This window comes from Silanimonas algicola, assembly GCF_054777375.1.
The window spans coordinates 813397-1042131 of the sequence record NZ_BAAHAS010000001.1; the positions used below are offsets into that span (position 1 = coordinate 813397).

Annotated in this window: 182 protein-coding genes, 1 tRNA gene and 3 pseudogenes (2 of these 186 cut by a window edge); 93 read left to right on the forward strand and 93 right to left on the reverse strand. The window is 71.3% G+C overall.

Annotated elements, in window-relative coordinates:
• Together ACYVAK_RS03870 and ACYVAK_RS03875 are read left to right on the forward strand one after the other, a co-directional pair.
• Positions 1-697, forward strand: partial view of a 2OG-Fe dioxygenase family protein gene (locus ACYVAK_RS03870; protein WP_461058151.1) — the 3' portion only. Its footprint begins 53 nt before the window's first position; the window shows 697 of its 750 coding nt (coding positions 54-750); its start codon lies beyond the left edge, outside the window; the stop codon is at positions 695-697.
• A gap of 111 nt (positions 698-808) precedes the next feature.
• Positions 809-1144: a hypothetical protein gene (locus ACYVAK_RS03875; protein ID WP_461058153.1), complete on the forward strand. Its 336-nt coding sequence runs from the start codon at positions 809-811 to the stop codon at positions 1142-1144.
• 7 nt (positions 1145-1151) lie between these two features.
• On the opposite strand, the gene ACYVAK_RS03880 is transcribed toward ACYVAK_RS03875, so the two are convergent.
• From ACYVAK_RS03880 to dtd, 3 genes are all read right to left on the reverse strand, one after another.
• Positions 1152-1227 (reverse strand) — tRNA-Ile (locus ACYVAK_RS03880).
• 78 nt (positions 1228-1305) lie between these two features.
• Complete coding sequence (rpoD, locus tag ACYVAK_RS03885) at positions 1306-3150, reverse strand: RNA polymerase sigma factor RpoD (RefSeq protein ID WP_461058155.1); 1845 nt, start codon at positions 3148-3150, stop codon at positions 1306-1308.
• A 110-nt stretch (positions 3151-3260) separates the two neighbouring features.
• A complete protein-coding gene (dtd, locus tag ACYVAK_RS03890) occupies positions 3261-3698 on the reverse strand; it encodes a D-aminoacyl-tRNA deacylase (RefSeq protein WP_461058157.1) in 438 nt (145 codons plus the stop codon).
• A 59-nt stretch (positions 3699-3757) separates the two neighbouring features.
• Between dtd and ACYVAK_RS03895 the strand changes: the two genes are divergently transcribed.
• The 3 genes from ACYVAK_RS03895 to ACYVAK_RS03905 are packed head-to-tail and all read left to right on the forward strand — an operon-like array spanning position 3758 to position 6766.
• Positions 3758-4648 carry an LpxL/LpxP family acyltransferase gene (locus ACYVAK_RS03895; RefSeq protein WP_461058159.1) on the forward strand — a complete coding sequence of 297 codons (891 nt, stop codon included), beginning with the start codon at positions 3758-3760 and terminating at the stop codon, positions 4646-4648.
• Positions 4648-5169 (forward strand): PH domain-containing protein, encoded by a 522-nt coding sequence (locus tag ACYVAK_RS03900; protein WP_461058161.1) that lies wholly within the window; start codon positions 4648-4650, stop codon positions 5167-5169. Before ACYVAK_RS03895 ends, ACYVAK_RS03900 begins: the two co-directional genes overlap by 1 nt.
• The gene (locus ACYVAK_RS03905; protein ID WP_461058163.1) at positions 5162-6766 is read left to right on the forward strand and encodes a PH domain-containing protein; all 1605 of its coding nucleotides are present in this window, start codon (positions 5162-5164) and stop codon (positions 6764-6766) included. Before ACYVAK_RS03900 ends, ACYVAK_RS03905 begins: the two co-directional genes overlap by 8 nt.
• Here the strand turns inward: ACYVAK_RS03905 and ACYVAK_RS03910 are convergent.
• From ACYVAK_RS03910 to ACYVAK_RS03920, 3 genes are read right to left on the reverse strand one after another with little or no spacing between them, the layout of a single operon-like run.
• Positions 6723-8210 (reverse strand): TrkH family potassium uptake protein, encoded by a 1488-nt coding sequence (locus ACYVAK_RS03910; RefSeq protein ID WP_461058164.1) that lies wholly within the window; start codon positions 8208-8210, stop codon positions 6723-6725. The genes ACYVAK_RS03905 and ACYVAK_RS03910 overlap by 44 nt on opposite strands.
• A complete protein-coding gene (trkA, locus tag ACYVAK_RS03915) occupies positions 8201-9580 on the reverse strand; it encodes a Trk system potassium transporter TrkA (protein ID WP_461058166.1) in 1380 nt (459 codons plus the stop codon). Before trkA ends, ACYVAK_RS03910 begins: the two co-directional genes overlap by 10 nt.
• A gap of 60 nt (positions 9581-9640) precedes the next feature.
• Positions 9641-10642: a glycosyltransferase gene (locus ACYVAK_RS03920; RefSeq protein WP_461058168.1), complete on the reverse strand. Its 1002-nt coding sequence runs from the start codon at positions 10640-10642 to the stop codon at positions 9641-9643.
• A gap of 46 nt (positions 10643-10688) precedes the next feature.
• Between ACYVAK_RS03920 and ACYVAK_RS03925 the strand changes: the two genes are divergently transcribed.
• Complete coding sequence (locus ACYVAK_RS03925) at positions 10689-11465, forward strand: glycosyltransferase family 2 protein (RefSeq protein WP_461058170.1); 777 nt, start codon at positions 10689-10691, stop codon at positions 11463-11465.
• A gap of 39 nt (positions 11466-11504) precedes the next feature.
• On the opposite strand, the gene ACYVAK_RS03930 is transcribed toward ACYVAK_RS03925, so the two are convergent.
• On the reverse strand, positions 11505-11951 hold the full coding sequence (locus ACYVAK_RS03930; RefSeq protein ID WP_461058172.1) for a PepSY domain-containing protein: 447 nt from the start codon (positions 11949-11951) through the stop codon (positions 11505-11507).
• A 117-nt stretch (positions 11952-12068) separates the two neighbouring features.
• On the opposite strand from ACYVAK_RS03930, the gene ACYVAK_RS03935 reads away from it, so the two are divergent.
• The 3 genes from ACYVAK_RS03935 to ACYVAK_RS03945 are packed head-to-tail and all read left to right on the forward strand — an operon-like array spanning position 12069 to position 14355.
• Positions 12069-12377, forward strand: coding sequence for a PepSY domain-containing protein (locus ACYVAK_RS03935; protein WP_461058174.1), 309 nt, complete (start codon positions 12069-12071; stop codon positions 12375-12377).
• Entirely contained in the window at positions 12377-13039 is a 663-nt protein-coding gene (locus ACYVAK_RS03940) for a response regulator transcription factor (protein ID WP_461058176.1), read from the forward strand. The genes ACYVAK_RS03935 and ACYVAK_RS03940 overlap by 1 nt, the downstream gene beginning before the upstream one ends.
• On the forward strand, positions 13036-14355 hold the full coding sequence (locus tag ACYVAK_RS03945) for an ATP-binding protein (RefSeq protein ID WP_461058178.1): 1320 nt from the start codon (positions 13036-13038) through the stop codon (positions 14353-14355). The genes ACYVAK_RS03940 and ACYVAK_RS03945 overlap by 4 nt, the downstream gene beginning before the upstream one ends.
• A gap of 4 nt (positions 14356-14359) precedes the next feature.
• Here the strand turns inward: ACYVAK_RS03945 and rsmB are convergent, their stop codons facing one another.
• Genes rsmB through def form a run of 3 tightly spaced genes read right to left on the reverse strand, consistent with a single transcriptional unit; the run spans position 14360 to position 17132 of the window.
• Entirely contained in the window at positions 14360-15685 is a 1326-nt protein-coding gene (rsmB, locus tag ACYVAK_RS03950) for a 16S rRNA (cytosine(967)-C(5))-methyltransferase RsmB (RefSeq protein WP_461058180.1), read from the reverse strand.
• The gene (gene fmt, locus ACYVAK_RS03955) at positions 15682-16623 is read right to left on the reverse strand and encodes a methionyl-tRNA formyltransferase (protein ID WP_461058636.1); all 942 of its coding nucleotides are present in this window, start codon (positions 16621-16623) and stop codon (positions 15682-15684) included. The genes rsmB and fmt overlap by 4 nt, the downstream gene beginning before the upstream one ends.
• Before the next feature lie 5 nt (positions 16624-16628).
• Positions 16629-17132 carry a peptide deformylase gene (def, locus tag ACYVAK_RS03960; RefSeq protein WP_461058182.1) on the reverse strand — a complete coding sequence of 168 codons (504 nt, stop codon included), beginning with the start codon at positions 17130-17132 and terminating at the stop codon, positions 16629-16631.
• Between the two features lie 152 nt (positions 17133-17284).
• Between def and ACYVAK_RS03965 the strand changes: the two genes are divergently transcribed.
• The 8 genes from ACYVAK_RS03965 to ACYVAK_RS04000 all read left to right on the forward strand — a co-directional run bounded on the left by ACYVAK_RS03965 (position 17285) and on the right by ACYVAK_RS04000 (position 27659).
• Positions 17285-18406, forward strand: a complete 1122-nt coding sequence (locus ACYVAK_RS03965) for a LysM peptidoglycan-binding domain-containing protein (protein ID WP_461058183.1) — start codon at positions 17285-17287, stop codon at positions 18404-18406.
• Positions 18407-18467: 61 nt separating this feature from the next.
• The gene (gene dprA / locus ACYVAK_RS03970; protein WP_461058185.1) at positions 18468-19667 is read left to right on the forward strand and encodes a DNA-processing protein DprA; all 1200 of its coding nucleotides are present in this window, start codon (positions 18468-18470) and stop codon (positions 19665-19667) included.
• Between the two features lie 4 nt (positions 19668-19671).
• Positions 19672-20145, forward strand: coding sequence for a DUF494 family protein (locus ACYVAK_RS03975; RefSeq protein WP_461058187.1), 474 nt, complete (start codon positions 19672-19674; stop codon positions 20143-20145).
• A 124-nt stretch (positions 20146-20269) separates the two neighbouring features.
• Complete coding sequence (locus ACYVAK_RS03980; protein WP_461058189.1) at positions 20270-21226, forward strand: RDD family protein; 957 nt, start codon at positions 20270-20272, stop codon at positions 21224-21226.
• Positions 21226-22515, forward strand: coding sequence for an RDD family protein (locus tag ACYVAK_RS03985; RefSeq protein ID WP_461058191.1), 1290 nt, complete (start codon positions 21226-21228; stop codon positions 22513-22515). Before ACYVAK_RS03980 ends, ACYVAK_RS03985 begins: the two co-directional genes overlap by 1 nt.
• A 115-nt stretch (positions 22516-22630) precedes the next feature.
• Entirely contained in the window at positions 22631-25141 is a 2511-nt protein-coding gene (locus tag ACYVAK_RS03990) for a DNA topoisomerase I (protein ID WP_461058193.1), read from the forward strand.
• Between the two features lie 130 nt (positions 25142-25271).
• Complete coding sequence (locus ACYVAK_RS03995; RefSeq protein ID WP_461058195.1) at positions 25272-27008, forward strand: trypsin-like serine peptidase; 1737 nt, start codon at positions 25272-25274, stop codon at positions 27006-27008.
• Between the two features lie 9 nt (positions 27009-27017).
• Positions 27018-27659 carry a DUF4124 domain-containing protein gene (locus tag ACYVAK_RS04000; RefSeq protein ID WP_461058197.1) on the forward strand — a complete coding sequence of 214 codons (642 nt, stop codon included), beginning with the start codon at positions 27018-27020 and terminating at the stop codon, positions 27657-27659.
• Between the two features lie 48 nt (positions 27660-27707).
• On the opposite strand, the gene ACYVAK_RS04005 is transcribed toward ACYVAK_RS04000, so the two are convergent.
• Complete coding sequence (locus tag ACYVAK_RS04005) at positions 27708-28517, reverse strand: SDR family oxidoreductase (RefSeq protein ID WP_461058198.1); 810 nt, start codon at positions 28515-28517, stop codon at positions 27708-27710.
• A 60-nt stretch (positions 28518-28577) separates the two neighbouring features.
• Between ACYVAK_RS04005 and ACYVAK_RS04010 the strand changes: the two genes are divergently transcribed.
• Positions 28578-28856 (forward strand): hypothetical protein, encoded by a 279-nt coding sequence (locus ACYVAK_RS04010; protein ID WP_461058200.1) that lies wholly within the window; start codon positions 28578-28580, stop codon positions 28854-28856.
• Positions 28857-28973: 117 nt separating this feature from the next.
• Here the strand turns inward: ACYVAK_RS04010 and sppA are convergent, their stop codons facing one another.
• Positions 28974-30836: a signal peptide peptidase SppA gene (gene sppA, locus ACYVAK_RS04015; RefSeq protein WP_461058202.1), complete on the reverse strand. Its 1863-nt coding sequence runs from the start codon at positions 30834-30836 to the stop codon at positions 28974-28976.
• 36 nt (positions 30837-30872) lie between these two features.
• Entirely contained in the window at positions 30873-32276 is a 1404-nt protein-coding gene (locus ACYVAK_RS04020) for an MATE family efflux transporter (protein WP_461058204.1), read from the reverse strand.
• A 43-nt stretch (positions 32277-32319) separates the two neighbouring features.
• Between ACYVAK_RS04020 and ACYVAK_RS04025 the strand changes: the two genes are divergently transcribed.
• Entirely contained in the window at positions 32320-33516 is a 1197-nt protein-coding gene (locus ACYVAK_RS04025; RefSeq protein WP_461058206.1) for a DUF3667 domain-containing protein, read from the forward strand.
• A 25-nt stretch (positions 33517-33541) separates the two neighbouring features.
• On the opposite strand, the gene ACYVAK_RS04030 is transcribed toward ACYVAK_RS04025, so the two are convergent.
• Positions 33542-35008, reverse strand: a complete 1467-nt coding sequence (locus tag ACYVAK_RS04030; protein WP_461058208.1) for a DUF3106 domain-containing protein — start codon at positions 35006-35008, stop codon at positions 33542-33544.
• Between the two features lie 515 nt (positions 35009-35523).
• On the opposite strand from ACYVAK_RS04030, the gene ACYVAK_RS04035 reads away from it, so the two are divergent.
• Positions 35524-37725: a primosomal protein N' gene (locus tag ACYVAK_RS04035; protein ID WP_461058210.1), complete on the forward strand. Its 2202-nt coding sequence runs from the start codon at positions 35524-35526 to the stop codon at positions 37723-37725.
• Between the two features lie 76 nt (positions 37726-37801).
• Here ACYVAK_RS04035 and ACYVAK_RS04040 read toward each other — a convergent pair whose 3' ends face one another.
• The 8 genes from ACYVAK_RS04040 to rhlB form a co-directional block, all read right to left on the reverse strand.
• Positions 37802-38239, reverse strand: coding sequence for a hypothetical protein (locus ACYVAK_RS04040; RefSeq protein WP_461058212.1), 438 nt, complete (start codon positions 38237-38239; stop codon positions 37802-37804).
• Between the two features lie 113 nt (positions 38240-38352).
• The gene (gene rpoH, locus ACYVAK_RS04045; RefSeq protein ID WP_461058214.1) at positions 38353-39213 is read right to left on the reverse strand and encodes an RNA polymerase sigma factor RpoH; all 861 of its coding nucleotides are present in this window, start codon (positions 39211-39213) and stop codon (positions 38353-38355) included.
• 147 nt (positions 39214-39360) lie between these two features.
• Positions 39361-40041 carry a uracil-DNA glycosylase gene (ung, locus tag ACYVAK_RS04050; protein WP_461058216.1) on the reverse strand — a complete coding sequence of 227 codons (681 nt, stop codon included), beginning with the start codon at positions 40039-40041 and terminating at the stop codon, positions 39361-39363.
• 10 nt (positions 40042-40051) lie between these two features.
• Positions 40052-40492 (reverse strand): septum formation family protein, encoded by a 441-nt coding sequence (locus tag ACYVAK_RS04055; RefSeq protein ID WP_461058218.1) that lies wholly within the window; start codon positions 40490-40492, stop codon positions 40052-40054.
• A gap of 70 nt (positions 40493-40562) precedes the next feature.
• Entirely contained in the window at positions 40563-41405 is an 843-nt protein-coding gene (locus ACYVAK_RS04060) for a response regulator (protein ID WP_461058220.1), read from the reverse strand.
• Positions 41402-42367: a cell division protein FtsX gene (locus ACYVAK_RS04065; protein WP_461058222.1), complete on the reverse strand. Its 966-nt coding sequence runs from the start codon at positions 42365-42367 to the stop codon at positions 41402-41404. The genes ACYVAK_RS04060 and ACYVAK_RS04065 overlap by 4 nt, the downstream gene beginning before the upstream one ends.
• Positions 42364-43050 (reverse strand): cell division ATP-binding protein FtsE, encoded by a 687-nt coding sequence (ftsE, locus tag ACYVAK_RS04070; protein ID WP_461058224.1) that lies wholly within the window; start codon positions 43048-43050, stop codon positions 42364-42366. The genes ACYVAK_RS04065 and ftsE overlap by 4 nt, the downstream gene beginning before the upstream one ends.
• 2 nt (positions 43051-43052) lie before the next feature.
• Positions 43053-44747, reverse strand: coding sequence for an ATP-dependent RNA helicase RhlB (gene rhlB / locus ACYVAK_RS04075; RefSeq protein ID WP_461058226.1), 1695 nt, complete (start codon positions 44745-44747; stop codon positions 43053-43055).
• A gap of 203 nt (positions 44748-44950) precedes the next feature.
• Here rhlB and trxA point away from each other — a divergent pair, with 203 nt between their 5' ends.
• Both trxA and rho read left to right on the forward strand, forming a co-directional pair.
• Complete coding sequence (gene trxA / locus ACYVAK_RS04080; RefSeq protein ID WP_461058228.1) at positions 44951-45277, forward strand: thioredoxin TrxA; 327 nt, start codon at positions 44951-44953, stop codon at positions 45275-45277.
• 176 nt (positions 45278-45453) lie between these two features.
• Entirely contained in the window at positions 45454-47295 is a 1842-nt protein-coding gene (gene rho, locus ACYVAK_RS04085) for a transcription termination factor Rho (protein ID WP_461058230.1), read from the forward strand.
• 213 nt (positions 47296-47508) lie between these two features.
• Here the strand turns inward: rho and ACYVAK_RS04090 are convergent.
• Positions 47509-50736: pseudogene (locus ACYVAK_RS04090) on the reverse strand (ankyrin repeat domain-containing protein); the annotation flags it as partial.
• On the reverse strand, positions 50729-50983 hold the full coding sequence (locus ACYVAK_RS04095; protein ID WP_461058232.1) for a YcgL domain-containing protein: 255 nt from the start codon (positions 50981-50983) through the stop codon (positions 50729-50731). The gene ACYVAK_RS04095 and the pseudogene ACYVAK_RS04090, both read right to left, overlap by 8 nt.
• Positions 50984-51116: 133 nt before the next feature.
• On the opposite strand from ACYVAK_RS04095, the gene ACYVAK_RS04100 reads away from it, so the two are divergent.
• Both ACYVAK_RS04100 and ACYVAK_RS04105 read left to right on the forward strand, forming a co-directional pair.
• Entirely contained in the window at positions 51117-53486 is a 2370-nt protein-coding gene (locus ACYVAK_RS04100; protein WP_461058234.1) for a prolyl oligopeptidase family serine peptidase, read from the forward strand.
• Entirely contained in the window at positions 53483-54547 is a 1065-nt protein-coding gene (locus tag ACYVAK_RS04105) for a calcium/sodium antiporter (RefSeq protein ID WP_461058236.1), read from the forward strand. Before ACYVAK_RS04100 ends, ACYVAK_RS04105 begins: the two co-directional genes overlap by 4 nt.
• 55 nt (positions 54548-54602) lie before the next feature.
• Here the strand turns inward: ACYVAK_RS04105 and ACYVAK_RS04110 are convergent, their stop codons facing one another.
• Positions 54603-55523: a chorismate transformation enzyme, FkbO/Hyg5 family gene (locus tag ACYVAK_RS04110; RefSeq protein WP_461058237.1), complete on the reverse strand. Its 921-nt coding sequence runs from the start codon at positions 55521-55523 to the stop codon at positions 54603-54605.
• Positions 55524-55644: 121 nt separating this feature from the next.
• Between ACYVAK_RS04110 and hemF the strand changes: the two genes are divergently transcribed.
• The gene (hemF, locus tag ACYVAK_RS04115; RefSeq protein ID WP_461058239.1) at positions 55645-56583 is read left to right on the forward strand and encodes an oxygen-dependent coproporphyrinogen oxidase; all 939 of its coding nucleotides are present in this window, start codon (positions 55645-55647) and stop codon (positions 56581-56583) included.
• Between the two features lie 21 nt (positions 56584-56604).
• Here hemF and ACYVAK_RS04120 read toward each other — a convergent pair whose 3' ends face one another.
• Together ACYVAK_RS04120 and polA are read right to left on the reverse strand one after the other, a co-directional pair.
• A complete protein-coding gene (locus ACYVAK_RS04120; RefSeq protein ID WP_461058241.1) occupies positions 56605-57918 on the reverse strand; it encodes an FAD/NAD(P)-binding protein in 1314 nt (437 codons plus the stop codon).
• Between the two features lie 295 nt (positions 57919-58213).
• Complete coding sequence (gene polA, locus ACYVAK_RS04125) at positions 58214-60970, reverse strand: DNA polymerase I (RefSeq protein WP_461058243.1); 2757 nt, start codon at positions 60968-60970, stop codon at positions 58214-58216.
• Positions 60971-61056: 86 nt separating this feature from the next.
• On the opposite strand from polA, the gene ACYVAK_RS04130 reads away from it, so the two are divergent.
• The gene (locus tag ACYVAK_RS04130) at positions 61057-61638 is read left to right on the forward strand and encodes a TRAP transporter small permease subunit (RefSeq protein WP_461058244.1); all 582 of its coding nucleotides are present in this window, start codon (positions 61057-61059) and stop codon (positions 61636-61638) included.
• Complete coding sequence (locus tag ACYVAK_RS04135; RefSeq protein WP_461058245.1) at positions 61635-63017, forward strand: TRAP transporter large permease; 1383 nt, start codon at positions 61635-61637, stop codon at positions 63015-63017. Before ACYVAK_RS04130 ends, ACYVAK_RS04135 begins: the two co-directional genes overlap by 4 nt.
• 33 nt (positions 63018-63050) lie before the next feature.
• Here ACYVAK_RS04135 and ACYVAK_RS04140 read toward each other — a convergent pair whose 3' ends face one another.
• The 3 genes from ACYVAK_RS04140 to ACYVAK_RS04150 are packed head-to-tail and all read right to left on the reverse strand — an operon-like array spanning position 63051 to position 67098.
• Positions 63051-65195, reverse strand: a complete 2145-nt coding sequence (locus ACYVAK_RS04140; protein ID WP_461058247.1) for a putative bifunctional diguanylate cyclase/phosphodiesterase — start codon at positions 65193-65195, stop codon at positions 63051-63053.
• Positions 65196-65216: 21 nt separating this feature from the next.
• A complete protein-coding gene (locus tag ACYVAK_RS04145; RefSeq protein WP_461058249.1) occupies positions 65217-66260 on the reverse strand; it encodes a saccharopine dehydrogenase family protein in 1044 nt (347 codons plus the stop codon).
• A 13-nt stretch (positions 66261-66273) separates the two neighbouring features.
• Complete coding sequence (locus ACYVAK_RS04150) at positions 66274-67098, reverse strand: SDR family NAD(P)-dependent oxidoreductase (RefSeq protein WP_461058251.1); 825 nt, start codon at positions 67096-67098, stop codon at positions 66274-66276.
• A gap of 72 nt (positions 67099-67170) precedes the next feature.
• Between ACYVAK_RS04150 and ACYVAK_RS04155 the strand changes: the two genes are divergently transcribed.
• Positions 67171-67941 carry a glucose 1-dehydrogenase gene (locus ACYVAK_RS04155; protein ID WP_461058253.1) on the forward strand — a complete coding sequence of 257 codons (771 nt, stop codon included), beginning with the start codon at positions 67171-67173 and terminating at the stop codon, positions 67939-67941.
• A gap of 42 nt (positions 67942-67983) precedes the next feature.
• Here the strand turns inward: ACYVAK_RS04155 and ACYVAK_RS04160 are convergent, their stop codons facing one another.
• From ACYVAK_RS04160 to ACYVAK_RS04175, 4 genes are all read right to left on the reverse strand, one after another.
• Positions 67984-68322 carry a hypothetical protein gene (locus tag ACYVAK_RS04160; RefSeq protein WP_461058255.1) on the reverse strand — a complete coding sequence of 113 codons (339 nt, stop codon included), beginning with the start codon at positions 68320-68322 and terminating at the stop codon, positions 67984-67986.
• Positions 68323-68422: 100 nt separating this feature from the next.
• Positions 68423-69763, reverse strand: a complete 1341-nt coding sequence (locus ACYVAK_RS04165; RefSeq protein ID WP_461058257.1) for a sensor histidine kinase — start codon at positions 69761-69763, stop codon at positions 68423-68425.
• Positions 69760-70437, reverse strand: a complete 678-nt coding sequence (locus ACYVAK_RS04170; RefSeq protein WP_461058259.1) for a response regulator — start codon at positions 70435-70437, stop codon at positions 69760-69762. The genes ACYVAK_RS04165 and ACYVAK_RS04170 overlap by 4 nt, the downstream gene beginning before the upstream one ends.
• A gap of 111 nt (positions 70438-70548) precedes the next feature.
• On the reverse strand, positions 70549-71379 hold the full coding sequence (locus tag ACYVAK_RS04175; protein WP_461058261.1) for a PepSY domain-containing protein: 831 nt from the start codon (positions 71377-71379) through the stop codon (positions 70549-70551).
• A gap of 217 nt (positions 71380-71596) precedes the next feature.
• Here ACYVAK_RS04175 and ACYVAK_RS04180 point away from each other — a divergent pair, with 217 nt between their 5' ends.
• The 3 genes from ACYVAK_RS04180 to uvrD all read left to right on the forward strand — a co-directional run bounded on the left by ACYVAK_RS04180 (position 71597) and on the right by uvrD (position 76814).
• The gene (locus ACYVAK_RS04180; protein ID WP_461058263.1) at positions 71597-72295 is read left to right on the forward strand and encodes a glutathione S-transferase N-terminal domain-containing protein; all 699 of its coding nucleotides are present in this window, start codon (positions 71597-71599) and stop codon (positions 72293-72295) included.
• Positions 72296-72389: 94 nt separating this feature from the next.
• The gene (locus ACYVAK_RS04185; RefSeq protein WP_461058638.1) at positions 72390-74594 is read left to right on the forward strand and encodes a S9 family peptidase; all 2205 of its coding nucleotides are present in this window, start codon (positions 72390-72392) and stop codon (positions 74592-74594) included.
• Between the two features lie 36 nt (positions 74595-74630).
• A complete protein-coding gene (gene uvrD / locus ACYVAK_RS04190) occupies positions 74631-76814 on the forward strand; it encodes a DNA helicase II (protein ID WP_461058265.1) in 2184 nt (727 codons plus the stop codon).
• A 33-nt stretch (positions 76815-76847) separates the two neighbouring features.
• Here the strand turns inward: uvrD and ACYVAK_RS04195 are convergent, their stop codons facing one another.
• On the reverse strand, positions 76848-78689 hold the full coding sequence (locus ACYVAK_RS04195) for a serine/threonine-protein kinase (RefSeq protein ID WP_461058267.1): 1842 nt from the start codon (positions 78687-78689) through the stop codon (positions 76848-76850).
• 119 nt (positions 78690-78808) lie between these two features.
• Here ACYVAK_RS04195 and ACYVAK_RS04200 point away from each other — a divergent pair, with 119 nt between their 5' ends.
• On the forward strand, positions 78809-79906 hold the full coding sequence (locus ACYVAK_RS04200) for a TRAP transporter substrate-binding protein (RefSeq protein WP_461058269.1): 1098 nt from the start codon (positions 78809-78811) through the stop codon (positions 79904-79906).
• A 27-nt stretch (positions 79907-79933) separates the two neighbouring features.
• On the opposite strand, the gene xth is transcribed toward ACYVAK_RS04200, so the two are convergent.
• Positions 79934-80716, reverse strand: a complete 783-nt coding sequence (xth, locus tag ACYVAK_RS04205) for an exodeoxyribonuclease III (protein ID WP_461058271.1) — start codon at positions 80714-80716, stop codon at positions 79934-79936.
• Positions 80717-80810: 94 nt separating this feature from the next.
• On the opposite strand from xth, the gene ACYVAK_RS04210 reads away from it, so the two are divergent.
• Entirely contained in the window at positions 80811-81815 is a 1005-nt protein-coding gene (locus ACYVAK_RS04210) for a GGDEF domain-containing protein (protein WP_461058273.1), read from the forward strand.
• Entirely contained in the window at positions 81812-82816 is a 1005-nt protein-coding gene (locus ACYVAK_RS04215) for a GGDEF domain-containing protein (RefSeq protein WP_461058275.1), read from the forward strand. Before ACYVAK_RS04210 ends, ACYVAK_RS04215 begins: the two co-directional genes overlap by 4 nt.
• A gap of 8 nt (positions 82817-82824) precedes the next feature.
• On the opposite strand, the gene pepN is transcribed toward ACYVAK_RS04215, so the two are convergent.
• Positions 82825-85446 carry an aminopeptidase N gene (gene pepN / locus ACYVAK_RS04220; RefSeq protein ID WP_461058277.1) on the reverse strand — a complete coding sequence of 874 codons (2622 nt, stop codon included), beginning with the start codon at positions 85444-85446 and terminating at the stop codon, positions 82825-82827.
• Positions 85447-85563: 117 nt separating this feature from the next.
• On the opposite strand from pepN, the gene ACYVAK_RS04225 reads away from it, so the two are divergent.
• From ACYVAK_RS04225 to ACYVAK_RS04245, 5 genes are all read left to right on the forward strand, one after another.
• Positions 85564-86598 (forward strand): pyridoxal-phosphate dependent enzyme, encoded by a 1035-nt coding sequence (locus ACYVAK_RS04225; protein ID WP_461058279.1) that lies wholly within the window; start codon positions 85564-85566, stop codon positions 86596-86598.
• Entirely contained in the window at positions 86595-87008 is a 414-nt protein-coding gene (locus tag ACYVAK_RS04230) for a ketosteroid isomerase-related protein (RefSeq protein WP_461058281.1), read from the forward strand. The genes ACYVAK_RS04225 and ACYVAK_RS04230 overlap by 4 nt, the downstream gene beginning before the upstream one ends.
• 10 nt (positions 87009-87018) lie before the next feature.
• Complete coding sequence (locus ACYVAK_RS04235; RefSeq protein ID WP_461058283.1) at positions 87019-87453, forward strand: hypothetical protein; 435 nt, start codon at positions 87019-87021, stop codon at positions 87451-87453.
• A 25-nt stretch (positions 87454-87478) separates the two neighbouring features.
• Positions 87479-87904 (forward strand): hypothetical protein, encoded by a 426-nt coding sequence (locus ACYVAK_RS04240; RefSeq protein ID WP_461058285.1) that lies wholly within the window; start codon positions 87479-87481, stop codon positions 87902-87904.
• Positions 87905-88057: 153 nt separating this feature from the next.
• On the forward strand, positions 88058-89002 hold the full coding sequence (locus ACYVAK_RS04245; protein WP_461058287.1) for a hypothetical protein: 945 nt from the start codon (positions 88058-88060) through the stop codon (positions 89000-89002).
• Between the two features lie 40 nt (positions 89003-89042).
• On the opposite strand, the gene bioC is transcribed toward ACYVAK_RS04245, so the two are convergent.
• The 4 genes from bioC to bioB are packed head-to-tail and all read right to left on the reverse strand — an operon-like array spanning position 89043 to position 92906.
• Positions 89043-89918 carry a malonyl-ACP O-methyltransferase BioC gene (gene bioC, locus ACYVAK_RS04250; protein WP_461058289.1) on the reverse strand — a complete coding sequence of 292 codons (876 nt, stop codon included), beginning with the start codon at positions 89916-89918 and terminating at the stop codon, positions 89043-89045.
• Positions 89915-90697 carry a pimeloyl-ACP methyl ester esterase BioH gene (gene bioH, locus ACYVAK_RS04255; protein ID WP_461058640.1) on the reverse strand — a complete coding sequence of 261 codons (783 nt, stop codon included), beginning with the start codon at positions 90695-90697 and terminating at the stop codon, positions 89915-89917. The genes bioC and bioH overlap by 4 nt, the downstream gene beginning before the upstream one ends.
• 5 nt (positions 90698-90702) lie before the next feature.
• Positions 90703-91890, reverse strand: a complete 1188-nt coding sequence (gene bioF / locus ACYVAK_RS04260) for an 8-amino-7-oxononanoate synthase (protein WP_461058291.1) — start codon at positions 91888-91890, stop codon at positions 90703-90705.
• Between the two features lie 5 nt (positions 91891-91895).
• Positions 91896-92906 carry a biotin synthase BioB gene (bioB, locus tag ACYVAK_RS04265; protein WP_461058293.1) on the reverse strand — a complete coding sequence of 337 codons (1011 nt, stop codon included), beginning with the start codon at positions 92904-92906 and terminating at the stop codon, positions 91896-91898.
• 71 nt (positions 92907-92977) lie between these two features.
• On the opposite strand from bioB, the gene ACYVAK_RS04270 reads away from it, so the two are divergent.
• Positions 92978-93652 (forward strand): ComF family protein, encoded by a 675-nt coding sequence (locus tag ACYVAK_RS04270; RefSeq protein WP_461058295.1) that lies wholly within the window; start codon positions 92978-92980, stop codon positions 93650-93652.
• Here ACYVAK_RS04270 and ubiA read toward each other — a convergent pair.
• A complete protein-coding gene (ubiA, locus tag ACYVAK_RS04275; RefSeq protein ID WP_461058297.1) occupies positions 93636-94595 on the reverse strand; it encodes a 4-hydroxybenzoate octaprenyltransferase in 960 nt (319 codons plus the stop codon). The two genes, ACYVAK_RS04270 and ubiA, sit on opposite strands and share 17 nt — an antisense overlap.
• Positions 94585-96816 carry a patatin-like phospholipase family protein gene (locus ACYVAK_RS04280; protein ID WP_461058299.1) on the reverse strand — a complete coding sequence of 744 codons (2232 nt, stop codon included), beginning with the start codon at positions 96814-96816 and terminating at the stop codon, positions 94585-94587. The genes ubiA and ACYVAK_RS04280 overlap by 11 nt, the downstream gene beginning before the upstream one ends.
• 221 nt (positions 96817-97037) lie before the next feature.
• Between ACYVAK_RS04280 and ACYVAK_RS04285 the strand changes: the two genes are divergently transcribed.
• Positions 97038-98909: an autotransporter domain-containing protein gene (locus ACYVAK_RS04285; protein ID WP_461058301.1), complete on the forward strand. Its 1872-nt coding sequence runs from the start codon at positions 97038-97040 to the stop codon at positions 98907-98909.
• Between the two features lie 163 nt (positions 98910-99072).
• On the forward strand, positions 99073-101046 hold the full coding sequence (locus ACYVAK_RS04290) for a TonB-dependent receptor (RefSeq protein WP_461058303.1): 1974 nt from the start codon (positions 99073-99075) through the stop codon (positions 101044-101046).
• Positions 101047-101078: 32 nt separating this feature from the next.
• Here the strand turns inward: ACYVAK_RS04290 and ACYVAK_RS04295 are convergent, their stop codons facing one another.
• Genes ACYVAK_RS04295 through glyQ form a run of 4 tightly spaced genes read right to left on the reverse strand, consistent with a single transcriptional unit; the run spans position 101079 to position 109751 of the window.
• Positions 101079-104858 carry a translocation/assembly module TamB domain-containing protein gene (locus ACYVAK_RS04295; RefSeq protein ID WP_461058305.1) on the reverse strand — a complete coding sequence of 1260 codons (3780 nt, stop codon included), beginning with the start codon at positions 104856-104858 and terminating at the stop codon, positions 101079-101081.
• Between the two features lie 14 nt (positions 104859-104872).
• Positions 104873-106690 carry an autotransporter assembly complex protein TamA gene (locus tag ACYVAK_RS04300; protein WP_461058307.1) on the reverse strand — a complete coding sequence of 606 codons (1818 nt, stop codon included), beginning with the start codon at positions 106688-106690 and terminating at the stop codon, positions 104873-104875.
• A 41-nt stretch (positions 106691-106731) separates the two neighbouring features.
• The gene (gene glyS / locus ACYVAK_RS04305) at positions 106732-108816 is read right to left on the reverse strand and encodes a glycine--tRNA ligase subunit beta (protein WP_461058309.1); all 2085 of its coding nucleotides are present in this window, start codon (positions 108814-108816) and stop codon (positions 106732-106734) included.
• Positions 108813-109751, reverse strand: coding sequence for a glycine--tRNA ligase subunit alpha (glyQ, locus tag ACYVAK_RS04310; protein ID WP_461058311.1), 939 nt, complete (start codon positions 109749-109751; stop codon positions 108813-108815). The genes glyS and glyQ overlap by 4 nt, the downstream gene beginning before the upstream one ends.
• A 77-nt stretch (positions 109752-109828) precedes the next feature.
• Between glyQ and ACYVAK_RS04315 the strand changes: the two genes are divergently transcribed.
• Together ACYVAK_RS04315 and ACYVAK_RS04320 are read left to right on the forward strand one after the other, a co-directional pair.
• Positions 109829-110560, forward strand: coding sequence for a glutamine amidotransferase (locus ACYVAK_RS04315; RefSeq protein WP_461058313.1), 732 nt, complete (start codon positions 109829-109831; stop codon positions 110558-110560).
• Between the two features lie 39 nt (positions 110561-110599).
• Positions 110600-111565 carry a hypothetical protein gene (locus ACYVAK_RS04320; RefSeq protein ID WP_461058315.1) on the forward strand — a complete coding sequence of 322 codons (966 nt, stop codon included), beginning with the start codon at positions 110600-110602 and terminating at the stop codon, positions 111563-111565.
• A gap of 27 nt (positions 111566-111592) precedes the next feature.
• Here ACYVAK_RS04320 and ACYVAK_RS04325 read toward each other — a convergent pair whose 3' ends face one another.
• The 5 genes and pseudogenes from ACYVAK_RS04325 to ACYVAK_RS04345 form a co-directional block, all read right to left on the reverse strand.
• Positions 111593-112249 (reverse strand): RDD family protein, encoded by a 657-nt coding sequence (locus ACYVAK_RS04325; RefSeq protein WP_461058317.1) that lies wholly within the window; start codon positions 112247-112249, stop codon positions 111593-111595.
• Complete coding sequence (gene tatC, locus ACYVAK_RS04330; RefSeq protein ID WP_461058319.1) at positions 112246-112989, reverse strand: twin-arginine translocase subunit TatC; 744 nt, start codon at positions 112987-112989, stop codon at positions 112246-112248. Before tatC ends, ACYVAK_RS04325 begins: the two co-directional genes overlap by 4 nt.
• Positions 112986-113333: a Sec-independent protein translocase protein TatB gene (gene tatB / locus ACYVAK_RS04335; protein WP_461058321.1), complete on the reverse strand. Its 348-nt coding sequence runs from the start codon at positions 113331-113333 to the stop codon at positions 112986-112988. Before tatB ends, tatC begins: the two co-directional genes overlap by 4 nt.
• A gap of 24 nt (positions 113334-113357) precedes the next feature.
• Positions 113358-113582: a twin-arginine translocase TatA/TatE family subunit gene (gene tatA, locus ACYVAK_RS04340; protein WP_461058323.1), complete on the reverse strand. Its 225-nt coding sequence runs from the start codon at positions 113580-113582 to the stop codon at positions 113358-113360.
• Between the two features lie 78 nt (positions 113583-113660).
• Positions 113661-114332: pseudogene (locus ACYVAK_RS04345) on the reverse strand (lipid-binding SYLF domain-containing protein); the annotation flags it as partial.
• Between the two features lie 120 nt (positions 114333-114452).
• On the opposite strand from ACYVAK_RS04345, the gene hemH reads away from it, so the two are divergent.
• Entirely contained in the window at positions 114453-115475 is a 1023-nt protein-coding gene (gene hemH / locus ACYVAK_RS04350) for a ferrochelatase (protein WP_461058325.1), read from the forward strand.
• Complete coding sequence (locus tag ACYVAK_RS04355) at positions 115468-116361, forward strand: alpha/beta fold hydrolase (protein ID WP_461058327.1); 894 nt, start codon at positions 115468-115470, stop codon at positions 116359-116361. Before hemH ends, ACYVAK_RS04355 begins: the two co-directional genes overlap by 8 nt.
• Here ACYVAK_RS04355 and ACYVAK_RS04360 read toward each other — a convergent pair.
• The 5 genes and pseudogenes from ACYVAK_RS04360 to ttcA all read right to left on the reverse strand — a co-directional run.
• Positions 116316-116891 (reverse strand): hypothetical protein, encoded by a 576-nt coding sequence (locus tag ACYVAK_RS04360; RefSeq protein WP_461058329.1) that lies wholly within the window; start codon positions 116889-116891, stop codon positions 116316-116318. The genes ACYVAK_RS04355 and ACYVAK_RS04360 overlap by 46 nt on opposite strands.
• 94 nt (positions 116892-116985) lie before the next feature.
• Entirely contained in the window at positions 116986-117822 is an 837-nt protein-coding gene (locus ACYVAK_RS04365; protein ID WP_461058331.1) for a M48 family metallopeptidase, read from the reverse strand.
• Positions 117823-118078: 256 nt separating this feature from the next.
• The gene (locus tag ACYVAK_RS04370; RefSeq protein ID WP_461058333.1) at positions 118079-118699 is read right to left on the reverse strand and encodes an outer membrane beta-barrel protein; all 621 of its coding nucleotides are present in this window, start codon (positions 118697-118699) and stop codon (positions 118079-118081) included.
• 93 nt (positions 118700-118792) lie between these two features.
• Positions 118793-119701, reverse strand: coding sequence for a recombination-associated protein RdgC (locus tag ACYVAK_RS04375; protein WP_461058335.1), 909 nt, complete (start codon positions 119699-119701; stop codon positions 118793-118795).
• Between the two features lie 107 nt (positions 119702-119808).
• Positions 119809-120729: pseudogene (gene ttcA, locus ACYVAK_RS04380) on the reverse strand (tRNA 2-thiocytidine(32) synthetase TtcA); the annotation flags it as partial.
• A gap of 64 nt (positions 120730-120793) precedes the next feature.
• Here ttcA and ACYVAK_RS04385 point away from each other — a divergent pair.
• From ACYVAK_RS04385 to ACYVAK_RS04395, 3 genes are read left to right on the forward strand one after another with little or no spacing between them, the layout of a single operon-like run.
• A complete protein-coding gene (locus tag ACYVAK_RS04385) occupies positions 120794-121000 on the forward strand; it encodes a YdcH family protein (protein WP_461058337.1) in 207 nt (68 codons plus the stop codon).
• Positions 121001-121046: 46 nt separating this feature from the next.
• Entirely contained in the window at positions 121047-122867 is a 1821-nt protein-coding gene (locus tag ACYVAK_RS04390) for a hypothetical protein (RefSeq protein ID WP_461058339.1), read from the forward strand.
• A 5-nt stretch (positions 122868-122872) separates the two neighbouring features.
• Positions 122873-123835: a glycosyltransferase family 2 protein gene (locus ACYVAK_RS04395; RefSeq protein WP_461058341.1), complete on the forward strand. Its 963-nt coding sequence runs from the start codon at positions 122873-122875 to the stop codon at positions 123833-123835.
• Here ACYVAK_RS04395 and plsB read toward each other — a convergent pair whose 3' ends face one another.
• The 4 genes from plsB to ACYVAK_RS04415 all read right to left on the reverse strand — a co-directional run bounded on the left by plsB (position 123836) and on the right by ACYVAK_RS04415 (position 129009).
• Positions 123836-126364 (reverse strand): glycerol-3-phosphate 1-O-acyltransferase PlsB, encoded by a 2529-nt coding sequence (gene plsB, locus ACYVAK_RS04400; protein ID WP_461058343.1) that lies wholly within the window; start codon positions 126362-126364, stop codon positions 123836-123838.
• A 19-nt stretch (positions 126365-126383) separates the two neighbouring features.
• Positions 126384-127325, reverse strand: coding sequence for a hypothetical protein (locus ACYVAK_RS04405; RefSeq protein ID WP_461058345.1), 942 nt, complete (start codon positions 127323-127325; stop codon positions 126384-126386).
• A gap of 82 nt (positions 127326-127407) precedes the next feature.
• Positions 127408-128298, reverse strand: a complete 891-nt coding sequence (locus ACYVAK_RS04410; RefSeq protein ID WP_461058347.1) for a 5'-nucleotidase, lipoprotein e(P4) family — start codon at positions 128296-128298, stop codon at positions 127408-127410.
• A gap of 87 nt (positions 128299-128385) precedes the next feature.
• Positions 128386-129009: a thymidine kinase gene (locus ACYVAK_RS04415; protein ID WP_461058349.1), complete on the reverse strand. Its 624-nt coding sequence runs from the start codon at positions 129007-129009 to the stop codon at positions 128386-128388.
• A 78-nt stretch (positions 129010-129087) separates the two neighbouring features.
• Here ACYVAK_RS04415 and ACYVAK_RS04420 point away from each other — a divergent pair, with 78 nt between their 5' ends.
• Positions 129088-131067 (forward strand): UvrD-helicase domain-containing protein, encoded by a 1980-nt coding sequence (locus ACYVAK_RS04420; RefSeq protein WP_461058351.1) that lies wholly within the window; start codon positions 129088-129090, stop codon positions 131065-131067.
• Between the two features lie 20 nt (positions 131068-131087).
• Here the strand turns inward: ACYVAK_RS04420 and mutM are convergent, their stop codons facing one another.
• On the reverse strand, positions 131088-131900 hold the full coding sequence (gene mutM / locus ACYVAK_RS04425) for a bifunctional DNA-formamidopyrimidine glycosylase/DNA-(apurinic or apyrimidinic site) lyase (RefSeq protein WP_461058353.1): 813 nt from the start codon (positions 131898-131900) through the stop codon (positions 131088-131090).
• A 107-nt stretch (positions 131901-132007) separates the two neighbouring features.
• Here mutM and ACYVAK_RS04430 point away from each other — a divergent pair, with 107 nt between their 5' ends.
• From ACYVAK_RS04430 to ACYVAK_RS04475, 10 genes are all read left to right on the forward strand, one after another.
• Positions 132008-133069, forward strand: coding sequence for a diguanylate cyclase (locus ACYVAK_RS04430; protein WP_461058355.1), 1062 nt, complete (start codon positions 132008-132010; stop codon positions 133067-133069).
• The gene (locus tag ACYVAK_RS04435; protein WP_461058357.1) at positions 133066-134829 is read left to right on the forward strand and encodes a GGDEF domain-containing protein; all 1764 of its coding nucleotides are present in this window, start codon (positions 133066-133068) and stop codon (positions 134827-134829) included. Before ACYVAK_RS04430 ends, ACYVAK_RS04435 begins: the two co-directional genes overlap by 4 nt.
• Positions 134826-135176 carry an EF-hand domain-containing protein gene (locus ACYVAK_RS04440; RefSeq protein ID WP_461058359.1) on the forward strand — a complete coding sequence of 117 codons (351 nt, stop codon included), beginning with the start codon at positions 134826-134828 and terminating at the stop codon, positions 135174-135176. The genes ACYVAK_RS04435 and ACYVAK_RS04440 overlap by 4 nt, the downstream gene beginning before the upstream one ends.
• Positions 135177-135327: 151 nt before the next feature.
• Positions 135328-136032 (forward strand): pirin family protein, encoded by a 705-nt coding sequence (locus ACYVAK_RS04445; RefSeq protein WP_461058361.1) that lies wholly within the window; start codon positions 135328-135330, stop codon positions 136030-136032.
• An 18-nt stretch (positions 136033-136050) separates the two neighbouring features.
• Positions 136051-136611, forward strand: coding sequence for a GNAT family N-acetyltransferase (locus ACYVAK_RS04450; RefSeq protein WP_461058363.1), 561 nt, complete (start codon positions 136051-136053; stop codon positions 136609-136611).
• 29 nt (positions 136612-136640) lie between these two features.
• Positions 136641-137444, forward strand: a complete 804-nt coding sequence (locus ACYVAK_RS04455) for an SAM-dependent methyltransferase (RefSeq protein WP_461058365.1) — start codon at positions 136641-136643, stop codon at positions 137442-137444.
• A gap of 32 nt (positions 137445-137476) precedes the next feature.
• On the forward strand, positions 137477-139291 hold the full coding sequence (locus tag ACYVAK_RS04460) for a GGDEF domain-containing protein (RefSeq protein WP_461058367.1): 1815 nt from the start codon (positions 137477-137479) through the stop codon (positions 139289-139291).
• A 105-nt stretch (positions 139292-139396) separates the two neighbouring features.
• Positions 139397-139684 (forward strand): hypothetical protein, encoded by a 288-nt coding sequence (locus ACYVAK_RS04465; protein ID WP_461058369.1) that lies wholly within the window; start codon positions 139397-139399, stop codon positions 139682-139684.
• Between the two features lie 9 nt (positions 139685-139693).
• Entirely contained in the window at positions 139694-141511 is a 1818-nt protein-coding gene (locus ACYVAK_RS04470) for a GGDEF domain-containing protein (RefSeq protein WP_461058371.1), read from the forward strand.
• Positions 141504-142799, forward strand: a complete 1296-nt coding sequence (locus ACYVAK_RS04475) for a Xaa-Pro dipeptidase (RefSeq protein WP_461058373.1) — start codon at positions 141504-141506, stop codon at positions 142797-142799. The genes ACYVAK_RS04470 and ACYVAK_RS04475 overlap by 8 nt, the downstream gene beginning before the upstream one ends.
• On the opposite strand, the gene ACYVAK_RS04480 is transcribed toward ACYVAK_RS04475, so the two are convergent.
• Positions 142783-145149, reverse strand: coding sequence for a bifunctional diguanylate cyclase/phosphodiesterase (locus ACYVAK_RS04480; RefSeq protein WP_461058374.1), 2367 nt, complete (start codon positions 145147-145149; stop codon positions 142783-142785). The two genes, ACYVAK_RS04475 and ACYVAK_RS04480, sit on opposite strands and share 17 nt — an antisense overlap.
• A 387-nt stretch (positions 145150-145536) precedes the next feature.
• On the opposite strand from ACYVAK_RS04480, the gene katG reads away from it, so the two are divergent.
• On the forward strand, positions 145537-147732 hold the full coding sequence (gene katG / locus ACYVAK_RS04485; RefSeq protein WP_461058376.1) for a catalase/peroxidase HPI: 2196 nt from the start codon (positions 145537-145539) through the stop codon (positions 147730-147732).
• Positions 147733-147907: 175 nt separating this feature from the next.
• On the forward strand, positions 147908-148450 hold the full coding sequence (locus ACYVAK_RS04490; protein WP_461058378.1) for a gamma carbonic anhydrase family protein: 543 nt from the start codon (positions 147908-147910) through the stop codon (positions 148448-148450).
• A 23-nt stretch (positions 148451-148473) separates the two neighbouring features.
• On the opposite strand, the gene aroE is transcribed toward ACYVAK_RS04490, so the two are convergent.
• Together aroE and hemB are read right to left on the reverse strand one after the other, a co-directional pair.
• Positions 148474-149316: a shikimate dehydrogenase gene (gene aroE / locus ACYVAK_RS04495; protein WP_461058380.1), complete on the reverse strand. Its 843-nt coding sequence runs from the start codon at positions 149314-149316 to the stop codon at positions 148474-148476.
• A 37-nt stretch (positions 149317-149353) separates the two neighbouring features.
• On the reverse strand, positions 149354-150343 hold the full coding sequence (gene hemB / locus ACYVAK_RS04500) for a porphobilinogen synthase (protein ID WP_461058382.1): 990 nt from the start codon (positions 150341-150343) through the stop codon (positions 149354-149356).
• 118 nt (positions 150344-150461) lie between these two features.
• Here hemB and ACYVAK_RS04505 point away from each other — a divergent pair, with 118 nt between their 5' ends.
• Entirely contained in the window at positions 150462-153101 is a 2640-nt protein-coding gene (locus ACYVAK_RS04505; protein WP_461058384.1) for a putative bifunctional diguanylate cyclase/phosphodiesterase, read from the forward strand.
• Between the two features lie 38 nt (positions 153102-153139).
• On the opposite strand, the gene rsmG is transcribed toward ACYVAK_RS04505, so the two are convergent.
• The gene (rsmG, locus tag ACYVAK_RS04510; RefSeq protein ID WP_461058386.1) at positions 153140-153841 is read right to left on the reverse strand and encodes a 16S rRNA (guanine(527)-N(7))-methyltransferase RsmG; all 702 of its coding nucleotides are present in this window, start codon (positions 153839-153841) and stop codon (positions 153140-153142) included.
• A gap of 126 nt (positions 153842-153967) precedes the next feature.
• Here rsmG and ACYVAK_RS04515 point away from each other — a divergent pair, with 126 nt between their 5' ends.
• From ACYVAK_RS04515 to ACYVAK_RS04530, 4 genes are all read left to right on the forward strand, one after another.
• Complete coding sequence (locus ACYVAK_RS04515) at positions 153968-154957, forward strand: NAD-dependent epimerase/dehydratase family protein (RefSeq protein ID WP_461058388.1); 990 nt, start codon at positions 153968-153970, stop codon at positions 154955-154957.
• Positions 154958-155035: 78 nt separating this feature from the next.
• The gene (locus tag ACYVAK_RS04520) at positions 155036-155821 is read left to right on the forward strand and encodes a ParA family protein (protein WP_461058390.1); all 786 of its coding nucleotides are present in this window, start codon (positions 155036-155038) and stop codon (positions 155819-155821) included.
• The gene (locus tag ACYVAK_RS04525) at positions 155818-156711 is read left to right on the forward strand and encodes a ParB/RepB/Spo0J family partition protein (protein ID WP_461058392.1); all 894 of its coding nucleotides are present in this window, start codon (positions 155818-155820) and stop codon (positions 156709-156711) included. Before ACYVAK_RS04520 ends, ACYVAK_RS04525 begins: the two co-directional genes overlap by 4 nt.
• 111 nt (positions 156712-156822) lie before the next feature.
• A complete protein-coding gene (locus tag ACYVAK_RS04530; RefSeq protein ID WP_461058394.1) occupies positions 156823-159804 on the forward strand; it encodes a putative metal-binding motif-containing protein in 2982 nt (993 codons plus the stop codon).
• 67 nt (positions 159805-159871) lie between these two features.
• Here ACYVAK_RS04530 and ACYVAK_RS04535 read toward each other — a convergent pair whose 3' ends face one another.
• On the reverse strand, positions 159872-160627 hold the full coding sequence (locus tag ACYVAK_RS04535) for a ParA family protein (protein ID WP_461058395.1): 756 nt from the start codon (positions 160625-160627) through the stop codon (positions 159872-159874).
• Between the two features lie 284 nt (positions 160628-160911).
• Here ACYVAK_RS04535 and rpmB point away from each other — a divergent pair, with 284 nt between their 5' ends.
• Both rpmB and rpmG read left to right on the forward strand, forming a co-directional pair.
• On the forward strand, positions 160912-161148 hold the full coding sequence (gene rpmB / locus ACYVAK_RS04540; RefSeq protein WP_297865251.1) for a 50S ribosomal protein L28: 237 nt from the start codon (positions 160912-160914) through the stop codon (positions 161146-161148).
• A gap of 12 nt (positions 161149-161160) precedes the next feature.
• Positions 161161-161325, forward strand: a complete 165-nt coding sequence (rpmG, locus tag ACYVAK_RS04545) for a 50S ribosomal protein L33 (protein ID WP_297865250.1) — start codon at positions 161161-161163, stop codon at positions 161323-161325.
• Between the two features lie 66 nt (positions 161326-161391).
• Here rpmG and ACYVAK_RS04550 read toward each other — a convergent pair whose 3' ends face one another.
• The 4 genes from ACYVAK_RS04550 to ACYVAK_RS04565 form a co-directional block, all read right to left on the reverse strand.
• Complete coding sequence (locus tag ACYVAK_RS04550) at positions 161392-162417, reverse strand: GGDEF domain-containing protein (protein ID WP_461058398.1); 1026 nt, start codon at positions 162415-162417, stop codon at positions 161392-161394.
• A gap of 84 nt (positions 162418-162501) precedes the next feature.
• Complete coding sequence (locus tag ACYVAK_RS04555) at positions 162502-164121, reverse strand: sodium/solute symporter (protein ID WP_461058400.1); 1620 nt, start codon at positions 164119-164121, stop codon at positions 162502-162504.
• Positions 164122-164123: 2 nt separating this feature from the next.
• Positions 164124-164381, reverse strand: coding sequence for a hypothetical protein (locus ACYVAK_RS04560; protein ID WP_461058402.1), 258 nt, complete (start codon positions 164379-164381; stop codon positions 164124-164126).
• A gap of 11 nt (positions 164382-164392) precedes the next feature.
• The gene (locus ACYVAK_RS04565) at positions 164393-165772 is read right to left on the reverse strand and encodes a DcaP family trimeric outer membrane transporter (protein WP_461058403.1); all 1380 of its coding nucleotides are present in this window, start codon (positions 165770-165772) and stop codon (positions 164393-164395) included.
• Positions 165773-165951: 179 nt separating this feature from the next.
• Between ACYVAK_RS04565 and acs the strand changes: the two genes are divergently transcribed.
• On the forward strand, positions 165952-167904 hold the full coding sequence (gene acs / locus ACYVAK_RS04570; protein ID WP_461058405.1) for an acetate--CoA ligase: 1953 nt from the start codon (positions 165952-165954) through the stop codon (positions 167902-167904).
• Between the two features lie 7 nt (positions 167905-167911).
• Here the strand turns inward: acs and ACYVAK_RS04575 are convergent, their stop codons facing one another.
• Positions 167912-168808 (reverse strand): LytTR family DNA-binding domain-containing protein, encoded by an 897-nt coding sequence (locus ACYVAK_RS04575; RefSeq protein ID WP_461058407.1) that lies wholly within the window; start codon positions 168806-168808, stop codon positions 167912-167914.
• Between the two features lie 141 nt (positions 168809-168949).
• Here ACYVAK_RS04575 and ACYVAK_RS04580 point away from each other — a divergent pair, with 141 nt between their 5' ends.
• Complete coding sequence (locus ACYVAK_RS04580) at positions 168950-169627, forward strand: outer membrane protein (protein WP_461058409.1); 678 nt, start codon at positions 168950-168952, stop codon at positions 169625-169627.
• 25 nt (positions 169628-169652) lie between these two features.
• Here ACYVAK_RS04580 and ACYVAK_RS04585 read toward each other — a convergent pair whose 3' ends face one another.
• From ACYVAK_RS04585 to ACYVAK_RS04600, 4 genes are read right to left on the reverse strand one after another with little or no spacing between them, the layout of a single operon-like run.
• Positions 169653-170360, reverse strand: coding sequence for an ABC transporter ATP-binding protein (locus tag ACYVAK_RS04585; protein WP_461058411.1), 708 nt, complete (start codon positions 170358-170360; stop codon positions 169653-169655).
• The gene (locus ACYVAK_RS04590) at positions 170350-171582 is read right to left on the reverse strand and encodes an ABC transporter permease (protein ID WP_461058413.1); all 1233 of its coding nucleotides are present in this window, start codon (positions 171580-171582) and stop codon (positions 170350-170352) included. Before ACYVAK_RS04590 ends, ACYVAK_RS04585 begins: the two co-directional genes overlap by 11 nt.
• Complete coding sequence (locus ACYVAK_RS04595; RefSeq protein WP_461058415.1) at positions 171579-172772, reverse strand: efflux RND transporter periplasmic adaptor subunit; 1194 nt, start codon at positions 172770-172772, stop codon at positions 171579-171581. The genes ACYVAK_RS04590 and ACYVAK_RS04595 overlap by 4 nt, the downstream gene beginning before the upstream one ends.
• A gap of 38 nt (positions 172773-172810) precedes the next feature.
• Positions 172811-173761, reverse strand: coding sequence for an SDR family NAD(P)-dependent oxidoreductase (locus tag ACYVAK_RS04600; RefSeq protein ID WP_461058417.1), 951 nt, complete (start codon positions 173759-173761; stop codon positions 172811-172813).
• A gap of 97 nt (positions 173762-173858) precedes the next feature.
• Between ACYVAK_RS04600 and ACYVAK_RS04605 the strand changes: the two genes are divergently transcribed.
• A complete protein-coding gene (locus tag ACYVAK_RS04605) occupies positions 173859-174509 on the forward strand; it encodes a response regulator transcription factor (RefSeq protein ID WP_461058419.1) in 651 nt (216 codons plus the stop codon).
• A 19-nt stretch (positions 174510-174528) separates the two neighbouring features.
• Here the strand turns inward: ACYVAK_RS04605 and ACYVAK_RS04610 are convergent, their stop codons facing one another.
• The 4 genes from ACYVAK_RS04610 to ACYVAK_RS04625 form a co-directional block, all read right to left on the reverse strand.
• A complete protein-coding gene (locus ACYVAK_RS04610; protein WP_461058421.1) occupies positions 174529-175737 on the reverse strand; it encodes a PQQ-dependent sugar dehydrogenase in 1209 nt (402 codons plus the stop codon).
• Positions 175738-175799: 62 nt separating this feature from the next.
• Positions 175800-179225 carry a hybrid sensor histidine kinase/response regulator gene (locus ACYVAK_RS04615; protein WP_461058423.1) on the reverse strand — a complete coding sequence of 1142 codons (3426 nt, stop codon included), beginning with the start codon at positions 179223-179225 and terminating at the stop codon, positions 175800-175802.
• A gap of 24 nt (positions 179226-179249) precedes the next feature.
• Positions 179250-179861 carry an exonuclease domain-containing protein gene (locus ACYVAK_RS04620; protein WP_461058425.1) on the reverse strand — a complete coding sequence of 204 codons (612 nt, stop codon included), beginning with the start codon at positions 179859-179861 and terminating at the stop codon, positions 179250-179252.
• On the reverse strand, positions 179858-181681 hold the full coding sequence (locus ACYVAK_RS04625; protein ID WP_461058427.1) for a DUF294 nucleotidyltransferase-like domain-containing protein: 1824 nt from the start codon (positions 181679-181681) through the stop codon (positions 179858-179860). The genes ACYVAK_RS04620 and ACYVAK_RS04625 overlap by 4 nt, the downstream gene beginning before the upstream one ends.
• Between ACYVAK_RS04625 and ACYVAK_RS04630 the strand changes: the two genes are divergently transcribed.
• The 6 genes from ACYVAK_RS04630 to ACYVAK_RS04655 all read left to right on the forward strand — a co-directional run bounded on the left by ACYVAK_RS04630 (position 181674) and on the right by ACYVAK_RS04655 (position 190393).
• The gene (locus ACYVAK_RS04630; protein ID WP_461058430.1) at positions 181674-181847 is read left to right on the forward strand and encodes a hypothetical protein; all 174 of its coding nucleotides are present in this window, start codon (positions 181674-181676) and stop codon (positions 181845-181847) included. The two genes, ACYVAK_RS04625 and ACYVAK_RS04630, sit on opposite strands and share 8 nt — an antisense overlap.
• 48 nt (positions 181848-181895) lie before the next feature.
• Positions 181896-182858 carry an ABC transporter substrate-binding protein gene (locus ACYVAK_RS04635; protein ID WP_461058432.1) on the forward strand — a complete coding sequence of 321 codons (963 nt, stop codon included), beginning with the start codon at positions 181896-181898 and terminating at the stop codon, positions 182856-182858.
• Positions 182855-186115 carry an EAL domain-containing protein gene (locus ACYVAK_RS04640; protein WP_461058434.1) on the forward strand — a complete coding sequence of 1087 codons (3261 nt, stop codon included), beginning with the start codon at positions 182855-182857 and terminating at the stop codon, positions 186113-186115. The genes ACYVAK_RS04635 and ACYVAK_RS04640 overlap by 4 nt, the downstream gene beginning before the upstream one ends.
• A 33-nt stretch (positions 186116-186148) precedes the next feature.
• Positions 186149-187582, forward strand: a complete 1434-nt coding sequence (locus tag ACYVAK_RS04645) for a coniferyl aldehyde dehydrogenase (protein ID WP_461058436.1) — start codon at positions 186149-186151, stop codon at positions 187580-187582.
• A 45-nt stretch (positions 187583-187627) separates the two neighbouring features.
• Positions 187628-188275, forward strand: coding sequence for a hypothetical protein (locus tag ACYVAK_RS04650; protein WP_461058438.1), 648 nt, complete (start codon positions 187628-187630; stop codon positions 188273-188275).
• A 63-nt stretch (positions 188276-188338) separates the two neighbouring features.
• Positions 188339-190393 carry a M3 family metallopeptidase gene (locus ACYVAK_RS04655; RefSeq protein WP_461058440.1) on the forward strand — a complete coding sequence of 685 codons (2055 nt, stop codon included), beginning with the start codon at positions 188339-188341 and terminating at the stop codon, positions 190391-190393.
• On the opposite strand, the gene ltaE is transcribed toward ACYVAK_RS04655, so the two are convergent.
• The 3 genes from ltaE to ACYVAK_RS04670 all read right to left on the reverse strand — a co-directional run bounded on the left by ltaE (position 190375) and on the right by ACYVAK_RS04670 (position 193775).
• Positions 190375-191394: a low-specificity L-threonine aldolase gene (gene ltaE / locus ACYVAK_RS04660; protein WP_461058642.1), complete on the reverse strand. Its 1020-nt coding sequence runs from the start codon at positions 191392-191394 to the stop codon at positions 190375-190377. The two genes, ACYVAK_RS04655 and ltaE, sit on opposite strands and share 19 nt — an antisense overlap.
• A 25-nt stretch (positions 191395-191419) precedes the next feature.
• On the reverse strand, positions 191420-191950 hold the full coding sequence (locus ACYVAK_RS04665) for a cytochrome b (protein WP_461058442.1): 531 nt from the start codon (positions 191948-191950) through the stop codon (positions 191420-191422).
• Between the two features lie 73 nt (positions 191951-192023).
• A complete protein-coding gene (locus ACYVAK_RS04670; protein ID WP_461058444.1) occupies positions 192024-193775 on the reverse strand; it encodes a hypothetical protein in 1752 nt (583 codons plus the stop codon).
• A 358-nt stretch (positions 193776-194133) separates the two neighbouring features.
• Between ACYVAK_RS04670 and ACYVAK_RS04675 the strand changes: the two genes are divergently transcribed.
• From ACYVAK_RS04675 to ACYVAK_RS04700, 6 genes are all read left to right on the forward strand, one after another.
• Positions 194134-196932, forward strand: a complete 2799-nt coding sequence (locus tag ACYVAK_RS04675; RefSeq protein WP_461058446.1) for a TonB-dependent receptor — start codon at positions 194134-194136, stop codon at positions 196930-196932.
• A gap of 146 nt (positions 196933-197078) precedes the next feature.
• Positions 197079-198503, forward strand: coding sequence for a putative basic amino acid antiporter YfcC (yfcC, locus tag ACYVAK_RS04680; protein WP_461058448.1), 1425 nt, complete (start codon positions 197079-197081; stop codon positions 198501-198503).
• Positions 198496-199632 carry a beta-aspartyl-peptidase gene (gene iadA, locus ACYVAK_RS04685; protein ID WP_461058450.1) on the forward strand — a complete coding sequence of 379 codons (1137 nt, stop codon included), beginning with the start codon at positions 198496-198498 and terminating at the stop codon, positions 199630-199632. Before yfcC ends, iadA begins: the two co-directional genes overlap by 8 nt.
• Positions 199633-199741: 109 nt before the next feature.
• Positions 199742-200278: a hypothetical protein gene (locus ACYVAK_RS04690; protein ID WP_461058452.1), complete on the forward strand. Its 537-nt coding sequence runs from the start codon at positions 199742-199744 to the stop codon at positions 200276-200278.
• Between the two features lie 151 nt (positions 200279-200429).
• Positions 200430-203522, forward strand: a complete 3093-nt coding sequence (locus tag ACYVAK_RS04695; protein ID WP_461058454.1) for a hybrid sensor histidine kinase/response regulator — start codon at positions 200430-200432, stop codon at positions 203520-203522.
• On the forward strand, positions 203519-203911 hold the full coding sequence (locus ACYVAK_RS04700; protein WP_461058456.1) for a response regulator: 393 nt from the start codon (positions 203519-203521) through the stop codon (positions 203909-203911). Before ACYVAK_RS04695 ends, ACYVAK_RS04700 begins: the two co-directional genes overlap by 4 nt.
• A gap of 234 nt (positions 203912-204145) precedes the next feature.
• Here ACYVAK_RS04700 and ACYVAK_RS04705 read toward each other — a convergent pair whose 3' ends face one another.
• From ACYVAK_RS04705 to ACYVAK_RS04740, 8 genes are all read right to left on the reverse strand, one after another.
• Positions 204146-207127, reverse strand: a complete 2982-nt coding sequence (locus tag ACYVAK_RS04705; protein ID WP_461058458.1) for a methyl-accepting chemotaxis protein — start codon at positions 207125-207127, stop codon at positions 204146-204148.
• 91 nt (positions 207128-207218) lie between these two features.
• A complete protein-coding gene (locus tag ACYVAK_RS04710; RefSeq protein WP_461058460.1) occupies positions 207219-209315 on the reverse strand; it encodes a methyl-accepting chemotaxis protein in 2097 nt (698 codons plus the stop codon).
• 28 nt (positions 209316-209343) lie between these two features.
• Complete coding sequence (locus ACYVAK_RS04715) at positions 209344-210429, reverse strand: OprO/OprP family phosphate-selective porin (RefSeq protein ID WP_461058462.1); 1086 nt, start codon at positions 210427-210429, stop codon at positions 209344-209346.
• 228 nt (positions 210430-210657) lie between these two features.
• Complete coding sequence (locus ACYVAK_RS04720; RefSeq protein ID WP_461058464.1) at positions 210658-212673, reverse strand: methyl-accepting chemotaxis protein; 2016 nt, start codon at positions 212671-212673, stop codon at positions 210658-210660.
• 67 nt (positions 212674-212740) lie between these two features.
• Complete coding sequence (locus tag ACYVAK_RS04725; RefSeq protein ID WP_461058466.1) at positions 212741-213178, reverse strand: hypothetical protein; 438 nt, start codon at positions 213176-213178, stop codon at positions 212741-212743.
• Positions 213179-215641, reverse strand: coding sequence for a methyl-accepting chemotaxis protein (locus tag ACYVAK_RS04730; protein WP_461058468.1), 2463 nt, complete (start codon positions 215639-215641; stop codon positions 213179-213181).
• 60 nt (positions 215642-215701) lie between these two features.
• Positions 215702-216100, reverse strand: a complete 399-nt coding sequence (locus ACYVAK_RS04735; RefSeq protein ID WP_461058470.1) for a hypothetical protein — start codon at positions 216098-216100, stop codon at positions 215702-215704.
• Positions 216101-216283: 183 nt separating this feature from the next.
• Positions 216284-216673, reverse strand: a complete 390-nt coding sequence (locus ACYVAK_RS04740) for a hypothetical protein (protein WP_461058472.1) — start codon at positions 216671-216673, stop codon at positions 216284-216286.
• A gap of 155 nt (positions 216674-216828) precedes the next feature.
• Here ACYVAK_RS04740 and ACYVAK_RS04745 point away from each other — a divergent pair, with 155 nt between their 5' ends.
• From ACYVAK_RS04745 to ACYVAK_RS04770, 6 genes are all read left to right on the forward strand, one after another.
• Positions 216829-218175 carry an esterase/lipase family protein gene (locus ACYVAK_RS04745; protein ID WP_461058474.1) on the forward strand — a complete coding sequence of 449 codons (1347 nt, stop codon included), beginning with the start codon at positions 216829-216831 and terminating at the stop codon, positions 218173-218175.
• Between the two features lie 70 nt (positions 218176-218245).
• Positions 218246-218884: a ubiquinone biosynthesis accessory factor UbiJ gene (locus tag ACYVAK_RS04750; RefSeq protein WP_461058476.1), complete on the forward strand. Its 639-nt coding sequence runs from the start codon at positions 218246-218248 to the stop codon at positions 218882-218884.
• Entirely contained in the window at positions 218884-220548 is a 1665-nt protein-coding gene (gene ubiB / locus ACYVAK_RS04755; RefSeq protein ID WP_461058644.1) for a ubiquinone biosynthesis regulatory protein kinase UbiB, read from the forward strand. The genes ACYVAK_RS04750 and ubiB overlap by 1 nt, the downstream gene beginning before the upstream one ends.
• On the forward strand, positions 220545-221336 hold the full coding sequence (locus ACYVAK_RS04760) for a pseudouridine synthase (RefSeq protein WP_461058478.1): 792 nt from the start codon (positions 220545-220547) through the stop codon (positions 221334-221336). The genes ubiB and ACYVAK_RS04760 overlap by 4 nt, the downstream gene beginning before the upstream one ends.
• A gap of 32 nt (positions 221337-221368) precedes the next feature.
• Positions 221369-222310 (forward strand): hypothetical protein, encoded by a 942-nt coding sequence (locus ACYVAK_RS04765; RefSeq protein WP_461058480.1) that lies wholly within the window; start codon positions 221369-221371, stop codon positions 222308-222310.
• On the forward strand, positions 222307-223248 hold the full coding sequence (locus ACYVAK_RS04770) for a hypothetical protein (RefSeq protein WP_461058482.1): 942 nt from the start codon (positions 222307-222309) through the stop codon (positions 223246-223248). Before ACYVAK_RS04765 ends, ACYVAK_RS04770 begins: the two co-directional genes overlap by 4 nt.
• Here the strand turns inward: ACYVAK_RS04770 and ACYVAK_RS04775 are convergent.
• Both ACYVAK_RS04775 and ACYVAK_RS04780 read right to left on the reverse strand, forming a co-directional pair.
• Positions 223232-224518: an acetyl-CoA C-acetyltransferase gene (locus tag ACYVAK_RS04775; protein ID WP_461058484.1), complete on the reverse strand. Its 1287-nt coding sequence runs from the start codon at positions 224516-224518 to the stop codon at positions 223232-223234. The two genes, ACYVAK_RS04770 and ACYVAK_RS04775, sit on opposite strands and share 17 nt — an antisense overlap.
• Before the next feature lie 22 nt (positions 224519-224540).
• Positions 224541-225524: a class I SAM-dependent methyltransferase gene (locus ACYVAK_RS04780; protein WP_461058486.1), complete on the reverse strand. Its 984-nt coding sequence runs from the start codon at positions 225522-225524 to the stop codon at positions 224541-224543.
• A gap of 62 nt (positions 225525-225586) precedes the next feature.
• Here ACYVAK_RS04780 and ACYVAK_RS04785 point away from each other — a divergent pair, with 62 nt between their 5' ends.
• The 3 genes from ACYVAK_RS04785 to ACYVAK_RS04795 all read left to right on the forward strand — a co-directional run.
• The gene (locus ACYVAK_RS04785) at positions 225587-226489 is read left to right on the forward strand and encodes a hypothetical protein (protein WP_461058488.1); all 903 of its coding nucleotides are present in this window, start codon (positions 225587-225589) and stop codon (positions 226487-226489) included.
• An 80-nt stretch (positions 226490-226569) separates the two neighbouring features.
• The gene (locus ACYVAK_RS04790; protein ID WP_461058490.1) at positions 226570-227571 is read left to right on the forward strand and encodes an ABC transporter substrate-binding protein; all 1002 of its coding nucleotides are present in this window, start codon (positions 226570-226572) and stop codon (positions 227569-227571) included.
• Positions 227568-228735: the start of an ATP-binding protein gene (locus tag ACYVAK_RS04795; protein WP_461058492.1), read on the forward strand. The gene runs 1604 nt beyond the window's last position; 1168 of the gene's 2772 nt are visible here — the first part of the coding sequence; the start codon lies at positions 227568-227570; the stop codon falls past the right edge of the window. Before ACYVAK_RS04790 ends, ACYVAK_RS04795 begins: the two co-directional genes overlap by 4 nt.

Consider the following 228735-nt stretch of genomic DNA (forward strand, 5'->3'; position numbering starts at 1 on the left):
GATCCTCGCCACACAGGGCTTCGCCCGCCTGTCGCCGGCGGCCAGCGCACGTGCCGCAGGCGTGACTCCGCCGGCCCTCGCCGGCCTCGCCGCGCACTGGGCCGACCTCCCGCCCGACGAGCATCTGCGCGACGGCGGCCGTTACCGTTTCCGTCGCCATGCCTCGTTGGTGATGAGCGAGGACGGGCGGCGCATCGAACAGCGAGTCGACCGCCCCCACTGGCAGCCCACCGATTACAACGCCCTGCACGGCGGCTACGAGCGCTGGTTCGCGCCGGTGCTCGACACCACGCTGGCGGACCCGGCGTTCCTCGGGCTGATCACCGGCCTCGGCGCCGTCTGCACCGCCGCCGCGGGCCACCCCCTGCCCTTCGTCGAAGTCCACCAGTTCCGCATCGATACCGCCCAAGGCATCGGCCGGCCCACCCCGGAAGGCGCCCATCGCGACGGGGTCGATTACGTGGCCGTGGTGCTGGTCGACCGGGCTGCTGTCCGGGGTGGCGAAACCCGGGTCTTCCAGGCCGACGGGCCCACGGGCCTGCGCTTCACGATGGTCGAACCTGGCACGGCCCTGCTGCTCGACGACGCCCGGATGATCCACGAGACGACGCCCTTGCAGCCGGACGGCACGGCCGGCCACCGCGACACGCTCGTGCTGACCTGGCGCCGCGACGGCTTCCTCGACCCGGCAGCCTGACCCCAGGGCACGGATTTCCGGCGCCATCGGCGCCCGGAACTTGACGCCCATCACGCCAAAAGACTGGCACGAATCTTGCTCCGCTTCGGGAGACCCCTCCCGGAGCCTGCCGTGTTCGACACCCTGACCGATACCACCCCCCACGCCGTCCGCTCGGCCGGCATGAACGAGCCGGGGATCTTCAAGGGCTGCACCGGCACCGACGGGCCTTTGGCGGCGTCCACCAAGGACGCCATCCTTGCCTACCTCGGGAAGCCGAATGCCTCCGCGTGGGAGCGGCTCCGTGGCCGCACGATCGCCGGGCGCACGACGCTGGGTGACGCCTGGGCGCTGGCCAACCCCACCGCCGACCGTCGATTCCCCACGTCGGCGGAACTGATCCGCGCGATCCGTATGGCGGTCGTCGCGCAATGGGCATGCAACGACGCGGCAGCTCGCACCCACTGAAGACGGCTGGTGGGCCCACCAGGACTCGAACCTGGAACCAAGGGATTATGAGTCCCGTGCTCTGACCATTGAGCTATGGGCCCGCCGCGTCGTGATTCTAACGCCCCGGAAAAACGAAGCCCCGCATCGCGGGGCTTCGTCGTCTCGGCAGGCGTGGTGGCTTACTCGAGGTCGAGGAAGCTGCGCAGCTGCTCCGACCGGCTCGGGTGGCGCAGCTTGCGCAGCGCCTTGGCCTCGATCTGGCGGATGCGCTCGCGGGTCACGTCGAACTGCTTGCCGACTTCTTCCAGCGTGTGGTCCGTGTTCATGTCGATGCCGAAGCGCATGCGCAGCACCTTGGCCTCGCGCGGCGTCAGGCCGGAGAGCACGGTGCGGACCGTTTCGGACAGGCCGGTGGTCGTCGCGTTCTCCAGCGGCGACTCGGCGTTCGTGTCCTCGATGAAGTCGCCGAGGTGGCTGTCCTCGTCGTCGCCGATCGGCGTCTCCATCGAGATCGGCTCCTTGGCGATCTTCAGGACCTTCCGGATCTTGTCCTCCGGCATGTCCATTTCCTTCGCCAGCTCCTCCGGCGTCGGCTCGCGGCCGAACTGCTGGAGCATCTGCCGCGAGATGCGGTTGAGCTTGTTGATCGTCTCGATCATGTGCACCGGGATGCGGATGGTGCGCGCCTGGTCGGCGATCGAGCGGGTGATCGCCTGGCGGATCCACCAGGTGGCGTAGGTCGAGAACTTGTAGCCGCGGCGGTACTCGAACTTGTCGACCGCCTTCATCAGGCCGATGTTGCCTTCCTGGATCAGGTCGAGGAACTGCAGGCCGCGGTTGGTGTACTTCTTGGCGATCGAGATCACGAGGCGCAGGTTGGCCTCGACCATCTCCTTCTTCGCCTTGCGGGCCTTGGCCTCGCCGTAGGCCATCGCGCGCGACGTGTCCTTGATCTCCCCGAGCGTGAGGCACAGGGCGCCCTCGAGCGCGATCAGGGCGTTCTGCTGGGCGAGGATGGCGTCGCGGTGCTCGCGCATGCCCGACGACCACTTCTGCTTGCGACGGATGATCTCGTCGGCCCACTCGAGGTTGGTCTCGTTGCCCGGCCACGCCTTGATGAAGTCCTTGCGCGGCATCTTGGCCAGCCGCGTGGAGATGTCGAGCACCTTGCGCTCGTGGTCCTTGATCTCGGAAACGACCTCGCGGACCTTGCGCACCAGCGCATCGATCAGCGCCAGCGGCAGCTTGAGCTTCATGAACTCGCCAGCCATCTCCTCGCGCGCCTTGACCGTCTTCTTGTCGGCCGAGCCGTATTTGGCGTGGGTCTTCTCGAACTTGCCGAAGTGCGCCTTCAGGAGCTCCATTCGGCGCGCGACCTCGACCGGATCCGGGCCGGTCTGGGTCTCGCCCTCCTCGTCGTCGCCGCCCTCGACCTCGACCTCCTCCTCCTCGTCGGCCACCGCTTCGATCGGCGCGCCGCCGAACAGCTCGGGCGTCTCGAGGTCGGCGAAGCCGGTGACGATCTCGGAGAGGCGCTTCTTGCCTTCCTGATGCAACGCGTAGTCGTCGAGGATGATCTGGATCGTCCACGGAAACGCCGCAAGCGAGTTCTGCACCTGGTGCAGGCCTTCCTCGATGCGCTTGGCGATGGCGATCTCGCCTTCGCGGGTCAGCAGCTCGACCGTGCCCATCTCGCGCATGTACATGCGCACCGGGTCGGTCGTGCGGCCACCCTCGGCGTCGAGCGCCGTCAGCGCCGCGGCGGCTTCCTCGGCGGCGGTCTCGTCCGCCTCGCGGGTGCTCGTCGCGTCGGTGAGCAACAGGGTTTCGGCGTCGGGTGCGACTTCATGCACCTCGATGCCCATGCTGTTGATCATGCCGATGATGTCTTCGATCTGCTCCGGATCGACGACGTCGTCGGGCAGGTGGTCGTTGACTTCGGCGTAGGTCAGGTAACCCTGTTCCAGACCCTTGCTGATCAGCTGCTTGATTTCGGACTGCTGCTCCGGACGCGGAGTTGCCATGGAGGGGTACCGAGAGGAGAGAGCGGGAACCCGCTATTATACCCGCGGGCCCGGCACTAGCGCCAAATAATTGATCGGAAAAGGGTTTCCGTTCAGCAGGGGCACAATGCTCAGGTCTCGAGCCAGAACGTGACCGGCCCGTCGTTGACCAGCATCACCTGCATGTCCGCCCCGAAGCGCCCGGTCTCCACCACCGGCAGCCGCGCCCGGCAGGCGGCGACGAAGGCTTCGAACCCGGCCCGCGCCTCCTCCGGGGGAGCCGACGTGGAGAAGCTCGGGCGCAGCCCGGAGCGGGTGTCGGCGCCGAGGGTGAACTGGCTCACCAGCAGCAGTCCGCCACCGTGGTCCTTGAGGCCGACGTTCATGCGCCCGGACGCGTCGGCGAATACGCGGTAGGCCACGAGGCGCTCGGCCATCCTCTCGATACGGCCGGTGGTGTCGCCGGGCTGCACGCAGGCGAAGGCAAGAAGGCCGGGGCCTATGGCACCGACGGTTTCGCCGCCGATGTCGACGTGGGCACGCAGCACGCGCTGGATGAGGGCGATCATCGACGGAGGCTCGCGCTCCGGCACGAGGGGAGTCAAGCCGGCTCCGCTAGACTCCGGGGATGCGATACCCCCTGTCCGCCCACGCGCTTCGCATCGCCGCCTGGCTGGCCGGGCTTCCCGGCCCCGGCCTCCGCCGCGCCATCGCCGAGCGCCTCGCCGCGCGTGAATGCCGGCGCCGCGGTGGCATGGTGCGCGTGATCGACTGCAACCTGCGGCTTACCGGGCTCGACCCCGGCCTGACCCACGCCTCGCTCGTGCAGACCCAGCTCACGTTGCTCGAGAGCCTTCGCTTCTGGACCCGGCCGCGCGCCGCGAACCTGCGCACGGTGGTGGACGTGGTGGGATTGGCGCATCTCGAGGCGGCCGAAGACGCCGGCCCCGTGGTCATCGTCGCCCCCCACTACGGCAACTGGGAGCTGCTGGTGCAGTGGCTTGCCGCACGCCGCGACCTGACCCTTGTCTACACGCGGGCCAAGTTCGAGGCGGTCGACGCCTTCCTTCGCATGGCGCGCGGTCGTGGCGGCGTCTGCGCCCTGCCCGCCGACGTGCATGGGATGAAGCCCCTGCTGCGCGCCCTACGGCACGGGCAGACCGTGGGGATCACGCCCGACCAGACCCCGGACGAAGCGGGCGGGCAGTGGTCGACCTTCTTCGGCGTACCGTGCCTGACGATGACCCTGGTGCATCGCCTTGGCACACGGCATCCCGACGCCCGCTTCCTGCTGGCGGTCGCCGAGCGGCTCGTGGACGGGCGCTTCCGCGTCGTCATCGAACCATTGCCCGCCGCCGCAACCTCGGGAAACGTGCAGGCCGGGGTGGATGCGCTCAACGCAGCGGTGGAAGCGTTCGTCCGGCGCGACCTCTCGCAGTACCAGTGGACCTACAAGCGGTTCAAGGGCCAACGCGCGAACGAGCCCCTCGTGAATCCCTACTGGCCGGAATGCTATTGATGACGGACACGCTGCTGGACTGGCCTGGCGATGCGCCTTGGCAACCGCTTCCCGACGCCGCGCGGCGGTGCTTCCGCCTCGCGTCGGCGATCACCGGCACCGTGCTCGGCACCACGTTCGGCGCCGTGCCGGCCGCCGCGCTCGCCTTCGCCGATGGTCCGGCCTGGTGGCATCTGGGCATGGCCGCCGGCGTACTGGCGGCGAGCCTCGGACTCGCGCTTTGGCGGGCGGCGCTGTCCTTCCGCTACACGCGGTGGCGGCTTGACGAGGACGGTCTGCGCGTACGCCGTGGTTTCTTCTGGCGCTCCGAGGTCCTGGTGCCGCGGGCGCGGGTGCAACACCTCGACATCGAGCGGGGGCCGATCGAGCGCCGCTACGGCCTCGCCACGCTGGTGGTGCACACGGCCGGCACGCGCTTGAACGCCGTTCGCCAGCCGGGCTTCGACGAGGACAGCGCAAACCGGCTGCGCGATGCGCTCGTCCCCCGCGAGCGCGAGCATGACGACGGCGCGCATGGCTGAGCCCCACGGCACGCCCGATCGCGACGATCGCGAGGCCCTGCAGGCCGTCGCCACCCATCGCCTGCACCCGCTGTCCTGGCTGTTCACCCTGATCGCGCAGCTGCGGATGTTCGCGCTGCCGCTGCTCGTCCTCCTGCTCGGCGGAAGCCGGGAAGAAGGCGACGATATCGGCGACCTGATCGGCCTCGCCGGCGCCGCGGCATTGGCGGTGGTTGCGGTGTGGCAGTACTTCACCTACCGCTACGGATTCCTCGAGGCCGCGCTGGTGGTTCGCAGCGGACTGTTGCAGCGCAACGTCCGACTGATCCCCTTCGACCGCGTGCAGAACGTGACGTTGCACCAGAACCTGCTGCATCGGCTGGTGGGCGTGGCGGAGGTGAGGCTGGAGTCGGCGGGCGGCATGGGCCAGGCCGAGGCGCAGATGCAGGTGCTCAAACTCGATCAGGCCCATGCGCTCGAGGCCCTCGTGCGCGCCGGCGCGCCTCGGGCACGCGCCGCGCCGGGCGCCGACATGCGCGCCGCGCCCGTCGACGGCGAAGAGGATCGCGCGCCGATCCTCTGGCTCGAATTGCCGACGCGCGAACTGGTGCGCCTCGGGCTCATCTCCAACCGCGGCATGCTGGTCGTGGCCGCGGGCTTCGCCTACCTGACGCAGGCCGGCGACGCGCTCACAAAGCGCCTGAGCAACGGCATCGAATCGGTGGGCCGCGAGGGCATCGCGTTCGCCGAGGCCTGGCACCTCGGGCCGGCGGCCTACGTCGCGCTGGCCCTGGCCCTCCTCCTGGCCATGGTCATCGCGGTTCGCCTGCTTTCGGTGGCGTTGGCGATCCTGCAGTTCCACGACTTCCGCCTGTACGCGGGAGAGCGCGAGCTCCGGGTGGAGCGCGGGCTCCTGAGCCGGGTGCGCACCCACCTTCCGAAGCGACGCATCCAGGCCTATTCGCTGCGCGAAACGCTGCTGCACCGCTGGTTTGGGCGCCAGAGCCTCCGCGTGGACCGGGCCGCGATCGAGACCGTGAACGAGAGCCAATCGGTGCGCGACCTCGTGCCCCTCGCCACGCCCAACGGCATGGACGGCATGCTCGCCGCCCTGCTGCCGGACCGCGGCTGGCCACTCGCGGATTGGCAGCCGCTGCATGCGCGGGCGTGGTGGCGGGTGTTCGCCCCGCTGGCGACGGTGGTCCTCGCCGGTACGGCCGTGCTCATCTACTTCGAAGGGGCCGCTGGCCTGTGGGCCCTGTCGCTGCTCGGCCTGCTTTTCCTCCGGGCGCGCGTCTGGGCGCGCTACTCGGCCTGGACGCTCGAAGGCGGCGTCATCGCCTTCCGGCAGGGCTGGCTGGACCGCCACTGGCGCTTCGCCGAGGCGAGGAAGCTGCACGCACTGCAGGTCACCCAGTCGCCCTTCGACCGCCGCCACGGGATGGCCACCCTGCACCTCGACACCGCGGGCGCCTCGCCGATGGAGCCGCCGCTGCGAATCCCCTACCTGGCCTTGGCCGATGCCGAGGCACTGGCCGAGCGGCTGCGCTCGCTCATGCCGCGCGATGCCGGCATCAATCCCGCCAGAACTGGGGCGTCAGCAGCACGAGCAGGGTGAACACCTCGAGGCGCCCGAGCACCATCGCGAAGCTGCACACCCACACCGCGAAGTCGCTCATGTCGCGGAAATGCGAGGCCACCGCCCCAAGGCCCGGCCCCATGTTGTTCATGCAGGCAGCCACGGCGGAAAAAGCGGTCTCGATGTCGACGCCATCAGCGGCGAGCGCCAGCGTCATGGCGAGGAAGGCGAGGAAGGCGAGGATGTAAAGCGTGCAGAAGCCGGCGACCGAAATCACGACGCTTTCCGAGACGCGCTTCCCTCCCACCTTGACGAGGAACTGGCCCTTCGGGTGGACGAGCTGCTTGAGCTCGCGGAAGCCCTGGCGGACCACCATCTGCACGCGGGCCACCTTCATGCCGCCCGAGGTCGAGCCTGCGCAGCCGCCGACGAAGCCGACCATCATCAGGGCGAGCGGCGCCAAGCCGGGCCAGTCGACGAAGCCGGTGGTGACGAAGCCGGTGGTGGTGATGTTGGAAACGACCTGGAACGTGGCGTGGCGCACCGCCTCCAGCGGGCTCTCGAAGCGGCCGCCGACCCAGACCGCGAACGCCACGACGAGGCTCACCGCCACGCAGATCCACAGGAAACTCAGGAACTCGGAATCGGCTTTGTAGTGGCCGAGCGTCGCGCGCCGCCACGCGTACCAGTGCAGGCCGAAATTCAGCCCACCGAGGAACATGAAGACAATCGCGATGCTGTCGAGCAACGCACTGTTCCAGTGGCCGAAGCTGGCGTCGTAGTTGGCGAAGCCGCCCGTCGCCACCGCGCTCATGCCATGGCAGACGGCGTCGAAGAAGGTCATGCCGCCGACCCAGAACGACAGCGTGCACAGCAGTACGAGGCCGGTGTAGACCAGCCAGAGCGCCTTGGCCGTGTCGGCGATGCGCGGCGTGAGCTTGCTGTCCTTCTGCGGGCCCGTGGTCTCGGCGCGGAACAGCTGCATGCCGCCGATGCGCAGCATCGGCAGGATCGCGACCGCGAGGATCACGATGCCCATGCCGCCGAAGTAGCACAGCGAAGCTCGGTAGAACAGCACGCTCTTGGGCAGGTCCTCGATGCCGACGATGACGGTGGCGCCGGTCGTCGTTAGCCCCGACGCCGCCTCGAACACCGCGTCGGTGTAGCTCAGGTACGGCTCGGTGAGCATGAACGGCAGCGCCGTCACGAGGATGGCGATGATCCACACCCCGGAAACGATCAGGAAGCCGTCGCGCAACCGCATCTCGTAATGGGCGTGGCGCACCGGGAACCACAGGATGAAGCCGGCGATGCCGGCCACGAGGAAGCTCTCGAGGAAGGCGGTGGCACTGGGCTCGTTCCACCACCATGCCATGAGCAACGGTGGCAGCGAGATGGTCGCCGAAAGGCCGATGATCGCGCCGAAGATGCGCAGCAGCGTGCGCGAGCGCTCCGACAACAAGGAGTAGGGGCTCAGAGCCACGTCGCCCCGGCCTGGAACAGGGCGGTCACCTGCGGCATCTCACGCTTGTCCATCACGAAGACGATCAGGTGGTCCTCGGGCTCGACCACCACGTCGTGGTGGGCGATCAGCAGCTGGTCGCCGCGGACGATGCCGCCGATGGTGGCGGAAGGGGGAAGGGCGAGCTCCTCGAGGCCACGGCCGATCACCTGCGAACTGCGACGGTCGCCGCGGGCGACGACCTCCACGGCCTCGGCCACGCCGCGGCGCAGCGAGTACACCTGCGCCGGCGCGCCTTCGCGGATGTGCGCGAGCAGGGCGCCGAGCGTGACCTGTTGCGGACTGACCGCGATGTCGATGCTGCCGCCCTCGACCAGCTCGGCATAGGCCGGGCGGTTGATCAGGGCCAGCACGCGCGGGCAGCCGAGGCGCTTGGCCAGCATCGCCGACAGGATGTTGGCCTCGTCGTCGTTGGTCAGTGCGCAATAGATGTCCGTCTGGTCGATGTTCTCCTCGCGCAGCAGCTCCTCGTCGGCGCAGTCGCCGACCAGTACGATCGAATTCAGCAGGTCCTCCGCGATCGAGCGGGCGCGCTCGCGCGAGCGCTCCATCACTTTCACCGAATAGCGGCTCTCCAGCGCCTTGGCGAGATTGCGTCCGATGTTGCCGCCGCCGGCGATGAGCACGCGACGGGTCGGTTTCTTTTCGACGCGGCGCAGCTCGGCCATCACCGCGGGGATATGGCGCCGGTCGGCGAGGAAGAAGACCTCGTCATCGATCTCGATGACCGTGCTGGCTTCCGGCTTCACCGGCTTGCCGCGGCGGAAGATCGCCGCGACGCGCGCGTCGGCCCCGGCGGGGAGGTGGCTGCGCAGCTCGCGAAGCTGGTGCCCCACCAAGGCGCCGCCCTCGACGGCACGCACCGCGACGAGCTGGGCGCGCCCCTGGGCGAAATCCAGCACCTGCAACGCGCCGGGGTAGCCGATCAGGCGGTCGATGTGGCGGACCACGAGGTTTTCAGGGCTGATCGCGGCCGTCACCGGCGACGTCCGCGGGTCCTTCAGCACGCCGAGCTCGAGGTACTCCGACTCGCGCAGGCGCGCCACGCGCGTGGGCGTGCGGAAGCGCGAATGGGCGATCTGGCAGGCGAGAAGGTTCACCTCGTCGCTGGAGGTCACCGCCACCAGCAGTTCGGCCTCCTCGGCGCCGGCATGCGACAGCACGGAAGGGAGCGAACCGTGGCCGACGACGGTGCGGATGTCGAGCCGCTCGGCGAGGTCGCGAAGGCGCTGGTGGTCGGTGTCGACGACGGTGATGTCGTTGTTCTCGGAGGCCAGGGCGGCCGCCACGGAGGTGCCGACTTGGCCTGCCCCCAGGATCAGGATGTTCACGCGTTCCCCGCACCTCGTCGCTTCGGCGCGGAGGATACGCCGGCGCGGGACCGGCTGCACTCAACGCGCGAGGCGGCGGTAGAACGCCTCGAACCGGGGCAACTGCGTGTCGAGGCGGAATGCCTCGATCGGATAGGTGCGGCGGGCGAGGCCCGCGTTCGCGAACCCCGCCAGTGCCCGGGCCAGCGCCTGCGCGTCGCCGGGGGGCACCAGCGGCCAACCGAAGCGCTCGCCGAGGTGGCGTCCACCCGCGGTCGCCGTGGCGAGGATCGGCAGGCCTGCGGCCATTGCCTCGAGGAAAACGAGGCCGAAGGGCTCGGTGCGGGCCGCGGAGACGAAGCCGTCCATCGCCGCGAGCCAGGCCGACGGCTCGTTGGAGAACCCGGTGAAATGGACGCGTCGGGAGGCCCGGCGCCGCAGGGCGTCGAGCGCGCGGCCGCCCCCGACCACGACGAGGTGCACATCCTCGCCGAAGCCGGCCGCGTCGAACGCATCGAGCAACACGTCGTGGCCCTTCGACGACTCGATCCGCCCAAGGCAGCCGAGCAGGCGGACCTCCGGACCGATGCCGAGCCGACCCCGCAAGCGCGCCCGCGCCTCCGGAGCCGCCGGACGCGCGTGGGTCCAGTTGTCGATGTGCTCGCTTCGCCCAGCCCAATTGGGCGGCAGCGCGTCCCGCTGCTCCGGGGTCAGCGCGACCAGCCCATCGAGATGGGCATGCTGGCGGGGCTTGTAGGCGATGTGCAGGGTCGCCACGCGAACCATCCCTGAGACGCCGCGAAGCGCCTTGCAGGCGGCGCTCAGGTGCGCATGCACGACCTCGGGACGATGCCGGCGAACCCAGCGGCGTGCGTGCCAGGCGGGCAACCAGTCGGGCACCACGGCCAGCGGGAGCCCGGACGGGACGTGGCGGCCCGGTGCGTCGGGGCGCGCCTCGAGCGCGGCCCGCCGCAACACGAGCGTGACGTCATGCCCTGCCCGCCACTGGCCCTCCGCGAGCTCGATCGCATAGCGCTCGCTGCCGGCGAAGCGCGAAGTCAGGAGCAGGTGGGCGATGCGCATGGGGCGGTGTTGGCGGCGTTCGGCAAGGGGCCGCTACCATACCCGCATGACCCTGCGCTTGCCCTTGTCCGGCGTCGTCGTGGCCTTCAACGAGGCCGACCGGATCGAACGCTGCCTTCGCTCGCTTGCCGAGGTCTGCAGCGAGACCATCGTCGTCGATTCGTTGTCCACCGACGACACCGCCGGGATCGCGCGCCGGCTTGGTGCACGCGTGGTCGAACAGCCGTGGCTCGGCTTTGCGAGGCAGAAGAACCTGGCGATCGCCGAGGCGGCGCAACCCTGGGTGCTGCTTCTCGATGCCGACGAATGGCTGGAGCCGGACGCCATCGACCGGCTTCGCCGGCTGTTCGCGTCGACGCGCCTCGATCACGCGGACGTCGTGACGCTGGAACGGCGTACGCGCTTCCTCGGCGCGGTGATGCACCATGGCAGCTTCGCCCGAGAGCCCGTGGAGCGCCTGTTCCGCGCCCATTGCCGACACGAGGAGCTCGCGGTGCATGAGCGGCTCGACACCCGGGGCCAGCGCGTGGTGGGCAGCGACGTGCGCATGGAGCACGACACGGCGCGATCGGAATCCGAGTACTGGGCGAAGCTGCAGCGCTACGCGACCCTGTGGGCCGAGGAGCGCGCGGCGCGCGGCAAGCGCGCCTGGCCCAGCCGCGGCGCGGCGGCCGCAACGGCCTACCTGCTGAAGAACCTTCTGCTGCGCGGCGGGCTGCTCGATGGTCCCGGCGCCTGGCGCTTCCATGCCCTGCACGCACGCTACGCGGCGCTGAAGTATGAAAGGCTGCGGGCGCTGACGGGCCCGCGGCCCTCCGACTAGCGCCGCCCCTTCCCCGGGGCGGCATGCGTGCCTTGACGATCAGTCGTCCCAACGTTCGACATCGACGGCACCGGTGATGGGGTGCACGCGCACGTCGCGCTCGAAGCCCATCGTCGTGCGGACCTCGGCAGTCCAGAAACCATCGTCGCGCTCCAGCTCCTTGACGTCGGTGTAGCCGGCCGCCGCGAGGCGCTGCATCACCTCGCCGATGCCGAGCTGGCGCTGCCCCGGCTGCTCGGGCGACAGGATCGCGCCGGTCGCCGCATCGATATGGACGGTGACGCGGCTCCCGTCAGCGGCGCTGGCGAGCACTTCCCACACGCCGTCGTCGAGTTCGGCGCCACGGACGGCACCGTAGCCAGCCTGCTGGGCGATGCCGGTGGCCTGCTCCAAGCCGATGGGCGCGGTGGCCGCCCGCGCCTGCACCAAGGGCACGGCGACGGCGAGGGACAGAGCGAGCGTGGCCGCGAGGGTCGAGGTCTTCATGGGGGTTCTCCGTTGGGGTGTTGGGGTGGAACGGCGCCAGATTGACGCCCGCCCCTGAAATCGCCTCTGAGGCGGTTTTTCACCAACGGTTTAATCGCGCCGGGCACCATGGCCCCCATGCCCCGCACCCGCCCCACCGCCGCGCTGCTCCTGCTGCTGGCCCTGCTGCCGCCGTCGTCGGCTGTCCGCGCGGACGACGATGAAGACCACGAGCGCGCAAGGACGGCGGTGCTGCGCGGCGAGGCCTTGCCGCTCGACCAGATCCTCGCGCGCCTGCCGCTGCGTGATGGGGAGCGCCTGCTCGAGGCGGAGTTCGAGCGCGAGGACGGCCGCTGGGTCTACGAACTGGAGTTCATCGGCGCCGATGGCCGCGTCCGCGAACTCGAAGTCGACGCGCTTAGCGCCGCCATCCTCGAGGACGACTGATGCGGTTGCTGCTTGTCGAAGACGACGCGCCATTGCGCGAGGCCCTTTACGACGCGCTGGTCGCCGAGGGCTGGGTCGTGGACGCCTGCGCCGACGGCGACGAGGCATTGTGGTTGGGCGGCGAGGAGCCCTTCGACGCCGCCGTGCTGGACCTCGGCCTGCCGCGACGCGATGGCATCTCGGTCCTCCAGGGGTGGCGCGAAGCCGGCCGCAATTTCCCCGTCCTCGTGCTCACCGCGCGCAACCGCTGGAACGACAAGCTCGCCGGCTTCGGCGCCGGCGCCGACGACTACCTGACGAAGCCTTTCGAGATCGATGAGGTCGTGTTGCGCCTCAAGGCGCTGATCCGCCGCGCCAGCGGCCACGCCTCGCCGGTCATCCGCATCGGCCCACTGGAACTCGACACGCTGGCCAACCGGTTCCGCGTGGACGGGCGCGGCCTCGTGCTCACGGCCGGCGAGTACCGCCTTCTCGCCTTCCTGGCCCACCACGCCGGCCGCACCGTGCCGCGCAACGAACTGGCCGAGCACCTCTACGACCGCGACTTCGACCTCGACTCGAACGTGATCGACGTGCAGATCGGCCGCATCCGGAAGAAGCTCGCGCCGCACAAGCTGCTGCACACCGAACGCGGGCTCGGGTTCCGGCTCGCGGAAGCATGAGCGCCAGCCTGCAGCGGCGGCTCTGGTTGGCGGCGGCCCTGCCGCTCCTCGCCCTCGTGCTCGCGGGTCTTCTCCTGCTGCAGTGGGCGTTCGAGGACACCGTGCGCCGGGCGTTCGACGCCCGGCTCGAACGCACGCTCACCGCGGTCGTCGGCGGCCTCGAGGCCACCCCCGACGGGCGCGTCGCCGTCGGCCGCCCCATCGGCCAGGCCGCCTTCGACAGCATCGGATCGGGTTGGTATTGGCAGGTCGCCGACGACACCGGGGTGCGGCTGCGCTCGCGCTCGCTGTGGGATCGGCAGCTGCCGATGCCCAGCGCCCGTCGCGACGGCCGCGTCCGCCATACCGACCTTGCGTCCGACGGCGCCACCCCGCTGCGCGCCGCCGTGCGTCGCATCGAGCTGCACGGGCGCCCGGCACCGGTCACCGTGCTGCTCGCCGGGCCGCGTGCCGAGATCGATGCGGAAGTCGCCGACTTCGTCCGCCTTTCGTGGCTGGCGGCGGTTGGACTCGCCGTGCTGGCGCTGGCCATGGTCTTCGTGCAGCTCCGCCTGGGACTCGCCCCCCTGCGCCGCTTCAGCGAACAGGTCGCCGAGCTGGCTGCCGGTCGGCGCGAGGCGCTCGATCGCTTGGCCGTGCGCGAACTCGACGCCGTGGTGGCCGAGCTCAATCCGGTGATCGAACAGAACCGCCGGCTCGCGGAAAACGGACGCAAGCGCGCAGGCGACCTCGCCCACGCGCTCAAGACGCCGCTCGCCCTGCTTCGGACGCGGGTGCCCACGGACGACACCCGGCAACGCGAGGCCCTCGCCCGCATCGAAGCGATCGTCGATGGCCACCTCGCGCGCGCCGCCGCTGGTGCTCGGCGCAACAAACCCCGGTGCGACGCGGCGGCAGCGCTCGGCGAGCTCGTGGCGTTGCTCGGCCGCCTGCATCCAGGCAAGGCCATTGCTGTCGCGCCCCATGCCACCGTTCCGGAAGCGGCCTGTGAGGCCAACGACCTGCAGGAGATGCTCGGCAACCTGATCGACAATGCGCTACGGGCGGCGCGCCTCCAGGTGCGTGTCTCGCTGTCCGCGCAGGGCGATGACCTGCATATCCTCGTCGACGACGATGGTCGCGGGCTCGACGAGCAGGCATTGGCGCGCCTGGGCGAGCGCGGGCTGCGTTTCGACGAAAGCACGCCAGGCACCGGCCTCGGCGTGTCGATCAGCCGCGACATCGCGGAAAGCTACGACGGCCATCTCGACTTCGGACGCAGCCCGCTGGGCGGGCTTCAGGCACGCCTCCGGCTTCCGGCCTGGCGCGACCGCTGAGGTTTCAGGCGGCGCGGAAGAGCCGCGCGTAGAAGAAGCCGTCGCCACCCTCCTCGCCCGGGAAACGTTGGGTGCCGGAGCCGGTGTCATGGCCGAAACGGGCGTCAAGGGGAACGAGCTTCGCCTCCGGATGGCGGGAGAGGAACGCCTCGACCTGGGCGGCATTCTCCTCGCGGAGCACCGAGCAGGTCGCGTAGAGCAGGCATCCCCCGGGCGCCAGCAGCGGCCAGAGCCCATCGAGCAGACGCGCCTGCGTCGCGGCAAGCACCGCGATGTCGTCGTCGCGACGATGCGCCTTGATGTCCGGCTGGCGCCTCAGGATGCCCGTCGCGGAACACGGCGCGTCCAGCAGGATCGCGTCGAACGGGCGGCCGTCATGCCATCGCGCGGGCTCCGCCGCATCCGCAACCCTTGCACCGAAGCCCGCCCGTGATGGCTGCAGGGACGCCACCAGTGCGACCACGCGCTCCAGACGCCTGGCATCGACATCGAGCGCCTGCACCTCGCCCGCGTCGCCGACGGCCGACAGCAGACCCAGCGTCTTGCCACCCGGCGCCGCGCAGGCGTCCAGCACACGTTGGCCAGGCTGGGGCGCGAGCGCTTCGATGGCCAGCTGGGCTGCAAGGTCCTGCACATGGAACAGTCCCTCATCGAAGCCCGGCAGCTGCGTCGGATTGGCTCGTTCGACCACGCGCAAGCTGTCGCGGGCGGGACCGGACTCCGTGGCGATGCCCGCCGCCGCCCAGCGCGCCGCAAGCCGCTCGCGCCCGATACGTGGCGCGTTCGCGCGAAGCCATAGCGGCGCCTCGGCGTTGTTCGCCGCAAGCAAGGCGTCGACGCGCTCGGGCCAATCGGCCTCGAAGCGCCGAACCAGCCAATCGGGATGGCTCGTGCGCACGGCTCGGGATTCGGCCTCCGGCCAAGGCTCGCGGATCGCCTTCCTCAGGACGGCATTGAACAGGCCGGAAAGACCCTCCCGACCGAGCTGCTTGACGGCATCGACGGTCGCGCCGACCGCGGCATGCGGCGCCAGCCCGAGCGCATCGAGCTGCGCGAGCCCGACCAACAGAAGCCGGGCGACAGCGCGATCCTTCGCAGTCCCCACGGGCAGCGGGCGCGCCAGCCAGCGCGACAGCACGAAGGCGTAGCGGCGCTCGTGGCGCAGGGCCGCGAAAACAATCGCTTCAAGCAAACCGCGGTCGCGCGGCTCGGCGATCCTGGGCAGAGCGGCGGAGAGCACCGCCTTCAGCGATCGACCATCGTCGAGCACGGCGACGAGCACGCGTGCCGCCTCGGCGCGCAGCGCGGCGCCGGGGCCGAGCGTGCTCATGCGGTCTTCAACTGCGGGCGCGCGTTGAGGAAATCCGCCACGGGTTGCGGCTTGCCGCCTTCACGCTGGACCACGGTGAGGCGGAGGGCGCCCTCGCCACAGGCGACCGTCAGGCCCTCCTTCGTGCCGGCAACCACCGTGCCGGGCGGGTGCCTAGCCACGTCCAGCGCCTGCGCCGCTGCCGCGGACAGCGGCACCGCGGCATGGACACGCAGGCGTTCGCCGGCGAGTTCGCATTCCGCGATCGGCCAGGGATGGAAGGCGCGCACCTTGCGTGCGAGCACCGCGGCGGACTGCGCCCATTCGAGCTTCGCTTCGGCTTTATCCAGCTTGTGCGCGTAGGTCGCACCCTCGGCGGGTTGCGGCGTCGCCACCGGCACCATGCCGGCCCGCAACAGCTTCAGTCCGTCGCCGAGCACCTCCGCGCCCAGCGCCGATAGGCGATCATGCAACGTCCCGCCAGTGTCAGCGCCAGTGATCGGCGTGGTGAGGCGCAGCATCAGCGGGCCGGTATCGAGGCCCTTCTCCATCCGCATCAGGTCCACGCCGGTTTCGGCATCGCCGGCCTCGATCGCACGCTGGATCGGCGCGGCGCCGCGCCAGCGCGGCAGCAGGGAGGCGTGGACGTTCCAGCAGCCATGGGTCGGGATGTCGAGCACCGCCTGCGGAAGGATCAGCCCGTAGGCCACCACCACCATCAGGTCGGGCTGGAGCTCGCGAAGCTGGGCCTGTGCCTCCGCGTCGCGCAGTGTGACCGGCTGGACCACGTCGATGCCGAGCTGCTTCGCGCGCTGCTTGACCGGCGATTCCGCCAGCGCGCGGCCGCGGCCGGCAGGCCGGTCGGGCTGGGTGTACACGGCGACCACCTCGCCACGCGCCGCGGCGGCGTCGAGGCAGGGCACGCTGAACTCGGGCGTGCCGGCGAAGACGATCCGCAGCGCCATCAGCCCTCGGCCTTGGCCAGCTTGGCGAGCTTCTTCATCGCCATCTCGCGCTTCAGCGGCGTGAGGTAGTCGACGAAGACCTTGCCGTCGAGGTGGTCCATCTCGTGTTGGACGCAGACCGCCTCGAGGCCGCTGCAGGTGAACTCGTAGGGCTGGCCGTCGCGGCCCAGGGCGCGCACGGTCACGGTTTCGGCGCGCTTGACCTCGGCGAACACGGTCGGCACCGACAGGCAGCCTTCCTTGCAGTTCTGCACGCCGCTCGACGCGACGATCTCCGGGTTGATCAGCACTTTCTTGTTGGACTTGTCGTCGGAGACGTCCATCACGATCAGGCGGATGTGCCGGTCGACCTGGGTCGCGGCGAGGCCGATGCCCGGCTCGTCGTACATGGTCTCGAACATGTCGTCGATCAACGCCCCGAGGGCGTCGTCGACCTGCTCGACCGGCTTGGCGACGGTGCGGAGGCGGGGATCGGGGAAGCGGAGGATCGGCAGCAGGGCCATGGGCGATGTTCGGCGATGGGCGCGGACCAGGGCCGCAGGCTCCATAGTCTAGCGGCGGCGCCCCAACCGGCGCTGGCCGATTGCATTGCCGCGAAGGTTCTGGTCTATAGTGACAAGTGTTAACCTTGCGGAAAATCAGGGGGATAGCGGCCATGTTTAAACGGCTTTGTGCGGTCGCCGCTGCGGCGCTGCTCACGGTGGCGTCCTACGCCGCTGCGGTCGAGATGCGTGAAGGGCATCCGACCACGTACACGGTGCAGCGCGGCGACACGCTGTGGGACATCGCAGGCCGCTTCCTGTCGAAGCCGTGGCTGTGGCCGGAGATCTGGCAGGCGAACCCGCAGATCGAGAACCCGCACCGCATCTACCCCGGCGACGTGCTCAGCCTCGCCTACCTCGACGGCCGCGCGGTGGTGCAGACCACCCAGGCGGGCCCGCGCTCGGAGCCGGCCATCACCACCGTGCCGCTGGCCGACATCGAGGCCTTCCTGCGCCAGAGCTCGGTCGTCGCCGAGTTCGAGGACCTGCCGCACGTGGTCAGCATCGAGGAAGGGCACCTGCGCGGCGTGGACGGGCAGATCGCCTACGTGCGCGGCCTCGAGGGCGCCTCGGTGGGCGACACGATCATGCTGGTGCGCCCGACGCACCACTTCCGCCTGCCGGCCTCGCGTCGCATCACCAACACGATCCCGACGGAGCTGGATTTCCGCGGCGACGAGACCTACCGCGACGTCCGCAGCGCCTGGGGCCGTGATCTGGCCCGCGGCGAGAGCCTCGGCTACGAGCTGACCCGCCAGAGCCTCGCGCGCATCACCCAGATCCAGGGCGAAGTCGCGCTGGCCCTGCTGGTCGACGGCACCGCCGACGTGCGTCCGGGCGACCGCGCCGTGCCAGCCGAAGCCCAGCCCTACGACGACGGCTTCCTGCCGCAGGCCCCGACGTCGATCCCCGATCACGCAGCGGTGATCGGGGTGGCCGACGCCGGCCTCGCCGCCGGCCCGAAATCGGTGGTCGCCCTGTCGGTGGGCAGCGCCGACGGCGTCAAGAACGGCACCGTGTTCTCGACCTGGCGGCCCGGGCAAGCCGTCCCGGACGACGTCCGGAACGCCAACCGCATCGGCGCTGCCCGCGACAAGGTGCAATTGCCCGACGAGTTCAATGGCCGGGTGATGGTGTTCCGTACGTTTGATCGCGTCAGCTACGCGCTGGTGATGGACGGCATCCGCCCGACCCAGGTCGGTGACACGCTGAAAAGCCCGGACGCGATGCAGTAAGACCCGTCATCGCGTGCTTTTCCGACTGAAGGCGCCTCCGGGCGCCTTCATCGTTTCGGGGATGGACGCTCTGGACGCCTTTCTTCGCCTTCACCATGCGGCGGGCAATGCCCGCTGGCTCCGGGACACCCTGCAGCCGGAAGGCGGACCCTGCTCCGGCGAAACGGCACGTCTGCGCACCGATGCCATGGCGTTGATCGACGCGCCTGTCCAGGACTGGCTCGCCGCCGGAGCGCCGATCGGTGCCCGGGAGGCGGCCCTCGGGCCCGATGCCGCGAGCCATGCCGCCTCGGTGCGCCGATGGCTCCACGCCGACCCGGCGCACGCCCTCGTGGCCTGGCATGAACCGGACTACCCCAGCCTTCTGCGCGAGGTCCCGAATCCGCCGACGGTGCTGTTCGTCCATGGCCGGGTCGACCGCCTCTGGTGGCCCCAGGTCGCTGTCGTCGGCAGCCGGGCGCCGACGCCTGGAGGGCGAGAGCGCGCCGCGCGATGGGCACGCGCTTTCGCCGACGCAGGATTCGTCGTCACCAGCGGTCTGGCGGCCGGTATCGATGCCGCCGCGCACCAAGCGTCCCTGGCCGGGCCGGGGACGGTCGCGATCATCGCCACGGGGCCCGACCGTTGCTTCCCGGCCTCGCACCGGCGCCTCCAGGCCGAGATCGCGCGCCATGGTGCGGTCGCCACCGAGCACCCGCCGGGAACCGACGCGCGCCCCGCCCACTTTCCCAGCCGCAACCGGATCATTGCCGGTCTGGCACTCGCCACCGTCGTGGTGGAGGCCGCCCAGCGCTCCGGCGCCCTGATCACCGCCCGGCTGGCCGCCGAGGCCGGACGGGAGGTGTTCGCCTTGCCCGGATCGCCGGAAAACCTGAAGGCCCGCGGCTGCCACCGCCTGATCCGCGACGGCGCCGAGCTCGTCGAGGAACCGGCGCAAGTGATCGACGCCCTCATGACTGGCACCGGGGACGCGATAGGACGGCTGCGCGCGGCGCTGCGACCCGCCACGACGTCCCCCGCAGCAGGGTCGGCCCCGGCCGGGTCCGGGGCCGGCGCCGCGGCGGAGCGCGTCTGGCGGGCGCTCGGCGCGGAGGGCGCCCACTTCGATGAACTGCAGCAACGCGCGGGATTGACGACCGCCACCCTCGCCCCCATCCTGCTGGCCATGGAGTTGGAAGGTCGTCTCAGGCAGCAGCACGGGGTGTACTTCCCCTGCGGCTCCGCCCCCCCCGGACGCGCTGGTTCGCAGCGCAGGCGCTAGGGTGATGAAAGAATCGATCCTCGACGTACTGCTCTACCTCTTCGAACACTACTTCAGCGACGACGCCGACCTCGTCCGCGACCGCGACTCGCTCCAGAACGGCCTCCTTGAAGCGGGGTTCAGCCCCGCCGAGATCCACAAGGCCTTCGAGTGGCTGGACGAGCTCGCCGAACAGCGCCCCGCCGTCGCGAGCGCGCGTTTCGATGGCCCGATACGTCTTTACACCGCCCCCGAGTACGCCAAGCTCGACGCCGAGGGTGTTGGCTTCCTGATGTTCCTGGAGCAGTCCGGAGTGCTGAACGCGGAGCAGCGCGAGCTGGCCGTCGACCGAGCGATGGCGCTCGACCAGGACGATGTCGACATCGACGACCTGAAGTGGGTGGTGCTGATGGTCCTCTTCAACCAGCCCGGGGCGGAAGCCGCCTACGCATGGATGGAGAACCTCATGTTCGGCGACGAGCCGGCACCAACCCACTGATCACGGCGGCCTGCGCCTTGGTCCGCCGCCAGACCCGCGGCTTCCCTTGACCTGCCGTTCACGGGCATTCTTGCGTGAACGCCGCATCGCGCGGCGGTCCCCCTGAAGTCTCTGGAGTCCGGGCATGGAAAGCGCCCCGTGGTACTACGTGAACGCTGATCGGCAACGTCAGGGGCCGGTCCCGGCGGAGGCCCTCCGCGATTTGGCCAAAACCGGGGCCATCGGCGCCCGAACCCTGGTCTGGCGCCAAGGCATGCCACAGTGGCAGGCCATCGAACAGGTCGCCGCGGAACTCGGCATCGTCCTCGACGCCCCACCGATCGAAGCAACGACGCCGCCTCCTGCACCGCGGCCGGCCGACGCCACCCCGCCCCCTTCGGAACCCCAGCGGACCGCCCCCGTGGGCGCCTATCCCGACACCGCGGTCCAACAGGCTTACGCCGCGCAGGTCGGTGTCGAGCCCCAGGCCCGGGCCGCATTCGCCGGCGACGGGCATGTCCTTTATGCCAGCTTCCTGAAGCGGGTCGCCGCCAGCATCATCGACGGCTTCATCGTCGCGATCCTCTCGCTGATCGTACAAACACCGATCGCTCTCATCGGTGGCGTCGGCATCAGCGCGATGGGCGACAGCACGGGCGCCGGCCACCTGCTGCTCCAGCTCGCGAGCCAACTCATCAGCATCGGCATCGGCATCGCCTACTTCGGCTATTTCTACACCTCGGACCAGCAGGCGTCGCCCGGCAAGCAGCTCGTCGGCATCAAGGTCGCGCGGCCGGATGGCGAGCGGATCAGCTTCGCGCGCAGCGTGGGCCGCTACTTCGCCAACTGGCTGAACCTCCTCACCCTCGGCCTCACTTACCTCTTGCCGCTGTTCACCGAGAGGCGCCAGACGCTGCACGACCTCATTTGCGACACGGTGGTCGTGGACCGGTGGGCCTTCACCGAATCCCCGGAACGACAGACGGAAGCGCTGAGTGGCTGCGCGATCGCCGTGCTGGTGATCTGGGGTCTGGTGATCCTCACGATGGTGGGCGCAGCCATGCTCTTCGTCGTCGCGCTGGGCTCGGGGAGCTGGAACTGATGGCCTCGCCCGCTTGGTACTGCGTCAACGCCGAGCGCGAACGGCTCGGGCCGATGCCCGCCGAGGAGATCCGCCATCGGTTCGAGTCGGGCGAACTCCAGCGTCGCAGCTTGGTCTGGCAAGCCGGCATGCCGCAGTGGCAGCCGCTCGAGGCCGTCGCCGGCGAACTCGGCATCACGCTCGCCGCGGTGGCGGCGCCACCGGCGACGACGCCGGTCGACGCGCCGGCGATCGCAGCGCCCGCACCTGGACCGCGCGCCGTCGAAACCGCCGCGCCGGCCACCGACGCGGTGATGGCCCAGGCCTATGCGGCCAGTTCGCGCGATGCGTCCGCCACGGGCGGGATCGACACCGGGGACGTGGTCGACGCCGGCTTCTGGAAGCGGCTGGCCGCCTTCATGATCGACGGCGCCATCCTGATGGTCGCCACGTATGCCATCGTCTTCCTGATGCTGATCATCGTCGGCGCTGGCGTCGGCGGCATCATGACCCTGTTCGAGGCCAGCGCGACCGGCCAGCCGCCGTCGGGCAACCTGCTCGTGGTGTTCCTGGTGGGCTTCTACGTGCTGCCCTTCATCATGCGCTGGGCCTACTTCACGTTCTTCACGAGTTCGGCGTGGCAAGGCACGCCGGGCAAGCGCGCCGTCGGCATCAAGGTCGTCGACCTCGACGGCGGCAAGCTGGGCACGGGCCGAGCCATGAGCCGCTGGTTCGCCGCGGCGCTGTCCTACCTGACGCTCTACGTCGGCTTCCTGATGGCGGCCTTCACCGACCGCAAGATGGCCCTCCATGACATGGTGGCCAGCACCCGCGTGGTCGACCGCTGGGCCTACACGGACCATCCCGAGCGGCAGCAACGGGGCCTCGGCGGCTGCGCGATCGCCGCGCTCGTCGGCATGGGGCTGTTCTTCCTCGTGTTTTTCGCCGGCGTCATGGCGGCCATCTCCCTGCCGGCCTACCAGGACTACACCGAGCGCGCGAAGATCGCCCAGGTCGTGTCCGAGGGGCGCGGCATGACCGTCGCGATCGACGAGTTCCTGCTCGCGACCGACCGCTGCCCGGCGACCCTCGAGGAAGCCGGCCTGGTCGCGCCCTCCAGCCCCCTCGTGCAGTCCACCGACATCGGCGAGATCGACGTCGGCCAATGCAGCCTGCGCTTCACCTTGGGCGGCGCCCAGGCGGGTCCTTTCGATGGCGAATACCTGTGGTTCACGCAGGATGGCCGAGGCGGCTGGGACTGCGGCGGCAGCATGGCGGACAAGCTCCTGCCGGCGGGCTGCCGGGGCTGAAACTTGACACCGCCGCCGCACCGGTGGCCCTAATGAAAAAAGGAAAGCCCGCCCCTTGGCGGGCTTTCGCCCCTTCGCGCGGCCTTCCGCGCGCGGCCCTCACGGTAAACCGGACATGGCCAAGAACCTCCTCATCGTCGAATCGCCCGCCAAGGCGAAAACCATCAACAAGTACCTGGGCAAGGATTTCCAGGTGCTGGCCAGCTATGGCCACGTCCGCGACCTCGTGCCCAAGGAGGGCGCGGTCGATCCCGAGCGCGGCTTCGCCATGCGCTACGAGCTGATCGACAAGAACGAGAAGCACGTCGACGCGATCACCAAGGCCGCCAAGGACGCCACGTCCATCTACCTCGCGACCGACCCGGACCGCGAAGGGGAAGCGATCAGCTGGCACATCGCGGAGATCCTGAAGGAGCGCAAGCTGCTGAAGGACAAAACCCTGCACCGCGTGGTGTTCACCGAGATCACGCCGAAGGCGATCAAGGAAGCCGTCGACCACCCGCGCAAGGTCAGCGACGAACTCGTCAACGCCCAGCAGGCACGCCGCGCGCTCGACTACCTCGTCGGCTTCAACCTCTCGCCGCTGCTCTGGCGCAAGGTGCAGCGCGGCCTGTCCGCCGGCCGCGTGCAGTCGCCGGCGCTGCGGATGATCGTCGAGCGCGAGGAAGAGATCGAAGCCTTCAAGGCGCGCGAGTACTGGTCGATCGCCGCGGAGGCGACGCACCCGAAGCAGCCGTTCACCGCCAAGCTGACCAAGCTTGACGGCGGCAAGGTCGAGCAGTTCACGATCACCGACGGCAAGACGGCCGAGGCCGCCCGAGCGCGCATCGCCAAGGACGCGCAAGGCCTGCTCGTCGTGACCGACGTCGAGAGCAAGCAGCGCAAGCGCCGCCCGGCGCCGCCCTTCATCACCTCGACCCTGCAGCAGGAGGCCGCGCGCAAACTCGGCTTCTCGACCAGCCGCACCATGCGCGTCGCGCAGAAGCTCTACGAGGGCGTGGCCCTCGGCGACGAAGGCACGGTCGGCCTGATCACCTACATGCGTACCGACGGCGTGAGCCTGTCGGTGGACGCGGTGGCCGAGATCCGTGACGTGATCGCCCGCGACTTCGGCACGCAGGCCCTGCCCGACAAGCCCGTGCTCTACCAGTCGAAGTCGAAGAACGCGCAGGAAGCCCACGAGGCCGTGCGCCCGACCTCCGCGCTGCGCACGCCGGCGTCCGTCGCGAAGTACCTCGCCGACGACGAGCGCCGCCTGTACGAGCTCATCTGGAAGCGCACGCTCGCCTCGCAGATGGTGCCGGCCACGCTGAACACCGTTTCCGTCGACCTCGCCGCCGGCAGCCAGCACGGCTTCCGCGTCAGCGGCACGACCGTCGTCGACCCGGGCTTCCTCGCCGTCTACGAGGAGGGCAAGGACGCGAAGAGCGAGGAGGACGACGAGGAGGGCCGCAAGCTGCCCGACATGAAGCCGGGCGACCGCATCCCGCTGGCCGACGTCACCACCACGCAGCACTTCACCGAGCCGCCGCCGCGCTTCTCGGAGGCCTCGCTGGTGAAGGCGCTGGAGGAGCACGGCATCGGCCGTCCCTCGACCTACGCCAGCATCATCCAGACCCTGCTGAACCGCGAATACGTCTACCTCGACGCGCGCCGCTTCCGCCCGACCGACGTCGGCCGCGCGGTGGCGAAATTCCTGTCGGCGCACTTCACGCAGTACGTCGACTACGACTTCACCGCCAAGCTCGAGGACGAACTCGACGAGGTCTCGCGCGGCGAAGCCGAGTGGGTGCCCCTGCTCGAGAAGTTCTGGAAGCCGTTCTCGAAGACGGTGGAGGAAAAGGGCGAAAGCGTCGAGCGCAGCGAGGCTTCGGGCTCGCGCGTGCTCGGCGTCGACCCGGCGAGCGGCAAGCCGGTCTCGGTGCGCCTCGGGCGCTACGGGCCGTTCGCGCAGATCGGCACCGCCGAGGACGAGGACAAGCCGAAGTTCGCCTCGCTGCGCGGCGGGCAGAGCATGCACACCATCACGCTCGAGGAGGCGATCAAGCTCTTCGACCTGCCGCGCACGCTGGGCGTGTCGAACGGCGAGACGGTGACGGTGGCGGTGGGCCGCTTCGGCCCCTTCGCCAAGCGCGGGCCCACCTACGCCTCGCTGGGCAAGGAGGACGACCCGTACACGATCAGCTTCGAGCGCGCGGTGGAACTCATCGACGCGAAGGAACTGGCGGTCGCCAACCGCATCATCAAGAAATGGGACGAGGCCGGCATCGAGGTGCTGAACGGCCGCTACGGCCCGTACATCACCGACGGGGCGAAGAACGGCAAGATCCCGAAGGACCGCGAGCCGGCCTCGCTGACGCTCGAGGAGTGCAAGGCGATCCTCGAGGCCGCGCCCGAAGCCAAGGGCCGCTTCGGCAAGAAGGCCGCCGCCAAGAAGGCGGCAGCAAAGAAGGCGCCGGCGAAGAAGGCCGCCAAGGCGGCATCCCCGGAAGCCGACGCACCGAAGGCCGCTGCGAAGAAAGCCCCCGCGAAGAAAGCCCCCGCGAAGAAAGCGCCGGCGAAGAAAGCCCCCGCCAAAAAGGCCGCGGCAAAGAAAGCGGTGAAGAAGACGACCAGCAAGGCCTGACGCCCAAGGCCCCTCCCGGCGGGCCTACGGCGCCTGAACGACGCACCGCGCAGCACCCGGCAGACGCCGTCGGGCGCGTAGCATCGAGGCGGATCGAGCCATGGGATGGCGGGCCATCAGGAGCATGTCGATGCCGACTCGTCTTTGCACCGTCGCGGTCCTCGCCGGCCTCGCCGTGCTGGCCCTCCCCACCGCCGCGGGCCAGAGCGTCCGCGGCGAAGCCCTGCGACTCGACAGCGCGAAACGCGGCGCCGCCCCCGCATTCCGCTCCAGCACGCCGGCGCCACAGGCGACGCTGCGCTTCCAGGTGCTCGATGCCGCCCGCGTCTCGGCGCTCCGCCGCCACAATGTCGCGAACGGCGGAAAACGCCTGCAGATCGGGATCGAGCGCCACGTCGCCGACGAGGCCGCGGCGCCGCTGCCCGACGTGCTCGCATGGACTGCGGTGCCTGGCGGCCACGTGCTGCGGATCGACGTCACCTCCCCCGATGCCGCCGCCCTGCGCGTGGGCCTCGACCTGCGGGGCCCGCCCGACGGCACCGAACTGCGCGTTGCCAGCGCCAACGGCGGTGTGGTCGAGTTCGTCGACACGGCGGCGATGGCGTCCGGCGTCGATGGCGACGGCACCTACTGGACGCCCGTCACCGACGGCGAAACCCAGCGGATCGAGCTCTACGTCCCCGGCCCTTCGCCGGCGTTCCGGCCCACGGTGCTGGCCAGTTCGCACCTGCTCACGTCACCGCTCCGACGGCTGAACCTCGCGAAGGCCCTCGGGGACTCGGGGGCCTGCAACATCGACGTGGCCTGCCGCAGCGCACTGCTCGGCCAAGCCTTCGTCAACACGAAGAACGCCGTGGCGCGACTCGTCTTCCAGGACGGCGGAACGTTTTCATGCACGGGCACGCTGCTCAACGACAGCGCACCGGCCTCGCAGATCCCCTACCTCTTTTCGGCCGCCCACTGCTTCGACACCCAGGCGGTGGCGAACACGCTGATCACGGTATGGAACGACGAATCCCCGGCCTGCGGTGTCGACCATGCGGCACCGTACATCCCGCTGGCCGGCGGCGCCGACCTGCTCCACGCCGATACCGGGTTAGACGTCCTGCTCGTCCGCCTCCGCCGCCCACCGCCGGCAGGTGCCTACTTCTCCGGCTGGAACGCCACGACCCTGTCGCCCGCCACGCCGATCCTGACCATCCATCACCCGAGCAGCGACACCAAGAAAGTGAGCCGCGGCTCGCACAGCGGCTTCTCCTCGGACGTCACGTTCTCGAACCTTCCGCGGCCGGTGCGCAGCGCCGCGCGCGCGAGCTGGGCCGAGGGCACCACCGAAGGCGACAGCTCCGGGGCAGGCCTTTTCACGCTGGAAGGAACGGACTACCAGCTCCGCGGCGGGCTCGTGGGAGGCAACGCCTCCTGCGCGAACAGCGGGCGGTCGGAAGCAGCGGGCAACGTCGACTACTACTCGCGACTCGACCAGGCCTATCCGTCGCTGCAGCCCTGGCTCGGCGCCACGGCGGGACCGACCCGCGACTACACGGGCGCCTGGTACGTTCCTTCGGAACCGGGCTGGGGCCTGACCGTCTTCAACTACCCCGGGCAGGTGTTCGCGCTGTTCTTCGTCTACGACATCGCGGGGCGCCCCGCGTGGTATCGCCTGCAGGGTGCCTGGACCGGGACGGACCAGGTAACGGCGAACCTCGATCGGCCGAACGGGCCGGCATGGTCGTCGAACTTCAACGCGGACGCGGTGGGGTATACCGTGGTGGGCAACGCCACCTTGGTCTTCACCTCGGCCGCGTCGGCCACCTTGCGCTTCAACGACGGCACCGTGGACCGCACGGTGCCGCTCGCGAAGCTCTAGGGGGCCGGGATGCCTGCCCCCTTCCCCTCCAAGGGCAAAGCCCTCCGCGCCGTGCTCTTCCCGCTGCTCGCACTGGGCACCCTCGGCGCGCGAACGGCGGACGCCTCGGCCGGGGTCGTCTACCGCTGCACGGCGACGGACGGGGCGATCGCGCTGCAGGACGAACCCTGCCCGCCGGGCCAGAAGCAGGAGCGGAGGGTCATCTCCGCGTTCGCGCCGCCGCCGCCATCGACCCCGGCCGCGGCACCCACGCCCGCGGGTACGGACGACGACACGCCGGCGTCGCCGCGGATCATCGTGGGCGAGGTCGGTCCGTCGCGCCGGGTCGCCCAGCCGCCGCCACTGTGGCGATGCACCGACCTCAACGGCCGCTCCCGCCTCGTCGACGACGACGACCCGCAACCCCGCTGCGTGCCGCTGTCCGTGCTCGGTGTCGATCTCTCGCGCGCCCCGCCGTCCGCCGCGACGCTCTGCCGCACGGTCGAAGACGCCTGCGTCGAACTGTCCGGCGAAGCCGCCTGCGCGGCATGGGAGGAGCGGCTCGACGCTGCCGAGTCGGCATTGCGCCACGCCTTCAGCGACACGCAGGCCGAGCGCCGACGCGAGCGCGACCGCGCCAAGGCCGTGGTCGACGACGATTGCCGAGGCTAGCGAACGACGCGATCCGCTCCGCGAGGCCGGCCCTCCGGCCGGCTCGGCTCAGAACCCGTGACTGAGGAAGCCACCGTCGACCGCGAGGCACTGGGCGGTGATGTAGCTCGAGGCCGGCAAGCACAGGAAGGCAACGGCAGAAGCCACCTCCTCGGGCTCGCCGATGCGCGCCATCGGCGTGCGGCCGAGCACGTCCTCGAGGTAGTCCGCGTCGGCCAGCACGCCGGACGTGCGGCGTGTGCGGATGTACCAGGGCAGCACGGCATTGACGCGCACGCCTTCCGCGGCCCACTCGACGGCGAGGTTGCGGGTGAGCTGGTGCATCGCCGCCTTGCTCATGCCGTAGGGCGAACCCGTGCGGACGTGCGTGGCGCCGGACACCGAGCCGACGTTCACGATGGCCGAGCTCGCGTGTTCGCGCAGCAGCGGGTACGCACCGCGGCACAGCTCGAAGGCCGAGAAAAGATTGGTCTCGAAGATGGCACGCCATTCGGCCTCGTCGTAATCCATCGTGGCGCGGCGCTGGTTCGTGCCGACATTGTTGATGAGCACCGAGAGCCCGAAGCCGAGCCCGTCGATCCAGTCGAACAGCCGCTCGCGCCCGGCAGCGTCGGCGACGTCGCAGGACAGCACGTGGACTTCGCCGCCGCGCGCGTCGCCCGTGGCGGCGGCGCGAGCCGCCGCGTCCTCCCGCCACTCGTCAGCAGCGGCCTCCAGGGCATCCCTGTCACGCGCGCAGGCGAGCACGGTGGCGCCGAGGCCGAGCAGTTCGGCGACCGTGGCACGGCCGATGCCGGCACTCGCGCCCGTGACGAGGGCGACTTGATCATCCAGGCGCCATCGGGCGGCGTTCGTCATCGCGGGCTCCATGGGAAGACGGGCGCCGTAGGATAGCCTCACGCCCACCGGAGTCCGGCCATGCCCGCGAATCGCTTCCCCGTCGTTCTGCTGCTCGCCACGCTCGCCCTCGTCGCCTGCAGCCCCGAGCCCACGCCCGCGGAACCCACCCCGATACCGGAAAAAGAACCGACGCCGCAGGCGATGGCCGGTAACGCCACCGAGCTGCGCGATGCCATCCAGGCGCCGCAGGACAAGGCGCGCGCCGTGGAGGACACGCTGATGCAGGCCGCCGACGCGCAGCGCGAGGCCATCGATGCCGCCGAAAGCGGCGAGACGACGGCCCCGGAGGATCGCTGATCGACGACCGCTGGACGCCCCGCCGGGCATCGCCGCCGGCCAAGGAAAAACCCCGGCGAACGGCCGGGGTTTTTCGTTTCCCTCGCCGCTGCGATCAACGCGGCGGCCTGCGCGCCTTCAGAGGTCGCAGAAGCAGTGGGCGACGGCGCGGAAGGGCTTGCCCTGCGCATCCAGCACGAAGGCCAGGTCGTCGACCACGCGGCCGGCGTGCTCGTCGCCGAGGAAGGCCAGCGCCGGCGCGGCGCGGCCCAGCACCGCCTTGGCGTGCGCGTTGCGGTTGAGATCGGCGAGGAACTGCTCGAACGGCGTCATGGGCGCGGTGATGTAGGTGTGCGGCGCGTCGGCCTCGAGCTTCGCGAGCGCCGCCGCCTTCGCCAGCGCATCGCGCAGGCCGCCGAGCTCGTCGACGAGGCCGCGCTCCTTGGCCTGCGCACCGCTCCACACGCGGCCGCGGGCCACGGCGTCGATCGCGGCGACGTCGGTCTCGCGGGCGGTGGCGACCTTGCCGATGAACTGCTGGTAGCCGTGGTCGATGAAGGTCTGGATCAGTTCGCCCACTTCCGGCACGAGGGCGCGCGTCGGATCGAAGGCGCCGGCCAGCGGCGTGGTGCCGACGCCGTCGGTGCGCACGCCGATCTTCTCGAGGGCGCGGGGACCATTGAGGAACAGGCCGAAGATGCCGATCGAGCCGGTGATGGTCGACGGGTCGGCGTAGATCGTGTCGGCGTTCATCGAGATCCAGTAGCCGCCGGACGCCGCAACGTTGCCCATCGAAACGACGACCGGCTTGCCGGCCGACTTCAGCAGCTCCACCTCGCGGCGGATCTGCTCGGAGGGGTACACGCCGCCGCCGGGCGAATCGACGCGCAGCACGACGGCCTTGATGGCGTCGTCCTCGCGCGCCTGGCGCAGCAGGGCCGAGGTGCTGACGCCCCCCACGGCGCCGACCGGCTGCTCGCCGTCGACGATGCCGCCCTGCGCCACGACCACGCCGATGCCCGGCGCCGATTCGGTGGGCAGCGTCGGCGCGCCGAGGTGCGCGAGGAAGCGGTCGAGGTCGACCTGGCGGTAGCCGGTGTCCTCGTCCTCCGCACCGCGCTCGGCGAGCAGGGTTTCAAGCTCTTCGGCGGTCTTGGTGCCGTCGATCAGCTTGGTCTCGACCGCCAGGGTGGCGAAGTCGCCACCCGCCGCCTTCAGGCGCGCGGGGAACTCGGCGACCAAGGTCTCGAACGAGGTGCCTTCGAAGGTGCGCGCCGCGGACACGTCGGCGAGGTAGCGCTGCCAGAGATCGCCCATCCAGAACAGGTCGGCCTCCTTCGCTTCCGGCGAACCGCCGTCGAGGATGTAGGGCTCGGCCGCGCTCTTGTACTCGCCGACGCGGAACAGGTGCACGTCGACGCCGAGCTTGTCGGCCAGCAGCTGGCGGTAGTACGGGCGGTAGCGGCCGAGGCCCTCGATGAGGATCAGGCCTTCGGAATCCATGTAGATCTCGTCGGCCTGCGCCGCGAGGTAGTAGCCCACCTGATCGAAACCGGTGCCCCAAGCGACGACCTGCTTGCCGCTGGCCTTGAAGTCGGCGACGGCGTCGCCGAGCTCGCGCAAGGCAGCGAAGCCGCTGGCCGAGAAGCCATCGGTCTTCAGCACCAAGCGGTCGATCTTGGGATCGTCCTTGGCGCCCTCGATGGCGCGCAGGAGGTCGCGCAGCTGGAACTCGGGGATCGCTTCGCCGCCGGTGATCTGCTCCTCGAACTTCTGCGCCGGCGAGCGCGCTTCTTCGACCAGACGGCCGCCGAGCTCGAGCACGAGGGCGCTCTTGTCCTGCAGCGGCTTCACCGAGGGGCCGGAGAGGAGGCCGACCAGCAGGAACAGCAGGAACGCGAGGAACAGCAGGTTGAAGACGAGGCGACGGGTGAAGTTCAGGGCGTCCCACAGGCCGCCGAACAGGCGACGCAGGGGACCGGGACGATCGACAGTGGCCATGGGTGACTCCATAAACGACGCCCCGACCTTAGCCGCTCAATCAGCGGCGGTCACGCGCCGAAGGTCACGTGAGGAATGCGCGACGAAACGCCAGGTCAGCAGCACCGCGGCGACGCTCAGGCCGACGATGAGGCCCGCCCAGTAGCCCGGCGGACCCCAGCCGAGGCCGAGGACGATCCGCGTGCCGCCGTCGGCGCCGATGCCGCCGAGGCCGATCGCCACCGGCAGGCCGAGGCCCCAGTAGCTGAGCACGCAGATCCACGCCGGCACCCGGGTGTCCTTCAGGCCGCGCAGGGCACCCGCCGAGATGGCCTGCAGGCCGTCGGTGTACTGGAACACGGCGGCGAACAGCATCAGCGTCGCCGCCATGGCGATGACCGCCGGATCGTCGGTGATCAGCGAGGCGATCCACGCGCCGCCCAGCGCGAGCACCAGTGCCGAGGCGGTCTGCGTCGCGAAGCCGATGATCCAGCCCGCCTTCGCCGCCCAGCGCACGCCCTCGGCGTCGCCCGCGCCGGCGGCCTGCCCGACGCGCACCGTGGTGCCCATGGCAACGCCCAGCGGCACCATGAAGGCGGCGGAAGCGGCAAGAATCGCCACCTGGTGCGCGGCGATCGGCACGGTGCCGAGCGTGGCGATCAGCAGCGCCGTGGCGACGAACAGGCTGCCTTCCATGAAGATCGCCAGCCCCATCGGCAGGCCGAGCTTCAGCAACTGGCCGATGGCCACGGGGTCGGGCCGGTCGAAACGGGCGAACAGGCCAAGGTCCGCGCATCGCCGCGAACGCGACAGCGTGATCGTCATGGCCGCGACCTGCAGCCAGAGCACCAGCGCGGTCGCGAGGCCGAGGCCGCCCGCGCCGAGTTCGGGCAAGGGGCCCAGGCCGTCCATGAAGGCCCACCCCAGGGGCAGCAGCAGAACGAGGCCGCTGGCGCCGATGACCATGGTCGGCACCGTCCACGCCACGCCTTCGGCGAGATAGCGCAGGGTGAAATACAGCGCCAGCGCCGGCGCGCCCCAGCTGATGCCGTGCAGGAAGCCGGTGACGCCGGGCATCACCTCGGGAGCGATGAAGTGCGCAAGCGCGAGCGGCGCAACCCGGATCAGCGCGAACAGGCCCAGGCCGAGCGCGAGCGCGAGCCACAGCGCCTGGCGGAACAGCGCACCGATCTCGGCGCGCCGCCCGGCGCCGTCGAGCTGGGCCACCGACGGCGGCACCGCCATCAGCACGCCGATGCAGAGCAGGATCACCACCGACCAGGCCGGCGCACCGACGCCGATCGCGGCCAGCGTCTGCGTGCCATGACGGCCGGCCAGCACGGTGTCGATGACGTTCATGCCCATCGAGGACAGCTGCCCGACCACGAGGGGCGCGGACAGCAGGGCGGTGGCCCGCAGCTCGCGCACCAGTCGCGCGCGGCGGGCATCGTCATGACGCATGGCAGGGGAACCGTCGGAACGTCGGGCGCCTACTATATCGACGATGACCACGCCCACCGACGCCCATTGCCGCAACTGCGGGTCGCCCCTGTACGGCGAGCACTGCTATGCCTGCGGCCAGCCGACGAAGGGCCTGGTTCGCCATTTCGGTTCGATCCTCGGCGACGTCGCCGACACGCTGTTCAACGTCGACGGGCGCATCCTGAGGACGCTACCCGCATTGCTGCTGAAGCCCGGGTTCCTGACGAACGAATACGTGGAAGGCCATCGTGTCCGCTACGTCTCGCCGGTGCGCCTGTTCGTGTTCCTGTGCATCGGGACCTTTTTCGCCGCGAAGCTGGCCACACCGTCGTTCGACATCGGCCGCGACGACGCGGTGCGCGTGGCCGGCACCGATGCCGTCGTCATCGATCCCGACGGCAACGAGGGCTTCGAGGAGATCGACACCGTCGAGGGCGTCAAGGCGAGGCTCGCCGAAGTGCGTGCGGAAATGGCGAAGGAGCGCGAGGCAGCGGCGGACGTGCCCGGCGTGGTCGCGGTGCTGGGTGCCGCCGAGGCGCAGGTCGAGGCGGCGGCCGAGGAACGCATCGCCGAGCTGCGCGCCGCCGGACAGCCCCCCGGCGGACCGGCAGTGCGCACGTCCTCGCCGGGCTTCTCGGTGGACGACGATTCCGACACGCCCAACATCAGTTTCAACGGCAAGCCTTGGGACGCGGAAACCAACCCGCTCGTCATCGAGCGCCTGCCGGACACGGCGAATGCCTGGCTCAACGCGCAGATCGGCCACATCCCGGAGAACTGGGAGCGGATCCGCGAGGATCCCGACCTGTTGCGCAACGCGTTCTACTCGGCGCTGCCCACGGCCCTCTTCGTCCTGGTGCCGGTGTTCGCCCTGCTGTTGAAGCTGCTGTACGTCTACCAGGGACGGCTGTACATGGAGCACCTGGTCGCCGCGCTGCACGGCCACGCCTTCGTCTGCGCGATGCTGCTGGTGCTGATGGCGATGACGTCGTTCGAATCGCTGCTGGGTTCGCCGGCGTGGTTGGCGGCGCCCATGGGTTGGCTGGAATGGCTGGCCCTGCTGTGGATCCCCGCGTACCTGTGGCTCCATCTGAAGCGCGTCTACGCCCAGGGCTGGTTCGCCACCAGCCTGAACTTCGCGATCCTCGGCCTCGCCGAAATCCTGCTGCTCTCGGTGGTGGCGACACTCGCCCTGCTCGCCGCGCTGGTCTGGCTCTAGGCGGCCGCGCGGCGCGCAGGAAGGCTCAGGGAGCGGCCGCCTCGGCCAGCAGCGCCGAACGCTGGTCCTCGGGGGCGGCCAACACCTTGCCGCGCAGGGCGGCCCGCTGGGCCGTCCCCATCCTCGCCACGCGTTCGGCCAAGGCGATGCGGCCCGGCTCGCCGAGAGCCTCGAGTGCCGCGATGAGGGCCGCCTGCTCGTCGGCCGGCACGAAGGCCAAGAGGGGGCGGAGGCCAGGCAGCTGGGCGCCGAGCCGAGGACCGAGGGCCCAGCCACGCTGCGCCTGGGCGTCGAGTGCGGCGAAAGCGGCGCGCTGCGCCTGCTGGGCCTCGACCGGCAAGGCCGCGAGGGCTTGGGCGGTCGCGGTCAGGGCCTCGCGCTCGCCAGCGTCCAAGGCCAGCCATTCCGCGTAGGCCGTGCGCAGGGCCGAACGCTCCATCGCGGGACGCTGCAGCCATGCCGCGTAGGCGGCGCGCAACGTCGCCCGACGCTCGGCGTCGTGGCCCATCCAGGCCGCGGCATTGGCGATCAGCGACGCCTGGGAGGCGGGATCCAACGCGGGCCAGGCCGCGCGCACGGGAGCCAGCAGCGCCTGCAGATCGGCCGGCAGTGCGCCCCACGCGGCGGCGGTCGGCGGTGCTTCCGGGCGCGGATTGGGCAGAGCCACTCCACGCTGGATGGCCACCCAACTGAGGAAGGCCACGCCCTCGCGCCAAGGTGCCGATGGCGGGGCGTCGAGCAGGGCGAAATCGGGATCGACGACCAGCTCGGCCTCGAGATCGCGCGCCACGGTGGTGGGTGTCGAGGCCAACGCGGCCGGGGCATGCCCGGTCGACGCTCCTGCGCCGGGCTGGAGCGGCGACGGCGGCCAGACGAACGTGGCGCCCAGCACGGCCAAAAGCGCGATCAACACGGCGCCCAGCCCCCACTGCAAGGACGTTGGACGCCAACCGCGTCGCGTCGCCCGGGCTCCCGGCCTTGGCGGACTGCGGGGTGCGGCGGCAGGTGCGGGGGCATCGGCTGCCGCGGCCGCGTCTCCGCGGACCTCGTGCTGGAAGGCCTCGTGCCAACGCGTCAGCACCGCCGGCCCGACGCCCTGCTCGGCGAGCCGCCCCTCGGCGTCGGCCCACAGGGCCCGATAAGCGGTTTCCGACAGGCCCATCACCCGGGCGGCGCCCGGCGGCTCCAAGCCGACCACGAGGCGCAGGAGCAGGGCGAGCCGGCGGGTGTGACTGAGACTGTAGAGGGGGTGTGCAGGCGTCTCTCCGGCGGGTCGCCCGAGCTCGTCCCGGGCCAACAGCAGCCCCCAGTAGCGCAGGGGCCATTCGGCCAGCGGAAGGCGGACGGCACGGTCTTCGAACACCTCCCGCACCTCGGCGAGGAGACGGGCGTCATCCAGCGACGGACCCGCCAACGCGCGGACCAGCACGCGGGCGCGCGGTTCGATGCCGCGAAGGAAGGCCACCAGGGCGGAAGACGGGGTCGAGCTCACCCCACGAGTCTAGGCAGCGGCGTCGACAAGGTCACGTTTTACCGGCGAGGGTCGGGCTGTGCGCCAGCACACATTTTTTTTCGCGCAACGGTTGACAGGGGGGCGATCAGCGGCTCCGCCGCGATTTTCTTGGGGTTCCACGGCCCGCAGTTGTGCACACCCCGGCGCCATGGCGGACGGCCACGCGCTCCGGCCGCAGCGAGGGCCGGGCCAGCCCGGGTTTATCACGACAAGTCCATGATTTTTATGACTTATTTCAGTTTGACTAAAAAATCATCAGGACGCGAAGAAGCCGCGAAACAGCGGGCCTGCGCAGCCCCCACCCCAAGCCGCTCCACAGACTTATCCACAGGACGTGTGGATAAGGCGCAGACCTGATTGAAATCAGCGACTTGTCACACCTACCTCATTGCCAAGGCAGCAGTACGCCGCAAGTTGGCCCGCTCGGGCAGACGTTTCCGCAGCCCAGCGAAGGCGCATCCTCGACGCCGGGGTGCCGCCGCTACACTGCGGCCATGCCGCTTACCGCCTTGCGGGTGGCCCTGCCGAGGCCCCTGCCCGCCCCCTTTGACTACCGCCCGCCGGACGCCGAGGCGGCGGACGCTGGCTGGGTGGGGTGCCGGGTGCGAGTGCCCTTCGGCCGGAGCCATGCGGTGGGCGTCGTGGTGAGCGTCGGCCCGAGCGCGACCGCCGAGGGGGCACTCAAACCGATCATCGAGCGCCTCGACCACGAGCCCCTGCTGGACGCCGAGCTATGGGCGACGCTGGCCTTCGCCAGCCGCTACTACCACGCGCCGTTGGGCGAAGTATGGGCGACCGCGCTGCCCGGCCCACTGCGCGACGGCGAACCGGTCGTCGACCACCGCGCCTTTGGCTGGCGCCTGACGCCAGCGGGCCGCGCCGGCCTCGGAACCCTGCGCGCCGGGCGTCCCCGAGCGCTGGCCGAAGCCTGGGTGGCGGGAAGCGAAGCCCCTTGGCCCGAAGCGCGGCTCGACCTCGAACATCCGGGTTGGCGCGATGCCGCCCGCCGCCTCGCCGAGCGCGGCTTGGCCGAGCGCGTGCCGATGCCGGCCAACGTCCGCGCGGCGGGGACGGGAGTCGCGCTGAACGACGCTCAGGCCGCGGCCGTCGCCGCGATCACGACGGCGCGGGGGTTCACGCCTTTCCTGCTCGACGGTGTCACCGGCTCGGGCAAGACCGAGGTCTACCTCGAGGCGATCCGCCACGCGCTCGCCCAAGGAAAGCAGGCGCTGCTGCTGGTGCCGGAAATCGGGCTGACGGCCCAGACCATCACCCGCCTGCAGCGCGGCCTGCCGGTCGAGGTGCATGCCCTGCACTCCGGCCTCGCCGACGGCGCCCGCACCCGCGCCTGGGCGGCGATGCGCAGCGGCGAGGGTCGCGTGCTGGTCGGCACCCGCTCGGCCGTGTTCTGCCCGCTGCCCGAAGCCGGGCTGATCCTCGTCGACGAGGAGCACGACGCCAGCTACAAGCAGCAGGACGGCATCCGTTACCACGCCCGCGACCTCGCGCTGTGGCGCGGCCAGGCCTGCGGCGTGCCCGTGGTGCTGGGCAGCGCCACGCCCGCGCTCGAAACACAGCGACAGGCCCTGTCGCGGCGCCTGGCGCGGCTGGTGCTTCCGGCGCGGGCGCGGGCCGGAGCACGGGCGCCGTCGGTGCGCGTGCTCGACGTGCGGAAGCGCAAGCTCGAGGCCGGTCTCGCGCCGGAGCTGCTCGAGGCCCTCGAAAAGACCCTGCAGCGTGGCGAGCAGGCGCTGGTGTTCCGCAACCGCCGCGGCTACGCCCCGGTACTGCTCTGCCACGACTGCGGCTGGAGCGCGCCATGCAGACGCTGCGACGCGCCACTCACGGTGCACGGCGTCGGACGCCGCCTCATCTGCCACCACTGCGGTTACAGGGCGCCAAAGCCGGACGCCTGCCCCGACTGCGGCAGCCTCGCCCTCCAACCGCAGGGCCAGGGCACCGAACGCGTCGAGGAGGCGCTGGCCGCGCGGTTCCCCGGGGCGCGCATCGTCCGCGTCGACCGCGACACCACGGCGGTCAAGGACGGCCTCGCGAAGCGGCTGGCGGAACTCGGCGACGGCCCCGGCATCTTCGTCGGCACGCAGATGCTGGCGAAGGGCCACGACCTGCCGAAGCTCACGCTCTCCGCCGTGGTCTCGATGGACGAAGGGCTGTTTTCCGCCGATTTCCGCGCTGGCGAACGGCTCGGCCAGTTGCTGGTGCAAGTGGCGGGACGCGCCGGGCGCAGTGAGCGGCCCGGCGAGGTGATCCTGCAGACCCACCATCCCGAGCATCCATGGCTCGCACTGCTGCTTTCCGGCGGCTACGCGGCGCTGTCGGCCGCCCTGCTCGCGGAACGCGAGGCGGCCGCCCTGCCGCCCTTCGCGCACTGGGCGCTGCTGCGCGCCGAGGCGAACGACGCCAACGACGCGGAAGCCTTCCTCACCGCCGTCCGAGGGCATCTGTTCGAGGCGGCCGGCGACGGCCAGCAGGTGCCGGGCCTCGACTGGGCCGGCCCGGTGCCGGCGCCGATGCCACGACGCGCCGGGCGCGCGCGCTTCCAACTGCTGCTGCGCAGCAGCGAGCGTCGCGTCTTGCAGGCGGCCCTGGGCGCGGCGGCCCCCGGCTGGTACGCCCTGCCGGAGGCCCGGCGCGTGCGCTGGTCGATCGACGTCGATCCCGTCGACCTCTACTGACGCCCCGCGGGGGGGCCGGAAACGCGACGACCGGCCCAAGGCCGGTCGCCGGTGCTCGGAACGAACGTGCGACCGCTTACTGCGACATGCCCTGCAACTGCTGCAACTGTTGCAGCGTCGCCGCGTCGAGTGCCATCGCCTCACCATTCGGCAGCGTCAGCGTCGCCGACTTGAACTGCTGCGTGGCCTGGTCCATCTCGATGACAAGGCGGCCTTCGCCCTTGTCGCCGGTGATGGTGAAGGCGAGGACGCTCTTGCCGGTCTGGCCCGCTTCCATGATGGCGCCCATGTCCATGCCGGCGTCGGTGATCGTGCCGAAATGTTCCTGCACCGCCGGCACGGAGGCGACCATGTCCTTGGTGGCCGTCCCCATGGCTTTCATGCCGAAGTAGCCCAAGCCGACGACGGCGGCCACGGCCAAGAGCACGAGGACGAGGCACCCACCGAGGAACCAGGGCCAAAGCTTGCGCTTCGGCGTGTCGTTCGCGGGCGGCGGCGGGAAGGGCGTGTTCATCGGGTTGATCCTTGGGGGTGGGAAAGTCCCGTCGATGCTAGCAGCCCAAACGACGACGGCGCCCGAAGGCGCCGTCCGTCCTATCCCCTCGCGACCCGCCAGGCGCGGCGGGCTCAGGCAAGCAGGAGGCCCCGCAGCTTCTTCAGCGCATTGGCTTCGATCTGCCGCACGCGTTCGGCCGAAACGCCGTACTCGGCGGCGAGGTCCTGCAGCGTGGCCTTCTCTTCGGCGAGGAAACGGCGCTGCAGGATGGCGCGCGAGCGGGCGTCGAGGCTGTCGAGGCCCTCGCCCAGCGCGTCGAGCTGCTTCTCTTCGTGGTTCTCGCGCTCGAACAGCGCGGCCGGATCGGCGTCCACCTGCTCGAGGTAGGCGATCGGCGCCGGCGGCGCGTGGTCGTCGTCCTCGCCCGCGGGCGCGTCGAAGCCGATGTCGCGGCCCGACAGGCGCGCTTCCATCTCCAGCACCTCGCGCTTCGAGACGTTGAGGTCCTTGGCCACCGCGGTGACCTCGGCGTCGTTCATCCAGCCGAGGCGCGTCTTGCTCTTGCGCAGGTTGAAGAACAGCTTGCGCTGCGCCTTGGTGGTGGCGACCTTCACGATGCGCCAGTTCTTGAGGATGAACTCGTGGATCTCGGCACGGATCCAGTGCACGGCGAAGCTGACGAGGCGCACGCCCTGGTCGGGGTCGAAGCGCTTCACGGCCTTCATCAGGCCGATGTTGCCCTCCTGCACGAGGTCGCCGACGCCGAGGCCGTAGCCCTGGTAGCCGCGGGCGACGTGGACGACGAAGCGGAGGTGCGAGACGACGAGGGCCTTGGCGGCCTCCAGATCACCCTCGTCGCGGAGGCGGCGGGCCAAGGCCTGCTCGTCCTCGACGCTGAGCACGGGGATCTGGTGCACGGCCGCCACATAGGCCTCCAGCGAGCCGAGCGCGCTGGGGATGGGGTAGTTGGCGGAGGTCAAAGCGGTGGTCATTCCGGGGTCCCTCGGGGGGTATGGGGGCAATTTAGCACTCGCACGGCACGAGTGCTAAGCGTGCCGGAAGTTCCGCTGTGTTCCGGCAGGAGAACACCGCCCGCAAGTCTCATTCAGCAATGCGACGGACGGCGCCGCACCCACGCCTCATGCCGCCGGCAGCGACCAGTCGATCGGGGCCTCGCCCAAGCCCTGCAGCCAACGGTTGGCCTTGCCGAAATGCCCGCAGCCGAGGAAGCCGCGATGGGCGGACAGCGGCGACGGATGGGGGGCCTTCAGCACGCAGTGCCGTTGCCGGTCGATCAGCTCGCCCTTCTTCTGGGCGTAGCTGCCCCACAGCAGGAAGACGAGCCCCTGGCGCTCGGCGGACAACGTGCTGATGACGTGGTCGGTGAAACCCTCCCAGCCCTTGCCGGCATGGCTGCCGGCGCGGCCTTCCTCGACGCTGAGCACCGCGTTCAACAGCAATACGCCCTGCGTCGCCCAATGCTGCAGGCAGCCGTGGCGCGGCATCGGCAGCCCGAGATCGCGCTCGATCTCCTTGAAGATGTTCAGCAAGGACGGCGGGATGGCGATGCCCGGCGGCACCGAGAAGCTCAGGCCGTGCGCCTGGCCGGGCCCGTGGTACGGGTCCTGGCCGAGGATGACGACGCGGACGGCCTCGAAGGGGACGGCATCGAGGGCGGCGAACATCTGCCGGCCCGGCGGGTGCACCCGCTTGCCGGCGGCCTTCTCCGCGCGCAGGAACGCGGCCAAGGCCTGCATGTCGGGGCGCTCGAGATACGCCCCGACGCGCGCCGCCCAACTCGGATGCAGGGCCGCCGCCATCGTGACCGGGTCAGCGCTTGGCGTTGCGCAGGCTGCCGGTGATCGTGCTGCCGTCCTGGGTGGCCAGCATGCAGACCACTTCCTGGTCGCCGCCCGCCCAGCTGTCCGGGGTCGGCTCCAGCGTGGTGAACACGTACTCGGAGCGGTCGTAGTCGAGGCCGACGTAGGCCTCGAAGGCACCAAGGCAGCCCGCCTCGATGGCCTTGTCCATCGCACTGCGTTCCGGGAAGGCGCCATCGGGCAGGTCGAACAGGTGGTAGACCTCGGACAGGTGCGGCTTGTCGCAGCCGATCGCCACCGTCTCCGCGACCTCGCCCTCCGTGTCGTCGATCAGGCAGTCGCCGACCGCGAGGTCGAACACGCCGACATCCTCCGTGCCGTCGGCATTGGGGCCGCCACACGCGGCGAGCGACAGGGCGAGGGCGATGGGGGCGAACAGACGAAGGGGCATGCGGGGGGCTCGGTGGTGGGGGAAACGGAACAGGGAAGCGCAAGCCGACGCGGCGGGCGATCCGCCACCGCTAGTGGCCGTGGCGCTCGCGCAACAGCCGTCCGACGCGGAGCTGGAACAGCAGCTTGGTGATCAGCAGACGTTCCTCGATCGGCTTCAGGACGAGGTCGTTGGCACCGGCGCGCAGCAGTTCCGTCTGGTTGGCGGGGTTGGCGTCACCGGTCATCACCAGCACCGGCAGCTGACCCTTCGGGTAACCGAAGTCGTTGCGGATCGATTTCACCAGGTCCTTCCCGGTGAGCTCGCCCTTGAGGTAGACATCGGTCAGTACGATGTCGCAGCCGGGCACCCGGCCCTGCGTGAGCGCCGACTCGAGCCAGGCGATGGCGTCCTCGACGCCGCTGCAGTGCATCACCTTCAGGCCGTGCTTTTCGAGCATGCGGCGGGTGGCGACGGCGACGACCTTGCTGTCCTCGACGTAGAGCACTTCGCCGCCGGGCGCGCCTTCCGGCGCGACGTAGCCCTTGATGAAAGCGGCCAGCGCGGTGAAGCCCAGCGACTTGTCGAAGTAGTCGGTGACGTCGTCGGTGATGGAGCGCGTCTCGAGGCGGTCCTGCACGTCGCCGGAGACGACGATGATCGGGATGTAGGCCTGCGGCGTGTGCTCGCGGAGGTAGCGCGCGAGCTCGAGGCCGTCGATGTCGGGAAGCCGCAGCGCGGTGGTGACGAGGTTGATGGCGCCCTGCTGCAGGGCCACCTTCGCCTCGTCGCCGTTCTCGCAGAGGATGATCTCGGCCTGCGGCAGCTGCTGGCGCAGCACGCCTTCGATCATCTTGCGCACCACCTTCGAGCCATCGACCACGAGGATGCGCGGCGACGTGCTGTCGAAGGTGCGGAACGCGGGTGTGCTCATGAGCCGGCCGGGAGCGAAGTGCGCAGATAATGGCCCGCCGCCACCCGCGCGCCAAGCCAGCCCAGCGAGGCGGCGGTCGCAAGAACGACAGCCGATTCGGCGATGCCGGGGCCTGCAAGCGCGAATCCGCCGGCATAGGTCGCCATCAGGTCGGCCATCGGCGCGCGCAGCAGGGCACCGATGGCCAGCACACCGGCCAGCGCCAGCACGCCGGCCAGCGCGCCCAGCAGCGCGCCGACATGCAGCAGCGGGCGGCGGATGTCGGCCTCGTCGGCACCGAGCTGCTGCAGCAGCGCGATCTCGTCGCGGCGCGTCGCCAGGTCGAGGCGCACGGTGTTGCCGACCACCAGCACCGCGCCGGCGGCGAGCAGCAGGGCCAGCAGCGCCACCGCACGGCGGCCCAGCGCCAGCCAGGCGTCGAGTCGCGCGCGCCAGGCGGCGTCGTACTGCACGCTGTCCACGCCAGGCTCGGCCTGCAGGGCGCTGACCAGTACCGACGGATCGGCGGCAACGCCGTCCCGCGGCGAAACCACCAGTACCCAGGGCAAGGGATTGCCTTCGAGCAGGTCGAGGGCGCCGGCGAGGTCGCTCATCTGCCGGAACTCGGCGAGCCCGTCCTCCGGCGAGCGCAGCACCACGGCAGCGACATCCGGTCGGGCGCCCCAAGCGTCGGCGAGGCGGCGCGCCTCGGCGGCGTCGGCATCCGCGTCGAGGAAGACGCTGATCTCACGGGCGGCATCGAGCGTGCCGGCGAAGCGCAGGGCATTGGCGAGGAACAGGCCGAGCAGGAGGGGCAGGAGCAGGGCCAAGGTGAACACCGCCAGGGTCGCTGCGGTGGCGAGCTTGGCCGCGCGCAACCTCGCGAGGGCATCGGCGAAGGCACGACGGTGGCTGCGGCCCCACGCACCGACGCCCGGGCCGCCATAAACCTCGCGCCGCGCCGCGCTGCGGTTCGCGCTCATGCGGCGAGGTCCTGCGCGGCGATGTCGTCCACCAGCCGCCCCTCGTGCAGCACCAGCGTGCGCTGGCGCGTGCGCTTGATCAGCGCGAGGTCGTGGCTGGCGACCAGCACGGTCGTGCCGCGCTCCGGGAGTTCGAGGAACAGGCCCATGATCTCGGCGGCCAGCTGCGGGTCGAGGTTGCCGGTGGGCTCGTCGGCCACCAGCAGCACGGGCGAGCCGACGATCGCGCGGGCGATGCCCACGCGCTGCTGCTCACCGGTGGAAAGCTGCGTCGGCAGCGCCGCGAGTCGGTCGCCAAGGCCCACGCGTCCCAGCACCTCGCGCACCCGCGGCAGCACGTCGGCTTCCGGCGCACCCGCGATGCGCAGCGGCAAGGCCACGTTGTCGGCGATGTTCCAGTGCGGCAGCAGCCGGTGGTCCTGGAAGACCACGCCGACGCGGCGCCGGTAGCGGGCGATGTCGCGCCCGCGCACGGCCGCGAGGTTGCGGTCCTCCAGAAGCACCGCGCCGCGGTCGGGCCGCTCGGCGAGGTGCAGCAATCTCAGCAGGGTGCTCTTGCCGGCCCCGCTGTGGCCGGTGACGAACAGCACCTCGCCGGCGTCGACGCCGAAGCTCACGTCCTGCAGGGCGGCACGGCCGCCCGGGTACTGCTTGTGGACCGCGTCGAAGCGCAGCAGGGGCATCGTCAGCCGCCGAACCAGCCCTTCACGCGGGCCGCCATGCGGGCGAAGAAGCTCTCCTTCGACACGCCGACCGGGCCACTCGGCGCGGCGCCGGTCGCCGCGGGCGCACTGGCGCCCTCGCCACGCTCGCCGCGCGGCTTGCGACGGCGACGACGGCGGCGACGCTCGGCCTCGGCCGGGCTCTCGGCGGCGTTCGGGATCTCCGTGGCCTGCAGCGGAGCGGCCCCGCTTTCGGGCCGCGGCGCGCGCTCCGGGCGCGGGCCCCGCTCGCCATCCGGACGCGAGGGGCGTGGACCGCGCTCCCCCTCGGCGCGCGGCGGACGCGGGCCGCGGTCGCCACGGCCGTCATCGCGACCTTCGCGACGTGAACCGCCGCTGCGGCCACCGCCACCACCACCACGGCCACCGCGGCCGTGCTTGGCGTCCTTCTCGGCCATCTCGGCGCGGGCCTCGCGGAAGATGTCGCTGACGCGCTCGACCGGCTCGGCGCCTTCCGGCAGGGCTTCGCGCTCCGGGCGCGGCAGGGCGGTCAGCAGGTCGGTGGTGACGGCTTCGACCGGGATCTTCTGCTCGATGTAGGCCTCGACCGCCGGCAGGTGCTGCGCGTACAACTCGCAGGCGAAGGTGATCGCGTCGCCCTCGGCGCCGAGGCGCGCGGTGCGGCCGATGCGGTGCACGTAGTCCTCGGCCTCGAAGGGCAGGTCGAAGTTGTAGACGTGGCTGACGCCGTCGATGTGCAGGCCGCGGGCGGCCACGTCGGTGGCGACGAGGATCTCGAGCTCGCGGCGCTGGAACTTGGCCAGCAGGCTCTGGCGCTTCTTCTGCGGCACGTCGCCGCTGAGCACGCCGACGAGGTAGCCGCCGCGCTCCAGCGCGCGGCCGACGCGCTCGACCATCGCCTTGGTGTTCACGAACACCATCGTGCGGTTGCCCGGGCTGCGCGAAAGCAGGCCCAGCAGCAGCGGGATCTTCTCCTCGTTGGCCGGGAAGTAGATCTTCTGGCGCACGCGGGCCGCGGTGACCGTCTCGGCCTCGACGACCAGCTTCTCCGGCTCGTTCATGTGCTCGTAGGCCAGCTCGAGCACGCGGTGGCTCAGGGTGGCCGAGAACATCAGCGTCTGGCGCTCCTCGCGCGGCGGCAGGCGGCGCAGCAGGAAGCGAAGGTCCTTGATGAAGCCGAGGTCGAACATGCGGTCGGCCTCGTCGAGGATGCAGACCTCGCAGGCGTGCAGGCTGACGACATGCTGCTTCACGTAGTCGATGAGGCGGCCGGGCGTGGCGATGATCACGTCGGTGCCGGCCTGCAGCAGCTCGCGTTGCTTGTCATAGTCGACGCCGCCGTAGACCAGCGTGTAGCGCAGGCCGAGCTGGCTGCCGAACTTCAGCGCGTCCTTGTGGATCTGGATGGCCAGTTCGCGGGTCGGGGCGAGGATCAGCGCGCGCGGGTCGCTGTCCTTGCGGTTGGCCAGGGCCGGGCGGGTGAGCAGGCGGTTCACCATGCTCACGAGGAAGGCGAGCGTCTTGCCGGTGCCGGTCTGGGCCTGTCCGGCGACGTCGCGACCGGCGAGGGTGACCGGGAAGGTCATGGCCTGGATGGGGGTGCAGCGGGAAAACCCGGCGCTTTCGAGACCGGCCATCAGCGCCGGGTGAAGGTCGAAACTGGACAGGGTGACGTCGGTCAGCGGTTTGTCGCTCATGGGATCCTTGCGTGGAGCACGTGGCCTGCGGCGCGGCGCGCCTGCGGGGTGAACCGGTTCGGTTCGGTCTTGCGCCCGCTTCACGCGCGGTCGCACACTGCGGCCGCTTAGGGCCGGCACCTCGGGGTTGTCAACCGCTCCGAGGGCCCCCAAGTGTACCAGTCATGGCCGCGGCGCCCGCGGCAGCCCATCGAGGACCTCCCATGAGCGACAAGATCTCCCACGTCGGCGACGCCGATTTCCCCACCGCGGTGCTCGGCAGCGACGTGCCCGTGCTGGTCGATTTCTGGGCCGAGTGGTGCGGCCCCTGCAAGGCCATCGCGCCCCTGCTCGACGACGTGGCCAAGGCCTACGACGGCAAGGTCAAGGTGGTGAAGATCAACATCGATGACAACCCGCAGACCCCGCGCCAGTACGCGGTCCGCGGCATCCCGACCCTGATGATGTTCAAGGGCGGCAAGGTCGCCGGCACCCACGTCGGCCTGGCCGGCAAGCCGCAGCTCACCGCTTTCATCGACAAGAGCCTCTGAGGCTCCCTGCTGAACCGGAGGCCGCCCGAGACTTGCCGGGCGGCCTCGGCCGGGTGTAGTGTCCGGGCGACTTCTGCGGTCGCGGCGCACTCGAAGCGCATTCTGGCGACGCCACCCGCACACCCCTTCCAGCTCATCCCCTGAGCGTCTCCCACTCGCCATCGCGAGAACTCCCCGTGTCCGAAAACGAGATCGAAGGCGCCGACGCGCCTGCCGAAGCCGCGGAAAAAAAGCCGCGCCGCACCCGCAGCAAGACCGCTGCCGAAACCCCGGCCGAGAGCCCCGACGCCGCGTCCGACGCGGTCTCGGCGACGCCTGCCGCCACGCCCGAAGCCCAAGCCACCCTTCCGGCCACCGCCAGCGCCGCCAGCACCACCAGCGCCGCCGTCCGCGACGTCATCGCCGATGCGATGAACGAGGACGACGACGGCCCGGACGGCGATGACGGCGACGGTGACGACGGCCAGGACGGCGGCAATGACGGCCCCGGCGGCCAGAACGCCGGTGGCCAGACGGGCCCCAATGGCGAACCGCGCCTGTCGCGCCGCGAACGCTTCAAGCAGCGCATGAAGGAGCGCCGCGAGCGCCAGCGCGAGCAGCGCCGCAACGGCGGCGGCGGCGGCTTCCAGAACGACGTCGAGGGTGACGACGGCGGGCCGCCGCAGGGCCAACCCGGCCCGCAGGGCGGCGGCCAGGGCCAGGGCGGCAACGACTGGCAGCCCCGCCCGTCCTTCCAGTTCCCGGAAGGCTTCGTGGTGCCCTCGCTGACCGAAATGAAGCGGATGCCCGCGTTCAAGCTGCTCGACCTCGCCGAGCGCCTGAACCTGCACGAGGGCGTCGCCCGCATGCGCAAGCAGGACGTCATCTTCCAGTTGCTGAAGGTGCTCTCGCGCCACCCGAACGGCGTCGCCGCCGACGGCGTGCTCGAGATCCTGCCGGACGGCTACGGCTTCCTGCGCGGCGCGGAGGCGAGCTACCTCGCCGGCCCCGACGACGTCTACATCTCGCCCAGCCAGATCCGCCGCTTCAACCTGCGCACCGGCGACTACATCGCCGGCCGCATCCGCAACCCGAAGGATGGCGAGCGCTACGTCGCGCTGAACCAGCTGGACACCATCAACGGCGAGCCGCTGGAAGCCAGCAAGGGCAAGGTGCTGTTCGAGAACCTGACGCCGCTGTTCCCGCGCGAGCGCTTCAAGCTCGAGCGCGGCAACGGCAGCTCGGAGGACATCACCGGCCGCGTGCTCGACCTGATGGCGCCGATCGGCAAGGGCCAGCGCGCCCTGATCGTCTCGCCGCCGAAAGCCGGCAAGACGATGATGATGCAGCAGATCGCCACGGCCATCACGACCAACCACCCGGACGTGCACCTGATCGTGCTGCTGGTCGACGAGCGTCCGGAGGAAGTGACGGAAATGCAGCGCACCGTGCGCGGCGAAGTGGTGTCGTCGACCTTCGACGAGCCGGCCGCGCGCCACGTGCAGGTCGCCGAGATGGTGATCGAACGCGCCAAGCGCCTCGTCGAGCACAAGCGCGACGTCGTGATCCTGCTCGACTCGATCACCCGCCTCGCCCGCGCCTACAACACCGTGGTGCCGAGCTCCGGCAAGGTGCTCACCGGCGGCGTCGACGCCAACGCCCTGCACCGCCCGAAGCGCTTCTTCGGCGCCGCGCGCAAGGTCGAGGAAGGCGGCTCGCTGACGATCATTGCCACCGCGCTCGTGGAGACGGGCTCGAAGATGGACGAGGTGATCTACGAGGAGTTCAAGGGCACGGGCAACTGCGAAGTGCACCTCGACCGCCGCATCACCGAGAAGCGCGTCTACCCGGCCATCAACATCAACCGCTCCGGCACGCGCCGCGAGGAGCTGCTGATCGAGCCGGACATGCTGCAGAAGATCTGGATCCTCCGGAAGCTGCTGCACCCGATGGACGAACTCGCCGCGATGGAGTTCCTGCTCGACAAGATGAAGAACACCAAGTCGAACGACGAGTTCTTCAATTTCATGAAGCGCTGAGGCGGCGCGGCGGGAGCCGCGTCGAACCACCGGCTGGACAGCGAAGGCCCCGCAGTGCGGGGCCTTCGTCGCTTTCTAGGGATCGCGGGGCTTGAGCAGCCGAGCCAGCGACGGCAGAACGCCCGACGGCGTCGGATTGGCCGGGGGCGGCACGGTCGTCGCCTCGGCGTCATCACGCGGCGGCACGGCGACGGCCGTCGTCTGGCGCACCGACTGGAACAGCGCCGCGATGTCGACGAAGCCGCGGATCAGCGCGAGGTCGTGCGGGGTGCGACCGAGGCGATCGCGGGCGGCGGGATTGGCGCCTTCGCGCAGCAGGCGCTCCACGACGCGACCGAGCCCATGCAACGCGGCGAGGTGCAGCGCGGTGAGCCCGCGGTGCTCGACGTGGGCCAGCGACACCCCCTCGCTGAGCAGGCGGTCGAGCGCGGCCAGGAGAACGTCCTCGTCGACGCTGGCGCCGGCCTCGGCACGGGCGCCGAGCAGCAGCAACATCGGCGTCTGCTCGGACGCGCTCGCGGCTTCAGCGTCGGCATCGGCCAGCAGCAGGGCATCGAAGAGCGCCAGCACCCGGGCGCGCTCGCGCGAATTGAATGCGAAGAGCGATGCGCAGTGCAGCGGCGTCAGGCCCTGCGCATCGCGCGCGGCCACGCTGGCGCCGGCGCGCAGCAGGCGCGACACAAGGTCGGGCAGACCCAGTGCCGACGCCAGCATCAGCGGCGTCACGCCCCCCGGCATCGCCTGCTCGGGATCGGCCCCGGCGGCAAGCAACCGGTCGACGACGTTGGCGTGGCGCATGCTGATGGCCGCGGACAGCGGGGTGGCCCCCGTCCGCGCGGCGATCCCGGTGTCGGCGTGCAGCCCGAGCAGGTGGTCGACCAAGGCGGTGTGTCCGCCGCCCGCGGACCGAAGCAGGGCGGTGCAGCCCTGGGCATCGACGCCGTCGACGGCCAGGCCCAAGGCCACGAGGCGCACCACGGCGCCCAGGTCGCCAGCCATGGCGGCGGCCGGGAGGTCACCGGGCTGCAGCGCGCGACCAGGCAGCTTCCAGGGCCCCCAGTCCAGCCATTCCGCGAGATCGCGACGACCGCGCGCCAGCGCGGCGCCGTGGGGCGTCTGCCCGTCGGCGGCACGCGCGTCGGCGGGGGCACCGTGACGGACAAGGCGCTTGATCACGGCCTCGTGGCCGCGCGCCACGGCGAGGTGCAGGGGCGTCTGGCCACGGGCGTCGCGCTGCGCGGGGTCGATGCCACGCAGGAGCAGGGCGTCAAGAACCGGCAGGCAAGGCATCTGCGCGGCCAGTCCGAGGGCGGTGTCGCCATTCGGTGCCGGAGCGAACGGGTCCGCGCCGCGCTCGAGCAGCTGCAGTGCGATCGCGGAAGCGCGGGCGGTCTCGCGCGGATTCGCCGCCAGCCACCGGGCCAGCGCGCCGGCGCCCTGGGGGGTCTGGCCGACGGCCAGCACGGCGCGCAGGCCGAGCTCGGCGTCGAGGCCGCGATCGAGCAGCAGCAGTCCGACGCTGTCCATGCCCGAGACGCGATCATCGGCATGCGCGCCGTGCTCCAGCAGCCATTCGAATACATCGATGGCCGTGGCCTCGGCGAACTCGAGCAGGAGCATGGACAACACCACGCGTGCCGGCGCGTCCTCGGCCCGCAGCACCGCCCCCGCGGCCTCGAAGTCCCGGTCGCGAAGCGCGTCGACGAGGCGTTCGCGGGCCGGCTTCGTCGCCGGCACCGGCGCCGTCTCGCCGATGTCCGCCGGCAAGGGGTAATCCGGATCGAGGACGGCCACGAGCGCCCAGCGCCCGGCACCCACCGCATGGTCGACCGGCCGCCGGCCCGCCGCATCACGGCTGTCACGGTCGATGCCGAGCGCCAGCAAGGCACGCAGGCGTTCCGGTTCGACGCCGGCTTCGCAGGCGAGGGCCAGCGCGTTGCGTCCGCCGGCATCGCGCGCGGCCGGGTCCGGCTGGCGCGCGAGCACGAGCGGCAGCAGCTCCGGATTGGGCGAGCGCGCGGCCTCGAGCAGCGCCGTGCGCCCCTCCTCGTCGGCGAGGTCCACCGAGGCACCGGCATCGAGCAGCACGCGGACGATCGCACCATGCCCTGCCGCCAGCGCTTCGAGCAGCGCGGTGCGACCACGGGAATCGCGCGAATCGACCTTGGCCTTGTGCTTCAGCAACAGCTGCACGCCGGCCGGGTCGTCGTCATCGCCCGCCGCCGCGGCCAAGAGCCCGGGCTGCGCACCGGGGGATTCCGGCCGCGCACCGCGCTCGAGGAGGAAACGCGCGACGCGCCAGTTGCCCGAGGCCAGAGCGAGAGCCAGCGGCGGCTGCGCCTCGCCATTCAGGGCGTGCAGGTCCGCACCCGCGTCGAGCAGCTGCGCGGCGATCGCCGGATCGGTGCTGCGCGCGGCATGGTGCAGGGGCGTGTTGCCATCGCGGTCGGCACGGCGGGGATCGGCGCCGTTGGCCAGCAGCATGGTCACCGCGTCGATGCGTCCATGCCAGGAGTCACGCGTGGCCGCCAGCAGCGGCGTGAGGCCGGCATGCTCCTGGTTGAGGTCGGCACCACGGACGATCAACTCGCGCAGGAGGCGCAAGTCCGGCAGCAGGGCCGCGAGCATGGGAAGGCTGCGCTGGTCGGCTGCGCCGGGCTCAGGCAGGGCGTCGGGATCGGCGCCCGCCTCGAGCGCGGCGACGACGGCATCGATGCGACCGGCGCGGGCATGGGCGTAGAGGTCGCCGGCCGGCAGGAGGGCGGGCTCCTCGGCGGCGGCGACGTCGAGCGGCGTCGGCATGGCCGGCTCCGCCGGCGAGGGCGGGGCCGTTGGCGCCTGCCCGGCCCGCTGGATGGCGGCATGGACCGCCAGCAGGAGGACCGCATAGGGCACCGCCAGCCAGACGTTCGACATCCGCCCGGGCGGAGGCCAGACCATCAACCAAGCGCCGATCGCGGCGCTCAGCACGGCGAACGCGAGGAGCAGGCCGCGCCGGATCGACCAAGTGCCCGGCACGGCGCCGGCCAGCGCGGCCAAACCACCGCCCTGGCGCGCGGCCAGCGCGAACAGGGTCCACTGCCGCCAGAGCACGGTCCAGGCGAGGCCGACCACCCCGCCGAGGCCCAAGGCCGCGGCAAGACTGCCCGTCTCGAGCAGGCTGCTCCACGGCCAGGCGAAGCCAAGGCCCAGCAAGCCGAGCGTGGCGCCCCAGAGCACCGCGAGGGTGATCGCGTCGCGCCACCACAGCCGCGCGGGAGGGGCTTCCGGGGCGGGCGACAGCAGGGCCATCCCGAGGGCGAACGCCGGCTGCGCCAGCCAGGGTCCGACCACGGCGGCCGCCCCGACCGGCCACAGCGCGGGCAGCGCGGCCAGTCCGGCGCCAAGCAGCAGCAGGGGAAGGGCGAGGCTGCGCTGCAGCGTCGACCGAGGATCAGTCATCCACGCTCCGGTCGACGGGCGGCGGCGGGAACTGCACATGGAAGCCCTTCCCCGCGAGGTTCGCACGCACCACGGCAGCGTCCTCGCGGGCCAGCTTGCGATCGGGTGTCAGCGCGACATCGAGCACGAAGCGCAGATCGCCGAGCTGGGCGCGCAGCACCTCCGGCAGCAGGCCGAAAGCGTCGCGCTCGCGCAGGTAGACGAAGGTCTCGGCCTTGCGCAGGGATTTGTAGACATAGGCCTGCATCGGGGCATCCGGACCGAAGGTGGCGACTCCCGGGATTGTCGCCGCTGGCGTGCAATGGGGGAAGCGCACCGTCGCACGGCCAACGCGGCGCACCCTGCTAGGCTCGCGACCTCGTTTTCTGCTGGAGACCCTCGTGCCGAACGCCCTGCCCCCGCTGCGCAAGCTCGCGCTGTTCGCGTCGACGCTGGCCGTCGCCGTGCCGGCCCTCGCCGCACCGTCGGCCCCGCCGCTCACGCTCGACCTCGCGATGTCGCATCCGGACTGGATCGGCCCGCCCGTCGAGCAGTTGTGGTGGAGCGCCGATTCGCAGCACGTGGCCTACACCCTCAAGCGCCCTGGCTCGCCCGTGCGCGATGTCTTCCGCCAGCCCGCGGCCGGCGGCGAGCCGGTGAAGCTCGCGCCCGCCGACGCCGCCGAAGCCGACGCTCCGGCCCCGGTGTTCGACGCCCGTCGCACGCGCATGGCCACCCTGCGCAACGGCGACGTCTTCGTCGTGACACTGGCGACCGGCCAGCGCCAGCAGCTGACCCAGAGCGCCGCCCAGGAGACCGACCTGCGCTTCGCCGCCGATGGGAACGCGGTCTTCTACCGCGTCGGTGACGAGTGGCGCGCCTACGACTTCGCCGCGCAGCGCGAGCGCACCGTCGCCGTGCTGAGGGCCGAGAAGGACCCGCAGTCGGCGCCGAAGCCCGACGTGCTGCGCGATGCCGAACTGCGGCTGATCGAAACGCTGGCACGCCAGCGCGCCGACCGCGACGCGCTGGCCGCCGAGGCGAAGGCGCAGCGCGACGGCGACCGCACACGCGCGCCGGGCCCGGTGTTCCTCGGCGACGACGTCACGATCGCCGCCAGCAGCCTCTCGACCGACGGCCGCCACGTGCTGGTGGCACTGGAACCGAAAGGCGCCGATGCCGGCCGCGGCGGCAAGATGCCGCGCTACGTCAACGAGGACGGCTTCGAGGACGCCGAGGACGTGCGCACCCGCGTGGGCCGCAACGCCCCGATCGCGCAGGCGTTCAAGCTCGTCGACCTCGCCGACGGCACGGTGACCGACCTCGACCTCAAGGCCCTGCCCGGCATCGACGTCGATCCGCTCGCCGCGCTGAAGAAGGAACACGATCAGCCCGCGCTCGAGGGCCTGCGCGCCGTCCGCCTGATGGACGTGCGTTTCGCGCCGGACGGCACGCCACTGGCCATGCTGCGCAGCGTCGACAACAAGGACCGCTGGATCGTCCGCGTCGATCGCGCGAGCGGCGCTCTGTCGACGGTGCATCGCCTCACCGACCCCGCGTGGATCAACTGGAACTTCAACGACTTCGGCGTGCTGCCCGATGGACGCGCGTGGTGGTTGTCGGAGGAATCCGGCTACTCGCACCTCTACGTTCAGGACGGCCGCCGCGCCAAGGCCCTCACCAACGGCCGCTGGGAAGCCTCGTCGCCCGTCCTCACGGCCGACGCCGCGAACTTCGTCTTCGTCTGCAACCGCGAGTGGCCGGGTGACTACGAGCTGTGCCGCGTGCCGGTGGCGGGCGGCGACGTGCGCGAACTCACCGCGCTCGACGGCGTGGAGGACTTCGCCCTGTCGCCCGACGGCTCGAAGATCGCGCTGCGCTGGTCGGCGTCGTTCACGCCGCCGCAGGCCGCAGTCGTCGGCATCGAGGGCGGTGCGGTGACGAAACTCACCGACACGCGCACGGCGGCCTTCAAGGCCATGCCGTGGCGCGCGCCGCGCTTCGTGCAGGTACCGAGCAGCGATGGCGCCGGCACCATCTGGGGCAAGCTCTACACGCCCGCCACGATGGAGCCCGGCAAGCAGTATCCGGTGGTGATGTTCGTGCACGGCGCGGGCTACCTGCAGAACGTGTTCGCGCGCTATCCCGTGTACTTCCGCGAGCAGATGTTCCACCAGCTGCTCACCGACCGCGGCTACCTCGTCCTCGACCTCGACTTCCGCGCCTCCGAGGGCTACGGCCGCGACTGGCGCACGGCGATCTACCGCCAGATGGGCACACCGGAGCTGCAGGACTACAAGGACGGTATCGACTACCTCGTCGCCAACCACCAGGCCGACCGCGCGCGCGTCGGCATCTACGGCGGCAGCTACGGCGGCTTCATGAGCCTGATGGCGATGTTCAAGGCGCCCGGCGTGTTCCAGGCCGGCGCCGCGCTGCGCCCGGTCACCGACTGGCGCCACTACAACCACGAGTACACCAGCAACATCCTCGACACGCCGGAGCTCGGGCCGCAGGTCTACATCGACAGCTCGCCGATCGAGCACGCCGAGCACCTGCAGGGCCGCCTGCTGATCGCCCACGGCATGATCGACGACAACGTGTTCTTCCAGGATTCGGTGCGCCTCGCGCAGCGCCTGATCGAACTGAAGAAGCCGGGCTGGGAGCTCGCGGGCTACCCGCTCGAACGCCACGGCTACGTGCAGCCTGAAGCCTGGTACGACCAGTACCGCCGCATCCTTGAACTGATGGACGAGACCCTGAAGCCATGATCACCGCCCTCACCCTCATCGCCGGCCTGGCCCTGCTGATCGTCGGCGCCGAAATGCTCGTCAAGGGCGCCTCGCGCGTCGCCGCCGGCTTCGGCATTTCGCCGCTGGTGATCGGCCTCACCGTCGTCGCCTTCGGCACCAGCTCGCCGGAGATGGCGATCTCGGTCTCGTCCGCCTGGAAGGGCGAGGCCGACATCGCGGTCGGCAACGTGGTGGGCAGCAACATCTTCAACGTGCTGCTCATCCTCGGTCTGTCGGCCGTGATCACGCCACTGCTGGTGAGCAAACAGCTGGTCAAGCTCGACGTGCCGCTGATGATCGGCGTCTCGGTGCTGGCCTTCCTGCTGTCGATGGACGGCCGCATCGCCTTCTGGGAGGGCGCCATCCTGTTCGCCGGCGTGATCGGCTACTGCGTCCTGGCCATCCGCGTCGGCAAGGCCAGCGGCGAGACGGGAGAAGCCATCGAGGCCAACGGTCACTGGGCCAAGGACATCGGGCTCATCCTCGTCGGGCTGGTACTGCTGGTGCTGGGATCGCAGTGGCTGGTCAGCGCGGCGATCACCATCGCCACGGCCATGGGCGTCAGCGAACTGGTGATCGGCCTGACCATCGTCGCCGCCGGCACGTCGATGCCGGAAGTCGCCACCTCGGTGACCGCCGCCATCCGTGGCCAGCGCGACATCGCCGTCGGCAACGTCGTCGGCAGCAATATCTTCAACATCCTCGCGGTGTTGGGCCTCACCGCCCTGGTGGCGCCCGACGGCCTGCCGGTCTCGGACGCGGCGATCCGCTTCGACTTCCCGGTGATGATGGCGGTGGCCGTGGCCTGCCTGCCGATCTTCTTCGTCGGCTACACCATCCAGCGCTGGGAGGGTGCGCTGTTCCTCGGCTACTACGTGGCCTACACCGTCTACCTGGTGTTCGACGCGACCGGCCACGACGCCCTGCCCGTCTTCAGCACCGCGATGATGTTCTTCGTCGTCCCGTTGACGGTGGTGACCCTGCTGGTCGTGCTGGCGCGGGAGATCCGACGCCGGCGCGGGCTGGACCCGGTCGGCTGATCGGCCCTGGCATCGGCGCGGCAAGGACGGGCGGCTTCGGCCGCCCGTCGTCGTTTCAGCCCGCCGCGAACACGCCTTCGATCTCCACGTCGAGCTCGCGGCGACAGACGTCGCCGTGCAGGAAAGCGACGCGGGCCAATGGCACACCGGCGGCCTCGAGGCGCGCCTGCACCGCCGAGATCGCGTCGGCCTCGCGCAGATAGACACGCAACGCTTGCAGGCCGCCCATCGGGAAGCGCTCGCCGCTGCGCCGCGCGCCCTCGTCGAGCAGCACATGCAGGTTGGCGAGGCTCTCGTCGAGCTGGGCCACGACGTCGCCGACATGCAGGGACACGTGGCCGATGATGCTGGCCGTGCCCGAGGCGAGAAGGATGGCGCCCTCGTCGTCGCACAGCACCGCGCCACGGGAGAAGCCGGGCGGCACCGGGCCGTACTCGCGCGGGTACTGCCAGGCGGGCGTCTGCCGGGGATTCTCCAGCGCAATCGCGGGCCGGTCGCTGCACAGGGCGACGACGCTGAGCGGCATGCCTGGATCGGGCGCGCCGATGGCCGTGGCCGCCGGAGGCGGGTCGCGGAACATCGCATCGACCGCGGCGTTGCGACCGACGCAGAAGCGGCGGTAGCGCTCCTCGTCACCCTCGCCGGCGTTGATCGCGCCGAGGAAGTTCCAGATGCGGATCAAGTAGGGGTGGGCGCTCGGGCGGGCCGCGGCGATGAGGGCGCGATAGGCGGCCTCGGAGGCCGCGGCGACGTCACCGCCATCGATCCCGCGATGCAGGCCGATCATCGCCCAGCCCCCTGCACGTCGGCGCAACACGCCCGCCTCCGACGATTCGTCCTCCAGCGGCTGGCCGGGCACCCAGGCCTCCCGGCGGGCGCCACCCAGCCACGCGCAGCCGTTGCGCCACGGCAGCACGGCATCGACGAAGTCGAAGTCCAGCAATGGGGCGGCGGCGGGGCGGTCGGAGACGCGCAAGGCGGAGCGGGGCGGTGCGGAAGGCCGCGAAGTATAGCGGCGCCGCCCGCCTTGACCCGACGCAAGGAGGGCGGGGCCCGGGCCGCTAGACTGCGCGCCATCGATGCCTCCGAGGACCCGCATGAGCGCCCCCAGCCCGAACTTCACCGCCGTCCGCGATTACCTGATGGGCCTGCAGGACCGCATCTGCGCGGGGCTCGAGGCGGAGGACGGCCCGGGCCGCTTCGCCGAGGACACCTGGACGCGCGCGGAAGGCGGCGGCGGTCGCTCGCGGGTGATGAAGGAAGGCGCGGTGTTCGAGCAGGCCGGCGTCGGCTTCTCCGACGTCAGCGGCACCACCCTGCCCGCCTCGGCCACCGCGCACCGCCCCGAGCTCGCCGGCGCCCCGTGGCGCGCGGTCGGCGTCTCGCTGGTGATCCACCCGCGCAATCCGTACGTGCCGACCTCGCACGCCAATGTGCGCTACTTCGAGGCCCGCCCCGAAGGTCGCGACCCGATCTGGTGGTTCGGCGGCGGCTTCGACCTGACGCCGTTCTACCCGTTCGACGAGGACGTGCGGCACTGGCACGGCGTCGCGCGGGAAGCGTGCGCACCCTTTGGCCCGACGCGCTACGCCGAGCACAAGGCCTGGTGCGACCGGTACTTCTTCCTAAAGCACCGGAACGAATGCCGCGGCGTCGGCGGCCTGTTCTTCGACGACCTGCACGCCGACGGCTTCGAGCGCAGCTTCGCCTACCAGCGCGCGGTCGGCGATGGCTACCTCGAGGCCTACGTGCCGATCGTCGCGAGGCGCAAGGCCACGCCCTACGGCGAGCGCGAGCGCGAGTTCCAGCTCTACCGCCGCGGCCGCTACGTCGAGTTCAACCTCGTCTGGGACCGCGGCACGCTGTTCGGCCTGCAGAGCGGCGGCCGCACCGAGAGCATCCTCATGAGCCTGCCGCCGCGCGTGCGTTTCGAGTACGGGTACGTGCCCGAGTCGGGCAGCGACGAGGCGCGGTTGGCGGACTACCTCGTTCCAAGGGAATGGCTCGGCGATGGCATGCCGCGCTGCGGCCCCTGAGCATCCCGGACCTGGGCCGCGCTAGGCGACCCAGCGCCGCACCACCTCGACCGCCTGCTGGCGCAGCTCCGGCACGGCGCTGGTCTCGAAGCGCTCGCCGAAGCGGGCGGCCCCGACCACCGCGAGGCTCGGCTCGGCAGGCGAGCGCACGCCGGTGCCGAGCGGATGCGCCTCGAGCACGCCGTCGCGCACGAGTCCGGCCAGCAGCGAATCGCCGGACAGCGCGGCGCGGAAACCGGGGCCGCGGCAGTCCAGGGCGAGCGCGACATCGAGGACGGTATCGCCCCACCGATCGCGCTTGACGATGCGCCCCGCGGCGTCGACGCCGATTCGGCCGGACTCCAGCGACAGCGCGGCATCGGCCTCGAGCGTCGCGCACACGTCCGGCGCCATGCGATGGCGATGGCGGTTCCAGACGCCGAACGCGTGCCGGAGCACGCGCCGTTGCTGATCGAGCCCCAAGGCGGCCCAGCGGGCGTTCGTCTCGACGCGCAGCGCATCGATCACGGCACGCCACGGGTGTCGTGACGCGAACTGCCGCAGCACGCGCAGCACCTCGCGGGCCGAGACTGCCTCATCGAGGGCGTCATCAAGGGCTTCTCGCACGTCGGGTGCCAGCGGCGCGGTGGGCGCGTGGGCCTGCGACCAGCGCCCGCCCGTCGACACGACGCGGATCGTCCCGCGGAAACCGCGCTCGCGCAGGCCCAACACCATGTCGACGGCGGTGAGGCCGCTGCCCACCACGAGCACCGTGTCGGCGTCACGAAGCGGCACCCCGTCGACCGGCAAGGCGCGCCACCAGGCCCACGGGTCGGACACCCAATGCCGGGGGGCGTTCGGCATCGGCAGGCCCGCGGGCATGCCAAGGCACAGCGCCACGCGCCTGGCGAGCCGCGGAGGGGGCACCCCCTCCCGCCCATTGCCGGCCAAGGTGATCCGCCAGTCGTCGCCCTCGCGGCGAAGGCCAAGCACCGCGCCGAAGTCCGCATCCACGTCGACCGCGGCCCGCAGGACCTCGAGGTACTCGCCGAACCAACGCCGGGGCACGAATTGCCCCGGCTCGACGGCGCGCGCCGGGTGCTCCCGGCGCAGCCAGTCGAAGAAATCGACCGGCGCCTCCGCATCGAGGCCCATGCGTTCGACCGGCACGTTGAGGCGATGCCGCAGGCTGTTCCCGCCATAGGCCGGCAGGAAGGCGCGCGCGGCCTCTTCGGGACCACGGCACCAGAGCACGCGCCACTGCGGCGAGAGCGCACCGGCCGCCAGCACCGTGGCTACGCCGGCCGGCCCGCCACCAATCACGGCGAGATCGTAGGGAGCGTCGTTCGCGGTCATGCGGCCTTATGCCACAAGGCGCCCTTGCCGGAAAATAAAAACCCCGCGAGCCAGGGGAGACTCGCGGGGCCGGTGAAGCGGCGAGAGGGGAGGCCCGCCGCTTCGGTGTGGGTCGATCAGGGGAGGGATCGAGTCCACGGCAACGGACATTGCATCCGTTGCGTGACATCTGACCACCCGGGCGCTGAGAAGTTCGTGAACCCAGACGCTGTTTTCCCTTGGATTCAGGGGAAATTCACCGCGCTGTCGTCGAACCGTGACGGAATCGCTAGTACGCCGTGACGGAACCGTAAAGTCAGTGCGCTTCGTCCCAGCTCGCGCCGATGCCGGCTTCCACCAGCAGCGGGACGCGCAGCGTCGCCGCCGCCTCCATCCGCCGCAGGATCTCAGCCTTGGCCTCGTCGACGAACCCCGCGTCCACTTCGAACACCAGTTCGTCGTGCACCTGCATCAGCATCGCGATGCGATCCGAGCGCGGTACGGTCCACGCGTCCACGGCGACCATCGCGCGCTTGATGATGTCGGCGGCCGTGCCCTGCATCGGCGCGTTGATGGCGGCGCGCTCGGCGCCCGCGCGCTGCGCCTGGTTGCGCGAGCGGATCTCGGCGAGGTGCAGGCGGCGGCCGAACACGGTCTCGACGTAGCCCTTCTCCTTGGCCTGTTCGCGCGTGCGGTCCATGTAGGCGCGCACGCCGGGATAACGGCTGAAGTACAGGCCGATGTAGTCCTGCGCCTGCCCGCGATCAATCCCGAGCTGGCGCGCGAGGCCGAAGGCGCTCATGCCGTAGATCAGGCCGAAGTTGATCGCTTTCGCCGCGCGACGCTGGTCGCCGCTGACCTCGGCCAGCGGCACGCCGAACACCTCCGCCGCGGTGGCCTTGTGCACGTCGAGGCCTTCGGCGAAGGCGCGCAGCAGGCCGGCGTCCTCGCTGAGGTGGGCCATGATGCGCAGCTCGATCTGCGAGTAGTCGCAGGCGAGGATCACGCGGCCTTCCGGAGCGACGAACGCGCGGCGGATCTGCCGGCCTTCCGGCGTGCGGATGGGGATGTTCTGCAGGTTCGGGTCGTTGGAGCTGAGACGGCCCGTCGCCGCGCCGGCCTGGTTGTAGCGCGTGTGCACGCGGCCGGTGAGCGGGTTCACCGACTCCGGCAGCTTGTCGGTGTACGTGCTCTTGAGCTTGGCCAAGCCTCGGTGCTCGAGGATCAAGCGCGGCAGCGCGTGTTGGTCGGCGATCGCCTCCAGCGCTTCCTCGTTGGTGCTCGGCTGGCCGGTGGGCGTCTTCACCAGCGCCGGCAGGCCCAGTTCGTCGAACAGCAGGGCCTGCAGCTGCTTCGGCGAATCGAGGTTGAACGGTCGGCCGGCGATGCCGTGCGCTTCCTGCTCGATGGCGTGCAATCGCTTGGCGTGCTCGCCGCTCTGGCGCTTCAGTTCGGCGACGTCGATGCGAACGCCGGTGCGCTCCATGCGCGCGAGCACCGGGACCAGCGGCATCTCGATGTCGCGGTAGACCGCGGCCAGCGCCGGTTCGTTGGCGAGGCGCGATGACAGGGCGGCGTGCAGGCGCAGGGTGACGTCGGCGTCCTCGGCGGCGTAGGCCGTGGCGCGTTCGAGGTCGACCTGGTCGAAGGTGATCTGCTTGGCGCCTTTGCCGCACACGGCTTCGTATTTGATGGTCGTGTAGGCGAGGTGGCGCTCGGCCAGGGCGTCCATGTCGTGGCGGTTGAGGCCGGCGTCGAGCACGAAGCTCATCAGCAGCGTGTCCTCGGCATAGCCCTGCAGGTCGATGCCGTGGCGGGCCAGCACTTCGATGTCGAACTTGCCGTTCTGACCCAGCTTGGGTCGGGCGGCGTCCTCGAGGATCGGCTTCAGCGCCTCGCAAACGGTCGACCACGGCAGCTGCGCCGGCGCACCGGCATACGCGTGCGCAATGGGGATGTAGCAGGCGGTGCCGATGGTGACGGAAAGGCTGACGCCCACGAGGCGGCATTGCTGCGGATCGAGGCCATCGGTCTCGGTGTCGAAGGCGATGAGCGGCGCGGCGCGCAGCGCCTCGACCCAGCGCGCGAGCGACGCCTCGTCGAGCACGCACTCGACCTCGCCCTTCATCGACCACGCGGGATCGACAGGCGCTGCGTCGCCGCTGCCACCGAAGCCGCGGGCGGCACCACGAGCGGCGGCGCCACCACCCGATGCCGGCGCACCCGCGCCGCCGTCCAGCTCGCGCGCGGCGGCGTTGAAGCCGTACTGCAGGTAGAGCGCCCGCAGCGTGTCGACATGGCGGTCGCGCAGGTGCAGCTCGGCCGGACCGCGGTCCAGCGCGACGTCGGTCTTGATGGTGACGAGCTGACGGTTCAGCGGCAGGCGCGACAACGCGGTACGCAGGTTCTCGCCGATCTTCCCGGTCACCTTGTCGGCGTTGGCGATGACGGCGTCGAGCGTGCCGTACTCGCCCAGCCACTTCGCCGCCGTCTTCGGGCCGCACTTTTCCACGCCGGGCACGTTGTCGACGCTGTCGCCCATCAGCGAGAGGTAGTCGATGATCTGGTCGGCGCGCACGCCGAACTTCTCGATCACGTCGGCGTCGGTGGCGAGCTTCGAGCCGCTCATCGTGTTGGCCAGCGTGATGCCGGGGCGCACCAGCTGGGCGAAATCCTTGTCCGAGGTCGAGACGGTGACTTCGAGCCCCTGCGCCGCGCCCTGCACCGCCAGCGTGCCGATCACGTCGTCGGCCTCGACGCCGGGCACGCGAAGGATCGGGAAGCCGAGCGCCTCGACGATAGCGATCATCGGTTCGACCTGGGCGCGCAGGTCGTCGGGCATCGGCGGCCGGTGCGCCTTGTACTGCGGGTCGAGGTCTTCGCGGAAGGTCGGGCCCGAAGCGTCGAGCACGAACGCCGCGTACTCCGGCCCTTCCTTCAAGGTGGCCCGCAGCATGTTCACCACGCCGAACAGGGCGCCGGTCGGCGTGCCATCCGGGCCGGTCAGCGGCGGCAGCGCGTGGAAGGCGCGGTACAGGTAGGACGAGCCGTCGATCAGCACAAGGCGCGGCATGGGGAGGGTCCGGTTCGGCGAGGGCTGGATTGTATCGGCCTCGCCGCCGGTGCCATCCTCGCGCGTCGCGAACTTCGGGAGGACGCATGGCCGGATTGCACAGCGCATCGACACCGCCGCCGGGCGACGTCCGCGGGCCGTGGCCCGTGCGCGCATGCGACACCGTAAGCGAGGCCTGCGGCCATTTGGCCGCGCTCGCCGCGACGGCCCTGGTCGTGCTGACGGCAGGCCTCGTGCTGGCCTTCAGCCTGGGGGTCGGCTCGGTGAAGGTGCAGGACCTGGTGCTGTGGCTCAACGCCGGCATGGTGATGCTCGGCTTGGGCTACGCGTTGAAGCACCGCTCGCACGTCCGCATCGACGTCTTCGCCTCGCGCTGGTCGCCGCGCACGGTCGCGCGGGTCGAGATCCTCGGCATCGTCGGGCTGCTGCTGCCGTTCTGCACGGCACTCGTCTGGTTCAGCCTCGACTACGTGGCGATGAGCTGGAGGATCGGCGAGCGCTCCGGCAGCACCGGCGGGTTGGCGGGCCTGTACCTCGCCAAGACCCTGCTCCCGGTCGGCGCCGGCCTTCTGGCGTTGCAAGGCGTGGCGGAGGCGCTGCGCGTGCTGCCCACCGCGTTCGGCACGTCGCCGGAGGCTGCGGCAATGCGCACGGAGCCAACGGCATGAGCCTGCACGACCAGCACATCCTGATGCTCGCCCTCCTGCTGCTTGGCCTGTGCGCCGGGCTGGCGAGCGGCTTCCCCGTGGCCTTCGTGATCGGCGGCGTGGCCTTGCTGGTCGCCGGGCTTGGCATCGTGCTCGGAAACTTCGATCCAAGCTTCCTGCAGGCGCTGCCCAACCGGCTGTTCGACACGATGACCAGCCAGACGCTGCTCGCCGTGCCGCTCTTCGTCTTCATGGGCGTGATGCTCGAGCGCAGCCAGCTCGCCGAAGCGCTGCTGACGCGCGTCGCGGCGCTGTTCGGGCAGCGTCGCGGCGGCCTCGTCGTCGCGGTGATCCTCGTCGGCGCGATCCTCGCGGCCAGCACCGGTATCGTCGGCGCCACCGTCGTGACGATGGGCCTGATCTCGCTGCCCGTGATGCTGCGCGCGGGCTACGACCCGAAGCTCGCCACCGGCGCCATCGCCGCGTCGGGCACGCTGGGGCAGATCATCCCGCCCTCGATCGTGCTGGTGCTGCTCGGCGACCAGCTCGGCAACGCCTACCAGCGCGCCCAGCTCGCCGCCGGCAACTTCGCGCCCGAGACGGTCTCGGTCGGCGACCTGTTCGCGGGCGCCCTGCTGCCGGGCCTCGGCCTCGTGGCGCTTTACCTGGCCTACGCGCTGTACGTGGCGTGGCGCCATCCCGATCGCGCGCCCGCCTTGCCCGACGCGGTGCGGCCTTCATGGTTCGAACTCGCCCGCGACGTGCTCCCGGCCCTTGGCCTGATCGTGCTGGTGCTGGGCTCGATCCTCGGCGGCGTCGCCACCCCGACGGAGGCCGCGGCGGTGGGCGCGGTCGGCGCCAGCATGTTCGCCGGCATGCGGGGCCGGCTGTCGTTCGCGCGCCTGCACGAGGTCGCACGCGAGACCGTGAAGGTCAGTGCGATGGTGTTCGCCATCCTGTTCGGGGCGGCGCTGTTCTCGCTGGTGTTCCGCGGCTACGGCGGTGACGACCTCGTGCACGAACTGCTCACCGGCCTGCCCGGCGGTGCGAACGGCGCCGTGCTGCTGGTGATGCTGCTGATGTTCCTGCTCGGCTTCGTGCTCGATTTCATCGAGATCGTCTTCATCGTCGTGCCGATCGTCGCGCCGGTGCTGTTCGCGCTGGGCGTCGACCCGATCTGGCTCGGCGTGATGATGGCCGTGAACCTGCAGACCAGCTTCCTGACGCCGCCCTTCGGCTTCGCGCTGTTCTACCTGCGCGGCGTCGCGCCGCCGAGCATCGAGACCATGGCGATCTACCGCGGCGTGCTGCCCTTCATCGGCCTGCAGCTGGGGTTGCTGCTCGTCCTGTGGTTCGTGCCGGAGTTGGCGACGTGGCTGCCGGGCGTGCTCTACGATTGATCGGCGAGGACGCGCGTGGCGGCGCGATCCTGCTCAACCGCGCTGCGCCCTGATCATGGCCACGACGTCCTCGAACGGCGCCGGGCGCCCCAGCAGGTAGCCCTGCAGCTCGCCGCAGCCGTGCTCGGCGAGCCAGTCGCGCTGAGGCTCGGTTTCGACGCCCTCGGCCACGGTGTCGAGGCCGAGGCTGCTGGCGAGCAGGATCACCGAGGCGCAGATCGCCTCGTCGTCCGGGTCGCCGCCGAGGCCGCGCACGAAGCTGCGGTCGATCTTCAGCCGCTGGATCGGCAGGCGCTTCAGGTACGAGAGCGAGGAGTAGCCGGTGCCGAAGTCGTCCACCGCGATGCCGACGCCCAGCTTCGCGACCCGACGCATCTGCTCGATGGTGCTCTCGGCGTTGACCATCAGCACGCTCTCGGTGAGCTCGAGCTCGAACGCGCCGTGCGGAAGGGCGAACTCCTCGACGATCGCTTCGATGTCCTCCAGCAGGTTGTGGTGCAACTGCGTGGCCGAGACGTTCACCGCCAGACGCACGTCCCCGAGGCCCTGCGCGACCAGCTCGGCATGGCGCCGCGCCGCGTCCCGCAGCACCCACCGGCCCACCTCGACCATCAGGCCGCTCTCTTCGAGGGCATCGATGAAGTGGCCGGGCGCCAGCAAGCCGCGCTGCGGATGGCGCCAGCGCAACAGCGCCTCCAAGCCCTGCGCGCGACCGTCCCAACGGAACTGTGGCTGGTAGTGCAGCTCGAACTCCCGCCGCTCGACGGCTTCGCGCAGCTGCGAGATCAGGAACAGCCGCTCGGTGGCGCCCTGGTCGAAGGCCGGCTCGTAGCCGACGGCGCAGTTCCGCCCGCGGGCCTTGGCTTGGTACATCGCGATGTCGGCGCGCTGCAGCAGCACGCCGGCCTCGTCGCCGTGCTGTGGGCAGCGGGCATAGCCGATGCTGGCGGTGACGTAGTGCATCGAACCGGCCAGTTCGACAGGACGACGCAAGGCCTCGGTGATGCGGTCGACGACCCGCAACACGTCCGTCTCCACTTCGCCGAGCAGCAGGACCACGAATTCGTCGCCGCCGAAACGGGCCACCGTGTCGGTCTGCCGCAGGCAACCCTGCAGGCGACGTGCCACGGTGCGCAGCAGCTCGTCGCCGGCGGCATGGCCGAGCGAATCGTTGACGAGCTTGAAGTTGTCGAGGTCGACGAAAAGCACGACGAGGTTCAAGCCGAAGCGCTTGCTCTCGCGCAGCGCCTGCGCCAACCGGTCGCGGAACAGCTGGCGGTTCGGCAACGTGGTGAGTTCGTCGTGGGTCGCGCGATGCGCCAACGCCTGCTCCGTGGCCACGCGCTCGCTGACATCGATCTGCGAACCGACGTAGTGGGTGAGCACGCCTTTGGCGTCGCGCACCGGCGACACCACGAGGTCGATCCAGTACGCGCTGCCGTCCTTGCGGAAGTTTCGCAGCAGCACCTGGCCGTCACGCCCCTCGCGCAGGGCATGGCGCAGCGTCTCGAGGCCGGGCTGTTCGCGCTCGGCGCCCTGCAGGAAGTTCAGGTTCCGGCCGAGCAGCTCTTCGGCCGGGTAGCCGCTCATCGCCTCAAGCGCGGAATTCACGTACACCGTTGGCCAACCCTGGCGCTGCGCATCGACAATGGCCACGCCGGTGGTGGTGGCGTCGAGCGCGCGTTTCAGCAGCGCGAGCCGATCGACGGCGCCGAGCTCTTCGCTGATGTCGGTCACGCCGCCGATGGCGCGCACCGGATGCCCGGCCGCGTCGCGCAGGATCATCAGGCGGTCGCGGGCGTGGCCGACGCTGCCGTCGGGCCTCTCGAAGCGATAGGCGACTTCCCACTCGACCATGCCGGTGTTGAGGGCCTGGGCATATCCCTGGCGGACCCGGTCGCGGTCCTCCGGATGGACTTTGGCGAGCCAGTCGGCGATCTCGTGCGCGGCGGCGTCGGCCGGCAGCCCGAACATGCGGCAGAAGGCCTCGCTGCGCCACAACGTGTTGCGCTCGAGATCGGCGTCATAGATGCCGTCGCTGGTGGCACGGGCGATCAGGGCGAAGCGCTCCCGCTCTCGCGCTTCGCGACGCCGCGCCCGCCACAGCGCGAGCAGGGCCACGGCCATCGCCGCAAGAAGTGCGAGGATGGCGAGTGCGGACGGTGACGTGGCGGGCATGGGGGCTCCCTGGAGACGCCCTCAGCCTACCAGCGCGACCCCGGGCAGGCCGAGCACGTAATCCGCGCCCATCAGCATGGATGGGGTCTTGAACCCCGGATCGGCAGGCCCCGCGAGCAGTCTCGCGGCGATGCCGAGGGCCGCCGTCACAGTCAGCTCGTAGCCATTGGGCGTGCGCAGCTGGCGCTTGAGCTCGCGGCCATCCGGCGTGCGCGCCTCGCCCCAGACCAGCGTATCGGTCTTGCCGCGCCTCGCCTCCGAAGGGCCACGCACGCTCTTCTCGACGCGGGCCTTCATGAAGCGCTGCACGGGGCCCAGGCCCAGCAGGGGCCGGACAAGGCGCAGGCGCCGGACGCGACCGATGACCGCCGGCGGCACCGCCATGTAGACCTCGATGTCCGGGATGCCCGTACTGACGTAGGCCGTGTACACGTCGCCCCAGGGGATGGTCATGGCCGTGCGGGGTTCGCCGTCGCGATCGAAGGTGCGGCTCTTCCACGCCAGCGGCACCGTGGTCATCTGGCCACCGATGCGGGCGCGGCCGCCCTTGCCGAGGCCCTCGACACTGGTCTTGGCCGTTCCCGGGCTGGGGCCGCCGCCGGCTTCGAAGGCCAGCACGAGCGAGCTGGCGTCGGGCAGGTCGCGCTTGAGCTGCGCGGCGAGGCAATCGGTCGGCACGACGTCAAAGCCGGAACCCGGCAGCACGACGATGCCGGCCGCCTTCGCCCGCGCATCCTGCTGGTGGCAGTGCGCGAAGACGTCGATCTCGCCGGTGATGTCGAGGTAGTGCGCCTTCGCGCGCAGGCAGGCCTCGAGCATCGGCGCGCAGGTTTCCGAGAACGGCCCGGCGCAGTGCAGCACGAGGGTGACGCCGCGCAGGCCCAGGTCGAGTGCGGAGGGCTCCAAGCCGAACACGCGCACCTCCAAGCCACCGAGCTCGCGCGCCATCGCCTCGAGCTCCTCGCGGCGGCGGCCGGCGAGGATGGGCTTCATGCCGCGCGCCACCGCGGCCTTGGCCATCAGGCGACCGGTGTAGCCGTTGGCCCCGTAGATCATCCACGTCATCGCATCGTCTCCGTCAGCCGCGGCGCATCGCGCCAGCGGTCTCCATCAGCTTCTTGAAGTACCAGTCCGGGAACCAGCGCTTGAGGCGCCAGCGCATCGGCTCGTGCTTCGTCGGCAGCACGAGGAAAGTTCGGGCCTTTAGGGCGGCGTAGGTCGCATCGGCGACCGAATCCAGCGTGTCGGGACTCTTGTCCATCATCCGCGAGGCCATGCCACGGACCTTGGGGTCGCCGTGGAAGTTCTCCAGCAGGTTGGTGCGGAAGAACGCCGGGCACAGCACCGAGACGTCGACCCCGGTGCCGTGCATCTCGGCGCGCAGCTGCTCCGAGAAGGCCACGACGCCGGCCTTGGCCACGCCATAGCTCATGATGCCCGGTGCGCCGGCGAGGCCCGCGAAGCTCGCGGTGCTGATGACATGACCTCGGCCCCGCTCGACCATGCCGGGCAGGAAAGCCAGCGTGCCGCGCACGACGCTGAGCAGGTCGACCTCGATCAGGCGCCGCCACTCGTCCATGTCGGTGCCCAGCAGGGGACCGCCGCTGGCGATGCCGGCGTTGTTGACGAGCACGTCGACGCCGCCCACCACGGCTTCGACTTGCCCCTTCAACGCGACGACCGAATCGTCGTCGCCGACGTCGACGTGGAACGCATGGTGGCCACTGCCAGGCAGGCCGGTCGCCGCGGCTTGCGCGCGCGCCGCGTCGAGATCGGCGACCAACACCTTCGCGCCGTCGCGGGCATAGCGCTGTGCGAGGGCGAGGCCCAGGCCGCTGCCTCCTCCGGTGATCAGGACGCGCTCAGGCGCGGTGGCGGCGGGATTGATCGAGCCAGCGGTCATTGGCGGTCCGTACGGTCGGGTGTGGTAGGTTCGCGAGCCTAGCGCAAAGCGCTCCGTGCGATGGAGTAGACGATGAGTGACGCCTCGACCCTTTTCTCGCTGGCCGGCCGCACCGCCCTGGTGACCGGCGCCTCGCGCGGCATCGGCGAGTCGATCGCCCACCTGCTGGCGGCGCAGGGCGCGCACGTGATCTGCACCAGTCGCAAGCTCGACGGCTGCGAGGTCGTGGCCGAGGCCATCCGTACGGCCGGCGGCAGTGCCGAGGCGCGGGCCGTGCACATCGGTGATCCGGCCGCGATCGAGGCGCTGTTCGCCGCGCTGGACACCGAGGGTAAAACCGTCTCGCTGCTGGTCAACAACGCTGCGGCCAACCCCTACTTCGGCCCGATGTTGGACATGGACCTCGTGGCCTACGAGAAGACCGTCGAGGTGAACCTGCGCGGCTACTTCTGGGCCACGGTGCAGGCCGCGAAGCGGATGGCGAAGGCCGGCGGCGGATCGATCGTCAACGTGGCCTCGGTGAACGCGAAGCGCCCGGCGCCCGGCCAGGGCATCTACTCGATGACCAAGGCCGGCATCGTCAACATGACGGAAGGCTTCGCGAAGGAGTTGGCGGCGCAACGCATCCGGGTCAATGCCGTGCTTCCGGGCCTCACCGACACCAAGTTCGCCAGCGCCATCACCGGCAACCCGAAGATGATGGGGATGATGAGCCAGCTGATCCCGCAGGGCCGCGCCGCACAGCCCGACGAGATCGCGCCGGCGGTGCTCTTCCTGCTCAGCGACGCGGCGAGCTACGTGACCGGCACGACGCTGACCGTCGACGGCGGCTACCTGGCGTAAGCCGCATCCCGGCGCGCGCTGCGCCGGGGCGGCCTGCTGCGCTCACCAGTCGTAGCGGCGGTCGAAGGTGACGACGCTGCCATCGGCTCGCGTCAGGGTCCGGGCGTAGAGCTCGCGCGGCCCAAGGTCGTCGTCGACGAAACCGTGCACCGTGACGGCCTCGCCGACATCCGCCGGCACCCAGTTCGGACCCACGTAGACGCGGATGCTGCCGCTGGTGTCGGCAAGGCGGAACTCGTCTTCGTCGGTGATGCGTTCGACGGTGCCTTGCACCGTGACCATGCTGCCGCGCTGGGCGTCGGCGATGGGGGTGATGCGCTCGGCGGAGAAGGCCAAGGCAGGCGAAAGCGCGAGGATCAAGGCAATGGCGAGGGTCTTCATGGCAGGTCTCCGTGGGTAGGGGCGTGTCGCGCCGGAAACACTCCGGCGCCATCCACGGCAGCCATGCTGGGCGCCACGCCTGACGAGAGCCTGACGACGCTCAGCCGCACCTGAACCGCAGTCGAAACACCGCACCGCCATCGGCGGGCGACTCCACGAACACGTCGCCGCCCTGTGCACGCTGCACGCGCTCGACGATCGCCAGGCCGAGACCCGCGCCACCGGGCTCCGCATCGGCACCGCGCCAGAAGGGTTGGAACAGCGATCGCCCGGCACCCGGCGGAATTCCCGGCCCACGATCGCGCACGCACACCTCGGGGCCGGGCCCGACCGTGACGTCGACCACGCCCGCCCCCCCGTGGACGATCGCGTTCTCGACGAGGTTGGAGAGCGCAAGCTCGAGGGCGTCGGACTCGGCGGCGACGATGATCGGCACCGCCGGGAGTTCGAGGGCGAGTTCCACCCCGCGCAAGGCGGCGAACGCGGCCAGCGCGGTGGCGACGCGCGAGGCCACCGCACCCAGGTCCGTGCGCACGGACTCGTCGACCTGCAAGGCATCGGCGTTCGCCGAGGCGAGGACCTGGCGCACCGTGCGGGAGAGCGCGACCACGTCGGCACGAAGCTGGTCGGCCGCGGGCCCGGGAGGAAGCGCGTCGAGGCGCGCGGCCAGCACCGCCACCGGCGTGCGCAGGGCATGGGCGGCCTCCGCGGCCCGCCGCTTCTCGGCGGACAGCGCGTCGTTCAGGCGATCCAGCGAGCGTCGCGTCGCGTCGACGAGGTCGACGACCTCGGAGGGCAGGTCACCGGACGGCAAGGGCGCGGGCGGATGCCCGGGGCGCACGCTCCTCGCCCAGCGCGCCGCGGCCGTGACCGGGGAGAGGCCGCGCCGGATCAGCACGGCGTTCGCCGCGATCAGCAGCACGACCACTGGGACGATGGGCAGCCAGATGTGGCCGACGAACTCCGCGAGCAGCGCACGCGGCAGCAGGTGGGCGGGATCCTCGCGCATCACGAAGACCAGCCGGAGCTCGCGGCCGCCCAGGGTGGCCTTCTTGGACGCGATCAACAGCGAGCGAGCGCCCGAGGTGCGGTGTGCGAGCCAGTCATCGGCGAACGCGGCCTCCTCGAAGGCGCGGCGCGGGACGAGGCCGGGGTTGGCCGCGTCGAGCACCCGCCCGTCGGCATCCGCGACCACGAACGCATAGGCGTCGGGATGCGCGTCGTACAGGGCACGCGCCGACGCGGCGACGCGACCCGACGCGGGATCGACGGCCTCCGCCACGAGGCCGAGCCGGTGCTCGACGACCTCGCCCTCCATCGCCCGGCGATCAACGCCGTAGTACAGGCCGACGGCCAGCATGTTCACCACCAGCGCCGCGGCGGCGATCACGAAGAGGCGCGCGGTGAGGCGCGAGGCGAGCGAACGCGGCGTGTCGATCATGGCGAGGCCTCCTTCGCCAGCATCCAGCCGATGCCGCGCACGGTCACGATCGGCAACGGGCAACCGGCCGCGGCCAGCGCGCGGCGCAGGCGCGACATGCCCGCCTCGAGCGCGTTCGGCCCGACCTCGTCGTCGAAGCCGTAGATCGCCTCCTCGAGGGCCCCGCGCGCCACCACCCGACCCGCCGCGCGCATCAGCTGCTCGAGGATGGCCGTCTCGCGCCGGCCCAGGGCGACGGCACGGCCATCGGCGGTCACGCTGCGATGCACGGTGTCGAAAGCGATCGGCCCCACCTGCAAGGTGGTCGCGGCACGCTCGCCGGGGCGGCGGAGCACCGCACGGCAGCGCGCCGCCAACTCCGACATCTCGACCGGCTTGAGGATGTAGTCGTCGGCACCGCCATCCAGGCCGGCGAGGCGATCCTCCAGCGCGTCACGGGCGGTGAGGACGATCACCGGCACGCGCCCGCCGTCGCGCAGCGCCGGCAGGAGGCGAAGGCCGTCACCATCAGGCAGGCCGAGGTCGAGCAGCACCAGGCCGTAGTCGGCCGTACCCGCCATGGCCCGCGCCTCGCGCGCCGAAGCGGCGTGGTCGACAGTGAAGCCGGCACGCGTCAGCGCCGCCGCCACCGCGGCGGCCAATGGGGGGTGGTCTTCGACCAGAAGCAGGCGCATCGAGCAGTCCGGTGGCAGGCGTTCGTCAGGGAGCGTGCCACAGCACGCAACGCACCCGCCCCGCAGGGCGTGGCCCTGCGGGGCGGGTGGGGGACGGCACGCAGGGGGCGGTCAGTCGCGCGCTTCGCGCAGGATGACGCCGGTCCGCGCATCGACGTACAGCTCGACGCGATGGCCGCGCGGGTTTCGTGCCTCCACCTCCCACTTGCCGTCATCGATCTTGATCGGGCGGATCTGGGTGTAACCCAATGCAGCAAGGCGGGAGGTGACCTCTGCGGCCGACAGGAACGGGCCGGCAGCGCCCGGGCCGTCTTCACGCCATTCGCGGAGAATCGCACCGGTCCGAGCATCCAGATACGCCTCGACCCAGTAGCCGGCCGGATGGCGGGCCTCGACTTCCCACTTTCCGTCATCAAATTCGATGACGCGGATGCTGGAGTAGCCCAAGGAGAGCAGTCGCGCAGTGATGTCAGCCGCACTGAGGAAGCCCGCGTTCGCCGGGGGCGTGCCGTACCGCGTTTCCGACACGACGCGACCGTCGAACCCGTGGACGAGGAGTTCGACGCGGATCCCGTCGCGATTCAGCGCCTCGACCTCCCAGAGGCCGTCGTCGAAATCGAACCCATGAAGGTCGCGGTAGCCCTGCGCCGACAGCAGGCGGCGGATCTCTTCGATCGTCAGGCCGCCCTGCCCGCCCTCGCCGACCGCGTCGACCGTTCGCTGACCTTCGTCAACCAGCAGATAGACGGAGCGTCCGTCCTGCGAGGTGCCCTCCGCGGTCCACAGACCGTGACGCCGTTCGAGCTCATGGATCGCCACGAAACCCCGGGCGTCCAGTAGGCCGATGATGCTGCGGGCATCCATCGGAGTGGCGGTGTCATTGGCGCTAGCGGCGCTGGCTGCGAGGCCGGCGAGGGCGATTGATAGAAGACGCGATGTCATGGGAGCACCTATGGGCAGAGGTTTCAGGAATGACGGAACGCCAGACCCTGCGGTGGCGGTCACGTGACGTACCTTGCCCCCGCTCCCTGACGGCAGCCTGACGCGCCACCCCGGGCCGAATGCGAGCCTCGGTCGCTCTCGGTTCAGATGGGGCCTTGACCGCCGCGGTGAGGACGAAACGCTAAGCTCCGGGCTTCGCCCCGCGACGCCGCACGCCATGATCGACTTGCACTACTGGCCCACGCCCAACGCCCACAAGGTCACGCTGTTCCTCGAGGAAGCCGGCGTGCCGTACACGCTGCACCCGGTGAACATCGGCGCGGGCGAGCAGTTCCGCCCCGAGTTCCTCGCCATCGCGCCGAACAACCGCATGCCCGCGATCGTCGACCACGCGCCGGCCGACGGCGGGGCGCCGATGAGCGTGTTCGAGTCCGGGGCCATCCTCCTCTACCTCGCCGAGAAGACCGGCCGCTTCCTGCCGGCCGATCGGCGCGGCCGCACCGCCACGCTGGAGTGGCTGTTCTGGCAGATGGCGGGGCTTGGCCCGATGACGGGCCAGTACGGCCACTTCCACGTCTATGCCCCGGAGACGATCCCCTACGCGCAGGAGCGTTACGCCCGCGAGGCGCAGCGCCTGCTCGGCGTCCTCGACCGCCGCCTCGAGGGCCGGTCCTTCCTCGCCGGCGACGACTACACGATCGCCGACATGGCCTGCTATCCGTGGATCTCGCCGTACACGAAGGCGCCGCTCGACCTCGAGCCGCATGCGAACCTGCGCCGCTGGCGCGAGGTCATCGCCGCCCGCCCGGCCACGGCGCGCGCCTATGCCGTCGCCAAGGACCCGCGCTTCGCCCGGCCTGCCGAACTCAGCGACGAACAGAAGCGCATCCTGTTCGGCATCACGCCGAAATCCTGATCCCTACGCCCCGCACGACCACGACGGACCGCCGCGCATGCGCCTCCTTGCCGCCTTCACACTCGCCGCCTGCGGCGCCCTCGCCCTGCCTGCCATGAGCTCGACGCCCGCTGCCACGCCCACCGCCACGACGCCGCGCCTGACCCTCGAGGCCATCACCGGCGACACGCCGCTCTCCGGCCCGACGCTCGTGCAACCGCGGTTCTCGCCCGACGGTACGCGCATCACCTTCCTCAAGGGCAAGGCCGAGAACCGCAACCAGCTCGACCTCTGGGCCTTCGACGTGGCGACCACGCAGGCTGCGCTGCTGGTCGATTCGAAGGCGCTGCTGCCGGACGGCGAAGGTGAACTCAGCGACGAGGAGAAGGCCCGCCGCGAGCGCCAGCGCACCGCCGCGCTGTCCGGCATCGTCGAGTACGCGTGGTTCCCGGATTCCCGCCGCCTGCTGTTCCCGCTCGGCGGCGAGCTCTACCTGTTCGACCTCGGTGCGCCGGACGCCGGCGCGCGCAAGCTGACCTCGGGCGAGGGCTTCGCCACCGACCCGAAGGTCTCGCCGAAGGGCGGCTTCGTCAGCTTCATCCGCGGTCGCAACCTGTGGGTGGTCGAGGTCGCCACCGGCAAGGAGGCCCAGCTCACCCATGACGGCAGCGACGTGATCGGCAACGGCGTCGCCGAGTTCGTCGCCGACGAGGAGATGGGCCGCCACACCGGCTACTGGTGGGCGCCGGACGACAGCGCCATCGCCTTCGCCCGCATCGACGAGACGCCGGTGCCGGTGCGCGAACGCTTCGAGATCTACCCGGACCGCACCGAAGTCGTGCGCCAGCGCTACCCGGCCGCCGGCGAGCCGAACGTGCTGATCCAGCTCGGCGTCATCGCGCCGACCGCGGGCGCGTCGCCGCGCTGGCTCGACCTAGGTGCGGAACCCGACGTCTACCTCACCCGCGTGGACTGGGCCGCACCCCAGCGCCTGCTGTTCCAGCGCCAGAGCCGCGACCAGCGCAAGCTCGAGCTCATCGAGGCCGACCTCGCCAAGGGCGCGCAGCGCACCCTGATCACCGAGCGCAGCCGCAGCTGGGTGAACCTGCACGACCTGCTGCACGTCATGGGCGACGGCCGCCTGCTGTGGGGCAGCGAGCGCAGCGGCTTCATGCACCTCTACCTGTTCGATGCCGACGGCCGCGACCCGCAGCCCGTCACCCGCGGCGACTGGATGGTGGAAGACCTGCTGGCCGTCGACGAGGCGCGCGGCGTGGCCTACATCACCGGCACGCGCGATGGCGCGCTCGAACGCCACGTCTACCGCGTGGCCCTCGATGGCGGGAGTGATCCCGTCCGGCTGACCCGCGACGCGGGCATGCACGCGGCCAGTTTCGACCGCCAGGCGGAGCGCTTCGTCTCGCTGTGGTCGAACGCCACCACCCCGCCACAAACCCAGCTGTTCGACCGCGACGGCGCCCTGCTGGCCACCCTCGTCGAGAACACGCTCGCCGAAGGCCATCCCTACTTCGCCTACCGCAGCATCCATGCGCCGGTCGAGTTCGGCACGATCAAGGCGGCCGACAACCGCACTGAACTGAGCTACAGCCTGATCAAGCCGCCGGGTTTCGACCCGAGGAAGAAGTACCCGGTCGTCGTCTACGTCTACGGCGGTCCGGCAGCACAGACGGTGACCAACAGCTGGCCCGGCCGCGGCGACCATTTCTTCAGCCGCTACCTCGCCCAGCAGGGCTACGTGGTGTTCTCGCTCGACAACCGCGGCACGCCGCGCCGCGGCCAGGCCTTCCTCTCGGCGCTGTACCGCCGCCAGGGCACGGTCGAGGTCGAAGACCAGCTCAATGGCGTGGCTTGGCTGCGCGCGCAGCCTTGGGTGGATGCCCGGCGCATCGGCGTGCACGGCTGGAGCAACGGCGGCTACATGACCCTGATGCTGCTGGCCCGCAGCCGCGGCGCCTACGCCTGCGGCGTGTCCGGCGCGCCGGTGACCGACTGGGCGCTGTACGACACGCACTACACCGAGCGCTACATGGACCTGCCGCAGGCCAACCCCGAGGGCTACGACAAGGCCCGCGTGCTCGCCCACATCGACGGCCTCACCGAGCCGCTACTGCTGATCCACGGCATGGCCGACGACAACGTGCTGTTCTCGAACGCCACCGTGCTGATGAGCGCCCTGCAGCAGCGCGGCCAGCCCTTCGAGTTGATGACCTACCCGGGGGCCAAGCACGGGCTGCGCGGTGCCGACGCGCTGCACCGCTACCGGGTGACGGAAGCCTTCTTCGCGCGCTGCCTGAAGTGACGTGGCGGGCGCGCGGCGCCCGTTACAATCCGGGGCATGGACGTCTCCTTTCTCCTCGACGGGCTGAACGAAGCCCAGCGCGAGGCCGTTTCCGCGCCGCCGGGCCACTACCTCGTGCTCGCCGGCGCCGGCTCCGGCAAGACCCGCGTGCTCACGCATCGCATCGGCTGGCTGCATGCCGTCGAGGGCGTGCCGCTGTACGGCCTGCTCGCGGTCACCTTCACCAACAAAGCGGCGCACGAGATGCGCCACCGCATCGCCGCCACGCTGGGCGTCGAAACGCGCGGCCTGTGGGTGGGCACCTTCCACGGCATCGCCCACCGCCTGCTGCGACTGCACTGGCAGGAGGCCGGCCTGCCCGAAGGCTTCCAGATCCTCGACGCCGACGACCAGCTCCGGCTGGTGAAGCGCGTCATCGCCGACCTCGACCTCGACGACTCGCGCTTCCCGCCGCGCCAGGTCGTGTGGTGGATCAACGCCCGCAAGGACGAGGGGCAACGACCCGAGAACATCCAGATCGCCGGCGGCGACTACCTGGGCAAGGAGATGCTGCGCGCCTACGCCGAGTACGAGGTGCGCTGCCGCCGCGCCGGCCTCGTCGACTTCGCCGAGATCCTGCTCCGCGCGCACGAGACCCTGCGCGACCACGAAGCGCTGTTGGCGCACTACCAGCGCCGTTTCACGCACCTGCTGATCGACGAGTTCCAGGACACCAACGCCATCCAGTACGCCTTCGTGCGCCTGCTGGCCGGCGCGCGCGGCCAGGTGTTCATCGTCGGCGACGACGACCAGGCCATCTACGGCTGGCGCGGCGCCAAGGTCGAGAACGTGCAGAAGGTGCTGGCCGACTACCCCGGCGCCCGCACGGTGAAGCTGGAGCAGAACTACCGCAGCACCGGCACCATCCTCGCCGCCGCGAACGCGGTGATCGGCCACAACGCCGACCGGCTCGGCAAGAACCTGTGGACCGAGGCCGGCGACGGCAACGCCATCGACGTCTACGCCGCGTACAACGAGATGGACGAAGCGCGCTACATCGTCGAGCGCGTGCGCCAGCACGTGGCCGCCGGTGGGCGGCTCGTCGACTGCGCCATCCTCTACCGCAGCAACGCCCAGTCGCGCGCCATCGAAGAAGAGCTGCTGAAGACGCAGGTGCCGTATCGCGTGTACGGCGGCCAGCGCTTCTTCGAACGCATGGAAGTGAAGGACGCCCTCGCCTACCTGCGCCTGTTCGCCTCGCGCAGCGACGATGCCGCCTTCGAGCGCGCGGTGAACACGCCGCCGCGCGGCATCGGCGAGAAGACGCTGGACGAAGTGCGCCGCGCCGCCCGCGAAGGCGCCGAACCGCTGTGGCATGCCGCGCGCCGCCTATCGGCCACGGGGGCGCTGGCCGCCCGTGCAAAGAATGCGCTGGCCGCGTTCCTCGACCTCGTCGATCGGCTCGCCGAGGAAGCGCGAGACCTCGACCTGCCGGCGCAGGTCGAGAAGGCCATCACCGACACCAAGCTTCGCGAGCACTACGACAAGGAAGGCAAGAACCAGCTCGACTCGCGCATCGACAACCTCGACGAGCTCGTCTCGGTGGCCAGCCGCTACGCGCGCACCGAGGACGTCGACGCCGACATGCCCGAGCTGATCGCCTTCCTCGGCTATGCGGCCCTTGAAGCGGGCGAATCACAGGCCGACGTCGGCAGCGACGCGGTGCAGCTGATGACCCTGCACACGGCGAAGGGCCTCGAATTCCCCTTCGTCACCCTGGCCGGCGTCGAGGAGGGGTTGTTCCCGTCGATCCGTTCCACCGAAGGCGACCGCCTCGCGGAGGAACGGCGCCTGGCCTACGTCGGCATCACCCGCGCCCGCGAGCAGCTGCTGATCACTTACGCCGAATCGCGCCGCCTGCACGGCCAGGAGCTGCTCGGCGCGCCGTCGCGCTTCCTGCGCGAGGTGCCCGAGGCCCTGCTGCGCGAGGTGCGGCCGAAGGTGGCGGTGTCACGCCCGTCGGCGGGCGGTGCCTGGGCCGGCGAACGCGACGTGCAGTACGCCGACAGCACGCCGCTGAAGGGCTTCAAGGTCGGACAGCGCGTGCGCCATCCGAATTTCGGCGTCGGCGTGCTGAAGAGCGCCGAGGGCAGCGGCAACCACGTGCGCGTGCAGGTCGATTTCGAGACCGGTGGCGCGAAGTGGCTGGTGCTGGCGTATGCGCCGCTGACAGCGGCCTGAGCGCGACGGGGTCGCGCTCGTTCCAGCGCCGACCTACTGCGCGCCGGGCGCACCCACCACGCCGTCCAGCCGCCCGCGGATCGCCTCGTCGGCCTTGGCGTCGGCGTTCATCGCGGTGTACTCGACGCGCGACCGGAAGCCGGGGCCCAGCGCCCGTCCGGCCGGCCCGAAGGCGCGCACGCTGAGCTGTCCGATGATCATCTCGCTGCTGCGGCCGTAGAACTGCAGCGGCTGCGTACCGGTCTGGTCGAAGGTCACGCGGATCACGCGGTCGGCGCCGTCGGGGTTCTCGGTCAGCTGCCAGCCGGCATTGCTCGCGCGATCCTCGAGGGCCTGCACCACCGGGATGATGATCGCCGGGTCGCCGCTGCCGACCACCGCCACGGTGGTCGCAGCACGCACGGCGGCGCGACGCTCCTGGCGGGCTTCGCGGCGTTCGGCTGCGACGGCCTGCGGCGGCGACGCGGCGCCCGCCAACGGTTCGCGGAGGAGGTCATCGGCCGGCGGACCGGCGGCGGCCTCCGCCCCCCCCGTGGCCAACGCGGCAGCGGCGACCGACGTCGCCGTGGCCAGCCCGCTGCCTCCCACAGGGCCTTCCGCCACCGGCACCGGCGGGGCATCACCCTGCCCGCCGCCATCGGCAAGCCCGACAGCCGGCGGCTCGCCCGGCGGCGTCGCGGCAGGGGCAGCCTCGATCGTCGTCGACGGCGTAGCGGCTTCAATGACGGGCGCGGCCTGATCCACGGCGTCGGGGGCGAAAAACCGATAGGCCCCGAACGCTGAAGCGCCGAGCACGCCCACCAGCAGCACGCCGGCAACGAACATCGGCGCCTTCGACGGGGGGCGATCACCCGCCGGCGTGGACATCGACCGCGGCGAACCGCCAGGGAGGGTCGGCGGCTCGGCGGGCGCAGTCGCGTCGGCAGGCGCGGAGACGACGACCGGCGGCGGCGTCGGGCGGCGTTTCGCGGTGGGCGTCGTCGGCGGTGCCGAGTACAGCGTCGACGCGGCGCCGCTGGGCTTGCGGACCTGCAGGGCGAGCTGCGTCGCCTGCCCGGCAACCAGCGGGTGGCGCTCGAGGTCGCCGATCAGCTCGGCGGCGCTCTGGTAGCGATCACCCGGTTCCTTCGCCACCAGACGGGTGAGGATGGCCGCGGTGTCGGCATCGACCTCGGCGTTGATGGCACGGATGTCCGGGATCTCGGCCTGCACCACATCGAGCATCAGCTTCAGCGGCGACTCGTCGGAGAACGGCAGGCGGCCGGTCAGCGCCTCGAACATGACGATGCCGAGCGCGAACAAGTCGGAACGCGCATCGACGGCCTTGCCGAGGCAGATCTCCGGCGAGAGGTAGCCCGGCGTGCCGACGAACTCACCGGTGCCGGTGAGCTTGGCGTCGAACTCCTGCCGCGCGAGCGCGATGCCGAAGTCGGCGATCTTCACTCGGCCGCGGAGATCGAGCATCAGGTTCGCGGGCTTGATGTCGCGATGCACGACGCCGCGCTCGTGGGCGGTCTGCAGGCCGCGCGCCGTCTGCAGGAGGATCTTCAACACGTCGGCGGTGGGCAGGCGTCCTTCGCGCTTGACCAGCTGCGAGAGGCTCTCGCCTTCGACGAATTCCATCGCGAAGAACGGCTGGTGGTTCTCCTGGCCGATGAAATAGACCTGGATGATGTGGGGGTCGTTGAGCGCCGCCATCGAGCGCGCCTCGCGGAGGAAGCGTTCAACGAGGTTGTGGTCGTGCGCAAGCGCCGGAGAGAGCTCCTTGATGGCGACGTAGCGCGTCAGCGCGGGCTCGTAGCCCTTGTAGACGACGCCCATGCCGCCGCGGCCGAGTTCGGCGACGATTTCGTAGTGCCCGAGGCGTTCTTTCATGGCGTCGCATCCGTCGCGGCAGGGGGATGGATGGAATCCTACGCCCTCGGCGCGCGGCTGCAACGCAGCCGCGACAGGGCCCGTTGCTACACTCGGACGATCCGATCGGAGGGGCATCGATGAAGCGTCGCGACATCCTGAAAGGCGTGGGCATGGCCGCCGCGGCCGCGGGCCTGGCCGCGTGCAGCCAGTCCGGCCCGGGCACCGGCACGGCGATCGCCGACGAGGGCCCGCGCCAGTGGAAGATGGTGACCAGCTGGCCGACCAATTTCCCCGGGCTCGGCACCGGCGCTGCGCGTCTGGCCGAGCGCATCACCCAAGCGACGGGGGGGCGCATCACGGTGAAGGTGTTCGGCTCCGGCGAGCTGGTGCCGCCCTTCGAGGTCTTCGATGCCGTGAGCCGCGGCACCGCCGAGATCGGCCACAGCGCCGCGTACTACTGGAAAGGCAAGGCGCCCGCGGCGCCCTTCTTCTGCGCCGTGCCCTTCGGCCTCAATGCGCAGGAGATGACCAGCTGGCTGCGCGTCGGCGGCGGCCTCGAGCTGTGGCGCGAGCTGTATGCGCCGTTCAACCTCGTGCCGTTCCCGGCGGGCAACACCGGCGTGCAGTTGGCCGGCTGGTTCCGCAAACCCATCAACGGCATCGGCGACCTCCAGGGCCTGAAGATGCGCATCCCCGGCCTCGGTGGCGACGTGTTGCAGGCCGTGGGCGGCGTGCCGGTGAACCTGCCGGGCGCCGAGATCTTCAGCAGCCTGCAGAGCGGCGCGATCGACGCCGCCGAGTGGGTGGGCCCCTACAACGACCTCGCTTTCGGCCTGCACCGCGTGGCCAAGTTCGCCTATTTCCCGGGCTGGCAGGAGCCGGGACCGACGCTCGAGGCGATGTTCAACAAGACCGCCTACGACGCGCTTCCGGACGACCTGAAGGCCATCCTCGACGCCTGCTGCGCCGCCGTGAACGACGAGATGCTCGCCGAGTACACCGCGCGCAACCAGCAGGCGCTCGACAGCCTCGTCCGCGAACACGGCACGCAGCTGCGCCGACTGCCCGACGACGTCCTCGGCGCCCTGAAGCGCGCCGCCGACGACGTGCTCGACAACCTCGCCAACAGCGACCCGTTCGCCCGCCGGGTGTGGAACTCGATCCGCGCCTTCCGCGCACAGGCGCAGGCGTGGCACTCGGTGTCGGAAGAGGCGTACTACCAGGCAAGGCGCTAGGTTCCCTGAGCCCGCCGGCCCGCGCCGTCAGCCGGACAACGTCACCATCGCCGGCGCATGGTCGGACGGGCGCTCCCAGGTGCGCGGCTCGCGGTCGATCGAGGCCTCGGTGCAGCGGCCGGCCAGCGCGTTCGACAGCAGCACGAGGTCGATGCGCAGCCCGAGGTTGCGGCGGAAGCCTGCGGCCCGGTAATCCCACCAGCTGAAGACGCCCGCGTCGTCGTGCTTCAACCGGAAGCTGTCGACAAGCCCGAGGTCGAGCAGGCGGCGCAGCGCGGCACGCTCGGCCGTCGAGGTCAGGATGCTGTCGTCGTTCCAGGTCTTGGGGTCATGCACGTCGCGGTCGTCGGGGGCGATGTTGAAGTCGCCCAGCACGACGAGGTTCGGATGGCGAACGATTTCCTCCGCCAGCCAGCCGTGCACGGCCTCCAGCCAGCGCAGCTTGTAGTCGTACTTCTCGCTGCCGACCGCCTGGCCATTGACGACGTACAGGTCGACGATGCGCAGGTCGCCCACCGTGGCCGCGATCACGCGCTTCTGTTCATCGGCGAAGCCGGGGATGCCGACCTGCACGTCGGTCGGCGCGAGGCCGCTGGCGCTGCGCACCAGGATCGCGACGCCGTTGTAGGTCTTCTGCCCGGCGAACACCGAGCGGTAGCCCAGCGCGGCGATCTCGCTGTCGGGGAAACGGTGGTCCTCGAGCTTGGTCTCCTGCAGGCCCACCACGTCGGGCTGGCGGGAGCCGAGCCAGGCCAGGAGGTGCTCCTGCCGGGCGTTGAGGGAGTTGACGTTCCAGCTGGCGATCTTCATGCCCGGAGTGTACCGCCCGCTCCGGCCGGGATCGGCCTCGCGTTGCATGCGCACCGGGAACGGCTACGCTCGGCAGCTGGACGCCCGGATCCCCATGCCACCCTTCCTCGCCCGACCGCTGGCCCGCCTGCGGAATGACTTCCGCCTCAGCATCATCACCGTCTTCGGGGTGTGCGCGGTGGTGTCCATCGCTCCGTTCGCCGCGCTGCGCTTCTCGCAGGGGCAATGGCTGGCGGGCGTGGTCGACACGCTGATCGTGCTGGGGATCGTCGGGCCCTCCGTCTACGCGTGGCGGGGAGGCGACCTCGACCGGGCCGGCCTGTGCATCGCCGTGACGAACACGACGGGCGCGCTCCTGATCGTCGCCCTGCTCGGGAAGACCGGCGTGTTCTGGCTGTTTCCCACCCTGCTCGCGAATTCCTTCCTGATCCGTCCTGGCATCGCCGGCAGCCTTGCGCTGGGGGCCGTGACCTTGACGCAGCTCCAGCCGGACGCCTTCGAATCGACCGGCCAGCGACTGACGATGACCACCACGCTGCTGCTGGTCTCGCTGTTCGCTTACATCTTCGCCAAGCGGACTGCCATGCAGAGGCAGGCGCTCGAGGAGGTCGCCGCGCTCGACCCGCTCACCGGCGCGCGCAACCGGCGAGCCATGGAGGCCGAAGTCGCGATCGCGATCAACGCACACCAGCGCACGGGCCGCCCGGTCACGCTCGCCCTGCTCGACCTCGACCACTTCAAGCGCGTCAACGATCGCCACGGGCACGAGACCGGGGACCGCCTGCTTTGCGCCTTCGTCGAGCTCGTGCGCCGATCGACACGCGCGACCGACCGGCTGTTCCGCTTCGGCGGCGAGGAGTTCGTCCTGCTGATGGAACACACCGACGAGATCGGCGTGGCACGGGCCTTCGCCAACCTGCAGCAGCGCATCCACGAGGAACTCCGTGTGGGCGGGGAGCCGGTGACGGTATCCGTTGGCGCGGCGGTGCTCCGCCACGGCGAGAGCCGCGACGCCTGGTTCGCGCGCGCGGACGCCGCCCTGTACCGGGCGAAGCAGGAGGGCCGCGACCGGCTGGTGCTGGACGACGCCACGCCATGAGCCGCACCACCGCTCTCGCCAGCCTGCGCCAACGCATCCGCGCCGACTTCCGCCTGGGCGTGTACCTGGCCTTCGGCGTCCTGGCCGTCCTCATCCTGCTGCCGCTCGCTGTCGTCCGGGCATGGCAAGGCGCCATGGCACACGCCATCGCCGACATCGTCATCGTCGCATTCATCGTCGGCGCAACCCGCCACGCCTGGCGCGGTGGCGATCTCGACCGCCTGGGCACGGTGGTCGCGATCGCCTTGGCGGTCGGCGGGTGCGTGGTGGCCACCCTCACTCCCGCGGGCCTGTACTGGCTCTACCCGATCGTCATGGCCATCACCTTCATGGTGCGGCCGCGCGTCTCGATGCCGCTCTACGCCGGCGTGATCCTTTGGCTGGCCATCGAAGGCGATGCCCTCGCCCAGACGGGGCAGCCGCTCGCGGCCCTCGCGGCAATGGTGGTCAACGGCGTATTCGCGATGATCTTCGCGGAGCGCAGCAGCGAGCGCCGCGAGCAACTGGAGCAGCTGGCCACCGTGGACGCGCTCACCGGCGCCGAGAACCGCCGGGCGCTCGAGACGGAACTCGCGATCGCCATCGCCGGCTTCCGTCGCGATGCACGTCCGGTGGCGCTGGCCCTGCTCGATCTCGACCATTTCAAGTCGATCAATGACCGCTTCGGCCACGAGGAGGGCGATCGCGTGCTGCAGCGTTTCGTCACCGTGGTGCAGGCCTCGGTGCGTCGCACCGACCGGCTCTACCGCTATGGCGGGGAAGAGTTCGTGCTGCTGATGCCGGCCACCGATGCCTTGGGGCTGCAGCTGGCGATGAGCCACCTGCGGTCGCAGCTGCGCGCGACCCTCACCGTGGACGACAAGCCGGTCACGGTCTCGATCGGCGGCGCCATCCTGCGGAACGGCGAAGATCGGGACGCCTGGTTCACGCGGGCCGATGACGCGCTCTACCGGGCGAAACAACGTGGACGGAATCGCGTGGAGATCGACGAGGCGGAATGATGGCCGGCTCAGGCCGGCAGGCGTCCGAGGAGTTCGCCGACGTCACGCGAGACCGAGGCGCCACGCAGCGGGGCCAGGGCCGCGAGCGCCCTTGCGCGGGCGGCGCCCGTCCACCGCGGCAACCCCTCGAAGGCACCGAGGAGGCGCGCCGCCACCTGCGGATTGATCGCATCCAAGGCCCCGACCTGCGCGGCGACGAAGCGGTAGCCGGCGCCGTCCGGGCGATGGAACGCGGCCGGATTGGAGCGCGCGAAACTGCCGACCAGCGCGCGGACGCGATTGGGATTGGCCGGGGACCAGAACGGCCCGGCCACCAGCGCCTCGACGTCGGCGAGGGCACCGGGGGCCGGGCGCGTCGCCACCACCGCCAACCACTTGTCGGTGACCAGCGCGTTTCCGGCGAACTCGGCGGCAAAGGCATCGCGCGCCGACGCGGCACCGTCGGCCTGCACGTGCAGCAAGGCGCGCAGGGCGGCCATCCGCTCGGTCATCGAACGCGCATCGGCCCACAGCGCGCGCGCCGCGACGCCACCATCCACCCGCGACAGCCAGGCGAGTGCGGCATGGCGAAGCCCTCGCGCCGCCATCGCCGCATCGTCAAGGCCGCCGGCCGCCGCCGTTCGCAAGGCGTCGAAGCGCGACTGCAGGGCCCCGCGATGGGCCGTGGCGAGCATGATCGCCAGTCGCTCCCGCGCCGCGACCAGCGCAGCGGGGTCGACCACGGCGACGGCGTCGGCCAAGGTGTCGAAATCCGGCAGGGCGAGGCATTCGGCCACGAACGCCGGATGTGCCCGCGCATCCGCCAGCAGTGCCCCCAGCGCCGAGGAAAGCTCGGCCTCGGCGGAATCGACGTCATCGAGCCCGTCGACGGCCTCGCCGGCGCGTGCGAGAAGCACGTCGAGGGCGAGATGCTGCAGCGCGTCCCAGCGGGAGAACCCGTCGGTCTCGACCTGGACAATGCGCGCGCGCTCCTCCGCCCGCATCGGCAGGCGCACGCGGATCGGCGCCGCGAATCCGCGGTTCAGGACCGGAAGGGGCTCCGCCGTGAGGCCGCGCCAACGCAGCGAGTGCGTCGCATGGCGCAGGAGCAGGCCGCCGGGGATGGCGTCGGCGTCGTGGTCGTCCGGCGGGGGAAGGACGCGTCCCGCCGCCCCATGGAGCGCGAGACGCATGGGGATCGGCAGGGGCCGGGCGTCCGGCACGTTCGCCGGTGGCCGCTGGCGGAGCGTGAGCGTGTACTCCCCGCGGTCGCCGTCGAAGTGGCGTTCGACCTCCAGCACCGGCGTGCCGGCCTGCGCGTACCACGCCAGCATGTCGGTGCAGTCGATGCCGCTCGCGGCGCTGTGGGCGGCGTAGAAGTCCTCGAGCGTGGCGCTGCGGCCGTCGTTGTCGGCGAAGTAGCGGTCCATGCCGGCGCGGAAGGCCGCCTCGCCCAGCCGCGCGTGCAGCATGCGGACGATCTCGGCGCCCTTCTCGTAGATCGTCAACGTGTAGAAGTTGTTGATCTCGCGGTATTCCGCAGGTCGAACGGGATGGGCGAGCGCGCCGGCATCCTCGGCGAACTGCCGCGCGCGAAGCAGGCGCACGTCTTCGATGCGCTTCAGGTCGCGCGAATGCAGGTCGGCGGTGAACTCCTGGTCGCGGAAGACCGTGAGGCCCTCCTTCAGCGAGAGCTGGAACCAGTCGCGCAAGGTCACGCGGTTGCCCGACCAGTTGTGGAAGTACTCGTGCCCGACCACCGACTCGATGGCGATGAAGTCCGCGTCGGTGGCGGTGCGCTCGTCGGCGACGATGTACCGGGCGTTGAAGATGTTGAGGCCCTTGTTCTCCATCGCACCCATGGTGAAGTCCTGGGCGGCGACGACATTGAAGACGCCGAGGTCGTAGCAGCGGCCGAAGCGCGACTCGTCCCAGCGCAGCGCACGCTCCACCGCGCCAAGGGCATAACGGCATAGCTCGGCATCCTCGCCCTCCACCCAGACGTTCAGCTCGATCGCGCGGCCATCGGCGCCGGTGACCGCCTTCGACACGCGCGCCATCGGCCCGGCGGCCAGCGCGAACAGGTAGCAGGGCGTCGGGTGCGGGTTGTGCCACTCGACCTCGTGGCGGCCGTCGCCGAGGTCGCGCTCGGCCACGCGGTCGCCGCCGGCCAGCAGCACCGGGTAGAGCGCGCGCTCGGCCCGCAGGGTCGTTCGCCAGCGCGCCTGCACGTCCGGGCGATCGACAAAGAACGTGATGCGGCGGAAGCCCTCCGCCTCGCACTGCGTCAACAGCAGGCTGCCGCTCGCGTAGAGGCCTTCGAGGCGGGTGTTGGCGGCGGGGTGGACGCGAACGCGGGTGTGGAGCGTGCAGGTCGCAAGGCCTTCCGCCGCATGCACCGTCAGTCCGGTCGCATCCTGCGCGTAGTCGCCGGCGGCCAAGGTCCGGGCGTCGAGCGCGATGGCGAGGAGTTGGAGGTCCTCGCCGTCGAGTCGCAGGGCCGCCCCCGGCTCGTCGCAGCGCAACACCAGCGTCGCCTCGACCTCGCTCGATTCGCGACCGAGATCGAATGCCAAGGCGACGTCGGTGATCGTCCACGCGGGAGCTCGGTAGTCGGCGAGGCGGATCGGCGGCGGAACGGCGTCAGTCATCGGAGGGTGGGGGAAGAGGGGCGGGCAGCATAGCCCTCGCTGTGCGACGGGAGCGTGCCAAGACCTGAACGCATGGGGCGTCCCGCGGATTGGCGCGGCACGCGGCATACTTCGACCATGAGCCCGGATGCCACGCGCGGCCTGCAGCCCGACGACACGCCTACCCTCGACGACGTCCGCGACGCCGCGGCACGCATCGCCGGCATCGCGCACGTCACGCCGGTACTCCGCTCGCGCTCGCTCGACGAGCTCGCCGGCTGCCAGCTGTTCTTCAAGGCCGAGAACCTGCAGCGCGCCGGGGCCTTCAAGTTCCGTGGCGCCGCCAACGCGGTGTTTTCACTGACCCCCGAACAGGCGGCGCGCGGCGTGGTGACGCAGAGTTCGGGCAACCACGGCGCCGCGGTCGCGCTGGCCTGCCGGCTTCGCGGCATCGCCTGCACGGTCGTCGTGCCCGGCGGCGCCCCGCGCATCAAGCGCGAGGCCATCGCCCGCAACGGCGCGCGCATCGTCGACTGCGACGTCGCGCAGTCGGCCCGCAACGAGGCCACCGCCCGGGTGCTGGCCGAGACCGGCGGCGAGCTCGTGCACCCGTTCAACGACGCGCGGGTGATCGCCGGCCAAGGCACGGCCACGCTCGAGCTGTTGCACCAGGCCTGCCGGCGCGGCAAGTCGCGCGACGCGACGCCAGCACTCGACGTCGTGATGGCGCCGCTCTCCGGTGGCGGCTTGATGAGTGGCACGGCCATCGCTGCGAAAGGCATCGACCCACGCATTCGCGCGGTCGCCGCCGAGCCCGAGGGCGCGCGCGACGGCCATGATTCGCTGAAGTCGGGCACGCGGATAGCCGGCCGCGCGGCGAACACCATCAGCGACGGCCTGCGCGCCGAGCTCGGCCCGCTGACCTTCGCGATCCTGCGCGAGCACTGCGACGACGTTCTGCTGGTCGACGATGCGGAAACTGTCGCCGCCATGCGCCTCGTCTGGGAGCGCCTGAAGGTCGTCATCGAGCCCAGCTGCGCTGTGCCGCTCGCCGCGATCCTGAAGTACCGCGAACGCTTCGCCGGACGGCGCGTCGGCGTCATCCTTTCCGGCGGCAACGTCGATCTCGACGCCCTGCCCGCCCTCCTCGCCCTTGCACCACCCAGCGCATGAACGACCACGACGCCACCCTCGCCCTCATCACCCGCTACTACGCCGCGTTCAACGCCGGCGATCGCGAGACCATGCTCGCTTGCCTCGCCGACGACGTCGTCCACGACCTGAACCAGGGCCCGCGCGAGCACGGCAAGGCCGCGTTCCGCACCTTCATGGCGCGCATGGACCGCTGCTACCGCGAACGCCTCGAGGGCCTTCGCTTCCTCGCCTCACCGGATGGCACGCACGCCGCCGCCGAGTACGTGGTGCACGGCGAGTACCTGGCCGACGACGAAGGCCTGCCGCCCGCAAGGGGCCAGCGCTACGTGCTGCCGGGCGGCGCCTTCTTCGATGTGCGCGATGGGCGCATCACGCGCGTCACGAACACGTACAACCTCGAGGACTGGATCCGCCAGGTGGCGGGCTGAGGGTTGCGCCATGACGGAGCGCGGCGCCCTCGTCACCGTGGCCACGTTCGACACCGTCGCCGAGGCCGCCGTGGTTCAGGCCCTGGTCGAGGGCGAAGGGATTCCGGTCCATGCCTCGAACTCGGGCCTGGTGGGCTTGGACTGGTCGTTCTCGCAAGCGGTCGGCGGCATCCGCCTGATGGTCCCCAGCGAGCACGCCGGGAAGGCGGAGGCGCTGGTGGCCGCCTATCGGGAAGGCTCGCTCGCATCGGAAGACGGTGACGCCGAGACCGCATCGGAAGCGGCCTGCCCAAGGTGCGGCAGCACAAGGATGGAAGCGGCAACGCCGCTCGGGCAGAAGGGCCTGCTGGTGGCCATGACCGTTCTGTTCAGCGCCATGTTCCCCACATCGAACCGCCACCGGCGCTGCCGTGATTGCGGATTCGAAGGGCTTGCCCCGCACTGAACGCGGCGACCGACAGCGAGGCCGGATGGCGCAGTATGCTGGCGCCGCTGGTGGTCGCCGTGCCGAAGAGGGGCCCGTGGTGCGCAGCTTCATTCCGACCCTGCTACTGGTGCTGGCAGCCCTGCTGGTGGCCTGTACGAAGCCGCTCCCCGCGGACCGTGCGCACTACGCCGGCGATTGGCGTGGCAACGGGGTGTCGCTGCTGATCACCGCGGAAGGCCGTGTCGTCTACCACCGGCGGGAGGGCGGTTCGACGGTCTCGATCGACGCGCCGCTCAAGGCCTTCGACGGCGACGACTTCGAGGTGGGCATCGGCCCACTGGTGACCCGCTTCGACGTCGGCCAGCCGCCCACGGAAGCCGACGGCGAATGGACCATGGAGGTGGACGGCCGGATGCTTCGTCGCGAGGACGACGGCCGGCCGGAGGGCGGGGGCGGGCGAGGCGCCTGAGCGTCGCGCCGGCCATCGGGGAGGCGGCGCTCCTCGCGCCCATTGTGTTTTGTTGCATTGCAACCAAGACCCTGCGGGGATAGCGTGGCGCTCCCCCCAGCAAACCGCAGAGCGCCCCCCATGCGATCCCCGCTTCCACGCTCGATCCCTCTGATGGCCCTGGCCTTCCTCGGCCTCGTCTCCGCACCCGGCATCGCCGGTGCGGCCGCCCTCGCCGACGCCATCCCGGTGGAGGCGCCGCTCGGGCTGCATGTCCTCGACGTCCCTTGCCGCGTCGAGGGTGTCCTCCTCGAACCCGCCACGCAGACCCCGATCATGGTGCGCGATGCCTGCGGAGCTCCCAAGGGCGCCACGTCGGCGCTCCTGCGCGTCGAACTGATGGCCGCCAGCCGGGCTCCCCTTGAGCGGGCCGCGAATGGCGACTGGGCGCAGGTCCGCGTCTGGCAGGCCGGCACCGAGGACCCGGGCGAGCCTGCGACGGTCGCCAGCGCGCGCATCGACGCGATCTCCCATGGCGTCACCGTCGTGCCGCTGTGCGATGGCTGCAAAGGCGGCGAGGTGCTGGCGACCGCGACCGCCCCGACATTCGCCACCCTCCATGTCCTTGGCTACTACGGCCCCGGCCTCGCGGGCCCGCAAGGCATCCCGGGCCCGCAAGGCATCCCGGGCCCGCAGGGCATCCCGGGCCCGCAGGGCATCCCGGGCCCGCAGGGCATCCCGGGCCCGCAGGGCATCCCGGGCCCGCAAGGCAGTCCCGGCCCCCAGGGAGAACGGGGTGAGCGCGGACTCCGCGGCGAAAAGGGTGATCGCGGCGACGTCGGACCTCAAGGCATCCCCGGCGTTGCGGTGACCGGCGCGGCGATGTGCGCGGACGCCGGTCCTGCCGCGAACGCGTCGACCTGCGCAGTCATCTGCGGAGCGACCAACCGCGTGCTGTTCAGTGCGTCGGCCGTGGGCACCGGGCGGACATGCACCGCGTCGGCGTCCACCGTCTCGGCCGGGACCTGCCAGGCGCGGGGCGTCTCGGTCGGTACGCGCCCTGACGGGCAGCCTCTCGCGGTCTACGCGGGAAGCTGTTGCGTCTGCACGACCCGTTAGCGGAACGCGCACCGCAGCGCTGGGGGATGGCGAGCGCCCTTCAGCGCCTGCGGATGGCGAGCTTCTCGACCGGGAACGTGGCGATGTCGGCCCCGCCCTCTCGGCGCGCCGCGCCCGGCGGTGGCGTCCACGCCATGGCGGTAACGACCTCCCACGTGCTGGGCAGAACGCCGTCGCGGCGCAGGGGTTCGTAGGCGGAGGCCACCGCACGGTGCCGGCCACGGCCGCTCAGGCCGCGCGGCCGGCTCTGGCGGGCGTCGGTGGCGCCGATGGCCTTGAGCTCGCGCATCAGCGCCGCGGTGTCGGGATAGGTGAGCGTGTACACGTCGCGCTCGATCACCGGGTTCTTGAAGCCCTGCGCCACCAGCGCATCGCCCACCTGCTGGATCGCCGCGAAGGGCGAGAGCGGTGGCTCGAGGCCGGCCTGCACGTAAGCCTCGCGCAGTTCGACCAGCGTGTCCGGGCCGAAGGTGCTGAACACCAGCAGGCCGCCTTCGCGCATCACGCGGCGGAGTTCCCCGAGGGCCTTCGGAAGATCGGCCACCCATTGCAGGCAGAGGCTGGAAAACACCAGCTCGAAAGCGCCGTCGGCGAACGGCAGCGCCTGCGCATCGCCCTGCACGGCGTGGATCGGCCGCCAGAAACGCGACTTCGCCCGCGCCTCGCGCAGCATCGGCAGGGCGAGGTCCATCGCCACGACGTCGCTCCTGCGGCCCCACTTCGCCTTCAGCGCCGCGGCGGCGCTGCCGGGGCCGCTGCCGAGATCGAGGACGCGCGTCGGCACGCGGTCGTCGAGGTAGCCGAGCTGATCGAGCAGGCGCGACTCCACCTCGCGCTGCAGCGCGGCGGCCTGGGTGTAGGTGGTGGCCGCGCGCCCAAAGGCGTGGCGCACGGCGCGGGGATCGAACACGCTCATGGCGGGCAGGATGCCGCGAAGGCCGTGAGCGCCTCGGCGACGGCCGTCGGCTCGGTCAGGAAGGGCGCGTGGCCGGCGTGGTCGAACTGCTGGAAGCGCGAGCGCGGCGCGAGTGCCGCGGCCGCCTGCATCGCCTGCGGGCTCACCAGCCGGTCGCGACGTCCGGCGATCCACAGGCTGGGCATGACGAGGCCCGGAAGCGCGGCGCGAAGATCGCTGTCGTGCAACAGGCCGAGGCCCTCCTGCAAGGCGCGCGGTGCCGGCTCGCCGCGGGCGTAGACCGCGTCGCGCAGGTAGCGCAGCTCCTCGCGCAGGTGCGCCGACCCTTGCGCTTCCAGCATCAGGAAGCGGTCGAGCGTGCCGCGGTAATCGCGGCCGAGCTCTTCGCCGAACAGCTCGAACACGCGCGGGTCCATCCCGGCCGGCCAATCGGTGCCCTGTACGAAGCGCGGGCTCGCCGCGAGCATGGCCAGGCCGCGCACGCGCTCGGGATGCCGCGCCGCCAGGGCCGCGGCAACCAGCCCGCCGAGCGACCAGCCGGCCACCAACGCGCGCTTCGACGGCTGGGCGTCGATGAGCGCCGCCAGGGCATCGGCCACCGGGTCCAGCGCCAGCGTCAGGTCGCTGTCACGGCTGCCGCCGTGGCCGGGCAGGTCGATGGTGATGACGTTGAATGCCGCTTCGAGCGCGCGGACGAGCGGCGCGAACACGCCGCCGTGCATCGCCCAGCCATGCACCAGCAGGAGCGCCGGGCCCTGCCCGGTGCGTTCGACATGCAGCGCGCTCATGCCCCGGCGTCGATCGCTTCAAGGCAGGACGCCAGCACGTCGACCAAGGCGTCGACCTCGATCTCGGTGTGCGCGGCCGTCAGGGTGATGCGCAGGCGCGCCTTGCCGTCGGGCACCGTCGGCGGGCGGATCGGCGCGACCCAGAAGCCCTGCTGCTCCAGCACGCGGGCCACGGCCAGCGCGCGCGAATTCCCGCCCAGCACCAGCGGCTGGATCGGCGTGTTCGATTCCAGCACCGGCAGGCCGTGGCGCAGCGCACCGCGCCGGAAACGCGCCACCAGCGAGGCCAGCTTTGCGCGCCGCCAACCCTGCGTGCGCAGCGCCTCGAGGTTCGCCGACATCGCCGCGGCCAGAGCCGGCGCGCCGGCCGTGCTGAACACGTAGGGCCGCGCGCTCTGCAGCAGGTGCTCGATGAGGGGCGTGGCACCGAACACCAGCGCCCCCTGCCCGCCAAAGGCCTTGCCGAGCGGCGCGACCAGCACCGGCACGTCGCGCGCCGAGAGGCCCGCGGCCGCGCAAGCACCGCGGCCCTCCGGACCCATCACGCCAACACCGTGGGCCTCGTCGACGACGAGCAGCGCGTGCTCGCCGGTGGCCGCCAGCGCGAGTTCGCGCAGCGGCGCCACGTCGCCATCCATGCTGAATACCGAATCCGTGGCGAGCACCGCCGCCGCCTCGGGCATCGACTGCAGCTGGCGCAGGGCGCCGCCGAAATCCCGGTGCGGGTAGCGCTTCAGGTCGGCACCGGCAAGGCGCGCGCCGTCGAGCAGGCAGGCGTGGTTGAGCTTGTCCTGCACGCAGAGGTCTCCCGCCTCGAGCAGCGCCTGCAGCACCGCGAGGTTGGCCGTGTAGCCGCTGGGGAAATACAGCGCGCGCTCGTAGCCCATCCACTCGGCGGCCTCGCGCTCGAAGCGGGCGTGCAGCGCGTGGTGGCCGCTGACGAGGGCCGAGGCGCCGCTGCCGACGCCGTGCCACGCGGCGGCCTCCTGCAGCGCGCTGACCGCGTCGAGCGAACCGGCGAGGCCGAGGTAGTCGTTGCTGCAGAAGTTGATCAGCGGCTGGCCGTCGACCACCACGTGGACGCCCTCGACGCGCTCGACCACGCGGCGGCGGCGCAGCGCGTCGCTGCGCGCGCGGCGGGCCTGCGCGACGGCAAGGCGTTCGCTCCAGCGGGGTCGCGACATGCGGCTCAGGCCGCCTGCGGTGCGGGGCAGACGATGTCGGCGTGGACGGTTTTCGACTCCTCGACGACGGCCATCGGCTTCAGGCCGAGGCGGGCGAACAGGGCCTGGTCGGCCTCGACGTCCGGGTTGCCGGTGGTGAGCAGCTTCTCGCCGTAGAAGATCGAGTTGGCGCCGGCGAGGAAGCACAGCGCCTGCAGCTCCTCGCCCATCTCGTTGCGGCCGGCCGAGAGCCGCACCATCGAGGCCGGCATCATCAGGCGCGCCACGGCGATCGTGCGCACGAACTCGAAGGGATCGAGCAGGGCCGTGCCATGCAGCGGCGTGCCTTCCACCTGCACGAGGCGGTTGATCGGCACCGAGCCGGGATGCTCCGGCAGGTTCGCCAGCGTCTGCAGCAGGCCGGCGCGCTGCTCGCGCGTCTCGCCCATGCCGACGATGCCGCCGCAGCAGGTCTTCAGCCCCGCTTCGCGCACGGCCCCGAGGGTGTCGAGGCGGTCCTGGTACTCGCGGGTCTTGATCACGTCGCCGTAGAACTCCGGCGCGGTGTCGAGGTTGTGGTTGTAGTAGTCGAGGCCGGCGACCTTCAGCGCCTGCGCCTGCTCGGGCTTCAGCATGCCGAGCGTGGCGCAGGTCTCGAGGCCCATCGCCTTGACGGCGCCGACCATCTTCGCCACTTCGGCCACGTCCTTGTCCTTCGGCGAACGCCATGCCGCACCCATGCAGAAGCGGGTGGCGCCGGCGGCCTTCGCCGCCGCGGCCTTGGCGATGACGTCGTCGAGCGCCATCAGCTTCTCGGCCTTGAGGCCGGTGCTGTAGCGCGCGCTCTGCGGGCAGTAGGCGCAGTCCTCGGGGCAGCCGCCGGTCTTGATCGACAGCAGGGTGCTCACCTGCACCTCGGTGGGATCGAAGCGCTCGCGGTGCACGAGGCTGGCGCGGTGCAGCAATTCGGGGAAAGGCAGGGCGAAGAGCGCGAGGGTTTCCTCTCGCGTCCAGTCATGGCGGATGACGGCAGGCATGGGCGATTTCCGACGGCGGGAGGCCGCGAGCCCGGGCAGTCTGGAAACCGCCCCCTGCCCTGTCAACCGCGATGCCCGCACCATTCGCCGCCGTCTGGCACGCCATCGAGGCGTGGGCGCTGCCCGTGGCCTGCCTCGGCTGCGAGGCACCCGCCGATCCAGAAACCCTGCTGTGCCGGCCCTGCCGGGCCCTGTTCCGTCCCGCGCCGACGACCCCGCTGCCGGCGATCTCCGCGCACGGCGGCACGGTGCATGCCGCCTTCACCTACGATGCCGCGTGCGCCCCCCTGCTGACGCGCTACAAGTTCCATGACGACCTCGCCGCGGGACGCGCACTCGCCGCGCTCGCCCTTCCCGCGCTGGCGGGCGCGACCCGCCCGGACGCCTTGGTGCCCGTGCCCCTGCATCGTCGACGCTTGCGCCAGCGCGGCCACGACCAGGCCCTCGGTCTTGCCCGCGACTGGGGGCGTGCGCTGCGCCTGCCGGTGCTCGTCGGCGCCCTGCGCCGCGAGCGCGACACCCGTCCCCAGACCCAGCTGGACGCGGCCCAGCGTCGGCGGAACCTCGCCGCCGCCTTCTCGATGCGTGCCCCCAGCCCACGGCACGTGGCCTTGGTTGACGATGTGCTGACCACCGGCAGCACGGCTCGCGCGGCCGCGGAGGCCCTTCAGGAGGCGGGGGCGATGAGGGTCGACGTCTGGGCGGTCGCCCGGGTGCGGACCGGGCCGCTCAGCGGACGCGGGTGAAGTGGTCGAGCAGGATGCCGGCGAAGATCGCCGCCCCCACCCGGTTGTTGGCGAGGAACGCCCAGAAGCAGTCGTCCGGATGACGCGATCGCCCCCGGCTGAACTGTTGGGCGACGAACACCGCGGCGGCCGCCAGGCCCAGCCAGTACACGAGGCCGAGCTCGAGCCGATGCCCCAGCAGGCCCATCGCCAGGCCGGCAAGGACGAACAGCGCGGCGATCACCGGCACGTCGAGGTCGCCGAACAGCAGGGCCGTGCTCTTCGCCCCCGCGCGGCGGTCATCCTCGCGATCGACCATCGCGTACCAAGTGTCGTAGGCCGTGGTCCAGAGCAGGTTCGCGCACAGCAGCAGCCACGCCTCCTGCGGCGGCCAGGCGTCGCGGACGGCGGTGAAGGCCATCGGGATGCCCCAGCTGAAGGCCAAGCCCAGCCAGACCTGGGGCAGGTAGGTGTGCCGCTTCATGTAGGGGTAGGCCGCCGCCAGAACGAGAGCGACCGCGCTCAGGGCGATCGTCTTCGCATTGGTCGTGAGCACCAGGGCGAGAGCCGCGAGCATCAAGCCGGCGAAAAGACCGAGGGCGAAGCGCCCGCTGAGCTCCCCGGCCACGAGGGGCCGGGCCTTCGTGCGCTCCACCCGGCCGTCCAGCCAGCGGTCGGCGTAATCGTTGATCACGCAGCCCGCCGCGCGCGTCAGCCAGACGCCGCCGACGAACACGACGATCAGGGGCCATGGGGGCAGGCCCTCGGCGGCCAGCCACAGCGCGGCCAGCGTCGGCCACAGCAGCAGCAGCCAGCCGATCGGCCGATCGGCGCGCATCAGTCGCCAGCTGGCGTCGTAGCGCGCGCGCCAACGTTCGGGAACGTGCGCGGCCAGCGGCGCCGATGGCGGTGCCGAGACCGGTCGCGGGCGAACCGCGTCACGACGGGAAGGATCAATCTTCATTGCGGATCAGGTTGCCGAAATTCAGCGTCCAGGTGTCGTTGCCCCGGTTGGTTCGGCCGAAGCCGAACAGGATCGGGCCGAACGGGCTGCTCATGCCGATGAACACACCGCCGGCGCGGGTGGCCTCGTCCCATCCGAAGTCGAGCGCATCGTCGCCGACCTGGCCGATCTCGGCGCTGGCGCCGAGGTAGGTGGGCACCGCGAACAGCGCGTTCGCATCGCCGAAGCGGTAGTAATAGACCGCACGCGCATAGCCGAGGGTCTGCCCGGTGAGGCCGCGCTCCAGGGTGCCGGACAGATTGAGGAATCCGCCCAGCGTCGAGAACGCGGCGAGGTCCGGCGGCGCATCCCGGGTGTCCGCCCAGCGCGTGCCGAGCAGCCAATGGTGCTTGCCCCGCGACAGCACCGAGTCGGAACGCCAGCGCGCGACCCAGCCCTCGCCTTCGGCACCGAGGACCGGCTCGTAGCGATCGACCGAGAGCACCGCGCGCGAACCGCGGCTCGGGAAACTCAGGCGGTCGAGCGTGTCCCAGACCGCGCGGCCACCGAGCGACGTCGCCTGCTGGGTGAGGTCGTCCACGCCGAACGAGCCGACCACCTCGCGCCCGTCGAAGCGCGAGCGCCGCAGCGTGGCCTCCAAGGCCCAGCGCGGGTCGGTCTGCAGCCCGACGCGCAGGCCGAGGGTGCTCCGCGAGATGCGGAAATCGGCCACCTGCGTGGTGCCGAGCACGAAGGGCACGTCGAAGGCGCGATAGCCGGTGTCGACCCCCGCGTAGAAGCGGCGGTCGAGGTCGATGGGGGCGAACCAGTCGACGGACGCCTCGGCGACCTGCCCGAGCCGGAGCAGCGCGCGCAGCTCGTCGCCGTCGCCGCTCACCCCGGTCTTCAGCAGCTCGGCGGTCAGCTGGTAATCGCTGCCACCGCGGAAGTCGTCGGCGATCTGCAGCCCGATGTTGAAGAACACCGGCCCCCAGGCCTTGTCCACGGGCAGCAGCTCGATGCCCGTCTGCCCGTCGCGGCGTACTTCGCGCCAGCCGATGCTCTGGTAGGCGCCTTCGGCATAGGTGCTGGCCACCGCGGCGTCAATGACGTCCGGGTCGAGGGCCTGTCCGACCAGCCCCTGCCCGCGGTACGCCACCAGCCGCTCGGTACGCGAGCGACCGGGCGCGACGTCGACGAACCCGATCGTCGGCGATACGGCGGGGCGCCCTGCACGCCGGGCGGCGCGCCAGCCGGCGTACTCGGTCTCGCCCAGCGCGAGGTGGCGGAACCGGGGCGCTTCGGCCTCGGCGGCTTCGACCCCCTTGCCGATCACCGTGACCGCCTGCTCGAACGCGGCGCTGGAAAAGGTGCCGAGCGGCGGCACGATCAGCACGTCGCCGTCGCCCAGCGAGGCGATCGAGCGATTGGTCTTCTCCTGAATCAACACCGAAACCATCTGGTACGCGACGTCGATCGGCGTGCGCATCGCGTCGCGGGTCAGGAGCGGGCTGCCTACGTCCACGGCGATCACCACGTCGGCGCCCATGTCGCGCACCACGTCGATCGGCACGTTGTCGACGATGCCACCGTCGACGAGGATGCGGCCGTCGATCTCCGCCGGCGCGAACACCGCCGGGACGGCCATGGAGGCGCGTACCGCCATCGCGAGGTCGCCTTCGGCGAAGACCACGCGCTCGCCGCTGACGATGTCGGTGGCGATCGCACGGAACGGGATCGGCAACTCGTCGAATCGCGCGGTCTGCGAGGCACGGAGCATCAACCGGCGCAGCAGCAGCCCCAGTTTCTGCCCCTGCACGGCGCCGGAGGGAAATACCGGCGCGCCGTCGCGCCAGCCGGCCTCCAGCTCGGCCCGGTAGTTGAGCTGCGCCTCCTTCCGGCGCATCGGCAGGCCGGCACGGGCGGTGTCGTCCTCGAAGAGGTCCTTCCAGTCGACGGACGCCAGCGCGGCCTCGATGTCGGTCGGGCTCATGCCGCTGGCATACAGCGAGCCGACCACGGCGCCCATGCTGGTGCCGGCGATGGCGCAGACCGGGATGCGCTCGCGTTCAAGGACCTTCAGCACGCCAACGTGCGCCGCGCCGCGCGCGCCCCCGCCGCCCAGCACGAGGCCCACGCACGGGCGATCCTCGCCAACGCCGGCAGACGCGGCCTGCGCGACCGCCGACACCCCCCACAAGACGAGGGCCCCGATCAGGGCCAAAGTCACGCTGCGCCGCATTCGCATCCTCTCCGTCATCGACACTGCGAATCATGCCCGCTCACGCTGCGCCTACCGCACTCCTGCTGCGACGCAGCATGAATTCGCCACCACCCAGCCAACGGACGCCGGCGTATGGCAGCCGCCCGTAACTTTGTTTTAATGTGACTGCCGTCGCGGCCCATTCCGGCGCCCGCGCTCTGCTGCCACCCCTGTCGTTCCGTCCTGTCCAGGAGTTACCGATGCCCCGCACCCGTCTCATCGTCGGCGCCGTCGCGCTGGCCCTCGCCGCTTCTTCGGCCCATGCGCAGCGCTTCAGCGGCGTCGTCAGCTTCGGCGACAGCCTGTCGGACGCCGGCAACGTCGGCCTCGTGCAGAACCCCACCGGCGGTCCGAGCCAGAGCTTCACCACCAATCCCGATCCGGTGATGGTCGAGCTGCTCGCGCGCTACTTCGGCTTCACGCAGACGCCGTCCCTCTTGCCCGGTGGCACGAACTTCGCCTTCGGCGGCGCCTGCGGCCGCGTGGCGACCGGCGCCACCTCGCCGCCGTGCAGCTCCTTCGCCGTGCCGCGTCTGAACCAGCAGATCGACCAGTACCTGCGCGGCAGCGCGACGGTCGCCAACCCGAACGCGCTGTTCACCGTGTGGATGGGCGCGAACGACCTGTTCGGGGACATCCCGGTGTGGGCCTCCAACCCCGCCACCGCCCAGGCCAACGCCACCGTCGGCGGCGTGCCGGTCGCGACGGCGGTGGTGCAGCAGGTTGGCCGCCTGCAGGCCGCCGGCGCGCGCAACATCGTCGTGCTGAACCTGCCCGACCTCGGCGTGACGCCGCAGTTCTCCGCCGGCCCGCTGGCCGCCGCCGGTCCGCTGGCGACGCTCGCGACCGTGAGCTACAACGGCGCGCTGTCGCAGGGCCTGTCGCAGCTCGGTACCGGCATCATCCCGATCAACGTGTTCGGACTGGTGAACGAAGTGCGCGCCAACCCGGGCGCGTTCGGCTTCACCAACGTCACCGGAACCGCCTGCAACCTCGCCGTGCTGCCGGGCGGCAGCTCGCTGTTCTGCAACCCGAACGCGCAGGTCGCCGCAGGCGCCAACAACACCTTCCTGTTCGCCGACGGCGTGCACCCCACGGGCGCGGCGCACCGCCTGCTGGCCGAAGTGACGGTGGCCACCATCAACGCGCCGGCCATCGTCTCGCTCGCGCCGGAAACCGCCATCGCGGCCTACGACGACCACGGCGGGGCGATCGGCAACGCGTTGTTCGACGAATACCGCTTCGACCGCGAGGACGGCACGGTGCGCGGCTACCTCCGCGCGACGGGTTCGAGTGGCGACATCACGGGCTCGAGCTTCTCGCCGGGCGCGGACAGCACCGGCTTCAGCCTGACCGGCGGCGCCAACTACCAGGTCAACGAGACCTTCACCTTCGGCGTCGCCGCGAGCATCGGCAACCAGAACCTCGACCCGGTCGGCGGCACCATCGACGGCAACACGGTGCTGCTCTCGGGCTATGGCGTGGTGAATTTCGGCGGCTTCTACGTCAACGCGATCGCCAGCGGCGGCAGCACCAACCTCGACCTGTCGCGCAACATCGTGCTCGGCCCGTCCGTGCGCGCCGAAAGCGGCGAGACCGACGCCGACCACCTCGCCGCCGAACTCGGCATCGGCTATGTGTTCAAGGGCGACACCCTGACCCACGGGCCCTTCGCCGGCATCGTGTGGCAGGAAGTGACCGTCGCGGCCTACACCGAGGACAGCATCACCTCGACCGCGATGAATTTCCGCGAGTTCACCCGCGAGTCGATGGTCACGCGCCTCGGCTACCAGGCCAAGGCCGATTTCGGCGCCATCCAGCCCTACGCCCGCGTGGCCTGGAACAGCGAGGACGAGGACGGCCGCACGGTCGTCAACGCCGGCTCGAACAGCATGGGCGGCCGCTTCGCCCTCGAGGGCTTCGCGCCGGCCGGCGACTGGACCAGTGCCGACATCGGCCTGGGCTTCACGTTCTCCGAGCGCTTCAGCGGCCATGTCACCTACACCGGCCGCTTCGGCGACGACGTGGTGGACCGTGACGCCCTCAGCCTCGGCCTGACGATGAGCTTCTGACCGACGCCTCGCGCCGCTGACGGCAGACCAGGCCGCCCCTCCCGGGGCGGCCTTTTTTGTCGCCGGACGGCGCGCGCCGGACCGCCCGTGCCCGACGGCTTGCGATCGGGAAGGCCCTGCCGCATCGTGCAGGTCGTCTCCTTGGGAAACGGGCCCACCGACCTTGCGCGCCGCCTTCGCCAAGCCCGTTGCCCTCGCCCTCGGTCTCGGCAGCCTCGTTGCGATCGACGCCAGGGCCGCGCCACCGCAGGCGCAAGGGGACCTGCTCGATCTCGAGCTCGAGGCACTGCTCGAGATCCCGGTGACCGTGGCGAGCGCCCGGGCGGAAGAGCTTCGCGACACGCCGGTGGTGGTGTCACGCATCGACGCGGCGGAAGCACGCCGTTACGGCTTGCGTACGCTGTCGGAATGGCTCTCGCTGCTGCCCGGCGTGCTGGTCCACGACACCGCCATCGGCACCGAGGCGGTGATGGTCCGCGGCCTCGCCGAGGGTTTCAACCAGAAGGTGCTGTTCCTGCTCGATGGCGTGCCCTACTGGCAGCCGTCGCACGGCGACTTCCCGCTCTCCGCGATTCCGATCGCGCTGGTCCAGCACGTCGAACTGGTGCGCGGCCCCGGCGGCGTGCTGTTCGGCACCAATGCCAGCGGCGGCGTCATCAACGTGGTGACGCGACGGGACCCGGCGCGCCAAGTGGCGATCGAAGCGGGCCACCTCGGCCGCTGGCGCGGCGAAGCGTACTGGCACGAGGACCTCGCGGCGGCGGGCGGGTTGAGCTTGGCGGCGTCCGCAAGCGAGGGGCCGGACTACGCGGGCCGGTTCACGCGGCGCCCGGTGCCCGGCGGGTTCCCGCCGGGGACGCCGCCCGACGGGGACGTGCCGCGGGGTACCCGGCAGACGTCCGCCTTCATCGCCTGGCGGGGCGACGCAGGCAGCCTGCGCTGGCACGGCTTCGAAAGCGCCAGCGAGGGACTCGCCGCGGCCGCCAGCCTGCTCAACACCTCGCGCCTCCGATACCGCGGCCAGCAGCTGGTCGCCGAACGCCGCCTCGCCATCGGCGACGCCCACCGGCTGCAAGGCATCGTCGACGCGACGCGCTACACGCTCGCCATCCCCACCGACCGCCAGCTGGCCGGCGTCACCGACGGGCTGCAGGCCTTTGCCGACGACGACGACAATCGGCGCCTGCGCGCCGGCCTGCACTGGCAGAGCACGCTGGGCGCGGATCGCTACCTGCAGGCGGGCGTCGAACGCGAGGTGCGCAGCCACGGCGAGTACCAGCTGCGTGACCGCGGCACCGGCGCCGTCCTCGCCGTTCAGCTGCCCGAGGCGAGCTCGGGCGAATCGGCCGCCTACGTGCAGGGGGACCTGCGGCTCGGCGACTGGCGGACCGTCCTTGGCCTGCGCCGCGTCGACAGCGACGTCTTCGGCACCGCCACGCTGCCGCGCAGCTCCCTGCTCTGGCAGGCGTCGCCATCGCAGAACTGGCGGCTCGTGTACGCGGAGGGCTACAACGCCCCGACGCCGATCCAGCGCCTGCTGCGGGTGCCGCCGAACGCCGTGCAAGGCAATCCCGGCCTGCAGGCGGAAGGCGTCCGCAACCTGGAATTGGCATGGACGTGGCAGGGCGACGGGCAGAGCTGGGCGCTCACCGCGTACCGCATGGAGACCGACAAGGCGATCCGCCGCGTGCTGCTGGCCGGTTCGACGACCGTGGGTTTCGTGAACCTGCCCCCCTTCCGGCGCCACGGTGCGGAAGCGGAGTGGCGCGCACGCGGTGCCGGCTGGGAGATGTACGCCAGCGCCCACTGGCAGCGCGAAGGCGACAGCGACGCCGACCCGTTCGCCCGGCTTGCGCCGCGCTGGCAGGCCTCGGTGGGCGCCAGCAGGACGATCGGTGCACACCAATGGGGCGCGAGCCTCCGGCTTGTCGGACGCCGCGCCGCCGCAGACGCCTCGGTGCTCGCCAACCTGCACTACCGCTTCGACACGCCGCGCTGGTACCTCGAACTCGGTGCAGACAACCTGCTCGGCGACGACCGCGCGCTTCCCGACATCCTCGATTTCGACCCGACGCGGCGGGTCGCCGGCGGGCCCGAGGGCCCCGGGGCGACGCTCGGGCTGGGCTGGCGCTTCTGATCGTGCCGGCGGCGCGAACGGGCGCCGCTCCCTCAGTCGCGCTCGAACTTCGCTTCGAGTTCGACGCGCTGCTCGATGCCGGTTTCGACCTTCGCGGCGAGCCAGCGCCGCAGGGCGTAAGTGACGGTGACGACCTGGCCGGTGCCCGAGAGCGCCATGCCATAGCTCACGTAGAGCTTCGGCGTGATGCGCTTGCCCACCGTGAGCGCCGTGCCACCGAGCGCCCGGGACTCGCCGACGCTGGCGGTGTCCAGCCCGACCTTGCCCGCCACCGCCTGCGCCACGGCGCTGCCTCCGAGCGACGTGGCGGCCTCCTGGAGCTGTGCGGCATCGTTGCCGTCCGCCGCGGCCAGCGGGCGGCCGAACATCAGCCAGGACAGCGCTTCGGCCTGCGGCAGCGCCGGGCGCGACCAGACATCGACGACCGGCGAGACGCCGGTGCCGGTCACGGCCACGCCGACCTCCGGCTCGGAATCCGGGCGGACGGCGCGCACGTCGATGGTGGGCTCGTCGATGGCGACATTGCCCCAGCGGAGGGTGCCGCGCTCGAGGTCGAGCTGCTGGCCGTAGGCGCGGACTTCGCCGGCGAGCTCGAGCGTGCCCCGGGCGCGCGGCTCGCGGTCGACGCGATCACGCAGCCGCAGTTCGCCGGACAGGCGGCCGTCGAAGCCGAAGCCGCGCAGGCGCACGTCATCGCCGAGCGCGACGGTGAAATCAGCATCGAGCTGCAGGCCCGCGGTACTGTCCTCGGCGACCGGATCATCGACAACGACCACGTCGGACGACGCGGCCACGTCCTGTTCGAAGCGGTCGAGCGCGAGCTCGGCGCGCGGCACGTCGACGCGACCGCGCAGCCGGGCCACGCCGTCGGCCACCTCCAGGTCGAGGGCCGGGCTGATCCAGGCGCGGCCGTCGGGCGTATCGAGCACGCGCACGTCGGTGCCACGGAGCGTCACGCGGTTCGGACGGTCGTCCTCGCTCCATTGGCCGGCGATCTCCAGCGCGCCGTCGCCGGTGGGCAACCGACCGCGCAGCCGCAACTGCCCGTCCTCACCGCCCTCGACGCGCAGCTCGCCGTCGGCGATGGCGATGCCGAGCGCCGGCAGTTCGACTGCGAAGGGCGCCGCCACGACGGCCCCCTGCCAGCGCGGTGCCTCGACGGTGCCGGCGAGCACGAGCCGGCCATCGATGCTGCCGCGCGGCGCGACGACGTCGGCACTGATCACTTCGAGCAGGCTCAGATCGGTCGCCCGCACGGCGATCTCGCCCTCGAGCGCGCCCGCGGCATCGGCGGAAGCGCGCGCCTCGAGGCGACCGTCCGGCAGCAGGTCGGCGCGCAGGTCGACGCGCCAGCCCTCGGACTGCGTCGCTTCGAGCACGAGGCCATTCCAGCCGAACACCGTCTCCGGCGCGGCGCCGCCGACGCGCAGGCGGCCCTGCGGCGCATCGATGCGGGCGGTGGTCACGACCGCGCCGTCGGCACGGCGTCGCGTCGCCCGGAGGGCGACGAGACCACTCGGGACCATCGGAGTGTCGAGATCCTCGGGCAGGAAGGGCGCGAGCCAGGCGAGGTCGAGCGCCTCGCCGGCGACGCGCGCGTCGTCCGCATCGCCTTCCGCGCACAGGCGTCCCCTTTCGCCGATCGCGATGCAGGCCGGCGTCGGCAGGCGCCAGTCGCCCGCCCGCCACGCCACCGTGGCGGTCGAATCGAGCCGCAGTGCGGGCAAGGCCGGCAGGCGGGCGTCGAGCTGCGCCAGCGTGAGCTCGCCAAGGGCGAACGCCTCGTCGCTACGCCAGTCGCCACGCGCGGTGACGCGCCCCCGCGAGGCGGGATCGGGCGCCGGCAGGTCCGGGGCGTCGATGCCGCTCGCGTCCACGGTGAACCGGCCGGCGTCGACGCGACCCTCCAGCGCCAGCGCGACGGCCGCGACGCGGGCCAGACCCTGCGAGAGCGCTTCCGCGCGGACGTCGAGGCGACCGTCGCCGCGCGACGGCAGGCCACCGCGCACGGTGAGGCGCTGCAGGGCGACGTCGCCCCAGCCGGCGTCGAGCAGGGCGAGATCGGCCTCCACGGCAGGACGCTCGGCGCGGCCGGACACGCCGAGGCGCCCATCGAGCACGCCACGCGCGCCCGCCAGCCAAGGCGCGACGTCGAGCGTGCGCACGGTGAGGTCGAGGTCGAGAGCCGGTGCCACGGCGCCGTTGACGGCGATGCGGCCCTCGCCCAGGCCGAGGGTCGACCGCACCGCCAGCGCGTCGCCGTCGGCGTCGACGCGCAGTTCGCCGCCGATGCGCTGGCCACGCAGGGTGCCGGAGAGCGGCGCCATCGTGGCGACGTAGCGCAAGGGCGCATCGGTGGGCGCCGCGCCTTCGACGCGCACCTGCGCATCGAGCCGGCCCGGCCAGTCCGGCGCCAGCCAGGCCGGGTCCAGCCCGCGCATCGTGGCGTCGAGGGCGAACGCGGCGCCGGCATCCAGGGCGTAGCGGGCCTCGCCGTCGAGCGCACCGCCCGGCGTCGCGAGGGTGAACGGGGCCAGCGTGATCGCCGCGGCGTCGCCGCGCGCACGGCCGGTGAGCGTGGCGCGTTGGGCGCCGCGCGCGAGGCCGAGATCCAGGTCGGCCTCCCACGCGTCGACGGTGCCCTCCAACGTGGCGGCGCCCCCGGCTTGCACCCGCGCCTCGCCTTCGCCCCAGGCGAGGCCGTCGGCACGCGCCACGAGGGCCATCGCGCCATCGTCGAGGCCATAGCGGCCCGTCAGGTCGATCCGGCCGTCGAGCAGGGCGAGCGCCAACGGTTCGGCGTGCAGCACGCCCTCGTGCAGCCGCAGGGTGGAATCGCGCAGGGCCACGGCGACGTCCGACTGCGCGACGCGACCGTGCAGCGCCACCCGGACGCCGGGCGCCGCGCCCGCCTCTGCTGCAGCGAGCCCGGGGCCGCCGCGGGCCTGCAACGACGCCTCGATCGGCGCCGTCGCGGGCAGCCCGAGCGTCGCCGGATCGAGCGGCGTGGCGTCCACGTCGAGGGTCCAGGCCAAGGTGTCGAGCCGCGCCGCATCCCGCCAGTCGAACGCCACCGCCAGCGGCCCGCCGGCGTCGCCGTCGAGCGTGGCGCGCCCGGCCGCGAGGCTGCCGTCGAGCCGCAGTGCCAGCCGCGCGCCCGCGGCAAGCTCCGCGTCGAGCGCGAGGCGCGAGGCGAAGTCCTCCGCCGGGGCGTACTGCAGCGCCCCGCGGACCCGGCCCTGTGGGGCATCGAGGGCGACATCGTCCACGGCCAGGCGGCCCGGCTTCAGGGCGAGCGTGCCGGCGATGCGGTCCACGACGACGGGCGGCGACGCCCCGTCCACCGCGCGCACGACGATGCCACGCAGCTCGAACGCGTCGATGCACAGGGCGAACGGCAGGTCGAGTGACGGCAGGCGCTCCGGCCACGGCGGGGTCGGCTCGTCGGGCGTCGCCTTCGGCTGCACGCGCAAGCCGCGCAGGCGCAGCGCGGCGAGATGCAGGGTCGGCCCGTCGAGGCCCGGCAGCCGCGGCGTGGCCTCCAACACGTCGATCTCGACGCGCACGGCCTCGTCCTCGAACACCACGTCGCGCAAGCGCAGCCCGCCGGCCAAGCTGCCCTCGCGGTCGCCGATGCGCAGGACCCCCTCGGGCAGGGCGGCGATGGCCTGGCGCAGCGTGAGGTCGCGACCGCCCTGGCTGCCGAGCAGCCACGCGGCGGCCAGCGCGATCACCGCCAGCAGCGCGATGACGCCGAGCAGGGCCCAGCGCCAGCCGCGCCGCGGCAACGGCAGAGCGCGATCGGTGCCCACGGCCCCGGCCGCCATCAGAAGCCCACCCCGAAGCTGAGGTGCAGGCGCGTGCCGCCACCGGCCGCTTCGTCGAGGCCGCGCGCGACATCGACACCGACGAGGCCGACCGGCGAGCGCCAGCGCGCACCGACGCCCACGCCGACCTTCGGATCGAACGCGCTGCGTGTGTTGAACGCGTCGCCGGCATCGACGAAGACGGCCGCGCCCCATTCCTCGGTGAAGAAGTACTGGTATTCGGCGCTGGCGACGATGCGATGCAGGCCGCCCAAGGTCTCGCCCTCGAAGCGCGGCCCGACCTCGCGGTAGCCGTAGCCGCGGATGCTGCGGTCGCCGCCGGCGAAGTAACGCAGCGACGCCGGGAAGGCCGCCGACTCGATGGCGCCGCTGTAGGTCGTCATGCCCGCGTCGGCGCGGAGGACCACGACCTGCGCATCGTCGAACGTGTGCAGCCACTGGGCGCCGATCTCGAACTGGGCGAAGCGCTCGCGGCTCGACTTCGCCTCGATCACGCCCGCCCGCAGCGCCATGCTCACCTGCAGGGAATCGTCGGGCTGCATCGGATCGTCAACGCGACGGAAGGTGGCGCTGAGCTCGGGATACAGCATGGTCTGCCGCGCGTCCGGAAACAGATCTCGACGCAGGAGCTTGGTGCGCTCCTCGGCGTACACGACACGCCCGGACAGCGAGAACGGATCGCGGCGCCCCTGCCAGCCGGCACCGAGGCCGACGCGCTCGTAGCCCAGCGCGGATTCCGGATCCTCGGCGAGGTACTCGGCCCTCGCGCCCCACCAGCCCGGCAGGCGTCGGAGCGAGGGGATGCGGTACTGCGTCGTGAAGCCGCTGCGGCGTTGAGACCATTCGACATCCGAGAGCCACTTGTGACCACGGTCGTTGACCCACCGACGGTTCATCGACGCGCGCACGCCCGCACCGGTGTCGCTGCCGAAGCGCATCGCGGCGGCGTAGGCCGTGCGCTTCGCCGGCGTCGTGGTGATGTCGATGGGCACCCGCAGGCCTCCGCCCTCGTCGTCTTCGTCCGGCACGACCTCGACGAGGGCGAAATAGTCGAGCTGGGCCATTCGGGCGCGCAGCCGGTCCAGTTTGTTGCGGTGGTAAGGCTCGCCCGGCGACCAGTCGACCAGGGGGGCGAACAGGCCCGGGCGGAACGGGTTGGCGGCGAAGCGCGCCTCGCCCATCGCATGCCGCGGACCCGAATCCCAGCGCAGCAGGATGTCGGCACGCTTGGCCGCGCGGCTCACGGCCACCCGCGCGGTCGTGCGCTTGGCGTCGAAGTAACCGCGATCGGCGAGCTTGCGTTCGACGCGGACCTTGCCGGCCTCGTAATCGAGATGCACGAAGCGCTCGCCGACGGCGGGGCGCAACTTCGGCAGCTCGCGCATCACGAAGCGGTCGTCCTTCGCTGCGCCGTCGATGCCGGCGTCGAGCGTCTTCACCCGCACCGGCTCGCCCGGGTCGACGTCCACCCGGATACGGACGCCGTCGCGTGTGACCTCACGCTGCACCACCACCACGGGCGAGTACCAGCCGAAGGGCTCGAGGGCCTTCGTCACTTCGCCGGGGATGCGCCGCAGGAGGAACTGCAGCCGTGCTTCGCTCAGTTCGCTGCGCTGCTTCGTGGAGAGGCGCGCCAGCGTCATCGCGAGGCGGGCGTTCGCCGCCTCCTCGTCCGGCAGGCCGTCGAGGGCGATGTCGACGACGCTGACACGGGCCGGCGCGTCGACGGCGGGCAACGGCGCAGGCTCCTGCGCCGCGACCGGCGGTACACCGCAAGCCACCGCCAGACCGGCGGCGAGCCACCAGCCCAGGAGCACGAAGGGGTTCCTCCGGCAGCGTGGGCGTGGCGGCATCGGGCTCAGCTGGCGAGCTGCTCGATCGCCGCAACGGCAGCGAAACGGTCGACCAAGGCCTTCAGCAGCGCGAGGCGGTTGTCGCGCACCGCGGCGTCCTCGGCCATCACCATCACGCCATCGAAGAACGCATCCACCGGCGCGCGAAGTAGCGCGAGACGGCTCAACACGGCGACGTAGTCGCGCGCGGCGAGTGACGCGTCGGTGTCGGCCAGCGCGGCGACCAGCGCATCGTGCAGCTCGCGCTCGGCGGGCTCGACGAGCTTGGACGCGTCGATGGCCTCGGGCAGCACGCCCTCGACCTTCTTCAGGATGTTGCGCGCGCGCTTGTTGGCCGCGGCCAGCGCGGCGGCTTCCGGCAACTCGGCGAAGCGCTGCAGGGCCGCGAGGCGTTCGGCGAAATCGGCCAGCGAGACCGGCTTGGTCGCCGAGACCGCGTCGAACAGCGCCGCGCCCACGCCGCGATCGGCGAAATAGCTGCGCAGGCGGTCAAGGATGAAGTCGTAGAGCTCGGTGGTGTCGAGCGCCAGCCCGGCGGGCAGCGCGGCCTTGGCGGCGTCGAGCATGCCGACGAGATTGAGGTCTAGGCCGCCCTCGATCAGCGTGCGGGCGAGGCCCAGCGCGTTGCGGCGCAGGGCGAAGGGGTCCTTGTTGCCCGAGGGCTTCAAGCCGGCCGCGAAGCCGCCGGCCAGCGTGTCGAGACGCTCGGCGAGGGCGAGGATCTGGCCGAGGCGCGAGGCGGCGATGGCGTCACCGGCGAAGCGCGGCGCGTAGACCTCGTCGAGGGCCATGGCCACGGCATGACGCGCCTCGGCCGGCAGTTCGGCGAGGCCGGCATCGTGCACGGCGTAGTAGCGGCCGGCAATGCCCTGCAGCTCCGGGAACTCGTTGACCATGCGGCTCTGCAGGTCGGCCTTGCACAGCAGCGCGGCGACCTGCGCGAGGTCGGCGTCGTCGTCGAGCGCACTGGCGATGGCGCGGGCGAGCTGGGCGATGCGTGCCACCTTGTCGGCATAGCTGCCGAGCTTCTGCTGGTAGGTGACGGTGGCGAGGCCGGCGTTCATCGCCGACAGGCCTTGCTTCAGGTCCTCGTCGAAGAAGAAGGCGGCGTCGGCGAAGCGCGGGCGGATCACGCGCTCGTAGCCCTTGCGCACCTCCACCTCGTTGGTCGAAACGATGTTCGCGATGCCGATGAAGGTCTCGGTGATGCGCCCCTGCGCGTCGAGCACCGGGAAGAACTTCTGGTTCGCCTCCATGGTCGAGATCAGCGCCTCCTGCGGCACGCGCAGGAAGGCCTTCTCGAAGCCGCAGAGCACGGCCTTCGGCCACTCGACCAGGCCGTTGACCTGCTCGAGGTTGTACTCGGTGATGCGGGCGGTGCCGCCGGCCTGTGCGGCCGCGGCCTCGACCTCGCGGACGACCGCCGCGCGACGCTCGTCGGCATCGACCAGCACTTTCGCACCGCGCATCGCCTCGACGTAGGCGTCGGCGTCACTGATCCACACGGCCTTGTCGTGCATGAAGCGATGGCCGCGGCTCATGCGGTCGGCGCTCTTGGCGAAGGCCACCAGCGGCACGACGTCCGCGCCGTACAGCGCCACCAGCCACAGTGCCGGCCTCGCGAAGGCGTGCTCGTGCGCGCCCCAGCGCATCGGCTTCGGGATCGGCATGGCCTTCAGCGCGTCGTCCAGAACGACCTGCAGCAGGTCGACCGTGCGCGCGCCCGGCTTCACCGCGCGATGCACGAAACGCTCGCCCTTCGCATCCGTCGTGCGCTCGAGCTCGTTCCACGCCACGCCGGCCTTGGCGGCGAAGCCTTCCAGTGCCTTGGTCGGCGCGCCATTCGCATCGAGGCCGATGTTGAGATAGGGGCCCAGCACTTCCGAGCGCTGCTCGGGCTGCTCAGGCGCGACGTTTTCGATCAGCACGGCAAGTCGTCGCGGCGAGTACAGCGTGCGCGCGGCGCCGATGGACACACCGCGTTTCGACAGGCCCTCGGCGATGCCGTTCGCGAACGCGGCGGCCAGTTCCGGCAGGGCCTTGACCGGCAGCTCCTCGACGCCGAGTTCGATCAGCAGGGACGCGCTCATGCCGCGGCCTCCTGCGCGTCGAGGCCGAGCCGGGCGCGCTCTCCCGCGTCCTTCACGCCGGGGAAGCCGAGCTTCTGGCGCTGGGCGAAGTAGGCCTCGGCCACCGAGCGCGCCAGCGTGCGCACGCGCAGGATGTAGCGCTGGCGCTCGGTCACCGAGATCGCGCGGCGCGCGTCGAGCAGGTTGAAGCTGTGCGAGGCCTTGCAGACCTGGTCGTAGGCGGGCAGCGGCAGGCCGAGTTCGACCAGCTTCAGCGCCTCCTTCTCGCAGGCGTCGAAGCGGTGGAACAGCTCGGCCACGTCGGCGTGCTCGAAGTTGTAGGCGCTCTGCTCGCGCTCGTTCTGCAGGAACACGTCGCCGTAGGTCACGTCGCCCTGCGGGCCGCGCGTCCAGATGAGGTCGTAGACGTTGTCGCAGGCCTGCAGGTACATGCACAGGCGCTCGAGGCCGTAGGTGATCTCGCCCGTCACCGGCTTGCACTCGAGGCCACCGGCCTGCTGGAAGTAGGTGAACTGCGTGACTTCCATGCCGTTCAACCACACCTCCCAGCCGAGGCCCCAGGCACCGAGCGTCGGCGACTCCCAGTTGTCCTCGACGAGGCGCAGGTCGTGCACCTGCGGGTCGATGCCGAGCGCCTTCAACGAGCCGAAGTAGAGCTCGACGATGTTGTCGGGGTTCGGCTTCATCACCACCTGGTACTGGTAGTAGTGCTGCAGGCGGTTCGGGTTCTCGCCGTAGCGGCCGTCACCGGGGCGGCGCGAGGGCTGCACGTAGGCGGCGTTCCAGGCCTCGGGGCCGAGCGCGCGCAGGAAGGTCGCGGGGTGGAAGGTGCCGGCGCCGACCTCGAGGTCGAGCGGCTGGATCAGCACGCAGCCCTGCTCGGCCCAGTAGGCGTTCAGGCGCGTGATGAGTTCCTGGAAGGTGGGGGCGGACATCGGGCTCGACGCGGAAAAAATGACGCGCCAGTATAGCCGCGAGGCCCATCCCGCCTGATTTCCCGCCGCATCGCCGCTTGAGCCCCCGCGCCCCCTTCCTGATCCTCGAAACCGGCCGGCCCGTGCCCAGCATGCGGCGGCACGGCGCGTTTCCCCACGTGATCCGCACGGCGGCAGGTCTGTCGCGACGTGACATGCACGTGGTGCCGGTGCTCGATGGCCACACCCCGCCGGACCCGCGCGGTTATGCCGGCGCGATCGTCACCGGCTCCGGCGCCATGGTCACCGACCGCGAACCCTGGTCGGAGGCCACGGCCGACTGGCTGCGGCGTGCGGCTGACGGCGGCCTGCCCATGCTCGGCATCTGCTACGGCCACCAGTTGATCGCCCATGCCTTCGGCGGCGAAGTGGCCTGGAACCCGCACGGCCGCGAGATGGGCACGGTGCCGGTCCGATTGCACGCAGAGGCCGCGCACGATCCGATCTTCAGGCACGTGCCGCGCGAGTTCCCGGCGCAGACGACCCACCTGCAGACGGTCCTCGCGCCACCACCGGGCGCGGTCGTCTTGGCCCGTTCAGCGCTCGACGGCTGCCAAGCGTTCCGCCTCGGCGAACGGGTCTGGGGCCTGCAGTTCCACCCGGAGTTCGGCGTCGTGCACATGCGTGGCTACATCGACGCCCGCCGCGACGCATTGAAGCGCGAAGGCCACTGCCACGTGCGGATGCTAGAGTCCGTCCGCCCCGCCCCGGCCGCGCGTGATGTGCTGCGGCGATTCGTGCGCCACGCCCTCGCGCAGCACCGCGGCTGAGCCCTTCCCCTGACCTCCCCTTTCCCCGGAATCCCTCCCATGACGCCCCGCTGGGCCGGCCTGGCCGCCCCCTTCCGCTGGTTGATCGACGCCGTCGACGTCGGTCGCCACCAGCCCGCCGTGATCGTCTCCGCCATCCTCTTCACGGTGATCGTCGGCTTCCTGCCGTCGCTGCCGCTGCAGCTGATGACGATGGCCGGCTCACCGCCGGGCATCGCCGTCCAGCTGCTGTTCCAGGCCGTCGGCCTCGTCGTGTCGCTGGCGATCTCGCCGGTGCTGGTGGCGGGCATCTACCGGCTGCTCGACGCGGCGGAACAGGGTCGACCCGTGGCCGTGGCGCAGCTCGGCGACGGCTTCCGAGACGGCAGCTGGGGCGCGCTCGTGCTCGTCACCGTGCTCGGCTACGTGCTGATGCTGGCCCTCCTGTTCACCATGATGACGACGATGGCGGCGATCGCCGGCGTCGAAACGCTGCAGGCGCTGCAAGCCTGGCTCGAGCAGATCATGGCCCTGCAGGCCAGGGCGCAGGACGCCGGCACGCCCATCCCGCCCGATGCCCTGCCGACGCCACCGGACGGAATGGGCGGCGTGCTCCTCGTTCTGCTCGCCTTCCTGCCGCTGTGGTCGCTGCTCGCACTCGCGCTCGGTTGGGCGCTCGTCTCGGTGGCGATGCGCGGCACCGCTCCGCTGGCGGCGATCCTCGGCGGCTTGCGCGCGGTCGTCGTCAACGCGCTCCCGCTTCTGGTGTTCGCGGCCCTGTTGGCGCTGCCGGGGATGCTCGTGGCCGGCCTTGTCGGCCTGGTGATGATGGCGATCATCGCCCTCGCCTCCCTGCTCGGCCCGCTGGTCGGCGGAGTGATCGGGATGGCGATGGTCCTTGCCGCCACCGTGGTCGTCTCGGCTATCGGCTACGGCTTCACGCTGAATGGCTGGCGCGCGACATGCGACGACGGATCGGATGCGGCCGGCATCGAACGTCCCGAGATCGCCGGCTTCGAGGCCTGATCCGCGGCCCCGGCCTCGAGGCTGAGCTCAGAGGCCGAGCAGCATCACGGCCTGGATCACCGTCCAGGCGACCCAAGCCAACAGCAGGGCCACCGCGGCGGCCTGCAAGCCCAGCCAGGTGGTGGCCCATGCGGGCAGATCGCCGCCGCCGTCCACCCGCGTTCCAGCGACAAGGTCGTGCCCGGCACGGCCGTCGTCGCGGACCATCGCCAGCGCATGGCCAAGGTGCATCAGCAGCCAGCTCGGGCCGGCGGCGACGAAGCGGAGCACCGCGCGCGGCAGCCCCACCGGCGCACCGCTAATCGCCAGCACACGCAGTTGGAGCGCGCACTTGCCCGGCGTGCCGCGCCAGGGCGAAGCCTCGAAACCGACGAAGTACGCGGCCACGATCGACCAGCCCCACAGGCCCGCGCTCATGAGCGACGCGACCACGACCTCGGTGCCCTGCGTCATCGCGGCCATGAGGACGGCATCCGACCGAAGGGCGGCGGCGAGGTCGAGCAGGGCGACGTGCCCGGCGCCGAACGCGCGGTCGAGGGCGGCCAGCATGTCGCCCTCCATGCCTTGCCACGCCGATCGCGCCGCCCGCAGCGGCCGCCACGCGGCCGCGACGACGAACGGCGACAGCAGGGCGAGATCGAGGGTGTAGGCGGCGTAGCGCGCCTTGAAGGCCGCCGCGCTCATGCCGCCTCGGCGGGCTTGGCGCGCACCAGCAGGCGCCCCACCAGCAGGCCGGCTTCGTACAACAGCCACATCGGGACCATCAGCAGCACCATCGACAGCCCGTCGGGCGGGGTCAGCAGCGCGGCGAGGATGGCGATGGCGACGATCACGTAGCCGCGCCACTCGGAGAGCTGCGCCGGCGTGACCCAGCCCAGCATCAGCGCGACGAGCACCGCGATCGGCATCTCGAAGGCGAGGCCCGCGGCAAGGCCCATCACCAGCACGAAGCTCAGGTACGCGTTGATGTCCGGCATCATCGTCACGCCTTCGGGCACCGTCGCCGTGAGGAAGGCGAACATGGCCGGCAACAGCACGAAGTAGGCGAAAGTGATGCCGACGTAGAACAGCAGCACCGCGGCCACGAGCAGCGGCAGCGCGAGCCGCTTCTCGTTGCGGTACAGGCCGGGCGCGACGAAGGCCCACGCCTGGTAGAGCATGTACGGCACCGCCACCAGCAGCGCGACGAACAGGGTCAGCTTCATCGGCGCGAAGAACGGCGAGGCCACGTCCACCGCGATGAGCTGGCCGCTGTCGGGCAGGTGCGCGAGCAGGGGCGCGGCGAGGCGCGCATAGAGGTCGTTGGCGAAGGGGAGCAGGCCGAGGAAGGCGACGCCCAGCGCCAACAGCGCGCGCATCGTGCGCAGGCGCAGCTCGAGCAGATGCCCCATCAGGCCGAGGCCCGTGTCGCCGTCGTCGCTCATGGGCCGGGCGGCTTGGGGTCGACCGCGATGCCCGGCGGCGGGTCCGCGGCGGGCGGGGCGTCGTCGCCGGTAGCGGCGCGGACGCTGGACTGCAGTTCGCGCGCCTCGTCATCCAGCTGCTTCACCGCGTCACGGATGGCGGCGCGCTCGGCCTGGAGGGCCGCCTTCATCTCCTCGGCCGCCAGCTCACGCTCCATCTCGCTCTTGACGGCGAACCACTGCGCGCGCGCCTTGCGCACCCACAGGCCGGCGAAGCGCGCGGCCTTCGGCAGGCGCTCGGGGCCGAGCACCACCAGGGCGATCACGCCGATGAGGCCGATTTCCACCCAGCCGAGTTCGAACATGGCGCGGGCTCAGCGGGGCCGGCGTCAGGCGCCGGGACGCTCGTTGTCCTGGCGCTCGGCGCGGTGCTCGGGACCGGCCTGCGGGGCCGGCGGGTCCAGCTTGGCGGGCTCGTCCTGCGCGTCGCGCATGCCCTTCTTGAAGCTCTGGATGGCCTTGCCGAGGTCGCCGCCGGCGCTGATCAGCCGCTTCGTGCCGAAAACCACCAGCACGATCAGGAGGATGATGACGAGTTCGCGGAATCCCAGCATGGACGTGCTCCGAAGTCAGGGGCCAAGGATAGCCCGTCCGGCAGGCGGCCCGACGACCGCCGCCTCGCCTCAGCGCGCGGCCTGCGCGCTGGCTTCCTCGAGCTTGTCGCGGAAACCGACGACGGCATCGACCTGCGGGCGGACGCGGTTCTCGAGGATCATGCGCGCCGTGACATCGCGGCCGTAGACGCGGCGGTTGGCGCGGTTGTCGATGGCGATCACCGCGCCGTCCAGGGCGATGCCGGCGAACAGGCCACGGGCGCGGGAGTAGCTGTAGATCTCGGCCTTCAGCTGGCCGTCGGTGCTGGCCTGGGCGCTGCGGCCCACCGGGCCGGCGGCCACCGAGGCGTCGGCGCCGAGGGTGAACTTGCCGTTGACGATATTGTCGACGCCGCGGCGGTTGCGGAACACCAGCACCACGTCGGCCGACTGCACACCGGCCTGGAAGCCGAAGCTGCCGCCACCGAGGGTGATGAAGGTCGGGTTCGACCAGGTGCCGTCGCTGCCACGCACGGCCATCAGCCCCTTGCCGCCGCGGCCGCCGAAGACGAGGCCGGCCTTGACCACATCGGGCATGACCGCGATGGCCTCGGCCTCGCGCAGCAGGCGCTCGGGGATGGATTCCTCAGGGATGGCGAGGATCTCGGAGAGCACGCGCACGGCGTTGTCGGCGCGTTGGATCTCCCTTTCCTGCGCCTTCGCGGCAAAGGGCAGCATCAGGGCCAGCAGGGCGGTCAGCACCAGGCGCATGGGGCGCTCCTCGGGAGTTGGGGACGATCGAGTGTGGGAAACCGCGCTTGAGCGGGGCATGAACCCGGCCGTGACGCGCGGGCCGATCATAATGGTCCCCCACCACCGACGCCGACCCCCATGCACACGGCCTTCCGCCCCGCGCCGCCCGCCACGCCGAACGACGACGCGGGCCGCACCGGCGTCCTGCTGGTCAACCTCGGAACGCCGGACGCGCCCACGCCGGCCGCGGTGCGCCGCTACCTGGCCGAGTTCCTCCACGACCACCGCGTCGTCGACCTGTCCCGCTGGCTGTGGTGCCCGGTGCTGCACTTCATCATCCTGCCGCTGCGCTCACCGAAGGTGGCGAAGAACTACGCCGGCATCTGGACGCCGGAGGGCTCGCCGCTGCTGGCCCTGTCCCAGCGCCTCACGGCGGGCGTGGCCAAGGCACTGCCCGGCGTGGACGTCCGGCTCGCGATGCGCTACGGCAACCCGTCGGTTCCCGACGTCATGCGCGCGATGGAGGCCGATGGCTGCCGCCGCTTCGTGGTGCTGCCGCTGTACCCGCAGTACGCCGCCAGCACCTCGGCCAGTTCGCACGACGCGGTGATGCGCGAAGTGCTGCGCTGGCGCCGCCAGCCGGAGCTTCGCCTGATCCAGGACTACCACCGCGACGCCGGCTGGGTCGCCGCAGTGGCGGACAGCATTCGCGCGCATTGGGCGGCCAACGGCCGCGGCGACCGCCTGCTGATGAGTTTCCACGGCATCCCGCAGCGCTTCGTCGCCGGCGGCGACCCCTACGCCGCGCAGTGCCGCGCCAGCGCCGAGGCCATCGCCGCCGCGCTCGGCCTCGCGGAGAGCGAGTGGGCGCTCACCTTCCAGTCGCGCTTCGGCCGAGAGCCGTGGCTGCAGCCCTACACCGACAAGACCCTCGAGCAGTGGGGCCGCGACAAGGCCGGCACCATCGACGTCGTCTGCCCGGGCTTCGCCGTCGACTGCCTCGAGACGCTCGAGGAAATCGCGGTCGAGAATGCCCACGCCTATGTCGAAGCGGGCGGCACCGCACTGCGCTACGTCCCCGCGCTGAACGACGCGCCGGCGCATGTCGACGCGCTGGCCGCGCTGCTGCGCCGCCACCTCGCGGGATGGTCCGATGCGTGAGCTCCGCCTGCCGGGCGGTCGTGGCGAACTGGCCGCCCTGCGCTTCGGCGACCCCGAGGGCCCAAAGCTGCTCGCCCTGCACGGCTGGCTCGACAACGCCGCGAGCTTCGTCCCGCTGGCCGCGTCGCTCGAGGGTTTCGACCTCGTCGCGCTGGACCTCCCCGGGCACGGCGCCTCCGCGCATCGGGCCAACGGCTACGACTACGTCTACGTCGACTGGCTGCACGACGTGCTCGACGCGCTCGATGCGCTCGGCTGGGCCCGCGCCCACCTGCTCGGGCACTCGATGGGCGCCACGCTGGCCAGCACGCTGGCCGCCGCGGCGCCGGAGCGCGTGGCGAAGCTCGCGCTGGTGGAAGGGCTGGGCCCGCTCGGCGGCGCGGCCGAGAGCGCCGCGGCCCGCCTGCGCGAAGCCGTGGCCGCACGTCGTGCGCTGGACGCCCGACGCGACGATGCGCCGCGCGTGATCAAGGACCTCGCCACGGCCGTTGCCGCCCGTTTGCAGGCCACGCCGATGCGCGAGGCCGATGCGCGCCTGGTCGTGGAGCGCAACCTGCAGGCGGTGCCGGGCGGGTGGGCATGGCGCTCCGACCCGCGCCTGCGCCTGCCCTCGTCGACGCGCCTGCCGGAAGCGGCGATCCGCGCCATCCTGCGGGCCATCGAGGCGCCCACCCTGCTGGTGGCGGCGGAGCCCTCGCCGCCCTACTTCCCGCCGACGCTGCGCGCCGAGCGCGTGGCCTGCCTTCGCGATGCGACCCTCCACGTGCTGGAGGGCGGCCACCACGTCCACATGGAGCGCGCGCCGGAGATCGGCGCGCTGCTTCGCGACTTCCTCGGTGATCAGGAGGCCGATTCGCCCGGTGCGGCCGATTCGTCGAAGCCGTAGCTGATCGTCACGCCCAAGGCGCCTTCCGGTCGCGCTTCGATCGTGTAGCTGACGCTGCGGCCGTCGCGCTCCCAGAGCAGCGTGCTGGACTCCGGCGACGTCATCGCCACCACCGGGCTCCAGCCCGCGCCCTTCATCCGCGCCTCGATGTCGGCGGCCAGGGTCGCGAGCTCGCCGGGCAGCGTCCCACCGATGAAGGCGTTGGTCCCGACCACCATCGACGTGTCCAGCACGAGGCCCTCGGGGACCAGCACATCGGACGGAAAGTCGGCGGGGATCTTCGCGGCCTCGCCCTGCGAGGCGGAAAACGCGCGTCCTTGCTCGTCCACGCCCGACACGGTCTGGCCACCGTCCTCGATATCGAGCTCGGCGTCGGTGATCGCCTCGACGGCCGCCTCGGTCACGGCTTCGGTCGCGGCGTCTTCGGCCGTCTCCCCGGCCCTGCCGCAGGCGGTCACCATGGAGAACGACAGCGCGGTGACGGCAAGCACGCGCAGGGCGGTGAGGGAAAGCATCGGGGCACGGGCCATGGGAAGTCTTCCGGGGGCGGGACGGGGGAGCGACAAGGGTCGCGCGGGACGCGCGGCCACGCCACCCCCGGCATGGGGGCGATTCAGCCGCGGCTCAAGCCTTCGTCAAGGCCCGGAGGTGCGCTTTCATCCCCAACCCGCCGTCACTGCGCAGGAAGGCGCGCACCTCGCGCCATCCCGGGCAACGCTGTTCGACTTCGCGCCAGAACGCCGCGGAGTGGTTGGCGTGGATGAGATGGCAGAGCTCGTGCACCAGCACGTACTCGAAGGCCGAAGGCGGGCCCAGCACCAGCGACAGGTCCAGCGACACGGTGCCATCCGGCGCGAGGCTGCCCCAGAGCGAGGACAGCGCGCGCACGCGGAACTCGCGCGGCGGCCGCGGCAGCCCGGGAAGGTAGGCTGGCAACCAGCGATGGATCGCCGCACGCGCCTGCACCGAGTAGAACTCGAGCAAGGCGCGGCGCAAGGCCGATGGCGCCGCTGCGCGCGGGGCATGGAAACGGAGGTGGGAACCCTTCGGCGCACCCGTCGCATCGGGCGGTCCGGCAGGGTCGACACGCTCGAGTCGCGCGCTCCGGGCCTCGACCCATGCCACCGGCAGCGACTCGCCAAGCAACGGCAGCTCACCCACGGCATCGAAGCACCAAGCGACGGGCGCGCGCGCGCCGCGGAATCGTTGCCACTGCGCGGCGATCCATCCGGCGTGGTCCTGCACGAAGGCGTGGGCGACGCGCTCGGACACGCGCCACGGCACCGACAACCGCACGCCGCGCTCGCTGACGGTGAGCCGCAGCCGGCGCGCGCGCCGATCGCGAACGCGATGCAGCGGCACCGACGATCCGTCCGGGAGCAGAACATCGGTGCGCAAGCTCTCGCGGGCGGCTTCGCGCACGAGCTCGAGGCCGAACAAGGAACGCAGGTCCGGGCTCATGCACCCGGGCCCTTCGCGCGCCCCCGGCACTCGCCCGGTGCAGGCGCGTCGACGCGATGGGCGGTCTCGTTCGGCACGGGGTCAACCGTCGGGCAAGGTCGCTGGCGCCGTGGAATCATCCTCGCAGTCTAGCCCGCTCCGGCGTGAGGACGGGGACGGACGGCGCAGGCGGAAAAAGGCAACGCCCCGCCGGAGCGGGGCGCCATGCGCACACCGGGGCGCGGTCACCTCGACGGCATCCGCCCCCGGTCGCGGATCACCACTGCAGGCGGAGGCCGAGCTTGAAGCTGTTGATGCCGTCGCCGAGCTCGGTCGACAAACCCGCGGACCATGCGCGATCGATGTGCCAACGGACACCGAGATCGGCCACCGCACCCTCGAAGAGGGTGTAGTCGGCGTCCTCGACCAGCGTGTAGCCGACCTTGGCGTAGCCCTCGATGTTGTCGGCCATCAAGCCGCGCAGGCCGACACTCACCCGGTAGCCGTCGACGTTCGCATCGTCGCTCTCGCCGCCGCGCGAGGCCTCGCCGCGGTAGTCGACGTAGGCGACCTCGCCGAGGGCATGCAGGCGCTCGTCGATCGGCAGCGCATAGCCGACGCCGCCGGTCACGCGGGCCAGGTCGAAATCGACGTCCGCGAGATCGCCGCTCACGGTCTCGTAGCCGGCGAATCCGTAGAAGTCGCTCCCGCCGAAGGCGAGGCTGCCGTTGACACCGCCACCGTTGCCACTGAGGTCGAGGTCATCGACGACGTCGATGTCGAGGTTGTTGTAGTGCGCTTCGACGTAGGTGTAGGAAAGCGCCGTATCGGCGGCCTGGGTGGCCGGGGCGGCGAGGATGGCGAGGCCCAGCAGGGCGGGAAGGGTGGCGCGGTTCATGGTGACGCTCCTTGGTGGAATGGCCGTCGCGAGGGCGACAGCCTGGGAACCCGCCTTCATGGCGGGGGATTCGGATACGGGACAGGCCGCGAATCAGTCGACGCGGCTGAGCTTCAGCGCCTTCTCGAGCACGCCAAACAGGGTGTGAAGCTCGGCGCTGAACAGGGCGTAGCGCGCGTCGAGCTCGGCGGCGAGCGAATCGCGCTCGGTGTTCTCGAGCTGGTCGACGGCGCCGTCGAGGAACTTCAGCTTGCGGACGATCAAGTCTTCGCCGAGCACGAAGCTCACGTGGTCGTCGAGCACCAGGGCGAGCTTGGTGACCTGCTTGCCGGTCTCGAGGTGCTTGGTGATCTCGTCGGCGGTGAGCTCCTGGCGCTGCGCCTTCACCACCGCGCCGCCATCGACCGGGTCCTTCAGCTCGCACTCGTCGCCGAGCGCCAAGCCTTCGGGCAGCGGCTCGCCGGTGAGCCAGCCGGTCATCACCGCGCGCACCGAGACTTCGGCATTGACCGGCACGGCGGGGAAGCTGCCCATCGCGTGGCGCAGCTCGGAGACGACGTTCTCCGCCGACTTCTTCGACGAGGCATCCACCGCGATGATGCCGTGCTTCGCGTCGACGCTCGCCGAGGTGCGCGAGCCCTTGATGAAGGCCTTGGGCAGCATCTCGTGGATCAGGTCGTCCTTCAGCTGCTTGCGCGCCTTGCCGCCGAGCTTGCGGCCTTCCTTCGCCTCGATCTCGGCGAGCTTCTTGGCGAGCGCGTCGTTCACCACCGCGCCGGGTAGCAGGCGATCCTCGCGGCCCAGGCTCACCCAGGTGAAGTCACCGAGGCGGTGCGTCATCGCCGTTCCCTCGCCCCCCATCGGCGGCACGAAGCCGCGGCTGCCGAGCTCCAGCGGGCCCACCGGCTTGAGGGGATGTTCGGCGAGGCGGTCCTCCAGCGTTTCGAGGGCGGCGTTGATCGAGGAGGGATAGCGGAAGAACGTGAGATTGCGGAAGAACATCAAGGATTCCAGATGGGGTCGAAGGTCTTGGCGCGGATCGCGGCCAAGGCATCGGGTTCCGGGCGAGGCGCGGCGGCGTCATCGTCGGCGTCGTCGGTCGCATCGCCTGCGACGGCGGCCGGCGTGCCCGCCATCCACGCGTGCAGGTCGGGCAGCGGCGCATCGCCGCGACGGCCCAGCGCCATGAAGTCGAACAGGGACCGGTCGGAAAGCTGCGACGGGCGCACGTCGCCGAGCGCGCGGCTGATGGTCTCGAGGCGGCCCGGGAACTCCTTCTCCCACTGGTCCAGCATCCGCTTCACGACCTTGCGCTGCAGGTTCTCCTGCGAGCCGCACAGCGTGCAGGGGATGATCGGGAAGGCCTTCGCCTCCGCATACGCCGCGATGTCGGCTTCCTTCACGTAGGCCAGCGGGCGGATCACCGTGTGCTTGCCGTCGTCGCTCTGAAGCTTGGGCGGCATGCCGCTGAGCTTGGCGTGGAAGAACAGGTTGAGGAAGAACGTCGCCAGCAGGTCGTCGCGATGGTGGCCCAGCGCGATCTTGGTGAAGCCGTTCTGCTCGGCGTAGGTGTAGAGCGCGCCGCGGCGCAGGCGCGAGCACAACGAGCACATCGTCTTGCCCTCGGGCACGACGCGCTTCACCACCGAGTAGGTGTCCTGCTCGAGGATGTGGAAGGGCTGTCCGATGCCGGCGAGGTACTCCGGCAGCACGTGCTCGGGGAAGCCCGGCTGCTTCTGGTCCAGGTTCACCGCCACCAGCTCGAAGCGCACCGGCGCCTTGGCCTGTAGCTGGCGCAGGATGTCGAGCATCGTGTAGCTGTCCTTGCCGCCGGACAGGCAGACCATGATGCGGTCGCCCTCCTCGATCATCCCGAAGTCGGCGATGGCCTGCCCGACCTGGCGGCGCAGGCGCTTCTGCAGCTTGTTGAACTCGTGTGGAATGGAATGGGGCGCATCGGCCGCAGGCGGGGCGGAGCGCGTCTCGGCGAGGGCCATGGGGCAGCGGGGTGTCGCGACGTGGGGCGCCATTCTAGCGCCTGAGGGGCTCCCCCCTGCCCGGCGGCCGACGGCCGGGTGTAGGCTCGGCGGCGGCATGCATCCCTACGACCCCGGCCAACTCGCGCACCGCCTCGTGGAGCTCAAGAGCGAGCACCGCGACCTCGACGCCGCCATCGCGGCGCTGGCCGCCGGGCCGGACATCGACGAACTGCGGCTCAAGCGCATGAAGAAGCGGAAGCTGGCCGTGAAGGACCAGATCGCCTGGATCGAGAACCAGCTGATCCCCGATCTCGATGCCTGAGGCGGGGGCGGCTGGACAAGCGACGGCCACGCGGGTCCTTCGCTGGATGACGGCCACGTTGGCCGTGGTCGCCGTCGCGCAGGCGATCAGCTTCGCATGGACCTTCGCCAGCCACGACTTCATCCGCGACCTGCTGGCGGCCGGCGACATCGCCCGCGGTGAAGCGTGGCCGCTACGCGGCCCGGTGATCAACAGCATGGTCCACGTGGGGCCATTGTGGTTTTACGTGCTCGCGCTACCGCTCGCGCTGGGCGGCGGCCTGTTGGCGGCCACGGTCTGGGCTGGAGCGCTCGCCACGCTGAAGGTGGTGGCGGCATGGCGGCTCGGGACCGCGATCGACGGCCCGCGCCTCGGCCTGTTGGCGGGTGCGTTCGCCCTACTGCCTGGCTGGACGCTGATCCACCAACTCCAATTCACGCAGACGCTCCTGCTCGAGCTCTTCGTCTATGCCACGCTGCTGCCGCTGTTGCGGCTGTGGCGCGGTGGCACCGGACGTGGATGGGCGATGGCCGGACTCTGGCTGGGACTGGCGGTGCAAGCGCATCCTGCGGCCCTGTTCCTGCTCGCGCCCATGGCCTTGGTGGGCTTTCGACGCCTCCGCCAGATGCGTTCCGAAGGCGGCTGGATCGCGTTGGGCGCGCTGCTCTCGATCGCCCCGATGCTGCCGATGCTGTGGGCCGAATGGGTCGAGGGCTTCCCCGCCGCCGCCCGCCTGTCGGCGTTCGCGGCGACGCCGGAAGCCGCGACGCGGCCATGGGCGGCGTTCGGCGTCCTCGAAGGGCTGACCTGGCAGAGCGCGCGGGTCGTCGTTGACCTCGCGACGCCGCTCGCACTCGGTGCGCCGGCGGGCGTCCTGTTTGCGACCATCGGCGGCTGCGCCGCCCTCGGACTGGTCGGGCTTGCCCGTGACGCCGGGCGGCTCTCGCGCGTTGCGGCCGCGGTGGGACTCGCACTGTTGGCCGCGCAGTGGGTGAGCTTGCTGCGCCCGACCTCGACCTACTACCTCGCGCTCGCCGCGTGGCCCTTTGTCGTGCTTGCCCTCGCCCTCCTGGTTCAGGGTGACGGCACCGCGCGGGACGGCGGATGGCGCGCGTCGATCGCGGTGACGGCCGCGCTCACGCTGTCGCTCCTCGGGTCGGCGATCGTCGTCGCCCAAGGGCAAGCCGGGCGGATCGTCCTACCGCTCGCAGGGATGCTCGACGTGGTCCGCGGACCCGCCGGCGCGGCGCCGGTGGCCACGATGCCCGCCTGGGCCACCGAGGCACTGGCACGCCAGACCTGTGAGGCGCACACCCTCGTGCTGCGTGGCGAACTCGCCGCCTTCCTCGATTTCTACCAGGGCATCCCCTGGCGGTGGGACTGCACGCCGGCGCCGCGGATCGCCCTGGTCGACGCTCCGCCGACCGGCTCGACCGTGCAGCGCGCGATCATGAGTCCTGCGGCCCTCAAGACCATGGGCTGGCCCACCGCGGATTGGACCACGGCGGTCTCGATCGCGCCCGCGCGCGTGCTGTCCGCCGGGCCGCCGGTCCTGCCGCCGCCCCCGACGCTCCAGCACCCCCACCGCGACTTCGATCCTGCCGAGCCCCGGGACGTCCGGCACGTCGTGGTCACACACCCCGGCGAACTGCTGGCGGTCTACGCCCCGCTCTTCATCTTCGACGGCGGCACCGTCGTCGCGGCGCGCGTCGACGGCAATGTCGTGCTTCCGCTCGTCGCGACCAACAGCGGCGCGGTGTTCGCAGCGCCGTCCCGCCTGGCGGCGGGCAACACCACGTGGACCCTCGAGCTGCGCGGGCGCCGGCCGGAGCAGATCGAAATCTTCACGCTCCGCCCGCCCGGCGCGGCCACCACCCCGGAGGACTGAGGCCGATGCGCCCAGCAGAGCAGCCATCCACCGTCGCGATCGTGATCCCGCTGCACAACGAGGTCGCAAGCGTCGACGCGCTGGTCGACCGTCTCGCGGCAGCGCTGCCGTCGCTGGGCGCCGACGTGCTCGCGGTATTCGTCGACGACGGCAGCCGCGACGCGACGTATGTCCGCCTCCAATCCGCCTGCACGCGCCTGCCTTCGCGGGTGGCGCTGGTGGAACTGTCCCGCAACTTCGGCAAGGAAGCCGCCCTGCTCGCCGGGATCGATGTCGCGCTCGATCGGGACGCGTCGGCCGTCGTGCTGATGGACGGAGACCTCCAGCACCCGCCCGAACTGCTTCCCGAGATGGTGGCGCGATGGCGCGACGGGGCCGACACGGTCGTGGCGAGAGCATCGCGGGCACGCGCCGCGTCGACCGCCAGGCGCGCCTTCACCACCGTGTTCTACCGGCTGCTCAATGCGACCAGCCGCGTGGCCATCCCCGATGGCGAAGGCGACTTCCGGCTGCTGGACCGGCGCGTGGCCGCCGCGCTGGCGGAGCTGCGCGAAACCCAGCGCTTCACGAAAGGGCTCTATGCCTGGGTCGGCTTCCGAAAATCGCACATCGAGTTCGATCCACCGCCGCGCACCGAAGGCGACAGCCGGTTCAGCACACCACGCCTGCTGGCCTTGGCCGTCGATGCCATCACCAGCTTCACCGTCGCCCCGCTGCGACTGGCACTGTTCGCGGGCCTGCTGATCGGCGGTAGCGCCCTCGCCTACGCCGCATGGATCGTGGCATCGACGCTGTTCTACGGCCGCGACGTGCCCGGCTTCGCGTCGATCCTGACCGCCGTGCTCTTCCTCGGCGGCTTGCAGCTGGTGTGCACGGGGCTCCTCGGCGAGTACCTCGGGCGGCTCTACGGCGAAGCGAAGCGGCGTCCGGTGTACATCGTCCGTCGCGTGGAAGAACGCGGCGACTGATCAGCCCTTGAACGCCGGCCGCTCGCCGGTCGTGCGCCCCACGCCCGCGCCGGTGTCGCCGGTGATGTGGGTGATGGTCTGGCGCAGTTCGCGGCCCAACACGATCTTGGCGTCCTTGTCCCACGCGATCAGCGCGTCGTCGAAGTCGAGCTTGCCGTCCGGGCACAGCCACACGAGGTTGAGTTCGCGCAGCTGGGCGATGAAGCCGCGGAACAGGCTCTTGTCGAAGAACTCGGGCGCGGCCGGTGCATACAGCAACGACAGGCGCTGCGCCGCGAGCTGGCAGAAACTCTCGAGTTCGCTGGCGCTGATGCTGCGCGGGCCGCGGCGCACAAGCGTGGCGATCGCGATGAAATAGCGCTCGAAGGCCTGCTGCAGGGAATGCGCGATCGCGCGCAGGCGGAACACCTCGTCGGTCTGACCCGGGCCACGGGTGAGGAAGCCGCCGTCGTCGTTGGCCACCGAGAGCAGGCCTTCGGCGACGAACAGGTTGATCGTCGCGTCGAGGCGCTCGGCGAACTCGGCGTCGTTCCAGGGCAGGAAGAGCTCGGCCTTGATGAAGGGGTAGATGGTCTTGCCGAGCCGCAGCACGCCCGCGCGGCTGATGCGGCGGTTGTTCTGGAAGCAGAGCGCGATCCAGGCCGGTGCCGCGAACAGGTGCAGGACGTTGTTGCGGAAATAGCTCTGCAACACCGCCGTATCGCCCTCCATCGAGAACACGTCGCCCAGCGGATGCTTGACGCGGCGGATCACGCCCATGGCCTCTCCGTACGCGACGATCTGCTCGGGCGACATCGGCGTGACGGTGACGCGGTCGCTGTAGGGCAGCGCGGCGAGCAGCTTCTTCGAAAGCGCCAGCTGCGCGAGAAGGTCCGCTTCGTCCATCGCGTGCTTCGGCGTGGCCAACAGGGCGACGCCGAGCAGGTTGATGGGGTTCACGTCGGCGGCGCGGTTGATGTTGACGTGGATGCGCTGGGCCAGCTCGTCGACGACGTCGCCGAACCACTCGGGCCTCGCGTCGGGGCCCAGCGCCTCGCCCGACCAGCCCTCCGCACGCTCGGCGAGCACCTCGCCGAGGTGGATGGGCTCGCCGAAACTCACTGCCACCTGGCCGTAGCGGCGGCGCAGCGTGCCCATCGCCGCGACGACGAGCGCACCGATGCTTTCCTTCTGCTTCGGCCGGCCGGTGAGCTCGTCGAGGTAGCTGTCGCCCTCGATCAGCTTCTCGTAGCCGATGTAGACCGGCTGGAAGACCACCGGGCGGCGCGGCGCGCGCAAGAAGGCGCGCAGGGTCATCGCGATCATGCCGCCCTTGGGCTGCAGCAGGCGGCCGGTGCGCGAGCGCCCGCCTTCGATGAAATACTCGATCGAGAACCCTTCGCCGACGAGCTGGGCGACGTACTCGCCCAGCACGGCCGTGTAGAGCGCGTTGCCCTTGATGCTGCGACGGATGAAGAACGCGCCACCGCGACGGAGGATCGGGCCGATCACCGGCATGTTGAGGTTGATGCCGGCCACGATGTGCGGCGGGACGATGCCGTTCTTGTAGAGCAGGTAGCTCAGCAAGAGGTAGTCCATGTGGCTGCGGTGGCTCGGCACGTAGATCACCTCGCGCCCGGGCGCCACGGCTTTAAGGCTGTCGAGGTGGTGGACCTGCACGCCGTCGTAGATGCGGTTCCAGAACGCGGTGAGGCCGAAGCTGGCCGAGCGCACCGCCGGATGCGAGTAGTCGGCCGCGATCTCCCACGCGTACTTGTAGGCCTTCTTCCAGGCCTCGGCCGTGCTGGTGTTCTCGCGCCGTGCGGTGTCGGCGATCGCCTTGCGCACCGGCTCGGCATCGACGACGCGGTCGACCAGCAGGCGGCGCGTCGACAGGTCGGGGCCGATGATGGCCTCGCGGACGCGGCGGAAATGGCCCCGCAGCACCCGCGCGGTCTTGCGCACGGCGCGCTCGTGCGGGAGGTCCTCGGTGAGGATCTCGCGCACCGGGAAGCCCGGCGAGAAACGCACGACGGTGCCTCGGCCGTTGAGCAGGATCGCCAGCAGCCTGCGGAATCGGCCCACCAGGGCCCAGTTCTCGGAGAACAGCACCGAGAACCAGCCGCTCTGCCGGTCGGGCGCGCGGCCGACGAGGATCGACACCGGGACCAGCTGCACGTCCTGCTTCGGGTTCAGCCGGTGCGCCATCAGCAGGCGCGCCAGGGCGTCGGAGTGGGTTTTGTTGGCCGGGCGACCGATGCTGCCGTTGCGGCGGCGCGACAGGGCCACGTACGCCCGGCCGCGGCCCAGCGGGTCGCCGGGCAACGGCGCCAGCGGCGACGGCAGGCCGGCTTCCCGGCAGGCGCGGTCGAGGATCAGCATGTTGCTGACGCCGTAGTGCTCGAGCACGTAGCAGACCGGGCGGTCGAGCGTGATCGGCGGCACGTCGGGATCGCGGGTGATCTCGATCCACGGGTTCAGCAACCACTCGAGCAGGCGCGCCCACCAGGGCGGGCGGACGTAACCGGTCACGGGCGAATCGGTGGCCATGCGGGTTGCCGTTCGCGGGTCAGTTCGCCGGGGCGGCGGCCGGGGTCTCGGCGGCCGGGGTCTCGGCGGCCGGCGTCGCGGCGAGTTCGGCGACCGAGCGCTCGAGCGCCTCGATGGCGTCCTCGCGGTACCAGCCGCCGTCCACCAGGCGCATCGGCTGCTCGAAGCTCACTTCGTTGCCCAGCAGGGGATAGCGCACGCGAACGACGGCGCGCGGGCCGTCGATGGCGATCACCTCGGCCGACACTTGCGACAGGGCCGCATCGGCGTCGATGCCGTAGGCGGCCGCGACCTGCTTGAACCCCCGGAACGCGACGCCAGCCTTCTCGAGCATGGGGTCGTAGTCGAGGGCTTCGATCGCGGCGACGTCCGGCAGGTCGAGTTCGCGGGCGGTGCGCACGGCGACCCCCAAGGCCTGCTTCGCGCGCTCGCGGTCGGTGAACTGGGCCTGGTCGCCGGCCCATTCGGCCAGCGCGGTGACGACGCCGGTGGCGTGGCTCTTCTCCGCCTCGCTCATCGTCTCGCTGGCACCGATCGCGGTGGTCGCGAAGCCGGACAGCATGGTGACGCCGAGCGTCCACTTCGGGCCGAGCTCCTGCTCGAGTGCGGCGAGCTTCGGCTCGGCCTTGGCCCACAGCGCGGTCTCGGCATCGGGGGCCGTGAGCTGGGCCATCAGTTCGGCGTAGCGCGCCGCCTGTTCCTCGTCGACCGCGTTCTCGGCCGCCAGCTGCTGGCGCCACAGCGCCTTCTGCTGGGCGTGCATGGCCGGCGGCAGGCTGAGCTCGGCGTAACGCCTCAGGTCGTCCTCGCGCAGGGCCTGCGCGAGGGCTGCCACGGCCGCCACGGGCTCATCCGGCGCACCGGGCACGGGCTCTGGGTCGCGACGGCACGCGGCCAGGGCCAGCAGGGCCAGCAACAGGCCGATACGGGCCGACAACGAACGGGTCCAGGGCGTCAGCAAGGGAGGGATCCAGCGCTACTCGAAGGACGGCGGAGGGTAGCAGATCCCCCCTTAAGCCTTGGTTCGGCGCCCGGCCCGCACCTCAGTCGCGCAGCGCTGCCCGCTTCGCCGCGCGCTGGCCCTCGGGCGACAGGCTGCGGTCGTTGCCGTAGAGCGCCGGCTCCCAGCTCCCGTAGCTCGGGTTGGCCAGCATGAACCAGCGCTGCCCCACCCAGGCGTCGAAACCCTGCAGCTGCGCGGCACGGGCGTCAGGAGCATTGTCGGTGACGGAGACGAAATCCCCGAGCTGGTCGCCGAACTGCATCAGCACGCGGTAGCGCTGCGCGACGAACTGGCGGCGGCAGCCCTTGTCGCTGCCCTTGGAGATGCAGCCCGGCGTCTCGACGCCGAGGCCGAGGAACTGCGAATCCGCCACCGGCGGGAAGCCCACGGCCTCGAGGTTGCGGCGCGTCACGGCCGACTTCGCGTGTTCTCGGTTGGTCAGGTAGATCATCGTGATGCCGCGCTTCGCCGCGGCCTGGGCGAACTCCGGCGCCCCCGCGACGGCGGTGGCGCGGGCTTCATCGACCCAGGCGTTCCAGGTGCCGTCCTCGAAAACGCCGCCGCCACGGATCAGGCGCACCTGGTAGGGACTGTTGTCGAGCACCGTCTCGTCGACGTCGACGATGATCGCCGGCGGCAGGCCGTCGAGCGGCGCGATCCGGTCGCCGGGCGCCAACGCGTCCCAGGAGGGGTCGGCAAGGGCGGCATCGAGCAGGCGCTCGGCGCTGCGCCAAGCCTGCCGGTGCGCCATGCGCGCCTCGACGGACGATTGCACCCATGCCGTGGCGTTCAGGTTGTCGTGCGCCGGCACCGTCGGCGCGGAGGCCGTGGAAGCGGCGGACTGCGGCCCGGGCGCCTCGGCCACGGTCTGGCAGCCGGAAAGCGCCGCGGACAGGGCGAGGACGAGGGCGGCGAGGCGAAGTCGGGTCATGGCGGGGTGGTGGCGGATTCGGAATGAACGAAGGCCGGCAGTCTAGCGGCGACGGCGTCGCGGGCCCGTGGCGGGGTGGACGGCTTCTCAGCCCAGCGGCAGCGGCGCCTGCATCGGGTCGATGTGGCCCTCGCCCGCCATGATCTTCTTGAATTCGCCCCGCGAAACGGAGACGTAGCGGTCGTTGCCGCCGATCTCCACTTGCGGACCGTCGGTAACCGCATGGCCGTGCCCGTCGACGCGGACCACCATCGTCGCCTTGCGGCCGGTGTGGCAGATGGTCTTGATCTCGACGAGGTTGTCGGCCCAGGCGAGCAGGTACTGGCTGCCCTCGAACAGCTCGCCGCGGAAATCCGTGCGCAGCCCGTAGGCGAGCACGGGCACGTTCAGCGCGTCGACGATCTCGGTGAGCTGCCACACCTGCGCTTTCGACAGGAACTGCGCCTCGTCGACCAGCACGCAGCCCAGCGGACCGCGCGCCGCCACGTCCTCGCGGGCGATGCGCTCGAGGTCGTCGTCGCGGGTGAACACCGTGCCTTTGGCCTGCAGGCCGATGCGCGAGGCCACCACGCCCTCGCCGGCGCGGGTGTCGAGGCGCGGCGTGAGGATCAGCGTGCGCATCCCGCGCTCGTGGTAGTTGTGCGCGCTTTGCAGCAGCGTGGTGGTCTTCCCGGCATTCATCGCCGAGTAGTAGAAGTAGAGCTTGGCCATGCGCCCATTCTACCGGGCCGTGGCGGCGCCCGGCCCCGGCTGCGACAATGCGGGCCGTCGTTCCGCCGCAAGACCCCCATGTCCCTCAACGCCCCGCAGCGCGAAGCCGTGCTGTACACGCAGGGCCCGCTGCTCGTGCTCGCCGGCGCCGGCTCCGGCAAGACCCGCGTCATCACCGAGAAGATCGCCCACCTCATCGCGACCGGCCAGCGCGAGGCGCGGCACATCGCGGCCATCACCTTCACCAACAAGTCGGCGAAGGAGATGAAGGAGCGCGTGGCCAAGCGGGTGAAGGGCGACGCGGCGGAAGGCCTCACGATCAGCACCTTCCACGCGCTCGGCCTGCGCTTCCTGCAGCAGGAGGCCGGCCGCGCGGGGCTGAAGCGCGGCTTCTCGGTGTTCGACAGCGACGACCAGATGGGCATCGTCAAGGACCTGATGCCGCCAGGCACGAAGAACGACGTGCTGGAGCGCCTGCGCGGCCTGGTGTCGCGCGCCAAGAACGAGGCGATGACGCCCGAGCAGGCCATGGAAATCGCCAAGTCGGCCGTCGAGCGCGAAGCCGCGAATTTGTATGCGAAATACCAGCAGCGCCTCGCGGCTTTCAACGCGGTGGATTTCGACGACCTGATCCGCCTTCCGGTGCAGATGCTGGAGGCCGACCCCGACTTCGCCGCCGGCTGGCGCGAGCGCCTGCGCTACCTGCTGGTCGACGAATGCCAGGACACCAATGGCGCGCAGTACCGGCTGCTCAAGCAGCTGGCCGGGCCGAAGGGCAGCTTCACCTGCGTGGGCGACGACGACCAGAGCATCTACGCCTGGCGCGGCGCGCAGCCGGAGAACCTGAACCTGCTCGCCAGCGACTATCCGGCGCTGAAGATCATCAAGCTCGAGCAGAACTACCGCTGCGGCGCGCGCATCCTGCGGCTGGCGAACACGCTGATCGCCCACAACCCGCACGAGCACCTGAAGACGCTGTGGAGCGACCAGCGCGAGGGCGACAAGATCAAGGTCTGGCGCTGCGAGAACAACGAGCACGAGGCCGACCGCGTCGCCGCCGAGATCGACTACCTCAACAAGGCCAAGGAAATCCCGTTCGGCGAGTTCGCCGTGCTGTTCCGCGGCAACCACCAGAGCCGGGCGCTGGAGAAGTCGCTGCAGCTGCTGCGCATCCCCTACCACCTCACCGGCGGCACGGCCTTCCTCGAGCGCGCCGAGGTGAAGGACGCGCTGGCGTGGCTGCGCCTCGTGGCCAATGCCGACGACGACGCGGCCTTCCTGCGATCCGTCGCCTCGCCGGCGCGTGGGATCGGCGGCACCTCGCTGGCCAAGCTCGCGGAGCTGGCGCAGCAGCACCACCTGTCGCTCGACGGCGCGGCGCGGCAGATGTCGATCCTCAAGCAGCTGCAGCCGCGCATCGCGGCCGCGCTGGGCGAGTTCACCGGGATCATCGATCGCCTCCGCGACGACGCGGAGCGCATGCCGGCGAAGGACCTCGTGCTGGCGCTGGCCGAGCGCAGCGGGATGCTCGAGGCCTTCCGCGCGATGAGCAAGGACAAGGCCGGCTACGAGCGCCGCAAGGCGAACCTCGATGAGCTCGCCGACTGGTTCGACGGGCCGAAGTCGAGCGTGGGCGACCTCGCGGCGCAGATGATGCTGCTGAGCCACGCCGACCGCGGCGAGCCCGGCAACGCCGTGCGACTGATGAGCCTGCACGCCAGCAAGGGCCTGGAGTTCCGCGCGGTGTTCCTGGTCGGCCTCGAGGACGGCACCCTGCCGCACGAGGCCAGCATGGAAGAGGGGCGCATCGACGAGGAGCGCCGCCTGCTCTACGTCGGCATCACCCGCGCCAAGGAACACCTCGTGCTCTCGCATTCGCTGGAGACCAAGCGCTGGGGCGACACCATCAAGCTGCAGCCGAGCCGCTTCCTCGACGAGCTGCCGCAAGGCGACCTGCAGCGCGACGGCGCCGACCCGGAGGCCGAGGCCGAATCCAAGAAGCAGCGCGGCCGTGCCCATCTCGCGGCGATGGCGGCCTTGTTCGACGCACCGAAGTAGCCGTCGGCGGGATCAGCCCGTCAACGCTGGCAGCGCGGGCACCACACGGTGGCGCGCTGCCCGAGCCGCTCGCCCTTGAGGGTCGTGCCGCAGACCTTGCAGGCCTCGCCCTCGCGGCCGTAGACGAACAGCTCCTGCTCGAAATAGCCCGGCAGCCCATCGGGGTTCAGGAAATCGCGCAGCGTGGTGCCGCCGCGCTCGATCGCGTAGCCGAGGATGCGCTTCACCGCCGCCGCGAGGCGGTCGTAGCGCTCGCGGGTGACGCGACCGGCCGGCGTGGTCGGGCGGATGCCGGCGTCGAACAGGGCTTCGGCGGCGTAGATGTTGCCGACGCCGACGACCACGACCTGGTCCATCACGAAGGTCTTCACCGAAGCCTTCTTGCCGCGCGAGGCGGCGAACAGCGTGCCGCCGCTGAACGCGTCGGACAGCGGCTCGGGGCCGAGGCCGGCCAGCAGCTCATGCACCTCGCCGGGCGGCTGCCACAGCAGGCAGCCGAAACGGCGCGGGTCGGTGAAGCGCAGCACCCGGCCGTCGTCGAGGCCGACGTCGACGTGGTCGTGCGGCCCCGGCGGCGTCGAGGCCGGCAGCACGCGCATCACCCCGCTCATGCCGAGGTGCCAGAGGGCACTGCCCGCCGCCGTGCGGGTCAGCAGGTACTTGGCGCGGCGCTCCACGGCCTCGATGCGCTGGCCCGGCAGCCGCTCGCGCACGGCCTCGGGGATCGGCCAGCGGAGGTCCGGGCGGCGCAGGATCACGCCGGTCACCCGGCGGCCCTCGAGATGCGGGGCGAGGCCTCGGCGGGTGGTTTCGACTTCGGGCAGCTCGGGCATCGGCGGAAGGCGTGTGAACGTCCGGCGGAGTGTAGGCTCCCGGGCGTCGCTCGCATTGCGACGCCCCTGGTGCGGCCTTACGCTGCGCGCTCGGCCCCGGAACCCCCATGGACACCAGCCCCGACGACGCCCAGCGACGGATCGTGCAGAACGCGGCGCGCATGCGTGTGTTGGGCCTTTGGTTGGTCCTGCTACCGGTGGCCGTGGTCCTGCACGAGCGGCAAGCCCCGGCCATCATGTGGGCGTTGGCGGCGGCGAACGTGCTGGTGTGGCCATGGGTGGCGCGGCGGATGGCGCTCGCGCACGCGCGGCCGCTGGCGATGGAGCGCCGCAACCTGCACGTCGACGCCCTGATGGCGGGGCTGTGGGTGGCCCTGATGCAGTTCAACGCCGTGCCCTCGCTGGCGCTGGCGTCGATCGTCCTGATGGACAAGTTCGCGTTCGGCGGAGCGCGGCTGGCCCTGCGCTGCGGCCTCGTCTTCCTCGCCTCGGCCGCGGTGACCACGGCGCTCGGCGGCTTCGCGTTCTCGCCGGAGAGCTCGTGGCCGGCCATCGCCGCCACGGCGCCGGCCCTGCTGCTGTACCCGTCGGCGATCGCGCTCTCCGCCTGGCGGCTGTCACAACAGCTGGGCGCCCATCACCGGGCGCTGTCCTCCCTGGTGCGGCTCGACCCGCTCACCGGGGTCGCCAATGCGCGCGCATTGCAGGAGGCCGCCGAGCACGAGTTCCGCCGTTTCCGGCGCAGCGGCCATCGGGCCAGCTTCATGGTGGTGGATGTCGACCGTTTCCGCCTGCTCAACGACGTGCACGGCCGAGCCGCCGGCGACGCCGCCCTGCAGGCGATCGCCGCCGTCCTGCGCAAGACGCTGCGCGACACGGACACGTGCGGCCGGCTCGGCGACGATCGTTTCGGCGTGGTGCTCGCGGACGCGAGCGGCAGCGGCGTGGGCGAACTCGCGGAACGGCTGCGCCACGCCTTCGCAGGCCGCCTGTTGAAGGACGCCTCGGGCGGACATCCGACCGTCAGCATCGGTTACGCACAGATCGATGCCGGCATGCTGACGAGCACGCAATGGATCGCCGCCGCGGAATCGGCGCTGCGCCTCGCCAAGGCCGCCGGGCGCAACCGGAGCATGTCCGCCCCGGCGTTTGGCCCCCCCCCGTCGTGAGCACGGGCGCGGGACGCCTCGCCGCCCTGCTGTGGGCCGCCGTCGCCGCGTCGACGGTGCTGGCGGCACCGAGCGCAGAGCACGTGCAGGCGTTGGAAGCCCTTCGCCACGAGGATCCGCGCGCGTTCCTCGCGGCACTGCGGGCCGTCGAGCGCATGCCTCCAGCGGACGACCCGCAGCGCCGCGACCAGCTCGGCCTGCTCGGCGCCCACGGCCTGATGCTCGAATCCCGTTTCAGCGAGGCCCTGCAGCAAGCCGACCGGCTGGCAAGCGAAGCGCACGGCGAAGACGTGCGTATGCTCGCCGCCGCCCTCGGCATCGCCGTGAAGGGCGCGACACGCGACGTCCTCGAGGGTCAGAAAAGGCTGGAGTCCCTGCTCGGGGTGACGGAAGCGCGGCCCGACGATGCGGTTCGCCGCCACGTCGATCTGGTGGCCGCGGCCTTCTACAACCAGTTGTCGCAATCCGACATCGCCATGCGCCATGCCGAGCGCGTTCTCGCCGGCAATGCCAACCCAGAGGAGCGCTGCAGCGCGACGGTGCAGACCATCGATGCACGCCTCGCCAAGGAGCCGGCGGCGCTCGCCGACGCCGACTTCGATGGCGTCGAGCGGCTATGCGCCGCCGCCGCAACGACCCTGCCCGCCCTGCACGCCCATGTGCTCCGGGCGCGATGGTGGACGGCGCGGGGCGACGCGGGGCGCGCGGCCGCCCACCTGCAGGCGCAGATGCCGGCACTGGTCGCGACCGGTCACGCGCCGCTGCTTGCCGCCGCGCATGCGCAGTTCGCGGAGGCCCTGCAGAGGATCGGCCGGCTCGACGAGGCCCAGGCCCAGACGGAAGCCACCCTGGCGCTGAGCGCCGGTCTGCCGAGCGGCCTGCCGCTGCTCTCCGCGCGTCGCACGCGCTACGCGATCGCGATCGCCCGCGGCGACCACCGGGCCGCCTTGCGCGAGCTGCAGGCCGTGCTCATCGCGGAGCGTGCCTACGAGGACGAGATGCGTCGGATCTTCGTCGCCTACGAAACCGGCCGGCAGGAAGCCCTGTTGCGGCAGCAGGCGCTGGCCCTCGTCGAGGAGCGCAATGCCGGGCTGGCCCTCGATGCGCGCCACAGCGAACGGACGGCCGATGTCGTCCGGCTGCTCCTCGTGCCGCTCGGCGCGGCGTTCTGCGCACTGCTCGCCTGGGCGTGGCATTCGCGGCGGCTGCGGCGACGGCATCTCGAACGGCTTCAGGTCGACCCGCTCACGACGCTGTGGTCGCGGCAGCACTTCACGCAGCGGGCCGCCGCCGACCTCTTGGCGGCGGCGCGGCGGGCGCAGCCGATGGCGCTGGTGATGCTCGACCTCGACCACTTCTCGCAGGTGAACTCGCGCCACGGCCACCTGTCGGGCGACCGCGTGTTGGCCGCCATCGGGGCAACGCTGGCCCGCGTCGCGGGCCCGGGACGCCACTTCGGACGACTGGGTGGCGAGGAATTCGCGGTGCTCCTGGCGGGAGCCGGGCTCGACGAGGGACTGGGCTTCGCCGAACGCTGCAGGAGCGCCATCGCCGCCACGCAGGTGCCCAGTTTCGACGGCACCGCGCACCTGTCGATCACTGCGAGTTTCGGGGTGGTCTCGACCGCCACGGCCGGCTACCGGCTGAGCGACCTGCTGGCGAGTGCCGACCAGGCGCAGTTCCGGGCGAAAGCAGCGGGGCGGAACCGCGTGGCCGCCGCGGTGGTGGCCGCACACGACAGCATGGGCGCCGCGCCGTGAGGGCGCTGCTGGCCTGCGCATGGCTCGCGGCCTGCGCCGCCGCGCCGGCGTCGGCGGACGCCCCGGACCGGTTCGCCGACGGCCCGCGCGAACTGCTGCGGCGCTTCGATGCGGATGGCAGCGGCGATGTCGACGAGCCGGAGTACCTCGCTTACCTCGCACGGGGGTTCGAGGCCCGCGACGTGGACCGCAACGGCGTGCTCGAAGGCGCGGAGCTGCCGGCGAATGCCCGGGCCGTCACCCGCAGCGACCACGACGCGCGCCTGCGGCGGCAGTTCGTCCGCCAGGACACGAACGGCGACGGCCGGCTCGACGTCCGCGAGCTGCTGGCCCCGCCGCGCGGCTGACGCGTTGCTTCGGCTCCGGTCGTGATCAGGGCGCGATTGTCGCGCCCGCCACGACGATCCGTTGCACGGCAGGGGCTGCTCCCCCGCGGATTGGCGACGGAAGATGCGCGCCATCGCCGGACCGCCCGGCTCCCGCCCCAAGGAAAGCGCCATGATCACCCCACGCCCCGGCCACGAACGCGGACGCGCCTCGCACGGCTGGCTGCACAGCTTCCACAGCTTCTCGTTCGCCGACTACTTCGACCCGGCGCACGTGCAGTTCGGCCCACTGCGCGTCATCAACGAGGACCGCATCGCCGCGGGCACGGGCTTCGGCAAGCACGGCCATCGCGACATGGAGATCGTCAGCTACGTTCTCGACGGTGCCCTGGCGCACGAGGATTCGATGGGCAACCGTGCGAGCATCGTGCCGGGCGAAGTGCAGCGCATGAGCGCCGGCACCGGCGTGCTGCACTCGGAGTTCAACCACAACCCGAGCGGCGAGACGCACTTCCTGCAGATCTGGATCCTGCCCGACCGCGCCGGCATCACCCCGGGCTACGAGCAGAAGATGTTCCCGCCCGGCGAGAAGCGCGGTCGCCTGCGCCTCGTGCTCAGCCCCGACGGCGCGGAGGGGTCGGTGCGCATCCAGCAGCAGGCGCGGATGTACGCCGGCCTTTTCGATGGCGAAGAGCAGGCCACGCTGCCGCTGGCGCCGGGCCGCCTCGCCTACGTGCACCTCGCGCGTGGTGCCGCCAAGGTCAACGGCCACGTGCTGCGCGCCGGCGATGCGCTGAAGTTCGAGGACGAAGCGGCCGTCGCGGTCGAGGCCGGCGACGGCGCCGAAGTGCTGGTGTTCGACCTGCCGCGCGGCTGAGGCCGGCACACTCGGGGCATGCGCGCCACGCCGCCCAGCACGATCGCCCTCGACGCACCGCCGTTCCGGTTGCGACCCGTCGCCGAGCCGGACGTCGGACGCTGCGTGGCGCTTTTCACCGACAGCGAGGTCATGCGCTCGGTCGGTCCGCCCTTCGAGGCCGGTCGGGCGGCTCGCGCGGCGCTCGCCATGGTCGCGCACCAGGTCGCGGCGGGCGGGCGCTTCCGTCACTGGATGATCGAGCATGCCCACGGCACGGCCGGCCTCCTCGGGCTGGCCTTGCGATCCGTGGACTGGCCGGGTGGCGAAGCCGAGCTCGGCGTGCTCCTTTGGCCGGCGTGGCAGGCCCGCGGCGCGGCCACGGCCGCGGTCGTCGCGGTGCGCGCCTGGGCCTTCGACGTCGCCGCCCTGGCGGTGCTCACCTGCCATCACGCCGAGTCGCACGCCGCGGCGGCCGCGCTGATGCGGCGGGTCGGATTCACCCGCTGCGCGCCACGGGCCGACGCGCCGAGGCCCGTCGGCTGGGAGTGCGTCGCCGGACCGGCCGGCCGACCTCCGCCCTCCGGACCTCTCCGCTAGTCTCCCCCCTCGCCCGCCCGAGGACCGCCATGCCCGCCGACACCCCGCCCGCTGCTCCCCGCGGCCAGCTCGCCTGCGTCGGCCTCGGGATGATGCTCGGCGCCCACCTGACCCCTCGGTCCCGGGGCTGGATCGAAGCCGCCGACCTCGTGTTCGTGGCCGCCGGAGAAGCCCTCGTCGAGCCATGGGTAGCGACCATCAACCCGCGCATCACCAGCCTCCAGGGGTTCTACGCCGAGGGCAAGCCGCGCCAGCAAACCTATCGCGAGATGGTCGAGGCGATGCTGACCGAGGTCCGCGCGGGTCGACGGGTGGTGGGGGCGTTCTACGGCCATCCCGGGGTGTTCGCGCAGGTGCCGCACGCCGCCATCGCCCAAGCGCGCGCCGAGGGCTTCGATGCCGTCATGGACCCCGGCGTCTCGGCCGCGGACTGCCTCTACGCCGATCTCGGCCTCGACCCCGGGGCGGTGGGCTGCGCGCACTTCGAGGCGAGCCAGCTGCTGTTCTTCCGACGCATCATCGACACCAGCGCGTGGCTCGTGCTCTGGCAGGTGGGCCTCGCCGGCGACCGCACCTATGCCGTGCGTGGCAGCACCGTGGCGCAGCGCCAGCGCCTCGTCGACCGCCTGTTGAAGGACTACCCGCACGGGCATCCGGTGACGATCTACGAGGCGGCCACCCTGCCCATCGGCAGCCCACGCATCGACACGCTGCCCCTCGGCGAGCTTGCCCACGCCCGGTTGCACATGCACAGCACCCTCGTGGTTCCGCCGGCTCGCGCGCTGCAGCCCGAGCCCGCACACCGCGGGCCGAACGGCGATACGATCGGGTGAGCCGCCCCGGCGATGGACGCCCGACCGCCGCGATGACCGCGCCCTACCGCCCCATGCCGATGCGCGCCGCCCTGTTGCTGGCGCTCGCGCTGTTGGCCGGCGCCGGCACGCGGCCGGCCGAGGCCAGCGGCAACGACGGGACCGACCCGGCACTGCAGCGCGAAATGTCGCGCCTGTTCGAGCTCCGAACGCGGGAGCCGCGGGCCTTCGTCGATGGCGTACGGGCCCTGGAATCGCAACCCGAGCCCGCCAGCCTCGACCAGCGCGAGCACCTCCAGTACCTGCAGGCCTACCGGCTTGCGCTGGAAGGCCGCTTCCACGACGCCATCGGCCTCGCGAAGCCCTTGGCCGAATCGGCACAGGACCGGGCGCTGCGCCTGCGCGCCTCGGCCTACGTGGTGAACCTGCGCGCCGGCACACGGGACTTCGAGGCCGGGCTCCGCGAACTGGGCCAGGTGCTGAACGACATCGCCGCACTCGACCCGGCCAGTGATGCCGGGCTCCGGGACGGCATCGCCGAGGTCTGGCGCGCCGCAGCGGTGCTGTACTCCGAACTCGACCAGCACGCGCTGGCCCGCTGGTATGCGCAGCGCCTCATCGATGAGCTCCCCGATCCGCGCAACACCTGCTCCGCCGCGATCCTCATCGCCAAGGCGCGGCGCGTCACCGCAGACCCGTCGCTCCGCGCCGAGGATTTCCTCGCGGTCGATGCGGTCTGCGCGGGGGCGAACGAATCGACCCTGCTGAAGGCGTTCAACACGATCGAGCACGTCCGGTTCCTGGGGGACCGCGGCGAGAGCGACGCCGCGATGCGCCTGCTCGAAGCGCGCCTCGACGGCATCGAGCGCACGCGCTACCCGCGCCTCGTCGCCGAGGCCTTGGCCATCGACGCGGAACTGCAGTTCGCCGACGGGCGCGCGGCGCAGGCCGAGCGCCAAGCCCTGCGTGCGATCGAGACCTCGAAGGACAATCCCACCAGCCTGCCCGTCGCCATGGCCGAGGAGGTGCTTTACGAGATCCACCGGCAACGCGGGGACACGAGCGCCGCACTCCGGCACCTCCAGGGGTACATCACGGCCAGCCGCGCGCTCGCCGCGGAGAGCCGCACGAAGGAGAGGGCATTCCGCACGGTGCAGCACGAAACCCTTCAGCGCGAGCAGGCGCTCGCCCTCGCGACCGAACGCAACCGCGTGCTCGAACTCGAAGCACGCCTCGCCAAGGCCGAATCGCGCAACGCGGTGGTCGTCGCCACCGTGTTGGTGCTGACCTTGGCCGGCCTGGTGCTCTGGGCGCGGCGCCTGTGGAGGGAGGCCTCGCGGTTCCGCGAGCTGGCGCAGACCGATCCATTGACCGGCCTCGCGACCCGCCAGCATTTCAACGAGGTCGCCGCCGCGCTCCTGGCGCGCGGCCGCGCCGAAGGCGTGCCGTTGATGCTCGTCACCTTCGATCTCGACCACTTCAAGCAGGTCAACGACCGCCACGGGCACCTGGCCGGCGACGCCGTGCTGCGCGCGGTCAGCGGCGCGGTGCGGGCCGTGCCCGCACCCTTGCCAGCCGTGATCGGCCGCATCGGCGGGGAGGAGTTCGCGGTGCTGCTCGACGGCGCCACCCCGCCCGAGGCCGCCGGGTACGCCGAGGCGCTCCGGCAGGCGATCGCCACCACCCGGGTCGCCGTCGACGGGGGGGCGGTGCTCGCGGTGACCGCGAGCTTCGGGCTCACCGGAACCCACGAGTGCGAACGGGAGCTCTCCGCACTGCTCGACCGCTGCGATCGCGCGCTCTATCGCGCCAAGCACAACGGCCGAGATCGCGTCGCCGGGCCGACGCTGCCGCGAGAGGCGGCCTGACGCCCCGGCGATCCGTCGGACGCGGCTGCTAAGCTCCTTGTTGGGCTCGTCGCCACCGCGCTGTCCGCGTGGCGCGACAGCCGACCACCAGGGGACACCACGGCGATGACGACACTGATCGATTTCCTTTCCGCGCTGGCGCGCCAACCGACGATGCCGCTTTCCGACCTCGACGCCGCCGCGCGCGCCTTCGGCGTCGCACTCTCCGACGCCGAGGGTGACGCGCTGCGTCGGCGGGACGCCGCCGCCCTCGGCGGGCTGGCCGGGGATGGCGCGAAGCGTTGGTGCCTCCTCATCCCACCGGAGGACGCCCCGGAGAAGGCGCCCGAGGACGAGCCGACGCAGGACACGCCGCCGTCCGAGCCGTCGCCGGCCGAGCCCACGCCCCACTGATCCCGGGGCATGGCGGTCCCCATGACGCGCGGGGCGTGGGCGCTCGTGGCCGCGGCGCTGGCGCTCGCGGCCCCGGCCCACGCGACACCGGCCGACTTCGACGCCCGCCTCACCGAGGCCGACGCCGTCCGCCGCTCGGATCCGCGCCGTTTCGACGCTTTGCTCGCCACGCTGGCGACGGAACGCGACGCGGCGACGCCGGAGCAGCGCGATCGTTTCGACTTCCTCGCCGCCTATGCGCAAGCCTACTCGGGGAATTTCGAGGAGGCGATCCGGCTGTCGAAGCGGCTCCACGAGTCCACGCCGGCGCTGGATCTGCGCTTCCGCTCGGCCGCGCTGGTGGTGAACAGCGCCGCGGGGATTGGTGACTTCAACACCGGGCTCCAGTACCTCGACACACTGCTGCGCACCGCGGGCGACGTGGCGGATCGCCGCCTCCGGCACGACGGCATCGCCACGGGGGCGCTGCTGCTGAACCAGCTCGGCCAATACCAGGACGGAGAGCGGCTGGCGCAGCAGGTACTGGACGACCGGCCGAGCCCGGACATGCGCTGCACGGCCGGCTACCTGCGGCTCGAGTCGAGGATGGCACTCGAGCCCGCGGCAGTGAGGGATGCCGATGTCGTCGCACTGGCCGACGAATGCCAGCGTGGCGGCAACCGCCTGGCCGTGCACTTCAGCCGCCTTCAGCGCGCTCGCCTGCGCGTCATCGCCGGAGACGATGCCGCCGCGCGACGGCTGCTGGCGGACGACGCAGAGGCCGTCGACGCCACGCGCTATCCCCGCCTGATCGTCGAAGTGCAGTCGCTGCTCGCGCAGGTCGCCCTCCGCCTCGGCGACGTGCAGGCAGCCGCGGTGCATGCCGGCCGCGCCGTCGAGGCCGGACGGGGCTCGCGCTTCAGCGCGCCGGTGGTAGAGGCCCTGCGGGTCCTCGCCGACGTCGCGAGGCAGCGCGGCGACAGCGCCGAGGCCCTGCGTCGCATGGCGGAGTTCGCCGAGGCGCAGCGCGGATACCTCGACGAGGTCAAGGCGCGCGAACTCGCCGTGCAGCTGGCCCGCCACCAGACGCTGCAGCAGGCCCAGTCGATGGAGCTGCTCGAGCGCCAGAACCAGCTGCTGAGGCTGCAGCATGACGTCGGCGAACAGCGGCAGACCATCTTCCTGCTGGCACTCGCCCTGCTCGCGGTCCTGCTCGGCTTGGTCGTGCACTGGGCGCTGCGGGTGAAACGCCTGCAGCTGTCCTTCAAGCGGCTCGCGGAAACGGATGGCCTGACCGGGCTCGCCAACCGCGCGCACTTCACCGCGCAGTGCGAGCGTCGCCTGGCCGCGGCCAACGCGTCCGGACGCCGCGTCGCCGTGGCGTTGTTCGACCTCGACCACTTCAAGCAGGTCAACGACCGGCACGGCCATCCGGCCGGCGACGCGGTGCTTCGCGCCGTCGGCGAAGCCATCCGCGGCTCGCTGCGCCCGGGCATGCAGGCGGGTCGCATGGGCGGCGAGGAGTTCGGGCTCGTGCTTGACGCCGACGATGTCCCGGATGCCTTGGCCGGAGTGGAGGCCTGCCGCGAGGCGATCGCCTCGCTGGCCGTGCCCCTCGGCGCGACGGTGCTGGGCATCACCGCCAGCTTCGGCATGGCACGCTCGCTGCCCGACCGCCGCGACTTCAAGGCCCTCCTCATCGCCGCGGATGCCGCGCTTTACACGGCCAAGGCCTCCGGCCGCAACCGCGTCTGCCTCGCCCCGGAAGCCGAGGCGTCGCAACACGCCCCGCCATCCCCATCCACCCCGCACCCGATCACCGTCCCACAAGGATCGCTCCATGGCTAAGTCCACCCTGCACCCCATCCCCTCCGCCCTTGCGATCGCACTGGCGCTGCTTCCCTGCGACGGGGCCATGGCGGACAGCACGGTGGTTGCCGCGGACCGCCTGTTCGATGCGCGCAGCGGCCGCGTCGAGCGCGATGCCGAGCTGCTCGTCGTGGACGGCCGCATCGCCGCGATCGCCACCGGTGGCCGCACGGTCGACGCGCCGGCCGACGCGACGCGCCTTGATCTGGGCGACATGACCGTGCTGCCGGGCCTGATCGACATGCACGTGCATATCGACAGCGACCCGACCCACAGCGGCTACACCGGCCTCCAGTTCAACGACCGCTACTGGTCGGTGATCGCCGTGCCGCATGCGCAGCGAACACTCGAGGCGGGGTTCACCACCATCCGCACGCTCGGCGCCGACGCCTGGAACGACGTCGGCCTGCGGCAGGCGATCGACGAGGGCAAGGTCGCGGGTCCGCGGATCATGACCGCCGCCTACGCCTTCGGCGCCACCGGGGGCCACTGCGACAGCACCTACTTCCCGCCCTCGATGGCGCAACGCAGCCGCTACAACGCCGACAGCCCGGACGAGGGACGACAGCGCGTCCGGGAACTCCGCAAGTACGGCGCGCAGGTGATCAAGATCTGCGCAACCGGCGGCGTGTTCTCCCGCAACACCGAGCCGGGGCAGCAGCAGATGCGCTTCGAGGAGATGAAGGCGGTCGTCGACGAAGCGCACCAGTGGGGCCTCACGGTCGCCGCGCACGCGCATGGCGCCTCGGGCATCCGCGAGGCGATCCGCGCCGGCGTCGATACCATCGAGCACGCCAGCCTGATCGACGCCGAAGGCATCCGCCTCGCGAAGGAAAACGGCGCATGGCTGTCGATGGACATCTACAACACCGAGTACACGCAGTCCGAGGGCGCGCGGAACGGCGTGCTGCCGGACAACCTGCGCAAGGACCGCGAAATCGCCGAGGTCCAGCGGCAGAACTTCCGGAAGGCCCACCAGGCCGGCGTTCGCATGGTCTACGGCACCGACGCCGGCATCTATCCGCACGGCGACAACGGCAAGCAGTTCGCGGTGATGGTGCGCTATGGCATGACGCCCGCCGAAGCCATCCAGGCGGCGACGATCAACGCGGCGACGGCGATGAACCGGGAGGACGTCGGCGCCCTGGAAGCCGGACGATTCGCCGACCTGATCGCGGTGCCGGGCGACCCGACGCAGGACGTGACCCTGCTGGAAAGCGTTCCCTTCGTGATGAAGGGTGGCGAGGTGGTCAAGGACGCGCGCTGACAGCGCGCGACGCGACCCACTCGAGCAGGGTCTCCTCCGCCATCGGCTGCGCGATGCCATAGCCCTGCAAGGCGTCACAACCCAGTGCCTGAAGGTAGTCGCGCTGTTCCTCGGTCTCCACGAACTCGGCCGTGGCGTGGAGTCCGAACGCCTTCGCCAATCCGAGAATGGATCGGATGATGCGGTCCCCGTCGCCTCGATGGTCGCGGACGAACTGGCCGTCGATCTTCAGTGCCGAAGGCTTGAGCTCGGCGAGTCGGGCCATCGACGAGTAGCCCGTGCCGAAATCATCGAGGGCGATGCGCAGGCCCAGTGAACGAAGCCGCTCGATGACGCCGGTGATGGCGGCCGGGTCAGCGGCCAAGGCGCTTTCCGTCACTTCGAGCAGCATCGCCTCCGGAGGCACGCCGGCCGCCCGGACCAGGCCGTCGATGCGCTCGACGATACCCGGGCTCAACAGGGAAGGCGGCGCCAGATTGACCTGGAGAATCAGGTCGGGAACGTCGCGCCGCAGGGTCACCAGGGCCGGCAACGCTTTGGCCAGCACCTGCAAATCCAACTCGGCGCTGAAGCCCGCTTCCTCTGCCACCGGGACGAATCGCGCGGGCGGCACGCGCCCGCGTTCGGCATCGTTCCAGCGCGCCAGTGCCTCGACCGCCGTCAACCGCCCGTCCACCGCGGAGACGATCGGTTGGAAGGCGACATCGATCCGCTTTTCGTCGAGCGCGCGACGCAGGCGCCGCTCGATGGACTCACGCTCCACGAGGGCCTCGCGCATCGACGGCACGTAGTCGACCAAACGACTGCCACCGGCCCGCTTCGCCTCGTACATCGCGATGTCCGCGCGACGCAGCCAATCTCCGGGGGAGTCGAGGTCCGGAGACAGCGAGGCGCGCCCGAGTGATGCGCGCAGTCGGAGCGCATGCCCGGCAGCGTCCAGCACACGCACGTTCGCCACCGACTCGAGCACCTCGCGACCGATGTCATCCCCGTGATTGGCGAGGATGGCGTACTCGTCGCCGCCGAGGCGGAACACCTCCCCGCGCGGGCCAAGCATGGCCGCCAAGCTGCGCGACAAGGCCACGAGCATGGCGTCGCCCGTGGCGTGTCCATGCACGTCGTTGATGGCCTTGAAACCATCGAGGTCGAGCAAATGAAGGGAAGCCGGCCAGCTTCGGCCAGCGGTCATCAGAACCTCCAGCCGGGCCTGCAGCGCCGCCCGGTTGCCGAGCCCGGTCAGCGGATCACGGAGCGCGGCCTTCCGCCACTCCGTCCTCGCCCCGTCGAGGGTGCGGTAGATCGATCCGAACTCCTCGCCGAGCAGGGTCAACTCGTCACGCGGGCCGGGGAGGTCCATGCGACGAATGGTGCCGACACGGAGGGCCTCGACCTCTCGCCGAAGCGCCTGGATGCGGACCAGGACTTGCCGCTTCAGCAGTTCGATCAACAGGTAGATCAAGGCCGCCAGCAGCAGGGTCTGTTGGACGACGGTCACCATCTGGACTTGGCCAAGCAAGCCCGAGAGTTCATAGGGCTGGTGGGCAACCGCCATCACTTCGGTGCCGAGGATCGGGTCATCGATTGGCACTGCCAACAACGCCGCATCATCCTGCGCCTCGATGGCCGGACGATCGGCGTCGAAGGCCACGATGCGGTAGTCGACCTGCGCTTCGATCGCGCGTGCCACGAGCCGATCCCGGTCGATGGATCGAAGGACCATCATCAATCCACCGTTCGGCGGTTGACCGCGGTAACCCACCGCGCCGATGCCCACTTGGATCCAACGACCGTCATGCTCGACCCAAGTGACGCCTGTATCGCCGCCATTGCGAACAATGGCCGCTTGCGGCAATCGGCGAAGTCGCTCGATCAGCCCGGGCGCCACGCCCACGAGCCCCGCCGCGCCGTCGAACGCCGGCGCTTCCAATGCTGCATCGCCGAAGTCCTCGGCGGCGCGCTCCGCGAGCCCGGCCACCAGCACCGTTCCCTGCGGGGAGAGCACCAACACGCCATCCGTGTCCGAATTGTCGAGAAACCAGACATCGAAGGTCTCGCGTCGGAACCCCGGATCGCCGGACTCGACGAACGCCGCCATCGCGTTCCAATAGACGTTGTCGTCGACGAACGTGCGCAGCAGATCAGCCTTGGCACGTTCGATGCTGGCCACGCGGTCCCACGCCCGCTTTGCCTCTTTGGCCTCGACCGCGTCGACCATGCGCCCGGTCAAGCCAAAGGTGACGCTCGCCATGACGAGCACCAGCGCCGCCCCGATCGCCAGAAACGCGCGGACGATGCGCGCCTGCAGGCTGACGATCTGCGTGGGGGCGCCCGACCGTGCCGGTACCGTCATGTCGCCGGCTCCGCGAACGGAGGAAGGGAACGCATCTGGGCTTCCGAACGGCATGGAGAAACCCACGAGTGGACCCAGCGAATGCTGCAAGGCGCTGACAGTCGGCCAACCACGGATGAATCCGTCTCGATTCGAGACATCGAACACAGGTGGCCCGTGCGACCGGTCACATCGTCAAGCGGTGCTCCCGCATGCCGTCACCAGGCTGCGTCGCCCCGCGGGGGCGATCCACGGCGTGGCACGAGCAAGTTAATAGGCACAGCCTATCAACATGAGTCAAACAATCCATTTCTCCTTGTCATGGGAGGGGCGTAGGTTCCTCGGCACGCGGCATCCCGCCGCGCCAGCGCCGCAACCCCGCCGCGCGGATCCCCACAGGAGCCTCCCATGTCCACTGAAGCGAAGTGCCCGTTCTCCTCCGGCAGCCGAACGACCACCCAGCCCGGCAACGGCGGCAATGCCGCCTGGTGGCCCGAGCAGCTGAACCTTTCCATCCTCCATCAGCATTCCGAGAAGTCGAACCCGCTGGGCAGCGACTTCGACTACCGCAAGGCCTTCGCCGCGCTGGACCTCGATGCCGTCGTCGCCGACCTCAAGGCGGTGATGACCGACTCGCAGGACTGGTGGCCGGCCGACTACGGCCACTACGGCCCGTTCTTCGTGCGCATGACCTGGCACGCCGCCGGCACCTACCGCATCCATGACGGTCGCGGCGGCGGCGGCCACGGCGCGCAGCGCTTTGCGCCGGAGAACAGCTGGCCGGACAACGGCAACCTCGACAAGGCCCGCCGCCTGCTGTGGCCGGTCAAGCAGAAGTACGGCCAGGCCCTGAGCTGGGGCGACCTGTTCATCCTCGCCGGCAACGTCGCGATGGAGACGATGGGCTTCAAGACTTTCGGTTTCGCCGGTGGCCGCCCGGACATCTGGGAGCCGCAGGACGACATCAACTGGGGCCCGGAAACCGAGTGGCTGGGCGACAAGCGCTACAGCGGCGACCGCCATCTCGCGGAGCCGCTCGGCGCCGTGCAGATGGGCCTGATCTACGTGAACCCGGAAGGCCCGAACGGCAACCCGGACCCGGTGGCTTCCGCACGCGACATCCGCGAGACCTTCGGCCGCATGGCGATGAACGACGAAGAGACCGTGGCCCTGGTCGCCGGCGGCCACACCTTCGGCAAGGCGCACGGTGCCGCGCCGGCGAGCCACGTGGGCCGCGAGCCCGAAGGTGCCCCGGTCGAGGCGCAGGGCTTCGGCTGGGCCAACAGCTTCGGCACCGGCAAGGGCAAGGACACCATCACCTCGGGCATCGAGGGCGCCTGGAAGCCGAACCCGACCACCTGGGACATGGGCTACTTCGACACCCTGTTCGGCTACGAGTGGGAGCTGACCAAGAGCCCGGCCGGTGCCCACCAGTGGAAGCCGAAGGGCGACGCCGGCGCCGGCACCGTCGTCGACGCGCACGACCCGACGAAGTTCCACCAGCCGATGATGACCACGGCCGACCTCGCGCTGCGCTTCGACCCGGCCTACGAGAAGATCTCGCGCCGCTTCCACCAGAACCCGGCGGAGTTCGCCGACGCCTTCGCCCGCGCCTGGTTCAAGCTGACCCACCGCGACATGGGCCCGCGCGCCCGCTACCTCGGCAAGCTGGTGCCGAAGGAAGTGCTGGTGTGGCAGGACCCGGTTCCGGCCGTCGACCACGTGCTCGTGGACGCGAGCGACATCGCCGCGCTGAAGGCGCAGGTGCTGGGCTCCGGCGTGAGCATCGCCGCACTCGTCTCTGCCGCCTGGGCCTCGGCCTCGACCTTCCGCGGCAGCGACAAGCGCGGCGGCGCCAACGGCGCGCGCATCCGCCTCGCCCCGCAGAAGGATTGGGCGGCGAACAACCCGGCCGAGCTGGCGAAGACGCTGGCGGTCCTCGAAGGCATCCAGAAGGACTTCAACGCCAAGGCCACGGGCGGCAAGAAGATCTCGCTCGCCGACCTGATCGTGCTGGCCGGCGGTGCCGCCATCGAAGCCGCGGCCAAGGCCGCCGGCCAGTCGGTGACCGTGCCCTTCCACGCCGGCCGCACCGACGCCGGTCCGGAGCACACCGATGCCGCCTCGTTCGCGGTGCTCGAGCCGCACGCCGACGGCTTCCGCAATTTCGCCAAACCGGGCTGCGAAGCCAAGGCCGCCGAGATGCTGGTCGACAAGGCCCAGCTGCTGACGCTGACCGCGCCGGAGATGACCGTGCTGGTGGGCGGCCTGCGCGTGCTGGGCGCCAACACCGGTGGCAGCGCCCACGGCGTGTTCACCCACCGTGCCGGCGTGCTGAGCAACGACTTCTTCGTGAACCTGCTCGACATGGGCACGGCGTGGTCGCGCTCGGCGGGCAACCCGAACGTGCTGGAAGGCCGCGACCGCAAGAGCGGCGCCGTGCGCTGGACGGCCACGGTGGTCGACCTCGTGTTCGGCTCGAACTCGCAGCTGCGTTCGCTGGCCGAGGTCTACGCGCAGAGCGACTCGGCGGCGAAGTTCACCGCCGATTTCGTGGCGGCGTGGACGAAAGTGATGGAGCTGGACCGCTTCGACCTGCGCTGATCAGACGCGCCACGGCTGAAGACGCGCGGGGTGGGCCGGCGAACGCCGGCCCACCCCGTTCCTTCGTTGGCGCGCTATCCGCGTAGGCGCGCAAGACCGCGCCAGTAGCAGGAACGCCTCGCCGCCCGCGTTGACGCCGCTAGAATCCGCGGCAACCCACCTCGCGAGCCCCGCCATGCCCATCCGCCCCTTCCGCGACAAGACGCCCGTGCTCGGCGAACGCTGCTACGTCGACGAGGGGGCGCACCTGATCGGCGACGTGGCGTTGGGCGACGACGCCTCCCTGTGGCCCGGCGTGGTGGTGCGTGGCGACGTGAACCACATCCGCATCGGCGCGCGCACCAACGTGCAGGACGGCACGATCATCCACGTGACGCACGACGGCCCGTACACGAAGCCGGACGGCTTCCCGACGATCATCGGTGCCGACGTCACCATCGGCCACGCGGCCTGCATCCACGCCTGCACCATCGAGGACGCCTGCCTGATCGGCATGAAGGCGCTGGTGCTCGACGGCGCGGTGGTGCGCAAGCACGGCTTCGTCGGTGCGGGCGCCGTGGTGCCACCAGGCAAGGTCGTGGAGAGCGGCGAACTCTGGCTGGGCAACCCGGCGAAGCCGGTGCGGCGCTTGAGCGACCGCGAGATCGAGCAGCTCTACTACTCGGCCAAGCACTACGTGCGCCTGAAGGACGCCTACCTCGGCCTGCCGCTGGAATGAGCGGCGGCGGCCCGCCGCGGCGGTCACTCCGCCGTGTGCAGGGCCACCGCGCCGGCGCGCAGCTCGGCGTAGATCGGATCGGTGTCGGGCGCCTCGCCGTGCCAAAGGCGGAAGGCTTCGGCCGCCTGTTCCACCAGCATGCCCAGACCGTCGAGCGCGGTCTCGCAGTGCTGCGAACGCGCCCAGGCAAGGAAGGCGATCGCGGCCTCGCCGTAGCTCAGGTCCACCGCCAGCGTGCGCACCGTCGCGAGCGACGACGGCAGGGCCATCGTGCTGGCGCTGCGTCCCGCCGACGTGGCGTTGACGATCATGTCGAACACGCCGAGGTTGGGGAGGTCGTCCCAGTAACGGGTGTGCACCCGGCCCGGCTCGCCCAGGCGGTCGCTGAGCGCATCCGCACGATCCGGGCTGCGGTTGACGATCCACAGCGACTCGATCCCGGCGTCGAGGAGCGCGGGCGCCACGCCGTGGGCGGCGCCACCGGCGCCGAGCAGCAGCACCTTGCGGGCGCGAAGGTCGAGCCGATGGCGCTCGGTGAGGTCGTGCACGAGGCCGGCACCGTCGGTGTTGTCGCCGTGCCAGCCGCTGGCGCCGCGAATCAGCGTGTTCACCGCACCGCAGCGGCGCGCGCGCTCCGACAGCGTGGCGCACAGCGCGCGGGCGGCTTCCTTGTGCGGCAGGGTGATGTTGAGCCCGGCGCCGCCAGACTGCGCGAAGGCCGCGACGGCGGCGTCGAAACCCGCCGGCGCGACGTCGATGAGGCCGTAGTCGAGGGCGATGCCGCACTGCGCGCCGAAGGCCGCATGGATGCGCGGCGACAGCGAATGCGCGACGGGATGGCCGATCAGTGCGTAGCGTCCGCTCATGGCGTGTTCTCCTCGGCGAAGCGGTGGGTGCTCGCGCTCAGCCTGCGCGCAACCAGCGCGCGGCGTCCAGCGCGAAGTAGGTCAGGATGGCATCGGCGCCGGCCCGCTTGATCGACAGCAGGGCTTCGAGCGCGCAGGCGCGCTCGTCGAGCCAGCCGTTCTGCGCGGCGGCCTTGAGCATCGCGTACTCGCCGCTCACCTGGTAGACGAAGGTCGGCGCACCGAAGGCGTCTTTGACGCGCCGCACGATGTCGAGGTAGGGCAGGCCCGGCTTCACCATGACCATGTCGGCGCCCTCGTCGAGGTCGAGGCCGACTTCGCGGATGGCCTCGTCGCTGTTCGCCGGGTCCATCTGGTACGTGTGTTTGTTGCCCTTGCCGAGGTTGCCGGCGCTGCCGACCGCATCGCGGAACGGCCCGTAGAAGCTGCTGGCGTACTTCGCCGAGTAGGCGAGGATGCGGGTGTGCACGTGGCCCGCGGCTTCGAGCGCATCGCGGATGGCGCCGATGCGCCCATCCATCATGTCGCTGGGCGCGACCACGTCGGCGCCCGCCTCGGCGTGGCTCAGGGCCTGCTTCACCAGCGCCTCGACCGTGGCGTCGTTGACCACATAGCCTGTTTCGTCGATGAGCCCGTCTTGGCCGTGCGTGGTGAAGGGGTCGAGCGCCACGTCGGTGATGACGCCGAGCTGCGGGTAGGCGGCCTTCAGCGCGCGAACGGCGCGCTGGGCCAGGCCCTGCGGGTTCCAGGCCTCGGCGGCATCGAGGCTCTTGGCCTCGGCCGGGGTGACGGGAAACAGGGCCAGCGCCGGGATGCCCAGCGCGACGGCCTCGCCGGCGACCTTGAGCAATTCGTCGATCGACACCCGCTCGACCCCGGGCATCGAGCCGATGGCCTCGCGACCCGGCAGCTCGTGCACGAAGACCGGAAGGACGAGATCGTCGGCGGCGAGGTGGTTCTCGCGGACCAGGCGTCGGGAGAAATCATCGCGGCGGAGGCGGCGCGGGCGTTGGCGAAGGGCACTCATCGGGGCTGGACCGGCAGGGCGGGACGGGACGGGACGGCATGGTACGCCGCCCGGGGCAGGCCGCAGGGCAAGACGCCCGTCCCGTTTCGTCCCGGCGACCGGGCTTACACTCGACGGAATGACGACGCCCCCCTCCCCCCGCAGGAACGCGCCGGGAACCGCAGCACACGACCCGGTGCCGCCCCTCGGGCGGGCGTTGGAGGACGCCAAGCGGGAGATCGCCCGGCTGCAGGCGGAGCTCGACCGCCGCACCCACGCGATGCGCTTCCAGGAGGCGCTGTTCGCGATCTCCGAAGTCGCCAGCTCGTCGAAACCGACGGCCGAGGTGATGGCGGCGATGCACCGCATCGTCGGCACCCTGATGTACGCCGAGAACTTCTTCATCGCGCTGCGCGATCCCGTGCGCCACACGCTGCGTTTCGCCTACTTCGCCGACAGCGAGGACGTCGATGGCCTCGACCCCGAGCTCGAGATCCCCGAATCGGAACTGCGCGGCAGCCTGACCCTCGAGGTCATCCGCCACCAGCGGGCGTTCCGCGGTCCGTCCGAGCAGCTGGCCGCCAGCCTCGGACTGGCCGGCGTGGCGCAGGGCCCCGAGAGCCATGACTGGCTCGGAGTGCCCATGACCAGCGATGGCATCACCCATGGCGCGGTGGTCGTCCAGAGCTACCGCCCGGAGCACACGTACAGCGCCGAGGACGAACAGCTGCTGACCTACGTGGCGGCGCACATCGCGGCCGCGCTGGCGCGCCGGCAATCCACCATCGAACTGGAGCGCCGCGTGCAGCAGCGCACCGAGGCGCTGCAGGCCGAAGTCGTCGAGCGCCAGCGCGCCGAACGCCTGCAGACGGCGCTTTACCGGATCACCGCCCTGGCGAGCCGCCACGAGTCGGAGGACGACGCGCGCTTCTACGCCGACGTCCACCACATCGTGGGCGAGCTGATCGACGCCCGGAATTTCTACATCGCACTCTGGGACGAAACGACGGACGAGACCTCGTTCCCGTACTCGGTCGACGAGCGCACGGCGTCCCGGCCGCCACGACGGGCCGGCCAGGGATTGACCGAGTACGTGCTGCACAGCGGCGAACCCCTTCTGGCCACCGAATCGGTGATGCGCGAACTGAACGCCGTGGGCGCGACCCGCCCGGGCTTGCAGTCCGCGACCTGCTGGCTCGGCGTGCCCATGCGGGTGGACGACGCCCCCGTGGGGGTCATCGCGGTGCAGAGTTACCGCAACGACGTCCGTTTCACCCATCGCGACCTCGAACTGCTGAGCTTCGTCGGTACCCACATCGCCGCGGCCATCGGCCGCCGCCGCGCGGAGGCCGCCCTGCGCCAGGCCTACCTCGACCTCGAGCACCGCGTGTCGGAGCGCACGCGCGAGCTCGGGCTGGCGAACGAGACCCTGCGCCAGCAGATCAGCGCGCGCGAGGGGGTGGAGCGCCAACTCAAGCACCAGGCGCTGCACGACAGCCTCACCGGGCTCCCGAACCGCCAGTACCTGCTCGACCGCCTCGTCGCCTCGATGGCACAGCATGCGGCCCAGCCCGAGCGGCTGTTCGCCGTCCTCTTCCTCGACCTGGACCGCTTCAAGGTCATCAACGATTCCGAAGGCCACCTCGTCGGCGACGCGCTGCTGCGCGAAGCGGCGAAGCGGATCGCCGAATGCGTCCGCCATCCGGACGTGCTCGCGCGCCTTGGCGGCGACGAATTCGCGGTCCTGCTCGAGCGCATCCGCAGCGTCGACGACGCGATCAACGTGGCCGAGCGAATCATGCAGGTGCTCGACCAGCCATTCCTCATCGAGGGCCGGGAGCTGCACAGTTCCGCGAGCGTGGGCATCGCCGTCGCGCAGCCCCACTACGCGTCCGCCGAGGAGATCCTGCGCGACGCCGACGCCGCGATGTACCGGGCCAAGGCCGACGGCCGGAAGCGCTACGCGCTGTTCGACGAGGACCTCAGGCACCTCGCGCAGCAGCGGCTCGAGCTCGAGCGCGAGATGCGCCGCGCGATGGTCCAGCACGAGTTCATGCCGCACTACCAGCCGATCGTCAGCATTGCGAACGGCGCGGTGCTGGGCTACGAAGCGCTGCTGCGATGGCATCGCCCGGACGGCGTCCTGCGCGCGCCGGGCGCTTTCCTCGGCCTGGCCGAGGAGACCGGGATGATCGAGGAAATCGACTGGCGCATGTACGCCAGCGCGATCCGCGACCTCGTGCGATTGACGCCGGGCCATGCCTACGTCTCGGTCAACCTGTCGCCGAGGCACCTGCTGGCCCCGGACTTCGCGGAGCGTTTCCTCGCCCTCGTGGGCGAACAACGCGCCCACCCGTCGCGCGTCTGCGTGGAGGTGACCGAAGGCGCGCTGATCGACCGGAAGGATCTCGCGCGCGCGGCCCTCGAGACCCTTCACCGGGCCGGGGTGCGGATCATGCTGGACGATTTCGGCACCGGCTATTCGGCACTTTCCTACCTACAGCACTTCCCGCTGCACGGACTCAAGATCGACCGCAGTTTCGCCAGCGACCTGGATGGGAGCGGCGAGTCGCGGGGCGGGTCGCGGCCGATCATCCGTGCGATCGTGGCCATGGCCTCCTCGCTGGAACTCGAGGTCGTCAGCGAAGGGATCGAGACCGAGGACCAGCGCAAGGCGCTGTGGACGCTGGGCATCCGCCAGGGCCAGGGCTACCACTTCGGACGCCCGGCGCCCCTGCAGCACTGGGTCGATCTCGGGGCGTCCCCCGCGCCGGTCTGATCCGGAGGGGAAGGCCGTCGCGCGCGTCCGCCGCGCGCTCAGCCGCGCCGCACCTCGACGAGGTGCCGTTCGCCCTCCAGCCCCGGCACGGCGAGCCGGTGCACCGGGCCCACCACCCAACCGGCCGGCAGCTCGGCGATTTCCCCGGCGGGATGCACGCCTTTCATCGCCAGCAGCCGGCCAGCCGGCGCCAGCAGGTGGCCACCGACCGCGAGGATGCCGGCGAGGCGGTCGAGCGCGCGGGCGGTGATCGCCTCGAAGGCGCCGGGTTCCGCCACCGCCTCGGCGCGGGACTCGAGCACGCGCACGCGTGGCGAGAGGCCGAGCTGGCGCACGCACTCGCGAAGGAAGCGCGCTTTCTTGCCGTTGCTTTCCACCAGTGCGACGGCGAGGCCGGGCGTGGCCAGCGCGAGCGGCAGGCCAGGAAGGCCCGGCCCGGTACCGAGATCGGCGAGGTTGGCGAGACCACGGACCTGCGGGGCCATGGCCAGTGAATCCAGCAGGTGCTTCACCAGCATCTCCTGCGGATCGCGGATGGCGGTGAGGTTGTACGTGGCGTTCCAGCGCACCAGCAGCGCCAGGTAGGCCAGCAGGGCGCCGGCCAACGTCCCGTCGTCCCCGGTCACCGGGGCGGCACGCTGCACCGCGGCGGCGGGGTCCAGCCCGAGGGCCTGGAGGCCGCGCTCGAGGGCGGCACGGAGGGAGAACGGGTCGAAGGCGGGCGTCGGCGAAACGGTCATCCCCCATTGTCGCCGAACCGCCTCGTCAATCGGCGTCACTGGCGGCGACGACGCGACCCGGCTCACGTTCCGTGGTCGGCGGATCGGCCAGCCTCGCCTGCCCCCCCCCCTGCGCGAGCCCGCCCCATGGCCGAAGTCCTCCTCACCGGCGCCACCGGATTCGTCGGACGCCACCTCCTGCGCGAGCTCGTGTCCGCCGGCCATTCGGTGCGGGGCGTCTCCCGCTCGGAGTCGGGTGATGCCGCCATCCGCGCGCTGGGCGGGGAGCCGGTGCGCGCCTTGCTGGGCGAGGACAGCCCGGCGGAATGGGCCCTGCTGCAGGCCGCGGTCGAGGGCTGCGAAGCCGTCTTCCACACCGCCGCCGACACCACCCAGTGGCGTCCGCACAACCCGGTCCAGACCCGCACCAACGTGCGCGGCGCCGAACTGCTGCTGCGCGCGGCGGAAGCGGCCGGGGTGCGGCGCTTCCTGCACACCAGCTCGGTGTCGGCCTACTCGCATCTCGTCCACGGCGTGCTGCGCGAGGACGTGCGCCAGCGCGGCGGCGAAAGCTGGGTGAACTACGAGCGCACCAAGTTCCTGGCCGAGCAGGCCGTGCGCGGATCGCGGGTGCCTTGGGTGGTGTTCCAGCCCTCGCACATCCTGGGCCCCGGCGACACCCGCAACTGGGCGCGCCTGATCCTGCTGGTCGACCAGGGCAAGCTGCCGGGCGCCCCGCCGGGCTCCGGCGCATTCGCGGATGTCCGCGAGATCGCCCAGGCCCAGGTACGGGCCTTCGAGGACGGCATCGAGGGCGAGGCCTTCCTGCTCGGCGGTGCCCACGCGAGCTTCGTCGAGCTGATCGGCATGATCGGCCAGCGGCTCGGACGCAAGGCGCCGAGCCGCGCCACGCCGGCCTGGGTGCTGAAATCGGTGGCGTGGGCCAGCGACGCGCTGTCGCGGGTGACGGGCAAGATGCCGGACATCACGCCGGAAGCCGCGGTCTTCCCCTGCCACGACCTGAGGGTGGACTCGTCGAAGGCCATCGCCCGGCTGGGCTACCACGAGACCCCGCTGCCGGAGCTGCTCGACGCCACCATGGCCAGCCTGCGCGAGGCCGGCCTGCTCCGCGGCTGAGCCGGGGCTCCGGAGCGCTGTGGCATCATCCACGGCCTTGCCGGCGCCCACGCCGGCTGCACGGAACTCGCCTCGCGCATGGCCCGCATCCTCGCAATCGCCAACCAGAAAGGCGGCGTCGGCAAGACGACGACGGCCGTCAACCTGGCCGCCGCCCTCGCCACCACCCCGCGCCGCGTGCTGCTGGTCGACCTCGACCCGCAAGGCAACGCCACCATGGCCTCGGGCGTCGACAAACGCGAGCTCGAGGCTTCGATGTGCGAGGTGCTTCTGGCCGAAGCCAGCGCCGAGGCGGCCATCGTCACCACGCCGGAAGGCTACGACCTGCTGCCCACCAACATCGACCTGACGGCGGCCGAGATCCGCCTGATGGACGAGTCGCAGCGCGAACAGCGCCTGAAGAACGCGCTCGACACCGTGCGCGAGCGCTACGACTACATCCTGATCGACTGCCCGCCCTCGCTGTCGCTGCTGACGCTCAACGCGCTGGCCGCAGCCGATGGCGTCATCGTGCCGATGCAGTGCGAGTACTTCGCGCTGGAAGGCCTCTCCGCGCTGGTCAACACCGTCAACGCGCTGAAGCAGAAGCTGAATCCGTCTCTCGAGATCAGCGGCATCGTCCGCACCATGTACGACGTGCGCAACAACCTCGCCAGCGCCGTGTCGAACGAGCTCACCGAACACTTCGGCGACAAAGTGTTCCGCTCGATCGTGCCGCGCAACGTGCGCCTCGCCGAAGCGCCGTCGCACGGCCGCAGCATCATCGGCTACGACCGGGCCTCGCGCGGCGGCATCGCCTACCTCGGGCTCGCCGGCGAGATCGTCCGCAACGAGAAGAAGCTGGCCAAGGAGGCCGCGCGATGAGCACGAAAGCACGCGGCCTCGGCCGCGGCCTCGACGCCCTGCTGGGCACCGGCAACAAGGGCGCCAAGGCCGACGAACCGGCGCCGGGCGATGTGCTGAAGACGCTGCCGATCGGCCAGCTGCAGGCCGGCAAGTACCAGCCGCGCCAGCATTTCGAAGCCTCGGCGCTCGACGAGCTGGCCGAGTCGATCAAGGCGCAGGGCGTGATCCAGCCCATCCTCGTGCGCGCGGTCGGCAAGGACCGCTACGAGATCATCGCCGGCGAGCGCCGCTGGCGCGCCTCGGAGCGCGCCGGCCTCGCCGAGGTGCCGGTGGTGCTGCGCAAGGTCGACGACCGCGCCGTCATCGCGATGGCGTTGATCGAGAACATCCAGCGCGAGGACCTGAATCCGCTGGAGGAAGCCCAGGCCCTCGCCCGCCTGATCGACGAATTCGCCCTGACCCACCAGCAGGCCGCCGAGGCCGTGGGCCGCTCGCGCGCCGCCGTGTCGAACCTGCTGCGCCTGCTCGAGCTGCCGGAAGCGATCCGCGCGCTGGTCGATGCGCGCAAGCTGGAGATGGGCCACGCCCGTGCGCTGCTCACGCTCAATCCGCAGGCCGCCGTCGCGCTGGCGCAGCAGGCCGCCGAGGAAGGCTGGAGCGTGCGCGAGGTCGAGCGCCGCGCCCATGAACTGGCGGCCGGCAAGCTGCCGGAGACCAAGCCGGGCAAGAAGCCGGCGGCGAAGCGCGACGCCGATGTCGCCCAGCTGGAACGCGAGCTCGGCGAACTGCTGGGGACGAAGGTCGAGATCAAGTCCGGTCGCGGCGGGAAGGGCCAGCTGGTGCTGCACTTCCACGGCAACGAAACGCTGGACGGGCTGCTCGAGCGCCTGCGAGGCCCGTCACCCTAGGGCGTCGGATCGCGGCTTCCGTGGCGCCCGTCACGGATTGTCAACGAGCGTCAACCCTGTGACGGGTTGCCCATTACGCTGACTGGCGCCCACGGAGTCCCCCCCCCCCCCATGACCCGCTCCTCCCCCCGTTTCGCGGCGCTGTGCACCGTCGCCGCCCTCGTCGCCGGTCCCGCCACGGCGGCCAACCGCAACTTCAGCGCCGCGCTTGCCCCGATGCTGGAGGCGACGCGCGACTACGTCCTGGTGGACGAGGGCAGGGCCAAGTCGGCAACCCCATCGATCACCAACGCGGGCTGCAATCCCTGCTGGGGCGAGGTCGTGCGTTACACCACCTTCTCGTCGCCGGTGAAGACCTTCGACGCCCACCGCTACGACGGACGCGACGTCGTGCTGCTGGTACCCGTCGACCATCCCCGCGCGGCGCGGGCGACGCCGGAGCGCATCCGCACGCTGGTCGACCGGCTCGACCTGATCCACGCCACCTACCGTGAGCTCCTGGGCTGGGAGCCGACGCGCAGCCGCGACCCGCTCGGCAAGCAGATCGCCGCGATCCTTCCGGAAGACCGCAGCGACTTCTACGGCCTCGCCTTCGTCCCCGGCGACAGCTCCGAGTACAGCAATGCCGTACTGGGCGAGGACAGCTTCGACGACGACATCCTCGGCAACGTCTTCGTCCATGAACTCGCGCACAACTTCGATCCGATCCGGCACTGGGACTTCGGCCCCGATGCCGCGCACGACTGGACCACCTTCATGCAGGTCTGGACGGCGCGCCGGCTGGCACGAATGGACGAGGGCGGCCGCAGCCGCTGGGAGCGCGAGGAGGCCAACCAGACCACCCGGCGCTGGTCGCTCTGGCAGTCCGACCCGGCGCGCTACACGTTCGCGCGCTGCGCGGTGCAATCGCCCCGACCGCAGGACTGCCAGGACAACGTCAACACGATCACCGGCGTGCTGATGGCCACGCTGGCGCGCCACGTCGACTCGCCGGCCACGATCCGGCAATGGCTGCGCACGGTGCGCGCCGATGCAACCCGCCCCGACACCGCGGAAGCGCGCAGCGACTACCTGCTGCGCACCCTGGCCGACGCCACGCGGACCGACACGCGCTGCGCGGCGCAGCACTTCCGCTTCCCGGTCGGGCCCGGCCTCGCGGCGGCCGCGGCCTACGCCACGCCCTTCCCCGGCTGCCTCGACAGCGACAACGACGGCTTCCGCCGCTTCGATGATTGCGACGACAGCCGCGCCGACGTGCGCCCGGGCGGCACGGAGATCGTCGACGGCCGCGACAACACCTGCGACGGCATCGTCGACGAGCGCCTCGTGCGCGAGGCCGACGTGGGCGAGTTCAGCGACAACGGCTTCAACGGCACGCCGATCGGCACGCAGCCGGTGGCCGTCGAGGGCGCAATGGCCTCGACCAGCGACCGCGATGCCGTGCGCTTCGACAACCCCCTGGCGGTGAACCGCGCCCAGGTCCGACTGTGTGCCACCGGCGACCGCATGAGCCTGGCCGGTCTCACGCCCGAGGGCGTGCTCTGGGGCCCCTTGGCCACCGCCGAGGCGGGCAGCTGCACGACGATGGGCACGAACAACCGGAGCTATCGGGGCTTCCGCGTCGAGCGAGCCGGTGCAAGCACGGGCGCGGCAAGCTGGCGCCTCGAGATCGCCGCGAGCAGCGAGGGATGGCCGCGCCCGCGCCCCGTGACGCTCAGCACCGACGGCGGCAACGGCGTCCGGGCCACGGTGGACCCTGCGCGTATTCCTGGCGGCACGGCCGGCGTGGAAGTGCGCTGGACCGCCAGCGGCAGCGGCGTGCTGAAGGCGGGCCCGCTTGCCAATGCCGACAGCCTGGTCGGCCCGCCGCTCCCCGCGGCATCCATGGATCGCGCCAGCATGGAACGCCACCAGTTGCGGGCCCAGCTGTTCCGCGACGGCCTCCCCATCGAGGAACCCAGCCGACCGTTCACGGTCGCCACCGAGGGGTTCGCGCTGAGCTCCGGCGTCATGGTGTCCTCGGCGCTGCCGCCCGGTCGCAGCGAAGAGCGCTGGTTCATCGACGTGCCGGCGAACGCATCGCGCCTGAGCGTCACCGGCACCAGCGCGCAAGGTCTCAGCGTGCACGCGGCACGCGTGGCCGCACCGGCCCCCGCGGCCGCCCCGCCCTCGATCGTCCCGGCGCCCGCGCGCAACCTCGCACAGGCCAGCGCCTCGACGAACGCCGGCAGCGCGAACCTCGTGGTCAACGCCCCGGCGGCGGGTCGCTGGTACATCACGCCGACCAACAACGGCACGCAGGCCGCGAGCTACACGCTGCGCGCCACGGTGGAGGCGACGCCGCCCGCCATCCGCGCCGGCGGCTACTTCAATCCCTCGCGCCCCGGGCACGGCCTGTTCGTGCATCCCGCGGGAGGAGAGTGGGCCGGGCTCTGGTACACCTACGAGGCCGACGGCCAGCCCCTCTGGTACTACCTGCAGGGCAATGCGCCCGGCGCCAATGGCCAGTGGAACGGCGTCATCTACCGCGCGCGCTGGGACGGCGCCGCCGCCCAGCTGCGGCCGGTCGGCAATGCGGTACTGACGCCCGGCGCCGAGAACGGCTTCAGCTTCAGCTGGAACCTCGACGGCGTGGCGGGCAGCGAGGCCTTCCGCCCGTTCGGGCGCGGCTGCCCGACCCTCGGCGGCGGCGCGGCCGTGAACGCCAGCCAGCATTACTTCGACCCCGCGCGCGCCGGCAGCGGCTACAGCGTGCAGCTGATGACGGCGCCGGCGGCTTACGAGTTCTATGCGGCATTCGTCTACGACGGCGCCGGCCAGCCGCGCTTCCTCGTCGCGGAACGTGGCGGTGCCGGCGCGCGCGACGAGGCCGTCGCGCTCGAGCAGCTCCGGGGCTTCTGCCCGTCCTGCACGCATGCCGCCGTGACGCGACGCTCCGCCGGTACGCTGCGCCGCACCTACTCGGCGAGCGGCGTGCTCGAACGCATCGTGGTGCAGGCGGGCTTCGGAAATGGGCTGTCGGGCGAGTGGAACGTCACCGACGTCGTGCAGATGCTCGACGGCAACCGGCGCGCGCAGGGCTGCGCGCCCTGATCGGCTGCGGGCCGCACGCCGCGGAGCCGGGTCGGATCAACACCGGAACGGGGCGCGGGAGCGGCCCTCAGGTCCAGTCGACGACGCCGAACTCGTCGAGCAGCTCGTCGCAGAGCACGGCCCACTCGTTGGCCACCGCGCTGTTGCTCGGGTTCCGCCACACCGGCTTCTTGGCGGCCAGCGCATCGGCCACGGCGATGGCGCGGCGCAGGTAGGGCGTGCGCACCTTGAACTGCTGGGCGAGACGCGCGGCCGTCTGCGCGTGCTGCTTGGCCCGCGGGTTGATGGCGTTGATGACGAACTCGGCCGGGGCGAGCCCCGGGTTCATGTGCTCGCCGATCGACACCGCCTCGGCCAGCAGGGAGGCCACGCCATCGACGGCATAGCTCTCCGGCTGCAGCGGGATGACGAGGCGCTGCGAGGCGGCCAGGGCCGCCGTGAGGCGCAGGCCGATCGCCGGCGCGGTGTCGATGACGATGACGCTGAACTCCTTGTTGAGCGTCTTCAGGTGGCCGATGGCGGTGAAGGCCTGCGAGAGCTGGCCGCGATCGGTGGCATTGAGGGCCGCGGTGGCCGGCAGCACGGCGATGTTCGGGTCGACGCCGGGCATCGGCACCGGCACGCCGTCGGCGGAAAACAGGCGTTCGGCGCCGTCCGCCTTCAGGGCCTTGCCACGGTCGGCGAGGGTGCCGGTAAGGTTGCCCTGGGCGTCGAAATCGACCGCCAGCACCTTGTTGCCGCGCTCCGCGGCCCGGAAAACGAGGTGCGCCGCCAGCGAGGTCTTGCCCACGCCGCCCTTGTGGTTCGCCACCGTCACGATCATGCGGATCTCCCCTGTGCCGACCCCGCCGAGTGTCGGCGGGATGGACCCGGGGTGGCAACGGTGCCCGGCCCGCCGCCTGAACGCGGCCCCGGATCGACTTGTCCACAGGGCGCGGGGCTGGCATAGTGCGCGGCTCCCTGCGTCCGGCGTTGGCCGGACCGGGGATCCTCCGCCTCACCGCCTACGCGGGCCTGCGCCCACCAGGGCACGGCCACCAAGGCCACGGGGCGGGCCGAAGCCACCCAGGCAATGGGCGGCACCCACGCAGCACCCAGGAGGGCCACATGGGCCGCAAGTGTCAGCTGACCGGCAAGAGCGTGATGTCGGGCAACAACGTTTCGCACGCGAACAACAAGACCCGCCGTACCTTTTCGGCGAACATCCACGAGCGCCGCTTCTGGGTTGCCAGCGAGAACCGCTGGGTGAAGCTCAAGATTTCGGCGAACGCCCTGCGCACGATCGACAAGAACGGCATCGACGCCGTCCTCGCCGAGCTCCGCGCCTCCGGCGTCAAGGTCTAAGGGAGAACCACCATGGCTTCGAAGCGCGACAAGATCCGTCTGGTGTCGACGGCCGGTACCGGCCACTTCTACACCACCGACAAGAACAAGAAGACGATGACCGGCAAGTTCGAGATCAAGAAGTACGATCCGACGATCCGCAAGCACGTCGCCTACAAGGAAGCGAAGATCAAGTAAGCCTCCGGCCGAACGATCCGCTCCGCGAAGAACCCGCCTGCCAAGGCGGGTTTTTTGTTGGACGGGTCAAGGCCGGCCGCCGTCCACCACCACCCGGTTCCGGCCGCCGCGCTTCGCCTCGTAGAGCGCGTCGTCGGCACGCTGCAGGGCGGCTTCCGGCGCCTCCGCGCCCTGCCACCAGGCCGCCGCGCCGATGCTGACGGTCACCGTACCGGGAGCGAGTCCTTCGCCACCGGCGGCGACGGCGCAACGCAAGGTTTCGGCGAGCACGCGGAGCCGCCCCTCGTCGTGCTCTCCCGCCAGGACGGCGAATTCCTCGCCGCCGAAGCGATACAGGGTGGCGCGACCGCCCCACGACGCCGAGTGCAGCGCGCGCTGCAGAAGCGCGGCGACGGCGACCAGCACCCGGTCGCCCTCCAGATGGCCGCGCTGGTCGTTGATGCCCTTGAAGTGGTCGATGTCGGCCAGGAGGACGCCGAGGCGGCTCGGCGGCCCGCGCGGCGCGCGCCGGCGAGCCAGGGCCTCGTTGAAGCGGCGGCGGTTGAAGCATCCGGTCAGCCCATCGCGCTCGCCGACCTCGCGCAGCATGACGCCGGCGCGCTCTTCCAGCAGCGCGTACGTCGTGACGAAGCAGACCATCAATCCGTAGACGCTGGCGAATCGCACCACGTCGATGGGGGCGATCTGCAGCATCGCGACGCCACCGGCGAACGCGCCGAAGACGATCATCGCCACCATCGCGCGCCAGGCCGGCAGCAGGAAGACCACGACGACGGGGAAGAGGTAGCCCCAATAGTGCAGGGGGCGGCCATGCCACCAGCCGAAACCGACGGCGAAGACGATCAGCCCGAGGATCACGCTGAAGAAGGCCATGGTGCCCAGCCGCCGCGGCAGGCCGAGGAGGCCGAGCAGGCTCGCCGCGTTGAGCGCGAAGACGAGCCAGGCCAGCTTCGCGGTGTCCGGAAAGCCCAAGGAAGTGTTGAGGAGGCCGAGCGCGAGCATCAGCGTCGACATCAGGGCGACCAGCACCAACGCCACGCGCCAGCGCAGCGTCTCGCGGGTCTCGGCGTAGCTGGAACGCGTGGTCGGCATCCACCCCTCCCCGGGCGTGCGACCAGCGTAAACGAGCACGGCGCCCCGTAGGGCGCCGTGCCATGCCGCGCAGAGGAACGTCGATCAGGCGTCGCGGTGGGCCATCGCCATGAACTCGCGGGCGTTGCCCGTGTTCCTGGTCGCGAGGCTGGTGACGACGATCGACAGGAGGGCCGCCGGGACGCCATAGAGCGCCGGGTTGCCGAGCACGCGGATCCCCATCACCTCGGGCACGCCGGCGAAGCGCGCGAAGGTGAAGACGAGCGACACCACGAGGCCGACGACGAGGCCAGCGATGACGCCCTCCTTCGTGAGGCCCTGCCACCAGACGGAGAGGATCAGCACCGGGGCGAAAGTGCTGGCGGCAATGCCGAAGCACATGGCCACGAGGACCGCGACGTTCTGGTCCTTCAGCCAGACCGAGGCCAGCGACGCGATCACGGTCAGCACCACCGCGCCGACCTTGGCGAACACGAGGCGCTCGCGGTCGCTGCTGTTCGGGCGGAGCACGCCGGCGTAGACGTCGTGCGACAGGCTGGTGGTCATCGAGATCAGCAAGCCCACGGCCGTGCTGAGCATCGCCGCCATCGCGCCGGCCGCGATCAGGCCGAGGCCCACCTCGCCGCCCAGCTCCATGCCGAGCAGGGGGATCGCCATGTTGGTGGCGCGGCCACGGTCACCGGCGGCGAGCATCTGGATCAGCTCGTCGTAGAGGATCATCATCGTCGCGAAGCCCACGAACAGCACCGTGATGTAGAACACGGCCAGGCCGATGATCGTCAGCTGCGCGCCCTTCTTCGCGTCCGTCGCATCCTTGACCGTGTAGAAGCGGATCAGGATGTGCGGCAGGCCGGCGACGCCGAGCAGCAGGCCGAGCACCAGGCTGAGCTGGCTCCAGACGTCGGGCACGGCGAGGCCGGGTGTGAGGGCGTTCGGCAGATCGGCGAAGCCTTGGCGCACGGCCTCGGCGAGGACGAACGGACCATGGGTCGCGCCTTCGGCCGCGGGCGGCACAACGACCTGGCCGATGACCTTCACCGCCTCGGTCGGCGGCGCGGCGTCCATGGCCTGGCCGATGATCGCGAACGGGTTGCCGCCGAAGTACAGGACGGTGGCGAGCACGAACAGGATCAGCATCGCCGCCAGCAGGATCACGCCCTGGATGGCCTGGTTGTACGTCGTGCCCATCATGCCGCCGAGGATCACCATGAGGCCCATGGTGACGGCCGAGACCACCACGGTGACGTTGTAGTCCCAGCCCAGCAGCAGCTGGAACAGGTGGCCGGCACCGACGATCTGCGGCACCAGGTAGAGCGTGCCGATCACCACCGTGGTGGCCATGGCCAGGAACTTCAGGCTGCGCCCGCCGAAGCGGCCGACCAGCACGTCGGCGACGGTGAACTTGCCCGAGCTCTTCAGCGGGCCGGCCAGGGCGACGAGCACGAAGATCCATGCGCCGAAGAAACCGATGGCGACCCACCAGCTGTCGACGCCGGCCAGGGCGATGGCGCCCGCCACGCCGAGGAAGCTCGCGGCGCTGCAGTAGTCGCCGAACATGGCCCAGCCGTTGAGGCGTGCCGAGATCTTGCCGCCGGCGACGTAGAAGTCGGTCGTCGTGCTGGTGAAGCGCTTGCCCCACCAGCTGATGTAGACGACGAGGGCGAGGCTGACGGCAAGGATGGAGAACGCGATGGGATTGTCCATGCTCAGCCTCCCTGGTCCTGCGCGAGGCACAGGCGCGTGACGATGATGCCGACGACGAACACCAGCAGGCCGGTGTAGATCGCCAACGGGATGCCGAAGATCAGGATGCCGGCGATGTCGGCGAATGCAGCGGTGGCGATCACCGCCGCCGAGAAGTAGACGGTGCAGAACAGGGCGAGAAGCGTGATGGCCCGCCACAGCTTGCGCTTGACGGCGGCCTCGTCGAAGGCGACCGGCGCGCCGGGTGTCTGGGTGCTCATGGGTGGGGTCCTCAGAAGTTGTAGCGGACGTGGAAGTGCAGGCGGGCGAGGTCGCCCTCGCTGCCGTTCTCGAGCCAGCGACGGCCCAGCCGTCCCTCGAGGCCGACGTCGACGCGGGGGAAGGGGCTGTAGACGAGGTTGGCCGCGACGGACCCGACCTTCTCCGTGGCACCAGCCCCGCTCAGGCCGATGTCGTTGTCGAAGGTCGCGAGGCTGCCGTAGAGATTGCCGCGCAGCTTCGGGTTGAAGACGTGCCGCACGCCGGCGAACCCGGCCAGCATGTCGACCGCCTCGAGCCGGTTGCCTGCATCGAGCAACACGTCGGGCGCGATGCCGAGGCCGACGTAGCGGCTGATGCCGCGGCCTGCGGTGAGGCCGAAACGCAGGTCGTCGCTGCCGCTGATCACGCGACGACCGGTGATGGACAGGCCATAGCCCGCGCCCGCGTCATCGATGCCCGTGGTGGTCTCGTGGCGCAGCTCACGGAGGACGCCGGCGACGCTGAGGTGGCCCCAGTCGCCACGCCGGGTCCAGCGCGCGGTCAGGTCGGGCAGGCGGTTGTCATCGGAGGAGATGCGCGCGCCGTTGCCGCGGAAGCTTCCGACCGTCGTCTCCGGGTTCTCGAGCGCGAAGGCCCAGGCCCCCGAGGTGTAGCGCACCTGCGCCTGGCGCACGAACACCGTGCCGTCGGTGGCGCCGATCAGGTCGATGGTGTCGACCAGCGAGCCGGGATCCTGGAAGTTGCTCCAGTTCTGGCCGACCATCCACGGGCCCCAGCTGGCCCAGGCGTGGCGCACGGTGACGCCGTAGGTGTTGGTGGTGGCCTCGGCGCCGAGCGCGCTGCCGAACAGGTCGAACTCGAGGTAACCGCGCACGGGCGTGCCGCTCTCGGTGCTCGCGTCGCTGCTGAACCAGAATCGCGAGAACTGCGCGGTGGCATCGAGGTCCACGCCCTCGTCGGGGCCGCCGACCGGCGTGGCCGATGGCACGTAGAGCAGCCGGGCGTTGCTGGCGTCGGGAATCTCCCCACCGTCGGTGCTGGTGGCCACGCCCTCCATCTTGATGAAGCCGCCGAACGAGAAGCGGGTGCCCGGCCAGCCGGCCGTGTTGATCGGCGTGGTCTGGATCGCCGGCGCGGCGGGCGCAGGCCCGGCGGCGGGCGCGGGCGCGGGCGCGGACGACGCGGCGCTCGCAGTCGCCGGCGCCGACGACTGCGCCATCAGCTCGCGCACCATCTGCTCGAGCGCCGCGATGCGGGCTTCGAGGGCCTGCTCGCGCTCGCTCTGGCTGGCGGCGGTGGGCGCCTGCGCCTGCAGGGCGGCGGGCGCGAACGCGGCGGCGAGCACCAGGGCGGTCGCACGCGCCAAAGGACGGATGTGGTTTCGTTGCATCGGCTCTCCCCTTCCGAACGGGTGGTTTCCCAGTCCGTGCAGGCTCCACCGGTGCCAGGGCCTCGGCCATTCGCCTTTGGTCGAAAGCCCGCGGGCGTTCCACCAAAGTCGAAGGCGCGGCGCGAGACAGGTGCCGGCCCGCATCGCACACTCCTGCCATCCCGAGATGGAGACGACCGATGGCCACCCCCGACGAGCGCCTGCCCGTTCCCGCCGCCTTCGCCGCGAAGGCGCACTACACCAGCGCCGGCACGGCACACGTCCGCGCCACCGTCGAAAGCGATGCGGACGCCTGGTGGCGCACCCTGGCCGAGCGCCTCGAGTGGGTGCGCTTCCCGACCGAGATCGAGGACGTCGACTTCGACCCCGAGCGCTTCCGCATCCGCTGGTACGGCGATGGCGAACTGAACGTCGCCGCCAACTGCCTCGACCGCCAGCTCGCCGCGAACGGCGACAAGACGGCGATCCTGTTCGAACCCGATGACCCGAACGCACCGGCGCAGCACATCAGCTACCGCGAGCTGCACGCCCGCGTCTGCCGCCTCGCCAACGCCCTCACGAACCTCGGCGTGAAGCGCGGCGACCGCGTCACCATCTACCTGCCGATGATCCCGGAAGCCGCCGTCGCCATGCTGGCCTGTGCGCGCATCGGCGCCGTGCATTCCGTGGTGTTCGGCGGTTTCGCGCCGCACGCGGTGGCCGACCGCATCGCCGACTGCGGCAGCACGCTGGTGATCACCGCCGACGAAGCGCGCCGCGGCGGCAAGCGCATCCCGTTGAAGGCCACCGTCGACGAGGCCTTGACGATGCCGGGCACCACGACGGTCTCGACGGTGCTGGTGGTGCGCAACACCGGGGCCGCCGTGCCGATGCAGATGCCGCGCGACCGCTGGTACGAGTCGGTCGTGGAAGGCCAACCCGACACGCACGCGGCACCGGCGATGGGTGCGGAAGACCCGCTGTTCATCCTCTACACCTCGGGCTCGACCGGGAAGCCCAAGGGCGTGCTGCATACCTCGGGCGGCTACCTCGCTTGGGCGAGCTGGACCTTCCATGCGGTGTTCGACCACCAGAAGGACGACGTCTTCTTCTGCACCGCCGACGTGGGCTGGATCACCGGCCACAGCTACCTCGTCTACGGCCCCCTGAGCAACGGCGCCACCAGCGTGATGTTCGAAGGCGTGCCCACGTGGCCGGACAGCGGCCGCCTGTGGGACATCGTCGACCGCCACGGCGTCACCATCCTCTACACCGCCCCCACCGCGATCCGCGCGCTGATGCGCGACGGCGACGAGCCGGTGAAGAAGCGCTCGCGCAAGACGCTCCGCCTGCTCGGCACCGTGGGCGAGCCGATCAACCCGGAAGCCTGGCGCTGGTACCACCGCGTGGTGGGCGACGAACGCTGCCCGGTGGTCGACACCTGGTGGCAGACCGAAACCGGCGGGATGCTGATCGCACCCCTGCCGGGTGCCGTCGAAGCGAAGCCGGGCTCCGCCACCCTGCCCTTGCCGGGCGTGCGCCCTGCGCTGGTCGATGCGGACGGCAGGATCCTCGAAGGTGCGACCAGCGGCAACCTCGTCCTGCTGGGCTCTTGGCCCGGCCAGATGCGCAGTGTGTACGGCGACCACCAGCGCTTCATCGACACCTACTTCAAGGCCTACCGCGGCATGTACTTCACCGGCGACGGCTGCCGCCGCGACGAGGACGGCTACTACTGGATCACCGGCCGCGTCGACGACGTCATCAACGTCTCCGGCCACCGCATCGGCACGGCGGAAGTGGAGAGCGCGCTCGTGTCGCACGCCAAGGTGGCGGAGGCCGCGGTCGTCGGCTTCCCGCACGACATCAAGGGCCAAGGCATCTACGCCTACGTGACGCTGAAAGCGGGCATCGACATGGACGCCGCGCTGCTGGCCGAGCTCAAGCAGCAGGTGCGCCACGAGATCGGCCCCATCGCCCAGCCCGACCACATCCAGTTCGCCCCGGGCCTGCCGAAGACGCGCAGCGGCAAGATCATGCGCCGCATCCTGCGCAAGATCGCCGAGAACGCGCCCGACCAGTTGGGCGACACGAGCACGCTGGCCGACCCGGCGGTGGTGCAGCACCTGGTGGCGCACCGGCTGGTGCGCTGAGGCCGACTCACGCCATCGGATCGATCACGAACCCGCTGCCGAGGCGCTCGCGCACCTCGGCGAGGCGGCGCCGGCTGATCGGCACGCGCTCGCCGCCGCGCAGCTCGCAGGCCCAGCCCTTCGCGCTCTTCGACACGCGCCGCAGGTGCGCGAAGGCGATCCAGTGCGACCGATGGACGCGTAGGCCGGTATCGGGCAAGGCGGCCTCGACCTCCGAGAGACTGCCCAGCACCGTGGCGCGGCCCAACGTGGTGCGGACCTGCAGGTAGTGCAGGTCCGCATCGATGCGCACGAGGTCGCGGCCGATGGCGGCGGGCAGGCGTTCGAAGAAGGGCGATGCGAGCGGGTCGGGCGTTGGCGTGATCGGGGCATCGCCGATGCCGGCGTCGACATCGACGGGATCGACTTCTCCGACCACCGGCGGGTGCGACGCGCCGCCCAAGGGCGCCACTGTGGTCTCGCGGATGACCGTCGGCGCCAGCGGCACGAGGTTCAACAGCGCCCAGCTGACGAGGTAGCTCGGGGCGAGCTGCAGCCATTCGGCCGCCACGGCGAGCGCGCCGCCCGCCGCCTCCCAATGATCCAGCACGTCGTCCGGCGGGCCTTCCGCCGGCATCGGGAACAGGCGCTCGAATCCGAGCGCCAACGGGGCGAAGGCGAGGCTGCCCAACAGGCCGCCCGCCAGCAGGCGTGACCACGACGGCGACGCGCGCAGCACGGGCCAGCGCGCCGCGGCATGGGTGGCCGCGATGGCCAGCGCGAGCCCGACGCCGATATGCACGGCCCAGACCGCCCAGGCGGCGAACCAGGGCAGCGCCCGCGTCGGTTCCGGTTCGAGTTGGGCGAACAGCAGGGCCAGGACGATCACGACGATCGGCCAGATGCGGGCGTAATGGGCGGTCATGGCGGGAGTTTAAGTCGGCCGTTCGTGCAGGCGTCGTGCCACTCGTGCAGCCGGCACGGGGCGGTCACACCAGCGGCGACTCCGCTTGGTCAGCGTAGGGGCACCGCGCACCCCGGCGCGGCCTGACCCGGAGACCCCGAGATGACCCGACACCCGACCCCGAACCGCCCCGGCCGTCGCGCCGCCCTCTGCCTTGGGTTGGCCCTGGCTGCCGCGCCCGCCGCGCACGCCAGCGACGAGGGCCTTTACGCCACCGCCCTGCTCGGCCTTGCCAACCAGTCCGACCAGACCATGCGCTGGAGCGGCGTCGGCGCGCCGCCCATCGGCACCCAGTCGCGCAACGTGGCCCTCGACAGCGGCTTCCTCGGCGGCGGCGCCCTGGGCTGGGCCTTCGGCAACGGCTGGCGGATGGAGGGCGAGTTCGTCTACCAGAGCGTGGGCGCCGGCAACCCCGGCTTCGCACCCCCCGGCCCGCAGGGCAACGGCGACAACTTCGCCTCGACCAGCGCCGCCGTGAACCTCCTCTACGACGTCGACCTGTTCGGGTCGGACAAGGCCAAGACGTATGTCGGCCTCGGCTATGCCCGGCTGACCGAGGTCGACATGGACATCGGCGGCTCGTCCTACAGCGGCAGCGGCGACGGCTTCCAGGTGCTCTTCGGCGCGCGCTACGACCTCGGCGAGAACCTGTTCATGGATGCCGGACTGCGCTGGCTGGACGCCGGCAAGGTGAAGCTCGACGCGGAACGCGGCAGTGGCCGGATCGAAACCGACTACGCGCCCTGGGCCCTGACCGTCGGGCTGGGCTGGCGCTTCTGACCGGTCTCGCCGCCGCGAGGCCCGTTCAGGCCATGCGCCGGGGCCCGTCGTGGACGATGCGCCCGTCGACCAGCTCGATCACCCGGTCGCAGCGGTCGGCGAGGCGCGGGTCGTGGGTCACGACGAGCACGGCGAAGCCGCGCTCGGCGTGCAGGCGCCGCATCAGCGCGAACACCTCGTCGGCGGTCTGCGTGTCGAGGTTGCCGGTGGGCTCGTCGGCGAGCAGCAGGGCCGGCCGCGCCATCAGCGCGCGGACGATGGCGACGCGCTGCTGCTGGCCGCCGGAGAGCGCCATCGGCTTGCGGTCGGCGAGCGCGCCCAAGCCCACGGCGTCGAGCAGCTCCTTCGCTTCGGCGACGAGGGCCGGCGTGGGCCGGCCTTCGCGGGCCAGCCTCGGCATCATCACGTTCTCGAGCGCGGTGAAGGCCGGCAGCAGGTGGTGGAACTGGAAGACGAAGCCGATGGCCTCGCCGCGCAGCCGCGTGCGGGTGTCGTCGTCGAGCGTGCGCGTGGGCTGCCGGAGCAGTTCGATCTCGCCCTCGGTGGGCGAGTCGAGCTGGCCGAGCAGGTTCAGCAGGGTCGTCTTGCCCGAGCCGGAGGGGCCAATGAGTGCGGCGAACTCGCCGCGGCGCAGTTCGAAGCCGAGGCCGTGCAGCACCTCGATCTCGCTGGGCAGGCCGACGTTGTAGCGCTTGCGCACGCCGTCGAGGCGCAGGACGAGCTCATCCGCCACGCATCGCCTCCACGGGGTCGAGTCGCGCCGCGCGCCGCGCCGGGGCCATGGCCGCCAGCATGCCCACCACCGTGGCCATCGCCGAGGCGCCAACGAACAGCGCGGGCGTGACGACGAGGGCGAACGCACCGCGGCCGGAGCGGGCCAGGCCCATCAGCTCCCACAGGCCGAGCAGCCCCGCGCCGATCAGGCAGCCGAAGGCCGCGCCGATCAGGCCGACCAGCGCGCCCTGCAGCAGGAACACCCGCAGCACCTGGCCACGCTGCGTGCCCATCGCGCGCAGGATGCCGATCTCGCGGCCGCGCTGCACCACGCTGACCGCCAGCACGCTGGCGATGCCGAAGGCGGCGGAAAGACCCACGAAGACCTTGATCAGGTTCGTGGACATGCTCTGCGCTGCCAGCGCGTCGAGGATGTTGCTGTTGAGCGTCATCCAGCTTTCGGCCTGGATGCCAAGGCGCGCGGCGATCCGCTGGGCCACGTCTTCCGCCTCGAAGATCCCGCGCACGCGCAGATCGATGCTGGTGGCGCCACCCGGCAGGTCGAGCAGGCTCTGCGCCGGCTTCATCGCGAGGTAGACGAAGCGGCCGTCGAGGTCGCGCACGCCGAGTTCGAACAGTGCGACGATGGTGAACACGTCGCTGCGGCCGTCGCCGGTGTCGAGGCGGATGCGGTCGCCCAACCGGGCGCCGAGGTCCTTCGCGAGTTCGCGGCCGATCGCCACGTCGTTGCCGACGATGCGCCAGCGCCCTTCCTGCACATTGTCGGGCACGGGCACGATGCGCACGTAGCGCTCCGGGTCGATGCCCATCAGCACCACCGCGCGGCTGGCCGCGCCGCGGCGGGCCAGCGCCGGCCCCGAGACCAGCGGCGAGATCGCCGTCACTTCGGGAAAGCCCGCGAGGGCGGTTTCGATGCGCTGCCACTGGTCGACCGAGCGCAGGCGCTGGGCGCGCTGGTCGATGCGGGACAGCACCGCGGCCTCGCCATCGAGGCGAAGCGGCCGGGCCACCTCGTCCGGCGCGCTGATGCGGATGTGCGCCTGCGTGCCCAGCGTGCGATCGATGATCTGCTTCTGCAGGCCGCCGATGAGGGCGGTGAGGAAGACGATGACGGCCACGCCCACCCCGATGCCGGTGATGATCAGCAGGGTCTGGGCGCGGCCCTCCCGCAGCAGGCGGGTGGCCAGCGTCCACTCGAACCAGAGCCGCGACACGCTCATTCGGCCGAAGCGACGCGCACGCGGGCGCCATCGGCGGGCGCACCGGCCAGCGGCAGCACGGCGTCGCCTTCGGCGAGCCCTTCGAGCACCTCGACGCGGTCCACGCCGCGCAGGCCCAGCGTGACCGGCACGCGCTGCACGCGCCCCTCGCGGACGACGAGTACGGTCGGAGCCCCGGCGCTGTCGCTCGCATCGACGGCGTCGATCGGCAACACCAAGGCGCGCTCGCGACGCCCGACTTCGATGTCGATGGAGACGGTCATGTCCTGCCGCAGCGTGGCCGGCGGCTCCGGCACTTCGACGCGGACTTCGACGGTGCCGGTCTGCGGGTCGACGGCCGGCGCGATGAACACCACGCGCGCCGGCAGGCGCTGGCTGGGGAAGGCGTCCGCGGAGACGAGGGCCGACTGGCCTTCGGCGAGGCGGTCGAGGTTGCGTTCGTCGACCTGCGCGACGACGAGCAGGTCGCCCTCGCGGGCGAGTTCGACGATGCCCCGTCCGGCCTGCACGACATCGCCGGGCTCGGCGAGCCGGCGCAGCACGGTGCCGGCCACGCGCGTGCGGATGACGGTCTGCGCCAGCGCCGCCTCGGCGCTGGCGACGCGATCGCGCAGCAGGCGTTCGGTGCTCCCGCCGGGGCCGGAGGCGCGGGCCTGGGCTTCGGCGGCCGCCAGCGCCGCCTCCGCCACGCGGCGGGCCTGCGCCGCCTGTTCGGCGCGATCGCGGGCGACGAGGCCCTTCGCCGCGAGTTCGGCGAAGCGGGCGGCGTCGCGACGCGCCTGCTCGGCCGCGCCACGCGCCTGCACCAGGGTCGCGGCATCGACGACGCGTTCGCGCTCCAGCAGCTGGGCCAGGGCGGCCCGTGCTTCATCGAGGCGGGCCCGCTCCTCGTCGTCGGCCAGGCGGGCCACGATATCGCCAGCGGCCAGGCGATCGCCTTCGCGCGCCGGGCGCTCGACGACGGTGCCGGTGATCTCGCTGCCGACGGTGACGCGCGACGGCGTTTCGACGCGGCCGGTGGCGACCACGTTCGCCACCAGCGCACGGGCTTCGACGCGATAGGCCTCGACCGTGGGGCCTGCGACCCAGGCCGGAAGGCGCAAGGCCAGGAGGAGGAGCAGGACCACCGCGATGGCCCAAGGCCAGCGGCGACGCCATGCGGACGGGAAGTCGCGGGGGAAGGAAGGCATGCGACGAGCGTAACGCAGCGCCGATCCCGCGAAATCGCTCAGGCCGCCGCGGATCGACGCTTGCGGACCGATGCCGCGCGTTGGCGGAGGGCGCTCACCAGGTCGGCGGCGCTCGCGCCGCCACGCGTCATGGCGAAGGCGTGCTCGGTGTCGCGATGTCGGTCGAGCCAGAGCCCGCCCTCCGGGTGCGGTTCGGGGCGGGCGGCCGCCAGCCAGAGCACGGTGTCGGCCCCCTGCCCGGCGTTGCGGAGCACGCGACGCATGACGCGCCGGAAGCCCGGCAGCGCCGTGCGCACGCCGTCGGTGTCCACCCATCCCGGGTGCATCGCATAGGCGCGCGGGCCCTCGCTGTCCGCGTTCCAGGCACGGGTGAGCTCGATCTGCGCCCGCTTGTGCTGGGCGTAGGCCATGAAGCCATCGTGGTCCGACGGTTCGCGCGCTTCGAGGGCGTCGAGATCGAGGCGCGCACCGTAGGCGCCGCCCGAGCTCACCGAGATGATCCGGCTGCCGGCATCGAGCGCCGCGGCCTCGCGCAGGGCGGCCGTCAGGGCGAAGGGCACGAGGAGATTGGTCGCGAAGCTCGCCTCGAGGCCCTCGGGCGTCCGTCGGTGCTCGTGCAGCATCACGCCGACGTTGTGCACCAGCACGTCGAAACGCGGCGCGCGCACCGCCCAGGCCTCCGCCTCGGCGACACTGGCGAGGTCGATGCGCGCGGCGTGCAGGCGGCGGCCGTCAGCGCCGGCCTCCCGTCGCAGGGCCTCGATCTTGGCGGGGTCGCGGGCCAGCGCATGCACCTCGGCGCCGGCGCGCAGGGCCCCGAGGGCGATGGCCCGACCGATGCCGCCGCTGGCCCCGGTCACGCACCAGCGCTGGCCACCGAAGTCGAATGGCGGGCAGGGGCGTGCGGCCACGCGGCGGCGATGGCCGACGGTGGAAAACGGGACCGCGAAGCGGGTGTAGAAGACGAGGGAAGCGAGCGTTTTCAGCATGTGGCGAGCATGACGGACGGGCCGCCGAAGCGCGGTGATGGGCGCGCCAGCGCGAAGTGAGGGCGCACGGCCGCGCCGGGGACGTTACGCTCCGCGCATGCGCCTGCTGCTTGCCGACGACCATCCGCTGTTCCGCGACGCCCTGACCCGGCTGGTCGGGGCCTTCTGGCCCGGCGCAGCGATCCATACCGCCGCCGATGCCGAAGGCGTCTTCGCGCTGGCCGAGGCCCATCCGGACGCCGACCTGCTGCTGCTCGACCTGACCATGCCGGGGGCGCGCGGCTTCTCGGTGCTGGTGCATCTGCGCGCCCAGCATCCGGCGCTGCCGATCGTGATGGTGAGCGCGCGCGACGACGCCGAAACGCAGCGCCGCGCGCTGGACCACGGGGCGGCGGGCTTCCTGTCGAAGTCGGCCTCGCCCGAAGCCATGCAGCGCACGCTCGATGCGGTGCTGGCCGGCGACCGGCCGCAAGCGCCCCCAGCGAGCCTACCGGTCGGACCGGATGAACGCGCCGTGGCGGCTCGCATCGCTACGCTCACGCCCGCGCAGTTCCGCGTGCTCAGCCGCGTCGCGGCCGGCCTGTTGAACAAGCAGATCGCCTGGGAGCTCGGCATCGGCGAGGCGACGGTGAAAGCGCACATGGGCGCCGTGCTGGACAAGCTCGGCGCCACGAACCGCACGCAGGCGGTGCTGATGCTGGGCCAGCTCGGCCTCGAACCGCCGGCACCGATCCCCGACGAGGACTGAGCCCGGCGGCGCGCCTGCGTCAGGGACGGGCGCGCTCGATGGCCTGCGGCGCGGCCGGCGTCGCCGCTGCCGTGGCCGGCACGAAGCGCAGCACGCGGCCGGCCTTCTCGTCGGTCAGCACGTAGACGAAGCCCTCCGGGCCCACCTCCACGTCGCGCACGCGCTGGCCGACGCGCAGCGCCGTCTCGCCCTGCACCCGGCCGGCGTCGTCGAGGTCGATGCGGCGCACGTCGAGGCTGACCAGCGAGCCCGAGAACAGGTCGCCGCGCCAATCGGGGAAGGCCTCGCCGGCGTACACGGCAAGGCCGGACGGCGCCACGGCGTTGTCCCACAGCAGCACCGGATCGACCATGCCGTCGCGGCGCGTGGCCTCGCCGACGGGCTCGGCGGTGACGTAGTCGCGGGTCAGGCTGACCAAGGGCCAGCCGTGGTTGTTGCCGGCCCGAACGCGGTTGAGTTCGTCGCCGCCGAGCGAGCCGTGCTCGGTGGCCCATACCGTGTTCCGCGCGGCGTCGACGGCCAGGCCCTGGATGTTGCGGTGGCCCATCGACCAGACGCCCACGGCACTGCCGGCGAAAGGCGTGTCCGCCGGTGCGCTGCCGTCATCGTTGAGCCGCACGATCTTGCCCAGATGGCTGGCCGGGTCCTGCGCCTTCTCGCGGACGAACGCGCCGTCCAGCATTGTCGGCGGGTTGCCGCCGTCGCCGATCGAGACGAGCAGCGAGCCGTCGGGCAGGAAGGCCAGCCGCGAGCCGAAGTGTCCGGCCGCGGGCTTGGGCGAGTTGCTCTCGAAGATCACCTCGAGGCCTTCCAGCGCCGTGCCGGTGAACCGTGCCCGTGCGACGCGCGTGGTGTTGGCCTCGGGCGTGCCGTGCGCGTAGGTGAGGTACACGAGGCGGTTGTCGGCGAAGCCGGGATGCACGGCGACGTCGAGCAGGCCGCCCTGGTTCTGCGCGAACACCACGGGCACGCCGGGCACGGGCTCGGGCTGCAGCAGGCCGTCGCGGATCACCCGCAGGCGCCCGGGACGCTCGGTGACCAGCGCGCTACCGTCGGGCAGGAAGGCGAGGCCCCACGGGTGCTCGAGGCCTTCGATCCAGACCTCGCGGCGGGCGCCGGTCTGGATCGGCACGTTGCGCGCGGAGAGCACGGTGCCCTCCGGCATGGCGGGCGCGGGCGCCGCGGTGGTGGCGAGGCTGGCGGCAAGCAGGGCGGCGGTCAACGGCATGGGGAAAGGCATCAGGGCACGGGTGTCGCCATCGCAACGGATCGCCCGTCAGCGGAGCGTGTTCAAGCGCGCGCCGCGGCCAGCCAGGCCCGCAGTGCCGCCGGCCGCACCGGCTTGTGGCTCAGGGTGAAGCCAGCGCGCGTCGCCCGGTCGCGCAGCGCGTCGCCGCCTTCGGCGGTCAGCAGCAGGGTCGGCAGCGGCCCCCAGCGCGCCCGCAGCTGCTCGGCCAAGGCCACTCCGTCGAGGCCGTCGTGCAGGTGGAAGTCGACGATCAGCCGGTCGGGCGCTTCCGACTCGGGCAGGGCGAGGGCCTCGCCGGCCGTCCCCAGGCAGTGCACCGACAAGCCCCACTTCGACAGCAACGCGCGCAACGCGTCGCGGATGTCCGCGTCGTCATCGATGCAGAGGACGCGAAGTCCCGACAGGGCCCGGTCGGCCACGCTCGACGCGGCGCTCGCGGCGAGGGCCGGGCGCGCGGCGCGCGGCACGCCGATGCCGAAGACGCTGCCGTGCCCGAGCCGCGAGCGCAGCTCGAGCGGGTGCCCGAGGCCCTGGGCCAGGCGCTGGCAGATCGACAACCCCAACCCCAGGCCGCGATCACCGGCCACGGCGCCATCGGCGAGGCGGCGGAACTCCTCGAAGATCAGCTCGCGATGCGCTTCGGCGATGCCGGGGCCGGTGTCCCAGACCTCCACCCGCCAGCCCTCGCGGCGCCAGCGCACGCCGATGCGCACGCCACCCTCGACGGTGTAGCGCAGCGCGTTGGCGATGAAGTTCTGCAGGATGCGCCGCAGCAGCGCCGGATCGCTGGTCGTCCAAGCCGCGGTCGGCACCGCCGCGACCGACAGCCCGCGCGCCTGCGCGAGCGGCTCGTACTGCTCGACGAGCCCACGCAGCAGGGGGCCGAGCGGAAACGGTTGCGGCCGCGCCTGCAGCTGTCCGGACTCGATGCGCGACAGGTCGAGAAGGCCGTCGAGCAGCTCCTCGGCGGCGCGCAGCGAGGCATCGATGCGGCCACTGAGCTGGCGTTGCTCGTCACGTTCATCGGCCTCGCGCAGGGCCGCGGAGAACAGCCGGGCGGCATGCAGGGGCTGCAGCAGGTCATGGCTCAGGGACGTCATGAAGCGCGTGGTCGCCTGTCGCGCGCGCTCGGCGTGGTCCTGCGCACGCGCCGTGTCGGCGAGGGCGATCGACAGGGCGTGTGTGCGCTCCTCGACGCGCCGTTCGAGCTGCGCGGCGGCGTCGCGCAGCTCGAGCTCCACGCGCTTGTAGTCGCTGACGTCGGTGTAGGTGGTGACATAGCCGCCGCCGGGCAGCGGCTGGCCGCGCATCTCGATCACCTGACCGTTCGGACGGATGCGCTCGAACACGTGGGAGGCCCCGCGGCGGAGGTGTTCGAGGCGGCGCTGCACGTGCGCCTCGACGTCGCCGGGGCCGCACTCGCCGCGCACGGCGTTCCATCGGATCAGCTCGGCCACCGGCTTGCCGACGTAGAGCTGGCCGTCGGGGTACTCGAAGAGCCGCTGGTAGGCGTGGTTCCACGCGATCAGCCGGAGGTCGGCATCGACCACGCTGACGCCATGGCTGACGTGCTCGAGCGTGGTGGTCAACAGCTCGCGGTTGAAGCGGCGCTGCTGGCCGGCCTCATCGAGCAGGGCGACCACCTCGCCGAAGGCCATCCCGCTGCCGCGAAGCGCGGCGGTCAGCAGCGTACGCGCCGATGCGGCGCCGACGGCGGAGGCGAGAAGGCGTTCGCCGAACTGCAGGAAGGCCCGGTCGGCGGGCCTCTCGGGGGCCAGCGGCCGACCGCGCTCGACGGCAAAGGTCGAGAACTCGGCGTGCGCGGCGGTGTCGCCGAGCACGCGGGCGCAGAGCGCGAGCACCTCGCCCTCGGTCGCGCGGCCGGTCGCCTCGGGGTCGGGCTCCTCGCGCGCCGCGTCCGGCGCGAGGAAGGGCTCCGCCGCGAGGCGGGCCTCGAGGCCGGGGCGGTAGCGCAACGAACCGGCCACGAAGGCCACGCCATTGGCGAGCAGGGACAGCACGGTGCCATGCGTGAGCGCATCCCACCCGGCGAGGCCGAACATCGCCTCGGGGCGAAGCATCGCCAGGCCGAACGGCCCCTCGGCGAGCCATTCGGTGCCGAAACCGAAGCCGCGGGCCAGGGCGGGCAGCAGCAGCGTGTACAGGAACACCGCGAAACCCACGGCGATGCCGAGCCGCGCGCCCGCGCGGCTGGCGTCGCGCCAGTACAGGCCGCCGACCAGGGCCGGTGCGAACTGGGCAACGGCAGCGAAGGCCAGCAACCCGTGCGAGGCCAGCGCCACGTCGCCGGCGAAGGCGCGCGAATAGGCCCACGCGCCGAGGCACAGCGCGACGATGCTCATCCGCCGCACCCAGAGGATGCGCTGGCCGAGCCGCCCGGGGTCGCCCGCACCGCGCAACAGCCACGGCATGGCGAGGTCGTTGCTGACCATCGTGGCGATGGCGAGGCTTGCGACCAGCACCATCCCGGTCGCGGCCGACACCCCGCCGAGGAACGCCACGAGGGCGAGGTCGACCCGCCCTTCCGACAGCGGCAAGGCCAGGACCCAGGCATCCGGGGTGACCCGCCCTGCGAGCCCGAGCTCACCCGCCCAGGTGATCGGCAGCACGGCGAGGCAGACGAGCAGCAGGTAGAACGCGAAGGCCCAGCGGCCCGGCCGCAGGTCGTCGGCGGACTGGCACTCGACCACGAGCACCTGGAACTGGCGCGGGAGGCAGAGCAGGGCGAGGAAGGCCAGCAGGGTCTGGGCGACGAACGGGTCGGGCAAGGGCGGCAGCGGGGCGTCGCGCACGGACGCCGGGACATCGCCACCGAGCAGGTGCCAGGCGAACAGGCCGACGATCACGAGAGCCAGGAGTTTGACCACCGACTCGAGGCCGATCGCCCACATCAGGCCACGATGGTGGCGGGTCGCGTCCACGTGCCGGGTACCGAACAGGATCGCGAACAGGGCGAGAAGGCCCGCCGACAGCAGGGCGGGGTCTTCGAGCGGGGCGCCGCGAGGCAGGCCGGTCAGCACTTCGACCGACAGGGCGATCGCCTTGAGCTGCAGCGCGAAGTAGGGAATCGCCGCCACCACCGCGATGACCGCCACCAGCGCCGCGAGCTCGCGGGCCCGGCCGTAGCGCGCCGCGAGGAAGTCGGCGATGGATGCGGTGCGCTGACGCTGGCCCACGACCACCATGCGGCGCAGCAGGTCGCCGCCGAAGACCAGCAGCAGCAGCGGGCCGAGGTAGATCGGCAGGTAGCTCCAGAGGTTGCCCGCCGCGCTGCCGACGGCGCCGAGCAGCGTCCACGAGCTGCAATACACGGCGAGCGTCAGCGAATAGAGCCAGGGCCGCAGCCGACGGCTGGCCGGGCCGGCGCGGTCGCCGCTCCACGCCACGGCGAGCAGCACGCCGGCATAGAGCAGCGAGAACGCCAGCAGGCTCAACCCATGGACCATCGCTCCCCCCTTTTGGCCGCGATTCTAGGCGTCGCCCGAGCGAGCGCGCAGGACGCACCAGGCGAGCGCGGTCGCGGTGGCGTCGGCGAGCGCGTCGTGGCGCAGCAGCGAGGGCACGCCGGCCTCCGCGAGGATCGCGTCGAGCCCGCGACGGCAGGCCGTTTCCGGGTGCCGGTTCAGCTGGCGCCGGAAATCCACCTCGGCGAGGTCGATGCGACGGTTGGGCAAGGAAAACGCCGCAATCTCCCGGACGCTGCGATCGAGCAGCGCGATGTCGAAATCGATGCAATAGCCCAGCAACGGGCGCGGCCCGAGCCAGCGCAGGAAGGCCTCGACCACCACGCGCTCCGCGTCCGCCGCCGCGACATCGGCCGGGAGGATGCGATGGTGGCGGATCGAGTCGATGCCGAAGGCGCGACCGGGGTCGACCCAGCGTTCGAAGCGCTCCGACAGCACCACGCGCCCTGCGCGAACCGGCACCGCGGCCAGGCGCAGGATGCGGTCGCTCGCCACGTCGAGCCCGGTGGTCTCGAGGTCGAGGCTCACCACCTCGTGCGGCGGAGGCGCGTCGAACAGGGCGCCCCAAGGTCCGGCCCCGTGGCGCCAGGCCAACCAGCGGCGTCGCAGGGGGTTCATGTCATCCCGCGCAGCTGCAGCGCGTCGCGCAGGTGGCTCTTGAAGCGGTTCACGACACGGAGGGCGTCGCGCAGCAGCTCGCGATCGAGATGCCGCAGGGACGACACGTCGAGGCGGTTGTCCGGCATCTGGCCCGCCGCGAGGGCATCCAGCTGCTGGCCGAGCCGCAGGCGCTGGAACACCGCGAGGGCTTGCGGCACGTCCCGGCCCAGCTCGCCGGGCAGCGCCCCGGCGGCCACCAGGCCTTCACAGCGCGCGAAGCTGTTGCTGCGGGCCACGCCGTGGCGAAGCGCCAGCGTTCGCAGCCCGTGCACGAGGGGGAAGATGCCGCCCTTCTTGATGTCGGTGCCGTCACCGCCGTCGCGCACGCGGCCGAAGAGGGTGAGCGGGGTGTCGAACTGGAAGGTCGCCAGGCCCATCTCGCGCATCAGCCCCTCGTCGCGACCCAAAGCCATCAAGTCCTCGTGCAAGGGCTGCACGAGCTGCCGATCGCCGACCACCGGGCGGGCATCGACCACCATCGAGAGCTCCATCAGCGACACCGGATCGCCGCGACGTCGCCACTCGGCGATGCGTCCGCGCCAGCCGTCGAGCGTCTGCCGCCAGTGCGGGTTGCTCGCCATCACGCCGCCGGCGCAGGGCGGGTAACCGATGTCGGCGAGCCGCTCGGCGAAGCGGGCCATGGCGTCGGCGTAGGCGTCGGGATCGCCCCCGGGCGCAAGGATCAAGGCGTTGTCCTGGTCGGTCTTGAGGATCTGCTCGCGGCGACCCTCGCTGCCCAGCACCAGCAGGCAGGCGCGATCGCGCAGCCCTGCGGGCACGCAGAAACCGAACAGCGCGGCGAGCAACCGCGAGTTCAGCGCGCTGACCATCTCCATCAGGTAGCTGATCTTGGCGCCCTGGGCGAACAGGGCACGGACGAGGGCCGCCATGTCGCGCGCCGCGGCCACCACCTCGGCCTCGCTGCCGGCGCGAGCGAGGCGCAGGCTGATCAGATGCGACTGGCTGGCGTAGTGGCTGAGCACCTCCGCCAGGCCGATCGTGCCGACCACGGCGCTGCCGCGACGCACGGCCACGCGCTCGATGTGCGACTCCGTCATCGTCACCAGGGCCTGGAACAGCACATCGTCCTCGCGCACGCCGATCAGCGGGCGGTGCGCGAGCGGGCCGACGGGCGCGGCGAGGGCATGGCCCTCGAGGGCCAGGGCATCGAGCAGATCGGTCCGGGTGACGATGCCGGGCCCGTCCTCGCCCGCCGCCGGCTCGACGACGAGGCACTCGACGCCGTGGCGCCGGAGCGCGCCCACGGCGGCGGCGATCGACGTCTCCGGCGCGATCGCAACCGCCTCGGCAAGCTGCGCATCACGCACGCGGGTGAGCATCAGACGATTGGCCTCGGAAGGGGCACTCTTCGCCGCCAACAGCTGGCGCTTCGCCGACAAGCCCTCGTGGAACCACGCCGCGAAGCGCGGCTGCGCCTCGAGCAGGGCGAGGAACACCACCGCCGGCAGCACGAAGGCGAGGACTTCGCCGCGGGCGCGATAGCGATGCCGTGCCCTGCCGGTGATCACCGCGAACGCGCCGAACACATCGCCCGGGCCGTAGTCGGAGAACAGGCGCTCGCGTCCTTCGTCGACGTCGCCGGCCTCGACCTCGCCGCGCAGCACGACGTAGACCTGCGGCGACGGCTGACCCGATTCGACGAGGATGCTGCCCGGGGCGAAGAACGCGAGGTCGAGGGCCGCTTCGACGCGTGCACGCCCCTCCGCATCGAGCAGGTCGAAGGGCGGCAGACTGAAGTCGAAGCCGGGCGTGGCCATTGCCCAAGGCTGCCATGGCCCCGGCCCGGCGTCCCTTCGACCTTCGACGGAGGCCCGCGCCTTCCCGGACGACCGCACGCACCGCGCCGTCCGCCCGCTGCTGGTGGCGTTCGGCCCCGCGGTGGTCGCCGCACTGTGTTTCCTGGCGGCCGACGGAACGGATTGATGCCTCCGGAGGTGCATGCGACAGTCCACCGGGCCCGCCAGGATCGCCATGCCCAACGCCCGCTCCGCCCGCCTGCTCGTCGCGCTCGCCGTGGTGCTCGTCGCCGCAACCGGCGTGTCGCTCCGCTGGTGGAGCAGCAACGAGGCACCGACGGTGCTGCGCCTCGGCATCGGCCCCTGGATCGGCTACGAGCCGTTCGTGGCCGCCCGCGAAACCGGGCAGTGGCCCGCGTCGCTCCGTCTGGTCGAGCTCGGCTCCAACACCGAAGCCATCGACGCTTTCATCGAAGGCCGCATCGACGCCGTCGGGCTCACCCTCGACGAAAGCCTCCGGCTGGCCCGGCAGCGCAACGCGCACACGATCCTCGCGGTGCTGTCCGATTCCCGCGGAGGGGACGCCGTACTCGGGCGGCAGGACCACGACAGCATCGCCGATCTCGCGGGGCAGACCGTGCTGGTGGAGGACACCGCCGTCGGGCAACTGATGCTCGGCGCCGCCCTCGAGGATGCGGGCCTGCCCCTCTCCGCGGTGCGGGCGCGGCGGGTGCAGGCGACGCGGCTTCCCATCGGTTGGGCGGATGGCGAGGCCGCGGGCGTGGTCGCCTATTCCCCGCTGATCGAGCGCCTGGAGGCGGACGGCGCGAAGGTGCTGTTCTCCACCCGCGACCATCCCGGCCTTGTGCTCGACGTGCTGGTCCTGCGCCCCGGCCTGTCGCCCGATGCGCCCTCCGTGCGGGCCTTGTTCGAGGTCTGGGATGCCGGCAAGCAGCGCCTCGACCAGCTCGATGATCCCCTCGCCGAGGTGCTGGCACGAGGCCTCGGCATGAGCGCCGAGGACTACCGGGCCGCCTTGACCAAGGTGGACCTGATGTCGAGCGCCGAGGGGCGCGCCATGGTGGCCGGAGACCCGCCGCCGCTGCTGCCGTCGATCGAGCGCATCGAACGCCTGCTCGACGAGGGCGCGCCCGATGCGGCCCAGCGACCCCAGCTCGATCCGGGGAATCCGCCATGATCCGGTGGCTGCTGCGCTGGCCGGCCCAGGTCGGTCTGACCCTCGTGTTGGTGACCGCTGCGGTGGTCGGCAGCCTCGGGATGTTCGCCAGCTACCGAGCAGCGGCCGAAGAGGAGGCCCTGCGGAGCACGGAAGCGGTGCTCGAGCAGATCGTGCACGCGGAGGCCCGGCGCATCGTCGCGCTCGCGGAGGTCGACGATGGCCTGGGCCCCCAACGCCTCGTGACCGGCCTCGCGCTGCACCCGCAGCTGCTCGAGGCCTGGTGGGTCGACGGGGCGGGCACCGTGCGCGGCAGCTTCCGCCGATCCGACCTCCAGCGCCCGCTGGACGCGTCCCTCGGACGGCACGGCGTCAACGCGGCGCTGGCGCGGGATGCGGTGGCGCTCGCCCTTGCGGAAGGCCGGCATGCCCTCGCGGAGGACCTCCGCCACCTGCTGGTGGCCAGCCCGATGCGCCTGCCGGATCACCTGGGGGGCGACAGCCACCTGCTGGTGCTGGGCACCGGCGAACACGGCTATACCGCGGCGCTGGCCGCAGGCGTCGAACGCTTCGGCGTGCAGTTGATGGTGATCGGCGCCATCGCCGCCCTGCTCTGGGTGCTGTTGGAACGCAGCTGGGTGCGACGAAGCCGCGACCTTCAGGCCTACGCCTCGCGCCTCCACGAGGCCCCGGCGCCCCTGCCGACGACACTGGACGGCGGCGACGAGATCGCCGACGTCGCCCGGGCGCTGGCGCTTGCCGGCACGGCGTGGCACGCCGATGCGCGACTGCTCCGCATGATCGGCGACATCGGGCGGAGCGCGCTGCGACAGTCCGAGATCGGCCCGCTGCTCGACGGCGTCGTCGAGTCGATGGTCGGGGCGGGCGGCTTCCGGGGGGCGCAGGCCTTCGTGCTCGATGCCGACGCCGGCGTATTCGAACGGCGCCACTCGGCCGGCATGGCCGCTTCGATGCTCCCGGACCGCTGGCACCTCGGCGAGGCCGAGCCCCCGATCGATGTCGTCGACGACTGCTTGCAGCAGCGCCACGTGGTCCGCCTCGACCCCCAGACGCTGCTGTTGCCCTTGGCCACCGACCAGGAGATGTTCGGCCTCCTCGTACTGACCGATGCCACCGCTGTGGATGCCGGCAACCCGCGGCTTCAGGAATCCCTCGGCGCGATCGCCAACGACATCAGCCTCGCCATCGCCCATCGTCGCGCCGAAGCCCGCGAAGCGAAGGCCCGCGACGAGCTGGCCGCCGCCGTGACGGCCACCCAGATCGGTGTGTGGCAGCGCGACCTCGACACCGACAGCATCGAGGTCAACGCCCAGTGCTATGGCATGGTGGGGCGCACCGCCCAGCCGCGACTGCCCGTCGTGGAATGGCGGGCTTGGGTGCATCCCGAAGACGTGCCCCATCTCGACGCCGCGCTCCTGCGATTCGCCACGCCGGACGAGGACGACCTCTCGATCGAGTTGCGACTGCAGCACGCCCTCGGCCACTGGATCTGGGTGCACCTGCTAGGCCACGTCCGTCGCCGGCATGCCGATGGCCGGCCGCACGTCCTCAGTGGCGTGATGCTGGACATCAGCGTGCGCCGCCAGGCGGACGAATCACGCTGGCTTGCCGCCGCCATCGTCGACAACACGCGCGAAGGCATCCTCGTCTGCAATGCCGATGGCGTGATCCTGTCCATCAACCGCGCCTTCGAGACGCTCACCGGCTACGCCGCGGCCGACGTGGTCGGGCACCGCGCCTCGGTGCTGAGTTCGGGTTTGCAGGGGCGCGATTTCTACGCGGCCATGTGGAGCGACCTCGTCCAGAAAGGGCGATGGGAGGGCGAGATCTGGAACCGCCGGAAGAACGGCGAGGTCTATCCCGAATGGCTGTCCATCACCCGCATCCCGGGCGGGCGGGCCGACGGCGCGTGCTACGTCGGCCAGTTCACCGACATGAGCGAGCGCAAGGACACGCAGCATCGTCTCGACTTGCTCAGCCGCACCGATCCACTGACCGGCCTCGACAACCGGCAGGCCCTGCTGCAGGGGATGGAGAGCCTGCTCTCCACGAACGGCAAGCTGGCCGTGCTCTGCATCAACCTCGACGGGTTCCGGCAGGTCAACCAGAGCCTTGGCATGCAGGTGGGCGACCAGGTGCTGCGCGCGGTGGCCGAGAGGCTGCGGGCGTCGGCCGGTGCCGACGTCCTGCTCGGGCGGCTGGAAGGCGACATCTTCGCGGTGGCGATCCCAGGCGCGGACGCCACGTCGGCCGCGGAGCGCGCGGAGGCGATCTACGTCGCGTTCCGGGCGCCCATCGAGGCGGCCGGCACCTCGCTGGTGCTGGGATTGAGCATGGGGTTGGCCGCCGCACCCGAGCACGTCGACACGGCCGACGTACTCCTGGTGGCCGCCCGCTCGGCGATCCACGAGGCACACGAATCGGGCAGGAACACGCTCACGACCTACGAGCCCGGCCGCGGCTCGACAAGCCGCGAGCGGCTGACGCTGGAATCGCAGTTGCGCCTCGGCGTCGAGAACGGAGAATTGTTCGTCGTCTTCCAGCCGCAGGTGCATCTCGACGACGGGCGACTGGTGGGCATCGAGGCGCTGGTGCGCTGGCGGCATCCCACGCGCGGCGTGATGGCTCCGGGCAGTTTCATCGGCATCGCCGAGGACAGCGGCTTGATCGTCCCGCTGGGCGAATTCGTGCTGCGCGAGGCCTGTCTCGCGGCGATGCGCCTGCAGTCCGCCGGCTTCCCGGCCGTGCCCCTGTCCGTGAACGTCTCGGCCCTGCAGTTCCGTCGCGACCGGTTCCTGCCCAGCGTGATGGCCGCGCTGCGCAACAGCGGCCTGCCGCCCTACCTGCTGGAACTGGAGCTTACCGAGTCGGTGCTCATGCGCGGCACCGAGGACATGCTCGCGCGCATGCGGCTGGTGCGCGAGCAGGGCATGCGCATCGCGATCGACGATTTCGGCACCGGGTTCTCGTCGCTGGCCTACCTGTCGCGGATGGGCCTCGACCGGCTGAAGATCGACCAGGCCTTCGTGCGGGACATGCGCCAGTCGGCGCGGGCCGAAGGCATCGTGAAGGCCATCGTTGCGATGGCGAAGCACCTGCAGCTCGATGTCATCGCGGAAGGCGTCGAGGAGGCGGAGGACGCCGGGCATCTGCGCGCCCTGGGCTGCGACGAGGCGCAGGGCTACCTCTACGGCAGGCCCATGGACGAAGCGGCGCTGCTGGACTGGGCGCGCAGCAGCGGTCGGATGCGGGAGTAGACTGCGGTTTTCCGCACCACCGGTTCCGATCCCATGGACAGCCGCGAACCCGCATCGTCCCCGGCCCACTCGCCGGACTCGCTCGCCGCCACGCTCGCAACGCTGCGTGCGGCATGGTTGGCGAAGCGCCCGGACTTCGCCCAGCGCCGCGCCGACCTCGACCGCCTCGCCACCGCCATCAAGGCGAAGCGCGAAGCGATCGTCGAGGCGATCAATGCCGACTTCGGCCGCCGTGCCGCCGTCGAGACGCTGGCCGCCGACGTGATGGTGACGCTCGAGGAGATCAAGCACGTCCGCAAGCACCTGCGCTCGTGGATGAAACCGAAGCGCGCGCCGATCAACGCGCTGTTCCTGCCGGCGCGCGGCGAGATCCGCCACCTGCCGCTGGGCGTCGTGGGCATCGTCGCTCCGTGGAACTACCCGTTCCAGCTCGCGATCATCCCGCTCGTCGACGCCATCGCCGCCGGCAACCACGTGATGATCAAGCCCAGCGAGTTCACGCCGCGCACCAGCGCGCTGATCCGCGCGCTCTGCGCCGACGTGTTCCCGGCGGATCGGGTCGCCGTGATCGAAGGCGGCGCCGAGGTCGGTGCCGCGTTCACCGCCCTGCCCTTCGACCACCTGCTGTTCACCGGCAGCACGGCGGTGGGACGCAAGGTGATGGCCGCCGCCGCGCCGAACCTGACACCGGTCACCCTCGAACTCGGCGGCAAGTCGCCGGCGCTGATCGCCCCCGGCTTCGACATCGCCCACGCCGCGGAGCGCATCGCCACCGGCAAGCTCTTCAACGCCGGCCAGACCTGCGTGGCGCCCGACTACGTGCTGGTGCCGGACGCGCAGCGCGACGAATTCATCAGCGCCTACCTCGCCGCCGTCGCGAAGCGCCATCCAACGCTCGCGGGCAACGCCGACGTCACCTGCGTGATCAATCCGAAGCAGGCCGGCCGCCTGCGCGAGTGGCTGGACGACGCGACGCAGCGCGGGGTCGCGATCCGCCAGCACGCGCCCGACGACGGCCGCGCCGCGCCCGGCGAGATCATCCCGCCGACGGTGCTGATCGACCCGCCCGACGACGCCCGCGTGATGCGGGAAGAGATCTTCGGCCCGCTGCTGCCGGTGAAGGGCTACCGCACGCACGACGACGCCATCGCCTACATCCTCGGTCGCGACCGCCCGCTGGCTTTCTACCCCTTCGACCGCGACCGCGAGCGGCTCGAGCGCACCCTCGACACCGTCGTCGCCGGCAGCGTCTGCGTCAACGACACGCTGATCCAGTTCGGCCAGCACGAGCTGCCGATCGGCGGCGTCGGGGCCTCGGGCATGGGGCACTACCACGGCCACCAGGGTTTCCTGACCTTCAGCAAGGCCATGCCGGTGATGCGACAGGCGCGCCTGAACGGCATGGGGCTGTTCGATCCGCCCTACTCGACCCTGATCAAGCGTGTGCTGGATGTGCTGACGCGTTGAGCAGCGCAGAACGGACTCGCCGACCATCGGCCGCCGGGAGCCTGCATGCTGTGGATCGCCCTGTCCCTCGCGTTCGCCTCCCTCGCGGTCCGCGAGCTCTATTCGCCGTGGAACCGCGAGCATCCGCAGCCCGTCGAGCCGCTCTACCTGCTGCTGGTCGTCACGCTGGCGGTGGCGTTCGCCTGGCCGCCGGTGTCCACGTGGCGCTTCGAGCGCTTCCTCGAATCGCGGGCCCGCGTGCTGACGGAAGGCCGGCCGGTGTCGGTCCACTGCAACACGCTGCTCGACACGATGCTCGACCCGAACGCGCTGGCCGCCGGCCACGCCAACCTCGCCACCGGCAGGATCGTGCTGCAGAAGCCCTGGTGCTCGACGCTGCGCGGCTACCTCGACGACCCGGCGAGCGCCGACGAACGCGGCATCCAAAGCCTCAATCTCTTCACCCATGAGGTGATGCACGTGCGCGGCCTGCTCGACGAGAAGGTCACCGAGTGCCACGCCGTGCAGTACAACCGGCGCATGGCCGAGTTGCTCGGCGTTCCCGCTCCCTTGGCCCTGGACCACGCCCGGCGCTACTACCGCGAAAGCTATGCCTTGCGCGCCGCGGTCGGCGGCCTCGCGGGCTCGTACTTCTCGCCGGAATGCGCGCCCGGCAGGGCAATGGACCTGCGGCTACCCCACTCGCTCTGGTGAGAACGGGCCACGGCCCACCCTTCCTTGCTTGCCCCTCCACAGGGCCGCCCCCATTGTGGCTCGATGGACACGACCCCGAACCCCCTGCTCTCGCCGGCCCTGCTGCCGGACTTCCCCGCGCTCCAGCCCGCGCATGTGGTGCCCGCCGTCGAGGCGGTGCTGGCCGAGTACCGCGCCGCCGTCGAGCGTCTCGTCGCCGATCCCGCCGCCCGCGATTTCGATTCGCTGGTCGCGCCGCTCGAACGGCTCGACGAAAAGCTCTCGCGCACCTGGTCGCCGGTGTCGCACCTTCACGGCGTGAAGGACTCGCCCGAGCTTCGCGAGGTGTACTCGGAAGCCGACGAGCGGATCACCGAGTTCACCACCGAGCTCGGGCAGCACCGCGGCCTTTATGAGGCCATGAAGGCCGTGCGCGAGGGTGCGGGCTTCGCGGCGCTCGACCGCGCGCAGTGCACCCTCGTCGAGGACAGCCTGCGCGGCTTCCGCAATTCCGGCGTCGCGCTCGAGGAGCCGGCGCGCACGCGTTTCCGCGAGATCCAGACCGAGCTCTCGAAGCTGGATACCGCCTTCGAGGAGGCGGTGCTCGATGCCTCCGAGGCCTGGACGCTGCCGCTCACCGAGGCGCAACTCGCCGGCCTGCCGCCCTCGGCCCGCGACCTGCTGGCCGGCCAAGCGAAGGCGAAGGGCAAGGACGGCTTCCTCGCCACGCTGAAGGGGCCGGTGGTGCAGGCGATCCTGACCCACGCCGACGACCGCGCGCTGCGCGAGACCGTCTACACCGCCTACAACACGCGCGCTTCCGACCAGGGGCCGCAGGCCGGGCGTTTCGACAATTCCGAACGCATCGCGCGGATCCTCGCGCTGCGCCATGAATCCGCGCAGCTGCTCGGCTTCCCGAGCGCCGCACACGAATCGCTCGAAGACAAGATGGCCGGCACGCCGGAGCGCGTGCTTGCCTTCCTGCGCGAGCTCGCCGCCAAGGCGCGGCCGGTCGCGCAGCGCGAACTCGACGAGCTGCGCGCCTTCGCTGCGAACGATCTGGGCCTGCACGACCTGCAGCCCTGGGACGTCGGCTGGGCCAGCGAGAAGCTGCGCGTCGCGCGCTACGCGTTCGAAGAAGAACAGCTGAAGCCCTACTTCGCGCTGCCGGGCGTGCTGAAGGGCGTGCTCGACATCGCCACCGACGTGTTCGGCGTGCGCTTCCGCGAGCGCCATGACGTGGCGACCTGGCACGCGGACGTGCAGTACTTCGACGTGCTCGACGCCGACGGCAGCGTGCGCGCTGGCGTGTACTTCGACCACTACGCCCGCGAGGGCAAGCGCGGCGGCGCGTGGATGGACGTCTGCCGCACGCGCCTCGGCCTCACCGGCCAGATCCCGGTCGCCTACCTCACCTGCAATGCCGCACCGCCGGTGGAAGGCCGTCCCAGCCTGCTGACCCACGACGACGTCATCACCCTGTTCCACGAATTCGGCCATGGCCTGCACCACCTGTTGACCGAGATCGGCTGGCCCGCGGTGTCGGGCATCAACGGCGTCGAATGGGACGCCGTCGAGCTGCCGAGCCAGTTCATGGAGAACTTCGGCTGGAAGCGCGAGGCGCTCGACCGCTTCGCCCGCCACTGGCAGACGGGTGAAGCCCTGCCCGATGACCTGTTCGCCAAGATGACCGCGGCGCGGCACTACCACGCGGGCCTGTTCCTCGTGCGCCAGCTGGAGTTCGCGCTGTACGACTTCCGCCTGCACCTCGAGTACGACCCGGCGAAGGGCCCGCGCACGCTCGAATTGCTCGACGAGGTCCGCGCGGAGGTCAGCGTGATCACGCCGCCGGCCTGGCATCGCTTCCCGCATGCGTTCACCCACATCTTCGCGGGCGGCTACGCGGCGGGCTACTACAGCTACCTGTGGGCGGAAGTGCTGAGCGCCGACGCTTTCGGCGCCTTCGAGGAAGCGGCCGCCGCCGCGGGCAGCGTGTTCGACGCCGCCACCGGCGCGCGCTACCGCCGCGAGATCCTCGCCGTCGGCGGCTCGCGCCCGGCGCTGGAAAGCTTCATCGCCTTCCGCGGCCGCGAGCCGGACCCGAACGCCCTGCTGCGGAGCTACGGTCTGGCGGCCTGAGCGACGGCGAACGCCGCCACGCAGCGCGCGATGGCGGCATCGTCGATATCGAGATGGGTGGCCAGCCGGACGCGCGGGCCGCCGACGCTGGCGATGACGCCGTGCTCGTGGAGCGACGCGCGCAGCCGCGGCAGCGCGGCCTCCGGCACGGTGACGAAGACCAGATTGGTCTGCGGCGTCTCCACCGAGAGACCCGGAATCGCCGACAGGCCCGCCGCGAGTTCGCGCGCGCGACGATGGTCTTCGGCGAGCCGCGCGACGTGGTGGTCGAGAGCGTGCAGCGCCGCCGCCGCGAGGATGCCGGCCTGGCGCCAACCGCCACCGAGCAGCTTCTTCAGCCGTTTGCCGCGCGCAATGAGCTCGGCGCTGCCCAGCAGCACCGAACCGACCGGCGCGCCGAGGCCCTTCGACAGACACACCGACACGCTGTGGAACGGCGCCACGAGCGTGCGAACCGGCACGCCCTGCGCCACGGCGGCATTGAACAACCGCGCGCCGTCGAGGTGCAGGGCCAGGCTGCGCTCGTCGCACAGCGCGCGCGCGTCCGGCGCGTAGGCCAGCGGCAGCGGCTTGCCGTGCCAGGTGTTCTCGAGGCAGAGCACGCGGCTGCGCGCGAAGTGCGGGTCGTCCGGCTTGATCGCCGCGCGCACCGCCTCGAGCGGCAGCGTGCCATCGACGGCCTGCGGGATCGGCTGCGGCTGGATCGAACCCAGCACCGCCGCGCCGCCGCCTTCGTACTTGTAGGTGTGCGCGTCGGCGCCGACCAGGTACTCGTCGCCGCGCTGGCAGTGCGCCATCAGCGCGATCAGGTTGCTCTGCGTGCCGCTGGCGACGAACAGCCCCGCCTCGAAGCCGAGATCATGCGCGAGCCGGTCCTGCAGCGCGTTCACCGTCGGGTCGTCGCCATACACGTCGTCGCCGACGGCGGCTTCGAGCATGGCCGCGCGCATCGCGGCGGTCGGACGGGTGACGGTGTCGCTGCGGAAGTCGGCGGTCGGCAAGGTCATGGTCGATGGCGGCAGGGCGTCAGAGCATGCGCTGCACGACGTCGTCGCGGCGCAGCCAGCGATGGTAGACCGCCGCGAGCACGTGCAGGCCGATCACGCCGTAGAACACCGTCGCCAGCAGCTTGTGCGCGTCCTCGGCGACGTCCTCGATCGCCGCGCCCGGCGCGAACAGCGGCGGGAGGACGAGGCTCGTGAACGGCACCGGGATACCGCGCCCCTCGCTCCACAGGATCAGCACGCCAAGGATCGGCTGCACCAGCAGGAAGGCATACAGCGCGACATGCGTGAGGCCGCCCAGCATCGACTCCCAGCGCGGCAGCGGCGGCGTGACCGGCGGCACGCCATGGCGGGCCCGCAGCGCGAAGCGCGGCAGCAGCAGGAGCATCACGATGATCCCGGCCCAGAAGTGGAGCGGCATCATCGCGCTGCGGATCGGCGTGCCGCGCGGGAACCAGCCACGGAATTCCGCGAGCGCGTAGGCGGCGGCGACAAGGCCGGCGACGGCCCAGTGGATCCAGCGTTGCGGAGCGGCGTAGCGGGGCGTGCTCATGTCAGGCGTCCATCGAAGGGAACCGGGGAGTCTGCAGGATGGGGCATTCCCCCGGCCTCCGGCTTGCCGTCGATCAACGCGAGACCGCAACGCTGTCACGAACGAATCGCAGGCGCAGCGGCCCGACGCCGTGCACGCCTTTCGCGCCCTGCCAGCCCCGGGCGTCCGACGCGCACGCCAGCTCGGCACGGCCGGGCGCGGCGGGCAGCGCCCACCCCTGGCCGCAGCGCCAGGCGAGGCGCTGCGCAAGGGCCCGAAGGGCGCCGGAGTCGAACGCGGAGGCCGGGCGCGGCGCGGGCACGCGCACGGGACGCGCCGCTGCCTCGTCGATCACCAGCTGCACCCGCTCTCCCATGGCATCGGCGCCATCGCGATCCGGCGGAAGGCCGTGTTCAACGACGAGCCGCGCACCGGGTGCGAGGTACCAGGCCTCCGCTTCGTCGCGCTCGCCCGGCCGACGACGCAAGACCCAGCCTCCGGAGGCACCGAGGGCGTCGATTTCGCGACGTCCCGCGAACTCGCGCACTCTCAACGCCGAGGTCTCGTCGGCCCCGTAGCCCCAGCGCGCATCGGCCGCCTGCATCGCCATCAGCAGCCGGAGCTCGCGCGCGCGCTCGGAGAAATGCGTGTCGACGATGGCGTCCTCGGCGAGGCGCAGCCCACCGGCCGGCCACAAGGTCAGTGCATCCTCCGGGACGCCGTCGCAGCGCCCGCCGCGCGAACAACCGGGCTCGGGCGGCGCGGCCACGCGTGCGGCCCGCGCCACCGCGGCCTCGACGTCGCCGTTGCCGAGCATCCACGACGCGCTCTGCACGGCGGCGCCAGCGCTGGTGCCACCGACCACGATCCGTCCCGCCGCATGCGCGTCTTGCAGCTCCCGCAGCCAGTCGTTCGCCGACCCATCGTCCCGGACGAAGGCCTGCCGATGCCGCCACTGGTCGCCGCCGGCGAAAAACACGCCCTGCACCTGCAGCATCAGCGCGGGCTGCGACGCGCAGTGGGCGCGCTGGTAGTCGGCGAGGTCGGGATACACGGCGTCGCGGTTCGGCAGTCGCAACCGCTCGATCCGCAGCCGCGGCAGCGCCCCGCAGTCGCCCAGTTCGAAGCGCGCCGCCGCGGCCGCCGCATCCACCGGCCACCACACCGCGTCGGCACCGAGTTCGCGGAACACATCGACGTAGAAGTCCACGGCGTCCATCGGATCGACGCCCGAAGCCGTGACGACGGCGATCTTCGGACGACCCGTCGTCCGCGCCTGCGCTTCGGCGACGAAGGCGCGCAGAACCTCGACCCCCCCGCGATCGCGACTCTGCATCGGCAGCGCGCGTTCGAGCGGACGCGCTCCTTCGGCGCTCCGCTGCGGCACTTCCAGGGCGGCCAGCAGGGCGGCGCGCTCGGCATCGAGCAGGACCGACCACGGGCGGCGCGGGTCGGTCTCGGCACAGCCGCCGCCCAGGCAGGCCTGGGCGAACGCGGCTTCCAAGCGCGCGGCGTCGATGTCGGCCGCACGCGCATCGTCGCCCTCCAGACTGCGCTGCGCCTGCGCAAGCATCGCGGCCAACGCCTCGCGGGAGGGGGCACCGGGCAGGGTCCACAAGGCCGGATCGAGCGCTCGGGTAATGCCCGCACCGTCGATGCGGAAGCGCGCCGGTCCGCGCGTCGCGTCGCTGGGCGCCGCGGCGCACGAACGCGGCGACAGATCGGAGCAGATCGCCAAGGCGCCACCGGCCAGCAGCAGGCTGCGCACGGGCGGCGTCGACGCCAAGGCCACGCTGCCGATCGCCGTGAATGCCAGGAACGCCGCGCGCAAAACCAGGGAATCCATGTCCGGACGCAGACCCATCAGCAACGGAAGGCCCGGATGTTTAGCAGGTTTCGTCCGCCGGCACTTGACGGCGCGGAAATGAACGAAGTATGAAAGTCCCACGTTTCCGGTCCACCGAAATGCCCAAGCCGCGCAACCACATCCGGCACATCGCCCGGACGTTCTATCTCAGCGAGTGGTGGGACGAGTAGATCCCATCGGCTGAGCCCCGTCGTGCCGCAACGGCACGCCGCGGGGTTGCGTTCGCGTTGCCGTCGTTCGACGGCGCCGCCGTGCATCGGGGCCACTCGCGCCCCACCACCAGACCCTGACGGCCACGCTTCATGCGTGGCCGCCTGTCGACCCTGAGGAAACCGCCATGCTGTCCAAGAAGCCCCTCAGCGCGATGATCGCGCTGCTCCTCGCCACGTCCGCCGCCGCCCAGGCCCCGGCGCCGGCCGCCGAAGGCGACGACGCGAAGACCCTCGACGCCGTGACCGTCACCGGCACCAACCTGCGCGGTGTCGATCTCGCCGAAGCCCAGCCGGTGCAGGTCATCGACGCGGTCAAGTTCGAACGCCTCGGCCTCGCCTCGATCGGCGACGTGCTGAAGCTCATCTCCGAAACCGGTGGCGGCACCGGCAACTTCAGCACCGCCACCTCGGGCGCGCTGCAGGCCGATTCGCCGGCCGGCATGGCCGGTGCCTCGCTGCGCGGCCTCGGCGCCGGCTCGACGCTGACGCTGGTCAACGGCCGCCGCGTCGCCGCCAGTTCGTTCTCGAACGGCGTGCGCTCGGAGAACTTCGTCGACATCAACGCCATCCCGATGGCCGCCGTCGAGCGCATCGAAGTGCTGTCCGCCGGCGCCTCGGCCATCTACGGCGCCGACGCCGTCGCCGGCGTCATCAACGTCGTGCTGCGCCAGAGCTTCGACGGCGTGCGCGCGGCCGTCAGCATCGGCGATTCCACCGCCGACAGCGACGAAGCCAAGTTGAATGCCAACCTGCTCGTCGGCTTCGGCGACGACGACCTCGGCGGCCTCGTGGTGGTCGACGCCTTCCGCCGCAACGGCTTCTACAACCGCGACCGCGCGATCACCGCGGACGAGCGCGTGCCGTCGCAGCAGGGCATCTTCCCGAGCGTCAACTGGGGCAGCTTCAGCCGCGATGACTTCGTGGAAGCCAGCTGCCCGTCGGGCCAGCGCTTCGACGGGCGCCCGGGCTTCCCGCTCGGCAGCCTCGGCGCCTACTGCGCCGTCGACCGCAGCGACTACACCGCCTTCGACCCGCAGCTCGATCAGCTCGGCCTCTACGGCACCTTCAACGCGCGCCTCGGCGACGCGTTGGCGTTCTTCAGCGAAGTGCAGCTGCAGCGCAACGAGAGCTTCGCCACCAGCGCCCCCGCGCCGTGGTCGCAGGCCACCATCGCCTTCAACCACCCGAATTTCCCAGCGGAGCTGCGCACCCGCATGCTCGCCGCCGGGCTCGGCGCCACGCAGGACATCGTCGGCTGGGGCCGCTTCCCGGACGAGCGCCAGGTCGACGTGGAGACGACCAATTGGCGGGCGCTCGCCGGCCTGCGCGGCGAGCTCAACGACACCTGGGGCTGGGAGGCCGCGATCGGCTACGGCCGCAGCGAATCCGAGCAGGTCGCCAGTGGCGGCATCTACAACCGCACGCGCACGCTGGCGGCGCTGCGCGGCCGCCTCTGCGCCGACGGCAGCACCACCTGTACCCCGACCACGGGCGGCCTCTGGTACAACCCGTTCGGCGGCCAGGCCTCGCAGGACCCGCGCGTGATGGCCCTGCTCCGCGACACCGTGCCGCGCAACGGCGAGTCGACCACGCTGAGCGCCGACCTCAAGCTCAACGGCACGGCCGGCGCCATCGGTGGCCGTGACATCGCTTGGGCCGTCGGCGTCGAAGGCCGTCGCGAGGACATCGCCGACCGGCCCTCGCCGCTTGCCGAAGTGAACCGCCTGACCGGCCAGCCGGGCGTGTTCGGTTTTGGCTCGAAGTCGGCCAGCGCCGACCGCAACGCCTCGGCGCTGTTCATCGAGTCGCTGCTGCCGTTCACCGACACCTTCGACGTCCGCCTTGCCGGCCGCTACGACCACTACTCCGACTTCGGCGGCGACTTCAATCCGTCGGTCGGCCTGCGCTTCCGCCCGAGCGAGGCGCTGGTCTTCCGCGCCGGCTGGAACACCGGCTTCCGCGCGCCCTCGCTGGCGCAGGCGGGCAGCGGCACCACCGCCGCCTCGTTCACCCTGCCCTGCGCCTCGGGCAGCGAGTTCTTCACGAACTGGTGCGGCAGCCGCTCGGGCCGCCCGACCATCCTCAGCCAGGTGCTCGCCAACCCGGACCTCGAGCCGGAAACCTCGGAAGCGTGGAACGCCGGCATGGTCTGGTCGCCGCTGGAGCGCACGACGGTCAGCGTCGACTACTGGAGCTTCGACCAGAAGAACACCGTCGACGTCGACTACTTCGGCCTGCTGCGCGCCGCCCTCGCCAACCCGTCGCTGATCTACACCTTCGCCGACGGCAGCCGCCCGCGTCCGGTCAACGCCCCGGGCATCGAGATCGGCAGCGGCGGCATCGGCCGCGTCTCGACGGGCGAGGTGTTCGCGCAACTCCAGAACATCGGCGTGCAGCGCACCGACGGCTGGGATATCGCGATCGACCACGGCATGGCCGAGGACGTCCTCGGCGGCCGCCTCGATCTCTCCATCGACGCGACCCGCGTGCTCTCGTTCGAGCGTTCGGAGTCGTGCTCGCCACAGGTCGCGCCGCTGCGCGGCGACGGCGCCTGCATCGGCGGCCAGCGCCTCGTCGAGCTGAATGGCGAGTACCGCTATCCGAAGTGGCGCGGTACCGTCGCGCTGGAGTGGACCAGCGACGATTTCGACGCCGCGCTGTGGGCCAGCTACACCGGCTCGTACTACGACGACTTCCGCTTCGATCCGGCGGCGATCGCCACCACCGCGCGCGTGGCCTCGTGGACGACCTTGAACGCCTCGTGGGGCTGGAACCTCAACGAAACGCACCGCGTCTCGCTGCAGGTGAAGAACCTCACCGACCGCGATCCGCCGCGGGCCCTCGGCGCCAGCGCCTGGGTCGACACCTACAACCACGACGCCATGGGCCGCTTCGTCACCCTGAACTGGATCGGCCGCTTCTGATCGCCCGCCGCTGATCCGACGTCTGGACCGCCCACCGGCTTGCCGGTGGACCTCGGGGCAAGGACGCCCCGCCTGTCCTGCGCTACCGTGGCCGCCCAACGCGGCCATGGCGCGCCGCGCTCCGCCCCTTCGTCCCGGACCCACGAATGACCTCCACCGCCGCGCCCTCGCGCGCGCCCGACACGCTGCTGGTGCTGCTCGCCGTCGCCCTCGTGCTGGCGGCGATCGTGCCCTTCGTGCCCGCGGGCCTCTTCGCGCCGGGCCAGCCCATGTCGCTGGCCAGCTTCCAGCCGGGCGACACCGCCCTCGGGCTGCGCCTGTTCTCCAGCGACGCCGACCATCCCGGCTTGCTCAACCTGTTCTTCGACGGTTTCACCTCGGGCAGCCGCAATGGCGCGGCGATCGGCGTGATCGCCTTCGTGCTCACCGTCGGCGGCGCCTTCGGCCTGATCCAGGCCAGCGGCGCCATCGACAACGGCCTGAAGCGCCTTGTCGCGCGCTTCGGCCACCACCCACGCCTGCTGCTCGCGGTGCTGTTCGTCGCCTTCTCGACGGGCGGCGCGGTGTTCGGCATGGGCGAGGAGACGATCGCCTTCCTCGCCCTGCTGCTGCCGCTGATCCGTCGCCTCGGGTATCCGCCGGAGACCGGCGTGATGGTCACCTACATGGCCAGCCAGATCGGCTTCGGCACTTCGTGGATGAACCCCTTCAGCGTTGCCGTGGCGCAGGGCATCGCCGGCCTGCCGCTGCTGTCGGGCGCGCCGTTCCGCATGGCGATGTGGGCCGCGTTCACCGCGGTCGGCCTGGCCTTCGCGCTGCGCTACGCGACCGCGCACCGCGTCCCGTCGACCGACGTCACGACACCCGGCGACCGCGCCACCGTGCCGGCCTCGACGCCGCTGGGCTGGGTCGACCACGCCGTGCTGGCGGCGACGCTCGCCACCGTCGCGTGGATCGTCTGGGGGGTCACCGCCGCCGGCTACTACATCGCCGAGATCGCCACGCAGTTCTTCGCGCTGGGCCTGTTCGCCGGCGTGGTCGCGGTGCTCGGCGGCCGCATCAGCGCGAACGGCGCCGCGCAGGCCTTCACCGACGGCGTGCGCGGCCTGGTGCCGGTGGTGCTGGTGATTGCCGTGGCCAAGGGCATGCTCGGCATCCTCGGCGGCAGCGACCCGCACGCACCCTCGGTGCTCAACACCGGGCTCCATGCCATGGGCAGCGCCATCGCCGGCACGCCGGAACTGATCGCCGCGTGGGGCATGCTCGCGGCGCAGTCCGCGTTCAATTTCTTCGTCAGTTCCGGCAGCGCGCAGGCCACGATCACCATGCCGCTGATGGCGGGGCTGGGCGAGCTCGTCGGCGTCAGCAAGCAGATCAGCGTGCTGTGCTTCCAGCTCGGCGATGGCCTCACGAACCTCGTGATGCCCACCTCCGCCGCGATGATGGGCGCCATTGGCGTGGCCGGCCTCGGCTGGGTCGCGTGGGTGCGCATCATCGTCCGCTTCATGCTGCTGCTGATGGCGCTTTCCGCCCTCACCGTGGCTCTTGCCGTCGGGATCGGTTATGTCTGAACTGCTGTGGATCCGCGACGCGGAATTGATGACGCCGGCGCCCGCCGGGCGCGGCGACGTGCTGGTCGCGAACGGCCGCATCCTCGCGGTGGGCACCGGCCTCGATCCGCGCGGTTGCGGCGTACCCGTGCGCATCATCGATGCCGGCGGGCACTGGCTCTGCCCCGGCCTCGTCGATGGCCTCGTGCACTTCGGCGGCGGCGGCGGCGAAGGCGGCTTCGCCACGCGCATGCCGCCGCTCGCGGCGGCCACCGCGCTCGCGGCGGGCGTCACCACGATGATCGGCGCACTCGGCACCGACGACGTCACCCGCAGCCACGCCGACCTGCTGGCCTGCGCGCGGGCGCTGGCCGCCAGTGGCCTGTCGGCCTACACGCTCACCGGCTCCTACCAGGTGCCGCCGGTCACGCTCACCGGCAGCGTGCGCGGCGACCTCGCCTTCATCCCGGAAATGATCGGCCTCGGCGAAATCGCCATCGCCGACCATCGCGGCTCGCAGCCCAGCGCCGCGGAGCTCGCCCGCCTCGCCTCGGACGCGCGCGTCGGCGGCATGCTGGCAGGCAAGGCCGGCACCGTGCTCGTGCACTGTGGCGAAGCGCCCGAAGGCCTCGCCCTGCTGCGCGAAGCGAGCTCACGCTGGCCGGTTCCGATCAAGCAATGGCATCCGACCCACGTGAACCGCCACGCCGCGTTGCTGGCCGACGGCTTCGAATTCGTCCGCGAAGGCGGGAGCATCGACTTCACCACCAGCAGCACGCCGGACTTCGTCGCCGCGGGCGAGATCCCCGCCGCCCTCGCGCTGGCCGACGCGCTCGCTGCCGGCCTGCCGATCGAACGCCTGACGATGAGTTCCGACGGCCAAGCCAGCCTGCCGCACTTCGACCCGCAGGGACGCCTCGTCTCGCTCGAGGTTGCGCCGATCGGCAGCCTGCTCGCCAGCATCCGGGAAGCGGTTGAACGGCACGGCGTGCCCTTGGCCACCGCGCTGGCGGCCGCCACGTCCTCCCCGGCAGCGGTGTGGGGCCTCGCGCAGAAGGGACGCATCGCGCCCGGCCTCGATGCCGACCTCCTGCTGCTCGACCGCGACACCCTGGCGCTGCGTTGGACGATGGCCGGCGGCCGGCTCTGAACGACACCGCTGGCGACGGCCGCTGACCGGCGGCGTCGCAACGGGGAACTTTAAGTACGCATTCACTCCCTCGGCGGATGATGGATTGGCCCATCCGGAGACCATGCCCATGCTGCGCCGCGCCGCGTTCCTTGCCCTGTCGTCGCTGGCCCTGAGCGGCTGCGTCACCTACGAAGTCGTCGAGCGGCGCGTCTACCACGAGGACGGCAGCTACACGCGCATCTACGCCCCCGACGACGGTCGGCGCTACGAAGAGCGCCGTTACCACGATGATCGCCTCCGCAACGATGGCCGGGTCCGTCGCTACGAGTACGACGCGCCGCGCTACGTCGGTTACGGCGACCACGCCCCCTATACCCGCTGGTTCTACGGCCACCGCGGCCATCCATCCTTCTGGTACGGGCCATCGCGGCCCCACGGACCGGGCGCGCCGCGGCCGAGGTCGATGCCGAAGCCCGGGCTGCGCGGCGTCGGCCCCGAGGTTCCCCAGCCGGTCATCACGGGCCCAAGCGTCGGTGGCGAGGCGCTCCGTCCGCTCGACCGCGAGCCGCGCGAGGAGCCCCGCTTCGAGCCGCGCGAGGAGCCCCGCTTCGAGCCGCGCGAGGAGCCCCGAGAAATGCCCGTCGTCGAAGAACGCGTCGAGTAGCCGCGAGCCGCCGGGGCCCTGATATCGTCGACGGGAACGAAGCTGCCGACCCTCCACGTTGCCGACGGTTCCACCGGCCGATTCCAGCGGACCCGCCCCCGCGCCCACCGCAGGGCACGGCGTCAACTGGCGCGGACGCGGGCTTGTACTGGTGCAGTTCACGCTCCTCGCCTGCATCGCGAACAGCCTCGCCCTGCAGCTTCCGGGCACCACGCCTTTCCTCGTCGGGAACATGGCGGCGGTCGCCGTCGCCTTGCGATTCGGCCTGCGCCTGAGCCTTCCGGTCGCGCTCTGCGCCAGCGGCATCACCGGCAGTCCCGAGTGGATCGGCCTGGCGGTGCTCGAATGCGTGCTCGTGGCGCATTGGGGGCGGCGCACCGCGAGCCTTGTCGCCCTGTGGTGGCGCGTGTGGCTGCCGCTGCTGCCCATCGTCGCCTGGATCACGCTGCCACCGGGGGCCGACGATGCCTGGCTGTGGCTTGGCGGCGCCGCGGTCGTCCTCGCCACCGGTGGCACCTCGATCATCGGCGGTCGCCAGCTCGCGGGGGTCACCCGTTCCCGTCGGCAGCGGTCCATCCAGCCGATGGCACTGCAGCTCTCGGTGCAACTGTCGACCCTGCTGGCCGCGCCGGCCACCGTCGTGATCGCCCTGCTGGTGCAGTGGGGCCACCAGGTCGACCTGCAACGGACCGCCTACTTCATCGACGGCAAAGCGGAGCAGCTGGCCGTCGGCACCGGGGAGGAAGTCCGCCGGCATCGCGACGCCGTCGAGCAGGGTGCCCTCGCGGTGCCTGCGATGGGCCTGCCGACGGTGTTGCAACAGGCGGCATCGGTGCATCCCGGATTCCTCTCGCTGCTGGGCACCGACCGCCTGGGCCGCGTGCAGTACTCGCTGCTGCGTGGCGAAGCGCCCCGGCGAAGGGACAGCGACGTCTCGGATCGCGACTACTTCCGCGACACGGTCCGCCTCGGTGAACCGACGGTTTCACCGGTGTTCCGGGGTCGCGGCATCGGCACCGACCTCATCGTCGCCGTCGCCGCGCCGATCCGCGCCGGTGACGGGACGATCGAGGGCGTGCTGCAAGGGTCGTTGGCGCTGGGGCAGCTGGTGCGCGAGGAGCGCACCCGACTGGACGCCGCCGCCCTCCATTACGTGGTGAGCGACTCGGTCGGCCAAGTCGTCATGTCCAGTCTTCCCGATCTCCCGGTGAGTACGGCCGCCGCGACCGCAAGGGAGAGACTCGAAGGACACCTCGCCCAGCCTTGGTGGGCACGACGCGCGTACGTCGCGCCGCAGGCCGTGTTCGACACCGGACAGCGCCACCTCGTGGCGACGCACGAGGTGGAGGGCATCGGCTGGCATGTGCGCATCCTGCAGCCGCTGCGTCCGCTGCAGCGCCGGCAGACGCTGCGATCCCTGCTCGCCGCGTCGTTGGTGCTCGCCATCATCCTCGGCATGCAGCAGCTCTCGAGGCGCTTCGCCGACAGCCACGCGCGGGGCCTCGCACGGGTCGTGGAGCGGCTTCGCAGCCTCGACCCGTCGCTGGCGGAGGGTCCGCCTTCCGCATCGATGGACGCGGGAAGCGCCGAGCTGTCCGAGCTGATCCGCGACTTCGAGGCCACGGAGCTGCGCCTGCAGGCGATGCACGCGGCACTGAGCGACGCGGCCGCCGAACAGCAGGCGATGAACCGCGAACTCGAGGCGCGCGTCGAGCAACGCACGCAGGAACTGCGCGAGGCGCTTTCGCGGGCCGAGCACCTCGCTGCGGCGAAGTCGAGCTTTCTCGCCAACATGAGCCACGAGCTGCGGACGCCGCTGGCCGCCATCCTCGGCTACTCCGAGCAGGGCTTGCGCGAAAACGTGCAGGCCGGGGAGATGCGCCGCTGCTTGCAGACGGTGGTGCGCAACGGCCGCCACCTGCTCGATATCGTCAATGACGTACTGGACGCGAGCAAGATCGAAGCGGGTGAGCTGCGGATCCAGCCGCAGCGGATCGAGCCCCTCCACCTCGTCGGCGAGGCCATCGAACTGCTGCGACCGCGCGCGCTCGAAAAGAACCTGCAGCTGGTCCTGTCGGCGCACTGGCCGCTGCCGGCGCAGGTGTTCGCGGATCCGTTGCGCGTCAAGCAGGTCCTGCTGAACCTGCTCAGCAATGCCATCAAGTTCACCCCGCACGGCTTCGTCGCCGTGCGCCTCCGGGCCGATGCGGGCAGCGACCGCTGGTCGGTGGAGGTCGAGGACACCGGCATCGGCATGGACGCGGCGCAATGCGAGCGGGTGTTCCTGCGCTTCGAACAGGGCGATGACTCGACCACGCGCCGTTTCGGCGGCACGGGGCTGGGGCTGTACATCTCCCGCCAGCTGTCACGGCAGATGGGGGGCGACCTGACCGCCAGCAGCCAGCCGGGCGTTGGCAGTCGCTTCCTCCTCACCCTGCCGATGGGATGCCCGGCAATCTGGCAGGAGGAGGGCGACGCCCTCCCCGCCACCGATGCTGCCCGGCCGATCGCGGTACCGCGGCTGCGCGGGCGCGTCCTGGTGGCCGACGACGTCGACGACCTGCGTTCGCTGCTCCGTGCGAGCATCGAGGCGACGGGGGCGGAGGTGGTGGAAGCCGCCAACGGCCGGGAAGCGCTCGACCGCCTCGCCGACGCGACGCCGGACCTCGTGCTGATGGACATGCACATGCCGGTGATGGATGGACGGGAGGCGATCGCAACGATGCGCGGGGACGGATGCCGTTTGCCGGTCTACGCCTGCAGCGCCGACGTCATGGCGGACGACGTGGCTGGATTCATCGCCGCCGGTTGCGACGGCGCGCTGGCCAAACCCATCGACAACAGCGCCCTGCATGCGGTTCTGGCGAAGCATCTGGCGCCCGCCCCGGCGGCTGGGCCGCGGCCCAGCCCGGAGGCCGCCCCTACCGACCCCCTGGCGGCGGCGTTGGCGCAGATCCGCCAGCGCTTCGTCGCCAACGTCCCCGTCGAGCGCGCCGCACTCGCCGAGGCCCTCGCGGCCGCGGCGTGCGGGGAAGGAACCGAGGCCTTGGGGCAACTCGCGCATCGGCTGAAAGGCAGTGCGGGAACGTTCGGGTTCGACGCGGTCAGCGCGGCTGCCGGACGCCTCGAGCACGCCGCGCGCGATCGCCCGGCCACCCTGTCGGCGGAAGCCGCCGCGCTCGACCGGGAACTCGCCGCCTTACAATCGGGCGACGGCCCGACGGGTCCGAAGGACGCACCGTGAACCCACGCCCCCTCCAGCACATCCTTTGCGCGGACGACGACGCGGACATGCGCATGATCCTCGAGGTGGCCCTCGGCACGCTGGGCGGCTGGCGCATCACGCTTGCAGCCGATGGCGAGGAAGCCGTGGCAGCGGCACGCGTGGATCGCCCCGACCTGATCCTGCTGGACGCCTCCATGGCGGGGGTCGATGGCGCCGGGACGATGGCCCTGCTGCGCACCGACCCTGCGCTCGCGGCCATTCCCGTGTTGTTCGTGACGGGGCACGCCTCGCCTCGCGACCGCGAGGGCTTCGCCGCGCTCGGTGCCGTCGACGTCATCGCCAAGCCTTTCGACCCCACGGGCCTGTCCGGGCGCATCCGCGACATCTGGCGCCGCCTGCCGGGCTGAGCCGGGGAACGGGCAAAAAAAAGCCAGGAGCTCCCCCCGGAACTCCTGGCTTACGTTCCGGCCCTCCTGGCGGCGACGCTCTCGCGCGGCTGCCACGCCCCCCGGCGCTGGAATATGGCTGGAACGAGGCCATGATGCCTCAACCGCCGGGGTTGCGCATCACGAATTTGTCAATCGCCGTCAAACCGTGCCCGGTATCGCATCGTCCCGGGCGCCGCGTGGCGGAAAAACCCGTCATCGCCCGCGGACGGCGGATCCGAGGCGCTGGATGGCGGCGATCGTTTCTTCGCTGAGCGCACCGAACCGGCCGGCGAGCAGCTGCCGGGCCTCGTCCACCCGCCCGCGCTGCTGGCCACGGATCACCTCGGCCGCGCAGCGGTGGAACGCCGCATGGCGCGTTTTCAGGTCCTGGTACTCCGGAAGATGGGCGACCTGGGCCCCGGGGCCGTGGATCCACCTCCCGAGCGCGCAAGCGTGGTCGACTTCAACCGTGGACGCATCAAGCACCTCGGAGGAACGCCCTTCGAGCAGGTCCTTCAGCCGGAACTTCCAGCCCTGATGGGCCTTCACCATTTCGCCGAAGCCGCTGATGTCGAGCGGCCGCTGGTTTTCCCCAGGGAGCACGAAGCGCGAGGCGATCTCCGCCAGCTGGTGGGCCTGGTCGCTCATCGACCGGGCCGAAGCGGCCATCTCCTCGACGAGGGCCGAGTTGGCCTGCGTCGACTGGTCCATCTGCGTCACCGTGTTGTTCACCTCGGCGAGGCCCTTGGCCTGCTCGAGGCTGGCGGCGGTGATCTCGCCGATGATGTCGGCGACCTCCTGAGACGAACCGACGATCTCGCTCATGGTGCGGCCGGCGCGCCGCGCGACATTGGCGCCCTCGGCGATTTTGGTCACCGACTCGCCGATGAGCTGGGCGATTTCCTTGGCGGCGGTCGCCGAACGCTGGGCCAGCGCGCGCACTTCGGCGGCGACCACGGCGAAGCCACGGCCCTGCTCGCCCGCACGGGCGGCCTCCACCGCCGCATTGAGCGCAAGGATGTTGGTCTGGAACGCGATGCCGTCGATGGTGCTGGTGATGTCGGCCATGCGGCGCGAGCTCTCCTCGATGTCGCGCATCACGCGCACCACCGCCTCGACCGTCTGGCCACCCTCGCCGGCGACCTCAGCCGCGCGGGTGGCGATCTGCTTGGCCTGCTGGGCGTGCTCGGCGCTCTGCTTCACCGTGGCGGTCATTTCCTCCATCGCGGCGGCGGTCTCCTCGATGCTCGCCGCCGCCTGCTCCGTGCGCTTGGAGAGGTCCATGTTCCCGGATGCGATCTCGGTCGCGGCGTCGCTGATGGCGCCGACCGCCTGCTGCACCTCGGCGATCGCCTTGGCCAAGGCGTCGGCCGTGGCGTTGGCGTTGCTGTTGAGCTCGCCGAAGCTGCCCATCATCTGGGCGCTCGAGCGCACCGTCAGGTTGCCTTCCGCGAGTGCGGCCATCGTGCGCTGCACCTCGTCGATCGCCCGTGCGGTGAGGTCCATCAGCGAATTGAAGATGCGCGCCAGCTCGGCATAGCGCTCCTCGCCCGTATCGACCTCGACACGGGCGGTAAGGATGCCAGCGGCGGCCTTCTGGGCCACGTTGCGCAGGCCGTGGCGGAAGTTCGTGTCGGCCGTGCGGTCCTGCCACTCGAGGGCGGTGCCGATGCGCTGGCGATCGGCGTCGAACACCGGCGTGGCCGCGAGGTCGAAATGCATGCCCCCGAGGTTCAGGCGTGCGTGGTGCGTGGCCGTGAGTGACGGCACGAGCGCGCGCTGGTGGGCGGGATCGCGGTGGAACAGGTCGAAGTGGCTGCCGAGCACGCGGTCGGCGCGGAACTCCGGCAAGCGCTCGCGGATCGCCATCTCGGCCTCCTTGAGCACCTTGGCGACGGCCGGGTTCAGGTAGACGATCCGGCCCTCGGCATCGGCGATCATCATGCCGCTGGTCGCCACGTCCAGCGCGCTGCGCACGCGGGCATTCTCGGTGGCGGCTTCTCGCTCGCGCTCGATCTGCTCCCACAGCTTGGCCTGCATCGTGTTCAGGGCACGCAGCAGGTCGCCCAGCTCGTCCTCGGAGTCGATGTCGATGGGATTGTCGAGCTGGAGCTGGGCGATGCGGCCGGCCACCTTGACGCTGTATGCCACCGACCGGTTCACGCCGGCGGCGATGCGCCAGAGGATCAACGCCATCAGTACCAGCAGGGCGGCCAGCGAGACCGCGGTGAGGGCGAAGGTGCGCTCGGCGGTCGCGAGGTTCGCGGCGGAGAGCGCCTTCATGTCCTCCGCCGCCAGCGCCGCCAGCGCGCGCTGCGCCGCCATCACGTCGGTGAACTGCTCGAAGTAGGCGACGACGTCGCCGGGTGGCGCGGCGCCGTCCAGCTGCGCCTGCAGGGCCCCGCGGGCCAGCGCGCGCTGCGTGTCGATCGCGGTGCCCGGCGCCTCGTAACGCGCGGCGAGATCGGGACGGAGCGCGAGCACCTTGGCCAGCTCGCGGCCGTTCACCGCCGTGGCCTCGTCCTCCAGCGAGAGGAGCGCGTTCAGGCGGCCCGCGAGCCGTGGGTCGGCATTGCCTGCGATCGCGTGGTGCAAGGCACGGGTTCGCAGCTGGCCCTGGAGCTCGAGGGCCCGCGGGGCGGTCACCGTGACGATGTTCTGCAGGTGGTAGACGTCGACGAAGGGCGTATAGGTGTAGGCGGATTCGTCATGCAGCCGGTCGAGGACCACGTCATACCGGCCGATCAACGCGGTGAAGCGCTCGAAGGACGCCTCGGTGTCGAGGTCGCCACGCGCAATGGCATCGCGGAGGGCCGCCTCGTCCGCCGCCAGCGCGTCGAGGCCGGCCATCGTGCCGGCGAAGCGATCACCGGCCTCGGCAAGGTGGGCGAGCAGCGCCTGTCGCTGCGCCGTGGCCCGATCGAGGGACGCCTCCAGGGCCCCCCGCTGGTCGGGAAAACCGGCAAGCACGAGGGCATGCCGTCCGCGGGCCTCCTGGAGGGCCACCAGCACGTCCAGCATCTCCACCAGGGGCTGGGCGCCGGCGACCTCGGCCTCACCGACATCGACGGCGGCCGCGGTGCCACGGACGTAGAGGGCGGCGGGAATGCCCGCCGCGAGCAGGGCGAGCAGCGCGATCAGCTGGAACTTCCGCGCCACCGGAAGGCGGCCCAGCATCGTGGTCAACGACAGCATCCAAGTCTTCTCCGAAGCCGCCATCGGCCCCCATGGCCGATGGCGCGATCACCATGGATGCCCCCGGCGCCCGCCGCGGCATCCCGCCGGGTCAGGCGGCGATGCGGAAGCGTCCCACCGCTTCGGCCAGCTGGCGGGCCTGGTCCTCGAGGGAGCTCGCCGCCGCCGTCGCTTCCTCGACCAGGGCCGCGTTCTGCTGCGTCGTCTCGTCGAGATGGATGATGGTCTGGTTGACCTGCTCGATCCCCATGCTCTGCTCGGCCGAGGCCGCGCTGATCTCGGCCATGATGTCGTTGACGCGCCGCACCGAGACCACGATCTCGTCCATCGTGCCGCCCGCCGCCTGCACCAGCTGGGCACCGCCGTCGACACGCGTGATCGAGTCGGTGATCAGGTCCTTGATCTCCTTCGCCGCGGCGGCCGAGCGCTGCGCCAGGCTGCGCACCTCGCTGGCCACCACGGCGAAGCCGCGGCCCTGCTCGCCGGCGCGCGCGGCTTCCACCGCGGCATTGAGCGCGAGGATGTTGGTCTGGAAGGCGATGCCATCGATGACCGAGATGATCTCGCCGACCTTGCGCGAACTGTCGCTGATCCCCTCCATCGTCGTGACCACGTCGCGGATCTGCTGGCCGCCCTTGCTGGCGACCTGGGCGGCGGACGCCGCGAGCTGGTTGGCCTGCTGGGCCGATCCCGCGTTCTGCTTGACCGTCGAGGTGAGCTCTTCCATCGAGGCCGCCGTCTCTTCGAGGTTCGCCGCCTGGCCTTCGGTACGGCGGCTCAGGTCCTGGTTGCCGGAGGCGATCTCGCCAGCGGCGGTATTGATGTGCATGACCGCCGCCTGGATGCCGGCGACCATCTCGGCCAAGCTCCGGGTCGAGGCGTTCGCGTCGGCCTGCATGCGGGCGAAGACGCCGGCGAACTCGCCCTCGACGCGCTGGGTGAGGTCACCGTCGGCGATGGCGCGAAGCACGCGGCTGACCTCCGCGAGCGCCACGTCGCTCACCGCCATCACCCGGTTCAGGCCCTGCACCATGCGGCGGAATTCGTGATCGAACGCCGACTCGTCGCCGCGCACGCTGAAGTCACCGGCCGCGGCCGCATCGGCCAGGGCCTGCACCTGCGTGTTGATGCTCGCGAGGCGCGACTTGACCGCCTGCATGGCCTCGGTGATCCGGCGCTTCTCGCCCGGCAGCTCCTCCATGTCGCGCCGCAGGTCGCCCGTGGCGTACTCGTTCACCAGCGCGGTGACGCGCATCTTGACGTCGATGTGCCCGGCGACCAGCCCGTTGGTGGCGTCCACCATGCGGCCATAGTCGCCGGGGAAGCGCTGGACATCCATCCGGTACCCGAGCTCGCCAGCGTCATGGCGGCGGGCCATTTCGGCCATCGCATCGAGCACCTGGCGCAGCTGGTCGCGCATGCGCGCCATCGCGGCGAGCAGGCGGCCGGTCTCGTCGGCGCCGGCCGGCGGGATCACGACATCCAGGCGGCCATTGGCCACCTGCTCGGCCACCTGCTGCGCGGCCACCAGCGGCCGGCCGACGAGGCGGGCGATCCACACGGCGAGGCCGATCGCCACGAGGGTGCCGAGCAGCAGGGCGACACCCATCGCCAGCTCGGCACGCAGCGTCGCGGCCTTCTCTTCCTCGATCAGCGCGGCCAGCGTGCTCTGGGTGAGCTCGAGCGAGGCGTCGAGGCGGGCGGACAGGTCGCGACGCGCCACCCGTCCTTCCTCGCCGGAAATGCCCCGCGCCGTCTCCAGGTCGCCGGCGGCGATGGCGTCGGTGATGCGCTCGTGCAGGCCGAAGTACAGCGCTTCGGCGGCGAGCACCTCGGCCCAGAGCGCCTTTTCCTCGTCGGACGTCGCCAGCGGCTGGTAGGCGTTCTTGTGCTCGTCGAACTGCGCCCTGAAGCCGACGATGCGCTCCTCGTAGCCCGCGACCTCCTCCGGGTCGTCGCCAAAGTTGATCTGCTGGATCTCGGCCGTACGGTACTCGTTGAGCGCCACCTTCATGCTCAACAGGTGGCGGGTGGCCGGCACCCACTTGCCGACCACCTCGGCCTGCAGGGACTGCATGGCGGTCATCTGCACGAAGGCCATCGCGCCGACGACCAGCGTGATGGCGATCAGGAGGCCGAAGGCGATGCCGAGCTTGCGGGCGATGCCGAGATCAGTGAACCAGCGCATGGCGATACCTCGATGCGGGGAGTGGGTTTCAGTACACGTACTGGAGGCGCACGGCGACGATCGACGGGTCGTAGGCCACGCCGCGTCGCTCGCTGTTCGCCACGATCCAGTTGCCCATCACGCGCATGCGCGGCATCGGGTACCACACGGCGCCGAGCGAGAGGTTGCTGGCGTCGCCGCCGCGCACCGCGCCGTCATCAAGGTCGATCCAGCTGGCGCGGGCGAAGAGCTCCCACACGCCGCCCTCCGCCGCCGCCGCGGGCGAGCCCACGGCGCCGCGCGCGTAGCCGCGGGCGTGGCCCGTGGGCGACCAGCCGACCACGGCCGAGGCGGCGGTGCCGGTGAAGTCCGCCGCCGTGGCCCGTGTGGCGCGCAGGGCCGCCACTTCGGCCTGGAACGAGGTCGGGCCGTCGATCCAGAGCAGCTCGGCGCCCAGGCGGCCGACGCGATCGGTGCCCGGCAGGGCACCGGTGCTCACCAAGGTGCGGCTGGCGAAGTAGTTCTCCGGCCGGGACGACACGCTGAACGCGCCGTGCTCCGTGGCCTCCAGTGCCGCGCTGCCGCCGAGGTGCAGGAAGGCATCGCCGTCACGCCAGACCACGCGGGTGGCGCGGGTGGCGACGCCCACGCGCTCCTGCGTGCCGTCCTCGCGCTGGCCGAAGGCCGAGGTCGTCCACGTCCAGTCGCTGCGAACCCGCTGGAAGCCGATGCCCATGCGGCGGCTCAGCACGAAGGCGCCGCTCAGCGCCGGCTCGAGGAAGGGGGTCTGGCGGTCGCTCATGGCGTCCTCCAGCAGGAAAGGCTGCTTGAACTGGCCCAACCACAGCGTGTCGCCCTCGGCGAGCGTGAGCTGCAGGCTCACCTCCGGCGCGGAGCGGTCGGCGAGGTCGTGTTCGACGCGGAACAGCCACCGGCCCTTGGTGCCGACGTCGAAGCCGGCGCGCGCCCGGCGCATCCGCACGTAGTCCTCGTCGGGCCCGGTGTCACCGTCGATCCAGTTGCCGTCGGCCATGAGGCTGAGGGTGGGCTTGAACTCGACGGCCGCCGCGGGGGTGGCGGCGGAAAGCGCCACGGCCAGCAGGGAACACACCAAGGGGATGCCGATGGGACGCATGGCGGGAGACCTCGTTCAGTGGAAGGGAAAACGCGTCAACGCAATCACGACTCCCTGGCCTGCCGCCTCGATGAACCACCCCCACTCCTTCCCGACGCCTGCGTCCGGGCCCATCGCGGGGCTTGGCCGGCGTCTTGTCCCCTGCCTGCCGCCCCGCAACATGGTCACGTCATCTTAACGTTGCATCGCGACAAAACCTTGAGGCCGGACGCGCTTTGACGCTTGTTTTCAAGGCGGCCCCAGTCGGAACTGGCCGACCAGCGCCTGCATCGCGTCGGCCTGGTCCGCCATGGCGCGCGCGGCCGCGGTCGCTTCTTCGACCAGCGTCGCATTCTGCTGGGTGCTCCGGTCCATCTGGCTGACGGTTTCATTGACCTGCCCGATCCCCGTGGTCTGCTCCATCGTCGCCGCCGAGATCTCGGCCATGAGGCCGCTCACACGACGGACCACGCCGACCAGGTCGGCGATGGTGCGGCCCGCATCATCGACCCGTCGGGCACCCTCGCCGGTGCGCGCCACCGCCTCGTCGATCAGCGCCTTGATCTCCTTCGCCGCTGCGGCGGAGCGCTGCGCCAAGGCCCGGACTTCGGCCGCCACGACGGCGAAACCGCGGCCCTGCTCACCCGCGCGCGCCGCTTCCACCGCGGCGTTGAGGGCGAGGATGTTGGTCTGGAACGCGATGCCGTCGATCGTCGCGATGATGTCGGACATCCGCTTCGACCCCTCCTCGATGCCAGCCATGGTCTGCACCACGCCCTGCACGAGGTCGCCACCACGCGCGGCCACCGTCGCGGCCTCCGTGGCCAGGCCGTTGGCCTCGCGCGCGTTGTCGGCGGTCTGCTTGACGGTGCCCGTGAGCTCCTCGATCGACGATGCCGTTTCCTCGAGGCTCGCCGCCTGCGCCTCGGTCCGCCGCGACAGGTCCTCGTTGCCCGCGGCGATCTCCGCGGCGGCGCCATGGATGTGCCCCGATGCCGACTGGATGCGGCCGATCAGGTCGCGCAGCCGGTCGATGGTGCCGTTCACGCTGGACTGCATGGCCTCGAACTCGCCGCGGTAGGCGCCCTCCATCCGCACGGAGAGGTCGCCATCGGCCAGCCGCCCCATCGCCAAACGGACGGCCGCCATGGCCTTGCCCACTTCCGCGACGAGGCCGTTCAGCCCCTCGTAGAGCTCGCGCTGGAAGCCTTCATAACGTTCGATGCCCGGCAGCGGCTCGAAGCGACCGGCGCGCACGGCCGCGACGAGCTGGCCCTGCGTGAGCGTGAGGGTGCCGACGAATTCGCTCATGGCATTGACCGACGCGGCCATGTGGGCGAACTCGCCCTCCGCGGCCACCTCGACCCGCGCCAGCGCACGGCCCGAGGACAGCGCATCCAGCGCGTTGATCGCGGCGCCGAGCACGTGCGCCAACTGGTCGACGCTGCCGTTGACGTCCTTCGCGAGCTTGAGCAGGGACCCTTCGAGGCCGGCCACCGGAACGCGGCGCTGCAGATCGCCGTGGGCGAGCGCCTCGGTGACCCCGGACACCGCGTCGAACTGGGCCTCGAGCTGGCGACGCATGGCCTCGAGGCTGGCGGCCATCGAACCGGGCGTCGCTCGCTGCAGCCGCGCATCGGCACGGAAGTCGCCGCGCCCCATCCGCTCCGCGACGGCCGCGACCTCCGCCGCACCGAGGCCGACGAGGTTGGCTTCGCGGCGGAGCCGCATGGCCAGCACGCACAGGACGATGGATTCGGCGACCACGAAAACCGCGTGGATCGCCACCACGCCATAAAGCTGCAGCGCCGAGTAGCGCGCCACGTCGTCCGGGGGCAGGAGCATCACCGGCAGCCCTCCGGCCTGGGCCTGGGCAAAGGCGACGTGGTGCACCGCGATCACCGCGGCCGCGGCGACGATGGGCCGCCAGTCGCGGTAGACCAGCAGGAAGGCGAGGAGCACGAAGATCGCGAAGTGCAGCTCGATCATGCCGTTGCCCTCGTGGATCAGGGCCGCGGCGAGCACCATGAACGCCGCCCCCATGAACAGCCGGGTCGGCAGCGCACCCGCATGGGTGAGGACCAGCCATGCACCGACGCCGGCGGTGGGCAACACCACCAGCAGCGCGGTGCCGAGCTGGCCCAGCGTGGCCCCGACCACGAGCACGATCATGGCGAAGCAGGCGCCGACGATGGCGAGCATGCGGTCCGCCCACGCCGACTGGCGACGCAGCTCCGCGCTTTCCTCGAGATGCAACCATTCCATCGCGAACCCCCTTGGCAACCTCGTGACATTGCGCCACCCCCGGGCGGGCGGCGTGATCCAGATCAATTCAAGCGCAGGCGCAGGGCGCGGTGACGATCGGCCGCGCCGCCGGCGCCGCCCACCACGCGCGGAACCCGCGCAACCCGCCGCAATGCACCGTCAGCGCAGCCGGATCGCCGGCGTAGCGGAGCTCGCCGTCGGCGCCCGCCAGCGCGATCCCCGCGAGGGCCTCGCTTTCGATGAGGGTCAGGTTCTCGGCGCGCGCCCAATCGACGATGGTGAGGCGCGCCTCGGCGTCGCAGTCGCAGGGACGTCCGCCGAGGAGGAGTGCCGGCCGGCCGGAGGCCGCGTCCTCGAGGACCGTCCGCCATGCGGCGAGGGCCGCGTCGGCGGCCACGGCGGGCAGCACCGCGACGGGCTCGGGGCGCAGCGCGGCACCCACGCCCACCATCAGCCCCAGCCAAGCCGCCAGAACCACCCATGCGCTGGCCGGCCGGGGCGCCAATCAGAACTCGGTCCAGTCGCCCTCGGCGGCGCTGTCGGCCTTGCCTCGCGACGGCGCCGGCTTGGGCGCCTCGACGCGTGGCGCCGGCTTGGCTGCCGGTGCCTTCGTGGCGGCCGCGGCCGATGCAGGCTTCGCGGCGGCGCGCGGCGCCGGACTGGCCGCCCGCATGCTGCGCGACCCGCCGGTCGACGGCGCGGCCATCGCGCTGCCGGCCGATCGCGCTGGCGCGGCCGCGGCCACCTTCGCCGTGTCGGCGATCTTGAATCGACCCACCGCCTCGGCGAGCTGCTGCGCCTGGTCCTCCATCGAGCGCGCGGCGGCCGTGGCCTCTTCGACCAGCGCGGCGTTTTGCTGCGTGGTCTCGTCCATCTGGGTGATGGTCTGGTTGACCTGCTCGATGCCCGAGCTCTGCTCGGCCGAGGCGGCGCTGATCTCGGCCATGATGTCGGTCACGCGCTTCACCGAGCCGACGATCTCGGCCATGGTGGAGCCGGCCTGCTGCACGAGGCGCGAGCCCTCGCCCACGGTCTCCACCGAGGCCTCGATCAGCTCCTTGATCTCCTTCGCCGCCTGCGCCGAACGGCCGGCCAGGCTGCGCACTTCGGACGCCACCACGGCGAAGCCGCGGCCCTGCTCACCGGCGCGCGCGGCTTCCACCGCCGCATTGAGCGCGAGGATGTTGGTCTGGAAGGCGATGCCGTCGATCGTGCTGATGATGTCGGCCACCCGCTTCGAGGAGACCTCGATCTCGCGCATGGTGGTCACGACGCGCCCCACCACTTCGCCACCCTGCTCGGCGACGCCGGCGGCGCCGGTGGCCAACTGGTTGGCCTGGCGCGCCGAATCGGCGTTCTGCTTCACCGTGGCGGTGAGCTCCTCCATCGAAGCGGCCGTCTCCTCGAGGTTCGCGGCCTGCTGCTCGGTGCGCGCCGAGAGGTCCTGGTTGCCGGCCGCGATCTCCGAGGCCGCCGTGTTGATCTGCCCGGCCGCCTGCTGGATCTGGCCGATCAGGGTGCGCAGCTGCGTGACGCTGCCCTCGATGCTGTCGCGGATCTCGGCGAACTGGCCCTCGTAATGGCCGTCCATCCGCGCCGTCAGGTCGCCCTGGGCGACGAGGCCCATCACCCGGCCGATCTCGGTCAGGGTGGTGCGCGTGCCGGCGAAGCCGGCGTTGAGCGACTTCGCCAGCATCTGGAAGAAGCCGGTCTTGCCTTCCTCGACGATGGTCTGCGAGAAATCGCCGCGCGCCGTCGCCGCCACGATGGCTTCCACTTCGCGCTCCACCGAGAGCTCCTCGGTGCGGTCGCGCCAGTCGACCATGGTGCCCAGGCGCTGGCCGGCGTCGTCGAAGATCGGATTGACCGTCAGCAGGAACGTGCGCTTGCCCAGCTTGATCTGCGCGCGGTGCGTGTGCGTCAGGCCTTCCAGCATCGCCAGCTGGTGCTCGGGATTGCCGTGGAACTGGTCGATGACCTGGCCGACGAGATTGTTGGCGTCGAATTCCGGGAAGCGGGTGCGGATGTCGGCCTCGGCTTCCTTCAGCACGTCGACGACCGCCTTGTTGACGTAGATGATCTGCCGCGCGGTGTCGGCGATCATCACGCCGGTGCTCGCGCCGTCGAGCGCGTTCTTGATGCGGGTGTTGGCCTCGGCGACGATGCGGTCGGCCTCGATGCGCACGTTGAGGTCGTTCTGCATGCGGCCGAGCGCCGACAGCAGCGCGCCGATCTCGTCCTTGCGCGAGGTGTCGATGGCGTTGTCGAGCTTGCCGCCCGCCACCGCGTTGGCGATGGTCACCGCCGAATTGACGCCCTTCGAGATGGCGCGCGCGATCAGCAGGGCCAGCGCGATGGCCAGCGCGATGGCGATGAGCAGGCTGGTCCAGATGATGCCCTTCGCGGTCTCGAACGCTTCTTCGGCGCCGGTGCGGGCGGCGGTGGAGCCCTGCAGGCCGTAGTCGACGCGCTCCTGGACCAGCGCGGCCACCTCGTCGTACTTGACGCGGTTGTCGGCGAGGAACATGTCCAGGGCCTCATCGACGAAGCCCATGTCGTAGGCCGACACGACCTCGCCGGTATTGGCCACGTAGGCTTCCCACGCGGCCTTGATGGCGGCGGTCTTCGCCTTGTCGTCGTCGGTCACCGCCGTGGCGTCGAGCGACAGCAGCAGGTCCTCAAAGTTGAGCTCGTGGTTGGCGATCTCGCCACGGGCCGACTCCTTCGCCTCTTCCGAAGTGCGCAGCACGAGGCGGAAGTTCTGCAGGCGGTAGGCCGCGGCTTCCGACTTCAGGTCCTGCGCGGTGGCGAGCTCCACCATCCAGCGCTGCGTGATCTCGGTGGTGGCGTCGTTCAGCGACGACAGGCCGCGGAAGGCACCGACCGCCAGCACGATGATGAGGACGACGACCACGCCGAAGGCGAGCAGCAGCTTCGGGGCGATCTTGAGGTTGCGCAGCCAGTCCATTCGGAGTCCTTGCAGTCGAACAGGGTCCCGGCCACCGCGCGGCGGCCGGAGGGGGGCGGATTACTTGACCTTGAGGTTGCGCGCGCCGCGCACGACGATTTCTGGCCGGCCGTTGGCCGTGCGGATCTCCCCGGTGACGCACACCGTCTTGCCGCCGAGGGTCTCGGGCTTCGGATCGAAGGCATCGCGATCGCGGCCCCAGATGCGGGCCGAGAACTTGTGGGCGGGGAAGTTGCCGCCCATGAAGAGGAAGGTCGGCTGGCCTTCGGTGTTCTCGGCGAAGCGGGCGCCATCGACGACGCCGCACACGGTGCCCTCCTTGCCGATGAACTGCCCGGCATCGAGCGCCGGGATCTCGCCGCGGATGCGGTTGCTGCCGGCCTGGGCCATGGCCGATGGGATGGATGTGGCGGCGAGCCACACGACGCACAACGCAGCGACACCGGAACGGATGTTCACAACGTACCCCCTGGTCGGATTCGCCGGGCCGGGCCCGGACAGCCAATGCATGATGGACCTATCCAAGCCAAGATCGGCGCTGCCCGGACAGGCTTGAACGCGAATTGACGATTCCCCTCGGCGGGGATCGTGGCACAGCCCCCGGCGCGCCGCGAGGGGCGCGCCGCGGTCGCGCGGAAACGATCACGAAACCTTGAGGTTGCGGGCACCGCGGACAACGATCTCGGGGCGGCCGTTGGCCGTGCGGATGTCGCCGGTGACGCAGACCGTGCGGCCCGCCAGGGTCTCGGGGGCGGTGCTGAACTGGCCGCGATCACGGCCCCAGATGCGCGCCGAGAACTTGTGCCCCGGGAAGTTGCCGCCCATGAAGAGGTAGGTGGGCTGGCCTTCGGCATTCTCGGCGAAGCGCGCGCCATCGACGACCCCGCACACCGTCCCTTCCTTGCCGATGAACTGGCTGGCCTGGATGGCCGGGATCTCGCCGCGGATGCGATCTCCACCGGCCTGGGCGCCCGCCTGCGAGGCGGCGGCGAGGCTGGCGAGGGCGACGGTGCAGAGCAGGACGGTGCGCATGACGGTTTCCTTTCGTTCGATGGTGGCGACAACGCCGGAGCCCGGATGCTGGTCCGACGCGCACCGCGCCCGCCAGCACCGCGCTCGCGTTCCGTGACGGGCTTGGCTCGGCCGTTGTTCATTCCGTGACGGAGTTCGACGCTTATGCTCCGTGCATGGCGCCTGTCTCCCCCCTCGCCCTTCGCACGATCCTGACCTTGCTGGCCCTGCTGCTTGGCGGCTGCGCCAGCCGCCAGGGCCCCGACCTGGCGGCGCTCTATGCGCGGAGCGCCAGCCATCCCAACCCGCCGCCGGTGATCGTCATCCCGGGCCTGATGGGCTCTCGGCTGGTCGATCGGCGGACCGGCGAGGAGCGCTGGCCAGGCTCGCTGTCGACGATGGCGTTCAGCGACTACGCGAGGCTGGCCCGCATCGGCCCGGCCTGGGAGGCGGACGACGGCATCGTCGCCGGCCCGCTGATCCGCGAGTTCGGGCGCTACGACATCTACGGGCAGTTGCTCGGGACGCTCGAGGGCGCCGGGCGGTTCGCCCCGGGCGAACCCGGTCAGCCTCCCGCCGAGGGTGAGCGGCGGCGCTACTACACCCTGGCCTACGACTGGCGGCAGCCGAACATCGTCGCCGTTCGGCAGCTGCACGCCCTGATCGACCAGCTCCGCCTCGACTTCGACGACCCCGATCTGCGCGTCGACATCATCGCCCACAGCAACGGCGGCCTGATCGCGAACTACTACCTGCGCTACGGCCCCGACGACGTGCTGGAGGCCGCCGATCCGCGGCCCTGGAACGAGGGCGGCAAGCGCGTCCGCCGCGTGGCCATGCTGGGCACGCCCAACCTGGGCTCGGTGGCCAGCCTTCGGCGGCTGCAGCAGGGCTTCCGGTTCGGCCTGCGCACCGTGCCCATCGAAGCGCTGGCCAGCTTCTCGACCGTCTTCGAAACCCTGCCCCACCCGCACACCCAGGTGGTCTACGACCGCGCCGGGCGCCCCCTGCCCCTCGACCTGTACGACCCGACGATCTGGCGCGACAACCGCTGGTCGGTGTTCTCGCCCGAGGTGGAAGCGCGGGTCCGCGAAGCGTGGGGCGAGGGCGCGGAAGGGCGGCTGGTGCTGTCCGTGCTGCAGGCGAACTTCGAGCGCAACCTGCGCCGCGCCCGCCGCTTCAACGAGGCACTGGCGCAACCGTTTCCCAGCCGGGGCCTGCGCATGGCGGCGTTCGGCGGCGATTGCGAGCGGACGCTCGCCGGCGCGGTGCTGGAGACGGCTGGCGACCGCGCGGTGCTGGCCTTCGAGCCCGGCGAGGTCGATGCGCCGGTCGACGGCGTGGATTACGAAGGCCTGATGCGGGCCGCCGGCGACGGCCTGGTGACGCGCGAATCGCAGGACGCCGGCGCGCACGGTTTCGTGCCGCTGCGGCAGACCTTCTTCCTGTGCGAGAACCACGGGCGACTGCTGGCCAACCGCTACTTCCAGAACAACCTGCTGAACTTCCTGCTGAGCCCCTAGGCCAGGCCTGCCCGCCTCACCCATGCACCGCCGGCACGGGGCCGTGACGCCACACCGCTAGAATCGCGGCATGACCTCGCCCCGCTCACCCTTCGACGCGCTGAAGCCGCTGGCCGGCCGCCTGCTCGAGACCGCGCTCAACCGCGCCCTGTCGCTCGACCCGGAAACGCGCGCCGCCCTCGCGCCGCTGGAGGGCCAGCGCCTGCAGCTGCACCTCGAGTCGCCGCCGCTGGCGATGGAGGTGCGCGTGGCGGGCGAGGCGCTGCGCATCGGACCGGCCCAGGGCGACGAGCCCGACCTCTCGGTGCGCGCGGGGATCGGCGCCCTGCTCGGCCAGCTGCCCTTCCTGAAGTCCAGCGGCGCGACGCCGGTGGGCAAAGTGCGGATCAGCGGCGATGCCGAGCTGGCCCGCCAGCTGCAGCGGTTGGCCGGAGGCTTCGACCCGGACTGGGAGCAGCCCTTCGCCGACGCCCTCGGGCCGGTGCTCGGGCCGCAGGTCGCCAAGGCCGTCCGCGCAGGCCTCCGGGAAGCGCGCCTGCAGGGCGCCGCCTTCGCCCGTGCCAGCGCCGACTACCTCACCGAGGAATCGCGCGATCTCGTGCCGAAGGCCGAACAGCAGGCTTTCTTCGACGACGTCGATACCCTGCGCGACCGCGTGGAGCGGCTGGCCGCCCGCGTGGCACGCCACCGCTCGGGGCACGCCGGGTGATCGCCGCCCCGTTGCGCGCGTTGCGCATCGTCCGCGTGCTGTTCAAGCACCGGCTCGACGCCCTGCTCGAAGGCACGCCCTTCGCCCGCCTGCGCTGGGTGCTGCGCCCCCTGGGCCGCGGCACGTCCGCGACGCCGCGGGGCGAGCGCCTGCGCGCGGCGCTGGAGGAGCTGGGGCCGATCTTCGTCAAGTTCGGGCAGATCCTCAGCACGCGCCGCGACCTGCTGCCGCCCGACGTGGCCGACGCGCTGGCCCTGCTGCGCGACCGCGTGCTGCCCTTCGACGGCGCGGAGGCCCGGCGCATCGTCGAGGCGCAGCTGGGGCAGCCGATCGACGCGCTCTACGCCGAGTTCGACGAAACGCCGCTGGCGTCCGCCTCAATTGCCCAAGTGCACGCCGCGCGCCTGCGCAACGCCGACGGCAGCGCCGGCCGCGCCGTGGTGGTGAAGGTGGTGCGGCCCGGCATCGACCGCCAGATCGATGCCGACCTGCGCCTGCTGAAGGCCCTGGCCGAGGTCGCCGCGAAGACGCACCCGCGCGCCGACAAGATCCGCCCGCACGAGGTCGTCGCCGAGATCGAGACGACGCTGCGCGGCGAGCTCGACCTGCAGCGCGAAGGCGCGAACGCCTCGGTGCTGCGCCGCTTCTGGGAAGGGAGCGACGACCTCTACGTGCCGGAAGTGTTCTGGACGCATTCGCACGAGCGCGTGCTGACGCTGGAGCGTGTCACCGGCATCCCGTCGGACGACATCGCGGCCCTCGAAGCCGCCGGCATCTCGCGCGCCAAGCTCGCGGCCAAAGGCGTGCGCGTGTTCTACCAGCAGGTGTTCCGCGACAACTTCTTCCACGCCGACGCCCACGCCGGCAACATCTGGGTCGACGACGACCCGGCGCGCCGCGACAACCCGCGCTTCATCGCGCTCGATTTCGGGATCATGGGCCAGCTGTCGGCCAGTGATCAGTACTACCTCGCCGAGAACTTCATGGCGATCTTCGTGCGCGACTACCGGCGCATCGCCGAGCTTCACGTCGAAGCCGGCTGGATGCCGTCGCACCTGCGCCTCGACGACCTCGAAGCGGCGACGCGCGCGGTCTGCGAGCCCTACTTCACCCGCCCGCTGGCCGAGATCTCGCTCGGCGAAGTGCTGGTGAAGCTGTTCAAGACCGCGCAGCAGTACGAGCTGACGCTGCAGCCGCAGCTGATCCTGCTGCAGAAGACCCTGCTGAACATCGAAGGCGTGGCCCGCCACCTCGACCCCAAGCTCGACATCTGGGCCGTCGCCCAGCCGGTGCTCACCGAGATCCTGAAGAAGCGCTACAGCCCGGCGTGGCTGGCCGAGGAGTTCAGGAAGCGCCTGCCCGAGATCATCACCCGCGCGCCGGAGTTCCCGCGGCTGATCCACGGCTTCCTCGCGCAGCAGGTGGACGGCCGGCACCGCATCCGCATCGAGTCGGCGGACATCGCCGAACTGTCGCAGATCTCGGCGATCAACCAGCGCGCGGCCGTGTACGCCATCCTTGGTGCGGGCCTGATGATCACCGCGGCGGTGCTGTTCGGCTTCGACGCCGGGGGCCCGGCCTGGGGCGGCGTGCGCGCGGCGACATGGATCGCGGGTGCGGGCGCGCTGGCCTGCTTCGTCGCCGCCTGGCCGCGGCGGCGATGAGCGCAGTCGCCGATGGCGCAGCGCCGGGCGTGGACGCGCGCGGCGCGGCGCACACGCCGGACGGCCTCGCCATCCCGGTGCTGCACGCCGATGCGCAGCTCGCCGTCGTCGACAAGCCGGCGCGCCTCATGGCGCATGACAGCGGCCTCGCCCGCGGCGAGAACGATTTCCTCGCCGACCGCCTGCGCGCGCAGTTCGGTCGCCCGGTGCACCTCATCCACCGCCTCGACCGCGCGACGTCCGGCTGCCTGCTGGTGGCCTTCGACAAGGACACGGCCCGGGCCTTGGGCGAGCAGTTCATGAGCCGCGCCGTCGAGAAGACCTACCTCGCGGTGTGCCGCGGCTGGCCGGAGCCGGCCGAGGGCCTCGTCGACCACCCGCTGGACGGCGGTCCCGGCAAGCCGGAGAAGAAGCCCGCGCAGACGGCCTACCGGGTGCTCGCCACCGGCGCGATGCCCTGGCCCTACGGCGAGCACGCCGAGTCGCGCTTCGCGCTGGTCGAATGCACGCCGCACACCGGCCGATTCCGGCAGATCCGCCGGCACCTGAAGCACATCCACCACCACCTGATCGGCGACACCAGCCACGGCGACGGGGCGCGCAACCGGATGTTCCGCATGCACCTCGGCGTGCACCGCATGCTGCTGCACGCCTCGCGCCTCGCCTTCACCCACCCGGTGGACGGGCGTGTCGTGGCCGTGACGTCGCCGCTCGACGCGGAGTTCGGAAAAGCCGTGGCCGCGCTGGGCTGGACGACGGCCCTCACGCCGGGAGCACGCGCGGCTTGAATTCGGCCGCAGGGCGGCCCTAGCCTCGCGCCATGTCCCGCCTCGCCGTCATCACCGCCGCGCTCGTCCTCGGCACGCTGCTGTGCGGTGCCGGCCCGCGCGTGGCGGCGCAGTCGATCGCCGAGCGCGAAGCGGAGCAGGTGGTCCGCTTCCCCGGCCGCGCCGAGGAACCGGGCGACCAGCGCGGCGAGTTCGCCACCGAACTGCTCGCCCTGGTGCTCGACCGCTCGAGGGAGCGCTTCCGCCTCGAGGTCGTCGGCGGCATGAACACGCCGCGACGGATCCAGGCGGCGCAGGTGGGCGATGTCGACGTGGTGAGCCTGCCGCACCACGCGACCGCCACGGCCCGGCTGATCCCCGTCCGCCATCCGCTGCAGCGTGGCCTGCTGGGCGTGCGCGTGCTGCTGGCCCGCCCCGAGACGGCGGAACGACTGATGACCATCGGGTCGTTGGAAGAGCTGAAGCGCGGCTACGTGATGGGCTATGGCACCACGTGGTTCGACCGCGAGGTGATGGCCGGGCTCGGCTTCCGCATGGAGTACGGCAGCCGATACACCGGGCTGTTCGAGATGCTGCGTGCGGGGCGCTTCGACTACCTCACCCGCGGCGTCGGCGAACTGTGGGCGGAACGCCAGCAGCCGCAACTCGCGGGCTCCGGCCTGGTGGTGGTGCCGGGCATCGCCCTGTACTACCCGCTCGACCATTACTTCCACGTCGCGCCCCAGCGCCCGGCCCTGGCGCGCTCGATCGAGCGCGGCTTCCAGCGCGCGTTGGCCGACGGCAGCTACGCGGCGCTGTTCGAGCGCCACTACGGCGAGGCGATGCGCGAGATCGGCCTCGACTCGCGCAGCATCATCCATGTCCTTGGCTACCCGGTGCCGCCGCGGACGCCCCTCGAGGAGTTCGACGTGCTGGGCCTCGTGCGCTCGGAGGGGGTGTTCCAGCCGCCAGCCGAACCGGTCGGTGCGGAATGACGGACCGGCACCGGCCATGGCGGCTGCGCGCCGTCCTGTTCGCCTTCGTGGCCTTGGCGCTCGGCGCGCCCCCCCCGGCCGCGGCGCAGGCCGCCGAGCCGGCGTCACGCGAGGTCCGATTCCCCGGGCAGGGCGAATCCGGCGACCGCCGCTTCGACTTCAGCATCGAACTGCTGGCGCTGGCCTTGCAGCGCGCGGGTGGCGGCTGGAGGCTGCAGGTCGTCGAAGCGATGACGCAGCCGCGAGCGCAACAGGCCGCACGCGACGGGGACGTCGACGTCGTGACCCTGCCGAGCCTCGTCGCGGACCACAGCGGCCTGATCGTGATCCGCAAGCCGCTGCGACGCGGCCTTCTCGGCATGCGGCTGCTGGTATCGCGCCCGGAAGACGCCGAGCCGCTGATGCGGATCGCGAGCCTCGAAGCGCTGAAGCGCGACTACGTGATGGGCTACGGCAACACGTGGATGGACCGGGAGGCGCTCGCCGGCCTCGGCTTCCGGATGTCGACCGGCAGCAGCTACACGGGACTGTTCGACATGCTCCGGGCCGGCCGCTTCGACTACCTGAGCCGCGGGGTGAACGAGATCGGGGCGGAGCGCGCCGACCCGCGGCTGGCAGGAAGCGGCCTCGCGGTCGTGCCCGGCATCGCGCTGTTCTACCCGCTCGACGACTACTTCCTCGTGACGCCGGGGCGCCCCGACCTCGCGCGGGCGATCGAGCGCGGTTTCGAACGCGCGTTGGCCGACGGCAGCTATTCGGCGCTGTTCCACCGCCATTTCGACGCCCCGATGCGCGCCGCCCAGCTCCGCGAGCGCAGCATCATCCACGTGAGCGGCTACCCGGTGCCACCGGGTACGCCGCTCGAAGACTTCGACGTGCTGGGGCTGGTGCGCTCGACGGCGGTGTTCACGCCGCCGAGGGTCAGCGCTCCACGATAGCGACGACGCCCATCCCGCCGGCGGTGCAGACCGAGATCAGCGCGCGGCCCGAGCCCTTCTGCTTCAGCAGCTTCGCCGCCGTCGCCACGATGCGCGCGCCGGTGGCGGCGAACGGGTGGCCCAGCGCCAGCGAGCTGCCGACCACGTTGAGCTTGCTGCGGTCGATCGAACCGAGCGGCGCGTCGAGGCCGAGCTTCTCCTTGCAGAACTCGGCCGACTCCCAGGCCTTGAGCGTGCACAGCACCTGCGCGGCGAAGGCCTCGTGGATCTCGTAGAAGTCGAAGTCCTGCAGGGTCAGGCCGTTGCGCTTCAGCAGCTGCGCGACCGCCCAGGCCGGCGCCATCAGCAGGCCGTCGCCGTGCACGAAGTCGACCGCCGCCACCTGCGCGTCGCGCAGGTAGGCCTGCACCTCGAGGCCGCGCGAGGCGGCCCACTCTTCCGACGCGAGCAGGCAGGCCGAGGCGCCGTCGGTGAGCGGCGTGGAGTTGCCGGCCGTCAGCGTGCCCTTGCCCGAGGTCTTGTCAAAGGCGGGCTTCAGCGTGGCGAGCTTTTCGACCGTCGTTTCCGGGCGGAGGATGTTGTCGCGATCGACCCCGCGGAAGGGCACCACGAGGTCGGCGTAGAAGCCGTCGGCGTAGGCCTTGGCGGCCTTGGCGTGCGATTCGTAGGCGAGCTGGTCCTGCTCGGCGCGGGTGATGCCCCACTCCTTGGCCATGATCTCGCAGCTCTCGCCCATGCTCTTGCCGGTGCGCGGCTCGGCCACGCCGGGGAACTCGGGCGCGAGCTCCTTGAACGAGAAACCCTTGAGCAGCGCCTTGATCCGGTCGACCGGCGTCTTCGCCATGTTCATGTTCAGCAGGCGGCGGCGGAAGCCCTTGCTGTGCACGATCGGCACGTCCGACGTCGTGTCGGAACCGCCGCCGATGCCGGCCTCGATCTGGCCCAGCGCGATCTTGTTCGCCACCGTGATGACGGTATCGAGCGAGGTGCCGCAGGCGCGCTGCATGGTGATGCCCGGCGTGTAGGGCGACAGGCCCGAGCTCAGCGCCGCTTCGCGGCCGATGTTCCAGTCGCTGCTGTGCTTGAGCACCGCGCCCATGGCCACCTCGCCGAGCTGCACGCCGTGCAGGCCGAACTTCTCGACGACGGCCCCCACCGCCTTGATCGACAGGCCGAGGTTGCCGACGTCGAAGTAGGCGGTGTTGTTGCGGCAAAAGGGGATGCGTTGGCCGCCGAGGATGGCGACGCGGCGGGCGGGACGGGGGTTCATGGACACAGGACTCCGGAAGACGTCAGGCCGCGACGGGCGGCCAGAGATGGGGGTGACGGTGCCAGATTGCGTCGAGCCACGCGACATGGATCGCCACTTCGGGCGGCGGACCGGGCTCGGCGCGCCAGCGCGCGAGCAGGGTCGCCGGGTGCACGCCGCCGATCAGCACCTCGCAGGCCTCGGCGAAGCATTGCACCCAGCGCGGCGAGAAGCCGATGTCGGCGCGGGCGGCCTCGAGGCGCTCAGCGACGGCGGCCGAGCCGGCGGTGAGCGTCGAGCGATCGAGGGGCCATGGCGAGGGCGCACCGGCCGGCAGCGGGTGCTCCGGCTTGCGGGCCACCATGCCCACGAGGTGCGCATCGGTGTGCTCGAACACGAGTTCGAGCCCGGCCGCGCGCACGTACAGGCGCAGCTCCTCCGGCGTGCAGAACTGGTTGCGCGCGACGTCCTTGCGCTCGGACGCATCGCCCCGCGCCACCTGCTCGACCTCGTAGGCGAAGCGCTGCCAGCCCACGGGGTGGGAGAGGTTCCAGTGGTCGAAGTAGAACAGCCCGCCGGGGCGGAGCACCCGCGCGACCTCGCGCAGGTAGAGGACCATGTCCTCTTTGTCCATGTGGATGAACACGGCCACGCAGTAGCCCTTGTCCATCGACGCATCCGCGAACGGCTTGAGGTTCGGGCCATCGACCGCGCTGGCGGTCGCGCCGGGATGCGACTCGACGCGCGCCCGGGCCAGCGCCGCCATGTTCTCGGCGATGTCGATGCCGTGCCACAGCGCGACGTGGCCGGCGAGCTGCGCGCCGATGCGGCCCACGCCGCAGCCGATCTCGAACACGCGGTCGGAGGGCACGAGCTCGAGCGCGGCATGGACCTGGCCCGCCGTGAACGCGCCGGTGGCGGCGAGGACGGATTCGTCGGCACTGCCATCCACGGCCGCCATGCCGTCGGACAACGTCGCCGACCGCGCGTTCCACGCGGCTTTGTAGCTTTCGGGGGAGGAGGACAAGGCACGGAGCCAGTGAGTTGGACCACAATAGGGTAGACCGCCCTGCCGAGCCGCCCAAGCCCATGAGCCGATTGCCGACCCCGGACGTGCTGACCACCTTGGGCGTCATCGCCATCGAACTGGCCGGCGATGCCCCCATCGGCCGCACGGCGCTGCCGCAGGCCGAGGCGGGCGACTGGGCCGCGGGCATCGCCGCCGACTTGGCCCGCGTGGTCGCGGAAACCGCCTCCCTCGACCTCGTCGTCGCCGCCGCGCTCTACGACCCCTCCGAACTCCTGCGCCCCAACGTGCCGCGCCATGCGCTCCTCGAGTCCTACGCGGCCCGCGTGCCGGGCGAGGCCGGCGGCCGCGTCATCGCGTTCGGTGCCGGCCCCGACGGCCTGCCGGGCGAACTCGCGCCGCAGGCCGACCTCGCCGGGGGGCCGCTGCGCGTGCTGCCCTTCGTGCTGCGCGGCCCGGGCGACGTCGTGCAGCGCGTGGGCGAAGCGCTGGAGGAACGCCTGCTCGACACCGGCATGGCCAACGCCGGCACGGCGCTGGCGACGCAGTCGGCCTTCGGCCTGCGCGTCGAACACATGCGCTACCTCACGCTGCACGACCTGATGGCGATGATGGCCATGCAGTACGAACACGCCGGGCTGGCCGGCCTGTGGCCGATGATCGAGGCGGCACTGTTCGGCGACGACGACGAGCTGTGGCTCGATGCGCCGCCCGAACCGCTCGTGCGCTACGCCAACGGCGCGGCGCAGATCGCCCTGATCGATGCCGACGCCTGGGCCTTGGGCGGCTTCGTCCCGCCAGGCGTCGAGGCCGCAAGGCTCGGCGCGGAAGGCATGGAACGACTGTTCGAGCACTTCGAGGCCCGGCAGCGGCAGATCGCGGCGGTGCTCGGCGCGCATGGCCTCGAGGTCACCTTCGCCCACTGCCCCGTGGGCAAGGACGCGCGCGCCACGCTTCGCGGCTGAGGCCTGACGCGCCGCGTCATCAATCCCGGGGTCGGCCGGGGCTATAGTCGTCGCCAGGAAGCCTCACGCAGGGACCGGGCATGCGCACGGGTGTGGCGAAGCAAGGCAAGGTGGCGTGGCGAACAGGGGCACTCCTGGCGCTGCTGTCGCTTTGCGCCTGCGGCACGGCCGACACCGCCGGCAAGCCACGCCCCCTTCGCCTGGGCATGGACCTCTGGGCGGGGTATTTCCCGGCCGCGATCGCCCAGCACGAAGGACTCATGGCGACGCACGGCGTGGCGCTCGAGGTCGTGCCCACCCGGGACACCAATGGGTTGATCGCCGAGTTTGCCGCGGGGAAGTACGACCTCATCGCCGTCTCGCTCGGCGACGCCATCATCCTGACGAAGGCCCGGCCCGACCTGGTGGTGCTGCTCGTGGCCGACGAGTCCGCGGGCGGCGACCAGTTGATGCGCGCACCCGGGATCGGGCGGAACACCCCCAAGCACCCCCGCTTCGGCACCAACCTCGGGGGCTTCGGCGAACTCTTTATCCGCGCCTGGCTGCAGCAGGAGGGCATCCCGCCCGGCGACGTGCTGTGGACCAACGTCGACGCCTCGGACGTGCCGACGGCGCTGGCCGAGGGGCGCATCGACTTCGGCCACACCTGGCAGCCCTATGCCGACCAAGCCGCCGCGGCCGGTGCGACCCCGGTGTTCAGCAGCGCCGAAACGCCCGGGCTGATCCTCGACGTCGTGCTGGCGACCCGCGCGGGCCTTGAACGCCAGCCCGAGGCCTATCGCGGATTCCTGAGCGCCTGGTTCGAGGCGGAACGCCGCTGGCGCGCCGATCCGGCCGGCGGCAATGGCGCCGCCGCCGCCGCGCTCGGGCTCGACCCGGCCCTCGTCTCGCTGGCCGGCGTGAAGCTGTACTCCCTGGAGGACAACCGCCAGGCGATGACCGGCGGTGCGGATTCGCCCTTGGCCTCGCTGATCGCGCGTTACGCGGCGTTCTTCGTCGAACGCGGCAGCCTGAGCACGCCCCCGGATGCCGCGGCGATGTTCGACGCGTCCCTGCTGCCCGAGGCCACGTCCACACCATGAAGGCCCGCACCCGCGTCGCCGCGGCGATCCTCGCCTTCGCGGCGCTCCCGCTCATCCTGGTGAACGCCGGCAGCCTCGCCGACCGGCGCGAGGACGCGGCGCGCAGCAGCGACCTGCTGCTGTCCGGCAACGCCGACGAGCTCGCCGCGCTGCTCGCCGCCACCCGCACGCGCTGGCTGGAGAGCGTTCGCGCCGACGCCGGCCTGCCCATCTTCGAGGAGATCCTCACGAAGGACGCGCCCCCGGCACCGCTGCGGCTGAGCCGCTTCTTCGCCGCGGTCGGCAGTCGCGACACCGTGAACATCGGCGCCATCGGGGTGCTCGACCTCCAAGGGCGGGTGGTGGTGGACTCGCAGGCCGTGAACCAGGGCCGCGACGAATCGCTGGAACCCTGGTTCCTGCGCGTGATGGCCAGCGGGCGACCGCAGATGATCGGCCCCTACGTCGCCACGGGCGAGGGACGGCCGGGCCTGTACGTCAGCGCCCTCGTTCGCGACGCGACGGAAGCGCGCATCGGCGTCCTCCGCGTTCGCGTGGAGCCGTCCGTGCTCGGCCAGGTCATGGCCTCGGCCCTGGTCGCGACGCCGGGCCTTTCGGCCACCCTGCTCGACGAGGCGGGCCGACCGCTCGCCGGCGTCGGCCCACTCGGTGACGCCCCCATCGCGCTGGGCCCGGCCACCGAGGGAACGTCGCTGCAGATCCTGACGCTCGCCGACGAACGCCTGGCCATCGAACCGGTGGCCAACGCGCCGTGGCGCATCGTCGTGCGCCAGCCGCTGGTGGCCTGGGCTGCTCCGCAAGCGCAGCTGGAGCGCGACTGGTGGTGGCAGACCGTGCTGATGCTGGTACTGCTGCTGGGCGCCGCCATGCTTCTGGGGCGACGCATCGCCGCGCCGCTCGCCCGTTTCAGCGAGGTGGCCGGCCGGCTTGCCGAGGGCGATTACAGCCCGGTGCCGCGCTGGCCCGGCGCCGAGGAGGCGCGGCACCTCGGCGAAGCGCTGGATGGCCTCGCCGGCCGCCTTCGCGACACGATCGGTGCGCTGAACGAGAGCCGCGAGGAATACCTCGCGCTCGTCGAGCAGCTCCCCGGCGCGGTCTACCGCTGCGCCGACCGCGAGGGCTGGCCGATGGATTACCTGAGCCCCCAGGTCGAGCAGCTCACCG

What these genes read in the sequence shown, in the direction of transcription:
- ACYVAK_RS04475 (WP_461058373.1), top strand. Translation starts at nt 141,504, where the DNA reads ATGGCTAAGTCCACCCTGCACCCCATCCCCTCCGCCCTTGCGATCGCA.
- ACYVAK_RS04065 (WP_461058222.1), bottom strand. Translation starts at nt 42,367, where the DNA reads ATGAGCGCGAACCGCAGCGCGGCGCGGCGCGAGGTTTATGGCGGCCCG.
- ACYVAK_RS04010 (WP_461058200.1), top strand. Translation starts at nt 28,578, where the DNA reads ATGCCCGCGAATCGCTTCCCCGTCGTTCTGCTGCTCGCCACGCTCGCC.
- ACYVAK_RS04365 (WP_461058331.1), bottom strand. Translation starts at nt 117,822, where the DNA reads ATGAGCCCGGACCTGCGTTCCTTGTTCGGCCTCGAGCTCGTGCGCGAA.
- ACYVAK_RS04025 (WP_461058206.1), top strand. Translation starts at nt 32,320, where the DNA reads ATGACCACGCCCACCGACGCCCATTGCCGCAACTGCGGGTCGCCCCTG.
- ACYVAK_RS04560 (WP_461058402.1), bottom strand. Translation starts at nt 164,381, where the DNA reads ATGAGCACCCAGACACCCGGCGCGCCGGTCGCCTTCGACGAGGCCGCC.
- ACYVAK_RS04705 (WP_461058458.1), bottom strand. Translation starts at nt 207,127, where the DNA reads ATGCTGTCGTTGACCACGATGCTGGGCCGCCTTCCGGTGGCGCGGAAG.
- ACYVAK_RS04360 (WP_461058329.1), bottom strand. Translation starts at nt 116,891, where the DNA reads ATGGCCCGTGCCCCGATGCTTTCCCTCACCGCCCTGCGCGTGCTTGCC.
- ACYVAK_RS04600 (WP_461058417.1), bottom strand. Translation starts at nt 173,761, where the DNA reads ATGCTGAAAACGCTCGCTTCCCTCGTCTTCTACACCCGCTTCGCGGTC.
- yfcC (WP_461058448.1), top strand. Translation starts at nt 197,079, where the DNA reads ATGACCTCCACCGCCGCGCCCTCGCGCGCGCCCGACACGCTGCTGGTG.
- ACYVAK_RS04035 (WP_461058210.1), top strand. Translation starts at nt 35,524, where the DNA reads ATGCCGCTTACCGCCTTGCGGGTGGCCCTGCCGAGGCCCCTGCCCGCC.
- rpmG (WP_297865250.1), top strand. Translation starts at nt 161,161, where the DNA reads ATGGCTTCGAAGCGCGACAAGATCCGTCTGGTGTCGACGGCCGGTACC.
- ACYVAK_RS04215 (WP_461058275.1), top strand. Translation starts at nt 81,812, where the DNA reads ATGAGCCGCACCACCGCTCTCGCCAGCCTGCGCCAACGCATCCGCGCC.
- ACYVAK_RS04690 (WP_461058452.1), top strand. Translation starts at nt 199,742, where the DNA reads ATGCTGCGCCGCGCCGCGTTCCTTGCCCTGTCGTCGCTGGCCCTGAGC.
- rsmB (WP_461058180.1), bottom strand. Translation starts at nt 15,685, where the DNA reads ATGAGCACGCTCGGCCCCGGCGCCGCGCTGCGCGCCGAGGCGGCACGC.
- dprA (WP_461058185.1), top strand. Translation starts at nt 18,468, where the DNA reads ATGGACGCTCTGGACGCCTTTCTTCGCCTTCACCATGCGGCGGGCAAT.
- ACYVAK_RS04760 (WP_461058478.1), top strand. Translation starts at nt 220,545, where the DNA reads ATGAGCGCAGTCGCCGATGGCGCAGCGCCGGGCGTGGACGCGCGCGGC.
- ACYVAK_RS04225 (WP_461058279.1), top strand. Translation starts at nt 85,564, where the DNA reads ATGAGCCCGGATGCCACGCGCGGCCTGCAGCCCGACGACACGCCTACC.
- ACYVAK_RS04325 (WP_461058317.1), bottom strand. Translation starts at nt 112,249, where the DNA reads ATGAGCGCGGCGGCCTTCAAGGCGCGCTACGCCGCCTACACCCTCGAT.
- ACYVAK_RS04140 (WP_461058247.1), bottom strand. Translation starts at nt 65,195, where the DNA reads ATGCCCGCCACGTCACCGTCCGCACTCGCCATCCTCGCACTTCTTGCG.
- ACYVAK_RS03940 (WP_461058176.1), top strand. Translation starts at nt 12,377, where the DNA reads ATGCGGTTGCTGCTTGTCGAAGACGACGCGCCATTGCGCGAGGCCCTT.
- ACYVAK_RS04390 (WP_461058339.1), top strand. Translation starts at nt 121,047, where the DNA reads ATGACGGCCACGTTGGCCGTGGTCGCCGTCGCGCAGGCGATCAGCTTC.
- ACYVAK_RS04670 (WP_461058444.1), bottom strand. Translation starts at nt 193,775, where the DNA reads ATGGATTCCCTGGTTTTGCGCGCGGCGTTCCTGGCATTCACGGCGATC.
- iadA (WP_461058450.1), top strand. Translation starts at nt 198,496, where the DNA reads ATGTCTGAACTGCTGTGGATCCGCGACGCGGAATTGATGACGCCGGCG.
- ACYVAK_RS04605 (WP_461058419.1), top strand. Translation starts at nt 173,859, where the DNA reads ATGCGCCTGCTGCTTGCCGACGACCATCCGCTGTTCCGCGACGCCCTG.
- ftsE (WP_461058224.1), bottom strand. Translation starts at nt 43,050, where the DNA reads ATGCCCCTGCTGCGCTTCGACGCGGTCCACAAGCAGTACCCGGGCGGC.
- ACYVAK_RS03965 (WP_461058183.1), top strand. Translation starts at nt 17,285, where the DNA reads ATGTTTAAACGGCTTTGTGCGGTCGCCGCTGCGGCGCTGCTCACGGTG.
- pepN (WP_461058277.1), bottom strand. Translation starts at nt 85,446, where the DNA reads ATGACTGACGCCGTTCCGCCGCCGATCCGCCTCGCCGACTACCGAGCT.
- ACYVAK_RS04420 (WP_461058351.1), top strand. Translation starts at nt 129,088, where the DNA reads ATGTCCCTCAACGCCCCGCAGCGCGAAGCCGTGCTGTACACGCAGGGC.
- ACYVAK_RS04460 (WP_461058367.1), top strand. Translation starts at nt 137,477, where the DNA reads ATGACCGCGCCCTACCGCCCCATGCCGATGCGCGCCGCCCTGTTGCTG.
- hemF (WP_461058239.1), top strand. Translation starts at nt 55,645, where the DNA reads ATGAGCGCCCCCAGCCCGAACTTCACCGCCGTCCGCGATTACCTGATG.
- acs (WP_461058405.1), top strand. Translation starts at nt 165,952, where the DNA reads ATGGCCACCCCCGACGAGCGCCTGCCCGTTCCCGCCGCCTTCGCCGCG.
- def (WP_461058182.1), bottom strand. Translation starts at nt 17,132, where the DNA reads ATGGCCCTGCTGCCGATCCTCCGCTTCCCCGATCCCCGCCTCCGCACC.
- ACYVAK_RS04155 (WP_461058253.1), top strand. Translation starts at nt 67,171, where the DNA reads ATGAGTGACGCCTCGACCCTTTTCTCGCTGGCCGGCCGCACCGCCCTG.
- ACYVAK_RS04750 (WP_461058476.1), top strand. Translation starts at nt 218,246, where the DNA reads ATGACCTCGCCCCGCTCACCCTTCGACGCGCTGAAGCCGCTGGCCGGC.
- ACYVAK_RS04195 (WP_461058267.1), bottom strand. Translation starts at nt 78,689, where the DNA reads ATGAAAGAACGCCTCGGGCACTACGAAATCGTCGCCGAACTCGGCCGC.
- ACYVAK_RS04575 (WP_461058407.1), bottom strand. Translation starts at nt 168,808, where the DNA reads ATGACCGCCCATTACGCCCGCATCTGGCCGATCGTCGTGATCGTCCTG.
- ACYVAK_RS04565 (WP_461058403.1), bottom strand. Translation starts at nt 165,772, where the DNA reads ATGCAACGAAACCACATCCGTCCTTTGGCGCGTGCGACCGCCCTGGTG.
- ACYVAK_RS04480 (WP_461058374.1), bottom strand. Translation starts at nt 145,149, where the DNA reads ATGACGGTACCGGCACGGTCGGGCGCCCCCACGCAGATCGTCAGCCTG.
- ACYVAK_RS03905 (WP_461058163.1), top strand. Translation starts at nt 5,162, where the DNA reads ATGGCTGAGCCCCACGGCACGCCCGATCGCGACGATCGCGAGGCCCTG.
- ACYVAK_RS04655 (WP_461058440.1), top strand. Translation starts at nt 188,339, where the DNA reads ATGGACACGACCCCGAACCCCCTGCTCTCGCCGGCCCTGCTGCCGGAC.
- ACYVAK_RS04610 (WP_461058421.1), bottom strand. Translation starts at nt 175,737, where the DNA reads ATGCCGTTGACCGCCGCCCTGCTTGCCGCCAGCCTCGCCACCACCGCG.
- ACYVAK_RS04520 (WP_461058390.1), top strand. Translation starts at nt 155,036, where the DNA reads ATGGCCCGCATCCTCGCAATCGCCAACCAGAAAGGCGGCGTCGGCAAG.
- polA (WP_461058243.1), bottom strand. Translation starts at nt 60,970, where the DNA reads ATGCCGCGCCTTGTGCTGATCGACGGCTCGTCCTACCTGTACCGCGCC.
- ACYVAK_RS03945 (WP_461058178.1), top strand. Translation starts at nt 13,036, where the DNA reads ATGAGCGCCAGCCTGCAGCGGCGGCTCTGGTTGGCGGCGGCCCTGCCG.
- bioC (WP_461058289.1), bottom strand. Translation starts at nt 89,918, where the DNA reads ATGAGCGTGTTCGATCCCCGCGCCGTGCGCCACGCCTTTGGGCGCGCG.
- dtd (WP_461058157.1), bottom strand. Translation starts at nt 3,698, where the DNA reads ATGATCGCCCTCATCCAGCGCGTGCTGCGTGCCCACGTCGACATCGGC.
- ACYVAK_RS04005 (WP_461058198.1), bottom strand. Translation starts at nt 28,517, where the DNA reads ATGACGAACGCCGCCCGATGGCGCCTGGATGATCAAGTCGCCCTCGTC.
- ACYVAK_RS04280 (WP_461058299.1), bottom strand. Translation starts at nt 96,816, where the DNA reads ATGCGGCGCAGCGTGACTTTGGCCCTGATCGGGGCCCTCGTCTTGTGG.
- ACYVAK_RS04055 (WP_461058218.1), bottom strand. Translation starts at nt 40,492, where the DNA reads ATGCCCCTTCGTCTGTTCGCCCCCATCGCCCTCGCCCTGTCGCTCGCC.
- ACYVAK_RS04645 (WP_461058436.1), top strand. Translation starts at nt 186,149, where the DNA reads ATGGACAGCCGCGAACCCGCATCGTCCCCGGCCCACTCGCCGGACTCG.
- ACYVAK_RS04720 (WP_461058464.1), bottom strand. Translation starts at nt 212,673, where the DNA reads ATGGAATGGTTGCATCTCGAGGAAAGCGCGGAGCTGCGTCGCCAGTCG.
- ACYVAK_RS04450 (WP_461058363.1), top strand. Translation starts at nt 136,051, where the DNA reads ATGCGCGCCACGCCGCCCAGCACGATCGCCCTCGACGCACCGCCGTTC.
- ACYVAK_RS04505 (WP_461058384.1), top strand. Translation starts at nt 150,462, where the DNA reads ATGACGACGCCCCCCTCCCCCCGCAGGAACGCGCCGGGAACCGCAGCA.
- ACYVAK_RS04455 (WP_461058365.1), top strand. Translation starts at nt 136,641, where the DNA reads ATGCCCGCCGACACCCCGCCCGCTGCTCCCCGCGGCCAGCTCGCCTGC.
- ACYVAK_RS04245 (WP_461058287.1), top strand. Translation starts at nt 88,058, where the DNA reads ATGGCCCTGGCCTTCCTCGGCCTCGTCTCCGCACCCGGCATCGCCGGT.
- ACYVAK_RS04320 (WP_461058315.1), top strand. Translation starts at nt 110,600, where the DNA reads ATGACGCCCCGCTGGGCCGGCCTGGCCGCCCCCTTCCGCTGGTTGATC.
- tatC (WP_461058319.1), bottom strand. Translation starts at nt 112,989, where the DNA reads ATGAGCGACGACGGCGACACGGGCCTCGGCCTGATGGGGCATCTGCTC.
- rpmB (WP_297865251.1), top strand. Translation starts at nt 160,912, where the DNA reads ATGGGCCGCAAGTGTCAGCTGACCGGCAAGAGCGTGATGTCGGGCAAC.
- rhlB (WP_461058226.1), bottom strand. Translation starts at nt 44,747, where the DNA reads ATGAGCGACAAACCGCTGACCGACGTCACCCTGTCCAGTTTCGACCTT.
- ACYVAK_RS04240 (WP_461058285.1), top strand. Translation starts at nt 87,479, where the DNA reads ATGGCGCAGTATGCTGGCGCCGCTGGTGGTCGCCGTGCCGAAGAGGGG.
- ACYVAK_RS04375 (WP_461058335.1), bottom strand. Translation starts at nt 119,701, where the DNA reads ATGTTCTTCCGCAATCTCACGTTCTTCCGCTATCCCTCCTCGATCAAC.
- tatA (WP_461058323.1), bottom strand. Translation starts at nt 113,582, where the DNA reads ATGCTGGGATTCCGCGAACTCGTCATCATCCTCCTGATCGTGCTGGTG.
- ACYVAK_RS04200 (WP_461058269.1), top strand. Translation starts at nt 78,809, where the DNA reads ATGAAGCGTCGCGACATCCTGAAAGGCGTGGGCATGGCCGCCGCGGCC.
- ACYVAK_RS04590 (WP_461058413.1), bottom strand. Translation starts at nt 171,582, where the DNA reads ATGAGCGTGTCGCGGCTCTGGTTCGAGTGGACGCTGGCCACCCGCCTG.
- hemB (WP_461058382.1), bottom strand. Translation starts at nt 150,343, where the DNA reads ATGAGTGCCCTTCGCCAACGCCCGCGCCGCCTCCGCCGCGATGATTTC.
- ACYVAK_RS04020 (WP_461058204.1), bottom strand. Translation starts at nt 32,276, where the DNA reads ATGCGTCATGACGATGCCCGCCGCGCGCGACTGGTGCGCGAGCTGCGG.
- ACYVAK_RS04130 (WP_461058244.1), top strand. Translation starts at nt 61,057, where the DNA reads ATGGCCGGATTGCACAGCGCATCGACACCGCCGCCGGGCGACGTCCGC.
- ACYVAK_RS04640 (WP_461058434.1), top strand. Translation starts at nt 182,855, where the DNA reads ATGATCCGGTGGCTGCTGCGCTGGCCGGCCCAGGTCGGTCTGACCCTC.
- ACYVAK_RS03985 (WP_461058191.1), top strand. Translation starts at nt 21,226, where the DNA reads ATGGCCTCGCCCGCTTGGTACTGCGTCAACGCCGAGCGCGAACGGCTC.
- rpoD (WP_461058155.1), bottom strand. Translation starts at nt 3,150, where the DNA reads ATGGCAACTCCGCGTCCGGAGCAGCAGTCCGAAATCAAGCAGCTGATC.
- ACYVAK_RS04285 (WP_461058301.1), top strand. Translation starts at nt 97,038, where the DNA reads ATGCCCCGCACCCGTCTCATCGTCGGCGCCGTCGCGCTGGCCCTCGCC.
- ACYVAK_RS04665 (WP_461058442.1), bottom strand. Translation starts at nt 191,950, where the DNA reads ATGAGCACGCCCCGCTACGCCGCTCCGCAACGCTGGATCCACTGGGCC.
- bioB (WP_461058293.1), bottom strand. Translation starts at nt 92,906, where the DNA reads ATGCCTGCCGTCATCCGCCATGACTGGACGCGAGAGGAAACCCTCGCG.
- ACYVAK_RS04710 (WP_461058460.1), bottom strand. Translation starts at nt 209,315, where the DNA reads ATGCGCTGGTTCACTGATCTCGGCATCGCCCGCAAGCTCGGCATCGCC.
- aroE (WP_461058380.1), bottom strand. Translation starts at nt 149,316, where the DNA reads ATGAGCGGACGCTACGCACTGATCGGCCATCCCGTCGCGCATTCGCTG.
- ACYVAK_RS04105 (WP_461058236.1), top strand. Translation starts at nt 53,483, where the DNA reads ATGATCACCGCCCTCACCCTCATCGCCGGCCTGGCCCTGCTGATCGTC.
- ACYVAK_RS04525 (WP_461058392.1), top strand. Translation starts at nt 155,818, where the DNA reads ATGAGCACGAAAGCACGCGGCCTCGGCCGCGGCCTCGACGCCCTGCTG.
- ACYVAK_RS04210 (WP_461058273.1), top strand. Translation starts at nt 80,811, where the DNA reads ATGCCACCCTTCCTCGCCCGACCGCTGGCCCGCCTGCGGAATGACTTC.
- ACYVAK_RS04430 (WP_461058355.1), top strand. Translation starts at nt 132,008, where the DNA reads ATGGACACCAGCCCCGACGACGCCCAGCGACGGATCGTGCAGAACGCG.
- ACYVAK_RS04060 (WP_461058220.1), bottom strand. Translation starts at nt 41,405, where the DNA reads ATGAGCACACCCGCGTTCCGCACCTTCGACAGCACGTCGCCGCGCATC.
- ACYVAK_RS04180 (WP_461058263.1), top strand. Translation starts at nt 71,597, where the DNA reads ATGATCGACTTGCACTACTGGCCCACGCCCAACGCCCACAAGGTCACG.
- trxA (WP_461058228.1), top strand. Translation starts at nt 44,951, where the DNA reads ATGAGCGACAAGATCTCCCACGTCGGCGACGCCGATTTCCCCACCGCG.
- ACYVAK_RS04170 (WP_461058259.1), bottom strand. Translation starts at nt 70,437, where the DNA reads ATGCGCCTGCTTCTGGTCGAAGACCACCCCCCATTGGCCGCCGCGGTG.
- ACYVAK_RS04775 (WP_461058484.1), bottom strand. Translation starts at nt 224,518, where the DNA reads ATGAACCCCCGTCCCGCCCGCCGCGTCGCCATCCTCGGCGGCCAACGC.
- ACYVAK_RS04535 (WP_461058395.1), bottom strand. Translation starts at nt 160,627, where the DNA reads ATGATCGTGACGGTGGCGAACCACAAGGGCGGCGTGGGCAAGACCTCG.
- ACYVAK_RS04530 (WP_461058394.1), top strand. Translation starts at nt 156,823, where the DNA reads ATGACCCGCTCCTCCCCCCGTTTCGCGGCGCTGTGCACCGTCGCCGCC.
- ACYVAK_RS04355 (WP_461058327.1), top strand. Translation starts at nt 115,468, where the DNA reads ATGCGTGAGCTCCGCCTGCCGGGCGGTCGTGGCGAACTGGCCGCCCTG.
- ACYVAK_RS04395 (WP_461058341.1), top strand. Translation starts at nt 122,873, where the DNA reads ATGCGCCCAGCAGAGCAGCCATCCACCGTCGCGATCGTGATCCCGCTG.
- ACYVAK_RS04270 (WP_461058295.1), top strand. Translation starts at nt 92,978, where the DNA reads ATGCCCGCACCATTCGCCGCCGTCTGGCACGCCATCGAGGCGTGGGCG.
- ACYVAK_RS04370 (WP_461058333.1), bottom strand. Translation starts at nt 118,699, where the DNA reads ATGAACCGCGCCACCCTTCCCGCCCTGCTGGGCCTCGCCATCCTCGCC.
- ACYVAK_RS04625 (WP_461058427.1), bottom strand. Translation starts at nt 181,681, where the DNA reads ATGGCCACGCCCGGCTTCGACTTCAGTCTGCCGCCCTTCGACCTGCTC.
- rsmG (WP_461058386.1), bottom strand. Translation starts at nt 153,841, where the DNA reads ATGACCGTTTCGCCGACGCCCGCCTTCGACCCGTTCTCCCTCCGTGCC.
- ACYVAK_RS04620 (WP_461058425.1), bottom strand. Translation starts at nt 179,861, where the DNA reads ATGAACCCCCTGCGACGCCGCTGGTTGGCCTGGCGCCACGGGGCCGGA.
- rpoH (WP_461058214.1), bottom strand. Translation starts at nt 39,213, where the DNA reads ATGACCACCGCTTTGACCTCCGCCAACTACCCCATCCCCAGCGCGCTC.
- ACYVAK_RS04410 (WP_461058347.1), bottom strand. Translation starts at nt 128,298, where the DNA reads ATGACCCGACTTCGCCTCGCCGCCCTCGTCCTCGCCCTGTCCGCGGCG.
- sppA (WP_461058202.1), bottom strand. Translation starts at nt 30,836, where the DNA reads ATGGCCACTGTCGATCGTCCCGGTCCCCTGCGTCGCCTGTTCGGCGGC.
- ACYVAK_RS03920 (WP_461058168.1), bottom strand. Translation starts at nt 10,642, where the DNA reads ATGCGCATCGCCCACCTGCTCCTGACTTCGCGCTTCGCCGGCAGCGAG.
- ACYVAK_RS04465 (WP_461058369.1), top strand. Translation starts at nt 139,397, where the DNA reads ATGACGACACTGATCGATTTCCTTTCCGCGCTGGCGCGCCAACCGACG.
- uvrD (WP_461058265.1), top strand. Translation starts at nt 74,631, where the DNA reads ATGGACGTCTCCTTTCTCCTCGACGGGCTGAACGAAGCCCAGCGCGAG.
- ACYVAK_RS04185 (WP_461058638.1), top strand. Translation starts at nt 72,390, where the DNA reads ATGAGCTCGACGCCCGCTGCCACGCCCACCGCCACGACGCCGCGCCTG.
- ACYVAK_RS03935 (WP_461058174.1), top strand. Translation starts at nt 12,069, where the DNA reads ATGCCCCGCACCCGCCCCACCGCCGCGCTGCTCCTGCTGCTGGCCCTG.
- ACYVAK_RS04675 (WP_461058446.1), top strand. Translation starts at nt 194,134, where the DNA reads ATGCTGTCCAAGAAGCCCCTCAGCGCGATGATCGCGCTGCTCCTCGCC.
- ACYVAK_RS03990 (WP_461058193.1), top strand. Translation starts at nt 22,631, where the DNA reads ATGGCCAAGAACCTCCTCATCGTCGAATCGCCCGCCAAGGCGAAAACC.
- bioF (WP_461058291.1), bottom strand. Translation starts at nt 91,890, where the DNA reads ATGTCGCGACCCCGCTGGAGCGAACGCCTTGCCGTCGCGCAGGCCCGC.
- ACYVAK_RS04160 (WP_461058255.1), bottom strand. Translation starts at nt 68,322, where the DNA reads ATGAAGACCCTCGCCATTGCCTTGATCCTCGCGCTTTCGCCTGCCTTG.
- ACYVAK_RS04175 (WP_461058261.1), bottom strand. Translation starts at nt 71,379, where the DNA reads ATGACATCGCGTCTTCTATCAATCGCCCTCGCCGGCCTCGCAGCCAGC.
- ACYVAK_RS04470 (WP_461058371.1), top strand. Translation starts at nt 139,694, where the DNA reads ATGGCGGTCCCCATGACGCGCGGGGCGTGGGCGCTCGTGGCCGCGGCG.
- ACYVAK_RS04230 (WP_461058281.1), top strand. Translation starts at nt 86,595, where the DNA reads ATGAACGACCACGACGCCACCCTCGCCCTCATCACCCGCTACTACGCC.
- ubiA (WP_461058297.1), bottom strand. Translation starts at nt 94,595, where the DNA reads ATGAAGATTGATCCTTCCCGTCGTGACGCGGTTCGCCCGCGACCGGTC.
- ACYVAK_RS03925 (WP_461058170.1), top strand. Translation starts at nt 10,689, where the DNA reads ATGACCCTGCGCTTGCCCTTGTCCGGCGTCGTCGTGGCCTTCAACGAG.
- ACYVAK_RS04745 (WP_461058474.1), top strand. Translation starts at nt 216,829, where the DNA reads ATGGCGCCTGTCTCCCCCCTCGCCCTTCGCACGATCCTGACCTTGCTG.
- katG (WP_461058376.1), top strand. Translation starts at nt 145,537, where the DNA reads ATGTCCACTGAAGCGAAGTGCCCGTTCTCCTCCGGCAGCCGAACGACC.
- ACYVAK_RS04555 (WP_461058400.1), bottom strand. Translation starts at nt 164,121, where the DNA reads ATGGACAATCCCATCGCGTTCTCCATCCTTGCCGTCAGCCTCGCCCTC.
- ACYVAK_RS04445 (WP_461058361.1), top strand. Translation starts at nt 135,328, where the DNA reads ATGATCACCCCACGCCCCGGCCACGAACGCGGACGCGCCTCGCACGGC.
- ACYVAK_RS04770 (WP_461058482.1), top strand. Translation starts at nt 222,307, where the DNA reads ATGACGGACCGGCACCGGCCATGGCGGCTGCGCGCCGTCCTGTTCGCC.
- ACYVAK_RS04730 (WP_461058468.1), bottom strand. Translation starts at nt 215,641, where the DNA reads ATGGACTGGCTGCGCAACCTCAAGATCGCCCCGAAGCTGCTGCTCGCC.
- ACYVAK_RS04615 (WP_461058423.1), bottom strand. Translation starts at nt 179,225, where the DNA reads ATGGTCCATGGGTTGAGCCTGCTGGCGTTCTCGCTGCTCTATGCCGGC.
- tatB (WP_461058321.1), bottom strand. Translation starts at nt 113,333, where the DNA reads ATGTTCGAACTCGGCTGGGTGGAAATCGGCCTCATCGGCGTGATCGCC.
- ACYVAK_RS03895 (WP_461058159.1), top strand. Translation starts at nt 3,758, where the DNA reads ATGCGATACCCCCTGTCCGCCCACGCGCTTCGCATCGCCGCCTGGCTG.
- xth (WP_461058271.1), bottom strand. Translation starts at nt 80,716, where the DNA reads ATGAAGATCGCCAGCTGGAACGTCAACTCCCTCAACGCCCGGCAGGAG.
- ACYVAK_RS03980 (WP_461058189.1), top strand. Translation starts at nt 20,270, where the DNA reads ATGGAAAGCGCCCCGTGGTACTACGTGAACGCTGATCGGCAACGTCAG.
- ung (WP_461058216.1), bottom strand. Translation starts at nt 40,041, where the DNA reads ATGGCGGCGGCCCTGCATCCGAGTTGGGCGGCGCGCGTCGGGGCGTAT.
- ACYVAK_RS04385 (WP_461058337.1), top strand. Translation starts at nt 120,794, where the DNA reads ATGCATCCCTACGACCCCGGCCAACTCGCGCACCGCCTCGTGGAGCTC.
- ACYVAK_RS04235 (WP_461058283.1), top strand. Translation starts at nt 87,019, where the DNA reads ATGACGGAGCGCGGCGCCCTCGTCACCGTGGCCACGTTCGACACCGTC.
- ACYVAK_RS04650 (WP_461058438.1), top strand. Translation starts at nt 187,628, where the DNA reads ATGCTGTGGATCGCCCTGTCCCTCGCGTTCGCCTCCCTCGCGGTCCGC.
- plsB (WP_461058343.1), bottom strand. Translation starts at nt 126,364, where the DNA reads ATGGCCACCGATTCGCCCGTGACCGGTTACGTCCGCCCGCCCTGGTGG.
- ACYVAK_RS04040 (WP_461058212.1), bottom strand. Translation starts at nt 38,239, where the DNA reads ATGAACACGCCCTTCCCGCCGCCGCCCGCGAACGACACGCCGAAGCGC.
- ACYVAK_RS04120 (WP_461058241.1), bottom strand. Translation starts at nt 57,918, where the DNA reads ATGACCGCGAACGACGCTCCCTACGATCTCGCCGTGATTGGTGGCGGG.
- ACYVAK_RS03975 (WP_461058187.1), top strand. Translation starts at nt 19,672, where the DNA reads ATGAAAGAATCGATCCTCGACGTACTGCTCTACCTCTTCGAACACTAC.
- ACYVAK_RS04785 (WP_461058488.1), top strand. Translation starts at nt 225,587, where the DNA reads ATGAGCCGATTGCCGACCCCGGACGTGCTGACCACCTTGGGCGTCATC.
- ACYVAK_RS04095 (WP_461058232.1), bottom strand. Translation starts at nt 50,983, where the DNA reads ATGCAGGCCTATGTCTACAAATCCCTGCGCAAGGCCGAGACCTTCGTC.
- mutM (WP_461058353.1), bottom strand. Translation starts at nt 131,900, where the DNA reads ATGCCCGAGCTGCCCGAAGTCGAAACCACCCGCCGAGGCCTCGCCCCG.
- ACYVAK_RS04490 (WP_461058378.1), top strand. Translation starts at nt 147,908, where the DNA reads ATGCCCATCCGCCCCTTCCGCGACAAGACGCCCGTGCTCGGCGAACGC.
- ACYVAK_RS04740 (WP_461058472.1), bottom strand. Translation starts at nt 216,673, where the DNA reads ATGCGCACCGTCCTGCTCTGCACCGTCGCCCTCGCCAGCCTCGCCGCC.
- ACYVAK_RS04515 (WP_461058388.1), top strand. Translation starts at nt 153,968, where the DNA reads ATGGCCGAAGTCCTCCTCACCGGCGCCACCGGATTCGTCGGACGCCAC.
- ACYVAK_RS04765 (WP_461058480.1), top strand. Translation starts at nt 221,369, where the DNA reads ATGTCCCGCCTCGCCGTCATCACCGCCGCGCTCGTCCTCGGCACGCTG.
- ACYVAK_RS04580 (WP_461058409.1), top strand. Translation starts at nt 168,950, where the DNA reads ATGACCCGACACCCGACCCCGAACCGCCCCGGCCGTCGCGCCGCCCTC.
- ACYVAK_RS04415 (WP_461058349.1), bottom strand. Translation starts at nt 129,009, where the DNA reads ATGGCCAAGCTCTACTTCTACTACTCGGCGATGAATGCCGGGAAGACC.
- ACYVAK_RS04715 (WP_461058462.1), bottom strand. Translation starts at nt 210,429, where the DNA reads ATGCGTCCCATCGGCATCCCCTTGGTGTGTTCCCTGCTGGCCGTGGCG.
- glyS (WP_461058309.1), bottom strand. Translation starts at nt 108,816, where the DNA reads ATGAGCGCGTCCCTGCTGATCGAACTCGGCGTCGAGGAGCTGCCGGTC.
- ACYVAK_RS04000 (WP_461058197.1), top strand. Translation starts at nt 27,018, where the DNA reads ATGCCTGCCCCCTTCCCCTCCAAGGGCAAAGCCCTCCGCGCCGTGCTC.
- hemH (WP_461058325.1), top strand. Translation starts at nt 114,453, where the DNA reads ATGCACACGGCCTTCCGCCCCGCGCCGCCCGCCACGCCGAACGACGAC.
- ACYVAK_RS04595 (WP_461058415.1), bottom strand. Translation starts at nt 172,772, where the DNA reads ATGCCTTCCTTCCCCCGCGACTTCCCGTCCGCATGGCGTCGCCGCTGG.
- ACYVAK_RS04145 (WP_461058249.1), bottom strand. Translation starts at nt 66,260, where the DNA reads ATGACGTGGATGATCTACGGGGCCAACGGCTACACCGGTCGCCTGATG.
- ACYVAK_RS03900 (WP_461058161.1), top strand. Translation starts at nt 4,648, where the DNA reads ATGACGGACACGCTGCTGGACTGGCCTGGCGATGCGCCTTGGCAACCG.
- ACYVAK_RS04165 (WP_461058257.1), bottom strand. Translation starts at nt 69,763, where the DNA reads ATGATCGACACGCCGCGTTCGCTCGCCTCGCGCCTCACCGCGCGCCTC.
- ACYVAK_RS04150 (WP_461058251.1), bottom strand. Translation starts at nt 67,098, where the DNA reads ATGACCGCTGGCTCGATCAATCCCGCCGCCACCGCGCCTGAGCGCGTC.
- ACYVAK_RS03930 (WP_461058172.1), bottom strand. Translation starts at nt 11,951, where the DNA reads ATGAAGACCTCGACCCTCGCGGCCACGCTCGCTCTGTCCCTCGCCGTC.
- ACYVAK_RS04550 (WP_461058398.1), bottom strand. Translation starts at nt 162,417, where the DNA reads ATGCCGACCACGCGTTCCAGCTACGCCGAGACCCGCGAGACGCTGCGC.
- ACYVAK_RS04635 (WP_461058432.1), top strand. Translation starts at nt 181,896, where the DNA reads ATGCCCAACGCCCGCTCCGCCCGCCTGCTCGTCGCGCTCGCCGTGGTG.
- glyQ (WP_461058311.1), bottom strand. Translation starts at nt 109,751, where the DNA reads ATGTCCGCCCCCACCTTCCAGGAACTCATCACGCGCCTGAACGCCTAC.
- ACYVAK_RS04790 (WP_461058490.1), top strand. Translation starts at nt 226,570, where the DNA reads ATGCGCACGGGTGTGGCGAAGCAAGGCAAGGTGGCGTGGCGAACAGGG.
- ACYVAK_RS04135 (WP_461058245.1), top strand. Translation starts at nt 61,635, where the DNA reads ATGAGCCTGCACGACCAGCACATCCTGATGCTCGCCCTCCTGCTGCTT.
- ACYVAK_RS03995 (WP_461058195.1), top strand. Translation starts at nt 25,272, where the DNA reads ATGCCGACTCGTCTTTGCACCGTCGCGGTCCTCGCCGGCCTCGCCGTG.